The sequence below is a fragment of the Yersinia rochesterensis genome (genome assembly GCF_003600645.1).
In the GTDB taxonomy this organism is placed as follows: Bacteria; Pseudomonadota; Gammaproteobacteria; order Enterobacterales; family Enterobacteriaceae; genus Yersinia; species Yersinia rochesterensis.
The window spans coordinates 230687-461372 of sequence record NZ_CP032482.1; the positions used below are offsets into that span (position 1 = coordinate 230687).

Below are 230686 nucleotides of genomic sequence, written 5' to 3' on the forward strand. Positions count from 1 at the left end.
GACTATAACTTTAGGCAAACACGGGTGGGTGTGGGTATCATGTTGAATGATGTCCTTTAACGTCATCCGGCGTTAGAAAAGTTTCAGACACAGGCCGGTTCACCGGCCTGTGCAGATCTCATAGTTGGGGAATAGTGTGTCAACCGCCGCAGTGATAAATAGGGAGTTACTGGCACAGCAAGTATTGCGAGATACTTTCGGCTACCAGCAATTTCGGCCCGGACAACAAGAAATTATCAATGCCACCCTATCAGGGCAAGACTGTCTGGTAGTGATGCCAACGGGCGGTGGTAAATCTTTGTGCTATCAGATACCGGCATTGGTGACGGATGGCCTAACGTTGGTGGTCTCCCCCTTAATCTCTCTGATGAAAGACCAGGTTGACCAACTGCTGGCCTATGGTGTGGGCGCGGGGTGCTTAAACTCATCACAAACTCGTGAGCAGCAATTGGCGGTGATGGACGGGTGCCGCAGTGGTCAAATTAAACTGCTGTATATCGCACCGGAACGGCTGGTGATGGAGAGTTTTCTCGACCAACTACATCAGTGGCGTCCTGCGCTGTTGGCGGTGGATGAGGCGCACTGCATCTCTCAATGGGGCCATGATTTCCGCCCGGAATACCGTGCCCTTGGTCAGTTAAAGCAACGTTTCCCTGATTTACCGGTAATAGCGCTGACCGCGACGGCTGATGAAGCCACGCGCGGTGATATCGTGCGGCTGCTTAATCTGGAGCAGCCCTTAATTCAGGTCAGCAGTTTTGACCGCCCCAATATTCGCTACACCTTGGTAGAGAAGTTCAAACCCCTTGATCAACTGTGGCGCTTTGTTCAAGACCAGCGCGGCAAAAGTGGCATTATTTACTGCAACAGTCGGGCAAAAGTGGAAGACACCACCGCGCGCCTACAAAGCCGTGGTTTAAGTGTGGCGGCTTACCATGCGGGGTTGGATAATGAGCGCCGGGCGCATGTGCAGGAAGCTTTCCAGCGCGATGACTTGCAAGTGGTGGTCGCCACCGTGGCTTTCGGCATGGGGATTAACAAACCCAACGTCCGCTTTGTGGTGCATTTTGATATTCCGCGCACTATCGAATCTTACTATCAGGAAACTGGCCGTGCCGGGCGTGATGGTCTACCCGCCGAGGCGATGTTGCTGTATGACCCGGCCGATATGGCGTGGTTACGCCGCTGTCTGGAAGAGAAACCGACCGGCGCACAACAAGATATTGAGCGGCATAAACTCAATGCGATGGGGGCTTTTGCCGAAGCACAAACCTGCCGCCGATTGGTGTTGCTGAACTATTTTGGTGAGGGCAAGCAGCAGCCATGCGGTAACTGCGATATTTGTTTGGATCCGCCAAAGCGCTATGATGGGCTGGCTGATGCGCAAAAAGCGCTGTCTTGTGTGTATCGGGTCGGGCAACAGTTTGGTTTGGGCTATATCGTCGAGGTGCTGCGCGGGGCAAATAATCAGCGCATTCGTGAGTTTGGTCATGACAAACTGTCGGTCTATGGCATTGGTCGCGAGCAAAGCCATGAGCACTGGGTCAGTGTGTTGCGCCAGCTAATTCACCTTGGGTTACTGAGCCAAAATATCGCGATGTTCTCTGCTTTGCAGTTGACCGAGGCCGCGCGTCCGGTATTACGTGCTGAATTGCCATTACAATTGGCGGTGCCGCGTATTCAGAGTTTGAAAGTGCGCAGCAGTGCTAATCAAAAATCCTACGGCGGCAATTACGATCGCAAATTATTCGCCAAATTGCGTAAATTGCGCAAATCTATCGCCGACGAAGGCAATATTCCGCCTTATGTGGTGTTTAACGACACCACCTTGTTGGAGATGGCGGAGCAGATGCCGATCACGGCCAGTGAGCTGTTGAGTGTCAGTGGCGTCGGGCAACGTAAGTTGGAGCGCTTTGGCGCGCCGTTTATGGCGATGATCCGCGACCACGTAGATAACAACGACGACTAACAGGTCGCCTTTCCTGCTATGAGAATCTCATTATGCTAATGCTATTTCTGACTGTCGCGCTAGTGCATTTGGTGGCTCTGATGAGCCCCGGCCCGGATTTCTTTTTTGTCTCGCAAACCGCGGCCAGCCGCTCACGGCGCGAAGCCATGATGGGTGTGGTCGGTATTTCGCTGGGGATTGTGGTTTGGGCTGGTGTCGCCCTGATGGGGCTAAATCTCATTTTGCAGAAAATGGCGTGGTTACATGAAATCATTATGGTCGGCGGTGGGTTATATCTGTGCTGGATGGGTTGGCAACTGCTGAAATCCGCCCGTTCCAAACAAGATACTTCAGAAAGTGAGGTGCAAGTTGCACTTCCTGCGCGTGGCCGGACTTTCGTGCGTGGTTTTCTGACTAATTTATCGAACCCCAAAGCGGTTATCTATTTCGGCAGCGTATTTTCATTGTTTGTTGGTGATAATGTGACTGCTGGCGCACGCTGGGGTTTATTTGTACTGATTGTGGCGGAAACTTTTATATGGTTTAGCATTGTGGCCTGTGTCTTTGCTTTGCCGGTGATGCGCCGTGGTTACCAACGATTATCCAAATGGATTGATGGGCTGGCAGGGGTACTCTTTGCTGGTTTTGGTATCCATCTGATATTGTCTCGCTAGCGAGTTCCCCAACCGGTGAGTTACCCGGTCGGGGCATATCAATGTATTTTATACTTTGCGCGCGGTGGCTAATAATGCGCCTACCAACATGAATAAACCGCCAAATATCCGATTCAATAATTTCATTTGCTGCGGTGATTTAATCCAGCCCGCGATTCGCGTAGCAAGAGTCGCGTAACCCATCATCACGATAATATCGACTATCACACTGGTGCTGCCGAGAATCAGATATTGCGCCACTTGCGGTTGATGCGGCAGGACAAATTGTGGAAACAACGCGGCCAGAAAAACAATGCTTTTCGGGTTGGTCAGGTTGACGAACACCGCGCGTTTAAACAGCTTGCGCCGTGGCAGGCTGTTCGCTAATGCATGCAAGTCCAGCGCCCCGGCGGCGCGCCATTGTTGTATGCCAAGCCAAATTAAGTAAGCCGCTCCGAGCCATTTTAACAGCTCAAATGCCAGCAGAGATTGTGAAATCAGTGCGCCAAGGCCCACCCCGACCAGCACAATATGCACAGCCAGCCCCAATTGTAATCCGCAGATGGAGGCAATCACGCCGCGCGTACCATGACTGATGGTGGTGCTCATAGTATTGATGGCACCCGATCCGGGGGACAAACTGAGAATAATTGTGGTCAGCAGATAAGTTAACCACCAGTCTAAGGTCATTGGCAAAACTCCCAGAATGCATAAATTTATGCCACAATACTCTATTGCTAATCAATGTGCTATGGCTCACAGAGTACCCAATGACTCCAGCCAAAGGATGCAATCAGCTATGATTTATAACGTTATATTATATCGGGCCGCACTATGCTGTTAGAGACAAACTATGCCGCTATAGAGACAAACTATGTCGTTATAGAGACACACTATGCCGTTAGATAATAGCTGGTTGACCCGTGAAGAGCAGTTTGCTGCTTTTGTTAACGGCCCATTGTTAGATTTTTGGCAGCAGCGGGATGAAGACGAGTTTATGGGGGTCGATAATATCCCCATTCGCTATGTTCGTTTTTGCTCACCTCAACATACCCGCGTGGTGGTGGTGGTGCCTGGTCGCATTGAAAGTTACGTCAAATACCCCGAAGTAGCTTATGATCTATTCCAGCAAGGCTATGATGTTATAGTGTTGGATCATCGTGGTCAGGGGCGATCAGGGCGTATACTGGAGGATGGTAACCGCGGTCATGTGATCAAATTTGATGATTACATTGAAGATTTTGCGCAGTTGGTGCAGCGCGAAATAACCGGTAGCCATTATCAGCAGCGTTTTGCACTGGCCCATTCTATGGGGGGCGCAATTCTGACGCGCTTTTTGGCGCAGCAGCCAGAGGCATTTGATGCCGTGGCGCTTTGTGCGCCCATGTTTGGCATCCATTTGCCGATGCCGGGCTGGCTGGCTCACCGGATTGTCGACTGGGCTGAAAAGCATCAAAAACTGCGGGATTATTACGCCATCGGCACTGGGCAATGGCGGCCATTACCCTATATGGTCAATATGTTGACTCACAGCCGTGAGCGCTATCGCCGCTATTTGCGCCAATATGCGGATACACCAGAAATCCGTGTCGGCGGGCCAACTTATCATTGGATCCGTGAAAGCATGCTGGTGGGTGAGCAAATTATCGCCCAGGCAGACAAAATTACTACGCCGGTTCTGTTACTACAGGCCAGTGAGGATCGGGTAGTGCATAACCCGGCCCATAATGCATTTTCTCAGGCAATGATTCTGGCGGGGCACCCTTGCGAAGGGGGGCAGCCTAAGGTCATTCAAGGTGCACGCCATGAGATCCTGTTCGAGCGGGACACCCTGCGTGCCGAGGCGCTAAGCGCCATATTGCGTTTTTTTGCGCAACATAACTCTTCTTTGCAACATAAACATTGTCTGCAACATAAACAATCCGTCGGCCGGTAAATCCCGACACCACCAGAGGTTAGAACATACCGCTATGTATCATGTTGTTGCTTCCGATTTAGATGGCACCCTGCTGTCACCTGACCACATATTGACGCCTTATACCAAAGAGACACTCAAGTTGCTGACGCAGCGCGATGTGCACTTTGTGTTTGCGACTGGCCGCCACCATATTGATGTGGCCCAAATCCGCGACAACCTGGATATCAGCGCCTTTATGATAACCTCCAACGGCGCGCGTGTGCATAACACCGCAGGGGAGCTGATTTTCAGTCATAACCTCGATGCTGACATTGCCCGTGATTTGTACAATATTGAACATCACAATTCAGATATTCTGACCAACGTCTATTTGAATGATGAATGGTATATGAACCGCGAAAGCCCTGAACAGGAAGAGTTTTTCCGCGAGTCGGTGTTCAAATATCAAGTGTTCGAGCCAGCTTTGCTGCCGACTGACGGGGTGTGTAAGGTTTACTTCACCTGCGAAGATCACGATAAATTATTGATTTTGGAAGAAGCCATCAATGCACGTTGGGGCGATCGGGTGAATGTCAGCTTCTCTTTCCCGACCTGTCTGGAAGTGATGGGCGGCGGGGTGTCCAAGGGCCATGCGCTTGAGCAAGTGTCTAAAATTATTGGTTATTCATTGAAAGAATGTATCGCGTTTGGCGATGGTATGAATGATCTGGAAATGCTGTCTATGTCGGGCAAGGGCTGCATCATGCGCGATGCTCATCAGCGCCTAAAAGATATGTTACCGAACCTGGAAGTGATCGGCTCAAATGCCGATGACGCAGTACCCCATTATCTGCGCAAGATGTTTTTAGGTACTGATAAGTAACTGATTCATTGCAGTAAAAAAAATGGCGCACTGTAGATGAGTGCGCCATTTCTTATATTAAGTTATCTCAGATGCTAAGTTATCCCAGATAAATCACTTACTGGTGTTGTCCCTGTTTTTGCAGGAATTGCACACCCTTATCTGGGAAGTCGGTAAATACCCCGTCAACCCCGGCTTGATTGTAAATAATATCAAACAGTTGGTTTACATCAGTGGCGTATTTAGGCAGTTTGTCCGCGCGGATAGTAAACGGATGCACCATCATATTGCTGGCATGCGCTTCCTTGACCATATCCGTCAGCTTGATGTTATCTGGTGTCGAGGTTTCCACCACCAGCATATGGTAGTCTGGGCCGATGCCGTCAGCATATTGCGCGATTTTCTTCATTGCGCCTGGCTTGAACATCCAGTCATAGCTGTAATTAACCCACTCACCATTAGGTTTCTGTTCGTAGGTTTCTTTCCAGTCAGTGTAAGCCACCAGTTGAACCAGTTTCAGGTCCATGCCCATCTTGGGTTCCAGCTCATTTTTGATACGTTTTAATTCATTGGCATCAAAGCATTGCAGATAGACTTTATCGGCTTTGGTGGTGTAACCGTACTGTTTTAACACTTCCAACACTTTGGTAGAAATGTCCTTACCTTCTTGCTTATGGAACCATGGCGCTTTGATTTCAGGGTAGATACCGATATTTTTACCGGTCGAATGATTCAGCCCCTGAACAAATTCAATCTCTTCCTGGAAAGTGTGCACACGGAAATCAGACTTGCCCATTGGGAAGCGGCCCGGATAGCTCTGCACTTTCTTACCATCTTTACCAATATCAAAGCCTTCGGTAAATTTCAGTGACTTGATTTCTGGTAGCGTAAAGTCAATAGCGTAATAACGACCATCTTTACGGGCGCGGTCAGGGAAGCGATCGGCGACATCTGTTACCCGGTCAAGATAATGGTCATGGAGAACTACTAACTCATTATCTTTGGTCATCACCAAATCTTGCTCAAGATAATCAGCGCCCTGTGCGTAGGCCATAGCTTTGGCGGGCAGTGAGTGCTCCGGCAAGTAGCCACTGGCACCGCGGTGCGCGATGACAACTTTATCTGCTGATTTATCTTGGGCTAAGGGTTCCGCTGCCTGTGCCATGCCGACGACTGAGGATGCCAGAATCATGCTCGCTATCAGTGATTTGATGTGGGTTTGCATTGATATTATTCCTTTTATCAATTTCAGGGTATGAAAAAGGCTGTGTCGCTATTCATCCATATAGATAACGGCACAGCCTGTAAGCTACTTGATCATTTGGATATTATTTTTTATCCAGCTCGGCCTGTCTGGCTAGCTCAGCGTGATGTTTTTTCTCACTGAACATGACGACGATCAATAACAGAACAGCGATAATGCTGCCGCCAATCATGACCATAAAGCCGCCGTCCCAACCGAAGTAGTCAACGGTGTAACCAACAATGGCGCTGGCCGCAACCGAGCCACCCAGATAACCGAATAAACCGGTAAAGCCTGCGGCAGTACCCGCTGCTTTTTTCGGCGCTAATTCAAGGGCATGTAAGCCAATTAACATCACCGGGCCGTAAATCAGGAAGCCGATAGTGATCATACAGGCCATATCGATACCTGGGTTACCGACCGGGTTCAGCCAGTAAATAATGGTCGCGATAGTCACCAACGTCATAAAGAACACGCCGGTGGCACCACGGTTACCTTTAAATACTTTGTCGGACATCCAACCACACAACAGCGTCCCTGGAATACCAGCGTATTCATACAGGAAATAAGCCCATGAGGATTTATCCAGTGCGAAGTGTTTGACTTCTTTCAGGTAGGTTGGTGACCAGTCGAGGATGCCGTAACGCAGCAAATAAACAAACACGTTAGCAATCGCGATATACCACAACAATTTGTTGGGCAAGATGTATTGCATAAAGATTTGTTTCGCGGTCAGCTCTTCTTCCGCTTCTTTGCTGTAGTCATCCGGATAGTCGTTTTTGTACTCTTCAATCGGTGGCAAGCCCACAGATTGAGGCGTATCACGCATTAGGCCGAAGACAATCAATGCCACCAATATGGCACCGAAAGCGGGCATATAGAGCGCAGCTTTCCAGTCGTTAAACCATGCCATACCCAGCAAGAACAGCAATGGCGGCAAGCCACCACCGACGTTATGGGCGCAGTTCCAGACAGAAACGATACTGCCGCGTTCTTTCTTCGACCACCAGTGCACCATGGTACGGCCACATGGCGGCCAACCCATTCCCTGGAACCAGCCGCATAAGAACAGCAGCACAAACATCACGGCGATACTGGATGTTGCCCAAGGGACGAACCCCATAAACAGCATCACGGCTGCGGAGAGAATCAAACCGGCAGAGAGGAATACGCGTGGATTCGAACGGTCAGACACCGAACCCATGATGAATTTTGAGAAGCCATAAGCAATAGAAATACCGGATAGTGCGAAGCCCAGATCCCCACGAGAGAAACCTTGTTCGATCAAATACGGCATGGCCAGAGTAAAGTTTTTACGCACCAAATAGTAGGCCGCGTAACCGAAAAAGATGCCCATGAAGATTTGCCAGCGTAAGCGGCGGTAAGTGGGGTCAACCTGGTCTGTGGGAAGCCTTGCCACATGTGGCGCGGGCTTAAAAATACTCAACATGAGTGCCTCCGATGGCTTTTTTGTAATTTTTTGACTCCGGTATAGCCTGGTATCTACCCGGTGGTTAAGCGCTGCCGATGGTTAAACGGCGAAGCAATTGTCGTTTATATTCTATAACGAGCGTCATACTAGATAGGATTGCGAAACTTATCTGTGAGTGATGGCGCATTTGTTACAGTTATATGAAAGCGGCGGCAATTTTGAGCGATTGGTTAACATTTTGAAACCGCTAATGACAAATTACCTGTGACTTTGATCACAATCATGGTTTTTATGCGCCATATTGTTTTCGTTTTTGGTTCGTTTTTGTTCCTTATCAAACAATATCCATAAAGACTGTGGCTCAATAGACTCATAATTAGCCGTCAGGCGGCTGTCTGATAATATGGGGTCTTTCATGACGAACAGTTCTCCTTACACAGAAACGGATGTCATCATCATTGGTGGTGGCGCGACGGGTGCTGGAATAGCTCGAGACTGTGCTCGGCGGGGTTTGGCCTGTACTCTGCTCGAGCGGCATGACATTGCCACCGGCGCGACAGGCCGTAACCATGGCTTATTACACAGTGGTGCGCGTTATGCTGTGACTGACGGCGAATCCGCGCGTGAATGTATTGAAGAAAACCGGATTCTCAAACGCATTGCCCGCCATTGTATTGAGCAAACAGATGGTTTGTTTATCACCTTGCCGGAAGACTCCTTGGAATATCAGGCGCAATTTATTGCGCGCTGTCAGGAGGCGGGGATCGACGCCGAAGCCATTGATCCAAAACAAGCATTGCGGCTCGAACCTGCTGCTAACCCCGCGCTAATTGCTGCCGTCCGCGTGCCCGATGGCACTGTTGACCCCTTCCGCCTCACCGCCGCCAATATGTTGGATGCCCGTGAGCACGGGGCCAATGTACTCACTTATCATCAAGTTATCGGATTATTACGTCAGGGTGACCGGGTGAGCGGCGTGCGCGTTTTCGACAGTAAAAATCAGCGTCAATATGATATCCATGCGCAAATCGTGGTCAATGCCGCGGGGATCTGGGGTCAGCACATTGCTGAATATGCTGATCTTCGTATCCGCATGTTTCCTGCCAAAGGCGCGCTGTTGATCCTCGGTCATCGGATCAACAACATGGTGATCAACCGCTGCCGTAAACCGGCTGATGCCGACATTTTGGTGCCAGGCGATACTATTTCACTGATTGGCACCACCTCCACCCATATTGAATATGATCAGATAGACAATATGATAGTAACGGCACAAGAGGTGGATACCTTAATTCGCGAAGGCTCAAAATTATCACCGCAATTGGCGCAAACGCGCATTTTACGCGCTTATGCCGGAGTCAGGCCGCTGGTCGCTAGTGATGATGATCCTTCAGGGCGTAATGTCAGCCGTGGCATCGTCTTGCTCGACCACGCCAGCCGTGATGGGTTGGAGGGCTTTATCACCATCACTGGCGGCAAGTTGATGACTTACCGGCTGATGGCGGAGTGGGCAACAGATAAAGTCTGTGAAAAGCTCGGTGTAACAGCGGCTTGCACCACGGCCCAAGAGCCACTTCCCGGTTCACAGCAATCAGCAGAACAAACGCTCAGCAAAGTGATTTCTTTGCCCGCCAGTATTCGCGGCTCAGCCGTTTATCGTCATGGCGACCGCGCGACCCAGTTATTAGCCGGAAACCGTCTGGACAACAGTTTAGTGTGTGAATGCGAGGCGGTCACCGCCGGTGAAGTGCGCTATGCCATTGAATCTTTGTCAGTTAATAACCTATTGGATTTACGCCGCCGCACTCGCGTTGGCATGGGGACGTGCCAGGGAGAGCTTTGCGCTTGCCGGGCGGCGGGCTTACTCAGCCGTTTTAAAGTGACCACACCGCAACAATCCCGTGAACAACTTGGCCAGTTTTTGAATGAGCGTTGGAAAGGGGTGCGCCCAATAGCTTGGGGTGACGCTTTGCGGGAAAGTGAGTTTACCCATTGGGTTTATCAAGGGCTATGTGGTCTGGATGATAGCCCGAGTGCGGCCAATGAGCAGGAGAAACGCGATGAAATTTGATGTGATTATCATCGGCGGCGGGTTAGCTGGGCTGGCTTGCGGTATCCGCCTCGCCGAGCAAGGCAAATATTGCGCGATTGTCAGCGCCGGTCAAAATGCACTGCATTTTTCCTCCGGTTCTTTGGATCTGTTGGCGAAATTGCCCAATGGGCAGGCGGTCAGCCAGCCACTCTCTGCGCTTGAAACCTTAGCGGAGCTAACGCCTGAGCATCCTTATAGCAAAATGGGGCAAACAGGGTCGGTGGGCGAGCTCGCGTATCAAGCTGAATCCCTGTTAAGCCGCTGCGGGCTGAATCTGGTCGGCAGCGCGGCTGAAAATCACTTGCGCCTGACCCCGCTGGGCAGCTGCCGCCCCACGTGGTTGAGTTCGTCGGATATTCCCGTCGCGCCATTAAAAGGCCCGCTACCCTGGCAAAAAGTGGCGGTGATTGGCATTGAAGGATTCCTCGATTTTCAGCCACAGATGGTGGCCAGTGCTTTGCAGGAGCAGGGCGTTGAAGCCACAGCAGATTATCTGCATTTACCGGCGCTCGACCGTTTACGCGATAATCCCAGTGAATTTCGTGCGGTGAATATTGCGCGGGTGCTGGATTTGCCCGAAAACCGGCAACCGCTGGCCGATGAACTGGCGCGATTGTCATCAACAGCGGAAATGATTTTACTGCCAGCCTGCATTGGGCTGGATGAATCAGCACCCTTAGAGGCGCTGCGCGCGGCGGTGGGCAAACCGATTCAATTGTTGCCAACATTGCCGCCGTCATTGCTCGGCATGCGCTTACATCAAGCGCTGCGTCGTCGTTTTCAGCAATTAGGCGGCATTGTTATGCCGGGTGATGCGGTATTGCGCGCCGAACTGGTCGGAAACCGAATTACCGGGCTGTATAGCCGCAATCATGGCGATATTCCGTTGCGGGCGGCTCAGATGGTGCTGGCGAGTGGCAGTTTCTTCAGTAATGGGCTGGTGGCGACTTTTGAGCATATCTATGAACCCATACTGGATTTGGATATTTTATCACTGCCAAACCGCGCAGATTGGAGCCACAGCAATATGTTTGCGCCGCAACCTTATTTGCAATTTGGCGTGAACACCGATAACCGGTTACGGGCGCTGCGTGGCGGTGTCGCACTGGATAACTTGCATGTTATTGGCGCTGTTCTCGGCGGCTATGACCCGCTGCAACAGGGGTGTGGTGCAGGGGTTTCATTGACCAGTGCATTGTTCGTGGCAGAGCAGATTGTCAGCGCTATGGGGGTGACATTATGACAGCGTTACCGCAGCACAAAAGCGCTCAGGATGAGCCTCTCTCTCAGCATCAACATTTGGCACGGGATAACAGCTTTGAAAGTTGTATCAAATGTACGGTTTGCACCACATATTGCCCGGTAGCGAAAGTTAACCCGCTTTATCCGGGGCCAAAACAGGCTGGCCCCGATGGTGAGCGCCTGCGTTTGAAAGATCCGGCGCTGTATGACGATGCATTGAAATACTGCACTAACTGTAAGCGCTGTGAAGTGGCTTGCCCGTCAGATGTCAAAATCGGTGACATCATCCAGCGCGCTAAAGCCAGTTACAGCAGCAATAAACCCAAACTGCGTGATGCTATCCTCAGTCACACCGATTTCATGGGCACTCTCTCGACGCCATTTGCTCCAGTCATCAATGCGGTCACGGGGTTAAAACCGGTGCGGGTTTTACTGGATAAAGCGCTGAAAATTGACCACCGGCGCGAGTTGCCAAAATATTCGTTTGGCACTTTCCGCCGCTGGTATCGCAAACAAGCTGAGAAACAGCAGCAATATACGGAACAGGTAGCATTCTTCCACGGCTGTTTTGTCAACTATAACCATCCGCAGTTGGGCAAGGATTTAGTCAGTGTATTCAATGCGATGAACATTGGTGTTCAATTGCTTAAACGCGAAAAATGCTGTGGTGTGCCGCTGATTGCGAATGGGTTTATTGAACAGGCGAAAAAACAGGCGCGGGTGAATTTGGAATCCCTCACTGACGCGGTAATTACTCGAGATATTCCGGTGGTCGCCACCTCCTCAAGCTGTACTTTTACCCTGCGCGATGAGTATCCGCATTTACTGGATGTCGATACCGCGCCGGTGCGCGACAGAGTGGAACTGGCGACTCGCTATCTCTACCGTTTATTAGAAAAAGGGCGGGAATTGCCGCTCAAGCCGCTGTATTCAGAGGAAAAGAGTTCGGCCCAAAACAAACCGCTGCGCATTGCTTATCACACCCCCTGTCATATGGAGAAAATGGGCTGGACGGCTTATACCTTGGCGCTACTTCAACGCATCCCAGGTATTGAGCTGGTGGTGTTAGATTCTCAATGTTGCGGGATTGCTGGGACATATGGTTTTAAATCAGAGAACTACGCGACATCCCAAGGGATCGGGGCATCATTATTCCAACAGATTGAAGACAGTGGTGTTGATTTAGTGATTACCGACTGCGAAACCTGCAAATGGCAGATTGAGATGTCGACCAGCAAGAAATGCGAACACCCTATTACCTTACTTGCACGAGCACTGGCGTGATAGTCAAAGACAGAGCGCGGGTTTACCCGCGCTCTTAGGCTGATGACAAAGTGGCTTATCGCTTACTGAGTGAAGGGTTGACCGCACCTCGGGGCACTCCGACGGCTTACGCCGTTACGACCCCAACGGCGCGTTTCCCCTTCATTTGGCTTTATCCGCGCTATATTGGGAAGATTATCCCAGATTTATGGCAGTGATAATGGGCTCAACTTTAAGGTGCTGATAATGGATTCAGCTTCAGTCTGTGCTTGCTGCTGATTGTCGGCCGGTAAGGTAATTTGTAATGTCATCAATCGGTTATCGACTTTACCCATCAATACGGACGAATAGGCTTTTTGCCCACCACTAGTAATAATGCTGTCCAATTGCTGGAAAGGATGCCCGTCTACCTTAATGGCTTTGTTCGTCACAACCTGTAGGTTGGCATCACGAGCGCGTTGCTGTTCAGCCAGACGCTCAGTCAGAACATCCAAAGCTTCATTGGTATTATCACCTAAAATCACGATAACCGCTTTATCGCCAGTTTTGTTGGCATAAACGTGCATGTTATTGGTTTGGTTGCCCATTTTTCCGCTTTGGTCAGACAAATCTGCCGGCAAAACAAACGCCACTTTGCCATCTAACAAGCTGACGGGCTGGCCCACATTGTTATCGCTGCCGCCATCGCAAGCACTTAATCCCACGACCAGCAGGCCAACAGCAAGAAACTTGGTTATTTTATGCATGGTAATCCCTTATCGATGATTAATATCCCCTCTGATTTGAGATGGCAGAGGGAACAGCAACGCCAACCACTTTGGGTATGCGACCTTATCGCACCTTATTCAGACGCTAAAAGCAATCTATTATTAAGCAATCTATTATTCATGAATCTATGGGTTAGAAATCCATGGGTTAGAAATCTATTGTTCAGCGGGGCTGACCCGAGTTAGCGTTTGCTGTTCAGTCTGCCGGGCAAAATACTTCAGTAACACATTGAGCATTACGCCATAGGCAGGCAAGAAAAACAACATGCAGATCAGTAGCTTGAAGCTATAATCCACCAAGGCGATTTCCACCCAATTTGCCGCCATAAAAGGATCGGAACTGCGGTAGAACGCAATAAAGAAGAAGGCCATGGTATCGCTGATATTGCCAAAGAACATGGCAGCAGTGGGGGCAACCCACCATGCGCTGCGCTGGCGAAGGCGGTTAAAGACTTGAACATCAAGAATTTGACCCAGCACATATGCCATAAAGCTCGCCACCGCGATACGGGCGACTACCAGATTAAAACTGGTTAATGCCGGGAACCCTTGCCAGCTTCCCTGATAAAACAGGGCGGAAATCAGATAAGAGATAAGTAAGGCTGGCAGCATGACAGACAAAATAATCCGGCGCGCCAAAGGAGCACCAAAAATCCGTACAGTCAGATCAGTGGCTAAGAAGATAAATGGAAAGGTAAAAGCTCCCCAAGTGGTGTGAAAACCGAAGATAGCGATCGGTAATTGCACCAGATAGTTACTGGAGGTAATGATGACTATATGGAATAGCGCCAGCCATACCAAAGCGGTCATCCGCTGTTGGGCAGTAAACGAAAACATAAATGTGACCTTTTTGGTTATTGGGGTGAGGGAACCCAAACATAATGTGCCGCAATTTCTGCGACGCGCCGCATAATACGCGTTTGCGCAACGAATGCAATGCTTAGTTTTAGCGCAATCGCGGGCCTTTCTATGAAAGTTATTGCGCCCTTGCACCCAACAACCGGCGGAGTAAACTATTAGGCTTTATAAGTTCGCCCGCTTTGTAAGTTCGCTTACACTTTATATTATTAGTAACCTGCTTATTGACACACAAGAGAACTGCAATGACCGATATTTTTGCCGATCCGGACAAAACACTTGATGCACTAGGATTACGCTGCCCAGAGCCGGTGATGATGGTGCGTAAAACCGTCCGGCATATGGAGGACGGCCAAACTCTGCTGATTATTGCTGATGATCCGGCCACGACCCGTGATATCCCCGGTTTTTGCCGCTTTATGGATCACCAGTTACTGGCACAAGATACCCAACAGACACCTTATCGCTATTTGGTCAAGAAAGGGGCAAAAGCGGAATGACGTGGGCTTTTACCCCAGTGTTCAAAAACTGATATTTGTTTCAAAACTGACATTTGTTTCAAAACTGATAGTTGCTTCAAATATCTCGTTTGCGCAATAACCTCAACGCGTTTGCTGTCACTAAGGCAGTTGCGCCGGAATCGGCTAATACTGCCAGCCACAAGCCGGTTAAGCCCAATAAAGTGGTCACCAGAAAAATACCTTTTAACCCTAATGCGATAGTAATGTTCTGGCGAATATTAGCGTTGGCCGCTCGTGATAACAGGATGATTTCTGCCAACCCAGTTAGTCGGTTATGGGTCAGTGCGGCATCGGCGGTCTCCAATGCGACATCAGTGCCACTGCCCATCGCGATGCCAATACTGGCTGCTTTCATTGCCGGAGCATCATTAATACCGTCACCCACCATCACCGTCGGGTGTGTCGCATTTAGCGCCATAACTGCCTGCACTTTATCGGCAGGCAGCAATCCAGCGCGGTAATCAATCCCCAGCTCACTGGCAATAGCCGCCGCCGCGCGAGGGTTATCACCCGTTAGCATTACTCCTTGAATACCTAACTTTTTCAGTGAATCAATGGCCTGTTTAGCATCAGTGCGTAAAGTGTCGCGCAGTGCCACTAAACCAATGAATTTCTCATTTTCCAACACGGCGACCGCCGTTTTACCGCTATTTTCTAGTTCATCAAGCAGTGCTTGCCACTCAGCACTCAATAATTCCGGTGATATCTTACTGGGAGCACTGACACGAACCACTATCCCGTTAACCGTGCCCTCAACACCGATACCCGCCAACGCACGCCGTTCCTCGGCGAGTGGCAACAGGGGGGTATTTTGTTGCGCACGTTGCATGATGGCGATTGCCAGCGGATGGTGCGACCCTGCCTCTACCGCTGCCGCAAGCGCCAACAGGCTAGTTTCACTCACACCGGATACTGGCAGAATATCAGTGACTTGCGGTTTCCCCTCCGTCAGAGTACCGGTTTTATCGAAAGCAACAGTTTGAATGCGACCCAATTGCTCAAGCGCCGCGCCCCCTTTAATTAATGCCCCGCGCCGTGTTGCCGCAGCCAGTGCCGAGGTAATGGCCGCCGGAGTGGAAATGACCAGGGCACATGGGCAGCCAATCAGCAGCAATGTCAGGCCGCGGTAAATCCAGGTTTCCCAAGGCTCGGCAAAAGCTAAAGGCGGAACCAGCATCACCAGTGCTGAGAGAAGCATAATGGCGGGAGTGTAAATGCGACTAAAACGGTCAATGAAACGCTCAATAGGCGCCCGACGTTCTTCTGCTAATTCAATGAGTTGTAGAATGCGGTCAATGGCATTATTACCGGGTTCAGAGATAACTCGCATTTCGGTAGCGCGATCGACCGATAAACTCCCTGCCGCGACTTTCTCACCTTGCACGCGTTCAACAGGAACAGACTCGCCGGTGAGAGCACTTTCATCAAAACTGGCAAATGGAGTCATTAATTCCGCATCAGCGGGCAGACGGCCCCCCGGTGAGATTTCAATGATATCGCCGGGGCGTAAACTGGCAACGGGCACCTGCTGGCGTTCACCGTTCTTGAGCAGCAATGCCTCTTCAGGTACCAGCGCCATTAGCGCGGTCACGCCACGGCGCGCGCGGTTTGCCGCATAAGATTCCAGCAATTCGCCGATCATAAACAGCAGTAATACCATTGCGGCTTCAGCCGTCGCGCCAATAAACATCGCGCCGATAGCCGCGACGCTCATCAAGGTTTCGATTGCAAAGGGGGTGCCGGAACGGATGAGTTTCCAGGCTTTGGTCGCAACGGGGATCAGCCCGACAATGGTGGTTGCGGCAAATGCGAATTCACTCAGCTGAATGCTGAATAATGAGATTCCCCAACTGATGAGCATCAGTGTGGTTAATAATATGATTGGTAAATATTCACGAACACGAGATTCTGGCGCAGTGTTTTTGCTCGCCATGGTCGACTGAGTATCGACCAGACTGAATCCAGCCTGTATGACGGCCTGCTGCACTTGGGAGCGAATATCTAAACGGGCATCGACCACCAGTTTTTCTGTAGCAAACAGGACTTTTACATTTTCAACGCCGCTCAGACTGCTGACTGCATTTTCAATTTTACGGGCACAACTTGGGCAATCCATTCCGTTAACTTGCCAACTAAATCGCTGGCTATCAGAAGGCGTCACGAGAGTAAGTCTGTCGCTTTCCTCGTCACCTTCATCGGCATGACTCTGGCTACAGCAACCACCTTCTTGATGTGAATGCTCACTCACTGAATTTGTGCTGTTATTGCTGGAATTGGTTGCTTGTTGGCTACTGCAACCGGTTTGTTTTTTGGCATGACTATGACCACAGCCGCATTGGCTCTGTGTATCTGTTGAATGTTGATGTTCGGAATGTGAATGCATGGTGCCTCCTGGACAGAATGTAAAAGGTATACAGGATTTAGCCGGTATAACTGCACTCTACACCTTAGAGTCAACTCCAGAGTCAAGAGGGTAAATGAGAATAATTACTAAACAGAGCTGAGAATAAGAGGGCATATCTGAAGATCACGCATTCTGTGCTGAGTACTCAGGCTCCATCCTTGGAACCTGCTGGTCGGCGTTCTTTGCAAAACAATATGTTGCCGAAAAATACATTCACAAAATAATGTTGCGCGGTAATGGGTAATTACAAATACAGCGACCTGACAATTAGGAAGTGCCCAACAAAATAGCATCCTGCAACAATGGCGTCAGAGGCTCGGAAAGAAAAACGATAGCGATTTAGGAGCCAGACGACATGGGATAGCAGCAATAACACGGTTCCTGTCAGCAATGAGAAACTCATGTCGGTGCTACGAGCAAAATACTGTTCGCCAGCCATCCATACCATGAGTAATGTCATTCCGACGAAAGCAACCACCGGCCAGCGCATTTCATCTAGCCGAGTCCAAATCGTGGCTAACAACAATGCGCCCACGATGATGAGAACTAAGGGAAGCGGCCAGAACAGGGTGAATGTCATCTGGCTGGCAAAACTAATGGTATACAGTAAATGGGAGAGGAAGAATGCACCCAGAGCATAAAGTAAGCGCTCACTGGGTAGCAGCAAGAGAGCATCCGCAACCAGAGTTGCCAGCAAGCCCAAAACAATCAGATAGCCCGCAGGGCCTAGAATAGGCGCTTGCCATGCGAGTAACAGCAACAGTAACAGAGTGACGGGTTTGAATACCCAACGTTGCCAGCGTGGGCCTCGGTAAGTTGCATCGACAAACAACCAACCAGAAAAGAATACGGCAAGGAATGGCCAGCTCATTATTTATCCTTTTTTCTATACAGGTTTCAGTGAAAGTACCTGTGTTGTAATGATAATCCGCAACGCCAATGACTCTGAGAATACATCAATTAAGTGTAAGGGATGGAAGCCAAGAGTGATAGCAGCACTACAGTGATTTGCATGATTTGTGCCACTTAATGCGTAGCAGTGCGCATAATCAGATTTAGCTGTGGGGGCAAACTGCTGAAGTCTTGGCCTTGTCTGGTTCACATGTTATGTTAACGCCGATTTCCGTTCGCTAAATCAAGGGATAGAGGCAATAGCACATGGTCAATGAACAATTGCTTTATCGCATTCAGTTTATAAATAATGGTAAGAATTATCAGCTTTATGTCAGAGAAGTCGGCCCAAGTACCTTATTTGGGTTTATTGAAATTGCAGATTTTGTCTTTGATAGTCAATCGACCTTACTGGTTGACCCCTCAACAGAAAAATTGAAGACAGAATTTTCCGGCGTTAACCGCAGCTATATCCCCCTTCATTCAGTCATTCGCATTGATGCGGTAACTGAAAAGGGCAGTGCTCGGATCTCTGAGTTGGGCAGCAACGTGATGAGCTTCCCTTATCTACCAGGTAATAAACCTTAAATCCCTCTCGCCAAGTGAGCTTTAGCGAGCAAGATTATTATGAATAAACTTCCGTTATTATTTATTGCTGTGGTGGTATTGATTGTTGTGCTGGCAACTCGCCAATATTGGCAGAAAAAACGGCAAGATGCGGAAAATGACCGCTCACCGGTGCGCAGCTTACAAGTTGAAGTTATTGATAAACGTGAAGTATTAGCGCCAAACCGCCGTTCGCGTCAACGTGAAGAGATTGTTGCTGAAGATAAACGCTATGAAGTTTATTTCCGGCCACTGCTGAGTACCCTAGAGGTAACTAAGGGCAGCGACATCAAAATGATACTGCCACAGGCAGAATATAATCGTATAGATCAAGGTGCGAAAGGCACTCTACGTTTACAGGGGACGCGCTATATTGGCTTTACCCCAAATTCACTCGGTCAATAAATAACCTGTCGCCATAACAAAAATATATCTAGCGACAGTGAGTATTATTTTTTAGGCAATAGCGGCTGTTTTTTTTGCCAAGCCAACAATTCGAAAACCCCGAACACAAAAATTTTGAATTGTTGCCATCCACTGATTGGCTGATCTTTCGGCTGCGTAGATTTAAGTAATATCAGTTGCAAACCATGCATCAAGACCATGAAGATCATTGCGACATCAATAAAGTATTTCAAAGGCTTAGGAAACGGCTGGAACAGATTCAACAATAAGAAAAACCATACTCCTAACATCAATAACCGGCCGATATTAATCCACATGGTGTTGCTCCTGTTCTTCAGCTGATACCGTGTTTTTGAGAGTTTCTTCGCTACGAATATAGAGGCGATAAGCAACCTGTCCGGCAATTTTCTCTCGATGTAACTGCCAATTGGCCGGGACATCAGTGGCGGCACTTTCTGCTTCTGCTTCAACATAAATCCAGGCATCAGCCGTCAGCCAGTTGAATTGTTCCAATAAATTGATGGTTTCAGCCAGTAAACCTTTACGAAAAGGAGGGTCAAGGAATACCAAATCGAAAGGCTGGCCCGGCTGGGCTAACCATTGCAAAGAATTGGTATTGACCACTTGTCCATTGGCGGCACTCAATAATGTCAGGTTGTTGCTCAGCTGTTTAGCGACATGTCGGTCAGCTTCTAGCAGTATAGCAACACCTGCATAACGGGATAGTGCCTCCAGTCCTAAGGCGCCGCTGCCTGCAAAGCAATCCAAACATCGGGCGCCTTGAATCATGGGCGCAAGCCAGTTGAACAATGTTTCTCTGACTCGATCAGTGGTAGGGCGCAGCCCAGGGCTAACGGGGACAGGTAATTTGCGCCCTCGCCATTTACCGCCAATGATGCGGATTTGTCCTGCGGACTGCTGTGGAGCTTGTTTTGCTTTTGCTATCGGTCGCTTTGCCATAGATCGCTTTGCTTGAAAGTTGGCCAGTATTACAGCACTGAATAAAAAAGTTAGTCACTATTCTACCTATGTGTGCAGTGTGGGGGAAACGTTAAACCTTTGTTGATTGAATTCACAATAGAAAGCAGCATCGTGCGCGTGTTGCTGTTCAGGGGAAAGTGATAGACTTGCGAACTATTATCTTATTTATGCAAACCCAAAGTAATTAGAGTCCAAAAATGGCAAAAGAAAAAAAACGTGGATTTTTTTCCTGGCTGGGCTTAGGCCGTCAGAATGAAGAACACACAGCAGAGCCATTGGCTACTGAGAAAGAAGATGCAGCTGAGCTGGTTATCGAAGAGCAGGCTATCAGCGAAAAACAGGCTGAAATAGCTTCAGAAAATACCGCTGACGCGGCGGCAGAGCTCGAGCAGGTCGCCCCAGGTGAATTGGATAGCGCTGCAATTAGCGAAGCTGCGGCTGAAATTTCGCCAGAGGTCGCAGTAGAACCAACTGCGCAACTAGTTGAAGAAAATATAGATTTTGCTGAAGATCCTCAATATTTACAGCATCATTTCTCACAGAGTCACAGTGATAAAGCCAACGTTGACTCATGGGATGAAGGTACTGTTAGTGCGCCAGAATTGCCGCTGACGGAAAGTCATGTTGTTATCGATATTCCAGAGCCACAAGCTATTGTTGATGAACCTCCGGTCGAGGTCATTGAGGTGTTTGCTAGCCTTGAAGACGAAATCGTAGCCGAAGAAAGCATTGAAACCGAACAAGACATTGAAACCGAAGAAACAATCGTAGCAGCTGCTCAAGAACAAGAACGGCCAACCAAAGAAGGTTTCTTTGCCCGTTTAAAACGCAGCTTAATCAAAACCAAGCAGAATCTTGGCTCCGGTTTTATGGGGTTGTTCAGCGGTAAGAAAATCGACGACGATCTGTTTGAAGAACTGGAAGAACAACTCCTGATCGCCGACGTTGGCGTCGAAACAACCCGCAAAATTATTACCTCTCTGACAGAGCATGCTAGCCGTAAGCAACTAAAAGATGCTGAAGCTCTGTATGGCAAGCTCAAAGAGGAAATGTCTGAAATTCTGTCTAAAGTAGACAAACCATTAGATGTCAGTGGTAAGAATCCATTTGTTATTTTAATGGTTGGCGTCAATGGGGTGGGTAAAACTACTACCATCGGTAAGTTGGCGCGCCAATTCCAGGCCGAAGGGAAATCTGTCATGTTGGCTGCGGGTGACACTTTCCGCGCAGCGGCGGTAGAACAGCTACAAGTTTGGGGTGATCGCAACAAGATTGCTGTAGTTGCACAACATACCGGCGCAGATTCAGCATCAGTCATTTTCGATGCTATTCAGGCGGCTAAAGCGCGAGGCATTGATGTGCTGTTGGCTGATACCGCCGGGCGTTTGCAAAATAAAGCCCACTTGATGGAAGAGCTGAAGAAGATTGTCCGCGTGATGAAAAAGCTGGACGGCGATGCCCCCCATGAGGTTATGCTGACGTTGGATGCCAGTACCGGACAAAATGCGGTGAGTCAGGCGAAACTGTTTAATGAAGCAGTGGGTTTGACCGGAATTACCCTGACTAAGCTCGATGGTACCGCCAAGGGTGGGGTAATATTTGCCATCGCAGATCAGTTCGGTATCCCAATCCGTTATATCGGCGTTGGGGAAGGTATAGAGGATTTACGGCCATTTAAGGCTGACGATTTTATTGAGGCTCTTTTTGCCCGAGAGGATTAATACGGATGATTCGCTTTGAACAGGTCAGTAAAGCTTATCTGGGAGGACGACAGGCACTGCAAGGGGTAGATTTTCATCTGCGTCCAGCGGAAATGGCGTTCTTGACAGGTCATTCCGGTGCAGGGAAAAGTACTCTGCTGAAACTGATTTGTGGTATCGAGCGCCCCAGTGCTGGCCATATCTGGTTTGGTGGTCATGACATCAGCCGCCTGAAAAATCGCGAAGTGCCATTCTTGCGTCGTCAGATCGGGATGATCTTTCAAGATCACCACCTGCTGTTGGACAGAACGGTCTATGACAATGTTGCCATGCCATTGATTATTGCAGGTGCCAGCACCGAAGATATTCGCCGCAGAGTGTCTGCGGCACTGGATAAAGTGGGGTTATTGGATAAGGCGAAAAACTTCCCTATTCAGCTCTCCGGTGGTGAACAACAGCGTGTTGGTATAGCCAGGGCGGTAGTGAACAAGCCCGCGGTATTACTGGCAGATGAGCCGACCGGTAACCTGGATGATGCATTATCTGAAGGCATTTTGCGTTTGTTTGAAGAGTTTAACCGTGTGGGCGTTACCGTGTTAATGGCAACCCACGACACGTCGTTGATTGCTCGGCGGCGCTACCCGATTCTGACATTAAGTCAGGGGCGTATGTCAGGAGCGCATCATGGCGAATAATAGTGCGCAGAAAGCAAAAACCAAGGCGCTGAAAGGCGGTTGGCGCGAACAGTGGCGTTATTCGTGGGTTAATGCTGTTGCCGATATGATGCGCCAACCGTTGGCAACGTTGTTAACAGTGATGGTGATTGCCATCTCACTGACCCTGCCAAGTGTGTGTTATATCGTGTGGAAGAACGTCAGTCAGGCGGCGGATCAATGGTATCCAACGCCGCAATTGACGGTCTATCTGGATAAAGCGTTAGATGATAACGCGGCTGAAAATGTCGTGACCACACTGAAAGCGGAAGCCGGTGTTGAGAAAGTTAACTATCTATCGCGGGAAGAAGCGATGGGTGAGTTCCGCAACTGGTCTGGTTTTGGCGGTGCGCTGGATATGCTGGAAGAAAACCCGCTGCCCGCAGTTGCCATTATCACGCCTAAGCTAGATTTTCAAAGTTCCGGGACGCTCGATACCCTGCGCGAGCGGGTGAGTAAGGTCGAAGGGGTAGCCGAAGTTCGTATGGATGATAGCTGGTTTGCTCGTTTGGCGGCATTAACCGGCTTGGTCGGGCAAGTTGCGGCCATGATTGGCGTGTTGATGGTGGTAGCTGTATTCCTGGTCATTGGTAACAGTGTGCGTCTGAGTATCTTTAGCCGCCGCGATACTATCAATGTTATGAAACTGATTGGGGCAACCGATGGGTTTATTCTGCGGCCGTTCTTGAACGGTGGCGCGATGCTAGGTTTCGGCGGTGCGGTGTTATCACTAATTCTCTCCGAAGCGCTGGTATGGAAGCTCGGTTCGGTTGTGACACAGGTGGGCACGGTGTTCGGCACCAGCTTTGCGCTACATGGGTTAAGCTGGGATGAATGCCTGTTGTTGGTGTTGATCTCGGCGATGATTGGCTGGATCGCCGCCTGGCTGGCGACGGTTCAACATTTACGCCGATTTACACCGCAGTAAAAAATGTTTGTTATACTCTTTCCCTGCAGTACTTCGATAAAGGCAGGGAAAGGGGCGTTGTTTACCCATTCATACCTTAAGTTTTCCCTGATACGCACAGCGAGTTATCTGCTAAGATCAATAGCTGAAACTGTGATCCAGGCTGAACTTTTATGGCAATGGCCGGTCGAAGAACACAGTGAAATGATAAGGTGTCCAACGCTTGAATCTGCTTAAGCAGGTGCTAAAATATTGGCGTTGAGAGAAATCTGCACTAAACATGCATGCAATGAGAGGGTTTCGAATGACCAAAGAAATGCAAACTTTAGCCTTAGTACCCCAAGGTAGTTTGGAAGCCTATATTCGGGCTGCCAATGCCTATCCAATGCTAACTGCAGAGGAAGAGCGGGAACTGGCTGAACGGCTGCATTACCAGGGCGATCTGGGGGCGGCTAAACAGCTAATCCTGTCTCACCTGCGCTTTGTTGCTCATGTTGCCCGTAACTATTCTGGGTATGGTTTGCCACAGGCTGACCTTATTCAGGAAGGTAATATTGGCTTGATGAAAGCGGTTCGCCGTTTTAACCCTGAAGTTGGGGTGCGTCTGGTGTCTTTCGCAGTACACTGGATCAAAGCAGAAATTCATGAATATGTTCTGCGTAATTGGCGGATTGTTAAAGTTGCGACCACTAAAGCTCAGCGTAAGTTATTCTTTAATCTGCGTAAAACTAAGCAGCGTTTGGGTTGGTTTAACCAAGATGAAGTCGAGCTGGTTGCCAAAGAACTGGGTGTGACCAGTAAAGATGTTCGTGAGATGGAATCACGCATGTCCGCACAGGATATGACTTTCGACCCATCTCCAGATGATGAAGCACGTGATGGCCAATCTATGGCGCCCGTCCTGTATTTGCAGGATAAAACCTCAGACTTTGCAGATGGCATCGAGGAGGATAATTGGGACAATCACGCGGCAGACAAATTATCTTATGCATTGGAAGGCTTGGACGAGCGGAGCCAGCATATTATTCGCGCTCGTTGGCTGGATGATGACAACAAGTCTACATTGCAGGAACTGGCTGATCAGTACGGCGTATCTGCTGAACGGGTTCGTCAGCTTGAAAAAAACGCGATGAAAAAATTACGAATGGCTATTGAAGCCTGATATATCCCTTACACAATTGACATTGCAGTTAACAATATACTGCGGTGTGTAATCAAAAGGGCATATGACGTAACATGAAGGGCGATATTAATAATTAATATCGCCCTTTTTCTTTGTGCATTTTAGCAGATTCTGATTTTTAACTATATGAGCTAAATAATGGCTTAAAAACCTTCCACACACTCGATTCCGACAGTCAGTCGGATTATCTATGGCGTTAACTCCGTAATAATAATTTTCTAAAAAAAACCAAATGCGGCAAAGTACTAAATACGATAAATAATAAAACAAGTAGGCTGGTACTGTTTTTATATTGTTAATTATCCATTGATTTAATGTGCCATATTAAATCACATAAAACATTATAAGTTAATTAATCACTAATAATTTTATTGTGCCATTGTATAATGGTATTTTTAATTATTAACAGTCTATATTTATAACTTAAATGATGTAAATGAAAATTTAATATTGGAGTTTTTTTCAGGATAATAATATGTCAAATGCTGCACGTAGCACTAATAAAAATAATGCCATGCCTATTGGTGGTGAAGATACATCTGTTGAACGGCTTAGAGGGGATGATTCAATAGTTTCTGGTATTGATAATATGGAGTATCGCCATTATGGAGTAACTGATGGCCACGGTATTATTGACGATAATGGCGGTCATTATGGCCATATCCAATTCATTAATATACAAACTAAAAAACTAAGACTACAAAGGTCAGGGAATGATTTAATATTTTGGACCAGAGTGAATGGGAAAGAAAGTTCACGATATAACCTTGTGACAGTTAAGCATCATTTTAGTGATGTTGGTGAAAATAAAGTTGAGTACCTTCTTTTAGATAATAAAAAATATGTTATTGATGATCTGACCCGAAATTTAGTTGGCAGCCAATCCTCATCAGTTGATCTTTTGTCGTCAGCGATCCCGCTGCCTATGTCCAAAGCCAGTAACTTGGTTTTCTCTTTGTCGCTGGATGATGTGACAAACCCTATTACCCATCTTTATCACTCTGGGGAAACATCTGGCTATGGTTTATCTAAAGAACTGGATGTATTAGGGCAACGCTATAACTTTAATATCCGAAAAGAGTCAGATATGACTTTTTGGACTGAAGACAATATGTGGTTATCGGCTGACGGCAAACAGGTATTTCAGCCGAGTAGCCCTATGGGGGATGGGGAGGGCACTGCGTATGAGGAGTTTGTCAGCAGCTTGGACATGAGCATCCCTGGGGCTGAGGAGGAAGGGCACCATAGTTTGGAGTTAGAAGATTGTCCTTCTCAAGGGCAATCTTTTGAGCGCTGGACAGCAGCGAAAATGTTAGTCAAAAAGTACAACTTGGATATGGTTAAAACTTTATCTGTCATTGACGGGGGGAATATGCTCACGGGCCGGCGGGCCAATGGTAAAATTTATGCATTGGTTGGCCGTGATGCGGTAATACAGACTACGCTAAGGCATAACTACCTTGATTCAGAGCGAGTGGCGGCCGAAGTTGAAGCAATGCAAAATAACGGTGAATTCACTTTAAGCCTGGCAAGTGAAGAATCGAGTATCTTTCGGCGGGGATTCGACCCTCAAATTGATTTAATGTTACTGGAAGCTTCAGGATTATTACCAGAGCACCTTGATTATCCTTCCCGTTTATTATTAGCCAAGACTGTACGCGCTAAACTTGAATTAGCAAATATGCGAGATGCATTAACTGATATTCCAGATATTGGTAATGAGATGAATTTATCGATAGAACAGATAGCTGCCGCAAATCATCGTCATCGTGTAGCATATAAAGGCGATAACATACCTGATAATTATGATGAGAAATTGTTGCGTATGTATAAAAGAGATTACTCTGAGCTGAGTGCGATGATGCAACGGTCACCACGATATAGTCATAAGTTAATCAAACAAAAATTACAACATTGGCAGCCGGATATCTCTGCTAAAAATCGCATGATGATCATGCTTAAGAATGCAGGTTTTATTCGTTCATCCCTAAGCGATAAGCAAGTTGAACAGCAGGCTATTCGTTTTCTCGCAATGAATGAAATCTCTAAAGATATTATTGCTGATGAACTGGGTGTGGCTCGTGAAGATTTGGTTATAGTGAGTCAACAGGAGTTTCATATTGATATGTATATGCGTCCATTGTCTGATGGGCGTGTTATGGTTCATGATTATCAGGAGGCGAAAAATTTAGTACAAAAGGTGCTGGACGATCCAAATAGTAAATTGACTGAGCAAAATAAAATTGATTTACAACAAACGATGCTTGAGTTGCAGCAGCTACACCAACAACGTCTTCCTATTAGCAATCTTATTGAGAAACAATTACGAGACTCTGGTCTACAACCTATAAAAACACCGGGTGTTTTCTCTGTGGGAGAAATACAGTTGGGGGCGGTTGATACGGAAGATCATTATATCTTAAAACGTCATGTGAATTATATGAATGGTGTCATGGGGACCAGCCAAAAAGATAATTCGATGTTCTATATTACCAATGCGTCTAGCATCGAACCTCTCAACGACGCAATCTCTGATTGGTTTAAAAATCACATGCCAGGGTTGCAGGTGGAATTTATTGGTAGGGCAAAAATGGGGGAGGGTAATGATTATTATGTTCCTGCTGACTTCAATTTTGCTGAAAGTTTATTGGATCTTAGCGGAGGTTTTGATTGCATTACCCTCCATCACGGCACTGCAACGGAGTTATTAGCTGAAAATATGGCAAGTTTCGCTGGGCAAAATGAAACAGTGGGTAGTGGATCCTCGCCGGATAGCGTGGCTGCTGCAATTTTTACCCGCCCATCATATATGGTAAATAATTATGAGCGGGCTGTTTAATCCGCTACCGCTGCCAGTTCTGCGTGCCACGGCTAAAACCGCAGGCATGCATAAAGCCATCCACAGCTTTACGGTTTGCGCATGCCACCTGATCGTCCTTCAATTGCCAGTGTTTCACTTCCGCTAGCTGACGCAATGTTTCTTCAATGAGATAAAGCCCCACGCCGCGCCGACGCGTCACTTCCCTGACACACAAATCCTCAAGCTCGGCCTGTTGGCCATCGACAATCACTTTCACTGCACCTAATAGACGCTCATTAAATCGCGCAGCGAAGAGCGGCTTGCCGTCATTAATCCATTGCAGCCAATAGGTTTGTTGCTGCTCAGGCCAAATTTTAGCTAAATCGATAAGGTCCTGATGAGTAAGGTTTGTTAAACGTTCAATAGTCAGTTTCATCGTCGATAAACCGCAGAAATGTAAGGGTTATAGGGCTATGGTTTATTGTACTAGATCATAGGTCAGAGAGTTGTGTAAGTTTTTCTGTACGTTCATGGGGGAAAATGTTTTTTCGCTACTGCATTTTCCGAGTTTTAACAGAGTAAATGATCACATAACCAGCACAACTCACTAGCATTTGTGCAAAACCCATTCAATTTAATCCTAATTTTATGCTGTTTACACCGCTTGTTTCTGCTTGTCTTAGTTGATTTGCAGCATAAAACTCCTGTTTAATGGCATGAAAAATAAAGTCTTATTAGAAAAAAGCATCACTTTTGAGACTAAATCATTATTACTTATGAATAAAACGTTACGGCGCTATAAAACGTTAAGACCAACACAACAAGCACGTTCACAATGACAGATGGGGAATTCGCGGATGAAATTAACAAAAGGTAAAATGTTGCTGGCTGGGTGTATAGCAATGGCGATGAGCCATTCTGTGCTGGCGAAAGACATCAAAGTTGCCATTGTTGGCGCGATGTCCGGCCCAGTTGCCCAATACGGTGACATGGAATTTACCGGTGCACGTCAGGCGATTGCTGATATCAATGCCAAAGGCGGAATTAATGGCGATAAGCTGGTCGGTGTGGAATATGATGATGCTTGCGACCCGAAACAAGCCGTAGCTGTCGCCAACAAAGTGATTAACGATGGTATTCGTTACGTTATTGGCCACCTGTGCTCCTCTTCAACTCAGCCTGCTTCAGATATTTATGAAGATGAGGGCGTGATTATGATCACCCCTGCTGCAACCAATGCTGATCTGACTACCCGTGGTTACAAAATGATCATGCGGACCACCGGTCTGGATTCTGACCAAGGCCCAACAGCAGCTAAATATATCCTTGAAACCATCAAACCTAAACGTATCGCTGTGGTACATGATAAGCAGCAATATGGCGAAGGTTTGGCGCGCTCCGTGCGTGAGAGCCTGAAAAAGCAAGGTACAGAACCTGTGCTGTTTGAGGGGGTGACCGCCGGTGATAAAGATTTCTCTACCTTGGTTGCTCGTTTGAAGAAAGAGAATGTTGATTTTGTTTATTTCGGCGGGTACTACCCAGAGATGGGGCAAATCCTGCGTCAGGCTAAGCAAGCTGGCCTGACAGCACGCTTTATGGGCCCAGAGGGCGTGGGTAACTCCTCACTGTCTAACATCGCGGGTGATGCTTCTGAAGGCATGCTGGTAACTTTACCAAAACGTTATGATCAGGTTCCTGTTAACCAACCTATTGTTGATGCGCTGAAAGCGAAGAAACTCGACCCAACCGGCCCATTCGTTTGGACAACTTATGCTGCGCTGCAATCGCTGACTACCGCGATGGAGCGGAGTGGTAGCCAAGAACCTGCTGATTTGGTCAAAGATCTGAAAACTGGTAAGCCGGTGGAAACCGTGATGGGGCCGCTGAACTGGGATGATAAAGGCGATTTGAAAGGGTTTGAATTCGGTATTTTTGAATGGCATGCGGATGGTTCATCAACCGCAGTCAAATAACAATAATATTAGAATCATCAAGTTTTAGGGTTGCTGTTGCAGCAATCCGGCCCCTTTTACCAACTGTATCCCCCCAAGTTTCGGGGGGATTTTTCCTCACTGCGCACAGTAGATTTGGTGCAGTTGGCTAGGGCAGCCAGGCAAGTGAATCAAAGGGTTAGAGTATGTCAGAGCAGTTTCTTTATTTCCTGCAACAGATGTTCAACGGGGTTACGTTGGGCAGCACTTATGCGCTGATCGCCATTGGTTACACCATGGTGTATGGCATTATCGGCATGATCAACTTTGCCCACGGCGAAGTGTATATGATCAGCAGCTACGTCTCCTTTATCGTGATTGCCGCATTGATGATGGTGGGGATTGATGCCAGTTGGTTATTGATAGGCTCTGCTTTTCTCGTCTCAATTGTTATTGCTAGTGCTTATGGCTGGAGTATTGAACGGGTGGCGTATAAACCGGTTCGTAGCTCTAAGCGCTTGATCGCGTTGATCTCGGCGATCGGGATGTCTATCTTCCTGCAAAACTACGTCAGCCTAAATCAAGGCTCGCGGGATCTGGCTCTACCGAGTTTGGTTACTGGTCAGTGGACGTTGGCTGAAACTAATGGCTTTGCCGCAACCATCAGCACCATGCAGTTGACCATTTGGATAGTCACCTTCTTGGCCATGTTGGCGCTGACACTCTTTATCCGTTATTCCCGCATGGGGCGCGCATGCCGAGCCTGTGCTGAAGATTTAAAAATGGCCAGTTTGCTGGGCATTAATACTGACCGAGTTATCTCACTGACTTTTGTTATCGGGGCGCTGATGGCCGCCGTCGCCGGGGTCTTATTGGGGCAGTTTTATGGCGTCATTAACCCATACATCGGCTTTATGGCTGGCATGAAAGCATTTACCGCCGCAGTGTTAGGTGGGATCGGCAGTATTCCGGGTGCGATGATCGGTGGTTTGATTCTGGGTGTGGCCGAAGCATTAACTTCTGCATATCTCAGCACAGAATATAAAGATGCAGTTTCATTTGCGTTGCTGATTGTTGTGTTATTAGTGATGCCTACCGGGATCTTAGGCCGTCCGGAGGTTGAAAAGGTATGAAACAACTCAACTTCCTTAACGCCATTATTTCCAGTTTTGTTTTACTCGTCCTTGCCTCGTTTGTGATGGGATTGCAGCTGCAGTTAGACGGCACCAAGCTTATAGTGCAAGGGGCTTCAGAGGTGCGTTGGTTGTGGATTGGCGCAGCTTGCATCGTAGTATTTTTCTTCCAATTAGTGCGGCCGTTCATCCAGCAAGGGATTAAAAAGGTCTCTGGCCCAGCATGGGTATTACCCAGCTTTGATGGCACCACCCCGCGCCAGAAATTATTGGCGGCTGCGATTATTATTGCTGCAATAGCCTGGCCATTTTTGGTCTCCCGAGGTTCGGTAGATATCGCCACCCTGACACTGATTTACGTCATGCTAGGGCTGGGATTGAATGTTGTGGTCGGGCTATCAGGCTTGCTGGTACTGGGCTACGGTGGTTTTTATGCTATTGGCGCTTATACCTATGCTCTGCTGAATCACTATTACGGTTTGGGTTTCTGGGAGAGTTTACCCCTGGCGGGGATTGTCGCGGCTCTGTCCGGCTTCCTGCTCGGGTTCCCTGTTTTACGCCTACGTGGGGATTATTTGGCGATTGTGACACTGGGCTTCGGTGAAATTGTGCGTATTTTGCTGCTCAATAATACTGAAATTACCGGTGGGCCGAATGGGATTAGCCAAATTCCTAAACCGACACTGTTTGGTTTGGAATTCAGTCGCACCGCGAAAGACGGCGGCTGGGATACTTTCCATAATTTCTTTGGCCTGACGTACGACCCAAGTGACCGCATTATTTTCCTGTATCTGGTGGCGCTGCTGCTGGTAATCCTGACTCTATTTGTGATTAACCGGTTGCTCCGCATGCCGCTGGGCCGGGCTTGGGAAGCATTGCGTGAAGACGAAATTGCTTGCCGCTCATTGGGCCTGAGCCCAACTAAAATCAAGCTGACCGCGTTTACCATCAGTGCTGCTTTTGCCGGTTTTGCGGGCACGCTGTTTGCTGCTCGACAAGGGTTTGTTAGCCCTGAGTCTTTCACTTTTGTAGAATCGGCTTTTGTACTGGCAATCGTGGTATTAGGCGGGATGGGGTCACAGTTCGCTGTTATTCTGGCGGCCGTATTACTAGTGGTTTCGCGTGAATTAATGCGAGATCTCAATGCGTACAGTATGTTGCTGTTGGGTGCATTGATGGTGTTGATGATGATCTGGCGTCCGCAGGGCCTATTACCGATGAAACGGCCACAGTTGAAACTGAAAGTCGCCGATATCAAAGCTAAACAGGGGGAACAAGCATGAATACGCAACCTTTGTTAGCGGTTGAAGGGCTATCGATGCGTTTTGGCGGGTTATTGGCGGTAAATAATGTTGGCCTGAATCTCAATCATGGTGAGATTGTCTCACTGATTGGTCCGAATGGTGCCGGTAAAACCACTATCTTTAACTGCCTGACCGGCTTTTATCGCCCGACAGGTGGCACCATTAAATTGCGTGATCGCCATATTGAAGGGCTACCAGGGCAGGTCATTGCTCGGATGGGGGTGATTCGCACTTTCCAACACGTGCGTTTGTTCCGTGAAATGACGGTGGTTGAGAACTTGCTGGTGGCACAGCATCAGCATCTTAAAAGCGGTGTATTTGCTGGCCTACTGAAAACGCCGGGTTTTCGGCGGGCAGAGGCCGATGCATTGGAACGTGCCGCAACTTGGTTAGAGCGGGTCGGATTATTGGAACTGGCTAACCGCCAGGCAGGAAATCTGGCTTATGGTCAGCAACGGCGTTTAGAAATTGCCCGCTGTATGGTGACCCGCCCTGAGCTATTAATGCTAGATGAACCGGCAGCTGGCCTGAACCCGAAAGAAACTGATGAACTGAATCAATTGATTATGGAACTGCGCGACCAACAGCAAGTTTCTGTATTGCTGATTGAGCATGATATGAAACTGGTGATGGGGATTTCTGATCGTATTTATGTAGTGAATCAGGGAACCCCGTTGGCTCAGGGCTTACCAGCAGAAATCCGTAATAATCCAGATGTGATCCGGGCCTATTTGGGCGAATAACTTATTTTTAAGTAAAAGTATTTTTAGATAAATAAGAAACGGGCGAGGCATAAACATAACATGTTGTCATTTAATAAAGTTTCCGCCCATTACGGCAAAATTCAGGCATTGCATCAGGTTAGTCTGCACATCCAGCAAGGTGAAATTGTTACATTGATTGGCGCCAATGGTGCGGGTAAAACCACTCTGTTGGGCACATTGTGCGGTGAACCGCGAGCTACCGAGGGCCGCATTGTTTTCGGCGAGCAGGATATTACGGACTGGCAAACCGCGCGTATTATGCGTGAGGCGATTGCCATTGTGCCGGAGGGGCGACGGGTATTTTCCCGTATGACAGTTGAAGAGAACCTTGCAATGGGCGGGTTCTTTGCTGATCGTCAGCAATATCAGCAACGTATTGAGCGGGTTTACGACTTATTTCCGCGGCTGTTTGAACGCCGTATTCAGCGTTCTGGCACCATGTCTGGTGGCGAACAACAAATGTTGGCGATTGGACGCGCGTTGATGAGCCAGCCTAAATTGTTATTGTTGGATGAGCCGTCTTTGGGGTTGGCACCGATTATCATTTTACAAATATTCGATACTATTCAACAGCTACGGGAAGAGGGAATGACAATCTTCTTGGTTGAACAGAATGCTAATCAGGCGCTGAAATTGGCTGACCGAGGCTATGTGCTAGAGAATGGGCGTATCGTTCTGGAAGATACCGGTGCTGCCTTGTTGGCGAATGAAGCCGTGCGCTCTGCTTATTTAGGCGGCTAAGTACTTTTTCTTCACATTGCCTGCATCTTAAATAAGGCCCAGATCCGGGCCTTATTACTTATCTAATAAATTTTATGCTAAAGGAATAATAGTAAAATTAAGTGTATCGCTATAACTACCTTTATCGGTGGTATCAGTAGGGTAAAGTCGTATTTTTGGTGACCAACACATTTGTTCCTCCCCCGCGTGATTATCATCTTTCAACTGTATGAATTTTTTATTGAGTGGTAATGAAAAGTCTGTTTTGGCATCTTCGTCACTTTTAAGTGCTACATTATAGTTGATAATGTTATTCCCTTTACTTTCTTTTAATTGAAAATATCGGTTGTTTGGTGCTAACCCATTTATATTACTGGCACTTATCATATAACGGGTGTTTTGTATTCCTATAGCCCGATAGCTGATACAAAAACGATTGCTGGCTGGATGTATCAGTGGGGCATGTAAACCACTGCCACCGGCAGTTTTATCGAGTAGATTATCTAAATCGATACTTTTTAATCGCCATGTTGCGGTAGCTAAACGAAATTTAGGATCAACTTTTAGAGTCGATGGTGCCATATTCGCTTGAGGGTCAAAAGATTCGCATTGGTTTCCTGACGGGCTAAAAGAAACTCCTCTGGATGAAAGTAAAGGATGTTTTTGGTCATTGGAAACAAGCACACCACCAACAGTTGCCCCTATCCTGATATTTTTCAGGGCATTTGCATTAACCGTAAATGATACATGGTAGTGAGTAACGTTAAAGGCACTTGAATTATTTTTAAACTTAATTACTTTAATATTATTGCTCGACCGATCATGGTAAATACCATTAAGAGAAATATCATGTAGGTCTTGTAGCTTAATATTTAAATTTGGTGAGCCATCAGCATTATAAAAATAGAGTGAAAGTAGGGCTTTACGTGAATGTAATGATGTATTTTTCAAGTTAGCATCAGAAATATTGATTAGCTCCTTCCACTTTATACGATGCCCACCCGCATTCAGACCAAACAAGCCATCAATCAGACGTGCTTGAAAAGAAACTTTCACACTGCCATCATCTAATAGTTTTGCTGAGCAGTTAGAGTAGTATTGTGTATAGTCATAAAAATAAGGATTAGCCATCGCGACGGGGTGTAATATTAACAATAATAGTCCCATCAATAGTTTTCTGCTTGTAGTATTCATTTCGTGTCTCTCCATGACAGTCAACGATGAGTATTAGCTGTTCGTTTCAAATATTAATGTCAGCTGCCCGTAATATTTCCCTGCAGTATCTGGTTCGTTGGGAGCCAATGCCGAAATTTGCAATATATAGTCAGTGCCAACCGAATGAGTTGTTCCCTTATCTATGATGAATACTTCGGGAATAGCTGATAGTGGCTGTAAAGTTGCGTGGTCACGCCCCCAGCGTATTTCTGCCGGAGAGAATGCCACTTCCTGCGCACCAGAATTATTCGCCTGACGTACCAGTATCAATGGGTTTTTAACTGAAACTCGGAACCCCTCTTGCCGCCGTAGCTTTACTGTTACAGGAACTTCAGATTGATAAATCTTATGATTTTCCAGGCTAGGATTAAGTTTAATATTGTCATACCAACCGCCCTGTGGTTTTTCTACTTCGATTCTGGGCTGTGCGGTAATGTCTAATTTGACGTTAATATCCCCTAGAGGTATTGGAATACCTTCTGAAGCTGCTTGCCAGGGCAGCAATAGTAATATGGCTGCTATCTTTATCATGTTCATAATGCTCCTTAATCTTTATCCAGCAGAGCACTGCAAGCTGAATAATTTATCCTCAATCATCCCTTGTATATTGCTGAAGGGCAGTTGCCGGAATTGTTCGGGATAGAGATTAAAATCGTCTACTTCTCCCAATGGGGTTTTCAACTGATGCCACTGTAGGCGGGTATTCCCTGTATTTTCTAACGCTAACTTTCCGCCAATACAGTGATGCACCCACTGTGGTCGCAGTGAGGTCGGCAAATGTCTGACCAACCCCATATAACTTAGCTGTACGCCGACAACTGCACCTTCACCACCAGTGATTTTCAGGGTGTTTTCAGGTGCGACGGATAATCGATAAACTTGCTCTTTATCGGGTGCTTGCAATGCTTTAATGATTATTCTCGCGCTCTGCTTTGGGCCGAGTGTCAATTTGGAGGGGGCAGCAAACAGTATCGGATGAGATTGCTCCCCGATAGGAGTTAATGACTCCTGCCCGGGGGATTCACCGGGATTATTTAACTGAGACAGTTGCACCCTGATGTACTGTGTGTTTATGCCCCGATTAATCACCTTGACCACTGCCTTGGATTGCTGCATCTCCAACACATGCGGCTGAATATCGATGGTAGCCAAGACACTCAGCGGCAATAAACTAGCTACAACTAACAGTAAAGGTTTCATTATCTACCTGCCCGTTAAGCTGTTTTACTGACAAAGTGATAGGCACACCTGGGTACAAATTTAGGCTATCCGTCAGCGTGGCATTATCACGCGATTTTAGTTGTGCGAACTTATTGTGGACATTACCTGTGGAGCTGAGCATCAGCCCGTCAGGCAAACATTCATGCTGCCAGCGGCGAGACTGCGTTGCCATTGGAGGGACATGATGAATAAGCACGCCATAGCCAATACTGATGGTCATTGGGGTGTGGATTTTGCTTTTATCTTCGCTTCCTCCAGAGACTTTGGTCGCGACTACCGGATCGATATACAAGCGATATAGCGTTTCCTGAGTGGGCGATTTTAATGGCAGTAACTTTATATCCCGCTTTTGTTTCGGCCCTAATGTAATCCGGCTGGGATTAAAAATTATCTCAGGTTGAGGAATATCACTGATCAGTGTCTTTTTTTCTGGAGTCACCCCTGGGTTATCCACCCGTTGTAACGAGATATCTAAATAAAGTGCTTTATCACCACTGTTATAAACTTGCACTGTACGATTTTGCTCCAAAGCCTCGACCGTCGTGCGTGTGGGAAGGGCCATTAACTGCCCATAAGTTGCAGCAATGGGGGCTAGCAGCAAGACAATGGCCGATAGTAACTTATTATATTTCATGGTCATTCCTTTTGATGTTGGTCGGGGTGACAGCGATAAATATGCTCATGTTGCTGACGCATATTGCAGCGATAACGAACAGCGCCATTTTGAACCGTGATATCTTTCAGCATGACCTCAGAATTAATGGCAAACAGCCCATTGGGGTGAACGGTATCACCAGTTTCCTCAATAACCCCGGTAATAGGTTGATTTTGTTTGTCTTTAAGAAAACCACTATAAAGTATGTCGAGGGTGATATCGGCTTTACTGGCAAAGACTTGTCCTGGATGTGCACGGATAATATTGACCGGCAACTGAATGTTCATGTCCAGGTCACTGTTATCGTTATGAGTACGGACAAAGAAACGGTCTTGATAGCGGGGAATCGGTATCGCGTAAGTTCCTCCACCACTTATCGGGATGCCTTCTGCATGGAAGTTATAAGGCATACCTGATAACTCAGGCGTTTCTATCAATAATGCCGAGCCGCTGTAGCTACTACGTCCTAGTGCTGCCCCTTGTGGGCCGATGGCTAGCATGCCTCTGTAGCTGATGCCGCCGTTGGCTATCTTGTTGTCGATACCTGCTCGGGCGGAAATATCCCCACGGCTTCCACTGCGTTGAGCAAAAGTGCCGATGCCATTGATTTTGCCACTGGTGCTGCCATTAATACCCAAAGCGCTGGTGCCATAGCTATCCGTAAACTCTTTTTGATAACTGGCGCTGCTGTTTAACTTCTGCTGAGCATAAGCACTGTTGATGTTGGCGCGGCTCTGGCGGAAGGACAATGTGGTATTAAGAAATACCCCGTAGTTGTTTCGGCTGTGCCATTGCCCACCTTTTTGCAGACCAAGAGACAGGTTCAGGCCAAATTGTGGCCGCCGCCAGTCCCAACTGCTTTGAATACGATGCCGATGATGACTTTTATATTGGTTGAATTGATAACTAAGCTGAGTTGGCCCTAAACGGCGGCTATAAGAGGCTGATGTACTGCCCGAGTTTGGTGCATATATCGATACATCGGGTGTTTGATAACGGGCCGCAGTGAAATATCCTATTGCAGAATTTCCACCCTCTAAACGCAGATAGCCCCCACCGTGTTTTTCACCAGACATCATGCTAAAGGTGGGTGTGATATTAAAGCCAGAAAACCCTAATGGACGCGATATGTTCGCTTCTGCCGCCCAGTGGCGACTATTATCTTTAAGTAACGAGATATTGGTTTGAACATTTTGTATTTTCATACTGCGGCCAAATTGCGCCAGATGATGAGAATGGTGTTTGCTACGTGTCGTCCCCTGGCCCATGGTCAGGAACCAACCATCATTGGTTTGAGTACCTAAATTGCTGATGGCTTGACTTTCTTGGCTGACGACGCGGCCAGTGTTATCCACTAAGCGAATATCAACATTGTAATAGCCGCCAGGGAGTTGGCTGTAATCAATTTCATTACGGCCAATTTGTGCAGGAATACGACGGATAAGTTGGTTATCACGATAGATTTCATAATCGCCATCTGAGATTGCGTACAGTACCAGACTACCTGCCGAGGGCTTATCGAGGGCTAAATAGCTTTGGCTACCCATGGTCACAAACTGTTCTAGCGCTGGATTAATTAGGGTATGGATACTGCCCGCGCTGTTATCCAGGTTATTTTGCTTACCTGCTCGTAAGTAAAGGGTTTGAAAGTTCTTTTGCAGGTACCAACTGTCAATGCCCATTTGAGTCATCTGCTGGTATTGCGATTGATTTGCGAACGGGTAATTTCTCTTCGAACGGGCAGTGTTATAGAACCATTGCACAAAACCATAAGATTGCAGCGGAAGCCCGAGGTAGCCATTCCCGCGGGCAGAGATAGCACGGTAGTTTTTCGCCGTCATGCGCAGGTCAAAAGATTGGTTATGCACCAATCCCCACGTAGTGGTTGGCATCAGGTAGCGGCTGTCATTATTGGTGATGGTGATAACCTGATTTATCTTATCCAGAATGACGTTATATCCAGATACAATATAGTCACAACCATTTTGGCATTGTAAATAGGGGATGTGGAGCAAAATTTGCTCTAATAATATGATTGACTGTTCATCAACATTGTTATCGCGATATTGCTGATGGTCGAAACTTAAAGATTGTTTCTCTTCTGAGAAAACTATTTTTTCTGGCAATATTTTTCCATCAAATATACCCAATAACTTCATCGTGCCATTCTCTTCAACAGCTGAAAACCCAGCAGGGACTAAATGCTCGATGGTTATATTTTTTGCATGTATTGAATTAAATATTGGGAGTAGTAAAGACAATAAAACTATCTGATTGATACTCATGTTTTTTTTCATTGGATTCCATTCCATTATTGGTCGTTTTTATAGAAACAGATCTCCTCAGACGAATATACTTTATGTGTTGATGGTTTCCATTAGACCATGATGATATATATTTAAGTCAAAGGATAAAGCAGTCAGGTGGTTAAGCTCCTGACTGCATATATTTATTTAACTGATGTGTGATTAAATATCATCTTCGATAGTAAGTTGAAGCGTCCCTGTATACGTTTCGCCAGATAGGGCTTCTGCGGGTTTTTTTGCTCTTATTGTTAACGCATGGTTTATCTCATTATTAACACCTAATGTGAAACTTTCCCCTGCTCCATTGAGTTGTGTGCGGCCTAACTGCACGACAACATCATTAAATGTTTTTACCGGACCGTCAGCGTCGCCCTCTAGAACGAGTGGGTTTCTGAGCCTGATGTTGACTCTAGCTCCAGTATTACTCGTTATCTTAACATTCTCTGTGTATTCATACGTGCCATCATTGCTAACATGGTCATAGTCCATGGCGATATTATTAAATGGGTCACCATTACCTTTTGTCATGCTGATTGAACCATTAATTTCTGCTGTAACCGGTATGTCTTTATCGAACGGTAGCGCATGAGCAATAGTACTGCTGGCCAATATTGCCACGGTCATAATAGATAATAGAGTTTTTTTCATCATAGATACCTGAGTGTCCTTTGTATTAAGCCCCATTCAAGATATGAATGGGAATTATTTCCTTGGTTGCTCTTGTGAGTTATATAACGGAACAATAACGAGGGTGTTAATATAGTCGTGTTAATATAGTGTCACTCACAAGGCGGACAAACATTAACATGTGAGATAGAGGATCATCAATAATGATACAACCAATTTAAGGAAATAAAACAAATATAAATTGAACGATGAAATAAATACCTAATCGATATTTTTGTTTTTATTTCTTTCATCGGATAACGCCTAATAAAATTATTGTTGTTTTAGTTAAAAAATAATTTTATTAGTGAGTAGTCGCAAGGTTAATCGATAATTGGATTTTTATCCTTACTTTTTGTCATTTTTATGTCATCTGAGAGTTATATTTCTGTCATGAAATGGTGTCATGTTTGCTTTCGAACAAAAACTGATTTATTTCGCTCATTCACCACAGTTTATTGAGATGAGCCAGACGGATTTATTCAGGGGCTAGATATGTTTAATAACACTATTGGTAAAACATCGATTTGTATCGCGCTTACTTTGGCATTCAGTGCTAATGCGATGGCGATAACTGAAATTCCTTTCTGGCATTCAATGGAGGGGGAGTTAGGGGTTGAAGTTAACTCATTAGCTGATCGCTTTAATCAGTCGCATACCGATTATAAAATTGTACCGGTCTATAAAGGTAACTACGAACAAAGTCTGGCGGCGGGTATTGCTGCTTTCCGCTCAGGGAAAGCCCCCGCAATCTTGCAGGTCTATGAAGTGGGTACCGCAACCATGATGGCGAGTAAGGCTATCAAACCGGTATTCCAGGTATTCAAAGACGCTGATATTAAGTTTGATGAATCCGTTTTCGTCCCAACGGTTGCGGGTTATTACACTGATGCCAAAACCGGGCACTTATTATCTCAGCCGTTTAACAGCTCTACACCCGTGCTGTATTACAACAAAGATGCATTTAAGAAAGCCGGTCTGAATCCAGATCAACCGCCTAAAACATGGCAAGAACTGGCCGAAGACACCGCTAAATTACGTGCCGCAGGAGCAACTTGTGGTTACGCCAGCGGTTGGCAGGGTTGGATTCAAATTGAAAACTTCAGCGCCTGGCATGGTCAGCCAATTGCCAGCCGTAATAATGGTTTTGATGGCACGGATGCTGTATTGGAATTCAACAAACCAGTGCAGGTTAAACATATCCAATTGCTGTCGGATATGAACAAAAAAGGTGATTTTACCTATTTTGGCCGCAAAGATGAATCGACCGCCAAGTTCTATAACGGCGACTGTGCCATTACCACCGCCTCTTCCGGTTCTCTCGCCGATATCCGCCATTACGCCAAATTTAACTACGGCGTGGGTATGATGCCTTACGATGCCGATGAGAAAAACGCACCACAAAACGCCATTATTGGTGGGGCCAGCTTGTGGGTAATGGAGGGTAAAGACAAAGATACCTACAAGGGCGTGGCTGAATTCCTGCAATTCCTGACTCAACCGGAAATTGCCGCCGAATGGCACCAGAAGACAGGCTACTTGCCTATCACCACCGCCGCTTATGAGCTGACGAAGCAGCAGGGTTTCTATGATAAGAATCCAGGTGCCGATGTTGCAACTCGCCAAATGCTGAACAAACCGCCATTGCCATACACCAAGGGCTTGCGTCTGGGCAATATGCCGCAGATTCGCACTGTGGTAGACGAAGAGCTGGAAGGCGTTTGGACGGGTAAGAAAACGCCGCAACAAGCATTAGATACCGCTGTGTCCCGAGGTGATGTGTTGTTGCGCCGCTTCGAGCAAACCAACAAGTAATATTATTTGGCGACTTTATTTGTCAGTTTGGGGTTGGGCAGTGCCCGGTCTTCTCATGTACGATGTGTACGCTCTGGGACCTGTACGCTGGCCGCCCCCAAACTGGCTGCGCCAGTAACGCCAAATAGTTTGTACTGTATTGAGTCAGGACATGGCGTTTTCGATTGGCGCTTTGGTGTTAATCAATCCACGTCAGATAAACGGTTAATTCTATGTCATCTTCCCGTCCCGGTTTTTCCTGTAGTTGGTTACCTTACCTGTTGGTATTACCGCAACTGGCCATCACCGCTGTTTTCTTTTTATGGCCAGCGGGCGAAGCGCTGTGGTATTCGGTGCAAATGCTGGACCCATTCGGCCTCTCCAGCCAGTTTGTCGGGCTGAGTAACTTTATTGCGTTGTTTCACGATGAATACTATTTGGCTTCGTTTTATACCACGCTCATTTTCAGCTCGCTGGTGGCGGGTATCGGTCTGGTGGTGTCGCTATTTCTGGCGGCGATGGTGGATTACGTTTTACGTGGCAGCCGCATCTATCAAACTTTAATGATTTTACCTTATGCCGTCGCCCCTGCTGTGGCCGCAGTATTGTGGATATTTTTGTTCAATCCGGGGCTGGGATTGATAACCCATTTCCTTGCCACACTTGGCTACAGCTGGAACCACGCACAAAATAGTGGGCAGGCGATGTTCTTGGTGGTGCTGGCTTCGGTGTGGAAACAAATCAGTTATAACTTCTTATTTTTCCTTGCGGCACTGCAATCTATCCCGCGCTCATTGGTTGAGGCGGCGGCTATTGATGGGGCGGGGCCGGTGCGCCGCTTCTTCAATCTGGTGTTGCCGCTGATTTCGCCGGTGAGTTTCTTCTTGCTGGTGGTGAATTTGGTTTATGCCTTCTTTGATACTTTCCCGGTCATTGATGCGGCGACTGGCGGCGGCCCGGTACAGGCGACTACCACCCTGATTTATAAAATTTACCGTGAAGGTTTTGCCGGGTTGGATTTATCCAGTTCAGCGGCTCAGTCAGTTGTGCTGATGTTGCTGGTGATTGGTTTGACGGTTATCCAGTTCCGCTTTGTTGAGCGTAAGGTGCGTTACCAATGATTGAGAATCGCCGTGGGCTGGATATCTTTTGCCATGTCATGCTGATTATCGGCGTGCTATTGATCCTGTTCCCGCTGTATGTGGCTTTTGTCGCGGCGTCTCTGGATGACACTCAGGTGTTTCAGGTGCCCATGACCCTGATCCCTGGGCCGCATTTATGGCAAAACATCAGCCATATTTGGCATACCGGTGTGGGCAATAACAGCGCCCCCTTTGGGCTGATGTTGTTTAACAGCTTTGTGATGGCGTTTGCGATTACCGTCGGCAAAATCACGGTCTCGATGTTGTCTGCTTATGCCATTGTTTACTTCCGCTTCCCGCTGCGCAATCTGTTTTTCTGGTTGATTTTCCTGACCCTGATGCTGCCAGTAGAAGTGCGCATTTTCCCGACTATTCAAGTGATTGCCAACCTGGACATGCTGGACAGCTACACTGGCCTGACTCTGCCGCTGATGGCGTCCGCTACCGCAACCTTCTTGTTCCGCCAGTTCTTCATGACCTTGCCGGATGAGTTATTGGAAGCCGCGCGCATTGATGGCGCGGGTGCCATGCGTTTTTTCTGGGACATTGTCTTGCCGCTGTCCAAAACCAATTTGGCGGCCCTGTTTGTTATCACTTTTATCTATGGTTGGAACCAATATCTCTGGCCAATCCTGATTACCAGCGATGCTTCTATGGGCACGGCGGTCGCGGGAATAAGAAGCATGATTTCCAGCTCGGGCGCTCCAACCCAGTGGAATCAGGTGATGGCAGCAATGATTTTGACTTTAATTCCACCGGTCGCGGTGGTCCTTCTGATGCAGCGCTGGTTTGTTCGCGGCCTGGTAGACAGTGAGAAGTAACCTGATATGGCATGTTTAAAGCTTCAAGCAGTAACCAAATCTTATGACGGCGTGACGCCAGTGATAAAGCAGATTGATTTAGATGTCGCGGATGGCGAGTTTATCGTGATGGTCGGCCCATCCGGTTGTGGAAAATCGACCTTGCTGCGCATGGTCGCGGGGCTTGAGCGCACCACCAGCGGCGATATTTATATTGATAATCAGCGGGTAACCGATCTGGAACCCAAAGATCGCGGTATCGCCATGGTGTTTCAGAACTATGCGCTATATCCCCATATGAGTGTGTTTGACAATATGGCCTATGGCCTGAAAATTCGCGGTTTTGGCAAAGAGCAAATTCGCCAGCGGGTGGATGAAGCGGCCCGTATTTTGGAGCTAGAGCCGCTGCTGAAACGCAAGCCGCGCGAACTATCCGGCGGTCAGCGCCAACGGGTCGCGATGGGCCGCGCGATTGTGCGCGAACCGGCGGTATTTCTATTCGACGAGCCATTGTCTAATCTGGATGCTAAGCTCCGGGTACAAATGCGCCTTGAGCTACAACAGCTACATCGCCGGTTAAGAACCACCAGTTTGTATGTGACTCATGATCAGGTTGAGGCTATGACGTTGGCCCAAAGGGTGATTGTGATGAACAAAGGCGTGGCGGAGCAAATTGGCACGCCAAGTGAAGTCTATCAGCGGCCCGCGACTCTGTTTGTCGCCAGTTTTATCGGCTCACCGGCGATGAACCTACTAGCCGGAACGGTCAGTCCGGATGGGCGTGCCTTTATTTTATCTGATGGTATGACCCTGCCGCTGGAAGTACCACGGCCGCAATGGGCCGATCGGCGCTTGACCCTGGGTATCCGTCCGGAGCATATTCAGCAAACGGCATCTCAGCAAAAAACGTCAGCGCAGAGTGTGCCGATGTCCTTATTAACACTCGAATTATTGGGTGCGGATAATTTAGCGCATGGGCAATGGGGCGGACAGAGTGTTATTGCTCGTTTATCCCATGAAGAAATGCCCGCGGCGGGCAGTGTATTGCACTGGTATCTGCCGCCTGCGGCGCTGCACTTTTTTGATTCAGAAAGCGGACTACGGATGGAATCATGAGTAAAAACTGGCCTTATCCTACTATTGTTGCCCATCGCGGTGGCGGTTCATTAGCACCCGAAAATACCTTGGCAGCCATTGATGTGGGTGCGCATCACGGCCACAAAATGATTGAGTTTGATGCCAGGTTATCGCAAGACGGCCAGATATTTCTACTGCATGACGACACACTGGATCGCACCAGCAATGGCTGGGGTGTAGCCGGAGATTTACCCTGGGAAAAACTGATTCAGTTGGATGCCGGTGACTGGTACAGCCCGGCATTTCAGGGGGAGCGCTTGCCTCTGCTTTCTGAGGTGGCGGCTCGCTGTGCTCAGTATGGCATGGCAGCTAATATTGAAATCAAACCGACCCGCGGTGTTGAAACTCCTACCGGTCGGGCCATTGCTTTGGCGGCGCGCCTCTTGTGGCAAGGTCAGGCGATTCCGCCCTTGTTATCGTCATTTTCGGTTGATGCATTAGCCGCAGCACAGCAAGCCGCACCTGAGCTACCGCGCGGTTTATTGCTGGATAAATGGGATGATAATTGGCAAGCATTGACCCGCGAGCTGGATTGCGTTTCTTTGCATATCAATTATAAACAACTGACAGCCGAGCGAGTGGCGTTACTCAAAGCCGCAGGGCTGCGTATTTTGGTCTATACCGTCAACCAACCGGCGCGGGCGCAGGAATTGTTAAATTGGGGCGTTGACTGCATCTGTACTGACCGTATAGATTTGATATGCCCTCAAACTTGAAGCTATAGGGGCGCTAGCTTGCTGCCTACCTCTAACTCCAATGACTTTGATATAAACAGAACAGGAAACAGAGCGGGTCAGTCATTCTTACATTTACGGGCTGACTTGGCCCGGCTTGACAGGAAGTGAACCATGCCCGCCTTTGTTATTTCGCTCTGGCACCAAATTGTCTTGTCTTCACCGCTGTTTGTTTTACTTGCTCTGGGCTACTGTTTGGTGCGATTTGGTCAGTGGCCATCCACGATTACTGATGGTTTGACCCGCTTTGTGTTCTCCCTCGCGTTACCTGCCATGTTGTTTCGTATGATGTGTGACTTCTCCGAGCGCCCTGCGGTTGATGCTCGCCTGCTGATTGCCTTTTTTGGCAGTTGTCTGGTGGTATTTATTATCGGGCGCATTGTTGCCAGCCGAGTCTTTCATCTGGATGGCGTGTCCGGCTCAGTATTTGCCCTCGGCGGGATTTTTTCCAATAACGTGATGTTGGGGCTGCCCATCGCCACCATCATGCTGGGGGAAAAGTCTATCCCGGCAGTGGCGCTAGTTTTAGTGTTTAACGGACTGATTTTGTGGACATTAGTGACCATTTCGGTGGAATGGGCGCGCAATGGTTCACCGACGCTAGCCGGTTTTGTCAAAACGGCCCGCAGTGTACTAACTAACCCCCTGATTATCGGCATTATTTCCGGCACATTATTCAGCTTGACCGGTTTGCCATTACCGCAGTTTATTGACCAACCGGTCACTATGCTGGGGCAGGTGGCGCCGCCGTTGTCATTGATTGTTCTGGGAATGGGGCTGGCGGAATACCGCGTGAGTGAAGGTTGGCAAATCAGCAGTGCCATCTGTTTCCTCAAACTGATTGTGCAGCCGATGGTGATATGGACGCTGGCGTGGGCGATGAATTTACCGGTGCTGGAAACGCAGGTGGTGGTATTGCTCGGGTCAATGGCAACTGGCGTAAATGTCTATCTGATGTCACGCCAATTTAATGTGCTGACCGGCCCTGCCGCCGCCAGTTTAGTGATGTCGACGATTTTGGCCGCCGTCACCACACCATTGATTCTGACCATCATTGGTGTCGGGATGTCTTAATCGTAGAAGATGAGTTTTCACCAATGAATCATGCTCCTACCGTGGGTATGATTCGTTTGGTTTATTATTAATCAGATGTAAACCTACTCCGCGCAAAAATTCTTTCTTGCTTCCGCTACAATGGCGCATTGTCATCCTATCGAGCCAATTTATTGTGTTTTTACTGATTATCACCACCATCTTATGGGCTTTCTCTTTTAGTCTGATTGGCGAATATTTAGCAGGGCAGGTGGATAGCTGGTTCTCTGTGCTGATGCGCGTCGGGCTAGCGGCACTGGTCTTTTTGCCTTTCCTGCGCTGGCGCAATATCAACTGGCGGGTGATTTTACTGTATATGACGGTGGGCGCAATTCAGTTAGGAATCATGTACTTGTTCAGCTTCCGCGCCTATCTCTACCTCAGCGTGCCGGAGTTTTTGCTCTTCACCGTGATGACCCCACTGTATGTTACATTGATCTATGATTTGTTGCGGCGTCAGCGCCTACGGTGGAGCTATGCCCTGAGTGCTTTGCTGGCAGTGGTCGGGGCGGCAATCATTCGTTATGATCATCTAAGCGAACATTTTTGGTGGGGATTGATATTGGTTCAGGCGGCCAATATCTGTTTTGCCATCGGGCAAGTGGGCTACAAAAGGCTGATGGAAGTTCATCCGATCCCGCAGCATGTGGCCTTTTCATGGTTCTATGTTGGCGCTTTGGTCGTCGCTATCATTGCCTGGTTTGCTTTCGGCAATCCGCAAAAACTGCCGACCACATCATTGCAGTGGGGCGTGCTGGTGTGGCTCGGTGTCGGTGCTTCTGCTTTGGGCTATTTCATGTGGAACTATGGTGCGACACAAGTTGATGCTGGCACCTTGGGTATCATGAATAATGTGCATGTTCCGGCTGGGTTACTGGTGAATCTGGCCATTTGGCAAGAGAAACCCCATTGGCCCAGCTTTATCATTGGGGCCATTGTGATAATGGCTTCGTTATGGGTACACCGGCGTTGGGTCGCTCCGCATTCTTTACAAACGGCAGACTCTCGCAAGCGTGTTGGCGGGCCGAACGAATAAAAGCTTCAGTGACCGGTTGGCGCTGCTCTCCATCACGGACGGCGGCGTATAACCGGCTCCACAAACCATTCCCCAGTGTTTTCGTCACCACCAATCCCTGACGTTCAAAGCTCTCTACCACCCAATGTGGTAAGGCGGCGATCCCCATCCGGGCCGAAACCATTTGAATCAGCAGCAAGGTGTTATCGACATTTTTCAGTGAGGGGTTGACCCCCGCCGGTTGCAGGAAATGCCGCCAGATATCTAACCGTTGGCGCTGTACCGGGTAAATCATTAACACTTCTTGTGCCAAATCTTCCGGCTCGATGCGGGTTTTATTGGCCAATGGGTGGTCGGGAGCCAGTACCAGGCGCACCTCAAAATCAAACATTGGCGAATAGTGCAAGCCACTGCGCGGCAAAATATCAGAGGTCAGCACCAAATCCAGCTCCCCTTGCTGCAAGGCAGGCTGTGGATCGAATGTCACGCCTGATTTGAAATCCATAGATATTTGCGGCCAGTTTTTGTGGAAGCTATCCAGCGCCGGTGTGAGCCACTGAATACAACTGTGGCATTCGATGGCGATACGCAGCGCAGTTTGGTGTGGTTCGTTGCAGGTTTGCAGTGCTTGCTTGATTTGCGGCAACACTTGTTCTGCCAGCTGCAACAGGATTTCACCTTGTGCCGTGAAACGTAACGGCTGACTTTTACGCACAAACAGACGAAAACCCAAGCGCTGTTCCAGATCACTGAATTGGTGGGACAAGGCCGATTGAGTCTGATGAAGCTGTGTCGCCGCTGCGGCCAGTGAGCCGGTATTACGCAAAGCTTGTAGGGTGCGTAAGTGTTTCAGTTCGATCATGAGAGTCCTTCACAGTGATAGTGAACAAATTGCGCTTGTGATTAATACAGTACCTGCTGATTATGGATGTGTAAACATCCGGATGGCTAAATGGGAAATAAGACGATGACAATTTTAAATCACACACTGGGTTTTCCGCGTGTAGGTCTGAAACGTGAACTGAAAAAAGCACAAGAAAGTTACTGGGTAGGCAACTCCACGCAAGAAGAATTGCTCAATGTGGGTCGTGAATTGCGCGCTCGCCATTGGCAACAGCAACAACAAGCTGGCGTTGATTTAGTGCCAGTCGGTGATTTTGCCTGGTATGACCATGTCCTGACCACCAGTTTGCTGCTGGGTAACGTCCCAGAGCGTCATCAGAATGCTGATGGTTCGATTGATTTAGATACCTTATTCCGTATTGGCCGTGGCCGCGCACCCACCGGTACACCAGCCGCAGCGGCAGAAATGACCAAATGGTTTAATACCAACTATCACTACATGGTGCCCGAGTTCCAACAGGGCCAGCAGTTCAAACTGAGCTGGACTCAACTGTTGGATGAAGTGGACGAAGCGCTAGCATTAGGCCACAAAATCAAGCCGGTACTGCTTGGCCCGGTAACTTATCTGTGGCTGGGTAAAGTGAAAGGTGAACAGTTTGACCGCCTCTCATTGCTGAAAGATATCCTGCCGGTTTACCAGCAAGTGTTGGCTGAATTGGCAAAACGCGGCATCGAGTGGGTGCAAATTGACGAACCGGCATTGGTGCTGGAATTGCCACAAGAGTGGTTGGATGCTTACCAACCGGCTTATCAAGCGCTACAAGGCCAGGTTAAATTGCTGCTGACCACCTATTTCGATAGCATCGGCCATAACCTGGACACTATTCGCGCTTTGCCAGTGCAAGGTCTGCATGTTGATGTGGTTGCCGGTCAGGATGATATTACTGACCTGAATGCAAAATTGCCAAAAGAGTGGTTGTTATCACTGGGCGTAATTAATGGTCGTAATGTATGGCGTGCGGATCTGAGTCACTGGTTCGAGCGTTTGCAACCACTGGTCAATAGCCGTCCGCTGTGGCTGGGTAGTTCTTGCTCCTTATTGCACAGCCCAATTGATTTAAGTGAAGAAACTCGCCTTGATGCCGAAGTAAAAAGCTGGTTTGCTTTTGCCCTGCAAAAATGTGCCGAACTGGCGCTGCTCACACAAGCACTGAATGCACCGACTGAAGCCAAACTAGCTGAGTTGGCAGCTTACAGCGCACCAATCCGCGCCCGCCGTGCTTCCAGCCGTGTGCATAACGCGCAAGTAGAACAACGTTTGGCGGCCATCACTGCGCAAGATATTGAACGTCAACTGCCTTATGAAGCACGTGCGGCTGCTCAGCGTAAGCGCTTTAATCTGCCCGCCTGGCCGACCACCACCATTGGCTCATTCCCGCAAACCACCGAGATCCGTGGCTTGCGTTTGGACTTCAAACAAGGCCGCCTGGACGGCAAAAACTACCGCACCGGTATTAGCGAGCATATCAAGCAAGCTATTGCAGAGCAGGAACGTTTGGGTCTGGACGTGCTAGTGCATGGTGAAGCTGAACGTAATGACATGGTGGAATATTTCGGCGAGCATCTGGACGGTTTTGTCTTTACGCAAAATGGTTGGGTGCAGAGCTACGGTTCACGTTGTGTTAAGCCGCCAGTCATTATTGGTGATATCAGCCGCCCTGAAGCCATTACTGTTGAATGGGTTAAATATGCTCAATCTTTGACAGACAAACCGGTAAAAGGGATGTTAACTGGGCCGGTGACCATTCTGTGCTGGTCATTCCCGCGCGAAGATGTCAGCCGTGAAACCATTGCTAAACAAATTGCGTTAGCATTGCGCGATGAAGTAGAGGACTTGGAAAAAGCTGGTATCGGCATCATCCAAATTGATGAGCCTGCACTGCGCGAAGGCCTGCCGCTGCGCCGTGCGGACTGGCAAGCTTATCTACAGTGGGCAGTTGATGCCTTTAAATTGAATGCTGCGGTTGCACAAAATGATACCCAAATTCACACCCATATGTGTTATTGCGAGTTCAATGACATCATGGATTCCATTGCTGCGCTGGATGCGGATGTGATTACCATCGAAACTTCCCGCTCAGATATGGAGCTGCTGGAGTCATTTGAAGATTTCGCTTATCCCAATGAAATTGGGCCCGGCGTTTATGATATTCACTCACCGAATGTGCCAAGTGTGGAATGGATTGAAGCTTTATTACGCAAAGCCGCCCAGCGTATCCCAGCGGAACGTCTGTGGGTTAACCCGGACTGTGGTTTGAAAACCCGTGGTTGGCCGGAAACTCGCCAGGCACTGGCGAACATGGTTCTGGCGGCGCAACGTCTGCGCGAAGAACAGGCCTGATTATTTATCTCAATAACAGGGCGTGCAAGCGCCCTTGGGGTTGCTGACAAAGTGCTCGCTGCGGTGAAAACAGGCAGATCGTAAAGACGCCGTCAATACTTCCTTGTAGGCTCGAGCCGCGCCATCCCTGGCGCGGACGCTTTACTCTTCTACCTGTCCTCACCACCTGAGATCGAGTCTTCGAGGTTTGTCAGCAGTCTGAAGTTTGCTATTTATTTTCTTCAACTATTATCTTCTTCAGTGACAGGATTCCCGGCGACTCCGTGCTGCGAAAACCAGTCAAGCATGCGCTGCCAACCATCAAGTGCCGATTCTTCATGGTAGCTTGGGCGGTAATCAGCATTAAATGCATGCCCTGCATCCGGATAGACAATGATTTCAGCATCGGCATTTGCGGCTCGTAATGCCTGGCGCATGATATCGATATGTTCTTGCGTGATACTACCGTCTTTACCGCCATACAATCCGAGCACCGGAGCACTGAGATCCACTGCAATATCAACCGGATATTTTGGCAACAGCAAGGTTTTTTCTCCCACCAGTTTGCCATACCAGGCTACCGCCGCTTTTAATTGCGGATTATGGGCGGCATACAGCCATGCAATTCGTCCACCCCAACAAAAACCAGTAATGGCTAATTTGCTGGTATCCCCACCATGGCGCGATGCCCAGTGGGCGGTATGGTCAAGGTCGACCATAACCTGCCGGTCGGGTACTTTGCTGACCAGATTTTTAACTAATGCATTGATATCATCATATTCTTTGGCATCACCTTGGCGAAAGTACAGCTCAGGGGCGATGGCCAGATAGCCCTGTTTCGCCAATCTGCGGCAGATATCTTGAATGTGTTCATGCACACCGAAGATTTCTTGCACAACAATAACTACAGGATATGGCCCCGAGTGTTGGGCCGGTTTAGCAACATAAGCCGGTAGCTCATAGCCTTGAGAGGGGATGGTGGTTTCTGTGCAGTGAATACCTTGTTGATCGGTATGGCGAATAGTCGAGGCCAGCGGATCGACCGCGGGCGTGAATCCGCTGACTGCCGATCTGAGAGTCATAGATTGATCAGTTTTCACTGTGGTCTCCTTACGAAATGAGGAAAATATGACTCGGTAAAGTCTTATTGGGTTGAGCTATCCATTGCCCTTGATATTTGCTGCTGACGATTTTAACTATAGGTAATATTTAAGATTAATGAGGCCAGGATGACAGTAATTAAGTGTTTTATTACGACATGGTGACATCCAATAAATAAATCGATGATAAGAAGATAGTCACCCAACAATTACCAATGAGTCCTATTATTGTTATTCATATCCAAAATCATTGATGCCGTGGATTGTTTTTGTATGGAAAATAGACTCAATGAGTTAATAATGTGAAGCTAATCACATATATAATGTATTTGAAGTTATCATTTCTTTTATCATGGTGACCATGGTCACGAAATTATGTGGTGATTTTGAGTAAAGTATTCCTTTGTACCCCCTATAACATCTCTCATGAAAGAGGAGTCTCACACATGGCTAAATCCGACGTTTTTCACTTGGGCCTGACTAAGAATGATCTGCAAGGGGCGACTCTGGCGATCGTTCCGGGTGATCCACAGCGTGTTGAGAAAATCGCTAAATTGATGGATAACCCAGTACACCTGGCTTCGCATCGTGAATTTACCTCATGGCGTGCCGAACTCGATGGTAAAGCTGTGATTGTCTGCTCAACCGGTATCGGTGGCCCATCAACCTCTATTGCAGTTGAAGAGTTGGCGCAACTTGGTGTGCGGACGTTCCTGCGTATTGGTACTACTGGTGCCATTCAGCCACATATTAATGTTGGTGATGTATTAGTCACCACCGCAGCCGTGCGTTTAGATGGTGCCAGCCTCCATTTTGCTCCAATGGAATTCCCGGCCGTAGCTGATTTTGATTGCACCACAGCATTAGTGAATGCCGCTAAGTCAGTTGGTGCGAAAACTCATATTGGTGTCACAGCTTCTTCAGATACTTTCTATCCGGGACAAGAACGTTACGACACCTTCTCTGGCCGTGTTGTCCGCCGTTTTAAAGGCTCCATGGAAGAATGGCAAGCAATGGGTGTGATGAATTATGAAATGGAATCTGCCACTTTGTTGACCATGTGTGCTAGTCAGGGTCTGCGTGCCGGTATGGTCGCTGGGGTAATAGTTAACCGCACCCAGCAAGAGATCCCGAATGAAGAAACCATGAAAGCGACTGAAAGTCATGCAGTAAAAATTGTCGTTGAAGCGGCCCGCCACTTGCTGTAATTCATCCAACTGATGGGTAACTAACCCATAGTGGATAAATCAATGAATATCATATGAGCGGGTCAGTTTACTGGCCCGTTCTTTATTTCGGCTGAGTATCTGTTAATGTCGTAGCTCTTATAATGGATAATAATAAGAGGAAAATATGACGACACCTATTTTATCTCATCCTTCTCTACTGCCACTGGATGGTGGTATTAACTTCCGTGATCTCGGTGGTAACGTTGTTGCAGATGGCCGACGAATCAAGCGTGGGTTATTGTTTCGTTCGGGTTCGCTTGACCGTTTGAGTACCAAAGATTGTACTGTTCTCAGCAGTGGCTCCGTCACTCAAATTCTTGATTACCGCGATGCGGATGAAGTCCGGGCCAAACCCGATATCGTTTGGCAGGGTGCCAGTTATCACAATACTCCAGCCAATCCACTTAGTAGTGAAGTTAACGCCAATCTCGAGAAACTGACTAACGAGACGTTAGCAACATTTGATGCCCGTGCCTTTATGTTAGAGCTGTATCGCCGCTTGCCATTTAATAATCAAGCTTATAAACAGCTAGTCAGTTTGCTGCAAAATAGTGCTTCACCAGAGCATGTCGCTGCGGGCGTAGTACAACACTGTGCCGTCGGGAAAGACCGTACCGGTGTAGGTTCGGCCTTGGTGCTGTTTGCTTTAGGTGCCGATGAATCGACCGTATTGGAAGATTACCTGCTGACCGAAACGACACTCGCACCTTTCCGTGAGCATATGTTGGCGGAATTGGTGCTAAAGCTAAATGATCAAGCATTAGGACAATTCGCTTTTGTGCTGTCAGCTCGAGAAGAGTTTATCCAAACAGCACTGCGCAGTATTCAAGATCATTATGGTAGCCGTGAGCAGTGGCTACGGCAGGAGTTTGGTCTTGGCAGCACTGAGCGTGAAAAATTACAGTCATATTTCTTGGAATAGCAGTCATATTTCTTGAAATAGTTGTTCCCTAAGAAGCCGTTTTTCTAATTTGTCGTGTCTTGAGCCACCACTGAGTGGCTCTTTTTAACCGCTTAATGATGCAAACTACCGCTTAACCAGTTCGCTGATATTTCTTTTAGGGACCAAGCGTATGTTAACGCCTGACAAATTCCCTGGAGAGAATGCTCATGCAACATGCGATTACCTTTGTTATCGCCTCCGCGTGTGTCCTTGTGATCTGCTACCGTCTATACGGTATCTTTTTTGTTCGTAAGGTTCTGCGCGTCGATGACAGTGAAGTAACACCTTCCCACACCTTTGAAGATGGTAAAGATTACGTTCCAACTAAAAAGTGGGTGAACTTTGGTAGCCACTTTGCAGCTATTGCTGCGGCTGGCCCCTTGGTTGGCCCTGTACTGGCAGCCCAATATGGTTATTTACCTGGCTTCCTGTGGTTATTGATTGGTTGTGTTATCGGTGGTGCCGTTCATGACACCGTTGTTCTGTTCGCTTCCATGAAACATCAGGGTAAATCTCTATCTGAAGTGGCTAAATCAGAACTCGGGCCAGTCGCGGGCTGGTGTACCGGTCTGGCTATGCTATTTATTATCACTATTACCATGGCCGGGTTATCAATGGTTGTGGTACATGCACTGGAACGTAACCCCTGGGGTACTTTTGCGGTGTTCATGACAATCCCTATCGCGATTTGTGTTGGCTTATGGGAGCGCATGACCGGCAGCATGAAAGGGGCTTCTTATGTCGGTATCGCCGCCATTATGGTGTGCGTGTTCGTCGGTCCTTACATTGAAGGCACCTGGCTTGGTGAATGGTTAATGCTGAAGGCGGATACCGTTAGTATCATTCTGCCAATGTATGCTTTCTTCGCAACGGCCTTGCCTGTCTGGATGTTGTTAACTCCTCGCGGTTATCTCTCCAGCTTTATGAAAATCGGTGTGTTCGGTGCACTGATTGTAGGGGTTGTGTTTATTAACCCTGAAATTCAATTCCCAGCAGTAACACAGTTTATCCATGGTGGTGGCCCCGTTCTGGCTGGCCCAGTCTGGCCGTTTATCTCGATTACTATTGCTTGTGGTGCTATCTCTGGTTTCCACGCCTTTATTGGTTCAGGCACTACACCAAAACAAATCGACAAATGGAGTGATATCTTACCTGTCGGTTTTGGTGCGATGTTGGCCGAATGTATGGTCGGGGTGATGGCCTTGATCGCTGCAACTTCTTTGCACCCTGCTGACTACTTCGCGATTAACTCTTCAGCTGAAGCCTGGAGTGTGCTCGGTATGGAAGTGGTTAACCTGCCAAAACTGAGCCAGGAAATTGGCTTAGATTTGTATGGCCGTACCGGTGGCGCTGTAACCCTAGCTGTGGGTATGACAGATATCTTCATTCGTGTGCCATGGTTTAGTAGTCTGGCCGCTTACTTCTTCCAGTTTGTTGTGATGTTTGAAGCTGTTTTCATCCTGACAGCAGTTGACTCTGGTACTCGTGTTGCTCGCTATTTGCTACAAGATTTCCTGGGCGATATCTGGGCTCCATTAAAACGCACTGATTGGTTACCGGGTACATTGGCGTGCAGCGTTATTGCTTGTGCGTTGTGGGGTTATCTCCTCAACTCTGGTGATATCAATTCGGTCTGGGCACTGTTTGGTGTATCAAACCAGTTAATGGCTTCTGTTGGCTTAATCATTGGTGCCACTATCATCCTGCGCTTGGCAACCAAACGAGTTTATATGCTGACCTGTGTTATCCCACTGGCTTATCTGTTTGTTACCGTCAACTATGCTGGCTACTGGATGATCACCCATGTGTACTTCAACTCAGCAGTGAAAGGTTACAATCTGTTCAATGGCATCATCTCAATCATCATGATGACACTGGGCGTAATTATCTTGATATCAGCACTGAAAAAATGGCGTGAGCTGTGGATTCGCAGATCAGCCGAAATGGCTGGCAATAAGGCGGTTACTGCCAACGCTTGATATCACAAGTTAATAGCTTTAGTCCTAATGAACGGTCGGAATCTTCTGGCCGTTTATTTTTTGTTAAGCAAAAATGTCGACACATTGGGTATGCTAGTGGCTACTTTATTGATAACAGGAAAATGCCTGTGACCTTAAATGACGTCATTGCTATTGTTACTGATTTTGTTCGTGAACATGAAGCATGGGCAATACCTATCGTGTTTATCCTAGCTTTTGGTGAGTCGTTAGCCTTTCTTTCCTTACTGCTACCTGCAACGGTTATCTTGCTCGGATTAGGTGCATTAATCGGTGAAAGCGGGATTTCCTTTTGGCCGATTTGGGCTGCCGCTGTGGCGGGGGCTTTCTTTGGCGATTGGCTCTCCTATTGGATTGGCGATCATTACAAAGATCGCGTCGGTACCCTGTGGCCACTTTCCCGTAATCCCCAACTACTTGTCCGCGGGCACGCTTTTTTTGAGCGTTGGGGGTTCTTCGGTGCTTTTATTGGTCGTTTCTTTGGCCCATTACGCGCGGTTGTTCCTTTAGTTGCCGGAATTTGTGCTATGCCAAGGTTCTATTTCCAGTTAGCTAATATCACCTCTGCCATCATTTGGGCATTCGGTATTCTGGCTCCCGGTGCCTTTGGTATTCAGTGGCTTTCTCACTGGATTGATTAACTCTGTTTGAACCTAAAGTGGTATCCATATTTTGTGGTTGACAGTTTTAACGCATTTTTTTGTCGCAAAGTAAGTGGTTTTTTATCTGCTTGTTATTTATGCGTACAGCATCGCAAGATGGTATGTAACGGAAAAACACTCTGGACATCCATACAGTATCCCCTTACCTTGACTGACAATAGGTTAATGGGGAGATAACCGTGGATATCAGTTTATTTTATGGGCTGGGAGGCTGCCTAATTGGTGGGCTTATTGGTTGGCTGATTGCCAGTTTGTATCAGCAGCGCAATAAAGCACAGCAAGATATAGAGCGGCGGTTGCTGGAGCAGTCACTACAACAGTTTCAGCAAAATACCTTAGAATTACAGTCCCTTTTACAACGTAATGAACAGCAATTACGGCAAGGTGAATTAGAACAGCGTAATTTGCACAGCCAGTTAGCGGCAAATGCTGAAAAACTACAACAATTAGCTCATTGGCATAATGAATGTGAGCAGCTCAATCAAGAATTACGGGCTCAACGAGAGGTGAATAGCGCGCAAGAAGCTGAATTGCGAGAAGTCACTATCCGCTTGGAAGAAACACGGTTGAGCGCAGAAGAAAAGCAGCGTTTACTCCTAAATAGTGAGCAACGGCTAACCACACAGTTCGAAAATCTGGCAAATCGCATCTTTGAACAAACCGGTCGTCGTGCGGACGAACAAAATAAGCACAGTCTGGATCGCTTACTATTACCTCTCCGAGAACAGCTAGATGGTTTTCGAAAGCAGGTTCAGGATAGCTTTGGGCAAGAGGCTCGGGAAAGGCATACTCTCACCCATGAAATCCGTAACTTACAACAACTCAATGCTCAAATGGCACGGGAAGCTCTAAATCTGACCAAGGCCCTTAAAGGGGATAATAAAACCCAGGGCAATTGGGGTGAAGTTGTTTTAGCTAAGGTGCTCGAAGCTTCAGGGTTACGTGAGGGGTATGAGTACCAAACCCAAGTTAGCGTAAAAATCGATGGTAATAGTCGTATGCAGCCGGATGTCATTGTGCGCTTACCACAGGGTAAAGATGTCGTTATCGATGCTAAAATGTCGTTAGTAGCTTATGAGCGCTATTTTAATAGTGAAGATGATATTGAGCGCGAAGCAGCATTAAATGAGCACTTATCATCATTGCGTGCCCATATCAGAATGTTGGGCCGTAAGGATTATCAGCAACTTCCTGGCTTACGTTCCCTCGACTATGTACTGATGTTTATTCCTGTTGAACCTGCATTTTTGGTCGCTATTGATCGCCAACCAGAATTGATCAGCGAAGCATTACAGCACAATATTATGTTGGTTAGCCCAACAACACTGTTGGTGGCTTTACGAACTATTACTAACTTATGGCGCTACGAACACCAAAGCCAAAATGCACAACGTATTGCGGAGAGAGCAGCCAAACTCTATGACAAGTTACGCTTATTTGTTGATGATATGGAGTCTTTAGGGCAAAGCCTTGATAAAGCGCAATTAAGTTATCGTCAGGCAATGAACAAACTGTCGCAAGGCCGTGGTAACCTTATAGGGCAAGTTGAAAGTTTTCGTACTCTGGGGGTCGAGGTAAAACGACCTATTAGTCCAACACTAGCAGAGAAAGCTAGTATGGAAGATAAACCTGAGGGCAATTTAGCGCTATCTGATGATGCAGAGTCCAAAATGAATGATTCTGCACCGCTGAAGTATCAGGGCTAGTTGCATGTTCCCCTTCTGTATGATGTTGAGAAAACTGTGATTAAGCAGTTACCTTAATATCAAGTGAAATGGGGCTTTCATCGGAGTTCTGGTACACTTCCTCGAGAAATTGACTGAAAAGCAGGCACAGAAAATGGTAGATCAGGAGAAGGAAACCACTCATTTTGGTTTTCGCACCATAGCCAAAGAACAGAAAGAAGGCATGGTGGCAGAAGTTTTTCATTCCGTAGCTGCCAAATATGATCTGATGAATGACCTGATGTCGTTCGGCGTTCATCGTATTTGGAAGCGTTTTACCATTGATTGTAGCGGTGTTCGGCGCGGTCAACGGGTATTGGATCTAGCGGGTGGTACCGGAGATTTGACGGCTAAATTCTCTCGCCTTGTAGGTGAGCAGGGTGAAGTGGTTTTGGCCGATATTAATGAGTCAATGTTGCGTATGGGCCGTGAAAAGCTGCGTGACAAAGGTATTGTTGGTAATGTCAGCTATGTACAAGCCAATGCTGAAGCCTTGCCTTTCCCTGATAATTATTTTGATTGCATTACCATTTCATTTGGCTTGCGGAATGTAACTGAAAAAGAAAAGGCCCTGCGTTCTATGTTCCGGGTATTAAAACCCGGAGGCCGCTTGTTGGTTCTCGAGTTTTCTAAACCACTTTTGGTACCTCTCAGCAAAGCCTATGACGCTTACTCTTTCCATATATTGCCTAAGATTGGTGAACTTGTGGCGCAGGACTCTGAAAGCTACCGTTATTTGGCGGAATCTATTCGGATGCACCCTGACCAAGAAACACTGAAAGGTATGATGATAGATGCCGGCTTTGAGAACGTAACCTATTCCAATTTAACCGGTGGTATTGTTGCGTTACATCGGGGTTTCAAGTTCTAACAGGAATATGGTTATGCCGCTAAAGTCACTGATATATAAACCTTTGTTACTGAAACCAACTTTGTTATCGCCGCTAATAACAGCCGCTATAGAAACATCACTAAATAGTGTGCTCTTTCGCGACAAAAGCCTAAAAGCTGCACGTTTACGTTTAGCGGGGAAAGTCCTGCGTATTGAGTTACGTGAAATGAGCTTCCCTCTGTTATTAGTATTTAGCGAACGGCAGGTTGATGTTTTAAGTCGATGGGATGGTGATGCGGACTGCATAGTGAAAACGGATGTTGCTGTGTTGGTGAAACTGCGTGACCGTCAGCAGCTTTCATCTTTGATGCGTAGTGGTGAGCTGATTGTCGAAGATGATATCCAGGTAGTTCAACAGCTTGTTACGTTATTAGATCTTGCCGAGTGGGAGCCAGCAGAATGGCTGGCTCCCTATATTGGTGATATAGCAGCGGAAACCATTGGGCAGGTAGTACAAAAAAGTAGCCGTTTTCTCAGTAACCAGTTGCAACAGCAGCAAAACTACTTGGCTGAAGCAATAACTGAAGAATGGAAAATGGCTCCAGCGCCGCTGGAAATTGTGTGGTTTAACGAAGAGGTTGATGCCACCGCTCGAGCTACCGAGGCTTTGACTACCAGATTGGTAACCATGGAGACAAAACAATGACGCCAGGAGAACTTCGGCGCCTGTATCTTATCATTCGGGTTTTTTTGAGCTATGGGCTGGATGAATTAATCCCGAATATACGTTTGACGCTACCATTGCGTATTGGCCGTCATTTATTTTTCTGGTTGCCTAATCGTCATAAAGATAAACCGCTAGGGGAGCGTTTACGTCTTGCCTTGCAGGAGCTAGGACCTGTCTGGATCAAATTTGGACAGATGATGTCTACTCGCCGCGACCTTTTCCCTCCTGAAATTGCCGATCAACTTGCTTTGTTACAAGATAGAGTCGCTCCATTTGATGGTGCGCTTGCACGCAAGTATATTGAAATTGCGATGGGCGGGCCGCTAGAAACATGGTTTGATGACTTTGAGCAGGAAGCTTTAGCCTCTGCTTCCATTGCTCAGGTACATACTGCGCGTTTAAAAGAAAACGGCCAAGAAGTTGTACTCAAAGTCATTCGCCCTGATATCTTGCCGATTATCAAAGCAGATGTACGCTTAATGTATCGTCTGGCGGGTTGGGTTCCTAAGCTTTTACCTGATGGCCGTAGATTACGCCCGCGCGAAGTAGTACGTGAATACGAAAAAACACTGCTTGATGAGCTAAATTTACTGCGTGAAGCCGCTAATGCTATTCAGTTGCGCCGTAATTTTGAAGGCAGTCCAATGCTCTATATTCCCGAGGTATATTCTGATTATTGCCGGGAAAGTGTATTGGTGATGGAGCGAATTTACGGTATTCCCGTATCTGATATTACAGCCCTTGAAGATCAAGGCACCAATATGAAGTTGTTGGCTGAGCGCGGGGTCCAAGTCTTCTTCACTCAGGTTTTCCGTGACAGTTTTTTCCATGCAGATATGCACCCGGGGAATATTTTTGTCAGTTATGAGCATCCTCACGACCCACTTTACATCGGTATTGATTGCGGTATTGTTGGCTCACTGAATAAAGCAGATAAACGCTATCTCGCTGAAAATTTCATTGCTTTCTTTAATCGGGATTATCGCCGAGTTGCAGAACTACACGTCGATTCCGGTTGGGTTCCCCGTGACACTAATGTTGAAGATTTTGAATTCGCTATCCGTACCGTCTGTGAGCCTATTTTCGAAAAACCACTGGCGGAAATATCATTCGGCCATGTGCTATTGAATCTCTTTAACACGGCACGTCGCTTTAATATGGAAGTTCAACCACAGCTGGTTTTACTACAGAAAACGTTGTTGTATGTTGAAGGCTTAGGGCGTCAACTCTACCCACAACTTGATCTCTGGACGACGGCAAAACCTTTCCTGGAAAGCTGGTTGCGGGATCAAGTCGGGTTACCTGCTGTTATTCGTGCATTGAAAGAGAAAGCACCATTCTGGGCGGAAAAATTCCCTGAGTTACCAGAACTTGTTTATGACAGCTTACAGCAGCATAAATTACTACAGCAAAGTGTCGATAAGCTCACAACTCAAATGCAAGGTCAGCAGCAACGTCAGGGTCAATCACGGTATTTATTCGGTGTTGGCGCTACACTATTAGTCAGTGGTACCATTTTATTCTTGGCTGATGCAGTAGAAATTTCAACTGGGTTCATTGTCGCTGGAGTATTGGCTTGGTTTATTGGTTGGCGGCGAACCAGTTAGTGACTTATTGCTAAAAGTATCGGTGGATAGGCCATTGCGCGGCTAATGAGTTATGTAAAAGTTATTCAAGAAGCCACTTATTTGTTCAAGAAGCTATGCGCTAGTTCAAAATGCGGTAAGTTAGATAGGTATTCACCGGGGCTATATGACGTATAATGCGGCCCTCTGTGGAATAACCCCTGTATATAGAGGTGAGTGTAATGGGTGGTATAAGTATTTGGCAGTTATTAATTATTGCCGTGATTGTCGTTCTGCTGTTTGGTACTAACAAGTTGCGGACGTTAGGATCAGATCTGGGTGCATCTATCAAAGGTTTTAAAAAAGCGATTGGTGATGACACACAAACCCCGCCAACTGATACTGATAAAACCAGCAATGATGCTGATTTTGCAAAGACTCTTACTGAAAAACAGCAGCCAGCAGTCAAAGCTGAAGAATCTAAGAGCCACGACAAAGAGCAGGGATAAGCTGTGTTCGATATCGGGTTTAGTGAACTGCTACTGGTGCTGGTGATCGGGCTGGTCGTCCTTGGGCCAGAACGATTACCGGTTGCTGTCAGAACCGTTGCTGGTTGGATTCGGACATTGCGTTCACTTGCGGCAACTGTGCAAAACGAGTTAGCCCAAGAGCTTAAAATACAAGAGTTGCAAGACAGCCTGAAAAAAGCAGAAGAAGCTGGTTTGCAGAACTTGACACCTGAGCTGAAAGCCTCAATGGATGAACTCAAAGAGGCTGCTGAAGCACTGAAGCGTTCTTATCATTCTGACATCGGCTCGGAAGCACCACATACGATCCATAATCCGCTCGTTACTGAACCGGAAGCGATTCATGATGGTGTTACGCCCGCAGAGTCAGCAACGAAAGTTCAAGCATCACCGCAAGCTCCGGGTACTGATATTGATAAAACAGTCGTTCCGGTATCGGTTGAAACCGCCCATGATGGCGATGATAAACCCATTGTTCAGGTTGAGGCATCTTCTGCGTCTATTTCTTCTGTAGATCGGGAGCCTGTTCCTGTTACTAATACCCGCGTAACTCAGGCACAAACTGCCGCAGTTGATACTCATAGCACAGACTCACTCAGTGCTGGTCAACCTCGAACTCACCAACCTGGCGGCGATCGGTAAACATGGCTGTTGATGATACCCAACCCCTTATTACTCATTTAATAGAACTGCGTAAGCGGCTATTGAATTGCATCATCACTATTTTAGTGGTTTTTTTCGTCTTGGTTTTCTTTGCCAATGATATCTACCACTTGGTGTCAGCTCCGTTGATCAAACAACTGCCTGCTGGTTCTAGTATGATTGCAACAGATGTCGCATCACCGTTCTTTACCCCGATTAAATTGACCATGATGGTCTCAGTATTTGTTTCAGCGCCGATGATCCTCTATCAGGTTTGGGCATTTATCGCCCCTGCGCTGTATAAACATGAGCGCCGCTTGATGATCCCACTGCTGATATCCAGCAGCTTCTTATTTTATCTGGGAATGGCATTTGCCTATTTTATTGTTTTTCCGCTAGCTTTTGGCTTTTTTGCCAAAACCGCGCCGGAAAGTGTGTTAATCGCGACGGATATCACCAAATATCTTGATTTCGTTATGGCGCTTTTTATGGCTTTTGGTATTTCTTTTGAAGTTCCGATTGCGATAATTCTTTTGTGCTGGGCGGGAGTGACAACACCTGAAACATTGAAGAAGAAACGGCCTTATGTGTTTGTTGGTGCTTTTGTTGTGGGAATGCTCCTTACCCCACCTGATGTGCTGTCACAAACACTGTTAGCGATTCCGATGTATCTGTTATTTGAAGTGGGCGTGTTCTTTGCTCGCTTCTACACCGGCAAACAACGCCGTACCGATATTGAGGAAGAGGATGAAGAAGTCGATAACCATCCTAAAGAGTCTTAAATTTCTACTTTGATATTTTAGCCGCCTTCTGGGCGGCTTCTGTTTTGGGACACTTATGTTTGATATCGGCGTGAACTTAACCAGTTCACAATTTGCAAAAGATTGCCCTCAAGTCGTGGCCCGCGCAAAAGATGCTGGGATCTCCGGTATGCTTATTACCGGTACTGATGCAGAAGAAAGCCAGGCAGCCCTTGAGCTTGCCACAGCCTATCCGAGATATTGCTGGTCAACCGCCGGTGTTCATCCCCATCATGCGAGCAGTTGGCAAAAAGATGTGGAGCAGAAAATCCGGGGATTGGCAGCACATGCCGCAGTAGTTGCTATTGGTGAGTGTGGGTTGGATTTTAACCGCAATTTTTCTACTCCAACTGAGCAAGAGATTGCTTTTACCGCACAGCTTGCCTTAGCTGCCGAGCTTTCTTTGCCGGTATTCTTGCATTGCCGAGAGGCGCACGATCGTTTCATTGCTTTGCTTTCACCTTGGCTAGATAAAATTCCCGCAGCTGTTGTGCATTGTTTTACCGGCACTGCTGATGAATTGGATTCCTGTCTGGCATTGGGCTTATCTATCGGTATCACTGGTTGGGTTTGCGATGAACGTCGTGGTCTTGAATTGAGGGCGTTATTGCCGCGTATTCCTGTCCAGCAATTACTGCTAGAAACCGATGCCCCGTATTTATTGCCACGGGATATATATCCTAAACCGGCATCTCGTCGCAATGAACCCTGCTTTCTGCCCCATATCGTCCAGCAGGTTGCTGTCTGGCGACAAGAAGACCCTAAATGGCTAGGGCAGAAAACTGATGAAAACGCCCGCCGGATTTTCCGGTTGGTTTGAGTTAGGAGAACAATATGAGCTATGCATTCCCGGGCACCTTCCCTGGTCGCCGTATGCGCCGTGTGCGCCGTCATGATTTCAGTCGTCGACTGGTCGCTGAAAATCAGCTGACAGTCAATGACTTGATCTATCCGGTGTTTGTCATGGAAGGAACAAACCATCAACAAGCTGTTTCGTCTATGCCAGGAGTCTCGCGTATGACGATTGATTTGTTGGTGAAAGAAGCTGAAATCATTGCCAAGCTTGGCGTTCCGGTCATATCGTTATTCCCGGTTATTGAATCAGGTATGAAATCATTACATGCGGAAGAAGCTTATAACCCGGATGGACTGGTACAACGCACTATACGAGCATTAAAAGATGCGGTGCCAGAGCTCGGCATTCTTACGGATGTTGCCCTCGACCCCTACACAACCCATGGGCAAGATGGTGTGATTGACGCTGACGGTTATGTCATTAATGACATAACCAAAGAGATTTTAGTGCGCCAAGCATTGTCACATGCAGAAGCTGGTGCTGAGATTGTGGCCCCGAGCGATATGATGGATGGCCGTATTGGTGCTATTCGCGATCAGTTAGAGCTACAAGGATTGGTAAATACGCAAATTATGGCGTATTCAGCAAAATATGCCTCTTGTTACTATGGTCCATTCCGCGACGCTATTGGTTCTAGTAGCAATCTGAAAGGGGGAAATAAGAAAACCTATCAAATGGACCCGGCCAATAGTGATGAAGCTTTACAAGAGATTGCTCAAGACTTGCAGGAAGGGGCCGACATGGTGATGGTCAAGCCTGGGATGCCATATTTAGATGTGGTACGCCGGGTGAAAGACACTTTTGGAGTTCCGACCTTTGCTTATCAGGTTTCCGGTGAATATGCGATGCATATGGCAGCAATCCAAAATGGCTGGCTACAAGAAAAACCAACCGTTATGGAGTCGCTACTGTGCTTTAAGCGCGCGGGTGCGGATGGAGTATTAACTTATTTTGCCAAGCAAGTTGCCCAATGGTTGCATGACGACCATATGCAGCGTTAATAGTTTGGTAGTAATAAAAGTCGCAGGGTAGGTACTGAGATACCTACCTTGGGTTTGTTAATTAAGAGTTTTATTGCTTTTCAAACTGGCGATTATCCAGACTTTGTAGCACTTGGCTATTGAGCATATTCAGCAATAACATTGAACGAGCTTCACCATCTGGCTCGGTATAAATCGCGTGTAAACCAGCAAAGATACCCTCAGTAATTGTCACTATATCGCCAGGAGTGGGTATTTCAGGATCAATTATTTTATCTGCAGTATAGGATTGCATCTCAGTAATAACGATTGCCGGGATTACTGCGGGCTGTACGCCAAATCGGACAAAGTGACTAACACCCCGGGTGGCGCTTATCGTTGTGGTATGAATCTGCTCCGGATCAAACTCCACAAACAGATAATTTGGGAATAGTGCTTCCGTCATTTCAGTTCTTTTTCCGCGCACTAACTTTTCGATAGCGACTATCGGTGTCCAGCAATTCACTTCTTGTCGCTCTAGATGCTCTTTAGCACGCAAAAGCTGACCACGTTTACAATATAACAAATGCCAGTGTTTCATAATTTCATATGCCTTTAGCTACTACCCGGCAGCATAACAAAAATGGGGATACATATACAGTAAGGAAAAAACATCATTTGATATATCTATTTGTTATTTAAGTCATTAACTGTAATTTTTATCGAAAATCCTATATCTTTTTTTGTAAAAGTTAATAACAGATAGTCAATAATCATATGATATTTTTTCGAGTTAGCCTGCATTCATTTTTAACAAAAAGACAGCAACTGCTATAAAGACAGCCTATAATGGCGCATCACTTAGCCGCCGAAATGATCAGCATGAAATACCGTGACTTACGTGACTTCCTCTCGTTGCTGGAACAGAGGGGTGAACTTAAACGTATTAGCCAGCCTATTGATCCTTATCTGGAAATGACAGAAATTGCCGATCGCACTTTGCGTGCTGGTGGGCCTGCATTACTTTTTGAGAATCCGAAAGGCTACAGTATGCCCGTGCTGTGTAACCTGTTTGGCACAGCTAAACGGGTTGCGATGGGAATGGGGCAAGAAGATGTCAGTGCACTGCGCGATGTCGGCAAGCTGTTAGCTTTCCTGAAAGAGCCTGATCCGCCAAAAGGTTTTCGCGATTTATTCGATAAACTGCCGAAATTCAAGCAGGTATTGAATATGCCGACGAAATGCTTAAGCTCTGCCCCGTGCCAAGAGCAAGTATGGGAGGGGGAAGATGTCGATCTAAGCCGAATCCCTGTTATGCACTGTTGGCCTGAGGATGCAGCTCCATTAGTCTCTTGGGGCTTGACGGTTACCCGAGGGCCACATAAAGAGCGCCAGAACTTGGGTATCTATCGCCAACAAGTCCTGGGCAAAAATAAGTTAATTATGCGCTGGTTATCTCATCGTGGCGGCGCTTTGGATTATCAAGAATGGTGTGAAGCACATCCCGGTGAACGTTTCCCAGTAGCCGTCGCGCTGGGGGCTGATCCTGCGACTATTTTGGCTGCGGTAACGCCCGTGCCAGATACACTGTCTGAATATGCTTTTGCTGGTTTATTACGCGGACATAAAACCGAGGTCGTAAAGTGTCTTTCCAACGCACTTGAAGTTCCTGCAAGTGCAGAAATTGTATTGGAAGGATATATTGAGCAGGGTGAGATGGCACCAGAAGGCCCTTATGGTGACCATACCGGCTATTACAACGAGATTGATAGCTTCCCTGTCTTTACCGTCACACATATTACCCAACGTAAAGACGCGATTTATCATTCAACTTATACTGGCCGTCCTCCGGATGAACCGGCGGTGATGGGGGTTGCGCTGAATGAAGTATTTGTTCCTATTTTGCAAAAGCAATTCCCAGAGATTGTTGATTTTTATCTACCACCCGAGGGATGTTCATACCGCTTGGCCGTGGTAACAATCAAAAAACAGTATGCTGGTCATGCTAAACGCGTGATGATGGGTGTTTGGTCGTTTTTACGCCAGTTTATGTATACAAAATTTGTTATTGTCTGTGACGATGACATTAATGCTCGTGATTGGAATGATGTTATTTGGGCGATTACGACCCGAATGGATCCTTCCCGCGATACGGTATTAATTGAAAATACGCCAATAGATTACTTGGATTTCGCCTCGCCGGTTTCCGGTTTAGGATCGAAAATGGGGCTGGATGCCACCAACAAATGGCCAGCAGAGACTCCACGTGAATGGGGGCGTCCAATTAAAATGGATGAAGAAGTCCGCGCCCGCGTTGATGCTATTTGGGACGAACTCGCCATTTTCAGTGACAAAGAGACGAAACGCTAACCGGCGTCCATTTTGTCCTTAGTTTTGCATTTGATGACCCGACAGAGGGAAGGCATGACAACTTTAAGCTGTAAAGTAACCTCCGTAGAGGCCATTACCGATACGGTGTACCGGGTGCAATTGGTGCCTGCATCTGCATTTTCTTTCCGTGCTGGGCAGTATTTAATGGTCGTCATGGACGAGCGTGATAAACGGCCATTCTCTATGGCGTCCACGCCACTGGAAACAGACTTCATCGAGCTGCATATCGGGGCTTCGGAGCTCAACCTGTATGCTATGGCGGTGATGGATAGAATTCTGAAAGAGAAAACACTGGATGTGGATATCCCGCATGGCGAGGCGTGGTTCCGCGAGGGCAGTCATCGACCATTGGTCTTGATTGCTGGTGGTACAGGTTTTTCCTATGCGCGCTCCATTTTGTTAGCGGCATTGGCTGAGCAACCTGATCGCGAAGTCTCCATCTATTGGGGAGGGCGCGAAGCTATACATTTATATGACCTCAGCGAACTGGAAGCGCTGTCGATAAAATATCCGCAGTTGAAAGTTATCCCCGTGGTTGAGCAACCGGAAGAGGGTTGGCGCGGTCGTACTGGAACGGTTCTGAGTGCGGTGCTGCAAGACTTTGGTTCTCTTGCTGAGCAGGATATTTATATCGCGGGTCGTTTTGAAATGGCGAAGATTGCACGTGAGCGTTTTTGTGCAGAACGCGGCGCGCTGGAATCCCATATTTATGGCGATGCTTTTGCTTTTATCTGAGTAAAGCGGCAGTTAAAAAGCCCGCCCCTGACAGGCGGGAAAACGGCAACTAAACTCCAGTCTAAGGGCCTGTATTCAGGCCCTTAATGTTTTTTGGTTATACGCGTTCAAAGACAGTCGCAATGCCTTGGCCTAAGCCAATGCACATGGTTGCCAGGCCGAATTGCACGTCACGATGCTCCATCAGATTGAGCAACGTGGTGGAAATTCGTGCTCCTGAACAGCCTAATGGATGGCCGAGTGCAATGGCGCCCCCATTCAGGTTTACCTTGTCATCCATGCTTTCCAGTAGACCCAAACCTTTCAAGCAAGCCAATGACTGAGCGGCAAACGCCTCATTTAATTCAAATAAACCAATATCTTCGAGCTTAAGCCCGGCGCGCTTTAGTGCCAATTTGCTGGCGGGTACTGGGCCATAGCCCATAATTGATGGGTCGCAACCGACCACGGCCATCGAGCGAATACGGGCACGTGGCGTCAAACCCAATGATTTTGCACGAGATTCGCTCATGATTAGCATCGCGGAAGCACCATCAGAAAGTGCTGAGGATGTCCCCGCCGTCACTGTCCCATTCACTGGATCAAAAGCTGGGCGTAGAGCCGCTAAACCCGCCAAATTGGTTTCAGGGCGAATAACTTCATCAAAATCAAAGCGTTTTAATATGCCATCGGCATCGTGTCCATTGGTGGCGACAATCTCTTTGGCAAAATAGCCTTCCTGTGTGGCGGCAGATGCCCGTTGATGGGAGCGGACTGCAAACTCATCTTGAGACTCGCGGCTGATATTATGAATCTTTGCCAGCATTTCGGCTGTTAGCCCCATCATTCCTGCGGCTTTAGCCACAGTGCGGCCCATGCCAGGATGGAAATCAACACCGTGATTCATGGGTACATGGCCCATATGTTCCACACCACCAATCAAACTGACTTGCGCATCACCCACCATGATAGCTCTGGCACCATCATGCAAAGCTTGCATTGATGAGCCACACAGGCGGTTTACTGTCACCGCAGGGACACTATGAGGAATTTCGGCCAGCAAAGAAGCATTGCGGGCGATATTAAAGCCCTGCTCTAGTGTTTGCTGCACACAACCCCAATAAATATCGTCGATTTCGGCGGCATTCAGCTTAGGATTGCGGCTCAGCATTGCCCGCATTACGTGAGCAGAGAGATCTTCCGCCCGAACCTGACGGAATGCGCCGCCTTTGGAGCGGCCCATCGGTGTGCGGACGGCATCAATAATGACTACATTTTCCATGTTTTCAGACCTCATGCCGGTTGACTGGTAGAAATATCAGGCAGCGCTGTCGCTACAGGATAATAGCTTTCGTTATGTTCAGCTTTGGCCCTCAGCCCCGCCGGGACGTGATACAGCGCACCAAGATGAACATAACGCTGAGCCATTTCGACATAATTTGCACTGCCGATGGTGTCAAGGTAACGGAAAACGCCGCCGTGGAATGGCGGGAACCCAATGCCATACACCAGCGCCATGTCGCCCTCAGCTGGGCTGGCAATAATACCTTCTTCCAGACACCGCACGACTTCATTGATCATCGGGATCATGGTGCGGGCAATAATATCTTCATCACTAAATTTCTTAACTGATTGAATGACTTGTGCTAATAACACATCTACTTGTTCATCATTCTCTTTACGCGGTTTGCCTTTGGCATCTTGGGTGTAACGGTAGAAACCCTGGCCATTTTTTTGACCAAATCGTTGGTTTTCGAACATGACGTCAACCGCATCGCGATAATCTTTATTCATACGTTCAGGGAAGCCGGCAGCCATAACAGCTTGTGCATGGTGCGCGGTATCAATGCCGACCACATCTAATAGATAGGCAGGGCCCATTGGCCAGCCAAATTGTTTTTCCATCACTTTATCAATTTGGCGGAAGTCCGCTCCGTCTCTGACTAACATACCGAACCCGGCCAGATACGGGAATAAAACGCGGTTAACAAAGAAACCTGGGCAATCATTGACCACAATCGGGGTTTTACCCATTTGCGTGGCGTATGCGACAACAGCAGCGATAGTTTTATCTGAGGTTTTCGCACCTCGAATAATTTCAACCAGTGGCATGCGATGAACGGGGTTGAAGAAGTGCATGCCACAGAAGTTTTCTGGGCGTTTAAGGGATTTAGCGAGTTGATCGATCGGAATTGTAGAGGTGTTAGAGGCCAAAACAGTTTCTTCGCCGATCAATGCTTCAACTTCAGCCAGCACCGCCGCTTTCACTTTTGGATTTTCCACCACCGCTTCTACGATGACTTGGGCGCGTTCAATACCGGTGTAATCAAGTGTTGGCTGGATAGTCGCTAAGATACTCGCCATTTTCAGACCATCCACTTTGCCGCGTTCCAACTGTTTATTCAGTAACTTGGCCGCCTCATTCATCCCCAGTGTCAGGGATTTTTCATTAATGTCTTTCATAATGACTGGCACAGCTTTCAGTGCTGATTGATAGGCAATTCCACCGCCCATAATCCCCGCACCCAGTACTGCGGCCTGTTTTGGTGCACTAACACCTTTGGACAGTTTTTTAGCCTGTCCTTTAACATATTGATCATTGAGGAAAATACCGACTAATGCCCGGGCTTCATTGGATCCCGCTAAACGGACAAAACTGGTGGTTTCCAACTTCAATGCTTCGGTTCGACCAAGTTTTGCGGCGGCCTCGATGGTTTTGACTGCGGTCAGGGGAGCCGGATAGTGTTTACCTGCTACTTGCATGACCATGCCTTTAGCAATGGTAAAACACATGGCGGCTTCAGTGGGGTTGAGCTTCAGAGGCTCCAATTTCGGGAGGCGAGCGGCTTTCCAGTCAAGTTTGCCGTCAATAGCCTGTTTCAGCATGGTTAAAGCTGCATCAGCCAGTTTCTCAGGGGCGACGACAGCATCAATCAGACCAACTTTTAAAGCATCTTTAGCAATAATATCTTTGCCAGCCGCGATAATTTCCAACGCACTGTCAGCGCCTAATAACCGTGGCAAGCGAACTGAACCGCCAAAACCTGGCATGATTCCGAGCTTGGTTTCCGGTAGGCCAATACGTGCTTCTGGTGAAGCCACACGGAAATCTGTTGCCAGAATACATTCGCACCCGCCACCCAGCGCATATCCATTGATCGCAGATAGGGTCGGTACCGGTAAATCTTCCAAACGATTGAAAATGTCGTTGGCGAAAACCAACCATTGATGCAATTTTTCCGGTGGGGCATTAAACAGGGATAGAAACTCTGTGATATCAGCGCCAACAATAAAGGCCGCCTTAGTTGAACTCAATAGTAACCCTTTGAGTTCGCTTTGTTTTTCCAACACAATCAAGGCTTCACCCAGATTGGCTACGGTTTTAGTATCCAGTTTATTAACTGAACCCGGTGCTTCAAACACCAACTCGGCAATGCCGTTTTCCAGCCAGTGAAGCTTTAATGTTTCGCTTTGGTAGAGCATATCTATCTCCTGAATAAGCGCATGTGATCTGGTATGACCAGATATTCAGGAAGTGTGGATATTTTGTTAATGAATTGCAAACAAGAGATTGATTTTTTGCAGTGAAGATCACAGTCAATCGGATGGCATAATTGATTTTCATCAATTTTATTCGAGGCGTATCGAGGGGCTGAAAAATGGATTTATTGCCTACTTGCGAGCGAGTTATCACGTCAGTTATTTTGGATATTGTTGTTATCACATCATGGAATGAGTGTCGGCGAAACATGGCCTCGGCGACTATGATAAGATTGAAAAATTAAGTTCTAATAGCGAAGGGTACTGTGATGGAAACGCTGGCTTCTTTATATAACGAACATTTATCCACTCTACAACAACGCACTCGTGAGGTGTTAGAGCGTCATCAGTTAGATGCTTTATTGATTCATTCCGGTGAGTTGCAACGTATTTTCCTTGATGACCGTGACTATCCTTTTAAAGTTAATGCCCAATTCAAAGCTTGGGTGCCGGTGACGCAAGTTCCAAACTGCTGGTTATGGGTTGATGGCGTTAATTCGCCGAAGTTATGGTTTTACTCCCCGGTAGATTATTGGCACTGTGTTGAGCCGTTACCAGATAGCTTCTGGACCAAGGCCATTGATATTCAACCATTGGCAAACGCTAATGATATTGCACAACTATTACCGGCACAGCGCGATCGCGTTGCATACATTGGATATGCTCAGGAACGCGCCCAGGCCTTGGGTTTCAGTGCAGAAAACATTAACCCGCAGCCAGTGTTGGATTATCTGCATTTCTACCGCTCTTATAAAACAGATTATGAACTGGCATGCATGCGTGAAGCGCAAAAGACGGCAGTTGCCGGGCATCGCGCAGCTCATGAAGCATTCCAGTCCGGTATGAGTGAGTTTGATATCAATCTCGCTTATCTGATGGCTACCGGTCATCGTGATACTGATGTGCCCTATGATAATATTGTTGCGCTGAATGAACATTCGGCTGTACTCCATTACACCACGCTACAACACCAACCACCGGCAGAAATGCGTAGTTTCCTGATGGATGCGGGCGCGGAATATAACGGCTATGCTGCTGACTTGACCCGCACTTATGCCGCAGACAGTGAAAACGATTTTGCCGCATTGATCAAAGACCTTAATAATGAGCAGCTCGAGCTGATTAAAACCATTAAAAGTGGTGAGCGCTATACCGATTATCATGTTCAGATGCATCAGCGCATTGCCAAGTTACTGCGTACTCATAATCTGGTTACGGGTATCAGTGAAGAGGCGATGGTCGAACAAGGTATTACCTGCCCATTCTTACCGCATGGGTTGGGTCACCCTCTAGGGTTGCAAGTGCATGATACTGCTGGTTTTATGCAGGACGATAAAGGGACGCATCTCAGCGCGCCATCCAAATATCCTTACTTACGCTGCACCCGTATTCTGCAACCGCGCATGGTGTTGACCATTGAACCCGGCCTCTACTTTATTGAATCCTTACTGGCACCTTGGCGCTCCGGTGAATTCAGTCAGCATTTCAATTGGGATCTTATTGAAACACTGAAGCCTTATGGTGGTATTCGTATAGAAGACAATATCGTTATTCACGATAATCGGGTTGAGAACATGACTCGTGACCTGAAGCTGGCCTGATGCAGCCTTATTTAATACCTGCAGCGCCGGTGACTATCAGCGAAGAGATTAAAAAAAGTCGATTCATCACCTTACTGGCTCCTACCAGTGGGGTGAATGAAGCGAAAGATTTTATTCAGCAGGTAAAGCAGCAGCATCCAACTGCCCGGCATCATTGCTGGGCTTTTGTTGCCGGGGCACCTACAGATTCACAGCAATTAGGTTTTTCCGATGATGGCGAGCCTTCGGGCACGGCGGGTAAACCGATTCTTGCCCAACTGATGGGCTGTGGAATAGGTGAAATAACCGCGGTGGTTGTACGCTATTATGGTGGCATCAAGCTGGGTACTGGTGGGTTAGTCAGGGCTTATGGCAGTGGTGTTCAACAGGCGTTGAAGCAAATTGAAGTAAAATATAAAGTCCCACAGGTAGAATATACTTTGCAGTGTGACTATGCGCAGTTGTCCATAGTAGAAACATTATTACAGCAGGTTGAAGGCCAGATTTTACAGAGTGATTACGCACAGTTCGTGACACTCCATCTCTCTTTGCCAGCAACTCAAGCCAGTCAGGTCGGGGATAAATTGCGGGATCTCAGTCGTGGTACGTTGCAATTGACGCCCATTTCGCAATAATCCCCATCCAAGTGAATTGCTAAGGAACGTGCCGGAATGCATTTTCGTGCCATAACCCGTATTGTCGGCCTGTTAGTTATCTTATTCTCCGGGACAATGTTTATTCCTGGGGTAGTGGCCTTGATCTATCGTGATGGTGCCGGCCGTGCCTTCAGCGAAACCTTTTTTGTTGCCCTGGCAATAGGCCTTTTGCTATGGCTACCGAACCGAAAACAGAAGCATGAGTTGAAGCCCCGAGAGGGCTTTTTGATTGTGGTGTTGTTCTGGACAGTGCTGGGCAGTGTCGGGGCATTACCGTTTTTATTTTCTGAGCGGCCTAATCTTTCACTGACTGATGCATTCTTTGAATCATTCTCTGGGCTGACAACCACCGGTGCCACTACGCTGGTGGGGTTGGATTCGCTGCCTAAAGCTATTTTATTCTATCGACAAATGCTGCAGTGGCTTGGTGGCATGGGGATCATCGTGCTAGCGGTGGCCATTTTGCCTATCTTGGGTGTTGGGGGGATGCAGCTCTACCGTGCAGAAATGCCCGGCCCGTTGAAAGACAATAAAATGCGTCCCCGGATTGCTGAAACTGCGAAAACACTGTGGCTTATCTATGTTTTGCTGACCATCGCCTGTGCGCTTTCTCTGTGGGCTGCAGGAATGTCGGTGTTTGATGCTATTTCTCACAGTTTCTCTACGATCGCGATAGGCGGCTTTTCTACTCATGACGCCAGTATTGGTTACTTCAACAGCCCGACGATTAACACCATTATTGCTATTTTCTTGTTGATTTCGGGGTGTAACTTTGGTCTGCACTTTGCTGTGCTCAGTGGTCGCAGTTTAAAAGTTTATTGGCGTGATCCCGAATTCCGTATGTTTATCTTTGTACAATTGACGCTGGTTATCGTTTGTACCTTAGTGCTCTGGCAACATAGCGTGTACAAGTCGGGGATGGAAACCTTAAATCAGGCCTTTTTCCAAGTGGTCTCTATGGCGACTACGGCGGGCTTTACGACAGACAGTATTTCCAAGTGGCCGTTATTCCTACCAATACTCTTATTATGCTCTGCTTTTATTGGGGGGTGTGCGGGGTCGACCGGTGGCGGTTTGAAAGTTATCCGAATCCTGTTGCTCTATCTACAAGGTTCGCGTGAGCTAAAGCGCTTGGTTCATCCAAACGCGGTTTACACCATTAAACTGGGGCGGCGAGCATTGCCGGAGCGGATACTGGAAGCAGTTTGGGGTTTCTTCTCTGCATATGCATTGGTGTTCATTATCAGCATGTTGGCTATCATCGCGACGGGTGTTGATGAGTTTTCTGCTTTTGCGGCAGTGACTGCAACATTGAACAACTTGGGGCCAGGTTTGGGCGTAGTCGCGGATAACTTCACTTCTATGAATCCGGCTGCTAAATGGATATTAGTGATAACAATGCTATTTGGCCGGTTAGAAGTTTTCACTTTGCTGGTTCTTTTCACTCCAACATTCTGGCGTGAGTAATTCTGCATAAGGAACATTGCTATGAAAGTATTGATACTTTACTCCAGTCGAGACGGCCAAACGCAAACCATCGCTTCTTATATAGCTAAGGAATTATCCCCTGGGGCCACGTGTGAAATACAGGACTTGGCCGATGTGGAGAAAATAGACCTGAGCCAGTATCAACAAGTAATGATTGGTGCCTCTGTACGTTATGGTCATTTCAGTCCGGTATTGAGTCAATTCGTCAGTAAACACGTCGAACAGCTTAATCAAATACCGAGTGCGTTCTTTGCAGTCAATCTGACCGCGCGTAAACCAGAGAAACGTTCACCACAGACTAATGCTTATGTTCGCAAGTTCTTACTTGGCACACCTTGGCAACCCACATTGTGTACAGTATTCGCTGGAGCCCTGCGTTATCCGCGCTATCGGTGGATCGACAGGGTCATGATTCAACTTATTATGCGAATGACGGGTGGAGAAACGGATACCAGTAAGGAAGTTGAGTATACCGATTGGCAACAGGTAAGCGGTTTTGCTCAGGATTTCTCAGCGCTACAGTACAAAAAGTGACGATAACGGTGGTTATCACCGCAAATTGTTGAAATAAAACACGGTTGAAAAGTTTTTTCAAATTAGGGGTTGCAGCCTGTCAGGAACTCCCTATAATGCGCCTCCACTGACCGGGAACAACGAAACACACTTCGCCGGGTCAGGAAGAGAAAAGAATGATTTTGACTTCGAAAGAAAACAAATAAATCCTTGACTCTTCAGCGGGAAAGCGTATTATCTGCCTCCCGCGTTACCGTAAGATTCGCCGAAAGGCAAACGGGTAACGAACGCTCTTTAACAATTTATCAGACAATCTGTGTGGGCACTCGCAAGACGATATCGAAGCCTGTTTCGACAGGCAGAAGAAATATCAAAGTCTTGAAGAGTGACCAAAGCAGTACACATTTGAACTTCGGTTCGAATGCATATTTGCAGAAAGTAATCTTTGAGCATCGCTATGTTAACTCATAGCAAATCAAACAAATCTTAAATTGAAGAGTTTGATCATGGCTCAGATTGAACGCTGGCGGCAGGCCTAACACATGCAAGTCGAGCGGCAGCGGGAAGTAGTTTACTACTTTGCCGGCGAGCGGCGGACGGGTGAGTAATGTCTGGGAAACTGCCTGATGGAGGGGGATAACTACTGGAAACGGTAGCTAATACCGCATGACCTCGCAAGAGCAAAGTGGGGGACCTTCGGGCCTCACGCCATCGGATGTGCCCAGATGGGATTAGCTAGTAGGTGGGGTAATGGCTCACCTAGGCGACGATCCCTAGCTGGTCTGAGAGGATGACCAGCCACACTGGAACTGAGACACGGTCCAGACTCCTACGGGAGGCAGCAGTGGGGAATATTGCACAATGGGCGCAAGCCTGATGCAGCCATGCCGCGTGTGTGAAGAAGGCCTTCGGGTTGTAAAGCACTTTCAGCGAGGAGGAAGGCAGTCGTGTTAATAGCACGATTGATTGACGTTACTCGCAGAAGAAGCACCGGCTAACTCCGTGCCAGCAGCCGCGGTAATACGGAGGGTGCAAGCGTTAATCGGAATTACTGGGCGTAAAGCGCACGCAGGCGGTTTGTTAAGTCAGATGTGAAATCCCCGCGCTTAACGTGGGAACTGCATTTGAAACTGGCAAGCTAGAGTCTTGTAGAGGGGGGTAGAATTCCAGGTGTAGCGGTGAAATGCGTAGAGATCTGGAGGAATACCGGTGGCGAAGGCGGCCCCCTGGACAAAGACTGACGCTCAGGTGCGAAAGCGTGGGGAGCAAACAGGATTAGATACCCTGGTAGTCCACGCTGTAAACGATGTCGACTTGGAGGTTGTGCCCTTGAGGCGTGGCTTCCGGAGCTAACGCGTTAAGTCGACCGCCTGGGGAGTACGGCCGCAAGGTTAAAACTCAAATGAATTGACGGGGGCCCGCACAAGCGGTGGAGCATGTGGTTTAATTCGATGCAACGCGAAGAACCTTACCTACTCTTGACATCCACAGAACTTAGCAGAGATGCTTCGGTGCCTTCGGGAACTGTGAGACAGGTGCTGCATGGCTGTCGTCAGCTCGTGTTGTGAAATGTTGGGTTAAGTCCCGCAACGAGCGCAACCCTTATCCTTTGTTGCCAGCACGTAATGGTGGGAACTCAAGGGAGACTGCCGGTGACAAACCGGAGGAAGGTGGGGATGACGTCAAGTCATCATGGCCCTTACGAGTAGGGCTACACACGTGCTACAATGGCAGATACAAAGTGAAGCGAACTCGCGAGAGCAAGCGGACCACATAAAGTCTGTCGTAGTCCGGATTGGAGTCTGCAACTCGACTCCATGAAGTCGGAATCGCTAGTAATCGTAGATCAGAATGCTACGGTGAATACGTTCCCGGGCCTTGTACACACCGCCCGTCACACCATGGGAGTGGGTTGCAAAAGAAGTAGGTAGCTTAACCTTCGGGAGGGCGCTTACCACTTTGTGATTCATGACTGGGGTGAAGTCGTAACAAGGTAACCGTAGGGGAACCTGCGGTTGGATCACCTCCTTACCTAACGATACGCATTGCGTAGTGTCCACACAGATTGTCTGATGAATGTAAATGAGCAAGAGCACCTGTTGATGTCGTGAGTTTCGACTCATGCTGATGCGAAACGGTTAGATTTCGGTTTAATCGGAACTTCGTGTCCCCATCGTCTAGAGGCCTAGGACACTGCCCTTTCACGGCTGTAACAGGGGTTCGAATCCCCTTGGGGACGCCAATCCGATAATGTGTGAAAGACATTATCAACTGAATATCTTAAAGATGACTTTACCAAGTCGTGTTTAAGATATTGCTCTTTAACAATCTGGAACAAGCTGAAAATTGAAACAATACAGCTGAAACTTATCTCTCCGTAGATGTACTGAGATAAGGATTAACCTGTATTAGAGTCTCTCAAATAATCGCAACGCAAGTTGTCTGCAAAGACACCTTCGGGTTGTGAGGTTAAGCGACTAAGCGTACACGGTGGATGCCTAGGCAGTCAGAGGCGATGAAGGGCGTGCTAATCTGCGAAAAGCGTCGGTAAGGTGATATGAACCGTTATAACCGACGATACCCGAATGGGGAAACCCAGTGCAATTCGTTGCACTATTGCATGGTGAATACATAGCCATGCAAGGCGAACCGGGGGAACTGAAACATCTAAGTACCCCGAGGAAAAGAAATCAACCGAGATTCCCCTAGTAGCGGCGAGCGAACGGGGAGGAGCCCAGAGTCTGAATCAGTTTGTGTGTTAGTGGAAGCGTCTGGAAAGTCGCAGGGTACAGGGTGATACTCCCGTACACAAAAACACACTTGCTGTGAACTCGATGAGTAGGGCGGGACACGTGACATCCTGTCTGAATATGGGGGGACCATCCTCCAAGGCTAAATACTCCTGACTGACCGATAGTGAACCAGTACCGTGAGGGAAAGGCGAAAAGAACCCCGGCGAGGGGAGTGAAATAGAACCTGAAACCGTGTACGTACAAGCAGTGGGAGCACCTTCGTGGTGTGACTGCGTACCTTTTGTATAATGGGTCAGCGACTTATATTTTGTAGCAAGGTTAACCGAATAGGGGAGCCGTAGGGAAACCGAGTCTTAACTGGGCGTCTAGTTGCAAGGTATAGACCCGAAACCCGGTGATCTAGCCATGGGCAGGTTGAAGGTTGGGTAACACTAACTGGAGGACCGAACCGACTAATGTTGAAAAATTAGCGGATGACTTGTGGCTGGGGGTGAAAGGCCAATCAAACCGGGAGATAGCTGGTTCTCCCCGAAAGCTATTTAGGTAGCGCCTCGTGAACTCATCTTCGGGGGTAGAGCACTGTTTCGGCTAGGGGGCCATCCCGGCTTACCAAACCGATGCAAACTCCGAATACCGAAGAATGTTATCACGGGAGACACACGGCGGGTGCTAACGTCCGTCGTGAAGAGGGAAACAACCCAGACCGCCAGCTAAGGTCCCAAAGTCATGGTTAAGTGGGAAACGATGTGGGAAGGCATAGACAGCCAGGATGTTGGCTTAGAAGCAGCCATCATTTAAAGAAAGCGTAATAGCTCACTGGTCGAGTCGGCCTGCGCGGAAGATGTAACGGGGCTAAACCATGCACCGAAGCTGCGGCAGCGACACTTAGGTGTTGTTGGGTAGGGGAGCGTTCTGTAAGCCGTTGAAGGTGACCTGTGAGGGTTGCTGGAGGTATCAGAAGTGCGAATGCTGACATAAGTAACGATAATGCGGGTGAAAAACCCGCACGCCGGAAGACCAAGGGTTCCTGTCCAACGTTAATCGGGGCAGGGTGAGTCGACCCCTAAGGCGAGGCTGAAAAGCGTAGTCGATGGGAAACAGGTTAATATTCCTGTACTTGGTGTTACTGCGAAGGGGGGACGGAGAAGGCTAGGCTAGCCGGGCGACGGTTGTCCCGGTTTAAGCATGTAGGCGGAGCGACTTGGTAAATCCGGTTGCTTATCAACGCTGAGGTGTGATGACGAGTCACTACGGTGATGAAGTAGTTGATGCCAAGCTTCCAGGAAAAGCCTCTAAGCATCAGGTAACATTAAATCGTACCCCAAACCGACACAGGTGGTCAGGTAGAGAATACTCAGGCGCTTGAGAGAACTCGGGTGAAGGAACTAGGCAAAATGGTGCCGTAACTTCGGGAGAAGGCACGCTGGCATTAGGTAATGGGACTTGCTCCCGGCGCCGAAGCCAGTCGCAGATACCAGCTGGCTGCAACTGTTTAATAAAAACACAGCACTGTGCAAACACGAAAGTGGACGTATACGGTGTGACGCCTGCCCGGTGCTGGAAGGTTAATTGATGGGGTCAGCCGCAAGGCGAAGCTCTTGATCGAAGCCCCAGTAAACGGCGGCCGTAACTATAACGGTCCTAAGGTAGCGAAATTCCTTGTCGGGTAAGTTCCGACCTGCACGAATGGCGTAATGATGGCCAGGCTGTCTCCACCCGAGACTCAGTGAAATTGAACTCGCTGTGAAGATGCAGTGTACCCGCGGCAAGACGGAAAGACCCCGTGAACCTTTACTATAGCTTGACACTGAACATTGAGCCTTGATGTGTAGGATAGGTGGGAGGCATTGAAGTGTGGACGCCAGTCTGCATGGAGCCAACCTTGAAATACCACCCTTTAATGTTTGATGTTCTAACTCGGCCCCGTAATCCGGGGTGAGGACAGTGTCTGGTGGGTAGTTTGACTGGGGCGGTCTCCTCCCAAAGAGTAACGGAGGAGCACGAAGGTTAGCTAATCACGGTCGGACATCGTGAGGTTAGTGCAAAGGCATAAGCTAGCTTGACTGCGAGAGTGACGGCTCGAGCAGGTACGAAAGTAGGTCTTAGTGATCCGGTGGTTCTGAATGGAAGGGCCATCGCTCAACGGATAAAAGGTACTCCGGGGATAACAGGCTGATACCGCCCAAGAGTTCATATCGACGGCGGTGTTTGGCACCTCGATGTCGGCTCATCACATCCTGGGGCTGAAGTAGGTCCCAAGGGTATGGCTGTTCGCCATTTAAAGTGGTACGCGAGCTGGGTTTAGAACGTCGTGAGACAGTTCGGTCCCTATCTGCCGTGGGCGTTGGAAGATTGAGAGGGGCTGCTCCTAGTACGAGAGGACCGGAGTGGACGAATCACTGGTGTTCGGGTTGTCATGCCAATGGCATTGCCCGGTAGCTAAATTCGGAAGAGATAACCGCTGAAAGCATCTAAGCGGGAAACTTGCCTCGAGATGAGTCTTCCCTGGGGCTTTAAGCCCCCTGAAGGAACGTTAAAGACTATGACGTTGATAGGCTGGGTGTGTAAGTGCAGCGATGCATTGAGCTAACCAGTACTAATGATCCGTGAGGCTTAACCTTACAACACCGAAGGTGTTTTGGTGATTTGAGAGAAATTAAGATTTTCAGCGAAGTTCCGAGATTGGATTGGCTGGCTGTGTGATATTGCATAGCGGGTTAATTAAAACAGAATTTGCCTGGCGGCCATAGCGCGGTGGACCCACCTGACTCCATGCCGAACTCAGAAGTGAAACGCCGTAGCGCCGATGGTAGTGTGGGGTCTCCCCATGCGAGAGTAGGACACTGCCAGGCATCAAATAAAGCCGAGACCCCATGCCAAAAGCGTGGGGTTTTTGCTATGTGGAAAAGAAAAAGAGAAAAGCCTTCTGCTGCGCAGAGGGCTTTTTTTATATCGGAAAGTTGGTCGCGATTTAATGAAATATGAATCACTTATACCGGGATTCAGCCATAGCTTATCACTAAGCTGACAGAATACTTGGGTAACCAAGTACATGCTTGTCGCTCACAAAATGCAGAGTCACAGTTGGATATCCGACTTGCCTGGCATTGGGGCATGCCTTTTACCGAGAATAGAAAATATGATTTATTATGGTTGGACTGCTGGCTAAAACCATAAAAAAGGCCCCTTAGGGCCTTTTGTGAATAATGAGGATTAGTGAGAACTACTCTGAGAGGCGCCCAAGCCAGTTTGTGACCGTACAAACTGGGCTTTGAAGCGCAGGCGCTCTTGCTGGCCCTCAACTGAGTTATCTGTGATGGAGAAGAACCAGATCCCGACAAATGCCACTATCATTGAGAATAATGCTGGGTATTCATATGGATAGATTGGTTCTGCATGCCCTAAGATCTTGACCCAGATAGTTGGGCCTAAAATCATCAGGATCACCGCAGTCAGTAACCCTAACCAGCCTCCAATCATTGCGCCGCGCGTAGTCAGTTTTTCCCAATACATCGAAATGAAAATAATGGGGAAGTTACAGCTGGCTGCAATGGAGAATGCCAAACCGACCATGAAGGCAATATTTTGTTTTTCAAACAGAATGCCTAAGCCGATTGCGACAAGCCCTAAAACCACGACGGTGATTTTAGACACTTTCAACTCATCGCGCTCATTTGCTTTGCCTTTCTTGATGACGCTGGCATAAAGGTCATGAGAAACCGCAGATGCACCCGCCAATGTCAGGCCGGCGACGACTGCCAGGATAGTTGCAAAAGCCACTGCTGAGATAAAGCCTAAGAAGAAGCTACCGCCTACAGCGTCAGCCAGATGAACTGCGGCCATATTGTTGCCGCCCAACAATGCGCCAGCGGCATCTTTGAAGGCTGGGTTTGGGCCGACTAACAGGATTGCGCCAAAACCAATAATGAAGGTCAATATGTAGAAGTAACCGATAAAGCCTGTTGCATAGAACACACTTTTACGGGCCTCTTTGGCATCACTTACGGTGAAGAATCGCATCAAAATATGTGGTAAACCGGCAGTACCAAACATCAATGCCAGTCCAAGGGACAAGGCCGATATCGGGTCAGATACCAATCCCCCAGGGCTCATGATTGATAGACCTTTAGGGTGAACTTTAACGGCTTCGCTGAATAATGTATTGAAGTTAAAGTTAACCGATTTCATGACCATGATAGCCATAAATGATGCACCAGCCAGTAGCAATACCGCTTTGATTATCTGTACCCATGTTGTGGCCAGCATGCCACCAAACAGGACGTACAGCACCATCAGCAGGCCCACCAACACTACGGCTACGTGATAGTTCAAACCAAATAGCAACTCAATTAACTTACCTGCGCCAACCATTTGTGCGATCAGGTATAAAGCCACGACGACTAATGAGCCACAGGCAGATAATGTCCGGATAGGTCTTTGTTTTAACCGGTAAGATGCTACGTCGGCAAAAGTATAGCGGCCCAGGTTACGCAGGCGTTCAGCGATTAGAAATAGAATGATTGGCCACCCGATGAGGAACCCGATGGAGTAAATCAGACCATCGTAACCGGAGGTATAGACCAATGCGGAAATACCGAGGAATGAGGCCGCAGACATAAAGTCACCGGCAATCGCCAAACCATTTTGGAAACCCGTTATACGCCCACCCGCAGTGTAATAATCGCCACGTGAACGGGTGCGTTTTGATGCCCAGTAGGTGATATAGAGTGTTGCGCCGACAAACAGCACGAACATCACAATTGCTTCAATATTAAGTGGTTGGCGTTGAACTTCGCCGGTAATTGCCTCTGCCTGTGACAGCGCTGGCAGAGCTAATAGGGAAAGTACGGACCAATGGCGAGTCTTCATTGCTTCACCTCACGAAGAATTTCTGCCGTCAGACGGTCAAACTCGCCATTAGCACGAATAACGTAAATACCTGTAAGAACAAAAGAAATAATAATCAAGCCCACGCCCACAGGAATACCGCGAGTAATGGTCGCACCTGCATATAGCGGGGTGCCGAGCCATTGTGGTTCGAAAGCTATAAGGAAAATGAAACCGACATACAGCGCCAAGGTAATCAGCGACAGTAGCCAGGCAAAACGGCTGCGCTTGTGCACCAACTCTTTGAAACGCGGGTTATTTTCAATCTCTTGATAAATGTTGTCATTCATCAGAGTCTCTCCTTTGAGGCATTAAATAAGGTGCCGCCCGCAGGCGGCATAATTTACGACGGTGCTTGCATTGATTGTTTTTCTTCCAGTAATTTTTCTACGACACCCGGATCGGCGAGCGTTGAGGTATCCCCTAAGTTGCTGGTATCGCCAGCCGCGATTTTGCGCAGAATCCGGCGCATGATTTTTCCCGAACGCGTTTTTGGCAGTGAGTCAGTCCAGTGCAAGATATCGGGTGTGGCGATTGGGCCAATTTCTTTCCGCACCCAATTGCGTACCTCGGTATACAGCTCTGGCGTGGGTTCTTCGCCATGATTCAAGGTGATATAGGCATAAATTGCCTGTCCCTTAATATTGTGCGGAACACCCACAACAGCGGCTTCGGCAATTTTTGGGTGCGAAACTAGCGCTGATTCAATTTCGGCGGTGCCCAGACGGTGGCCTGAAACGTTCAGAACATCATCAACCCGGCCAGTTATCCAGTAATAGCCATCTTCATCACGACGCGCGCCATCACCACTGAAATACATGCCTTTGAAGGTTGAAAAGTAGGTTTGTTCAAAGCGGTCATGATCGCCAAACAAAGTTCGGGCCTGGCCCGGCCACGAGTCGGTGATGACCAAATTACCTTCGGCTGCACCTTCTTGTGGATTACCCAAATTGTCTACCAGCGCCGGTTGAACCCCAAAGAATGGGCGAGTCGCGGAACCTGCTTTCAGCTCCGTAGCACCGGGGAGCGGCGTTATCATGAAACCACCGGTTTCAGTCTGCCACCAGGTATCAACTATCGGGCATTTGCTGTTACCGATTTTGTTGTAATACCATTCCCATGCTTCTGGGTTGATAGGCTCGCCAACTGACCCCATGATGCGCAGCGAAGTACGTTTAGTCCCCTCGATGGCTTTGTCACCTTCGGCCATTAAAGCGCGGATAGCGGTTGGTGCGGTATACAGAATGTTAACTTGATGTTTATCAATGACCTGACCCAAGCGGTTGACACCGGGATAGTTCGGCACACCTTCAAACATTAAGGTAATAGCACCACAGGCCAGTGGGCCATACAGTAAATAGCTATGGCCAGTAACCCAGCCAACGTCTGCGGTACACCAGTAGATATCGCCAGGGTGATAATCAAAAACGTATTTAAAAGTGAGTGCGGCGTAAACCAAATAACCGCCAGTGGTATGTAATACCCCTTTCGGTTTACCGGTTGACCCGGAGGTATAAAGGATGAATAGAGGATCTTCTGCATTCATTTCTTCAGGCGGGCAGTCGGGCGAGGCGTCTTTAATCAGGTCATGCCACCATAGGTCTCGTCCATCTTTCCAATAACCGGTATTACCGGTACGTTGGAATACAACAACATTCTTGATACTGGTAATGGCAGGGTTTTTCAGTGCTTCATCGACATTTTTTTTCAGTGGAATTGCACGGCCAGCACGGATGCCTTCATCGGCAGTAATCACCAGTTTTGAGTTAGAGTCGATAATACGGCCAGCGACAGCATCAGGTGAGAACCCACCAAAAATCACTGAGTGAACGGCACCAATACGAGCACAAGCCAGCATCGCAACAGCAGCTTCTGGCACCATTGGCATATAGATAGCGACAACATCACCTTTTTTGATTCCCAGCTTTTTCAGCACATTGGCGAACTGGCAAACATCATGGTGAAGTTGTTTGTAGGTAACGGTTTTAGACTGATTAGGATCATCGCCTTCCCAGATAATCGCGGTCTGATCACCGCGCTCTGCCAAGTGGCGGTCTAGACAGTTTGCCGCAAGGTTCAATGTGCCGTCTTCAAACCAGCGGATACTGACATGACCGGGGTCGAAAGAGGTATTCTTCACCGTTTTATACGGTTTAATCCAATCAATAATCTTGCCATGTTCACCCCAGAATTGATCTGGGTTCTGCACTGATTGTTGATAGTATTGATGATATTGTTCTGGATTTATCAGGGCATGCTCTGCAATTGCAGCTGGAATAGGGTGTTTATGTATTTGGCTCATTATCATTCTCCTTGAGATTGTTAATAATATGTCAATAAATAGTTAGTTATAGTGTGAATGGATGTTTTGTTTCTTTTTTGGGCGGCAGATCACGCATAAAAGATGTTGATTTAGAGACTTACTTAATGCGCTGAGTGGTGAATCGATATCTTAATGATAGAAGAGGCACTATCTGGACATGCTATAAAGGAAAGAAAATGTGCTCATCGGCTCATTTTCAGTATGAAAAGGGGATATTGACAGGCTTACCTGATCAGGGATATTAACGCAGCGTGATTAACACGATATGGTATTAATGGTTAACTAGAAAATAATGTATTAATTTACATCTGAATGAGAAATATTATTCTAATATTTTTCTGTAATTAAAAAACTATATATATTTCAGATTGAAATATGCCATTAAAAATAAAATTATGAATGGCATAAATATGCATTTTAATATCTTTATTTTTCTAATTATCTTTTGAGAATTTTCTTAATAAAAGCCAGATTTGGTTGTGTAATATCCCAAATAGGCGGAGAATTACTGCAATCGGTTTTAACAAAATACAAACAAAATAAAGCATAAAACCAAACATAATAATGGATTATACAGTAATTTAATTTCGCTCATTTTTCCTACTACCCAGTTAAGCTGTTATTTGCTATTGATGAATTTTACTTTTTAAATAACAAATATTTACTGGGAATTAATGATTATTTTCACCGAAACCCGGCGCAGGTCTGATGTAGGCTTAGTGTAAACAAGGCTTGCAGAGGAGTGCCTGGAAATGATACTGATTTATAACGTGGACGGCTGGCGGGAGGCTGAACCACAGGTTTCATCAACTATAGCCCCGTATTTAATGATTAAGTATTCTATTTGAGGTGCTTGGTAACTTGCCTTTTATTGAATGCTTTGAGGAATTTTTAGGGTATGAAAAGTTTAAAAATAAGTCTGGCCTGGCAAATACTCATTGCACTGGTGTTGGGTATTTTGGTTGGTGCAATTCTGCATAGCCAAATTGAATCAAGAGAGTGGTTAGTTAGTAATATTTTAAGCCCAGCGGGCGATATTTTTATTCGCTTAATTAAAATGATTGTAGTGCCGATTGTTATTTCAACCTTGATAGTGGGCATCGCAGGTGTTGGTGATGCGAAGAAGCTTGGGCGAATTGGCCTAAAAACCATCATCTATTTCGAAGTGATCACTACTGTTGCTATTATTGTCGGGATCACCTTGGCGAATGTGTTCCAGCCAGGGCACGGTATTGATATGTCTGCGTTGACCGTGGTTGATATCTCCCAATATGAAAAAACCACTGAACAAGTGCAAAGTGGTAGCCACAGTTTGGTTAGTACTATCTTGTCGCTGATCCCTGCCAATGTCTTTGCCTCTATGGCAAAAGGCGATATGTTGCCAATTATTTTCTTCTCAGTGTTGTTTGGTTTAGGGCTGTCTTCATTGCCAAAAGAAACCAAAGAACCACTGTTGAATGTGTTTAAAGCTGTATCTGAAAGCATGTTCAAAGTCACACACATGATTATGCGTTATGCGCCTATCGGGGTGTTTGGTTTGATCTCGGTGACCGTCGCCAACTTTGGTTTTGCATCGCTTATTCCACTCGCCAAGTTAGTTGTTCTGGTTTACGCCGCCATCCTGTTCTTTGCATTGGTGGTGCTAGGTACCGTAGCCCGATTATGTAAGTTGCGCATTTGGACATTAATTCGAATTCTGAAGGATGAGTTGATTCTGGCCTATTCCACGGCCAGTTCTGAGACTGTATTGCCACGAATTATCGAAAAAATGGAAGCTTATGGTGCGCCAAAAGCGATTACCAGTTTTGTGGTACCGACCGGTTATTCATTTAATCTGGATGGCTCCACGTTATACCAAAGTATTGCGGCGATATTTATTGCCCAACTTTACGGTATTGAGCTGTCCCTTGGGCAAGAGATTATTCTGGTGTTGACCTTGATGGTGACCTCAAAGGGCATCGCCGGTGTTCCGGGCGTCTCTTTTGTTGTCTTACTCGCGACATTAGGCAGTGTCGGTATTCCATTGGAAGGTTTGGCCTTTATTGCTGGCGTTGATCGTATTCTGGATATGGCACGTACCGCACTGAATGTGGTAGGGAATGCATTAGCGGTGCTGGTAATCGCCAAGTGGGAAAATCAGTTTGATGATAAGAAAGCCCTGGCTTATGAGAAGGCATTGTTTGCGCCGAAACAGATACCGGTTCAAAGCTAGCGGTTAAGCCCTTTATTATTTGTCAAAAATAGCTAGCAGCCCAAAATAGCTACCTATCATAAATTACTTATCAGTTAAAACCCCCCTGTTGGAGCGAGACTAACAGGGGGGTTTTTATTGGGCGTTCCGACCAAAGATGAGCATGTAGTTAATTCGTGGACATTATTCATTTAAACCTAAGCGATATGACCAGTGAATCAGTTCCGCGACTTTATGTGCATCCAGTTTTTTCATCATATTAAGGCGGTGGGTTTCAACGGTTTTCTGGCTGATCGAAAGTTGAGTTGCGATAATACGATTACATGAACCTTCGGTGATCAGTTTTAATATTTGTCGCTCGCGTGGCGTCAAGATGGTTTGATTAGCCTCACCACCTTGAGCCAATTTACTCAGTAAGGCGCTATTCAGTGCGGGGTCAATATAGCGCTTACCCGCAGCGACAGTTTGAATAGCTGCCAGCAAGATTTGCTGTGGGCTTTTCTTCAGAACATACCCTAGCGCACCATTATTGAGTGTTCTGCTGGCGTAATGCTCCTCATGACGAGCAGTCAATGCCAAGATCTTCATGGTGGGCCAGCGGCGGAGAAGCTGAATAATGACATCAAGACCATCCATTCCGGGTAGTCCTAAATCGATAATGACAATGTCTGGCTCGGTTTGACGACACAAGTTATACACATCCAACCCATTATCTGCCTGGCCGACAATTTGATAGCGTGGATAAGCAACAAGCATATTTTTAATGCCATTAATAATCAGCTCATGATCATCGACAATTAATAGTTTTGTGTTCATAAAGTGAATCCTTTACCTGATAATTTAAATAGTGCCACGGGGCCTTGTGGCTGAAATAGCCAATGGGTTATCTCTTCGAGGTGGGTAATATCTTCCTGTGTAATTACTTTCTTAGTATCAATGGCTATTTCCAGTTGGATAACGGCGTCTTGCAATTCAATTAATCCTGCTTGCCCGGCACAGCCTTTTAGAGTGTGAAGACAGTCTGATAATGTGGGGGTATGAGTAAGCGAGTTTCTTGCTTGTTGCAGTAAGTCTTGTAGTGATTTTAATATTTTCAATCGAAGTGAGCCGTCAGCTAGATTCAATAATGGTTGGGGCGTAGTTATTTGTGGAGTGAGATTAATCCCACGTTCGAGTTGAAATTGTGCCGTCAGATCCAGAACCTTAGCTAATTGACTGAATGTGACGGGTTTAGAAATATAATGATTCATCCCTGCATGATAAGCCCTTATTTTTTCGTCAGGGTTAGTGTTCGCACTAAGCGCTGTTATCATGCAGCGGTTATCCAGATTAATTGCATCATTACGCCAGCGCTGAGTTGTCATCAGGCCATCCATGCCTGGCATGCGAATATCCATCAGCACCAGGTCAAAATGTTGACTCTGCCCGATACGCAGCGCCACTTCGCCGCTCTCCGCCAGCGTAATGTTATGCCCCAATTGCCGCAGCATCATACCAGTAATATCACGATTAGTTTCTGCATCGTCGACCAGCAATATATTCATATGCCAAGGTTGTAGCGGGAGAGTATGTCGTATTTCTGGCTGGTAAGGAGTAGCGTGTCTTTTATTATCCAAATACTGTTTTACTTTGGTATATAAACGGCCTGGTAAGTAACATAATTCTTTCTCCGCCAACAGCGTCAATGGGAGGGAGTTAGATTGGTTATTTTTCGATTGGCAGGTTATACCCCAAGCAGATAATTGCGTCTGTAATGGTGAGAGGGGGGCATAGAATTCCCCCTTAAAAGGCATCGCGGGGGTTATTCCATTAAACGGCAGAGTTAATGAAAAACGGCTCCCAGAGTTTGGTTTGCTGTAAAGCGTAATGTGCCCCCCCATCATTTTGGCCAGATTATCCGCAATAGTCAGTCCCAGGCCCGTCCCTTGCCTATGGTCGTAAGTCTGAATAAAAGGGCGGAATATCTTCTGTTGATCCTGTAAATCAATGCCACAGCCGGTATCCTCAACAGTAAAGCAGAGTTGTTGGCCTTTGCGTTCAACAGTGAGGCTTATACTTCCTTGTTGTGTAAATTTAACCGAGTTGCCCAATAGGTTAATCAGGATCTGTTTTAGGCGCTGACTATCCAGCTCAAGCTCTAGAGGGATATCTGAGCTGACATAAGTAGAGAGAGCAATAGACTTACTGAGAACTTGGCTGTGAACAGTTAACATTGCCTGATCCAGCAAAGGTAATAACGCCGTTTTCTCTTGGGACAGTGTTAATTGTCCAGACTCAATACGCGAAAAGTCCAAAAGATTATTAATTATCGCCAACAATGAGTGCGAACACTGGCTAGCCGTTTCTGCTAGCCGATATTGTTCAGGTGTTAGATAGGTATTTTGTAATAATTCGACTGCACCTAGAGTTCCATTTAAGGGAGTACGAATTTCATGACTTATTGTTGTTAGATGAATACTCTTACGATGATTTGCCTGCTCGGCGACTAATTTCGATTTTGCTAATGCCAGTGTACGTTCTTTTACTTTCATTTCTAGTGTGTCGTATTGCTCATTCAATGTATCTAGTAAATTATTGTAAGCACGAGCAATATGACCTAATTCATCCATGCGTTTAACGGGTAATCTCGGCTCCATCGCATGTGGGCCAGTGGCACCAATGATATTGACAAAATTCCATAAGGGAATAGCCAGGTAATATCGTAGTAATAAAGAAAGCGCCAGGGTGAGTAACAGCAAAATAGCTAATGCAAAAGGGAGTTGATGCAATGAGGGCTTTGCTGCTTCCCAGGCAAAACCTATTCGTGGATAAATAACTAATTGTTGCCAGCCAGGGCCTTTCAGCTGAGTTCTTAGCACTAAATAATCTGGTGTTTGTTGCCAACCATCATGTAAGGGATTATTTTTCAACTGACGGAGAATTTCATATAACTGGTTTGACGGTATATTCTGTTGATAAAGAGGTAATAACTCACCATTCTTATCCAGCAATAAGTTAATGTCTCTCTGCTCAATTGATTGATTATTAGTGACTAATTCATTTAGTTTTAATGAGAATCCGGCTAACGAACCTTCTTGATCACAGGCGGCAACAGAAACATGCCAGCCACTTTTTTTTGTATACGTGGGTGCACCCCAAAAAATATTATCGTGGGTGGGAAACACAGGGAGTAAAATTAGCTCTTTGCGGCGTTGCTGCAAATAATCGTTAGATGCGTCTTGCGGTTTAAATATTGTAATCCCCTGATTTCTTTTAATCGTAAAACTATCAAGATAATAGGTTTGACCTGAAGTGCCATAAGCCTGTGTTACTTGAAGGTCATGCTTCGACTGTGGGGTATTACATATTATTGAGTTAACGAGAGTATTATTCATATTCTCGCCTTTAAGCGGTATAGGGAATCCCCAGTTCATTTGATGATGAGTTTGACGGTTGATCAGCGAGATAGCATCCCGTTCAGCCCCTTCAAATTGGTAATTGCTTAAATCTGCGCGTAATGACGCCATGTGTGTTAATTCATTTACTAACCGTTGACGTATATCTTCATATGAAAAGAATGCTGTTGTGGCAATTGAAATTAGCCAAATAGCCGTTAAGGTTATACCGAGTAAGAATGTCAATCGAGTGACGAGTGATGATGAATTTTCCATGAAGTCACCTGACTGTTTTTTTTAGTACGCCACAGCCTAAAAATGATATCAAGAATTACACTGATTTCATTACTGCTCGTTATAGATTCGTTTAATTATGAATTATGAGTAAATCAGGTTTTAACCTTATAACGGAGATTTGATTATAGAGGATAATTGAATCGTGGTGTTGCTGGAGTTATTGTCAATGTTAGAAATATTGAAAATGCAGGCGTTAATTAAAGATATTAATTTATCAGATACTCAAATTATGCACTTTACATTGAATGGTATCCCTGCCAAAGCGATGGATTATGACCATTCTATTTGTATTGGGCTTTTTTTTATTGAAAAAAAAATGATATCCGACTCGACGATTTATTATATTTCTCTCATGTTAATGGCTCTTGAGGATACGCAAGACTTTGCATTACAACTTAAGAGTAACGATTGGTGGCTTTGGTATCGGCATACTATTAGTGACAGAATAAACATTGATGATGAACATCATAAATTATCAATAAAACTGCATAAAATCAATGAGTTAGTTGATGTCTTTAGCTCATTGGCAACTCCACTTAAAGCACCTAAAAAACGTATTCTAAGTGAACATAAAATAGATGTCAGCAAGGTGGCTGTATGAAAGAAATTGCTGGCTTAATATTGTTTTTTTTTATTTTTCAAGTCAATGGGAAAGATATTCCTTGGCAAGGTGAACCTTTTTTTATTTATAGTCGAGGTATGACGGTCACTCATTTATTACAGGATCTAGGGGTAAATTATGGAATTCCTGTGTTCGTTAGCCCAGAAATAACTGAAAAATTTAGTGGCAAAATACGGGATAAAACACCCGAGAAAATATTGTCCGAGCTGGCTGGGCTATACAATATTACTTGGTATTATGACGGTGATATCCTCTACTTCTACAAAACTCAATCTATTAAAAGGGAGCTTATATCTCCTGAAAGCTTGTCAACGGCTTCCTTAATAAAATATCTAAATCAAAGTGGTGTACCTGCGGCTAAAAACTGTACTGTAAAGGCTATTTCGCAACTTAATGTTATTGAAGTTACGGGGGTGCCAGTCTGCATTGAGCGTGTGAGTTCTCTGACTAAAATGTTTTCCGCGAAAGTTCGTGAGCAAAACCAAAATAAAGAAACAGTGAAAGTCTTCCAGTTAAAATATGCTTCTGCTGCTGACTCTAACTACCAGTATAGGGATCAACAAGTTAAATTACCGGGCCTTGTTAGTGTGCTACGAGAAATGAGTGCAGGTAATCATCTATCTTTGGGGGGCGAAAAGGAAACAGAGGGTGTACCTGCCAGCACGCCACTTTTTTCGGCAGACCCTCGGCAGAATGCGATTATTATTCGCGATCGCCAGGCGAATATGCCGCTTTATCGTAGTTTGATTACACAGTTGGATTTACGGCCTGTCCAAATAGAAATTTCGGTGACGATCATTGATGTTGATGCCGGGGATATCAGTCAGCTTGGTATCGATTGGTCAGCATCCACATCCATTGGTGGAACCGGTATCTCATTTAACAGTGGGGAACCTCAAAATAATGCCAATGGATTCTCCACCGTGATAGGGGATAGCGGAAACTTTATGGTGCGCCTGAATGCGTTACAAAAGAACTCACGCGCGCGAGTTTTATCTCGCCCATCAGTAGTTACCTTGAATAATATCCAAGCAGTATTAGATAAAAATGTGACTTTTTATACAAAACTGCAAGGTGATAAGGTGGCAAAACTTGAGTCAATAACATCCGGTTCATTATTACGAGTAACGCCAAGGATGATTGATTCTGATGGTGTGAAAGAAGTCCTACTTAACCTTAATATTCAGGATGGACAACAACAGGCATCAATCAGTAGCAGTGAACCTTTACCAGAAATACAAAACTCAGATATTTCAACCCAAGCTACATTGCGGGTTGGACAAAGTTTACTCTTGGGTGGGTTCATTCAAGATAAACAAATTGAATCACAAAATAAAATACCCTTATTGGGTGATATTCCTTTATTAGGTGGGTTGTTTCGTAATACCAATAAGCAATCCCACAGTGTTGTTCGGTTGTTTTTAATCAAAGCCGTACCGATTAACACAGGGGAATAATATGGTAGTACAATTCAAGCTTCGCATATTGGATGGTGAACTCAATGGCCGCGAACTGATTTTGCCTGAGGGAGTGTTTACTCTGGGGGAGCAGGGGGCTGATGTGCTATTGCCATTACATCAGGGGAAAATATTAACCTTGATAATCAGCGAGAACCAAATAATGCTACAGGTGTCGGGTGTTGTTTGGATTAATGGCTTGCGGCATGATTTACAACAACCCGTTCCTTTACGGCAAGTCATTGAAACAGCGGGTTTAGCATTGGTGCTCGGCGAGGAGAAAGATGTTTTGAGCGGAATAAGAGTGACCCGCCGTTCAGGATCTCGCTTGTTATTATGCTTATCTGTGGCGATATTTATCTTATTAGGCTTGTTATTCTCTTTTATATTTTGGTTTACACAGCAATCGAATCGGCTTTTTTCTTATCTTCCTCCCTCTATCCCAACACAATTATTGGAACAATTAAAAAGGCCCACTTTGGAGGGCGTAAATGCCGCCTGGCTAGCTGATGGCAGTGTTGTATTGAGCGGTCACTGTGCATCATCCCCAGCAGTTATCCAGTTGCAGAATTTTTTGATTTCGAACCATGTGGTATTTCGTAATCAACTAGTTTGTGATGATAGGTTAATTGCCAGTGTCAGTGAGGTATTACACCAGTATGGTTATCAGGATATAGACGTTAAGGCCGGTAAAAAAACAGGATATGTTGCTATCCAGGGTGCTATTGAGATGGGGGCGAAATGGTTAAGTGTTCAGGAAGCATTAGCAACCATTGTAGGTTTAAAAGGTTGGACGGTTATTAATCCTCATGATGGCCAAATCCCACTTCTGATTGATCGTTTCAAAGAATTGGGATTATTAAGTTATCTAACTATGACGCAAAGTAATAAAGAGATCGTTATTAGCGGCGTATTGTCACTCGAGCAGCAGCAACATCTTAGGTTAATGCTAGCGACACTCAGTCAACAACCTGATGTATTTCCAGTCAGATATCAAAATATCCCAGCCTCGGATCAGGCCACTCAACTCCTCCCTGCGGCGATTGTTAGTTATGGTGGAAATAGCCATTCAAAATTTGTGCAACTGGCTAATGGTGTTCGTTTGCAGCAAGGTGCTGTGTTGGGAAATGGTTATAAGGTTATTTTGATTGGAGAGCAGAGTATCTCCCTATTAAAAGCATCTAACTTAGTACAAATACCGATGGATTTTTGAGAATAGGGAATTAATTGATGAGACATATTACGGACCTGGAAGATTGTGTTAAGTATGACTCTTTATCCATTCAGCAGAAAAAGTCGTTGCTAATGAAAGAAAAATCATTAGTTATTCATCAGTTGTCTCTCCAGCAAACACCGGAGAATTATAAGTATCTTAATGATATGTTATTAGCATTGGGTAGTGCAGAAAAAATCATAGAAACCTTAACTCTCCGTTATAAGAAGTAATTCAATTTATTATGCCTATTTTTAAAAGAAATTCAGTGAATATAAAAGACACTGATTAATGAATGAGACAAAATTAATTTAATATCTCATGAATAGATAAGGATATATTATATGAATGATAGTAACCCTATTCAATACATGCTGGGTGATTTGCAGGGGAGGTATAGTAAGTTAGAGTCTGACTTAGATAAACTTAAGGTTTTTCAACAGCATATAAACTTACTGCAACAGCGGGCAGATAATGATAGTCAAGCAAGAGAAGTATTATCACGACTGGATGCCGCTTTTCCTGATGGTTTTAAACAAGAAAAAGCCAAGATGATGGATTGTATTTCTCAGATGAGCATACAGTTTAAACAATTAGAAACACAGCTTAAAAACATGAATGCTACAGAGAATACTCAGTAACGATATTTCCTTAAATATCACTCCGATTGGAGTGAAGGAGCATCTATATGCCAACGAATACTTATATCAATATGCCAAAGTATTTTGCCGCACATGCAGCCAAATCATCTGAAAATGATGTAATTAAACATTCCTCGCCTTATACGGTTAATGATTCTGATGATATCTTTAGTCTGGGATTGAAAGTCTTATACTCATTTCTTGATGTGCTTTCTAATATTGCTAGCTCTAATTTTAAAGAGATGCAGGCGCGCTCAAAATATGCCAGTGATACGCAAGAGATGTCTAACCGTGTTGATGAAGTTATTGCCGAAGCGACAAAAGGGGATGATAAAACCAAAGAGCCGCTACCTGATTCGGTGATTGATTTTATGCGGAAAAATAGCATTACCGTTGATGGAATGAGTATTGATGAGTATTTAAAAAAGAATGGCCCAGAGCTGGATAAAGGGCAATTACAGGCGGTGAAAGCTTCATTAGATAATGAGAAGAGCCGGGCCACGGACACCATGAGCCAGGATCAATTGCAGTTACAGAAAATAATGCAAAGTTATAACGTTTGCTCCAATAACATCAGTACATTGCAGACCGGCTTAAAAGATTTACTGATGACGATTGCTCGAAGTTTCTGCTAACTCAATCGCGAGGGTAAGGATGGTGTGAAATGAGTATTCAACCCAGTGATGAGGTTATTAATTTTATGAGGCGCGGCGGTTCTCTGCGCATGTTAACCAAAATGAACCCACAAGATTTGGCATTGGTATATGAATACACCGTTCAGTTATGCCAGGGAAGGGAATATAACAGTGCCAAGCAGCTATTAAATCTATTAGTGCGACTGGATCATTGGAATTTCTCTTATTGGCTGACGTTGGGGGCGTGTTATCAGCAAACGGCTGATTTCCATCAGGCAATTTATTGCTTTAGTCGTGCGGGACAAATTCAGGTCGATGACCCCCGCCCATCTTGTTCTGCTGCGGAATGTTATGTGGCCTGCAATAACCGAGTTTATGCGGAAAAAGCTTTCCGCATGTCATTGAATTGGTGCCATTCGCACACTGAATGGACTGAAGTGAAACAACGAGCCGAGCGCGGCTTAGCGGCTTTACGGTTGGAGGTATGACATGCCCGATGCGATAGGTGTTAAAGCCACTTTTCTGAATGATTGTGCAATGGTGAATGCGGGTAAAAGCTCGGCTTTATCGCCGGTAAAAATGCCTGACTGGCGCGGTATTGCTGGGTTTCCTCCCTTAATAGATGCCAATACAAACTCGCCCAAAGTGACGCGACAAAATGCCCAAGGCGCACTCGATCGCTTGCTAACATCTTTACCGCGCTCGGGTTCAAATGAAGTGGGCAATAACCGACTTTCGCTTGACCGACTGGGCAGCACGGATATGCAACTCATTATGTCGATGGCCGGAAATCTGAATCTTGGGATTTTCTCTGATTTGTGCAAGTCGATCGGCAAGCAAATGGAACGTGCCACAGATGTGCAGGCTTTCTTGCGCGATAAACGCGTCGCTGAATATCAAAAACAGATTGATAAGGCGATTGAACAGGCAGATAAAGCCAAAAAAGCGGGCATTTTCAATGCCGTATTTGATTGGATTATCGGGGCTGCCGAAGTGGTTTATGGCGCGCTGAAGGTTGTTGAGGGCGTATTAACTGGCGATCCCGTCGCCATTACCTCGGGTGTCGCTTATTTAGCGGCGGGCACAGCAGGTTTGGTTAAAGCTGCAGCAGAAACGGCAATGTTATTGGGTGCATCAAAGGAAAAATGTCAGGAAGTTATTGATGTTGCAGGAAAAGTACAACTTGGCTTTGAATGTTTTGCTATGGCCATTGACCTGTTTCAGGCGGGCCGCGCAATCAATGCTGCCCGTGCGGTGACCCAAGGCGCGGGTGATGTGCTGACAAAGGGCGGCGGCGAAGCACTGACTGATGCTATCAAACGCGGAGCGACTGAAGAAGTTGAGCAGTTGGCTGGGCAGTTCGGTAAAGATGTGAGTCAGCAGGTCAGCCGTAATATCTCAATGAAAGCGATGGAAATAGAAATGGTTGAGGCCTCTAATATGGCGTCGACGGCGGCTAAGCAAGCGGTAAAGGCGGAAATGACTTTGGTGCGTAATATCACTAAATCATTTACCCACGAAGGCATTGAAAAACTGGTGAGTGGGGTGACGAAAAAACTGGCTCAGGATGCAATAAAAAAAGGGGTCACTCTCACCACAGAAGAATTGGGCCGGCAATGTACCAAAGCGATTATGAAAAAATCAATTAAGACCATTTTAAAAGATATTGCCACGTCACCTTTACTGATTATTCAAAAATGCAGTAGTGCGGCAGTACAAATTAATAATGGCCAGTTATCTATTCAGAATTCCGGGTTGCAAAAAGAGATTCAAAAATTAATTCTTGATCAAGATTTCACTCAATTTATGGATGAATGGGTAGAGAAAAATAAACAGCATCAGCTTAAACAACTCAAAGAAACGTCCCAGGATGCGCAAGATACATTGACAAAACTCAATGACAATGTCCGCCAGAATGGCATGTTGCAGGTCAGTATTGCGAGTTCATTGATATAGAGAGGTTATTATGGATATGACAGTAAATCATAAAATAATTTTTCCTGAGCAAAATAAAATTGCTACTGAAAAAGATAATGAAGAAATAGGAAATAAATTTACCTCAGACCTGTCCAATTTCTTGTCAGATTTGTCCAATATCATTTTTCAAATGAATATTTTATTTAAAAAAATGCGTGATTTATTGAATACCTATAATCAAAAGCAACAAATGTTAGGTTGGAATATTCAAGTAAGTTCAATGCAGAATAAGCGGGAAGCTATCGATAAAACAGCGGCTGGTGCCATTGCCAATGGTGTTTGTACTATTCTCTCGGGTGTGGTTAGCGGTGTGGGGGCGGCGGCCAGTTTAAAACTCGGTGATATTGCGACACATAGCGGCTCGGCGCTAGGGCAACTTGGTGCGGGTAGCGGTAAATTAGTTGAAGGAGATATGGCGCGGAATGCTGATTTGCTACGCATGACCAGTGATCTGCAAAGCACTGGTGCACAATCTTATAGTAAAAATATCAGTGAGTTGTCGGATAAGATGAATGAAGCCCGCCAAAACATGAAAGATTTGTGTAATGCCGTAAGCAATATGATGGGCCAAATTTCCATGGCTGTGAAGTTATGATATATGAAATATAACCCATGTAATGCTGAACAATACTTAAGTAATCAAGGCTGCACAGTCAAAATAGCTTACTTTGAAAATAGTGCATTTAAAATGGGTCATGAGTTTTTCCATTATGGCTATCGTGTCATTTACCGGGTTGAGCACAGTGAGTTTATTATTTGCCATCTAGAGGTCATAAATAATGATGGCCAGCCCGGTGATTTTTTAAAATTATTTAATTTATTACATCAATTAGGTATGAGTATTACTGACCTGTCGATAATCAGAATGATGATTGTTGATAATATTGCCAACCCAACTTTGCAGTTAATACGTCGCCGCCTTATTAAGTTGCTCATAGCCAAAGGTGCTTTCAATAAAAATATTGATGGTGATGATTGGTTATTATTTGATGTTAGCTAAGGGGTGATATGAGTGAGGATAATATCGAAAAGTTACAGTCTATTTGCGAAAAAATAAATGTCACATTGACGTGCAAAGGTATTATTAATACACAAATGATGAATGATAGTCAGGATGTTTCTCCTCAGGAGGTGCATACAAGATATGAACGAGGTTATCAGGCCTGGCTGGTGGATAATTATATTGCTGCAATAGAGGAGTTTTCTTGGCTGACATTACATTGCCCGCTAGAACCGCAATTTCATTTGGCTTTGGCGGGTGCCATGCAAATGCAGCAGGAGTTTACATTAGCGCTGAGTGCTTATGCTTGTGCACTACTTTTAGAGGCGCAAGATCCTGAACCAGTCTATCAAATGGCCGTTTGTTTACAGGCCATGGGAAATGGAGCGGATGCCCGAGAAGCATTACAAACTGCCATTGAAATGAGCTATCTTAACTCTGAATATGCTCCGACGGCCGAAAAAGCCAATCAATTATTAAATAGTATCTGAAACAGATAATACAGTTCGTATAAGCCATATTTAAGGTGGATAACTATGAGCCTAATAACTGCATCCGAAATAAATCAGTGTCCAGAGGTCATCTCCACATTTAATTCTATGGAAAAAAGTGTCAATCCGGCATCTGATGATAAAAAACCTATTCTTCTTGCTTTAACTGAATTGATGAAAAAGCTTGAGAATAATGCTATTAAATAGGCAAATATTGGCGTTAATAGATTAGGTGACACTCAAGACTGTGAGCTTGTTGAATTAAAAAGTGCCAGAGTAAAATTAGCTAAGAAACAATTTTTTATTAATGTGATTGAATCGATTATTTCTCTGACTTCGTTTGTTTTCGGGGTTGGGATCAGTATTTGTAGCGGTGGTGTAGCAACCCCTGTTGCTGTTATTGCGGGCTTAAATCTTATGCTCTCACTGTCTAATTTGGCCTGTGCTTATCATAACTGGAGTTGCGCCAGTCAAAATAAAGAAGAACTGACGATGGGCAGCGATGCCATACAACAAGCTGTTTTTATGCTAGCTAGGCATTGCCAGGCATCACCGATAAATGCTAAAAAAATTGCCCGCTTCACTTCGTATTTTATTAGAGCTGGAATTGTGATTTCTCTCGGCGTAATCGGAGGGTTTATCCATCCGGTTATTAATAATAGTTTATGCTTACTCGCTAAAAATTATGCCCCAATATTAACCTCCATGATGAGTGTGGTCGCGGCGGGGGCTTTAGGAACCTGGATGAATCATGACAGTGATGCGAAAGACGCTATTATAACAAAATTGGTCACAACTGAAAAAGAGACTGTCGAAAGCTTAGCCTCTCTTGCGGGGGAGAAGAAGATATTAGCCGCACTTAAAGAGTTCATTAAGTTATCAGGAGAAAGTCAACAGAATATTATTAATGGGATTAAGGTTTAAGACGGATAACCCTGAGCGGTATTATTTGTCACTCTTGTCCAAGGACAATGACACTCGAAGGGATATGATGAAATCAATAAAATTTATTCTATTTCGGCAAGAGGGAATATTACGCATTGAAGGTGTCGGCCATACTGTGCCTGCCGGTAATTTAGTGATTACCGATGAGCAGGCGAGTGTGTCCTCTTTTTCACAAAGTACGTTTATTTCAATATTATGTCATTCTATCGATCTTTTACCGCTATACAAAGATTTAGCCAGTAAGATGGTGCAGCCGAATAAATTCCGCTTACCCCCAAGTGTTTGTGAACGCTATAAGATATTACCTGCTAATAACGATATTATTTGCGCGGCTGAGCAGTTAGTTGATATTGAGCGAAGTGCATCGTTACGATTTCTTTATCTTTATTGTTTAGGTCTGGAGCCGGTGTATTTCTCCAGACTATTAGAATCAATTGTCGGAACTAATAATGAATTATTGGAGTTCTTTGATAAAAACCGCCTCAATCCCTGGACAGTTGCGCGTTATGCCAATGAATTAGGTATTTCGACACGTAAATTGAATTTCCTATTTTATGAAAAGTTCGGGATGTCTGCGAAGCAATGGCTTTTGGAGCAACGGCTGAAAAAAGGGTGCGAGCTGCTGCTATCCACGCGATTACGCGTGGCAGATATTGCCCTGGAGTGTGGTTTTAGTAATCACGCTCATTTCTCTGATAGTTTTCGTCGCCGTTTTCAGCAGTGTCCGTCACATATGCGGTCGCTAATGGAATAGGAGGATTAATGGACATAAACGCATTAGTGAATGGGCTGGCACAAAGCATCAATAAGATTGGTCAGGATTTTCAAAGCCAGATGGCATCCGGTAATCCCTCGGATCCTGAGCATATGCTAAAGATGCAATTTGCTATGCAGCAGTATTCATCTTATATCAATTTCAGCAGTGCTTTGATGAAGGGAATTAAGGATATGACCAGTGGGATTATTGCCAAAATATGATTTTACTTTCAGCTCCTTGTCGCCAGTTAGTGGTGGAGGCCGCATTGGCGGGAGTCAACCACAGCTTGCTGGCAGAGGCTCGCGATATTCTTAACGTATTGCCCCAGTTAATTCCTGAACCTCAAGTGCGTTTAGTCTGTGAGGCAATGCTGTTATTTGGGCTTAATCGCCAAACTGAAGCATTGGCGTTATTGGCGACCTCCTCCTCTCAGGATGCTCAGGGCATGTTGGCTTTGTTGCAACAAGGGATTGCTTGTTCTGCCAAGATGTAAACCTGCGCGATAAACATTTTTATTAAAGCGAGATTATCCGATGGAAATTGATGCTATCAAAGCCGCCGTTAAATTGAATATCCCCTCTCAGCCACCTGCCGACGTCCAGCACATCGCTAAGTTTGCTCAGTTAATGCAGCCGACTGAACCGGCCACGGCCATGATGTCTCCAGACCCATTGTTATCCATGCAGTCTGAATGGATGCATGCCACATTAGCCATTGATTTGACGGCTAAAGTTGCCGGTGTTATCGGGCAAAACATTAATAAATTGGTCAATATGCAATGAAACAGGTGCGGCGCACGGTAGCGCTATTACTGGTCGTGATGTCGCTTTCTGGCTGTGGTATGGAGTTGTATAGCGGGCTGTCGGAAGGGGAAGCTAACCAGATGCTGGCGTTATTGATGTTGCACCAAATCAAAGCGGAAAAACAATCTGAGAAAGGCGGGACGGTCGGGCTGAATGTCGATAAAAGTCAGTTTATTAACGCGGTGGAGCTGCTACGCCAGCATGGTTTTCCTCGCCAGCGCTTTGCCACCGTGGATCAGCTGTTCCCGTCGAATCAGTTGGTGACTTCGCCGGGGCAAGAACAGGCCAAAATGGTCTATTTAAAAGAGCAACAGTTGGAAAGTATGCTGAGCCATATGGATGGGGTGATTCAAGCTGATGTGACCATTGCCATGCCAGCGCCGACAGACGGGAAAAGCAGTGTCCCCCATGCTGCCTCGGTGTTTATAAAATATTCGCCAGAGGTCAATTTACTGAGCTATCAGCCACAAATTAAGAACCTGGTCCGCGATGGTATTCCTGGGATTGATTTTTCACAAATTAGTGTGGTGATGCAGCCCGCTAATTATCGATTCACTGCCCCGGTAACACGGCAACAAAGCCACTCAGAAGCGGCCCTACAATGGCTATTACGTCATGCCGCGACATTACAAATCGTCTTAGGCGCGTTGCTGGTGTTGTTGGTCGGGCTGTCGACCGCCTGCTTATTGCGCTATCTGCGGCGATAAATGGCCGGAGGAAAGGATGATATTGCCGTTAACTCCCGATATTCGTTATTTGCATCAGTTAGCCTGGCGGCCAGCCCAATTTGCCCATCCATTGTGGTTGGCGGCGGCTGGCGTTAACACAGAAAGTTATTGTTATGGCCGCAGCCAATTGCTGGATACCGCGTTGAATGCGGAGCTAAATCGCTTGCGAAACTTTCCTCAACAGGCGCTGCCCGCCGTCTTGAGTCAGCAACAGCAATGTCAAATAGTGGCATCTGAGCGCTTGTCGGCCCGCTGTTTGGCGTTGGGATTGGTTCATTTACAGTGTGATGATTATCTGCGCTTTCGCAGTTACCGGCAGTCACTCTCGCCGCTATTAAGTGAGGACGATATTCAGCAACTTATGGGGATGGGGTATCGCGGCCACCTTCCTGCCAGATTAAATCCACAACAATTGCCCGCTGTTGCTTTGCGGTTGGGGCAGAGTCTTGCTCATGGTGCCCGCGGTGATGATGTGGTGTGGCGGGCAATGTCTATTTCGTTACCTCCGTTAACACGGGCGTTATCTTTGCCGCGGGCGCTATCCCTTTCGGTTGATCATTGGTTAACCCGGTTAGAGCGTTTGTTGTGAATCCTTTTCAGATTCGAGTGGAAAAATTTGATTTTTCACTGCCTCTTGGCGGTGTTATCCCAGCGGCTCAGTTACAGGAAATGGAACAGTGTCGCGATAGGGTGTCAGATGCTCACAGGCAAGCAGCAGACATAGTGCAAAGCGCGCAGGCCGAGAGTGCGCGGCTACTGGCCCAGGCGCAACAACAGGTGGATAAGCTGCTCGAACACACGCGGAGCCAACTGGAAATTGATGTGTTAGCGCAGCATGTCAGCTGGTTAGTGGCGGCAGAGCAACTGGAATCTGTACTGATTACACAGGCTCGGGAGCTTATTTTGGCGGCGATTGCGTCGGTGGTAACTGCTTGGGCCGGGGAGCAAGAGGCGAGCCAGATTCTCATCCACCGCTTGGGGGCGCAAGTCGAGAAAATGGCTCTCGACGATGCGCAGGTGTTGCATGGGCTGATGCTGCGTGTTCATCCCCAGCATTTTTCTGCCGTGGCCTCTGCTTTAGGGGCGCGAGTGCGGTGCATCGCAGATGAAAAAATGGCGTCAGATCAGGCGCAATTAAGCTCGCCGATGTTGCAAATCACACTTTCTCTTCAGCACCATTTATCGCAACTTCTTCAGTGGTTACAGGAATCACCAAAGCAGGAATTCATCTCATCAGGAGCCGAGCATGATAAATGCCCATAATGTGTCCGAAACCCTTGCTGTTCATGGTTCGTCACTCCATGGATCTGAGCTTCATGGCGAAATAACACCCGCGCACTCGATTATGGCGTTAGCCAGCATGGAATTGTTGGAGGTCAGACAAACTGCATTGGAAGAAACCATGGAAGAAATCGGGCTGAGTTTGGGATCCCGATTAAAAGATCAAAAATCTGTCGAAGCTGAGGAACGCAGCCAACGTCGCCAAGAGTTACTGGTGAAGTTAATCTCCCAGTTATCCGGTAGCGCTGATTCTCTGCTACCGCAGAATATCCGGCTGGATATGGATATTTCGTCACTTGCCAGCCAACTCCGCCACGGGGGGCTATCGGTAGGGCAGCAAATCTTGTTGCTGGCCGCGATGCTGGCCTACAGCAAAAATAATCCGTTACGCCGCCGCAGCTTATCGCAATTACTTGAACCGCTATTGGAAGAGGGCGGCTGGGAAATCGAGTTATTTGGTTTGTTCGAACTGGGCAGTCAGGAAAGCCAAGGGCTAGGTGCTATCAAGCAATTGTTCGCACAAAGTATTGAGCAAAATGAGTTGTCCGTTGCAGAGTGGTTTTCGCAGGTTAGCCGCTGGCCGCAGCGCCAGCAACGTGTGCGGGTATTAATGCGCGCGGTGGCATTTGATTTAGCTTCTCAACCGCCCCCTCAACGTGGTGAGCGTCTGGCCGCCACATTGTATCAACTTCGTCGTTTGCTGATGTTTTTAGGGCTGGAAGATCATTGCAATCACATGGGGAGGGCCTGTGGCGTGGCGGGGGATGTGATTCTGCATGAAGTGTTGGCGGTGGTGGGCCAGCCTTGGCTATTTAGCCGTTGGCTACAGCCCCGGATTGAAGTGATTACTGGGCCGGACACCAAGACACGCAATAGATTTATTCGCCGATTTTATGAGTTATTCAACCTTATGCCGGTTGATTGTTTTAATGATCAAGAGCAGCAGCAGCAGGTTTTGGCGGTATTGCTGGAGATGTGATTTTACAATTCAGGCGAATGCCCGATAGTGTGAGAATTGTTGGCTGTTTATTATTTCAATAATGTATATCAATGGGCTTCGGGTGATGGAAATGGATTTAGTCGCGACCCGTAACCTCCAGCTGTTCATCCAAATGGCGGAATTACCTTGCTCGGCAATCACCTCGTGCATGGAATGGCACATAGGGTCGCAGCGAATTTTCCTTGAGTGGCGCAATGCGCGGCTATTACTGACCACGGGCGTGCAACATCGGCATTATCACCATGAGGACTTATTGCTGCTACAGGAATGTTGGCAACTCGAACGTTTTAATGGGGTTCCTCAGCGCATTTACTTATTGAAAATGGGCATGATGGTCAGTTGCTCCCCTCCGGCGTCATCGGGAGCCGAGTGTTGGTATCAGCTTTATCAGCAACAGTGCGCTTTACTCCGCCGCTTGCCAGGAGAATACCGATGAGAGAATCGGCCCTGACACGCGGCCTGATGATGATCGCGGCGCGGCAGGATGTTTTCTTAGCGATCATGTTGCTGGTGGCGATCTTTATGATGATCTTGCCACTGCCCACCGTCATGGTGGATGTGCTGATTGCTGTTAACCTCGCGTTCTCCGTTATCCTGCTGATGATCTCAATTTATCTGCGCGATCCGCTCGAATTCTCGGTTTTCCCGTCGCTGCTACTTATCACCACACTTTATCGGCTGGCACTGACCATCAGCACCACGCGGCTGGTGTTGCTCCAGCACGATGCCGGTGAAATTGTCGAGGCATTCGGTCAGTTTGTGGTTGGGGGCAATCTGGCGGTGGGGTTGATCATTTTTACCATTATCACCGTGGTGCAGTTTATCGTGATTACCAAAGGCTCGGAGCGCGTCGCCGAAGTGAGCGCCCGCTTTTCACTCGACGGCATGCCGGGCAAGCAAATGAGCATTGATGGTGATATGCGAGCCGGGGTGATTGACTCCGCCGAAGCTGGGCGCTTGCGCGAGCGGGTGCAAAAAGAAAGCCGCCTGTTTGGTGCCATGGACGGGGCGATGAAGTTTGTTAAAGGGGATGCCATTGCCGGAATTATTGTCATTCTGGTGAATATTATTGGCGGCATCACTATTGGGGTGCTGCAACATAATATGTCGGCGGAACAGGCGATGACCACTTATGCGGTGTTATCCGTCGGCGATGGTTTATGTGCTCAAATCCCGTCATTACTGATTTCTATCACCGCCGGGATTATTGTTACCCGCGTTCCAGGCAGTGATAAACAGAGCTTGGCCAAAGACTTAGCCGTGCAGGTGGGGCGTCAACCCGATGCTTTGTGGCTGGCGGCAGCCATTTTGACCGTTTTTGCTCTATTACCGGGTTTCCCTTTCCTGATTTTTATCACTTTAGCCGCGCTGGTCGCCACCCCAGCATTTTTACTGTATCGGAAAAAGCAGCAGAGTGCCGGGGCCAGTGCCAGCGGCAAGAATATGCTTTCGTCGGCTAACACCATGACGCCTGGCGCGGTGCCGCTGATGTTGTATTGCGCCCCCAATTTACATTATCCCCATTTGGGGCGGGACATTGATGGCCTGCGCTGGCGCTGGTTTGAGCATCTTGGTGTGCCATTGCCCGAGGTAGTTATCCGCAGTTCTCCGACATTGGCCGAAAATGAGCTGTCAATTCGGGTTTATCAGGAGCAAGTGCTGAAATTGATTTTACCTGCCGATGACTTATTACTGCTCCAGCCCAGTGCGGCACTGGCGACTCGCAGCCAAACTCTGGGCATGAAAATGGGCGCTTTTGAGTGGTTGGCCGCTGAACAAGGGGGGCATGCCAGCACTTTGGGTCTCCCTTATGCGCAAGGGCATCAGCGCATTATTCATTGCTTAACTCGGGTACTTGAACGGCATACCGCCGAGTTTATCGGCGTGCAGGAAACCCGTTATCTGATGGATGCCATGGAAGCGCGTTACGGCGAGTTAGTCAAAGAACTACAGCGCCAAATGCCGGTCGGAAAAGTAGCAGAAATACTGCAACGGCTGGTGGAGGAGGATGTTTCGATCCGCGATTTGCGCACTATTTTTGGCGCGCTGGTGGCGTGGGCGCCCAAAGAGAAAGACATCGTGATGCTGACCGAATATGTCCGTATCGCCTTACGTCGCCATGTGTGTGCCCGATTTAGCAAAAACCAAGCTTGGCTGCCGGTATTGCGGTTGGGGGAAGGGGCTGAAAACCTGATCCGCGAGTCTATCCGCCAGACCTCGGCGGGAACCTATTCTGCTCTGGGAGATAAACACTCGCGGCTAATTCTCGACAAAATAAAAAGCGCATTTGCTGAAAACCCAGATGCGGTGCTACTGACCACCATTGATGTGCGGCGTTTTCTGCGCAAAATTGTTGAGCGGGATATTTTTGCGCTGCCGGTGCTTTCCTGGCAGGAATTGGGCGATGAAATGAATATTAAGGTGGCAAGCACCATCGAGCTTATCGGAGATGAGCTTGATGAAACCGCCTGATATCGCACGATTAAGCACCCAGTTGCAGCAACAATTGCGCTTACCGCCTTGCCCGCCAAGCGGCATGGTGTCTTGCGGGCCGATCTTGGATGTCGGCCCAACACTGTTACGCGCCCATTTACCCGGTGTGGCGCTGGGGGAATTATGCCAAATCGCCTCACCGGATAGGTTGGCTGAAGTGGTCGCCATTGAGCAGCAAACGGCATTGTTATCCCCGTTTTCCTCTTCCGTTGGCTTGCGATGTGGTCAATGGATTTCTCCATTGGGGTATGCGCACCGTGTCAGAGTTGGGGATGATTTGGTCGGGCGGGTATTGGACGGTTTGGGGGAGCCGATGGACGGTGGCTCGCCCCTGAGCGGACATTGGTGTGAATTGGATTGCCCGCCGCCAGACCCACTCACTCGCCAACCCGTCCAGCAAATATTGACCACCGGTATTCGCGCCATTGACGGCGTATTGAGCTGTGGCGAAGGGCAGCGAATGGGGATTTTTGCCGCCGCCGGAGTAGGGAAAAGCAGCTTATTGAGCATGTTATGTGGCGGCTGTTCGGCGGATATTACCGTGTTGGCGCTGATTGGTGAACGCGGCCGAGAAGTGCGGGAATTCCTCGAGCAAGTGCTCACGCCCCAAACTCGCGCCCGCACTGTGGTGGTGGTGGCCACTTCCGATCGCCCCGCGCTGGAGCGGCTAAAAGGTCTTTATACCGCCACCACAGTAGCCGAATATTTCCGTGAGCGCGGGTTGAAAGTGCTGTTAATGGCCGATTCGCTCACCCGCTACGCCAGGGCGGCGCGTGAAATTGGCTTGGCGGCGGGGGAACACCCGGTGATGGGCAGTTTCCCCGCCAGTGTTTTTGCGGCCCTGCCGCGGTTACTTGAGCGGGCGGGTAATAGCGAGCGCGGCAGTATCACGGCTTTTTACACCGTGCTGGTCGAGGGCGATGACATGAATGAGCCGGTGGCCGATGAGGTGCGCTCGCTGTTGGACGGGCACCTTGTTTTATCGCGACAACTGGCGGGGGCCGGGCATTATCCGGCCATTGATATTGCCGCCAGTGTCAGCCGTATCATGCCGCAAATTGTCAGTGCGGAGCATCGGGCATTGGCACAAAAACTGCGCCATCTACAGGCCCGCTATCAGGAAATCGAATTGCTGGTGCGAGTGGGTGAATATCAGGAAGGGCAAGATTTACAAGCCGATGAGGCGCTACAGCGCTACCCGGCTATTTGTGCTTTCTTGCAACAGGAGAATGCATTATTCGCGCGCGAAACCGACACCGCCGGGCTTACTCACACCTTGGCGCAGCTCGCGCAAGCACTGGGTTAAGCCATCCCACATTAGCGATTTTTCTGCGCTTACTGGCATTGCGCCAACACCAAGAGCGCCGATTGCGTCGCCAATTAATAAGTTTGCAGCAAGAAGAGCAACAACAAGAACAGCAATTGGCGCACTTCCATCAAACACGCCAAGGGCTATGTCAGCAATTACAAATACTTGCTCAATGGCGCGGTACGCTGAACCCGACCGAAGCGCGGGATCAAAGAGCTTTGCAGCACCAAACCTATCAGGGGGAGCGGCGGCTGCAAAAATCACTCGCTGAGCTAGCGGCTCGACGGCTGCAACAGCAAGCCGCCATTACAGCACAACTGGCGCTATTACGGACTAATCAGCGCGAGCAGGAAAAATTACGGATGTTAATCAAAGATGAGTCGAATCGATGTTGAAGGTGCAATACCGCCCCTCAGTGAGGGACACTTTAGCGGCGAACCGTCGCAAAATTTAGGTAATGAGAGACAAAAACAGCAATTTTCCCGCTATCTCCCTCTGCGTTCATCTTCCATGCAGGATATGGCCTATGCAATGGCGAACTCGGGTCATGAAAATGTGATGCAGACGGACTACCGCATCGTCAGTGGGGCACTGGCTGGCACTCGGGTTCATGTCAGTCTGGCGGCTCATGGTTTGGTTATTGTGCTCAGTCACGGCAACTGGGGTTTGGCCGAGCGCCTACAGCGCCTGCAATCTCGCTGGCAACAACAACTGCATCAATTGGGCTTCCCTTGCGTGTTGGAGGTGACCCATGATGGCGATATTGTCGGCTGAATTACGCCATATCAGTGCTGTGATTGGGCGTGGGCGTCATTCCAGCGGTGTTTGCGCCACATTGGCGCAGGTCGAGGGCGAGGGTGTTTACCTGCCACTTCACTATGCTGGCAAGTCGTGCGGTTGCTGGCTATCACAGACTTGTTGGAACCACTGGCTAGCAGCTTCATTGGCTACCGATAATCCCCATTTACTGGCGACTGAATTGGTCAGTGCCATGGTTATTTGGGCTGTCAGCCCCTTGTCTGCTGTGCTGCCCGAGTTGGCGATTGATGCCCCCGCGCCAGTGGCGATGACACTTCTGCCCCAATGGGCGGTGGTGTTGGCTTTCGAGCTGGAAGGCCAGTCACTCAGTGGCGTGTTGTTTGACTGGCCTTTGGCGGCGTTAGCTGAAACTTTGTCCGACTGGCACCAAGAGCGGGTTACCGAGCATGGCCTCCAGTGGCAGGCGGAGCTAGTGGTGGGGTGGAGCCGATTATCACTGCATCAATTGCAACAAATCAGGCCGGGGGATGGGGTGCGAATCAACTGTGCCGCTGAATGGGAACAAGGGAATTGTTGGTTATGGCAAAGGGAATTACCGCAGATTCACATCAAACTGGAAGATGGAAACAGAATGACCATTCAACAAGTTAATGACGATATTGACGCCCTGCTCGTGCTGGATATTGCCGCGCTGCCGAAAATGCCACAGGCGGTGCAACTTGAGCAATTACCGCAAATACTGGTCATGGAAATTGGCCGCCTGACATTGCCGCTGAGTGACATCAAACAGTTAGATGTCGGGCAAACATTGGTTTGCCAAACCCACCTTTATGGTGAAGTGAATATCCGGCTACAGGGGCAGCCCGTCGGTAGTGGCAGTTTGTTGTGTTGTGATGGGCAGATGGTGGTGCGTATCGATCAGTGGTTTATCCGGCACACTTGATGCCGCAGCGGTGTTAGCGGCGCTCATGCACCCGAATCACTGACCTGAGTCAGCTCATCGGGATTTATTCACTGGCTGCCTTGCTGCAACACCAATTGTTGTGGATAACAATCGGCACACTTGATGCCGCAGCGACGTTTATTCAGGCCATGACCTGATAGGGGATCGCGGTGAATCGATAAATACTAGGGGCATTCTTCTTCACCCAACAGGCCGATTTTTGCGGAATAGATTATGGAGTTGCTGAATTCGTCCTCTCAATTAATTGTCCTGCTTTTTATCCTGTCATTGCTCCCCTTGTTGATGGTGATGGGGACATCATTTCTTAAGCTATCAATTGTTTTTTCATTGCTGCGTAATGCCCTGGGTGTCCAACAGGTGCCGCCCAATATTGCTATTTATGGTCTGGCGCTGGTGTTAACCATTTTTATTATGGCCCCGGTCGGGTTGGATGTGCATGCTCGCCTCCAGGATGAGCCGCTGCCCAATGATATTGGTGCTTTGCTGCATCATATTGATGAGCGTGCGCTGGGGCCTTACCGCGATTTTTTACAACGGAATACTGATGCGGAACAGATCAATTTCTTCAATGATATTGTCCAAACTAAGTGGCCGGAACGCTATCGCGACACCATCAAATCCCATTCATTACTGATATTAATGCCCGCTTTTACTCTTAGTCAGTTGACCGAGGCATTCAAAATCGGCTTGCTGCTTTACCTGCCCTTTGTGGCGATTGATTTAATTGTCTCCAACATTTTGCTGGCCATGGGGATGATGATGGTTTCGCCCATTACCATTTCACTCCCATTCAAATTATTGATTTTTATACTTATAGATGGTTGGGGGCTACTGCTAGGGCAGTTAGTAGGGTCTTACTTGTGAATTTCCATCAAAGGAAGCAGCAATGAGCACGGCCATTGTGGTTCATCTGGCGACTCAATTGTTATGGATAGTTTTATTACTCTCGATGCCGGTGGTGGTCGTGGCGTCAGTGGTTGGATTAGTGGTTAGCTTGTTACAGGCGTTAACCCAAATACAGGACCAAACATTACAATTCTTGATTAAATTACTGGCTGTATCAGCCACGTTATTGATTACCTATCATTGGATGGGATCGACATTGCTGAATTATACCCAGCAGACCTTTTTGCAGATAACCAGTATGCGGTCTTGATATGCATGATGCTCTACATTGGATAGGGGCTTTGGGGCTGGCGATGATGCGCCCTTACGGTATGTTGCTGATATTACCTCTGTTTACCGCCCGCAGTTTGGGCAGTAGTTTATTGCGTAATAGTGTGGTTTTTGCCATCGCCCTGCCAGTCACTCCGCTGTTTTTTACCACCACATTACTGCATCAGGGTAACCTCACTGGGTGGTTCTGGTTGTTATGCATCGAGCTAATGATTGGGGTGATGATTGGTTTTGTCGCCGCATTGCCTTTTTGGGCGATTGATATGGCGGGCTTCCTGATTGACACCTTACGCGGTGCCACCATGTCGACATTATTTAACCCCAGCATGGGGATGGAGTCCTCCATTTTTGGGGTGTTATTTACACAAATATTGACCGTCCTATTTCTGATTTCAGGCGGGTTTAATCTGGTGCTGTTAGCACTTTATGGCTCCTATGAAATCTTGCCTGCGGGCAGTGGGATTCAGCCCTCATCGGCCATGCTGCAATTTTTGCAAAGTGAATGGCGGCTGATGTATGAACTCTGTCTAAGCTTTGCCTTACCGGCGATGTTGGTAATGGTTTTAGCGGATTTATCTTTAGGATTAATCAATCGCTCATCTCAACAACTGAATGTATTCTTCCTGGCCATGCCGATCAAAAGTGCCTTAGCCCTGCTGTTGTTACTGATCAGTCTGCCTTATGCATTGCATCACTATTTGGTCGGCATTAATCAAACCGAACAAAAAATAAGCACACTTATCCCGCTGATAAAAGGGGATAATAATGAGCGGTGAAAGCAGTGAAAAGAATGAAAAGCCCACAGCTAAACGGCTGAGAGAAGCTCGGGAAAAAGGGCAGGTGATTAAAAGTGTCGAGATAACCTCGGGGATACAGTTGGTGGTGCTGGTGGCTTATTTTTTGCTGGTGGGCGACAGCTTGCTCGAGCAAATCGGCGCTCTTATTCGCAGTTCAATCAAACAATTACAGCAACCCTTCACTTTCGCACTGGCGCGTATTGGGGCAGAGTGCATGGCGGTGGTTATCCACATTATGGGGATATTGGGCGGGGCACTGATCTTAATGACGATAATGGCCGGTATGGCGCAGGTCGGGCCGTTATTAGCGACTAAGGCGGTGGCGTTCAAAGGCGAACACATCAATCCCATCAATAATGCTAAACAGCTTTTTTCATTGCGTAGCCTGTTTGAGTTGACCAAATCATTACTGAAAGTGGGGGTGTTAACCCTAATTTTCGGCTATTTATTAGCGCGATATGCCAGCTCTTTTGGTTATCTGGCCTATTGTGGCAGTCACTGCGCTATTCCAGTATTTGGCACATTAATGAGTTGGCTATTAGGTGCATTGATTGCCTGTTATGGCGTTTTTTCTCTGCTGGATTATAGTTTTCAACGCTATAACACCCTGAAACAACTGAAAATGTCTCATGAAGAGGTCAAGCGAGAATACAAAGACAGCGATGGGGATCCGCATATTAAGCAAAAACGGCGGCAGTTGCAGCAAGAGGTGCAAAGCGGCAGTTTTGCTAAAAATGTTCAGCGCTCCACGGCGGTGGTGCGTAATCCCACCCATTTTGCGGTGTGTCTATTTTATCACCCTGATGATGCCCCGCTTCCGGTCGTGATTGAAAAAGGTAAAGACGAACGAGCGGCATTGATTATCAAATTAGCGCAACAGCAAGGAATTCCTATTGTGGAAAATATTGCGCTGGCACGGGCATTGCACCGCGATGTGGTGTGTGGCGATACCATTCCCGAACCCTTATTTGAGCCGGTGGCGGCTATCTTGCGCTTGGCTTTGTCCCTGGATTATCAATCCTCGGATGAAGATGACCCACTTTGATTCGAAATACTTATCCCTTGCCCAATACTCCCCTTTGAGCAGGATAACTTCTGGTTAACATCTAATTTTCAATACGTCATATCTCCCTTAACCAAATAATTGGCTTATTATAGATAGGTCTATTTCCTCGTCACGGCATATGACCCTCATTTTGTCGGCGACAACACGTATTTTGGAGGTGTCAGTGTGAGCTGGCAGATGTTTAAATCTCAATATTTGGTGCGCTTCTGGGCCCCACTGCCGGCAGTAATCGCCGCAGGTATTTTATCGACTTATTACTTTGGTTTGACGGGCACTTTTTGGGCGGTGACGGGCGAATTCACGCGCTGGGGCGGCCATCTGATGCAACTGTTTGGCGCGCATCCGCAAGAGTGGGGTTATTTTAAAGTTATCGGATTGGAAGGGACGCCATTAGATCGCATCGACGGCATGATGATCATCGGCATGTTTGCCGGATGTATCGCCGCTGCACTGTGGGCTAACAATGTGAAATTGCGAAAGCCCCAGCATAATATTCGCATTGCTCAAGCGCTGGTGGGCGGCATTATCGCCGGTTTTGGTGCGCGCTTAGCAATGGGCTGTAATCTGGCGGCTTTCTTTACCGGCATTCCACAGTTTTCACTGCACGCCTGGTTCTTCGCGCTCGCGACGGCAGCAGGCTCCTATTTTGGTGCCAAATTCACTTTGTTGCCGCTGTTTCGTATTCCGGTGAAATTGCAAAAAGTGACATCAGCCTCGCCGCTGACTCAGCATCCCGCCAGGGCTGCACGACGTTTTCGTCTCGGCATGGTGGTGTTTGTTCTGGCGTTGGGCTGGTCATTGATTGAGCTATTCCGCCACCCGAAACTGGGCATCGCCATGCTATGTGGCATTGGTTTTGGCTTGCTGATTGAACGGGCGCAGATTTGCTTTACCTCGGCATTCCGTGATCTGTGGATCACCGGGCGCACTCACATGGCGAAGGCGATTATTCTGGGGATGGCGGTCAGTGCTATTGGGATATTCAGTTATGTCCAACTGGGGGTTGCGCCCAAGATTTTGTGGGCAGGGCCAAATGCGGTGATCGGAGGGTTACTGTTTGGTTTTGGTATCGTGCTCGCCGGTGGTTGTGAAACGGGCTGGATGTATCGCGCGGTAGAAGGGCAAATTCACTATTGGTGGGTGGGGCTGGGGAATATTATTGGCGCGACTATTTTGGCGTATTATTGGGACGATTTTGCCCCAGCATTGGCAACCAATTATGACAAAGTTAACCTGCTGGAAACTTTCGGGCCGATCGGCGGATTGCTGGTGACTTACCTGATGTTAGCCATCGCGTTTGCCGCCATGCTGTGGTGGGAAAAACGCTTCTTCCGCCAACAGAAAGCTGCCGCATCCACTTTGGTTAAGGAGCCATCATGAGCCACTCTTCATCAGTTGATAATTTAGCCATTGATAGTTCAGCAATCCCAACCGCTATCGTGCCGGATTACCGGTTGGATATGGTGGGCGAACCCTGCCCATACCCGGCGGTCGCGACGCTCGAAGCTATGCCGCAACTGAAACCGGGTGAAATTCTGGAAGTGATCAGCGACTGCCCACAATCCATTAATAATATTCCGTTAGATGCCCGAAATTACGGCTATACAGTATTGGATATTCAGCAAGATGGCCCGACCATCCGCTATTTGATCCAGCGCTGAAGTGGGCGTAAGTAAAAACAGTGCGTTAGCTGCTTAATGGTTAGGGCGCAATCCGAAAGTATTTAGTCTCAGCCCGGCGAAATAAGTCATTCAGGGGCCATAAGTTTTATCGTATTGATATTGCTTATGGCCCACTCTCTATTAATTATCCGGTTAATTCGCGGTCGGTATGCTTTTGGTCGGCGCTGCCATTGCCAGAGACACCCCTGAGGCCCGCAGCCGTTTTAATATGCTGAATAACAACTCACTTTTGGTGTTACTGACCATTCGTGGGCTGGGGACTAAACCGGTGACACTGAGCACAATGCCATCTGGGCTTAACTGGCTAAATTTCACTGATGGGGCCGGGGTGTCGAGTATCGATTCGTGTTCTTCATACGCCTCTATCAACAGCGCTTGCGCCAGTTCAATATCTAAATCTAGCGGGAATGTCAGGGCAATGGTCACCACCCCTTGCGCATTAGCCATAGTCGCATTGCGGACATTCTGCGAAATCAATTGAGAGTTGGGCACGATAACCGTCGAGCGGTCACTGAGTTGGATTTCTGTGGCACGGACATTGATGCGCCGAATATCCCCCTCAACCCCACTAATACTGATTAAATCTCCCACTTTGACCGGCCGTTCGGTGAGCAGAATAATGCCGGAAATAAAGTTTTTCACAATCTCCTGCAAGCCAAAGCCGATACCGACTGATAATGCACTGACAATCCAGGCTAATTTATTCCACTGAATACCGAGCACCGATAAGGTCAGCAGTATCACCAGCACATAACCGATATTACTGAACAGGGTGATTGCCGAGGTTTTTATACCGGAATCCATTTGAGTTTTCGGCAGGAATTCAGTACTTAGCCAACGCCGTGCTGCTTTGAGCACATATAACCCAACCAGCAAACAAATAACCGCATTAAGCAAATTGGTTGGCACGATATTAAGTTTTTCCAACCCCTCGCCACCCAAGAGCTCCATAGTCTTTTGCAGCAGTGAAACCGGGGTTGTCGAGCCAAAAGTGCCATTAAACAGCGCGATAATAGCCAGTAATATCAGCGTCACTTTGCTGGTCGCTGATAATAATGTTGCCGCTTGCGCCAAATGGCGATCGTCAATATTGAGCGACTGCTTAATCGCTTTGCCGGCACTGCTGGTGGGGGAAAAGAGACTTTCTGCTAAATCGACACAAAGATGGGTCAGTAAATATAAACAGGCCAGCACCAGGCAAACCCATACCAGTTTGTAACTTAAAAATTTCGCCAGTGCGATATATCCCACCAACAATGACAATAATATGGCTACTGCAGTAATGCCGATGGCCAAGTGAATTAATCCGGCCAGAGTGGAATAAGCTTCCGGCTTTTCACCATTGACTATCAGCTGGCGGCGTATTCGGTTGGCGCGTAATGGGATAATCGCGGCAGTCAGCGCCATCAGCAGGGCCGAGATACCATTGCCAAAAATTGTCCCTGATACGCTGATATTGATCATGTTATTCATCTGATCAATAGCACCAAAAATCATGATGCAACTGGCTAATAACGGAGGAAACAGCTTGAGAGACGCGGCGACTTCATCGGCAATGGCGGGTAGCCGCCATGAGGGACGCTGATTGGATAAAAACGCGCGGCCAAGACCCGCGACCAACGCGGAGAAAAACATCAGTTGAACAAATGCCAGTGCAAAATTCATCACCAGCGGTGAGACATCCGGCGTGCGGGTGAATACCTGGGTGATACATTGCGCTATCGTGACGGTAATCAGCACCGTGTATAAAGTGGTGGCTGAGGCCATAAAACTGCGGCGTAGTGGGCCTTGGGGCAAGCACTTGGCACAAAACCAGGCCGTCAGTTTGTCGAGGATCTTAAAGCCAAATGCGCCGATCAACAGGGTCAGCAACAGGTACATTACCGTGCCCGTGCGCCATTCCGGCTCCCAAGCAGCATGCCAGGCATCCGCCAGTTCTTGCACAAAACCTTTCAACCGCTGGTCATCGTCGGCATTGGGATTGACGATAGGCGCCCAGAATTTAGCCCCTAAGATGCTGCCGGAATTTAAGGCAATTTGTGATTTCAGCGCAGTTCGCCGTAACGCAACAATCTGTGCAGCCAAGTTCTCTGCGTTGACTTTGATGGCCTGAGCTTGATCATTCTGGCCCTCTAACTGGACTTTTCGGGTGTTTAGCGCACGGCGTTGTTGAGCGACTATCGGAGTTTCAGCCAGTGTTCCTGCGGCTGGCGGTGGGCCTAAAACATCCAACTGTGTTTGCAGTTGTTCCCGCTTGGGCTTCAAATCGGCTAGCAGAATGTCGACATCCTGAACCAGTGTCAATGCTGTTTCATTCAGCGTACTTAACTGATTGTCCGATGTACTGACTGACACACTCTGTTTGAGTTTATCTAACTGTTTTTGCAAGCTAATTAATTGAACTGATACCGCAGGTTTTACCGGTTCCTCACTGCCTTCCGTTGTAGTGTCTGATACTGTCGCCGCAAAGGTTATAGTTGAAGTCGCGATAAGTGACGCGCAAAAAAGTGTGAATAACAGACAGAGTAGGGGGTTATATCGATGTAAAACAAAGTACCCATTCTTTTTCATAAAACCGGTCAGCCCGAAAGTGAGTGTCACAATGAACCCATTTATTAATGCAGTGGTGCCTGCTTGACAGTTATTGTGACACACCTTGCGAGTTACTGAATAATCTTACTCCGATAATTACTCACCTAAACCAATCATTAAAGATAATAATTATCATTGTAATTAGCACTCTCATTTAATAAATTGTGCGCTGCATTTATGGATTCACGATATGTGGCGGCTAGGCAAGGGGTTCGCCAGGTGAAAATAGCAATGGAAGCTGATAAATAACCATCTATTTTATCTGGGGAAGATAACTATGTTTTCGGCTTTTATAATAAAGCGTTCTGCTATTTTATGTTCATTGGCTATTTTTATTCCATTAGCCGTTATTGCTGACGATGCGATAGAAGTGACGGCTAAAGCAGGCCACGAAGCCGATTTACCCACCTTGGGTTACACCGCAAAAACCACTAAGGGGGCAACTAAAACCGATCAGCCGTTAATTCTTACCGCACAAACGGTATCTGTAGTTACCCGCCAACAAATGGAAGATCAAAATGTTGCCACGCTGAACCAGGCGCTGAATTATACCCCAGGTGTTTTCACCGGTTTTTCCGGCGGCGCAACCCGCTATGACACTATTGCCTTGCGGGGTTTCCATGGCGGCGATGTGAATAATACCTTTCTCGATGGCCTGCGTTTACTCAGTGATGGCGGCAGTTTTAACGTGTTGCAGATTGACCCGTGGTTCCTTGAGCGTGTTGATGTTATCAAAGGCCCCTCTTCTGCATTATATGGTCAGAGCATTCCCGGCGGTGTGGTGATGATGACTTCTAAGCGCCCGCAGTTTACCTCGGAAGGTCATTTCCGCCTGACGGGCGGTAATAACAATACGCAAGTTGCGGCATTTGATTATACCGATGCAATATCCGAGCATTGGGCGTTTCGCCTGACCGGGATAACCCGCAACAGTGACACCATGTATGACCATCAGCGCGAAGAGCGCTATGCGATCGCGCCGTCATTATTGTGGCAGCCAGATGAAAATACTTCATTGTTACTGCGCGCCAATTTGCAAAAAGACCCTTCCGGTGGCTATCACAGTGCCGTGCCGGCGGATGGCAGCATTTATGGGCGGAAACTAAGCCGTGGTTTCTTTGATGGCGAAAGCAATCACAACGTGTTTAAGCGCTGGCAGCAAATCTATAGCACTGAATTTTCACATAAATTTGATAATGTTTGGTCTTTCCACCAAAACGCCAGCTATACCCATTCTAATTCTCAACTAGAGCAGGTTTATCAAGGGGGATGGAGTAAAGTTGACCCTAGCGTGATGAACCGCTATTACTCCGGTGAAGAGTCTTCACTCAATGCATTTGCGGTAGATAACCAACTGGCAGCGGATTTTGCCACTGCGGCAGTGGAACACAAGGTGATGCTGGGGCTGGATTTCCAGAAGTTCCGCAATAATCTGCGCAGTGACAGTGCTTATGCCACCACATTGAACCCTTACACCGGTGTTTCTGGCGGCAGTACCTTGTATCGTGATGACTTATTGACCACTCCCGGCATTAATTCATCCTATTTAAATCGCCGCTATGAGCAGAGTGGGGTTTATCTGCAAGATGAAATGACGTTGGATAACTGGCATTTGAACTTATCTGGCCGTTATGACCGGATGAAAACAGAAAATATTGATAAGACTGCCAACAGTACCGATGAGCGCACGGATAATCACGCCAGCGGACGTGCTTCATTATTGTATGGTTTTGATAGTGGTATTTCGCCGTATGTGAGTTACAGCCAAGCGGTCACACCAAGTTTATTCCCAGATGCACAGCAAAAACTGTTGAAACCGATGACCAGCGAGCAGTATGAAGTGGGGATTAAATATCAGCCGCCGGGCAGCTCTTCACTCTATTCCGCCGCTTTATATGACCTGACCCAAAATGATGTGGCAAACCGCGCAGTACCGGCCGCTTATTATGTGCCAGCCGGTAAAGTGAATTCACAGGGGCTGGAGCTGGAGGCCAGAAGCCGGATTAATGATCGGCTAAGTGTGATTGCGGGCTATACCTATAACCGAGTGAAATTCAAAGATGCAATTGATGGTAATGATGGCAATACACCAGTATTAGCGCCGTCCAATATGGCATCACTGTGGGCGCAGTATGAAGCGGGTTATGGCATCAATGTGGGTGCGGGCATCCGTTACATTGGCAAGCAGTGGGCTGATGATGCCAATACCTTGCGCGTCCCTTCTTATACACTGGGTGACGCCTCGGTTCGTGCGGATTTAGGAACATGGGCAACTTCATTGAAAGGCGCATTTGTTCAATTGAATGTGAATAATATCGCAGACAAAAAATATGTCGCCGCCTGTTACAACACTTCTTATTGCTACTGGGGCGCAGAGCGTTCAGTACAAGCAACAGTGGGCTACGACTTCTAACAAGCTCAATATATTCATCATAAAGCCCGCAATTTCTGCGGGCTAATGATGACATTCTATTTTCTCAGCGCCAAAACGGGCGGCTGTAATCTCGCTTGATATCCTCTCGGCTCAGGCCAATATCTTTTAATTGATCGGAATTCAATCTCGCCATGAGATTGGCAGTTTTGCGCTGTTCATTCCATTGATGTACATATCTGTATGCTTTCAGCCATAACCGAATAAAAATATTAGGGCGGTTTTGGATGGCTCGTGCAGTTGACGAGCAGCATCCATCTGTTTGATCTTCAATTATATTATTCATTATCGACTCCCCGTCAGTAGGTGAGTCACTAGCATGAAACTTTGGCGCAAAACATTACAGATGCAAATAAGGACTATTATTTCCATACAGATATGCGATATATGAACTGAATGGTGTTATTTCGCGCCATCTGTACTGGCTGCTACTTATTTATCAGGTGAAACCAATGACTCGTTACCAACAACTGGCCGATATTTTGAGCCAACGGATTAAAGAAGGGCTCTATGTCGCCGGTGAGCGACTCCCCTCGGTCAGAATCTTGAGTGACGAGCATGGGGTGAGTATTAGCACCGTACAGCAGGCGTATCGGCAACTGGAAGAGTGTTTGCTGATTGAGGCGCGAGCGAAGTCGGGTTATTTCGTGCGTTGCAGTTCAAATCTCCCTTCATTACCCGCGGTATGCACTCATGCACAGCGGCCAGTAGAAATATCGCAGTGGGGAAATCTGTTGGCGTTTCTCACCACTGGCGATCCAGAGAGCATTATCCATCTGGGGGCTGGCTCGCCAGATCTTTCTGGCCCTGGGCTTAAAATCCTCAGCCGCTTATTGAGCCGTGTTAGCCTCCATCAGAGTGAAGAAGTGCTGGATTACGATAATATTTATGGCACTCAGATTCTACGTGAGCAAATTGCACGTGTGATGCTGGACAGCGGCAATCATCAATCGGCTGAAAATATCATTATTACCTCGGGGTGCCACGGTGCGCTGGCCATTGCGTTAGGCGCGGTTTGCCAGCCCGGTGACATTGTGGCGGTAGATTCCCCTAGCTTTCATGGTGCCATGCAAACCTTGAAAGGGATGGGCATGAAAGTGATTGAAATCCCAACAGATCCGGTAGTCGGGATCAGTCTGGAGGCCCTGGAAATGGCTTTGGATCAATGGCCGATTAAGGCTATTCAGCTCACCCCGACTTGCAATAATCCACTGGGCTACAATATGCCCGATGAGCGCAAAAAAGCATTACTGATACTGGCCCAGCGCTATGACGTCGCGATTATTGAAGATGATGTGTATGGCGCACTGGCTTATCAATATCCACGGCCACCGACTATTGCTTCATTCGATGATGACGGGCGAGTATTGCTGTGCAGTTCCTTCTCAAAAACAGTGGCGCCGGGTTTGCGTATTGGCTGGATTGCTCCGGGCCGCTATTTAGATAAAGCGCTGCACATGAAATATATTTCCGCCGGACGGGTTGCCACATTACCGCAGTTGGCAATGGCTGAATTTATCAAACAAGGCCATTACATGCAGCATTTGCGCCGGATGCGCCGCCAATATCAACGTAATCGCGACATTATGACCAGTTGGGTGATGAAATATTTTCCGCTGAATACTTGTTTGAGCCGACCGCAAGGCAGCTTTATGTTGTGGGTTGAATTGCCGCATGGGTTTGATAGCTTGCGGCTTAATCGCTGCTTATTACCGCAAGGTGTGCAGGTTGCCGTCGGATTTATCAGTTCAGCCTCGGGGAAATACCGCAATTGTTTACGGCTGAGTTACAGCAAACCGATGACGGTAGAAATTGAACGCGCAGTGCAAAAAGTCGGCGCGGCGATTTATGAACTACTGGCGGAGGAAGAGCCTAAGGTAGCTGAAAAGCAAAACCAGCCTTAGGCTGGCTATTACTGACGCAAATAAATCTGTGGCAGGGCGCTTTCCGGATGGCGTGAAATCCCCAAATCGGCTTGATACCAGCGGGTCAGCGTTTCGGCATTGAGGACTTCCTCTGGCGTGCCACTGGCAACAAGTTCGCCCTGCGCTAACAATAAAATACGATCGGCATAGAGTGCGGCCAGATTCAAATCATGCAGCACACAGCACACCGCCAAAGGTTCTTGGTGGGTGAGTTGGCGCAATAGGCGCAGGGTATGTTGTTGATGATACAGATCTAATGCGGAGGTGGGTTCGTCGAGGAACAACCAACGCGGGGCCGGTTCCGGTTGCCACAATTGCGCCAATACACGAGCAAGTTGTACCCGCTGTTGCTCACCACCGGACAGGGCACGGTAATCCCGCTGCGCCAGTGCCAGACAGTCTGTTTGTGCCATCACTTCTTGCAGCGCCTGGCGATGGTGTGCCGCCCCATAAGGTGCGCGGCCCATTTGAATGACTTCACTGACACTGAATGGAAAAGCCAAATCACTGTATTGGCGCATTACCGCTCGGGCGCGGGCCAATGCTTGGGGCTGCCAGCTATTGAGGTTTTTTCCCAGCAATTGGCACTGGCCCTCAGATGGCGCAAGGTAGCCGGTTAATAAGCGCAGCAGGGTAGATTTCCCCGCACCGTTTGGCCCGATAATCGCCACCATTTCACCGCTGGCAATATGTAGCGAAACATTATTAATCAGTTTTTGTCCCTGAACATGGTAAGAAAGCTGATTTGCTTCTAATAGCGCCGTATTAACCATCGCCATATCAACCAATGCGTTGCTCCCGCTGACGTAAAATCAGCCACAGAAAATAAGGGCCACCCAGTAGGCTGGTTATCAACCCGACCGGCATTTCAGCCGGTGCGACCAAAGTACGGGCCAGTGTATCGGCGGTGAGTAACAGGCAAGCCCCACCCAGTGCGGCTCCGGGAAGTAACCAGCGGTGATCTGCCCCGATGCGCATGCGGATAAGATGCGGCACCACCAACCCGATAAAGCCAATAACCCCACTGACGGCAACGGCGGCACCGATCAAAATGGCACTGAGTAACAACAGGCGCAGTTTGGCTTGTCGCACATTGACACCGAGGTAGTGCGCTTCTTCATCCCCTAGCTGCAACAGGTTCAACTGACGCGCCTGCAATAAACCCAGCACACAGGCGGGCAGAATCAATGATGTGGCCACCATCAATGTCGACCACTGCGCCTGACCCAAACTGCCCATGCTCCAAAGGGAAAACTGGCGTAATTGTTGGTCATCACTGATATAAGTCAGCACCCCGACCGCTGCACCACACAGCGCATTGATCGCGATACCGGCCAGTAGCAAACGCGATAAGTTGCCATGCCCCCAGCGGCTGAGAGTGAAAATAATGGCAGAAATGGCCAGACTGCCAATAAACGCGCCGACCATATGACTGTAAAGTGCTAATAGTGGCGGCAGGCTGAAAGGCATAACAATAATTAGCCCGACACACAGGGCCGCGCCGCTGCTGATACCTAATAGGCCGGGGTCTGCCAGTGGATTGCGGAATAACCCTTGCATGATAGCGCCAGAAACCGCCAACGCGCAGCCGACCACCACCGCCAACAGTACACGGGGTAGGCGGATATTCAGCCAGATATGCCACATGGCATCATCTAGCGAGGCGTGCCACAGAGTGCGAAATGAGAGCGTTAATGCCCCCATATTGGCCGAGCCGAGCGCTAAAATAATTAGAATCATCAGCAAGATGCTTAACATCAGGCGCGGATGGATACGGCAATTCATTGCGCTTGTTCCATGCCTTTACGCAGTTGCGCCAGCACTTGTGGGGTTTCCAGTCCAAAGCCCAGTAATGCCATATCATCGACAACTAACAGGCGCTTATTTTTGCCCGCAGGTGTCAAGGCGATACCGGGCAGTTTCCAGATGTTTTCATTGCCGCCCAGCGCCCTTACGCCGTCACTGGTGACCAGCAATAAATCTGGAGCACTGGCGATAACGCCCTCTTGTGACAGCGGGCGATAGCGGCTGAAACCTTGCATAGCATTGTTACCACCGGCGGCTCGGATCATAGCATCCGCAGCAGTATTTTGGCCTGCTGCCATGGGCGTTAAGCCGCCATGGCTCATAATAAACAGTACCTTGACCGGTAGTGGCGTATTGCTCACGGCGGCCAAACGTTGCTGATAGTCTTTAATCAGTTTTTGCCCTTGTTCCGGCTGATGAAGCGCCGTGGCAACCGCGCTAATCTTTGCCGCGACACTTTCCGGCGTAATTTGGCCGGGGACGGTGACGACGTTAACACCACTCTCCGCGACCTGCTTCAGTGCCAGTGAGGGCTGCGCCAATTCGCTGACCAATAACATGGTCGGCTTCATCGCCAAAATTCCTTCGGCATTAAGCATGCGCATGTAACCGACATCAGGCAGCTTTTGCACTGCCTGAGGCTGTAGACTGGTACTGTCACGGGCCACTATCTCGCCACCCGCACCCAGTGCGTAGGCGATTTCTGTGACATCGCCGCCAATGGTGACGATACGTTCTGCAGCGAAAGATTTTAACGGCAGAAAACAGGCGCTCAGTGACAGAATGAAAGGGAGTGACAGTAGCCTTAGTCTCATGCGGCAATATCCTTATGATTTAGGCGAGAGATCTGCTCACGCCATTGGGTTTGTTCTGGTTGCCCTTCAGTACGCTGGCCGTAAAGCTGTGCAAGTTGGGTGCCATCTGCAGCAAATAGTTCCAAACTGGTGACAAAACCGTCTTTTGTTGGTTTGCGGGTAATCCAGCTTTCAGCAATGGTGTCTTCAATCAGATGCAGTGTGAAGCGCTTGTTGAAAACATTAATCCAATTTTGATGCGGAGTGACTTTCTCAATCATACCGGTGAAAATTTGTACACAACCACGATTACCCACGAAAATCATAATTTCGTTTTGTTCTTGTTGAGCAGTATTCAAAAGTTGTGTTAGTGAGCTGTTATCAACCCGATAAGCCAAGTCATCACCCACGGCGCGGAATGCTTGCTGGCGGGTCAGGTTATTGCGCTTGAGCAGTTGGAAAAACTGATGCACGTCAGTCATCGCGCGCCATTCGGCATCGACAGTCTCATCAGTGGCGGTGGGTTCAGTCACTTCAGGTGTGCTCAATGGCTCTAGCTGCAACTCTGGGTTTTCTGTGGTGATAAACTTCGCCAGTAGCGCTTCCCAAGCAGGAATGTCAGTCTGTTCAGTGACATACACTTTATGCAGAGCATCGCCTTGATGGTCAAAGAACTGAATACTGTGGCGCACACCATGACGAGTTTCTTCTGTCAGTGTGAATACACTAGCCCATTGATTGAGGAACAGACGCAAATCTAAATCACGCGGATTGAGGATCAAACCGGCGTGACCATTCAGATGTTGGTTTTCGTAACGGCCCATTTGTTCATGCACGGCATAGGTATTGCGGGTGATAGCTTTGACTTCACCTACCGCCTCCAATGCAGCCAGCAGCGTGCGAGCATCTGCTTTCAGCCGTTTGGCATCATGGCCGACACGGCTGTGGGTCAGTTCTGCTTCTGAAATATTCATTAGAGTGGCGAGATCGCGCGCATATTTGCCAAGATTATCGACTTTAGCCTGTAGATATTGCTCATATATTGAATTGCTCATAATGATTTCCTCATTCATTTTTTATATGCAGGTAATAGGTAGGAATGATAAACCGGTAATTCGCTAATTGAATTACCGGAAGTGTTATTTCAGACTAACTTTTTCAATCAATTACCACTGGTAGCTCACGAAGAACTTCGCGTTACGACCATCCTGCGGCACGCCTTGCGGTGCGTAATATTCTTTTTCAAATGCGTTACCCAGCACCACCGTGGTGGTCACGCCTTTAAATTGTTCCTGACCTTTATAGCTGACATAGAAATCATTAACGCCATAGCCGGGCTGGCGTTTGCCGGTGCTTAATGGCTGAGAGCGGTCAGCAAAGGTGGCAATCCAACCTACAGCAAAACCACTGTTAGCCACGGGAACATCTAGGGTGCTGGTGACCGTATCCGGGTTAATGGATTCGAGCCATTTATTGGTGTCCTGGTTTTTACCTCGGGTGCGGTTATAGGCCAGATCCCAGTTAAACAGGGCGGTTTTGTAGCTCATAGTGGCATCCCAGCCCCAGATTTTTGCTCTGTCGATATTGGCCGACGTGGTGGTCATGGCGGCCATATCCACCTTGGTATCGATGTAATCTTTCGCGTTGGTATCGAAGTAACTGGCCTTGAATTGCAGGTCATCTTCGGCCATCAACAGGTCACTAAAGCGCAGACCAAAACCGTATTCCTGGGTTTCGTTGGTTTCTGGTTTCAGATTAGGGTTCGGTACCCAGAAGTTAGTGATGTATCTTCCGCCGCCGATAGGAATGGAGAAATGTTTCGAATCGTTGTACATCTCACCCATGGTTGGGGCGCGGAAAGCCTGCGCATAGGAACCGAACAGCATCAGCCAATCAGTCGGTGTTACGGTGAGCGCGCCGCGTGATGACCATTTATCGGCATCGACATCGGCGTAGCCTTCACTGCTACCGCGATAGTTGTCATAGCGGGTACCGGCCAAAATGGATACTGGCAGGTCACGCAGGGTGATTTCATCTTGCAGCCAGCCGGAGCCAAAGCGAATATCGGCTTGTGGGAAGCTTTCAGTCGCGCCACCCGGCGTTTGTTCTTGTTTGTAAGCTTCAGTGCCGTAAGTCAGCAAGTGTGAGGCGAAGCTATCGGTGAACAGGCGGGTGCGGTTTTCCAGCTTGCCACCTTCGGTGGTTTGTTTGCGCCCCTCTTCTGGCGTGCCCTGTGGCCGCGCATTGATTTCCACTTCGGAGTAGTAAACCTGCGCCGTGGCATTCAGCCATTCTTGATCAAGGGGCTTAATGTTGTATTTAAGCTGAGCATCTTTTTGAATTGTCGAGCGATTTGTCATGACGTTAGAGCTGGACGCCGCGCTGGTTTGCGGGTTTTTTGGCTCTATTGCATTGTTGTTGTAATAGCGCAGATTGGTACTCAATGACTGAGTCTGGTCAATGCGCCAGGTGCCTTTTGCCAGCACATTACTGATGGTTTCATCATTCGGTGCATTAAAACCATCACTCTGACGAATGTTGCCGATATCGCGAGTACCAAAGGAGAGAATACCATCGACATCATCGGTGCGACCATAGGCACTGGCACCCAGCCCGAAGCTGTGATCGCCAGTGGCGGCAGAGCTGTAAACTCGATAACCGGTATTTTGGCCCGTCTGCAAGAGATCTGCGGCATCGACAGTTTCATAAGAGATTACCCCGCCCAGTGCGCCGCTGCCATACAGCAAGGCGGATGGGCCACGCACCACTTCAATACGTTTTACCAGCGCCGGATCGAGGAAAGTGGAGTTCAGGTGGCCGGTATCAGTCCCTTGGCGAATACCATCAACCAAGGTAAGGACGCCTTGTTTGCCGTAGCCACGTAGTGTGACGTCTTGCCCGTTAACACGCCCGCTCCCCGTGACGGTCAGCCCCGGAATATTGCGCAGCATGTCTGCGGCGGAGGTGGCGGTTTCACTGGTTGGCGTGTTGGCTTCAATCACCGTCACCATCATCGGCGCTTCAAAACTGCTGCGCTCGTTACCGGTCGCGGTAACGACCATGGGATCGGCGGCATGTCTTTTGCTGTTGGTTTGAGTGGATGTAGGATCAGCAGCTTGAGCAGCAAAAGGCAGTGTGCAAGCGATTGCCAAACTGAGTGGGGACCAACGGAAACGGTCAGAAGTGAAACGAGGCATGTCGGCAATTCTCCATATTCTCTATGCAAAATAATATGCAAAAACAAATAGATAGCTTGCTGGCTGCCTTGATTAGAAAATCTGGGTGGCTTGCATTAATATCTTCAGCTTTCGGCGTCACAACACCGAGGAGCTTAGGTCTGTCGGTATGTTATTTAGTCAGAATCAGTTTTCCAGCCTTGGTCTGACGTAGCTGATAACATTCACCCTGATGGATAATAAAAGCGACACTGTGTTCTCCCAGCAGTTGCTCGCTGGTGATAGACAGCGGCTTACTGCCCGCGGGATGTATGGTCGTAGGCTCGTCGTTCCTTATAGGGGTTTTGTTCAACTGTTTATCCATATAACCATCATGGCAATGATAACCAATATCAATATGATAAGCATTATCAATCATATTGAATGTTACACCAAGACATATTTATTGTTAATTCATTTTTACTTTGCGAGCTAATCGTGGCCTGGCAGCTAATCAAGGTTCATAGCAGGTTGATTGGATAAGCAATAGTGGAGTCACCAACGACTCCACCACTTATTGATTACTGAAGGTTTTTATCTTTCAGGAATTTGAGACCAGATCGGCGATTTCAACGTTATTCAAATCAGAGAAGGGGAAATAGTTGCTCATCGGCAAGCGGTTTGACGGTTTCCGCCACCCTATGCTGAATGGGGGCGATGACAGTTATAAAATGCTTCCCACCCCAAGCCAGTTGTCAGCGTTACAACACGTTATTAAAAGGGATATCAAATGCAATGTCATAACTGTATTGAAATACTTAAACAATTAAAGCTCACTGCAATGGCATCAAGCTTTGATGAAGTGGTTATTGATAGTAATGTTCAGTCGGTGATTGGGGTAACGTTTGTCTATCAATAGCAGGTGCTTTTCGTCACCGTCATGAGTGACACAATCCCTTTTTCTGACCAGACAGAGACCGGACGTAGTTTGGCGGTGATGAAGCCCATCAAAGAAGTAAGCATGTTAGAGATACTATCTATATGCCAGTTTAGGGTCTGCAGGTACCGGCACAGTGTCCGGAGGATTAAGTGTGCCGTCAGGGGGAAATGTTCAGACAGGTGGGGCAAGAGGTAAGGTAGTGGTATTTAGGGACCAGAACGACCAGATATCTACCGGAACTCCCAGAAAGCAAAAAACCAGCCCTTAGGCTGGTTTCTTTAAATATGGTGCCCGGACTCGGAATCGAAATAAACTACCTGATGTATTGTTATTAAACGATATTATTGTATTCGATAAATGTAGAGGCCCCCGTTAAGGCCCCCGGAATGTTTTGCATCAAAAAGGGAATGGGTTTGATGATTTTTTCTCCTGCGAGAATATTACCTGTTATTCGGGGTGGTTCCGGTTCACGGAACCACCCTGAGCATCAACTATAATGTAATCTGAGGATGTTTAATACCGCATGCATGGGCATACCTGACCAATGTGTCAAGGCTCGCTTTAACGATATTAGACTCCATGCGAGAAACAGTGGGCGGCGTTACCCCCATTCGTTCTGCAACCTGTGCACGGGTTAATCCTGCATGGCGACGCCATTCTGCCAGCATGATCTGTAAACGCTCTTTACGCTCTTCGGCTTCATAAGCGGCTTGTACTTCTGGGTCAGACATTAAATCAGCCCTGACGGTATCCCAGGCAATGCCTTTAACTTTTGTCATGTAGCATCTCCTCTAATCGCTCAAACGCGAGGGTTATCTCCCCTGACGGTAATTTCTGCGTTTTCTTGATGAACACGCGCAGTAGATAGATATTTTTTCCTTTCTGATAAACATACAATCCCCTGGCAATATCGGTTCCCATCGTTCTGAGTTCAAACAAACCGTCTCTGACAGGTTTGCTGTCGGGCTCTCGTAATGCCGTGGCATTCATTTTAAGCTTATCAATCAGGCGGATCATTTTAGCCCTGATGACTGGCGGTAAACCTGCTATTTCATCAGGCACTTCATCATGTAAAATTACATTAAACACAGAATACTCCTCTATAGAGAAATATTGCCTTTTAAGCTAAGTTAAGTCAAATGCTAATTAACGAGTGATCGACTCGATTAGCCTGATCTTCAACATACCCGGTAAGGTCTGGGCTATCGCTTCAGTTTTCTACAGAGGTTTTATGATCCGTCAGACGTACTTGCCAGCCATACAAAGAAAGTAAGACGGAGGTCGCATTACCTGGCTGTACGTTCCGGCAGCACGCCTGGGTAATGTTTAGCCACGATAGCATTCATCTTGTCAATCAACTCAGGCTTTCTAAATGTCAGGTGCGCGGAGCCCTTCATGAAGTATTTTATCGAAAAGTAATCGTCTTCATAAACTTTCGCTATATGCGGATTGGCACGAATATGCTCATACAACCGGTTTGTCACATCGCCCCGGTTATCCGGGATCGCTTTACCGTCCAGCAAGTGCAACATGCGTTCCAAATCCGCCAACTGGTCTCGCCGGGAACCGTGGTTCAGGGTAAAGCCCCATTGGTTGCAACTGACCAGATTGTTCATGATTATTTTTTTGCCAAATTGGCATGGACTGTTGGTTTTATAGTGCCAGGATAATCCTTTGAATAAATTGATGACCCCGCGTTCAAATACGTCGTCCTTCTGCTGGTGGAGTTGCTCAAAGGTACTGAGTATGTTGGCTTCGCTGATGGCAGGAATATTATCCCCCTCAAGGTTCCTGTACCACTGGTCACGGGCTTGGGCATCCATCAGGCTCAGCATCCCCGATTTCAACATCAGATCTCGCCATATACTGCGATCGAGATTGCGGGTAATCGCTTTCATGCCCGTTTCTGTTTTCTCCATGAGCCAGCTGCCGCAGCGGAAATCTTGTCGCATGGCCCAGTCCTTTGCTATTCCACCGCCAATGCTGTTGGTGATTGCTGAAATATCCTCAAGTTGGTGGATAAGGGCTTCAATGTGCACCAGCGCGGTGTTACGCACGGTGATGATACGTTCAATGCTGGTGGAGCAAATCACATCGGTGTGGCCGGTTAGAACCTGCGGCTCGTCGATAACTGCGCTGAGTGAAGTAGACATATAGTAAGGTCTCCATAAAAGCAAAACGCCAACTATTGTTGTTGGCGTCGAGGAAGAGGGATGTTTCAGGTGCCAGTATCTGCCGTTCAAGCCAGTTTCTGATACACCGCGATATAGACATAACCGTGACTGCCCAGCGTATCCGCTTCACAGACAAATCCCCCGTGCCGGACTGTAAGGCACTGCTGACGGCGAGGGTCAAGCTGACCGGACAGCAGCTGCGATTCCAGTTTGGTTATCAGCGCGGGAAACGCTGCATCAAGAGCCTGAGTGGCTTCAAGGGAAAAGGTGCCGACAATGTGAGCTCTGTCACTCAGAAAGTGCAGGTGTGTTCCCTCCTGAACCAGTCGGGCCCCCAACCGCGGCGTAATATCACGTTTCAGGCCCCATGTTGGGGAAGTAGTCATGTGGTTATTCATATTAACGGTCTCTATGGAATAGGATTGAGGGACTCGGTTGGGTACAGCAACGTTGGCGGAAAATGCGCACGCCACAGACCTGCGGCCTGGCGAGCACGGGCGATATCGCCCTTACTCAGCATCGGGTCTTGTGCCAGTGCGCTGAACCCGTTACGACCAATTCGCACTAAGGCATATTTCTCAACCAGTGTGTTGATGGTGTCGCCCACTGAAATCCCTTGTTCTATCTGCTGTGCAATCGCCTGTTCATCGTGATAGGGCGTATTGTTGAGGCTCAGGCCGTAGTGGTGCTCCAGCAGGAAAGCGAGCAGTTGTTGATAAATAACAGGTACGGGCAATGCGCCCGGTGGGGTGGCACGTGGTTTCATGGGGATGTTCTCATGATGGATGGCGTTGAATTACGTCAGGAGACGAACTGTGTTACCACTTAGTTTGATGTACGTTTTGTCTCACCAGTCGAACGTGGCGAAACCGGGCAACACATCACCCAGAGCATCAATATGCAGGTAGGTTAGCCCATGACGTTTCATCAATGTGGTGACCAGACAGCGGCAGGCTTTGGAGAGGCCCAACTGTCTGAGTCGCAATACCGGGTGGTTCCAGGCATTAAGTCGAATCAGATAGCCTGTGCCGGTAAAATGGATCCATTCGCCATCGCCGAATGCCACCTGACAATGGGATATCCGGTACAGCAGCGTATTGTCACCCTCGGTGATATGTGCGGTACTGCATTGCAGACCGCGAAGGGTCAGGATGTAGGTTTGTTGTATTGTCGTTAACATGGCAGCCACCCCAACTCGGCTAACGAAACCGGCTCGCTCTCACCGATAATCAGGTGGTCCAGTACGCGAATGTCGACCATGTTCAGCGCATTAACCAGCCGGGCAGTCAGTGTGCGGTCAGCCTGGCTCGGAGTGGGGTCTCCGGCCGGATGATTGTGGGCGATGACAACGGCAGCACAGCGGTGGTGCAGTGCCCGAATAACGACTTCGCGGGGGTAAACTGTGGTGGCATTAAAGGTGCCGACAGAAACGGTTTCACTGGCCATCAAGCGGTGGCGGTTGTCCAAAAAGAGCACCATAAAACACTCCCGCCCCTGAGGGCGAAGATGGAGTTGCAGCCAGGCTTTCACTGCCTCGGGTGAGGTCAAGGTGTAGGGCCGGTGTCGGAGTTGGGTTTCCAGTATCGCCAGAGCCTGGCTGATAATCTGTTGCTGGGCAAAAGGCAAAGTGGGGAGTGAAGCACGCATAGGTTGATGTGGCATGGGGGAACTCCTGCTCGTCAGTCAATCAAGTCAAAAATGGCCTGGCTTTCAGGGTGTTGTAAGGCATATTCGCGCAATCGGTAAAAGTGGTCTGTCATGGCCTCACTCTCGGTGTGGCAGGCATGGTGGCTGTAGGTCATCAGACAGGCGGTGATACCCGCCGCTTCACGGCTGACAGTGGCACCATTACCATTGAGCGCGTTAAACAACACATAGTCTTGCTCCGTGCCTGGGACCATAAATGCCCCGCCGTTGGGCAAGGTGTAGAAGTCCCAAAAGTCGCCGAGGTAGTCGTCACACAACCGGTCCAGCCAACGAAAAACCTGCGGTTCAATCAACGCCCATTTGGGTACCTGACCAAAGTGTTTTGGCCAGAAATGGATGCGTTGCGCATCAGAAACTAGGGTGGCTGTGAGTGTGTTTGTATCTGTATTGATTTGCGTATTCATGAGAAAAATCCTTGTGTCATCATCGGTTAAAGCAAAACAGGCCCCATCGGAAAACCGTGGAACCTGCTGATGGGGGGTGATAAAAGTGAGTAAGTACTTACTGGGGAGTACGTTTAGATACGATTAATGATCAGTCGAGTGATGACCGAGATGCGGTAAAAATCAGTTGCAGTTGGGTGCAGGACTGTGCGTAACCATCAGCGTCAAAGTAGGCAGGCCAGTCATTGTCCTCGGACATCAACCGGCACAGGCTGGTTTCACTGGGGCGGTAATACAGATTGCTACACCAGGCACAGATATCATCGTCTGATATTGACCGGCAGCGGGGTTTGTTGTCCAATTCCACGGGATAACAGTCAACCAGACGGGCCCCGGCAGGCAGGCAAAACATCAACTCATGACCTGCTTTAATCGCTCAGCCATCACCCACAATGCGCGGTTCAGCTTGATATCGCCATCAATCCCATTAACTGCGCGGGTTTGTGCCCGTTTGCCTTTGGCGCTGCGACCCGATAATCCCCCTTTGCTCAGATTTTCTTGCAGCCTTTGAAACGTTGTCCACAAGTCATCTTTTTTATCTTCCCAACGTCGAGGCATCAGGATTTGGGACTCCGTGACGGGATGGTGCTCCTCACCGTAACGGTAGGTCAGTGCAGCATGGGCCAGTGCATGCTGCGCTGCCGTGGGCAGAGTCAGGGCCTGCATGCCTTCACGTTGTTCTGCTACCCGGTCAAAAATCCCCAGCACTTCATACGCGCCTTCAATCACTTTATCCACTATATCGCCTTTGTGTGGCACACGAATATCGCCAAAAGACTCACCACAGATTAAACCGTTCGCACAGACGGCACGAAACATGCCGGGGATTAATTGGTGGCTACTGCTGCCATCGTGGCTGTTTAACATAATAATTTCAGGCACTTGTTGACCGGCTATCTGAGTGACGCGCCGCAAGCGCAGCATGTGTTTAGTGTAATCACGTTTCTCGGGGTCCCGTACCCGGGTCTGGCAGGCAAAGAACGGCACAAACCCTTCTTCGCGCAATTTATCCAATAAGGTAATAGTGGGAATATACGTGTATCGGGCACTGCGGGAGACATGCTTGTCTTCGCCAAAGACGCTGGGGACATAGTAGGCCAGTTCATCATGGGTCAGAGGGCGGTCGCGGCGAACAGAGTTCACCCGGCCAAAGCGGGAGGCTAAACGGGTCATTATTAATTCCTTATTGGGAGATTAAAAACAAACAGGCCATGCGCCCCGAAGGAGGCATGGCCTGGTGTGTAGTGGCGGTATTGCGTGAGGGCAGAGGTCTGGCAAATACGAGCCTAAACCAGATTACGATGACTTGTTTCCGACAACCGAAATCGGCAGTGGCTGGTAATATTGTGGGTCGAATACAGACAGTGGCAGGTCAGATTTATAGCCGCTGCGCTCTTCAGTCGCCTTCATGATTTCAACAGCACTGACGTTTTCGACACATTCATGTTCCAAAAATGCTTCCTGAGAGCGGGTCGCATCACTGTCACCAAAGGGGGCGACCTCCATTGTGCCCGTAGCCAGAGTGTTGCCTGCGTTATCTTTCAACCGCAGTGAAACAGCGAGTTGGCCGAATCCCACACCGCTGCCGCCATTATCCAGGCGGAACTGATATACACAGATATTACCGGGAGTCCAAATTGTATCGGTGTTGCGGATGCTGATATAACGTTGTTCATCAGCATAAGCGGATGACAGATGGCACAGCATTAAACCGGCGATGACAGGTAAAGCTTTAGTAAATCGGCTCATTGGTGGCGCTCCTGATTTTGAGGCAAATAAACTTTGCCCATTTCCTTGCCGTCGTGAGAGTAGACGACATATTTCTCACCGGTATAGCGGTCTGTTTCCTCGCGAAAGCTCAAGGTGATGTTGTCTGCGAGACACAGAGATGCCATCAGCGGCTGAACCGTCTTTTCTCGCATATCGGCAAGATAGTAATAATTCCCCTTCTTACATCCTTCCGGCGATTTGCGGGTTTTAATCACCGTGTATTGCGGCGTTCCAAAAGCGTCTTTCTTCACCCACTGATTATCAATGTCCGCTTGTGTTGATATTACATCAGTAAAGCGGGGTGCCGTCAGGTCTTTAAACCCGGCAATGGCTTTCACTTCGGCATTGTCTTTGTTATCACAGCCGGAGAGCAGCGCAGACAGTCCCAGAATCAATGCTACTGTAACCTTCTGATAATCCTTACTCATTTTTCTATTCCTTTCTTCTCAAGGGATTGCCTCAACAGTTGCCCGTACGACGACACAGCTCAGCCAGGCTCTGCTGTGCCACCCATTGCTGCAGTTCCCGATCGTTTTCCGAGCGTTTAGCCGCTAAGGCAGACTGCTGTTGTTTATTGACACAATTCTCCGAGATTGCCATGACTACCTTCGGACTAAATTGCTGCCAGGCAAGCTCTCTGGCTTTTGCTGAGTCCTCAGCCTGTATAGCTGCTCGCTCAGCTTGATCCCTGAGTTGGTATTGACTATCAATAATGGCGAAATAGCATCCTTCTCCTTTATCTTCTCCCTGGTAAACCGTTTCAATATCGTTGTAAGTTTCACCGGCAGGATTCAGTTTTAGTTGACGAATGGTGTGAGTTTTCTTGTCGGCCAGGAAAATGGCACCACCACCCCGAACGCGTAGCAGGAATTGTTTCGTCCAGGGGTAGTTATCGATAACACTGGCCTGATAGAGCATATTGTGCAGCGTGTTGTCATCCATGCCATCGGCAGATTTCCAGCCGTCGGCCTGCATGTATTGCCAGGCTTTGACAGAGCCGACGATATTTCCAGCGGCAGAGGGGAAAGTCGTGCCAAGGCACAGACTGGCGACCAACACAGTAGTGGTAAACAATTTCATCGTGATGATTCCTTCTGAGGTATAAGCCCGCCGTCAGTGGCGGCAGGCAGTGAGTAAAAAAGGCGAAAGTGGGGTAAAGCCTGAAGAAAATCCGGGCGGGAGAGAAGGTTGCGTACGGCGATATCCGGAGCAAAGCTGTCGTTGTGGAGCGTGACGGCCCGAATATCCGCCAGCGGAAACACGGCAATACGGGCCTGATACTCGCCCGTCAGATACCATTCACCCTCACGCAGGACCAGACGGTAGGGCGCGAGGCCAGTGCAGCGACACCCCTTTCCCAATAGGGTTACCTTCCGATGCTCCGACACCGCGATCACCAGTCGGGTGAACACGCCCGAGTCAGGTGATGACACTTGCGCCGCACCCTGCCAGATAAGACAAGGAGACTCCCCCGGACCGCTCAACAGTGACGTGACCAGATAGTTATCCATATCAGGGAACAGTGCCTCGACACCCGACTGGCGGGCAAACGTCATCACCGCCAGCTCCCGTTGGCGACTGCCGGACAACAAACGACACTGACCTTTGCGATACTCCAGGTCCAGGTATATCAGCCGTTCGCGAAAGTCCCGCCGCAGGGTACGAACCGACACGCCAAACTCAGTTGCCAGCGTTCGTATATCCAGCGTTTCACCCGCCACCAGGCGGCTGATAATCAACGATAATCGAACAGCAAGCCGGTCATGACGACGTTCAGCTTGAGTCATGAGACAGGTTCTCCAGTGAGATAATGAGTTGAAAATAAAGCGGTTATTTTAACGAGGGAGTGGGACAGGGAATGGACACCGAAAGACGTATTTTTTACTGTGGCCAATATCAGCCGTGGCGGGGCCTGAGGAGGAAATAGACCCCATTCGGTAAGTGATAAAACGTCAAAATGGACAGGGTATGTCCCGGCGATAATGGCAGATGCGTCTGTTCAGAAGAAAATCCAGTCCCACACCGCACGTGCAACAGAGACCACGGTATCGCGGATTGTACGAATGACCGCTTTGAGTGGTGCAGGAATGAATGACGCCGATCCTGCTGAATCAAAGGCCTCTCCCACCGCATCACCAAAGCGCTCACGCGCCTGCTTTTTTACCGGTTCACTGCATAACCTCCCGTGCAACTGAGTTGCCAGTGGGCTGGCGGCACGGTCAGGCAGGCAGCGCATCATCGTATCGACCATGGAGGGCAGATTCCATGCTGTCCTGGCGGAGACCGTGCACACCGGATGGTGCGGTGAAAACAACTGACGAATAGAATCCAGTCTGGCCTCAATATTCGCCGACTGGTTCGGTGATGGTGTATTGCTGATGGCGTTCCATTCATGGCAGGGTTCGATTTTATCAGCCTGGTTAACGACAAACAGCACCCGTTGTGGGTATCCCACCATCACTCGACGGTAGAAACGTTCATCTACGGAGAACGCCCGATCATCGGCTTTGATGACCCACAGAATGAGATCCAGCTCAGGGAGGATATTGCGATACAGAGATTCATATTCGCTATCCCGTTGCTCACTCTCACCCACGCCGGGCAGATCCACCAGTATCAGGCTATGGTCACCGTTGCTCAGTTGGAATCGCAGTACGTCACGGGTGCAGGCGTTGACATCACTGACGGGCGTGACCTCGCTCTGGAACAAAGCGTTACACAGCGACGACTTACCCGATCCGGTTTTACCCATAATGCCGATGACTGGCTCGTAGTGAGTGAGCTTTTGAATATGGTCAAGAATATGTTTGCCAATGGCATGGGGGAGTGACGCCAACGGCTTTTCGATGGCCTGCAGACCTTCTGATTTTTTCATGAAACAACCTCAGACAGAAAAACAAAACCCCCGAACCAGGAAGGTTTCGGGGGTGATTCACTGAGATAATATCTGTCTGAAATTATTTTAAATGTTATAACTTATTTGCGTTTTTATTTTTGTATGCAGCCTTAATTGCATGTTCAATTACTTTATCGTTCGATATACATTCGTCCAAGGCTAATGCCCTTAACATCTGATGAATATCTTCAGAAATGTAGACATTAAGTGGCTTTAGTTTTTTAGTTACTTTGTTTTTCAATCTATTTTTTTGTGTCGCCCATGCACTTTTGAACTTAATTTTAAATAAGCTCAGAGTATCAGGTGACCCTGAGTTTTTCTTTTTCCATTCGAAGTATAGGGCGTAGCACCATGCTAGAGTTTCGTCACTAGTATCACCACAAACGCGCATACCTAAAGACGGAATATGCTTCTCTAGATAACATTTCAACCAGCCAGAAATATCATTTTCTTGAGAGGAAAAGTCACTGAAAAGATTTTCATGCTCAATTAATCTAGCCCACTCTATTGCTTTATATTTTATAAACTCCGTAGGCGTTCCACTAAGTGGCCAGCTTTGAATTACTTTCCTGATATTCTGTATCCTGACAAGGTGATCAGGCTGTAAAGAGTCTGGAGATAAAATACTAAGAATCCCGATTCCCAACGTCATTCCTTGTGTTTTAGAATATAATTCACATGCCAACCACAGGCTCGCACGAACATCACTTTTAAACCATCCAAGATCAACTTCCGAAGGGAAGGAAAATGATTGATAGCTTTCCACTTCAGCGAAGAAGTTGTCTAACTGCTGCTCCTCATGACCAAGAGACTGGCAGTATTTTCTGACACGTTCGAGATAGACGCGATAATTCTTATCACCTGCATGTGATGGGCAATTAATATTGTATCGCTGTAGCGCATCTTCCAGGGTTTTTATCATTTCTCCATCATTACGTATTACCCGAACCATTTTCAATCTCCCATAACAAGTTAATCACTTAGTAATTTGATGATATTTTACGTTGTATATCAATTGGTTTTACAGATGATTCATCTTAATTTCAAGTGAATAAATTTAACAATAATTTGACTTAATAATACGTAATCACTGGTCAGAATGGTATCTGACTGGTGATGTTATTACAAAACTTTAGCGACAGGAGCGTCTATCACGGATGGGCTAGTCCAAGGATAAAACAGTCATATCCACAAATTTGGAGTAGTTCAAAAGTTAGTGAGAGAAAAACTACGGTACTGTTACTTTTTTGATGGCATATCCGGTCTATGATCTGGTCGCCAATTCGTACCCTCCGTCGAGCATGATTTTCTATCATGCTCGATTATCACCTCAGAAGAGGAGTTATGCTGTAAACAGTCATGATAAGGAATTAAGGTTAATTAATTTTATTAAAATAAGTACATATACCTATCGCATCCCGTATGCGTAAAAGATGATAAGCATGTACTGGATAAACCTATCGACTTATCCAAGTGAAAATTACAGGACTACCTTTTCCTTTGAACCAATAACCAAGGAATAGTAATGGGAAACCCTATAACGCCAACCCGAAGTATGGAATGAACAGTCTATTACTGGCAGATATCAACCTACATATAGAGGCTATATTTCAGCGTTTCGTTAAATTGCCACCTATTCGGAATAGACTTTGCGTATAAGATAATTCAGCCAGTTTTGGTCATGCCTGCAGACACTCCATGTATAGCGAAGTCCAGATATTGATTAAAGAGATCGCGTATTCTCTTCCCGTAGCGGGTTATTACTGGGTGATGGAATACACAAAGAAAAAAGGACTTCATGTCCATTTCGTTTGCTATCTGAATGGGCAGTTTCAGAAATGCCATTATCCGATATCCCAAGCGATGGGCAATATTTGGAAGCAAGTCACAGATAATGATGGGTATCATCACCTTTGCGTTCCAAAAGATATTTATGAAGTCAACATTGGCAAAGTGATCCAGCATTTCGATACGGAAGGGATCGATGACTTGCGTTACGTTATTAGCTATCTGGCTAAATGTGAGCAAAAGGAGAATGGCATCCTGGGGGGTAAAAGCATGATAGCGGAAAAAAGCGAAAGAGGCAGGCCACGCATACGCTGAGTAATCTTCAATTACTTTTTACAGATTCACCGGTTGGTATGTTGGAGCGGGCATGAATAATCATCAACCACGACTCCGGCTTACCTTTACCTCCCGGAGAATCACGATATGAACATTAAACCGTCCCTGCTTGAAGACCCGTTAGTCAACATGACGTTCATCACCCGCCTGCTTCAAATGACAGATAAGTGGATTTACAAGCTTATTAAAGACGGTGCATTTCCAAAACCTATCAAACTGGGCCGTAGCTCTCGCTGGCAGAAAAGCGAAGTCGAAGCCTGGCTTCAGGAGCGCATAGACGAGTCCCACCAGTAAGCCTCACGCCACCCAGTGACCCCATTCCAGGCCATATTTTCACTGTCCGCTCAATGCGGAGAGTTGCGGCTACCTGAAATCTGACATTCAAGGACCCAACATGCAAAACACGTCTCCGATACTCAACCATTATCAGACCTGGCTTGATGACTTCACCCGCATCAATCTTTGGCACGGTTTGTGTCAGCAGGCGCTCACGCAATGGCACCGGCTGGCGATGACATCCTGCCTCACCCCAGAAGGCACCGTTATCGTCATTCCGCAGTGCCTACTTCAGATAACGCACTCACCTGGCATAGACGCGTGTGCCATTGTCACTAAAATAACCAAGCAGACCGATTGGCCCCTACTTTCCGGTGTGCTACTCAGCGAATGTTATCGTTTGGAGAAAGGGACGCTGGCGGAGCAGTTACAGATGTTATTCCGGTCGCATTCCCCGGCTATTCGGCAGGCCCTGACACTGCTGTGCTGGTGTGAACTGGTTACAGGGCCGGATATGAGCGAGTGGTATACGTTGCACTTACGGCTTCCTGACGCACTGAATCAATGGCTGGCAGTGAAACAGAAAGCCTACCGGGGCCTGACGACGATGATTGAAGGTTATAACCGTGCTGCGCAACCACGTTGAGCACCGATTTTTACAGCGGAACATCCGTGAGGGGCTGACTCGTTAGGGGGGGCCGTAGGCGCTTGCTGGTATACACGCCTGGGTTTCCCCTCAATCACGTAGCAGGAGCCCGTAGAGGCGCAATAAAGCCTATTTTATACAGTGAGTTATCGTGCATCAGCGCATTCGTTCCTTTTCGTCCCACACCGTACAACCCATTAACCCTATTCCCTGACAGCCAGAAGCCGCCGATAGCATCGGACAGTGACTGGTTGCGTACCCTTTGGCCCCCAAGGATTATTGAATGAAAGACTATAAACCCCGTTACGAAGAGCTCCACAAATATTACCAGACCTGGCTGATGGGTTTTACAAAACTGGCCGTTTGCCTGGGTATGTGTCATCAGAATATTTATTACACCCATGCCCTGACAGTAGGATGTCTGCGATTTCCAGGGAAAGACCCGGTTATTGCGATTGTCCCGCAATGCCTGCACCGGATCATTTACGGTAAAACATCGGCAGCATCCTTATCCCTTGAGGACGACCTGAGCGTTAGTTTATTAACGCAGAAACACTTGTTGGCCCACCACCCCATGCTGGAAGGTGTTCTGCTTTCTGAATGTGTCCGCTTAAAACAACGTTCACTGGCGAATAAACTCACCAGCCTGTTTCAGCAATTCAGAGGAACTGAGCTTCGTCTCAAGCTTGTCTGGCTGTGCTGGTACGATTTGATGCTGGGAAATAGTCTTGCTGACTGGATTGAAAATCTAAAGTTTAAATCAAGCGAGGAGGTCGATAACTGGGTTAATGACCGGCAGACTGAGAACCACAGGCTCACCAACATGATGGATGAGTACGTCTGCTTTGCGTATCGCACGGTACTCGAACCGCTGATTTGAACCACTCGACATGCTGACGGGGTAGACCGCCATTCCAGAGTAAAGATATATTGTATGGAACAGCTAACTTCGGAGTTATTTTATCTAATAAATCAGTGTGTTAAGCGGTGTCGTATAAGGTTCAGTGAACGTGCATGAGTGTCGGATAGGTATTATATATATATGCCTATTATCAGTATGGGTATCCATATGCCTGTTGAGCATGTCCCTAACAACCTATCAATATCCATATTATATAAATACTTAAACAAACACCTGAATGGGCATAAGGCTGTAATCACCAGAGTCGTATGCTGAACAACAACACCTGTAGTCAGTATCCCTGTCAGCGTTAATCCCTCAATCTCCCAATCATTATGCCTGTCTGTGTTTCAGGAAGGCAGCACTAAGCCTGCTGTTTCCCGACAGGTGGAGGAAATCATTATGTTTTTGTTCGATGACATCACCCACCCAATGGTGGTGGACCAAAGCCAGAAACCTTTCAACGAGGCATATCTGCAGCGTATCGAAGGGGTACTCTGTAACGCACTGCAGGACCATCCACAAACCACGGTTATCAGGGTGGATTTGCACTTACCGGAAGACGGGGATGTGGGCGACAGCATTGCCAGTGATGCTGACTTAAGCCAAGGGCTGATGTCCCGTTTTATCGAATCGCTGAAAGCTCAGATAGTCGCTTACCGGCAAAGAAAAACCCGGGAAGGGATACGGACCCACCGCTGCTCCGTACGCTACGTCTGGGTGATGGAGCAACCAGAACTGGGTGGCAAGAAGCATTATCACATGGCCCTCTTCGTCAACACCGACACGTTCAATGCTCTGGGAAGCTACGGCGCACAGGGGAAAGGTCTGGCCTCTCTTGTTCAGAACGCCTGGCTAAGTGCAATGAAGAAGCGTGACTGGCCTGAATATCTGACGCTGGTGCACTTTGTTTATAATCCTCTGGCTTTCCTGGAACTCAATAAGTCGGATTTCAGAAATAACCTTGATGCTCTGACTTTCCGTCTGAGTTACATGGCGAAGCAGCGAACCAAACGCTACAGCAGCGCAGAACGCTCGTTCGGCTGCAGTCAGTCCTAAGATGTTACCATAACGACCGGCTCTGTGAGACGGGCCGGTACTCAGTCCGGTCTCTGGATTTAATTACGTAGCATCCTCTTCTTTTGACTGACGCTATTCTCAACTCAGGCACATGTCCGCTCTGTGCCAGAAGCGGATGTTGCTAAAAACAGTCTTTCATGTATTTCATGACCAGTCCGCAGAGTATGCATTTCGTTGATAGCCCTTAACCCTGAATATTAATATCAATCCGTAATGGATGCGACAAAACAGAGTCTGAGCGGGTATCAGGCGAAAAGATTAATAATTATGACCTCCCATGTATAATGCCATCTGAGTCGTCATATCTTGGTCCCTGTCAATATTGACCTTGTCATTAGAAAAATCCAGTACAAAGAAATGATCAGTTTGCGGTGGTACAACCTTAGAGTAAAAGCAGAAGTACTCATTGTTCATTTCATATTGTAAATTTACAGAAATTTTTTTAATTTTTTTGTTTTTCACTAAATCCATAAACATTTTATTTAAATCTGACCTTTTGCTTTCCTTGTCATCATCTTGAAGCTTAGGGTCAAAGTAGCGTATGAAGCAGTTTTCAATAATCCTACCTTCATTATCAACTTCAATCTCATCCAATTGAGAATTTGAAATATTAAACATCATATTGTAGTTATTATTCAGAGATATAACTCTTGGATTAAACAAACTAAAATAAACAAAAAAATCATTATCGTCATTTGAAACACTATACAGCATCTTCGATAAGCCACGGTGAATGAAATCAACAGGACGCCTATGCGGATGACGTGTATATCCTACGTAATGCACTTCAGTATGGATGCCTAAATCAATGTAATTTTCTTTGACGAAGTCATGGACTGAAATCACAAGTGAATTGCCATCTTCATGTTCAATGTAGAGAAACTTTTCAGTTATTCTAACATTTGGCGTTATTTTTATTTCCCCATCCTGAGTAAGCTTGCGAAAGAAATATTTCACCCGAAACTTTCGCTCCTCTTTGCCAATCAACAGAGTGAATACTATATTTTTTGTGAAAGGGTTATACCTAGGCTTCCTCTTGGTTGAAAACCTCACTTTCTTTCTTGAACCTAAGAAATAAATAAATCTCTTTTCACAGTTTTCCCTCACATGTTTCTCGATGGCGCTGAGATAGTTTTTTATTATCTTATTTGTTCTGATATCATCGGGAGGATTAATCATCATATCATACCAGATGCAATCGGTGTTTATGAGATCTATCCACCATGACTTATCGGATTGTGAGTAGGCCACGTTAGAGTTTATAAAATCAAAGTTTCCGCGAGTCATAAAACGCCTTATCACGTAAAAAAATCACCTAACCATAGATTGAGTAGCAGACGGTTCGCAAACCATTGCTTCCGTTTGTGCCCTGATATTTTCATAATTCATTAGTTGGCATCCCTACATCTTTAGTCTCACATGTAGGCCACTAAGCCATCAGGCCCCTGCCGACAGCACCAAAGGCTGAAAGGAGCATACCGGAGTTGCCGGTTAGCGCAGTCGGGCTAAAAACCTGGTCCACAGGATGTCCGCAGATCGCTCAAACCAGACTGTCAGTGTCCCTTGGTAATCACACAAATGCACTTTTCCTTGGAAAAACTAACCAATCCTGCTAGAAACTCAGACCACAAGTTTTAGCTCCCTTTTTCCGTTTTCAACAATACTCCCGCTATCGGCTTTGTTTACGAAATCAGCCCATCACTGCATCATAGGACGGCGTTGCTCAAGATAGCGCGCAAGAATAGCATTAGCGGCAACCCACTTTGTAACTGTCACCATCAACCGTGGATTACTGGCGGTTGGAAACACCCAAACTCTACATTCTGACCTCATCGACGCGCTGGCCGAGCCAGATTAACGGCCTTGAAACCGCGCATAACTCTCCTACACCAGCATGTTTTTGTTGATATTTACATTTTCAATTGATCGGTACTAACGATCGATAGTATATTATTGATCGTTATATTCTATCAATTAAAGGGTGTGGCGATAACGTGATGGGTAACAAGGACAGTCGATTCTTTAAGCGTTTATGCCTGTCGTTGTGACAATAGCTCTGTAGTCAGAGCCTGGACCCTGAGGCGTTATCACTCCCCATGACTCTACTCACAAGGAAATGTCATGATATTCAATAAAACGTTGCTGTCGGGTTTACTGGTACTGGTGTCTGCCTCTGCGGTTGCTGCCCCTGAAAACGGGTTCTACCTTTCGGGTAAGGTGGGGGTGGGGATAATGAATTTGGGTGACCAGTCCCTGAGCTATGCATCAGACGGGACCTCGGATGATTTTAGCCGTCAACGTGACAGTAATTTTGCAGGCTCTCTGGCGGCGGGTTACGATTTTCACTCGCAGTTCAATGCGCCGGTGCGTTTGGAGTTGGAATATACCAGTTACGGAAAAGCTAATTCCAATAACAGCATGACCTACAATCAAGCGCCCTGGGGCTATCCCGATTTTGAAGGCAAAACAGAGAACAGCCTGGAGGTTCAACTCCAGACCGTGCTGATGAATGCGTACTGGGATATGCGTAACAGCACCCCCTTCACACCGTGGATTTCTGCCGGGGTAGGCTTCAGCCGCCTGTCGCTGGACCACCACACTGTCGATACCGATACCCAAATCAGTACGGGTATCGTTGATGGTTCGGTAAAAAGTGGTAACCATTCTGGCAGTGCAACTAACTTTGCCTGGGCGGTGGGGGTGGGGGTTAACTGGGCCATCATGGATAACGTGAGTATAGACCTGAGTTACCGTTACCTCGATGCCGGAGATGTTGAAGCAAATTACACGACCCCGAAGGGAAGTGGTAAAACAGCGAAGGTTTCGGTGACGTCGAATGATGTGATGCTGGGCGTACGGTACGCCTTCTAAGTAATCATACTCTGCTGTGCCCTGGATTGGCACAGTGAGTTCAGGCACTGCGTCAGCGCCTCACCAGGGTCATTATCGACGCAGTCCACCTGAACAACAGCCAGATAAATCGGTTTTTTCTCTTAACGTTACCTGATTGATTATCACCGCTGCACCGACGAGGTGACCCGGTCAACGACCCAATAAAAGCTCACGTCTCATGGTATCGCTGGATGAGCATTATTGTGTGTTCAGGATCATCAGGGTTAATATCGGTTTTTATATCGCTCCTGACTGCGGTAACGATTACGAACTTCTCGCCGCCGCTCTTCTGGTGTCCCCTGTGATTTCAGTAAACACGGTTCACGTCGCCGAGCAATCTGTTCCGATTCAGCATCATCAAGGCAATGGCCTATGACAGTAAGCCACTGTGTCGCAGCCCTGCGCCAGAATCCGGCCAGTTCTAAATCGGTCGCTTTTTGTATTAGCGTTTCAATACTCACTGCACTCTTTAATTCAGCCAACTGGCATCACTCCACGCTGTATTGCGCATCATTTTCCCGAAACCCTAAAATTTGACAGTAAAAAACCCGATATTGGTTTTTTCTGCAAGATAACGCAGCCATGGCGCATAAAAACATATCACTTACCTTGTCTGTGGCGGATGACGACTACACTGAGTTGATCAGATTAAGTGATCAATATCGATTTATTGATCTGCATAATCGATTTCACAGACTCATTTTATGACCGTATTCTTACGGGTGCTGACACTGGGAAAGGTGAGTCCTGCGCAGACAGGACTATACTCAAACAGGATATTCTGTTTGTACTCATTACATGTTGGTGAATGTATTTCTCAGTGTGAATGGGGTCTCATCCGTATCTATTTGCCACTCATCTCTCTTTGTGGATTGAATTGACTGCAATACACAATGACGTTGCCTATCGATAAGTCATTTTTAGGTTATTAGGGGTTAACTGATTCACAGCGATAATAGATAATTCTCTTGTTATCCTACCTGGTTCTAAAATACCCCCAATACACATCACATTTCTGAAAAAAATATCTGTAGGCATATTCCTACAATAAGCTCCATAGATTCTCAGTTTAATTTTCATGATGTTTATTAATGCCTTTAATCGTAGGGAGTTATCTTGCTTTTTCAAGAAAAGTCTTATACATCAGTGTTATGTTTCCTTTTTTTAAAAGAGAAAATAGTTACTTTTTGTTACATTTAACTTATTGGTGTTATTATGCTAACGTTTCTACACTGCGCGCACTGGTATTTAATCGATATGCTAATGCGTGTGAAAAATACCTGCCAGATACTGTTTCATGCCATCCGATGAATGGATAGGGATATCTACTAACGTGTTTTTTTACTTTAATGCGCACCGAGTTAATTAGTGTGCGGTGAATGTTGTGCCGGGTAATAGTGGATTATTTCTATTTATTTTTTCAGCGGTGGATTTCTTAAGTTTCCTTCCCCAAATAAGGAAAGTCGATGTCCTCTTCAAGCTTTCAAAATGAGATACCAAAAGCACGCATTAATATTAAATTAGATCTGCACACCGGCGGCGCTCAAAAGAAAATGGAGCTGCCTTTGAAGTTGTTGGTGATGGGTGATTACAGCAACGGTCAGGAACAGCGCCCGCTGTCCGAGCGTGAAAAACTTAACATCAATAAAAACAATTTCAACAGTGTGTTGGCCGAGTTCCAACCGAGTCTGAAACTCGCGGTACCTGACACCCTGGCAGGCGATAACACTGATACCGCAGTTGCCCTGACTTTCCGCGAGATGAAAGATTTCGAACCGGAAAGTGTTGCCCGTCAAATCCCGCAACTGCGTGCCTTGCTGGCAATGCGCAACCTGCTGCGTGACCTCAAATCCAATCTGCTGGACAACGCCACTTTCCGCCGTGAGCTGGAAAATATCCTCAAAGACGAAGCCCTGAGCGATGAGCTACGTGCTGAATTAGCGGCCCTGGCCCCCAAAGACTGTTAATCGCCGAATTGGCTGCTTGTCATTAGAAAGAAGAAAAGGAACATGCTGATGTCTGTACAGGAAAACAGTGCGCAGGGTACTGCGACGACCGTATTAGAAAGCTATACCGAAAAAAATGGCCCCGTAGCCCAAGGGGTTTATGCCGCTTTATTTGAAAAAATCAACCTGAGTCCGGTCTCCTCATTGACCGGTCTGGATGCTTTCCAGAACAACGATACCATGGCGGATGCCACCACTGATGAGCGTGTTACTGCCGCCGTCAGTGTCTTTTTAGACTTGCTGAAGCAATCGTCGAAAAAAGTGGAAAAACTGGATAAAACCCTGCTGGATGGTCACATTGCTGCGCTGGATGATCAAATCAGTCGTCAGTTGGATGCGGTGATGCATCACCCTGATTTCCAACGAGTAGAGTCCACCTGGCGTGGCGTGAAATCCCTTATCGATCAAACCGATTTCCGTCAAAATGTGCGCATCGAACTGCTGGATATCAGTAAAGATCATCTGGTGCAGGATTTTGAAGATGCGCCTGAAATCGTGCAAAGCGGGTTATACGCTCAGACCTATATTCAGGAATACGACACTCCGGGCGGCGAGCCGATTGCCGCGGCTATCTCCAACTACGAGTTCGACCGCGGCCCGCAGGATATCGCGTTATTGCGCAATATCTCCAAAGTGGCGGCGGCGGCCCATATGCCGTTTATCGGTTCAGTTGGCCCTGAGTTCTTTGGTAAAGAAAGCATGGAAGAAGTGGCTGCCATCAAAGACATCGCCAACTACTTTGACCGCGCTGAATACATCAAGTGGAAAGCTTTCCGCGACTCGGATGATTCCCGCTATATCGGCTTGACCATGCCGCGCGTGTTGGGGCGTTTGCCTTATGGCCCAGACACCGTTCCTGTGCGCAGCTTCAACTACGTTGAGCAGGTGAAAGGGCCGGATCACGATCGCTACTTGTGGACCAACGCTTCGTTTGCTTTTGCTGCCAACATGGTGAAAAGCTTCATTAAAAATGGCTGGTGTGTGCAGATCCGTGGCCCGCAGGCCGGTGGCGCGGTGACCAACCTGCCTATTCACCTGTACGATTTGGGTACCGGTAATCAGGTTAAAATTCCGTCAGAAGTGATGATCCCAGAAACGCGCGAGTTTGAATTTGCCAATCTGGGCTTTATCCCGCTGTCGTACTACAAAAACCGCGATTACTCGTGCTTCTTCTCGGCCAACTCGGCGCAGAAACCGGCACTGTATGACACCACTGATGCCACTGCCAACAGCCGCATCAATGCCCGTCTGCCGTATATCTTCCTGCTGTCACGTATTGCGCATTATCTGAAGCTGATTCAGCGCGAAAACATCGGCACCACCAAAGATCGCCGTCTGTTGGAGCTGGAGCTGAATAACTGGATCCGCACGTTGGTGACGGAAATGACTGATCCGGGTGATGATTTGCAAGCGTCCCATCCCCTGCGTGATGCGAAAGTCACTGTGGAAGATATCGAAGATAACCCGGGTTTCTTCCGCGTCAAACTGTATGCCGTGCCGCATTTTCAGGTGGAAGGCATGGACGTGAATCTGTCATTGGTTTCCCAAATGCCGAAGGCTAAGGCATAAACGGAGACACGATGAAAATTTATCGTCCGTTATGGAACGACGGGGCCTTTTTGGCTCCACAACAATTCCAGCAACAGGCCCGCTGGGATGCCTACGTGGCAGACAGCGTGGCCCATATGACACTGGCATCCCCATGGGGTGTCATTGATGCGGCATTTGACCGTGGGTCGTTGGCGCTTTCCCGCCTGAATGCGCTGCGGCTGGTGGTGCGTTTTCCTGATGGTACGCTGATTGATTCTGAACGGGCGGATAACTTGCCGCCTGCTTGCGATTTGTCGGCGATGTCAGACCGTGACGCTGTCGATGTGGTGCTGGCATTGCCGGTGCTTTCGGCCAACGGTGGCAATCTGGATGATGGTCAGGACAGTGCGCGACCGCGCCGCTGGCAGCAAGAATGGGTCACGGTACAGGAGCTTGCTGGTCATGAGCGTACCGAACTGGCCATCATGCGCCATGCGGTCACACTGCGTTTTGCGCATCAGGAAAACAGTGCTTATCTGACCTGTCCGGTGGTGCGCTTGATACGTAGTGCTCAGGGGCAGTGGATGCAGGATGAGAGTTTTATCCCGCCGATGCTGTCACTGGCGGCCAGTCCGGTGGTGCTGACTGAACTGGGAGATTTAATCCACCGTTTGCAGGCGCGTCGGCGTCGTCTGATGGCTATGCGGCGTGAAAGTAACGAACGGATGGCGGATTTTGCGGTGGCCGATGTATCGCTGTTCTGGTTACTGAATGCGTTAAACAGTGCCGAACCGGTACTGATGGAACTGTATCAGATACCTTCCCGCCACCCCGAACTGTTCTATCGCGAACTGGTTCGTCTCGCCGGTAGCCTGCTGACATTTTCCCTTGAGCATAAAGCCGAAGATATTCCGCTGTATCAGCATGACGCGCCGGAGCAGGTTTTCCCGCCGCTGTTCACCTTGCTTGATGCCTTGCTCGAAGCCAGCTTGCCGTCCCGTATGGTGGCGATTGAACTGACTCACGAGGGCCAATTCTGGACCGGTTCATTGCATGATGCCCGCCTGCGCGAAGGGGCTGATTTCTATCTCTCTGTTCGTTCTTCGATCCCCAACCATCTGTTGCAAACCCAGTTCCCGTTGTTGTGTAAGGCTGGCAGCGTTGAGGATGTGTCAGATGTGGTCAACGTGGCATTGAACGGCGTGGCGATGAAACCTTTATCCCACGTGCCGGCCGCTATCCCGCTGCGCCTGGAGAATCAGTATTTTGCCCTCGACCTCACGGGGCCAGCCGCGCAGGCCATGCTGGATGCGGGTAACTGTGCTTTCTACACCCCCGGTTCGCTGGGTGATATCAAACTCGAACTGTTTGCGGTGCTGCGCTCATGAGCAAAATAACTACCTCTGTGGTTGATGCGGCCTTTTATCCCTGCTGGCTGATGGTCAGTCAGTTGCGTAATGGGCAGGAAGTGGAAGATGGCGAAGCCTTGTATCGCCGTGCCTGTGAGTGGATTGATGGCGCACGCGAGACGTTGTCGCGTGCCGGTTTCAGCGACATCAGCTGTGACCATATGCTGTACACCCAGTGTGCGTTACTGGATGAAAGCGTGCTGAACCGCCAGAAACAGGACAGCGGCTATAGCAAATGGCTGAAAGACCCACTTCAGGCGCGCTACTTCAATACTCTGAACGCAGGTGAAGAGTTGTGGGAGCGGATCCGCACGGTGTTGCAGGAGCCAGCTCCGGATACGGCGGTACTGACCTGTTTTTACCGTGCATTGACCCTCGGGTTTGCCGGTCGCTATCGTGAACAGGGCGACGAGCGCAGAGAAGATGTGGTGCGTAAGCTGAGTCTGCTGGTGCCTCCGTTCACTTCTTCGCAGGAAACTCCGCTGGTCTCGCGCTCATTGCGTCTACGCTCCGGGCGCAAAACCTATTGGTTCTCGTGGGTGGCGGGCGTCGCAATACTGGCCGCACTGTGGTTCACACTGTCCAGCCAACTGACGCACATGGTGTCTCAACTGACCGGGATGCATTAGCGGATGCGCGGATTAACACCGTTACTCCTGTTGCTATTGGGTGTGTGTCTGGCACTGTGGCTTATCCTGGGGTTCTGGCCGTTGGGAACCGGCAGCCGTGTGGCATTGAGCATGCTGGTTGTCATCCTCAGCGGTGCGGTCGGTTATTTTCAATGGCGCAAGCACAACCGCAATAAAGTGGCGTACCAATCCATTGCAGACTCAACGCTGCCACCGGAAGGTTTTCAGGGTGCGGTGGTACTGGTTTGTGGTGACAGCGATGCTCTGTTTTCTACTTCTGCATCTTTTCGTGAAACCCGTCAGGGCTGGTATCTGGCGGTGAAAATGCCAGAACAACTGCCGATCCTCGCGCAACATCTGGCGGCGGAACGCCCGGCGCTGATTGCCCAGATATCGGTGTTACTGGCCATTGTGCCGGAGCAGCATCAGGACCGGGATGATTTTTCACAATCTGTGCGGGCGTGGCAACGGGCCATCGTGCAGTGCAAAGGATGGCTTGCGGGGATCCCACCGGTTTGGCTAAGCATCTGGCTGTCACCGCCAATGGCCTCAGCAGCGCAAACGGAACCTTGGTTTACGGTCACGCCGGGGCAAAAGGGTATTCAGGTTCAGGAAGCAGGGGCAGGGGTCATGCCGCTGGTTGAATGGAGCCAGCATCAAGACCGCAACGTTCAGGAAAGGTTGAGCGCGGTATTCTGGATGGAGAGTCTTCTGTCCTGGCTTGATGAACATGTTCTGAGCATCCTGACACAGCGGCAAGGGGATATCCCTGCGCTGACCCCGTGCGCCTGGGGCTGCTGTTTTACACCGGTCGCGGCGGATCAGGAGAATCTGTGGCAGACCCACATTCGCGGGATAACCACGCTGACCCCGGTGGCGACCCCAGAGCCAGAGTGTCTGCCGTTGCCAGACGTGCTGCTGCCTTATCTGCCACGTCGTCGCGGCGTCTCGCGCCTGATGCAGTGCTGGCAGATGGCCGGTGTATTGTGCGGGGTATTTTTACTGTTTGCCCTGCTGGCCTCGTATATCAATAACCAACGTTTGGTCCAAAGTGTGGGCGATCATCTGTCGCAGTATAACCACCTCACTGGCACTCCCCCAGCCCCTAAGACTCTGGCTCAGCAACAACTGCGCGCGGATGCCCATTTGTTGGATGACTGGTTACGCCGCGGTGCTCCCATGCGTTTGTCGCTGGGGTTGTATCAGGGACTGCGGCTTAGGGTTCCGCTTGATATTGCTATCAATAGCTGGACGCCACCGCCACCACCGGCACCGGTGATTAATCGAATTGTTCAGGGGCCCAAAACCCTGCGCCTCGACAGCCTGTCACTGTTTGATGTGGGCAAATCAGAACTCAAATCCGGCTCCACCAAAGTGCTTATCAACGCACTGGTCGGGATTAAGGCCAAACCGGGCTGGCTGATTGTGGTGGCGGGTCATACCGATATCACCGGTGATGAAAAATCCAACCAAATTCTGTCACTTAAGCGGGCTGAGTCGGTACGCAATTGGATGCGCGATACCGGGGATATCCCGGAAAGCTGCTTTGCGGTACAGGGTTATGGTCAGAGTCGTCCGCTGAAATCTAATGATACGGAAGCGGGTCGTGCGGCCAACCGCCGTGTCGAAATCAGTCTGGTACCGCAGGCTGATGCCTGTCAGGTGCCGGATGTAAAAACAGCGTCACAGGATGAAAGTGACGTATCAACTCAAGAAATGGAGAAGTAAATCATGGCAATTCCAGTATATCTGTGGCTGAAAGACGATGGCGGTGCGGACATTAAGGGTTCTGTTGATGTGCAAAGCCGTGAAGGCAGCATTGAGATCGTGGCACAGGATCATAACCTATACATCCCAACCGATAACAATACCGGCAAGCTGACTGGCACCCGTATCCACACCCCATTCGTTTTCACCAAAGAAATCGATGCGTCTACCCCTTATCTGTACAAAGCGGTGACTACCGGTCAAACACTGAAAACCGCCGAGTTCAAATGGTACCGCATTGATGACGCTGGCCAGGAAGTTGAATATTTCAACACCAAACTGGAAAACGTCAAAGTGGTCAAAGTTGCGCCGAAAATGCACGACGTCAAAGATCCGGCTAAAGAGAAGCACAACCATCTGGAATTGGTTGAGCTGCGCTACGAAAAAGTCACCTGGACCTTCAAAGACGGCAACATTATTCATTCTGATTCATGGAACGAACGCGCTACGGCGTAATGACCCGAAGCAGACGGTTCGCCGTCTGCTTTTTTGTTTTTGCTGAGCCACTGCTTGTTGCGGTGATTGAGCAAAAATTAACAACACTTTGATGACCTTATGGGCCTCGGTTTCCTTATTTAGGATATGGCTATGGGCGGTAGCGTGCCTGACAGGGTAAATGACACACAAGGAAGAATTTATGACAACGCATTCAGCACACTTATTACGTCGGTTAAATCCTTATTGTGCGCAGGCACTCGCCGGTGCCGCCACCTTATGCCAGACCCGCGCTCATGCTGAGATTACCGTTGAACATTGGCTGTTGAAATTACTGGAACAGGGCGAAGGCGATATTACCGTTATTGCCCGGCGTTATGAGTGGGATATGGACAGCTTGTGGCAGGGGTTGCTGGCGCATCTGGAGACATTACCCCGCACCGTGCAGGGCAAACCTCAGTTGTCAGCGCCGTTACAGCAACTGATCAAAAGTGCCTGGCTGGATGCCTCTTTGCAGGAGAATGCTGATGTAGTGCGCTCCGCTCATCTGCTGGCAGCGCTGATTTCCACTCCATCATTATTGGCCGCCGAGGCCGCTTGGCCGTTGCTCAGCCTGAGTACCATCCAGTTACACCGCCTGCTGCCCTTGCTGGATAATCAATCGGACGAACGTCCTGAGGTGCAGCAGGCAGCAGCACTGGCAGACAGCCCGGTCAATCTGACCGATGAGGCCCCGACGGTTACCTCTGCCAGTGGTCAGCCCCAACTCAATGACGCCCTGCAAGCGGCGCTGGATAAATTCACCCTCGACGTTACCGCCAAAGCCCGTGCCAACCAGATTGACCCGATTTTTGGCCGCGACAGCGAGATCCGCCAGATGGTCGACATCCTGTCGCGCCGCCGTAAAAACAACCCGATTCTGGTCGGTGAACCGGGTGTGGGTAAAACCGCGCTGGTTGAAGGGCTGGCGCTGCGAATTGCCGAAGGTAACGTACCGGATAGCTTGAAAACCGTCAGCCTGCGCACCCTGGACTTGGGCCTGTTGCAAGCCGGGGCTGGGGTCAAAGGTGAGTTCGAGCAGCGGCTGAAAAATGTTATCGAGGCGGTACAACAATCGCCAACACCGGTGTTGCTGTTTATCGACGAAGCCCACACCATCATCGGTGCCGGTAATCAGGCCGGTGGCGCAGATGCGGCCAACCTGCTGAAACCGGCACTGGCGCGTGGCGAGTTGCGCACCATCGCTGCCACCACCTGGTCAGAATACAAACAGTATTTTGAGCGTGATGCCGCATTAGAACGCCGCTTCCAGATGGTCAAGGTAGATGAGCCGGACGATGCCAAAGCCAGCCTGATGCTGCGCGGCTTAAAGGGCCGCTACGCCCAACACCACGGCGTGCATATTCTGGATTCTGCTATTACTGCGGCGGTGACTCTGTCGCGACGCTTTCTGACTGGCCGTCAACTGCCAGACAAAGCGGTTGACCTGCTCGATACTGCCGGTGCCCGCGTGCGCATGAGTATCGACACGCTACCGGTCGCGCTGATGGAAGTTAACGCCGAACTGGCTGCATTGGCGATGGAGCAACAGGCCATCGAACAGGACTTGCTCCTGCTGCCAAGTATCGGTTCAACGCGCTTATCTGAGATAGAGCAACGCCGCGCAGAACTGGTGGTTGGGCAGCAAACGCTTGAACAGCAATATGCAGCAGAGCAACGGCTGACCACCCTGATTATCGACGCGCGTCAGGATATCGCCAACGCGGCACATCTGGCCAGGTTGCAGGAAGAGTTAAGTCAGATTCAGGGTAATGCGCCGCTGCTGTCGCTGGATGTTGATGTGCGCACGGTGGCGACGGTTATCGCTGACTGGACCGGCGTGCCGTTGAGCAGCCTGCTGAAAGACGAACAGACCGATTTATTGCAACTGGAAAACCACCTCGCGACCCGGGTGGTCGGTCAGGATGCGGCACTGGTTGAGATGGCACAACGCCTGCGCGCCGCCAAAACCGGCCTGACGTCCGAAAATGGCCCGCTGGGGGTATTCCTGTTGGTTGGCCCCAGTGGGGTGGGCAAAACCGAGACTGCGCTGGCACTGGCCGACACCCTGTTCGGTGGTGAGAAATCGCTGATCACCATCAACATGTCCGAATATCAGGAAGCGCACACCGTCTCCCAACTCAAAGGCTCGCCGCCGGGTTATGTCGGTTACGGTCAGGGTGGCATTCTGACCGAAGCGGTGCGCAAGCGCCCGTACAGCGTGGTGTTGCTGGATGAAGTGGAAAAAGCGCACGCCGATGTTATTAACCTGTTCTACCAAGTGTTTGACCGTGGCTTTATGCGCGACGGCGAAGGGCGCGAAATTGATTTTCGTAACACCGTGATCCTAATGACTGCCAATTTAGGCAGTGACCCTCTGATGCAGTTACTGGATGAACAACCGGAAGCGACCCATAGCGATCTGCATGAGCTGCTGCGCCCGATCCTGCGTGAACATTTCCAACCTGCGCTATTGGCCCGCTTCCAAACACTAATTTACCGCCCGCTGGACGCCACCGCATTGCGCACCATCGTTGAAATGAAACTGGCACAGGTCGCCAAACGCCTGAACAAACATTACGGCCTGCACTGCACCCTTGACGAAAGCCTGTACGACACGCTGGTCGCCGCCTGCCTATTGCCGGACACCGGTGCGCGTAACATCGACAGCCTACTGAATCAGCAGATTTTACCGGTGCTGAGCCAGCAACTGTTAAGCCGCATGAGCGAGCAACAACGCACTACGTCGTTGAGGTTGGGCTGGGATGAAGCCGAAGGGATCACGCTGGAGTTTGGTAATGACTGAGGAAAATAAGGACACATTAAAAGAAGGGGGTATCCGGTTGCTGACCTCGGGAGAGACGGAGCTGGCGAAGTCAGTTTTCGGATCAACTATCCAGTACCAGACTGTCTGGATCCATCATGGTAGTTATCTGCCTTTTAATCTGCAAGATGAACATACAGCAATGACGCCGAATGGTGAGATTTATTTCCGTAATGAGTACCGGGATGATTTCTCGCAGACAACAGATAATTTACAACATTTGTTCATTCATGAAATGAGCCATGTATGGCAGCGTGCCAAAGGAATGAATGTCATTGCGAGAGGGCTGGTTAGTTGGCTGGTCAGTTACAGATATAAACTCGATGGGCGGCTGTTAAGCGAATATCCCATGGAGCAACAAGCGCAAATTATTGCGGATAACTTTACATTGCAGGCGAGTGATTATAGTGCCTGGAGGCGATTGAGAAGAAATAATATTATTACTCTTGATGGCGATATTTCTGAAGTCGTAATAAGAAAATCATACCGAAATGTACTGCGAGGGTTTCCTTGGTGATAAGAAACAAACTGCGTTTTCTATTTTTCACGATGTTGTCTTTATTTTGCTTATTGATGTTAACAGGATGTCCATGGGGACAAATGAAGTATTATCCCTCAGAGACGGCCAGCACCTACATGAATGGTGATTCGGTATGCTTCTTTATTCCTAATGCACAAGATTATCAGCCTGTTTTTATATCTATTAATCTCAGGAATCCCCCCCCTAAAGAAGGGACATTCACAGATGAACCTAATCTAACAATTATAGATGGGAAACTTTGTATCCCACCTTCGTTTTATCATCTTCCTGATACCTCCACTGGACCTTTTATTGTTCAACTCGTTATTGAGTCCAAAGATAAGGGTAACCATCCAAGACATTTTGTATTGGGATTTGAAATGCTTAATAGAAGGGCTTATGACGTGCCGCTAACTAAACGCGAATATGATGAGCCATCCATTGCTAGCAAAATTTAACGATAAAGATAGGTTTTGCCTGTTTTGTACTTGAAATAAGCAGGTTATTACCACGGAGTAAAACCCATGAATCTTACTAACACGCTACAGAACACATTATCAAAACTCACCGGAACTACTCTGAATCGCTACCGCCTTGATATTCCTTCCTGCCTGTCACCATTGGACGTCGAAGATTTCAGCGGCAATGAGGGACTCAGCAATACATATCAATACAATATACTGTTCACCAGCACAGACAAAAATATTGATGCGGACCAATTACTGCGCAAACCAGCAACGCTGACGATGGGGACTGGCTTGTTGCAGAGTTTGATGGAACAGAAGGTGGTACACGGTGTTATCACAGATTTTCGCCGGATATCGGGTTCAGCCGACCAGGTTAATTATCAGATCACGCTAGAACCTTTCATCGCATTGTTGGATAACCAGTACCGCACGCACCGTTTCTTTGTTAATAAATCGGTACCTGAAGTTGTCGGGCAGATACTTCAGGAACATGGTTTCAAGGACTGGGAATATGAGTTTGTCCTGAAACAGACCTACCCAAAACGTGAGCAAATAAACCAGTATCAAGAGACAGACCTTAAATTTATTGAGCGGTTGCTCTCAGAGATGGGGATATTTTATTTCTTCACTTTGCAGCCAGACACCCAGACTGAAGTGGTGCATTTTGCTGATAAGCAGAGTGCCTATGAGTTTGGTAAATCCCTGCCGCTGAATAGCCCGTCAGGCATGAGTGACAGCGGTGTAGAGTCAGTCTGGGGGCTGAATGTACATCACAATGTCGTTGAGGCCAGCGTTACTGCGAAAGATTACAACTACCGTGAAGCGCAGAAAGTGTTGCAGTCCACCCGAGCAGACATGACGCGCGGCGACGGTGAAGGGGTCACTTATGGTGAAGTGTATCACTACAAACCGCGTCATCTGGATACCGGCGATAAAATCGACCCTACAGCGGAAACCGGTAACTTCCTTGCCCGCCTTGACCATGAACGTTTTTTATCAGCGCAAACGCTGATAACCGGCCTCAGCACTGATTCAACATTACATCCTGCTCAGGTATTGACGGTAACCGACACATCAATCCCGTCCACGCTACCTGAGCTGTTGACACAACCGATGGTAGTAGTACGCACTGGGTTTAGCGCCAGCCGTAAAGATGCACTGAAAGTGACTATCGCTGCGGTTCCGTACAGTGAAACTCTGTGCTGGCGCCCGGCATTGCTGCCCCGTCCAAAAGTCAGCGGCACCATGATGGCGCGGGTGACCAGCGCGAAGACCAATGATATCTATGCCTGGCAGGATACCTCCGGTTTGTATCGCGTGAAATTTGATGCAGATCAGGATGATAAAGCACAGGGGCAGGAGAGTATGCCGCTGCGACTCGCCAAACCTTATGGTGGCGATGTGTACGGCATTCATTTCCCGCTGATACAGGGCACCGAAGTGGCCATCGCGTTTCACGACGGTGACCCAGACCGCCCGTATATCGCCCATGCCCTGCACGATTCGCGTCATACCGACCATGTGACCGAAAAAAACAACACCCGCAACGTGATCCGTACCCCTGCTTTCAACAAGCTACGCATGGAAGACAAACGCGGCGAAGAGCACATTAAACTCAGCACCGAGTACGGCGGCAAGACCCAGTTGAACCTTGGGCACAATGTAGATGCGCAACGAGTTCTTCGCGGTGAAGGTGCAGAGTTGCGAACGGATGACTGGGTTAGCATCCGCGGTGGGAAAGGGGTGTTCATTACTGCGGATACACAGTCATCAGCCAGCGGGATGATGCTGGATATGTCTGCGGCGTTGGGTCAACTACAACAAGCGCAAAGTCTGGCGGAATCTCTAAGCAGTGCGGCAGAAACAGCGAAGGCAGAGCTTGCCGACCTGCAAACGCAGAAAGCTTTATTGAGCGAAGCACTAAATGAGCTGAAGAAATCTGTATTACTGCTGTCTGCCCCTGAAGGGATAGCGCAGGTAACACCGAAAACACTGCAACTGTCAGCCGGAGAAAATATCACGGCGACGAGTGGAGGTAATACAGATTTCAGTATCATGAAAAAACTGACAGTGGCAGCAGGAGAGCGGATAAGCCTGTATGCCCAGAAGTTGGGTATAAAACTGTTTGCCAGTAAAGGGAAAGTAGAGATTCAGGCGCAGGGCGATGAAATGACACTGGATGCACTGAAGGATGTGCGCATCAGCAGCAGTGAAGGAAAAATCGTGATCAGTGCAAAGCAGGATATCCTGTTGGTAGGGAGTGGTGGTGCCTATATTCGGATAGGCAATGGTGTGGTGGAAAGTGGGGCCCCAGATAAAATCATTGAGCGGGCTGCAGTGTGGCAGAAATTTGGTGGGCAAAGTGCCAGCCAGATGATACAGGAGTGGGAAACGACAGATCTTACGATAACACCACAAGTACTTTGGCCGTTTGATGATTCACCTGTATCAACCCAGGCACTGAATATTCTCAGCGGAGATGGCAGTAAACAGGCGCTGGTAACCTCTTCATCAGGAAGTGCGGAAAAACAGCAACGCATCAATATTGATTCTTTGAAAGCATATTTACAGGATGAGGAGTGAATTATGGCTGAGACATCGGAAAAAATCATTGCGCCCCCTGCTTATGATGAGAATGGTCGGCTTTACTATCCTTTGATACCTGCTGCCAGTATAAAAAACCAGATAGCTGTTTGCTATAAGGTCCCAGACCGAGCTATACCGGTGATTTTTCTGCCTGGAGTAATGGGGAGTAATTTAAAAACTAACTCACAAGGTGAGTCAGATAAATTATGGCGCTTAGACGATACATTCTCACCAGCAGGCTGGCTGTTTACAGGTGCCAAAACGAGAAAAAAAGAGCTCGATCCAACCAAAGTCATTGTCGACCCTGCTGGTATAGTAGCTAACGATCTGGCTGATAAAGGATTTACTTCGCGCCGTATGCGAGGGTGGGGAGAGGTTGCTAATATCAGTTACGGCCAATTTCTGCCTTGGTTGCAAAACGCTTTGCACGATTTTGATCAGTTTAAACAAGGTGAAAGGACGAAACTGATTGGCGTGAGCCTCAAGACTGAAAACGGTGGAGAACCACTGACCAAAGAGCAAGTGGCTCTGAGCTACAAGTACTTATTTCCAGTCCACGTTGTGGGTTATAACTGGCTGGACAATATTGCCACCTCAGGAGAAATGTTGCTGAAGAAAATTGATGACATTGTGCTTGGCTACGCTAGCAAAGGAATTAAATGTGAAAAAGTGATCGTGGTAACCCATTCCATGGGGGGGCTGGTGGCGCGTCATTGTTCTGAGCTGAAAAATGGGCGTAATAAAATTCTGGGGATAGTTCATGGCGTCATGCCTGCGATGGGGGCGGCATCGGCCTATCGACGAATGAAAGCAGGTATGGAGTACTCTGATATAAAAGGGCGACTTACAGCAGAGGTGGCTGGAGGGAACTCAGCAGAAATGACTGCGGTGTTGTCACAGTCACCTGGCCCATTACAATTATTACCCGGTGTGGAATATGGCCTGAACTGGTTAAAGATTAAAGATGGGGAACACACATATAGCCTGCCAAAAGCTGATCCCTTTACGGAAATTTATACTATTCGCGGAAAATGGTGGAGCCTTTGCGAGGATTATTTGATTGATCCGAGTAATATTAAGCTTAATAGTGCCAAAATGGATAAAGATTGGGTTAATTACAAAAGAATGATAAATGATAAAGTTCAGCCTATTATAGAAAAACTCAGCGGACAATATCATCGTAATACTCATGCATTTTATGGCAATAGGACTCCTACACATGGCGACCTCATCTGGCAAGGAGATACTCCCGCAATAGATAACTGGCTACAGAAAGATCGGGCACGCTATCCAATCGATGGTCGGGCCAGTCGTCCTCCAGGTGATGAGATTCTCACAATACGTACTGTTGCCACCCCTCTAGGGGGGAAAGGCTGGCATACTGGCATCTACCAGCAATATACTATTGTCCCTCCAACGGTATCTGAACTGGGGGATGGTACTGTACCTTTACGTTCATCGCAGGTCCCGACGCGTTATTTACGCTCGCGTATGAGTCTGCCTGTTGAACATGAACCCGCGTATAAACACACAGTAGCGCAACAATATACTTTATGGGCAATAATTCAAATTGCGCAGAAGGTAACAGAAACCAGCCTGAGATATATTTGATGAATAAGAGTAAACTCGTGTTGGTATTAATATCTGTAGTAATAGTTTATAGTTTATGGCAATGGCTGAAGCCATATCCGTCGAAATTAGCATTAACAGAACAGGAATATATCGTGGTAGAAAATTTACTGACTAACCGTACCCCACGTTGTATCGGGCGATATATTATCGATCTACCGGAGAGTTTTGTCTTGCCCGATGCCTCTCTGGTGCAGATTAATAAGCAAAACGTAGAAACCAAACGCATGTATTTACCGGCATTTGAACAGCGTATTCGTTTGCGTGAGCAGGAATTGCGTAATACAAGAACCGTCAGTGCTGAGGATGCACCTTTTTTAAGACAGATATATTCTTTACCTGATGGAATGAAAGGCGTGATTTTTGATCATAACAGTAGTGATATATCGCCAGATGTTTTTCGTCATTTAGAGGCTCATTTTTATAATAATGGTGTGGCCTTTAAGACAATTATTGAAGCAGTTAATCCAGATTCAGAACGTTATGAAAAAAAACGTAAAAGTGACCCTGATCTTTATCGCAATGACGTTACTCAAAAACTGACGGAATTAAAAAATTTGTTAAGTCACCTGAAGGGAAGAAAGGAAAATGAAATTCCCAATACTACCGGACTATGCATACCAGATGGGTTTATTTCCGGTAATGCGTTCGGTGATGAAGACGTAGCGCTGTCTTATCAGTCCGCAGTAAATCCGCGTCTGCATATCAATTTTAGTACCAATAACTTTATTCAGGAAGACCACTCCCTGCTTGAGCGCAGTGCGGAAATTGAAAGCGGTTTGTTGTTGAGCAAAATCCGCACGCTAATGAAGGGTAACCGTAAAATAAATACCCTGACGGTAGAAGAATGGCTGTCATCAGGAACGGGGGAAGATGCTGCCAGTGGACATGTTTTCCGTTTATTAGTGAATGAAAAAACAGGCAGTAATACAACCCCCTTTCTGTCTGTCGGACTAAGTCATGGACCGTTACCCGATGAAGCTCTGTCCGAAAATGAAGTGATTACCTTCTGGGAACAACTGACCGCGACATTGCGTATGCAATCGAATATGATGTAACACTGTCGCTCTCCAAAACCAAAATATTCTACTAGACGAAAACCTGATATTTATCAGATGAATAATTATAAAAATTAAATCATTGCATTTTGGCAACAAATAAACCCCATCTGGGGATATTTAATTTTTTTTCTGATTTATGTTTATCATTAGTTTTCGCGGGTGAAGTTATACTGAATATTAAAAGTAGAGAGTGCTAATTTTGGTACCATTAAGTACTTAATCTCAGTACATGGGAAATCTTGTACATGATAATTTTTCTTTTTATTTATAGTGCACGTCTGATTTAGTTTGTTGCAGTGGCTATCGTCTTATATTTATTTTTTAAGTAGCTTAGAAAACGAAATATTAAAGATGTAATTATACTAACATCCAACGTTATATTATTTATTTCTCTTGTAGTTAACGCGTTTGCTCTATTTCATAAGTGATATGTTAACATGTTTTATCATGTAAATATTGGAGAAAGGAATGCCAGGAATAGTTTGCTTAGGTGATACTACTACGCATGGGGGAAAGGTGATCACAGCGTCATCTACCATGTTTATTAATGGAGTGCAGGTTGCATTAGTCGGTGATTTAGTTTCTTGTCCCATACAAGGGCATGGAAATAATAAAATTATTGAAGGTTCACCCACTGAAATGGAAGAGGGGGTTTCTGTTGTTGTGAGTAACTGTCTGTGTGCCTGTGGTTGTCGAGTTATTAGTTCTCATCCCGAAAACAGCATTGAGTCATAATTATGGGTTGGCCTATTCCTGAAATCCCTGAGCAATCTGTATTACCTCCTCCTCGTTATAGTCTGTGGATAATTGTTTTAATCATTATGTTGATAATAGGGGCTGGAGCTGCTTTATTTATTGGCCGTTTCTCGACATATATCCCGATACTCCTTTATGGTGTATTACCTGCTCTGCTACTATGGTTTTGTATTTTTGGGGTAATACTTAACCGTTATGAGCAGTCAGGTGCATCTGCATTTGCCTGGCATGAAGAATCACAAAAAACGAAGGCGCAATGGCAACAATGGAGTCGAAAGCAGCTCGCCGTAGTGGGTAATGTTTTATTGACCCCAGAGATTGACGGTATTGGCTCGATTTTGGGGGAGCAAGCTAAAATCCCTATGTATCCTCAAAAAGCCCGCCCGTTAGCCGGAGACAAAAAAACTTTACCATCACGATTAAATGAGATTGATGATAAGCTCGAAAGTCAGTCTTCAGGCTATCGTCACTATTTACACACTGTCTATGTATTACATTCTTCAGTACTCCATCGTGAAACAATTCAATCTGCTGTTTTCGGTCAGTGGGATCTTTTACCTGAATTTATCTCTTTTATTGAAGAGATCGATGAATTAAATATTGAGTCTGAAGTTGAGGGCGTGATTTTAATTTTGTGCTTACAAAACTGGCCTAATAACATACAGCAAAAATCAAGTGAACTTATTTCAGCGCAACTGATTAGTTCACCAGAATTTATTAACACACATGGTTATCCCGTTCTGGCAGGATTAGGAAGACTAATGCCATTAGCACTTGGAAAACTGTCTGATGATCTAAACATGCTTTTTGATTACAACCAATTAGACTTTAATAAATTAGAACATGTTTGGTTATCAGGTGATACAGAGAATACCGCGGTGAATATCGCTTTATATGCAGATGCTCATGACTGGATATTACCTAAAAAGAAACCCGTTCATTATATTGACCTGACTTTCGGCCCACCAGGAGAAATGATTTTGGGCCTATCTTTGAGCATGATGGTAGAGGCCGCAAGCAAGACTTCACAAAACCAACTGATCATTTATCAAAAGCCACAATCGTCAGGTTCGATGTGTCTCATTACCAAGGAGCTATTTTCATGAACCAAGAGAAAGGATCTCGACCGCCACGCTATGGTTTTTGGGGATATTTTCTTCTGATTATAGGTTTGGCTGGGGTTAGTGCCCTACTCTTGATAGTTTTCCAGCGTCAACTGGTCGACAGAGGTGTATTGGCCTCTACTGCCTGGCTTATATGGGGGGGGATTTTTTCGGTTCTTCTGATGGGGCTTATTGGGATGGCATTTTGGTGGCGGTGGAAACAAAATATAAGGCAGATTGCTTTTAAACCAAAGCTACCGACGAAACAAGCAACGGATAAAACCCCCGCCAGCAACAAGTTAACATCTGATATTAAAACGTGTCTCCAGTCTCTCTACGGCCGCTTCTGGCCCCGCAAAGTACGCATTCTGTTACTCACCGGCAGTGCGGCGGATGTGGAGCAACTCACCCCCGGCCTGACGTCGCAATACTGGCAGGAAGACAGTGGCACCGTGCTGTTGTGGGGAGGCGATCTGGGGGCGCAGGCCGATAGCGCGTGGCTGAGTGCCTTGCGTAAATTACGTGGACGTCCGCTGGATGGCGTCGTCTGGGTGACTTCAGCCTTAGCCCAACGCACGACACTGGGTCAGAAAGAATCAAAAACAACCCTCACCACCGATATGATGGACAGCGTGGCGCAGGCGTTCGCGGCACGTTTTGAGCTGCTCGGCTGGCGGTTGCCGCTGTATGTCTGGTCACTGCATGCCGATGGCGGCGCCGATCGCATCACACAATCCGTGGGTTGTTTGCTGCCTGCGGGTTGTCAACCGGACGAACTGAGTACGCAACTTGCCGGGTTGTTGCCGTCGCTGATTGAGCAGGGTACGCAACAGATTAGCAGCAACACCCAGCACCCATTTTTATTGCAACTGGCGGATCAGTTAGCGCGTCAGCCGGACTCTGTCGCGGGCCCCCTTGCTACGCTGCTGAATCCCTATCGCCCTTCACCGTTGGCGGGGGTGATATTCAGCCCGGCGTCGATCAATGCAAAGCGCAGCGTGAAACACCACTGGGGCAAGGATAACCGCTGGGATGTGTTGATTGATTCACTGCCGTCATTGCCCGCAGGCTTAGCCGCGAAAAAGCTCGGGTTCGTCTGGCGTAAAACGCTGGCGATGGCGGTGGCGGGCGTCATGGTGTTGTGGGGCGCGGGCATGGTGATGTCATTCCTGGTTAACCGCGACACCATTAATGTCAGTGAATCTCAGGTGAAACTGGCGGCTAACGTGCAGCAGCCCCTGCCTGCGCGTCTGCAAGCGCTGCTGGATCTGCAACACACGTTAGACCGATTGCAGTATCGCCAGCAACAGCGCGCCCCCTGGTACAGCCGGTTTGGTTTGAGCCAGAACGATGCTTTGCTGGCCGCACTCTGGCCACACTATCAGGCCAGCGCCACCCCTCTGCTGCGCGATGCCGCTGCTCGTCACCTTGAAGAACAACTTAGCACCATGGCGCAGCTTCCACCGGATTCTCCGCTGCGCGACACACTGGTAAAACCCGCCTATGACCAGTTAAAACTCTATCTGATGTTGGCGCGGCCGGAGAAAATGGATGCAGCATGGTTTAGCACCACGCTGCTGCGCGACTGGCCGCAGCGCAGCGGTGTGCCGGACAATCTCTGGCAGGGCAGTGGCCCAGCGCTGCTGGATTTTTATGCCCGTAATCTTCCCCTGCACCCGGCCTGGCGTCTGACACCGGATGAGAATCTGGTTAGTCAGGTGCGGACCCGGTTGATCAGTCAGATGGGGGCGCGTAACAGTGAGTCTTCGCTCTACCAAAAGATGCTAGTTCAGGTAGCGCATCAGTATGCTGATCTGCGCCTGTCTGATATGACCGGCGATACCGATGCTGAACGCATCTTTACCACCGATGCCGTGGTGCCGGGCATGTTCACCCGTAAAGCCTGGGAGGACGCGGTAAAACCGGCGATTGAAAAAGTGGTCAGTGAGCGCCGGGAAGAGATGGACTGGGTGCTGAGCGACAGCCAACATGCCGTGCTGCAACAGGATTCCCCTGAAGCCCTGCAGGCGCGGTTGAAAGAGCGCTATTTCGCCGACTTCTCCACCAGTTGGCTCGATTTTCTCAACAGCCTGCACTGGCAGCAGGCGCAGACGCTGTCGGACTCCATCGACCAGCTCACCCTGATGGCAGACGTGCGTCAGTCTCCTTTGGTGGCGCTGATGAACACCCTGAGCGTACAGGGGAAAACCGGACAAACTGGGGAAGCGCTGTCTGACTCGCTGGTGAAATCGGCCAAAAATCTGTTAAACCGCGATGAGCAGCCCGCTATTGATCAGCAAGCGGGTGCCCAGGGGCCGTTGGATGCCACGTTCGGGCCAGTACTGGCGCTGATGGACGGCAAGGCGGGCGGGCAGGGCAATACCAATCTCAGTCTGCAAACCTTCCTGACCCGTGTCACTCAAGTACGGCTTAAACTCCAACAGGTGGTGAATGCTGCTGATCCTCAGGCCATGACCCAGACTCTGGCGCAGACGGTATTTCAGGGCAAGGCGGTCGATCTGACCGAAACCCGCGATTACGGCAGTCTGGTGGCCGCCAGCCTTGGTCAGGAGTGGAGTGGCTTTGGTCAGACGGTGTTTGTCCAGCCGATGGAACAGGCGTGGCAGCAGGTATTAACCCCTGCCGCTCAGAGCCTGAATGCCCAGTGGCAGGCATCTATCGTCGATGACTGGAACAGCACCTTTGGCGGGCGTTATCCGTTAAAAGATACCAGCAGTGAAGTGTCACTCCCGCTGCTGGCGCGTTACCTCAACAGCGACAGTGGCCGTATCGCCCGTTTTCTGCAAACCCGGCTGAATGGCGTGCTGCACAAAGAGGGCAGCCATTGGGTGCCGGACAGCATCAATGCACAAGGACTGACGTTTAACCCGGCGTTCCTGAAAGCGGTGGATCAACTGAGTTACCTGTCTGACGTGGTGTTTGCCAACGGAGAAGCAGGCATTCGTTTTGAACTGCGCCCCGGTACCGCCAAAGACGTGATGCAGACTGATCTGGTGATCGACAGCCAGAAACTCAGCTATTACAACCAGTTGCCAGTCTGGAAACGTTTCACCTGGCCCCATGATACTGAAGCACCGGGGGCTAGCCTGAGCTGGATAAGTACCCAGGCCGGTACCCGACAGTTTGCCGATCTCCCTGGGGCTTGGGGATGGATCCGATTACTGGATAAGGCTCAGGTCACCCCGTATCAGGGGGTAAACAGCAGTTTTAATCTGACTTGGAAAGCCCCTGACGGCAGGCCGCTGAACTACACCTTACGGACTGAAGCCGGAGAAGGTCCGTTGGCCTTACTGAAACTGCGGAATTTTGTCTTACCGACGCAAATATTTAGCGTAGATGCCACTGGCGGCGCTCAGAAAGCGGATAGCGCAACCGGAGAAGAATACTGATGGCCACCTTGCACAGCTTACTCAACGCCAGCCATGCTGAACAGCAGGCGCTTGCACAACCGGTACAGCAGCAGATTGCGCTGTGGGGAAAATGGCTGGTTCCCATAGCCGCAGATTCAGCGGTAGGTGAGGATCCCGGTTATGACGATGACTTCCAGCAAATGCGTGAAGAGGTCAACAAACTGTCCGGCGCGGACACCGGTTTGGTGTGCGCACTGGCGGAGAGACTGCTGACCGAAGCGTGCAAGGATGTGCGCGTCGCGACCTACTATATCTGGGCGCGACTGCATATCGATGGCGAAAGCGGGCTGGCGGACGGTCTGGCCCTGCTGGCCGGGTTGGTCCAACATTTTGGTGATGCGCTGCATCCACAGCGCGGCAACAGCCGCAAACTGGCACTGGAATGGCTGGCGGGGAGCCGGGTGCTGGACAGCCTGTCACTGTACCCGGAAGTCGCAAAAGCTGACTTTGAGCGCATCGTGGGCGCGCTGGCGCTAATCGAAGAAAGTGTTGGTGGCTGGGATGAGCCGAGCCGCCCTCAGTTCGGCGGCCTGTATGCGGCATTGGAACATCGACTGATGCAGTCCGGTGGCCCAGACGCCGTCATTCCGCAAAACAGCAGTCCCTCCCGTCACGCCGCATCGGATGCACCTGCATTGAAAGCGGTCAGCTCCGGGCGTGACTTGCTCGATCAGGCAAAACTGCTGGCGAGTTTTTTGCGCGACCAGCCGAACGGCTGGCTGTCGGGCCACCGTCTGATGAAAAGCATCCGTCTGGACACGTTGCATGAATTGCCACCGTTGGCCGCCGACCGATGTACCCGTCTGGCCCCACCCAAGCCGGAGAACCGCGCTCTGCTGAAACGTCTCTATCTGCAACAAAGCTGGCTGGAATTGTTGGAGCAAGCCGACATCCTGTTTGCACAGGGCGTCAATCACCTGTGGTTGGATCTCCAGTGGTATACCCATCAGGCATTGACCAAAACCGGTGGGCTGCATGAGCGCTGGGCTGACATCATTCAGCAGGATTTAAATGGCCTGCTGACCCGCCTGCCGGGGCTTGAAGGTCTGGCGTTTAATGACGGCACCCCGTTTGCCGACGCAGTGACGCAGAACTGGATAACCCAGCAGGTGATGGCAGCAGAAAGTTGGGGCTGTGAACCCGCAGCCTCCGCCAGTACGGCGGGTGATGACGATATTTTGCAACTGGAGCCGGAAGCGCTGGCGCAGGCCGACAGCGAAGGTGTGGAAGCGGCATTGAACTGGCTACAGAACCGCCCGGGTACCCGCACGCCACGCCATCAGTGGCTGATCCGCTTGCTGATGGCGCGGGTCGCTGAGCAGTACGGAAAAAACGACATGGCATTGCATTTGCTGGGTGAATTAGAGGGGAACGGGACTCATATGACACTCAGCCAATGGGAGCCGGAACTGCTGTTTGAAGTGAAAGCCCGCCGCCTGAAATTGCTGCGCATGAAAGCCAGCCGAACCGAGTCGGACAAATCACGGCTGCATAGCGAGATGGAAAACCTGCTCGCCGGATTAGTGGCCCTTGACCCAGCACGGGCTGCGGTGCTGTGTGGTTAATCGATAACCCTATCCTGATAAAAAGAAAACCATGAAAGACCTTACCCTGCGTTATTACGATGCTGAAATGCGCTATCTGCGCGATGCGGCGAAAGAGTTTGCCCAAACTCACCCTGACCGGGCAGCGATGTTAGATCTGGATAAACCCGGTACGCCTGACCCTTACGTCGAACGTCTATTTGAAGGCTTTGCCTTCTCTATGGGGCGATTGCGCGAAAAAATTGATGACGACCTGCCGGAGTTTACCGAAGGGCTGGTGAGCATGTTGTGGCCGCACTATCTGCGCACCATTCCTTCGCTCTCCATTGTCTCGCTGACCCCCGATGTCCCGGCGATGAAAATGGCTGAAATCGTGCCCGCAGGCATGGAAATCTATTCCCGCCCCATTGGGCCGAAGAATACCGTCTGCCAGTACCGCACCACCCGCGAGATGGTACTCAACCCGCTCGCCGTCTCAACCGTGGTGATGGCGACTGAGCCGGACGGCCGTTCGGTGCTGCGCCTGCGACTGGCCTGCAGCCCACAAGCTGACTGGTCACAGGTGGACTTACGGCGCCTATGCTTTTATCTGGCGGGAGACGCCCCGGTCAGCAGTGCGTTACATCTGGCACTGACTCGGCGTCAGGCCGCGCTCTATTTGCGGCTACCCAATCAGGCTGAGCGAATAAAACTGGATGGCTGGTTTTCTCCCGGCGGCTTTGCAGACCAAGATTTGCTGTGGCCCAAAGGCGACAGCGCCTTCAGCGGCTATCAGCTATTGCTGGAATATTTCACCTTCCGCGAGAAGTTTATGTTCGTGCATCTGAACGGGCTGGAAACCGTGACGCTGCCAGCGGGCATTACCTGGTTTGATATCGAGGTGGTGTTTGATTGTCAGTGGCAAAACGACCTGCCGGTCAGGGATGACGCGCTGCACCTGCATTGTGTGCCAGTGGTTAACCTGTTCTCGCTGGAAGCGGATCCGCTGACCATCAATGGACTGGAAAGTGAGTATATGCTGCGCCCGCGCCGTTTGCAGGATGGGCACACTGAAATTTACTCTGTGGACACCGTGACCGGTTCGCAGCGAACATCCGATGCCACTTATGTTCCTTTTACCAGCTTTCGCCATCGCGGCGGGATGCAGCGACGTCATGCGCCAGAGCGTTACTTCCATACCCGCGTAAAACGGGGTGTGACCGGGCTGCACGATACCTGGTTGATCCTCGGCGGCCAGCAATGGGAAGCGGACCGATTGTTTACCCGCGAGGCGGTGTCACTGAAAATTACCGGTACCAATGGTCAGCTCCCGCGCAAAGCGTTACAGAGCACGTTGTTGGACCGTTGCGAAGCAGTGTTACAGACGCCGCTGAAAGTACGCAATCTCTGCAAGCCTACGTTACCCTCTTATCCCCCGGCGGAAGACCACTTCCAGTGGCGGGTACTGAGCCATCTGGGCTCAAGTTACCTCAACCTGATGAGCAGCGCACAGGTGCTACGCGGGACGCTGGAGCTGTACAACTGGCAAGGGGATGAACTGAATAATCGCCGTCTTGATGCCATTCAACAGGTGCAGCACCACCAGACGCAGCGTTTTGAAAAGGGCTTTCTGCTGCGGGGTATCGATATTGAAGTGACGCTGGATGGCAACGGTTTCACCGGTGAAGGCGACATTCACCTGTTCGGCGAGATGCTCAACCGCTTCTTTGCCCTTTACGCTGACATCCATCTGTTTAATCAGCTCACCCTTATCGTTCAGCCTGCAGGGAAATGTATCCGATGGAAAGAGAATCACAATCAGCGTCTGCCCGGCTAATCGAACAACTGTGGGATAAACTGCCGTATACCCAGTTTTATCGTTTCTGCCAGTTACTGGAGCAAAGCCAGCCGGATGCGCCCCCACTGGGCAGCCACTGGCAGGTCAGGCACGATCCGGTGCGATTTCGCCCCCATCCGGGCATGGGGTTTCCGGCCAGTGAATTTAAACGGGTGGAAATACCCGAGCATGCACACCTGCCGCCGACCATCCGCACCACTTTTATGGGGTTGTATGGTGTGGAGTCACCGCTGCCCACCGCCTATATCGACGATATTACCCAGCGCCGCGAAGGGCATGAGGCGGTCAGCGACTTTCTCGATATCTTCAATCACCGGCTGACCACGCAGTATTATCGCATTTGGCGCAAGTACTCCTATCCGGCCAGTTTTTCTCCCGGCGGCACCGATAAAACCTCTCAATATCTGTTGAGCCTCTGTGGCCTGGGTATTGAGGGATGCGCACAGAATATCGCCACGCCGGTATCCCGCTTTTTGGCGCTAACCAGCATGATGCGGCTGCCCACGCGCACCAGCGAAGGCATTATGGCGCTGGTTCAGTTGCTGGCACCGGAAACCGAGGCCCGCGTGATAGCCCATGACCGCTGCCGTATCCCCTTGCGTAATCCATTGGCCATGAGTGCGCGCTACCCCATCAGCATGAGCAACAGCCCAGTGATGGGCAGTCACGCGGTGGATGTTAACAGCCAGGTATTACTGCAACTGAAGACCGATAACCCCGATGAAGCCCGCGAGTGGCTGCCCGGCGGGCAGTTACACACCGATTTGCTGGCGTTATTGCAGGTGTATCTGGGGTCACGGCTGCATGTGCGTTTACAACTGTCGGTGTTACGCGCGCTGCTGCCTGATGCCCAACTCTCCTGCCAGCCGAAAAGCACCGGTATTCTGTTAGGCCGAACCGCGATGATGCGCACACAGCGCGCCGCGTCAACCCGACAAAATAATACTGAAATGATCACAATTAATCTGGGCCGCTATCAGCGTGTTCAGGAAAATCTTCACCGAAGGGACACCGATGAATATGGCGATTACCGCTGGTAAAACACCTTTTGCATTACTGATGCTGGTCCTGATATCCACCCTGAGCGGATGTGGACTGACCCAGAAAGTGAGTGACGGCACCGTCGCCGTGACAAAATCCATTTTTTATAAGCAGGTGAAAACACTACATCTGGATATACAGGCGCGGGATGCGGTAAACAACAACGCGGCCGGGGCCCCGCTGGCCACGGTGGTGCGTATCTATCAGCTACAGGATCGCAAAACATTTGATGGCACCGATTATCCCTCTTTATTTGCCGAAGACAGCCAAGCTATCAAAGCCGATCTGGTTGCCGAAAAAGATATCCGTATTCGCCCCGGAGCTGCGGTGACCATCGACGTGCCGTTGGATGAAAAAGCGCAATATGTGGCGGTGGCGGGCATGTTTCTGGCACCCGATATCACCAACAACACTTGGCGGGTAGTGCTGAGTCGTGACGACCTCGACCCCGATAAGGCTCGCCAGATTGAACTGAATAATCATGGGATGACGCTGTTACCCCTAAAGGGTAAGTAATATGGCTCAGCCTTCTCTCTATGAAATGCTGTTCGGCAACGTAGCGGGTGAGCTTGACCTTCATCAGGTGAGCGAAACCAATCAGGTCGTCCTGTCGGTGCTCGACAATATGCAGCGCATTCTCAACTGCCGCGCCGGTACGCTCAGTCATCTGCCGGATTACGGCCTGCCGGACATGAGCAAAATCCTGCAAGGGATGCCCGGCACCGCCCATTCACTGCTGACCACGATCTCTGACACCTTGCTGAAATATGAGCCACGGTTGAAAAGTCTCAAGGTGGTGGTGCTACCGCAATCCACCCCGGGGCATTTGGAATATGGCATTGATGCCGAGCTAAAAGAGTTCGGGCTGGTGCACTTTGGCACCGCGTTTATGCCGGAAGGGCGAGTGTTGATACGCCATCTTAAACAACAACACTATCTCAATCCGGGTGAGTCATATTGAGCGCTTGTGAATTTAGTATTTTTTAGTGCGTGTAAACATATTATTTTTTAATGGGACAGGTGGGAAGTCATTCTTTCGCCTGCGTTGTAATAAAAAAGGTGTTTTTAAATGTTGAAAAAGAGTTTTTTATTGTCCTCTGTTTTATTTATTTCGTTAAATGCTCACGCGGGTTTCTTTGGCGGTGATGACTTTAAATGTGGACGAGAAGATGCTGTGAAGGCATTGCAGGATTATATTAAGAGTGGAGCAGGGGGACAGTTGCAAAGTAATTATATTACAGATGCTGCACGTTTCTACGGCAAAGACCTTCAGGTATTTCAGGATAAACTCAACGGCATCAGTATTAACGCATCCAATGTATCAACCGCAGGTAATACGGGCAGTGAACTGAACTGTAAGGCAACAATTGTCGTTAATTTACCGGCCGAAACACTTGAAGTCGTGAAAGATAATCCGGTTTATCTGTCCCTGCTGGTGAGCAATGGCGGAACGCTTAATCAAGGCAGCATTGTATGGAATGACTATGCCTATAGTGTCAAACTAGCAGATAATAAAAAGGATATTTCTGTCAGTCGTGTCGAAAATATTATGAAAGCGTTATATCAAACGACGGTTCTCGCCGTAACGAAAGATGACATTATTAGTAGTAATTATAGTGCTAAATTGGATAAAGCTAAAAGGGACTATATGGGCCAGGACGCTTATCTGAATGATGTCTGGAAAAGATTGCCGGACGCGATCAGGTCATCCATGAAAAAAGAGCAGGTTGCTTGGGTGAATGAAAAAGCGCTTAAATGTGGAAAACTTTCTGATGCGGATTCAGCGGCAACACCTTTCCAGAATAGAATTAAAATCTACCAGTGTCAGACAAAAATGACTCAAGAGCGTATCGCCTTTCTCGGTGGGGACAGGGATTACGATTAATGACTGATTATTAATGGTCAATGTGCGCCCGAAAATTCGGGCGTACATCTCAGTTTCTTGCTCGATATTAATATGGGGTTAGTCCGGTGTTATATAGAGATAATCTAATAAAAAGAATATTAGGTGGTTTTAGCACGCAACTCGATCCGAGGGCGTCGTTTTAATGTTTTATCAGGGAAGACAAACTATGACACCTAATACCGAGCGGACGGTTAAAACCGGCGGTGACCCCCGCCATTTTGCTGAATTCAGTGCGTTACGTGACGAAATCGGCAAATTACATCATCCAGCTCGCCCGGATGTTGACTGGGGGCGGGTTGAGCAGCTTTGTTTAGCGCTGTTTCGTCAAAATGGGGTTGAGTTACAGACCACGGTAGATTTTACCTTGGCGCGGACGCACATCGCAGGACTGGCTGGATTGTGTGAGGGGCTGGAACTGTTGGCGGGATTAATCTCTCATCAATGGAGCGCCTTGTGGCCACCGCAAACCCATGCCCGGGTGGCGTTATTGGCCTGGTTGAGTGACCGGTTGCAGCAAGTTTGGCGCACCATGACATTATGCTACGGTGACCTGGCTCAGGTGTACCGGGCAGAGCGTGCGTTGGAACAGTTGTGCACGCAGTTGCAAACGCTAGAGCTCAAACATCTGAGTAAATTGGATGGGGTGCGCCTGATGTTGCATAACGCAGCACTACGTCTGGAGAGTGCTGAGACCGCCGCTGATACGCCAGACCGATTAAGTATTCCGGTACGGCATGCCGGTGTCTCTGAACCACAACGACAGCCACAACCGACATTCTCGTCGGCTGCGGTCAGCGAACCACTGGTTTATCTTGTCAACGAACCGGCCCCGGCGCGTGTTGAGGTGGAGTTGTCGCCGCCTTCGCCGCCCCCACCACGTTGGAAAGCGGGGCAGGGGTTTGTCGCCGGGCTATCGCTGATGGCTGTTTTGATGGTGGGGAGTTTCTTTATCTGGCAGTCGCTGTCATCTAATCCATTGCGCGAGGCATTGCTAACCAGTGTCGCGCCATTACCTGCGCCACTGGTAGCCAAATCAATCGATGAACTGAGAAAACAGACCTCAGACGCCGGGTTGGGGCGTTTGGCTGAGCCCGTATTGCAAGCCAGTGGCATACAGTTGGAACAACTAACACAGTTACCACCGTTATGGGCACAAATGTGGGGGGATGGGTTGTTAGCTCAGGCGCAACAACTGTGGCCAGCCAACCAACAGGTTAAACGACTGAGTGCCTTGTGGCAGCAACAGCGAGAAGCCGGTGCTGCGCCATTGGTGGAGTTGAAACACTATGCATTGGCACAAGAGCGTTTGCGGCAACTGGCAGATCGACTGAATGGATTGGATGAAAAGAAGGGGCGTTATATGACGGTATCGGAGCTTAAATCGGTAGTTTTTGCGATTCAGCAACCACTGACACAGGCATTACCTCTGGAAGAGTTATTGCGTCAGTATCAGGAACAATCACAGTCTGGGCAGACCCCGCCATCGGCACTGCGCCAACAGATAGACAGCCGGTTTAGTCAACTGCTGAATCGGTATGCGTTGCTGGCCTCATCCTCTAACACTCAGTAAACCTTCATTTATTACGGAAGATAATCAGGTGAATGGAAATAAGAACCCCTCTGGTCAACTCTCTTTGCCGGACTGGTATCCGGTTGCTTTTTCGCATCTGGATGCGGTGGAGTACGCCAGTGTGGCTCAATTGTGGCAAAGCGAACCGGTATTGCGTGAATTGGCAACAGCGTTGGATAAGCGTAATCCGGGACTCATCACCTTGACACAATGTCCACATTGTCACAGTACGGATATCTGTCCTGGAACCCGCCCGGAGGAATATCGTTGCCGGGCGTGCCTGCGGTGCAGTTCTCCGTATACCCATACGCCGTTTTTCGATTTACACCATGTTAGGCATTCGCGACTTTATGCGGTATTGGTGACCCTCTGGGGGACCTGGCGGGAGGAAGATGCTGCCTGGTTGAGTGACTGTAAATCCAAACAGATATGGAAACAGTACTGCCAACGGCTCCAGCCGATTCTGGCGTTGCTTGGTCATCGCCCGGTGACCCCACAACCGCGTTACTTACGGGGATTTACCCCGGGGCAGCAAGGGATACATTGCCCTGCCTGCAACAGCACGCAATTGGCCTATAGTGAAACGATGCCGGTCGGTAATCCTGAAGTGCACTGCCAGGTTTGCCAGGCTGATTTTGTAATGTATCCCGACATACCGAAGGGCGTTGATCCGTTTGCCGCTAACACGCCACAGAGTGATATCCCAGTCCCCCAGTGGTTTAGCCGATTGTTCGCTCATGCGACCCAGGCGCAATATCAACATTTACGGGAGGTCTGGCAACGGGAGCCGGTGCTGAGAGAAGCCGTGGAGCGGCTGGATGCGCAAAATCCTGAACAGGGTGCGGTATATGCCTGCCCTTACTGCCAGAATAAGCACATTCGTCCCCGTAAAACAGTCTCGTCTATTGAAGGGTATTATTGCCCGGCCTGCGATAATCCCTTTACAGCCACCACCGGCACACTGTTTTCCCGGATGCGTCCAGAGCATTTTTGGCGTTTGTATGCGGTCCTGGTGATGTTATGGACGCAGTGGCGACCGACACAAGTTTTTGCGCTGTGTGGGCTACGTTCTGTGAGTGCTTTTCTGATTTACCATAAAAGGCTTGGCCCGTTGCTGGAGGAATTTACGGATACTGCTGTTACCCCGACTCCGCGAAACCTGCTGGGTTTTACTCCGGGACAGCAAGGTGTGCATTGCGTCAATTGCCTGTCAACACACCTGATAACGGAAGGCATAACGGTCATGCCCCTGGATAACCCCAATATCTGTTGTCTGGATTGTGGGCATAAATTCATGTTGCGGGTCTGGTGGCAACAGGCCGTGTGTGAGGAGCCTCCGACAACCGCATAATCACTATTGTTGTTTTATACCGAAGCGGCTCCAGCCAGCATGATGTGAACCCAGACCAGACGAAGCGATTGATAAAATAGCTTTATCATCAGCGAGCATGGTTTCTGAAACTGTATATGACTCATGGGGTGATCACTAATTTGACCCATTGTGTGCAATTAATACGTTTAAAAAGGAATGAGTATGCGAAATTCATTACGTTTATCTTTGTTTATCACCGCAGTGTTGCCCTTTGTGAGCTACGCCGAACTTTCTCAAGGTCAATCTATGGCATTTTCTGCTGGTGTTGTTAGCCTCGGCAGTTCCGCGCTGGTGAGCGGATTAATTCTCTCACCCGTTCTGTTGCCGACAGGATTGATCATGACCTCTGTTGAGCGAAATAAAAAATCCCCTACGGCAATGCTGACGGCGAAAACTGCGGATGACCAGCAAGTAAAGTTATTGGTACCAGAAAAAGTGGTTGATGAGGCTAAACTGGCGTCTGGTGATAAATTGGATCTGGAAAAAGCACCAGAAGGAACGGGTGTTTTATTGAAAAAAGAAGGAAAAGTAATTTCTCATATGCTGTATGAAAGCGATGCCGGTCTTTCCCAAAATCAGCCGTTAGTCCCCTCAAAATGAGACGTTTAATCGTGAATACGTTGGGGATACTGGCTTTTAGTCTTAGTCTTAGTCTTATTTCTCCGGTGATGGCACAAAGCACCGATTGCGATTATAAAACTCCGGCAGCACAGAACGTCGCCAGCACCATGGCCAGTGCCCAAATGTTGAAGGATACCCTCAACCAGCGGGACGATAAGGTCGTGGTTTTGGTGCGTCAGGGACAGGATATGGCGCGCCATAACTTACGTTATTCGCATGCTGCATGGGCGGTTCGACGGCCGAGTGGACATTGGCAGATATATCATAATCTTAATGAATGCGGCACTGCCCATTCATCCTTATATGTTCAAGGACTGTATGAGTTCTTATCTGATGGCTTAGTCAGAAAAGAGATTGCGATACTCCGTCTGTCGTCTCCGCTACAAGAACGGCTGATAACAGTGTTGGCGGACCCTCAGCGCATCAATTTGCTTCATAGCCAACGTTACAATCTTGCGGCCTACCCATTTAGCGGGCCATATCAGAATTCTAATGGTTGGCTACTGGAAGTGTTCGCGCTGGCGAATCAACCTAATGTTTGGTCACGTAATGATGCCCGCAGCTGGCTTAAACAGCAGGATTATCAACCGTCTGAATTAGATACCACTTTTATTGAAAGAACATCCGCTCGTTTATTTACCCGCCATATCTCTCTCGATGACCAACCTGTCTCACTGATTGATAACGGTAAAATTCAAATTAACAGTGGTGACAGCGTTATCCGCTTTGTTGCCCGTTATAGTCAGCCGATTAAAAATTGTAGTCATAAAGATTGGGGAGAAACCGTGTGTGTGTTTCCTTAAGTAGGCCCCTAAAATTGAGTCATTCCGTTTGCGGATAATAGCGAATGAAATGTGATTGGATGATAAATTAACCGCTGAGTAGGAACATCGTGGTGAGTTATTATAAAATTGATGTTAACAAGAGTAATTATGTTGGTGAAAAGTAATTCATTATTTGATTCACCACTTTGGGAATCAATTAAAGCCCATATTGGTGTTTTTTTTATGGTTTTTGGTCTGGGGGTTGTTTTTATACTATGTGCTTTTTTTATCGAATGGAGCCAGATAACAAAACATCCGGATGAAGCATGGCATGCCAGTGGAACGTTAATTATTTCTTTCCTTTTTCTTTTGAGTGGTATTGTATTAATTATCTTTTCATTCGTCAGTACAATTAGCAGTATTTCTTATTATAGTGATAGAGCACTGATCAGTCAGTCAGGATTAAATATAGACGCGAGTATTGATAATATTGAACCGTTCGAAAAAGATGATTATTGTATTGATTTTAACTTCATTTTTAAAGGTGTTCAATATCAAGTGTCAGATATTATTCCCATCGCTGTCCCATTAGATGAATTCAAAGCTATGATAACAATTCCAGTCCGTTTTCTGCCTGGTAAAGAGAAAAAGGCTTATATCCGTAAAAGAGCGCTAACTCATCGTTTACGACAGGCAAAATCAGTGATTAACGAGAACATTAATAATCAATCAAGTTTGTTGATCGATGACGAGAAGAGATATTAATGTCTGATTCACTTGAATACGCCATTTAGATAGGATATTTGTCATGCCAACCATCATTACTCACGCTGCTATTCCCCTCTGTATTGGGTTGGGTCTGGGTAAGAAAACTATTCCTCCGGTGTTGCTGTTGACGGGCATCGTTTTCTCAATAATCCCAGATTTGGATGTTCTTTCTTTTAAGTTGGGTATTGCTTATGCCAATGCGTTTGGCCATCGAGGATTTACCCATTCTTTACTGTTTGCTTTTTCATTACCTGCATTGGCATTGTTATTCCGTTGCTACTTCAATGCCAGCTTTAGCCGCATCGGATGGTTTCTGACATTATCATTACTCTCTCACAGCGTACTGGACTCTTTGACTACGGGCGGAATGGGGGTTGGATGGCTTTGGCCCTGGTCTCAGGAACGATTTTTCGCCCCCGTACAAGTTATTAAAGTGGCACCCTTTCAGCTTGGGCAGTACTTCAAACCCAACGGAATTGCGGTGATTAAGTCTGAGCTTTGGTGGGTTTGGGGGCCAGGAGTCATATTTATGCTAAGTTTGATGATGGGACGCATGATAAAAGCAAAGAGTCTTGATGACGTTAAATAGTCAATATATTGCAAAATACATTTTTTATAAATACCAAGTGTGACAGAAAAAAGATGAATGACTTTAATGAATAGTGGAATGCTTACAACTGGTCTGATGATGGTGTTTATGTTTATTGCCAGAAAAGAACATGTTCTGGACATGTTTATAAAAAATAAAAAGATGATTTTTATCAACCTAAACAAACTGAGCAATATTTTTTTGCTGTAAATCTAGTTATAGATTATTGTGTCATCTTCTCTCAGTCAAAAGAAGTAGGCATTCTTTTGACTGAGTCAATTTTCAAGAAAATTTCAGATAACTATAAAAACTTAGAGTGATTTAGCGGAAATCACAATAATCAATAAGGTACACGCCATGACGAATATTCAGGATTTTATTTCTGTATCGCCTAAAAAGTCTGATGCCTTTATCAGTAAAAAAAAGAAATATTGGATATAACTCTAGCTCGTTGATGAAGAAAATAGCCTCGTAGCAAACGTGGTCTGGCAAGCTGATAACGACACAACACGCAGTGGCGCCGTCACGACATATAAGGGGATAACTCATTTTTTATGTCTAAGTTTAACGACTTCAGATATCTCTTTACAATATCCTCTGACAACATGAATGCATAGTGACAGATAAATCAATTTAGGACCCTAATATATATGCATGAAAAATGCAAAATTTGGTTGGTTGTCGCCGTAGTAACTGGTGTGATTGGATTTTATAGCGGTTTTTTTAGCTTAATGATTATCGGCAGTGGTGTGAGTGGTAGCGGTTGCGGTAGTCAGTGCTCTTCTTCCTCAGAAGTTGCAGCAGCTATAGGCTTGTTCTTCTTGGGGGGGGCGGTATTTTCAGCCGTTTACTCATTGCACCTCTCCTGGGCGAAGAGAGAGCAGGTGCCACGACTCTGGATCAATATTATGGTGACGACTGTGAACCTTCTGGTTGTGTTGATTGCCAGTTCGTCGTTCATCCTGCTCATAAACATGTTTATGTGAAGTCATTATTACCATGAGTAAAAATCACAACCATTCTGAAACCGCAGCAATGAAGCGGTTAGATTGTGCCTTAGTCAAAAAAGGACAGTAAATTAGCTGCTTTCAGATCTGCTCTGCAGAGGCTATCTATGCGAACGGATAAATACCTTTGGTGTGAATTTCTCGATATTAAAAGTCAGTTGGAATGTACAACAAAGTGATTGTCGCATTATGGATGGAATTACCTCCAACAAGGATAATGTTCATGTTACGGAAAAATATAGTGGGATTGATTGGAATATTTTGTGGTGCCACCGCGTTTCTTAGCGCCCTGGTTCATTTTTGGGCAGGGCCATTCTCTGTATTGCCAATTGAAGTCACTATTGCCAATAAAGCTGCTGCGATTAAAACGGCAACCCTGGCTGCGTTACAGGGAAAAACGGTAGTCAATTCTCACGCTGAAAAAGAATATAGTAGGGGTGAGTTTGGAGATCGGAAATTATTGTACTATAAGAGCTTCCCCGGCATGTCAACGCCGGTTTTATGGTTTCTGTCTGCTCGTCAGTAAAATAAAGGGGAGAGACTGCGGTACTATAAACGGCCATGATGAATCGTTATCGATTCGGGCCCTGATGAAAGACGCGCGTGAGGTTCTTGTTCGTTAAGCGGATACGTATATCCTGTACAATAGCCAGATAGGCCTCACGGGGTATAACCCTTTTTCATCAACGAGTTGCAGGTCAGATGGTTATACTGCTTTGTGCTTTAGCTGGCTGAGTACAGCCTGAAATCATCACCGTAATGCAACGATGCCCAGCACAGCCTCGCGTTTTTGGCGGCGATGGCTACAACAGCCCGCCAGTACCCCCTGCGCTCAACCAACGTACAAACCCAACGGCTGAATGAGTCAGTCCTTTTCTCTGCACCAATCAAAACCGAACGGGCCCCCTGAACCAGAAGCGTTCGCAGATATGAATCGCCCGCTTTCGTTATTCTGCCAAGCTTTGATTTTCCGCCACTGCTGTACTGGGGGTCTGAAGCCCAACCGTACGAAAACGTACGCTAAGTGTATTTTTTGAACAGCTGTGTGGGCAGGCCTTCTTTGGAACGTAAAAAGGATCTCATGTATGTAGATCCTTTTTACATCACTGGACGCCGAGTCCCGACTACACTTCGATAGTGATTAACATCAAGGCTAATAGAAAATATACGTAAATGAATCAGGGTATTGCGCCAAACTTCTTCAGCATATCTTCGTTTTTCAGCTCAAGAAGATAATTCTCACCTAAAAATTTTTTGTTGCCACTATATCTAATTTTCCACTGATTCAATATTATCCAAACGAATGCGGCCCTTTCAGTCATGAGTATATTATTTTCATTATCTGCCATGCCATAATCACGCCTTATCCACTCTTTTACATTGCAATCAAGACTACTATTTATTTCTATATCAACAGGAACAATTTTATTCCATAGATCATCATAATCTAAGCCATACTCTCTTCCAACCTTGATTCCGTTATCTTTTACACTAACTATTCTAGAAAAATTAAAATTTTTGTATTTTATATTACCACTTGCCTCTGGATGATTAGCCCTAAATATCCAACTTATCCCATCAAATAATATAACTAACGGAACAATAAACCGTTCAGAAAGATCCCTTCCTGCGGCAGAATTGTACACACACGAAACCATTAGTCCTTGAGAAATAGCTCTAGTTATTGCGGAAACCTTTTTGTTACATATAGGGTTCGTATCGACAGTTATCTCTTCAAATTGAATAAATCCGCTTTTTTTTATAATTCTATTTTTATCAAATCCATTAGCAAGCATAAATAGGGCATCTTCTGCTTTTATATCTGCAAGTGGAGTGAAATTTTCGATACACAAAAAGAATTTCTTCTCTGATGAATCGTAGCGAAGATTATCACCTCTTATTTTTTTATATTCAGCTATAATCCTGCTCGCAGTTATTTCAGAAACGCCAAATTCTTCTATTAGATCAGATCTTGATAAAACGCCTGTATAGTAAATTTTAAAATCAATAAATGACAATCTAATTGCAAGCTCTTGGTTTCTTTCTAAAATAATTGGAAAATCCATACAAAATCCCCGTAATAAAACCATAACCTATTATAGCATGGGACGGCACATACGCATCATATTTATCAAAAATGCATATCAAAATGATCTTCGATAGTTGACATGTAGAACCATACTCGATACAGTGATAGTGCGTGAAAAGAATGGTCTTTTCAGCATTTATCTAAAAGAGGTTCACATGGCTACAAACCCTCCAAAAGACAACAGTCGGGTCGGTATGGTTCGTCAGCGCTCTCAGGCGTTCAATCCTACAACCGAAACTTGGGTTAAGCGTGACACTGAAACAGGGCGTTTCATGGACGTAAAATCTGACGGGACTCCATTCAAAGGAGTTCGCAAGGAAAAATAAAGGGGTATTGGCAAGTACCAATACCCCTTTATCTATGTGTTGCACTTAACTTTTGCCGGGAAAGTGCAATAGCCATCAGCAAAGAGACTGTTGGATAGACTCTCAGTTTTCAGAGGAAAGGTCAACAGTCTCAACCAGTAGAGGTTACTGTATGCGATTTACACATCACGATCTAAGAATGCTAAAAGCTGGACAGATGGTTTCAGTCTCGTTGTCTGGGAATGCAGCAAACGTGAAGCTTATGGATTCTTATAACTTTAATAACTATAAGAATGGTAAGCGCCACTCTTATTATGGTGGCCATATGACGTCATCACAAACACAACTTAAGGTTCCATCTACAGGACATTGGCACCTCGCCGTAGATTTGGGTGGGTATCAAGGAACCGTCAGGTCTAATGTACAAGTTTATTAGAATAGGAAGAGGCTCTTTGGAGCCTCTTTATCATTGAATATGAAATCCCTTGTTTTGTTTGGAAGCAAAGCTCGTCACGATAGTGACGCAAGTTCTGACATAGACCTTCTTGGGGTTTATGATGGAGAAAAAATAATCTCCATAAATCATGACTCAGTCCATCTTTTTTTATACCCAGAGAAAACCATTTTAGATAAAATGATGTCAGGCGATCTATTTGCCCTGCACTTAAAAGAAGAATCCATACCGCTAGATGGTGAAAATTTAATGACTGAAATTTTTTCAGCATTCAAATACAAAGAAAGTTATGATTATGAAATAAGCAAAGCTGTATTTTTAGCATCAGAAATAGCAATGTCATACCATGGGATAAAGAATAAGAAAAGTGCTAACAAAAAGATATCTTGGTGTATTAGAACTGCAATAATAGCCACTTCAGCTGAGAGAAGAGAACCTATATTCTCCAAGAGAAAAATTGCCAATTACCTAGAAATACCAGGTTTGTCTGCGCAAGACATAGAAGCATTAATAAATATTAAAAATTTTTCTAAAAAAATACCAGAAAAGTACATCGAAAAAGTATTGTTATTTACTGTTTATTTTGGATATATAAAAAAGGACTTTAATAAATTAATCTGTGATCCATTCATTAAAAAATCAATGAAAGATGTTATATTCGGCGAAAAATCAAGCAGATATTAATTTCTCTAACCATCTAATTATTAAATAATAAAGAGATAAATACAGTGTCAATATAAACTATACCCTAACCTGACGTCAGGTCAGATAATGAAAAACTGTCAGAATAAAGTCACTCCGCCTATTTATTGACACAAGTAATTAAAGGTCATAGATTCTTTCCTGACACATTCAGTACTGGAGGAGTATGAAAGGTCAACGCATTGGCTATATCAGGGTAAGTAGCTTTGACCAGAACCCTGAGCGTCAACTGGATCAGACTCAGGTGGATAAGGGATTCCATATTTGTACTGGAAGGTCTGTTGGAGTAGCAAACCGGACTCAACCCGACAGAGATAATGACAGATACGGCGGGTTCCAGTGACCTGATTTTCGGTCTTTTCTGGTTGCTGGGCTATCAGTTCTCTCCTCGTCTGGCTGATGCCGGGGCCTCTGTGTTCTGGCGAGTGGATAAAGATGCAGATTATGGCGTGTTGAATGACATCGCCCGCAATGCTGCCAATGCCAGGAAGATAGAGCAACACTGGGATGACATGATGCGCATGGCCGGTTCTCTGACGCTTGGGACAATCCGGGCGTCAGTTTTGATCCGTTCGTTGCTGAGCAGTGATCGCCCTTCAGGGTTAACACAGGCAATTATTGAAGCCGGAAAGACACTGTATCTGCTGAATTATATTGATGATGAAGATTACCGACGTCGCATTCTGACCCAGCTTAACCGGGGAGAAAGCAGACATGCTGTCGCGAGAGCCATTTGTCACGGGCAGAAAGGCGAGATCAGAAAACGCTACCAGGACGGGCAGGAGGAGCAACTGGGCGCTCTGGGGCTGGTAACCAATGCCGCCGTACTCTGGAATACCATTTATATGCAGGCGGCACTGGCACATTTACGTGATGAGGGTGAAGCCATAAATGAAGACGATGAATCCCGGCTGTCACCACTGCGCCATGCACATATTAATATGCTGGGTCACTACACATTCACGCTGGCAGAACAGGTAACAAAAGGACAGCTAAGGCCACTTAAGCAAGCGGAAGAAAGCGATGAATGGCCTTTATAATTATCTTTTGTCATGGCAGCAGCGAAAGCACCAATTTGGTTAAAAAATATACTTAGCGTACGTTTTCGTACGGTTGGGCTTCAGACCCCTAAAAAGCCCGTTATCCATCAAATGCACATGAGAATAAGCCAGTGAGCCAGAGGCCACCAAGCACCCTGGCAAACGGAAGCGCCCTTAGCGACGGGGAAAGTCGCTAAGGGTTCGATTGTGTAGTTGTGGGTAACATAGAGGGCATCCTTGCCTTAATTGCATAAAAAAAGGCTTTTGATATTAAGTATATTTCATTTACAACCGTTACTTTATCAACAACCATGATAAGAAACCCATTTTGGGGGTATCGTATGATTGTACGTTAATTATATATGGGAGTTTTCAGATGAATGAATTTTCGCACGATATACTATTTATAACACAAAGCCCTAATCTAGAAACCATCACATTTTAAAATGGTTAAAAAGCTTCCCGATGGCCAGCGACTTTAACCGCTTAACTTCAGGCACCTCCATGCCGCCGAACTTTTTGGGCCAAGTGTAAAACTTAATCCTATAATGAGTGTTAATTAAGAATTATTCACTTGTTATGTCGAAATATCACCAAAGAACGGGTACTCTCAGTAAGGGTAACAACGGACAATGTTTACTGAATCCACAATCAGGAGGGTGTATGTTAGTTGGCAATATGGTAGTTTTGAAGAGTCATCCTAAAAAAGAGATGACGGTTATTGAGGTCAACGACAACAGTGTGTTGTGTGGATGGCATGAAAATAAAGGGTTCCACAAGAAAAACTTTAACAGAGAGGAGTTAATCATAAAATCTCCTCCCAATCTTATCAGCAGTATTTTTTAAATTATGAAGATACCTTCTGTGCGTTAAAGTGGCTGAGTGTGAATCCAAATATAGCAATCATGCTCGCAATAATGCCATAAACCTTAAATGTCTGAGGCAGTCCGAACTGGCTGATAACTGGTTCGGCGAAAGTGGGAGCGAGAAACTGTCCTAGATAAATAGAGGTTATCAGTATAGATATCAACATGGGACGTGTGCGTTCATCTGATAATGAAATTACAATGATATTGAAGTTGGGTATGTTTAGGCCCAAACCGACGCCAATAAAAAACAACCCGATAAAAATCATTAAAGAAGAGTGACTACTTCCCAATATAAACAAGCCGAGTCCCAAAGACATAAACCCACAGTTTACGGGCATGAAGTCCGTGGTAAATATCCGTGACTGCCTAAAATACAATGATGAAAAAAACCACATTGCGCAAACAAACGACAGACAAAATCCTACTGATGGAATGTTGTCAGAATTCAGATTTTTAATAAAGTAAGGAAGAAGTGACGGGATTGTGAAATAGAGTGACATATTCAAAAATGCAAGTGCACAAAAGACTAAAGGTAAAGTTGCACCACGCAGTACTCCCGTCATTTTATTAGTTGTATCCGGCTGTTTGATCGGACCTTTCACACTCTTACTATGTAGAAAAATAATCACACCTGGTATCAGAAGTAACGAAATAAGATAGATCAAGAAAGGATATTTCCAATCCAGTGTTGCAAGGAAACCGCTAAATAATGAAACAAGAATATTAGCTCCCCCCATAAAGGCAGACTGACTATAGAATGTTTTGCGGATGTCCTTAGATGTTCTTACTTCTGAAAGAAAAAAAGTCACACTATACATCAGTATGGCAACCGAAATTCCAAGTAAGAATCTTGAACAAATAAGTTTGATGGCATCGTCAGTAAAAAAGCCCGAACTACCAAAAACAGCGTATCCCAGTAACCCCGTGATCATGAGTTTTTTTTTATCAGGGGCAACCCGAAGTGAAGCCAGAAGCAGACCGGCCAGTGCTGTGGCGAGTGCGGGTAACGTTAATGTCATTCGATACAGGAAGTCAGGTTCAACACTGAGTAGTGTATTATGAAAGTTAAATTCCGGAAGAGAAGGCGCTACAATTGTGGTACCTGCAATTGTCAAAACGCTAACAGAATAAAGAAGGAAATACTTAAAGCCGATGCTGTTCATGTCATGACCTGTAATAAGCAGCTAGCCCGAAGGCCAGCTTTTAAAATTATCACTGAATAAAAGCGCAGATATATTTTGCAATCCGGTCCGCTTCAGTGAACTGAATGGCGTGGGTACCTTCAAGCCAGATGATATCGGTATTGTCCTCACCATATCGGCTTTTTAAATAATCAGCGACGGAATGATTATCAACAAGGCGATCCTGATTAGCGAGTATGCACATGACCGGAATTTTACACGATGAGGAGATCAGGTTAGTGCGTGAGAGGTCGGCTAGTTCTTGCCAGACATCTATGGTGTTCAGGGTGACATTATTTAACAGCAACTTATCTGATATCAGGGCCGCCTGAAGGGCTGGGTCATTCGTAAAATCTTCAACGGCCAGCGGTACCGGGAAGTAATCAATATCACGAGGTGACTCATATTTGATATTGCTTAATGCTATTTTGACGCTACGGGTAGTCCTTACCAAAATATCCGCATAACGCTCTGTAAAACGAAAACCAGGGGTAATCATAATCAGATTTGAAATTTTACCACTGAGTTCTGGTTGAGCCGCAACAAGAGCTGCGATTTGCCCACCAAAACACCACCCAGCAAGGTGAATGATGAGACCAGCTTCAGAAAAGTTCAGCAGCAAGGAAGATAAATCTCCGAGTTCTTGCTGAACCGATTCGAGGTGTCCCCTTTTCTGTGTATTCAGTCCAGAACCTCTGCGATCAACAGCAATGAACCGATATGACGAATGCTGAGAAAAGCTTTTTCCCAGAGGATATTGCCAACCAGAATGGCTGACACCTCCATGTAACATGACAATAATTTCTTTTGCATCTTCATTGCCCCAAGAACGGTAATGCAAAGTGTAACCATCCGGAGCAGTGAATGTGTGGATCTCAGAATGTCCAAATTCAGTAAAATTATTTATCAAAAGTTCCTCCAGTCACAAGTGCATCAATTTCAATCAGTAGATCGGGTCTGGCCAAACCTTTGACAACAAGCATAGTCATACATGGCTGGTGTCCTTCAAGCCATGCATTCAGGATGCGGTTGCGCTCTTCAGCATGCAGTATTTCTCCACCCCAAAAAAACGTCATTTTAACGATATTCCGAATGCTTAAGTTTTGCTCTTCTATATTCTTCCTAATGTTGTCCAGCGCAAGGCCGAACTGCAACGATTGTTCCTCAGGTACCGAGCCATCTGAACACATTCCTATTTGTCCAGAAATAACCAGCAATGGCTCATCACTATCCAGTAGTGCTTGATGTGAATAAGCTGCCATAGGCGGATGGATCCCAGCAGGATTAATTAGTTTCATATTCTTTTCCTGTTTCACACCTACGAATATCGTGTGTATTAAGGCAATGTATAGCATCACATTCAAAGTGATGCCCCGACGCTATAGCACGAATCGCGTTAACATACATACGTGCCAAACGCTCCAAATCAGCGGGTGAAATCACGCTGCTTTTTGCATTAAGGGTGATAACTATTTCATCAAGGGCAAGGTCAAAACCGACATTAACGAGCAACCCAAAATGGGCATGTTCAAACCAGAGGGTTCGTAATAAGGGACTAGTGTCGTTTCCTTCAAAGCGAGAGGTTGCGATCGCCTGATAGTTTGAAAAGCGCGTAAAATTGAAACATGAAGACAGATAGCTTTTGTGCTGAGAAAACGCATTTATTTCGGATAGGGAAAAGCGTTTATAAGGCAGTGATTTATTCTCAAAGTCCCTAAGATGATGAGCTACTTCAATCACTGTCAGATCAGACAGGTTACACCTGATGGGAAGAAAGTTTAAAAACATGCCCAGAGTTTCATCTGAGTGAAGACTGTCTGTTCTGCCACCACTGAAGGTGCAAGAAACCAAATCTGGAGTATCAAAAAGCGTTCTAATGACTGTAAAATGCACAGCCTGGAGAAGATGCTTTAGAGAAATCCCCCCCTCCCGCGCGACGGCACTGAGGGCTAAAGATACTTCAGAATTGAAAGTGACCTTTGACTCCGACCATTTGTGACTACTTGCAATGTTTGGGCGTGACAGTTCAAGAATAGGCTCTTCAAAAAGAACAGATTTCCAGAATTCGCGGGCCTCTTCCGAGCGTGACTCCTCTTTACTCAGAAGGCAGAACTCCTTAAATGCAGGAACAACGTGGTTAGGCGCCTCACCAAGCTGTCTCCCCTCCAATAGGTTTTGATAGTCGGTTACAAACAGTCTGATAAGGTTAGAGAGGCTGTAACCATCAAGAATGCTATGGTGGAAACTGACGGTGAAGAAGAAATGATTTTTATTGATTTTATGGCTGTAGAATCGCACTAGATCCTGTTCGCTAAAATCAAACAGATTTCCTTTTTCGGCTTCAAACCACCGGAGATATTCATTATGGGCATCCAGTTTACCTGACGGACTGAGATCAAAATACTGATAGTTCAGGAAACCAGTTTTATGGACTTTCTGTAGGGGAAGATGCCCCTCAGTTAATACAAACGATGTACGAAGCACAGGGTGAGCGGCTATCAGCCGCATCAATATTTTTTCAATATCTTCGTGGTTATGGTTCAGATTCAGCTCATATCCAAAAACATCATGGTAGGTTGAGAAGCCTGTTTCCTCACGATACTTTTCAACCATCATGTGCTGAGTATCTGTCAGCGGATAAAAATCTTGTGCGGTCTGATCATCTCTGAGTTCCTGAGGAATATCGAATTTAAGGGGACGCTTTTCACTTTCCACCTGCATTTCGATCGTACCCTGGGAAAGAATTGTCCAAAGTTTTGTCAAACTATCTGACTCAACGATATCTTTCAGTTTGACTCTATAACCCCCCTTTCTGAGTAACGCCGTTATACGCAGTGCAGAGATGGAATCCACCCCCTTGACATGATAGTTTTCATTAGGATCAACATGGTTGCCTGTGACCTCATAAAATATTGCGGCCACGTCTTCAGCAATAGTAATTCCCTCGTCATTTTTCTGTTGTTGAGTTAAGTTTTCAATGTAAGCCTTAGCAAATAATCTGTTTTTATCCGTATCATGGTAATTTAGCGTTACGGAATACTCTCTAGTGAACGGATTACGGGAGAAATGGATCATCACAGGAAAGTTTGTTTGCTCGTAATAACGCGCCTGTCTGATTGTATTTTTACCTTCATTGTAAACATGGAAATCGGTGAAGTTAAACACAACATCGAACAGGTTGTCGCGGTTAGCTGCCTTCAATATGTTTGCTAATGGATAGCGTCGATAATTCAGACTGGTTTTTTCGGTATTGAAAATTTCTGTCAGGAGGTCGGATACTTGGGCAGACGCTCCTTCTACGATAAACGGTAGAGTATTAAGATACAGCCCCAATGATTTTTCGGAGCCTTCATATTCCAGCCGACCATTGACGACATGGCCGAAGCAAATATTCTTTTTTCCACAGACTGCGCTCAAAGCCAGATAATGAAAATACAGTGCTACTGTTTTCAGTGGAACCGAATGTTCGCGGCTTAGTCTACGCATCGAACTAATGAAATCATCTGAAAGGATGAGTGTTTCTGATGTGCTAGTGTCGATATCGACATCTAACCCGAAGTTCTGGCAGGCCTCCTGGCGGGAGATATTCAACCAGTGTGCTTGGCAATCCTCTGAATTTAGAGCTTCCGTTTCGGCAGCTACAAATGTTGCATAGCCGTTACGGTAATCGCCTTCGACGATCTGTGGAATATCGTGGATACCGTTGACGATGTCATTAATCAGAATGGATACACTCCAACCATCCAAGACTGCATGGTGAAAATCCACGGACAGGGCTATTACTCGGTTATCAACTGTGTGTAGTGTAAAACAAACCAGCGGGCCAGATTCAAAATCAAAGGGGGCTTGTTTACGTTCATGTTCCCAGCGAACCAAATGGTGGTTGAGGTCTCCTACGACCGATGTCCGAAAAATACCCTTAATCGCCTCTGATAACTGTATTTGGATTGGGCAACTACAGGTGGTTAAATCAAATACACACTGCAGTTGCTGATTATGCCGAATCGCGTGTTCGATCCTTGTGGTCAGTTCACTGACGGACGCCTCATCAATCACATATGAGAAAATATCATGATAGATGGATGACTCTTCATTGAGTAAGGAGTGGTAAACCATACCTTTTTGCAAAACACTCATAGGCCAGGCATCAATTCCCCTACTATTGACGACTGCTTTATCCATTGGGTTGAGTAAAAAATATGGTTCGTACTTCTCTTCCTTTTCACTACTCAAATCTGATGTCATATGGACCATATCAGCGATACAGCCCGCATCGTAGATATCTCTGAGCGAAAGCGTTAATGCGCTCTTTTTGAGTTCAGAAATTAATTTCAATGCAAGAATTGAGTCGCCACCAACATTGAAGAAGTTGTCGCTGAGACTGAGAGCACTTGAAGCGATTAGACTGCTAATAATGTCATAAAACAGTTTTTCCTTGTCATTGTTAAACTGAGGTTCTTCACGACTACCGTGGAACACTACGGGGGTAGGTAATGCACGACGATCTAGTTTACCATTTGAGGAAAGAGGTAATTTTTCCAGGACTATGTAATGACTCGGGATCATAAATCCAGGTAGTTTTTGCGCCAAGTCGGCTTTAATAAGTGCTACTTCCTGATCTTCAGAAAATAGGTTTGAACGGGAGTTCAGTGACAGATAAGCCACGAGTCTTTTGACTCCGGTGGATTCGTCCAGAACAACGGCAGATTCCTTAACCTGTTCACACGTTAAGATAATCGCTTCAATTTCACCTAGTTCAATTCTAAAACCTCGTAGTTTAATCTGATGGTCCGCCCTGCCCAAATATTCAATATTACCGTCAAAATTGTAGCGGGCCCGGTCACCAGTTTTATACATCCGAGTGTGTTTTTCGCCATCACCGATAATATCAATGAATGCACTTTTGGTTAGTTCAGGCTTGTTATTATAACCTTCAGCCAGTTGCACACCTGCAATAAATAGTTCACCAGCAACCCCTATAGGCTGCATCATATGCGCTTTGTTTAAAACATATAGTTGCGTATTAGCCACAGGTTTACCGATGGGTACGACATTGCCATCGTAATTTCTTTCACACTCCCAGAATGATACATCGATAGCCGCTTCTGTTGGCCCATATAAATTATGAAGGCTGCAGGGTAGTTGCGCATAAAAGGATTTAATTATTTCAGAGGAAAGGGCTTCGCCACTACAGAAAACACTTACCAAGCTTGCACATTTCATGGCAAGTTCATCTTCCTCCAAAAACGCATTCAGCATTGAGGGCACGAAATGCAGTACAGTGACTTTTTTATCCGCTATCAGTTCTTTCAGATAGCTAGTATCCCGGTGTCCACCTGGTCTAGCGATGACAATGCGCGCACCTGACATTAGTGGCCAGAAAAACTCCCAGACAGATACATCAAAGCTAAACGGGGTTTTCTGCAGAACACGATCTTTTGACGTTAGCTTGTATTTATCTTGCATCCAGTACAGCCGGTTGAATAGTCCTTTGTGTGTGTTGATAACCCCTTTCGGCTGGCCCGTTGAACCTGATGTGTAAATCATATAAGCACTGCTGTCTGGAGTCAGGTTTATCGTGGGCCCGCAGGGATTAGATACCTGTATTTCGCTGACAGCATTCTCTAGCGTGACCGCTTCACCGCTAAAGTTTTCTAGTTTCTCAAAAAACTTCTCTTGCGTCAGGATTAGGTCAACACCAGAATCTTGGATCATATAGTCAATACGGTTCTGTGGGTATTCCGGATCAATAGGTACCCAGGCCTTTCCCGCTCTCATAATGGCTAACAACGCCATTGTCATTTCGAAGGATCTTTCCAAAACGACACCAATAAACTGAGCCTCAGTCTTACTCTGAAGCCACTGCGCAATTTCCGCAGTACGCTCATCTAAACGCCCGAATGTAAGGGTACTGTTACCGTATTCCAGTGCGACTGACGATTTTTTTTCTTTCATGACTGCGAGGATAATTTCTAATATGTTCGTATCTGGATAACTGGCTTGTGTAGCGTTCCAAGCCTTTATTTCCTCACGTTCGCAGGTCGGCAGAATCTCAGCGCTACTGACCTGCACATCTATATCACTGAGGAGTGACTCTGCTAGAGTTTCAAAATGTGCAAAAATACGACTGATGGTCGAAGGTTTAAAAACGGCACTGTTATATTCTATGTCTAAAATGAGTTGATCGGCACGTTCTCTGATATTGATTAATAAATCAAATTTAACATGCCGGCGACTTATGCGAATATCCTCTGCTGAAAATCCTTTTCCCAAGTCGAAAGGGATGTCTTTCCCAAGCCAAGTGAGCATCGTTTGGAACAATGGGTGCACACTTGGATCTGTTTTTATATTTAGTTCCTTCACTAACAACGGGAAAGGTACACGCTGATTCTTCAGTGCACCATTCAACTTATTAACGGTATGTGCCAACACATTTTTGAACGAGATATTTTCATCAAACTCAAGATGTAATGCTAAAGTATTAACGAAGCACCCTATCATAGACATTTCATCTGTATTATGTCTATTTAGTACTGGCATTCCTATATTAATAGTTTCCTGTTCTGTATAGCGGTAAAGTAATGATGCATATAAAGCCATCAAGACAGAATAAATTGAGACATTTTGTTCTAATGACAATTTCCTTATTTTGTCAGTAATAATATTTTTCAGGGTAAATTCAATGGATGAGCCTTCCTGATTGGTAGATGACTTATATGTGAAATCTGCGGGAAGCTTTATATTATCAGCAAGGCTTAGATGCTGAGATTTCCAGTAGCTCAGTGACTCATCTAAGTGTCCATTTATTATACTTTGATGTTCTATTAATGCTGCTTTTGTGAAGTCATATTTAGCCAGGTCGAGATGCCGTGTAGCGGGAATCCCGACGTACTTATATTCTTCAGATAATTCTTTAAAGAAAATCGAAAAAGACCAGCCATCGATAATGAGATGATGGGCAGTTAAATTAACAAATGTTTTTTCTTCATTCGGGCAATATATTATACTGAGACAGTATAATGGTCCATTATAGATGTCGAATAACTGGTGTGCGGCATCATCTAATACTGCGAGTGCCTGTTCCTGCGAACTTACCACAAGGTTAGTGATGTTCGCTACCTGCACCTGCTGGGTATCATCAATCCATAATCCTTCATCGTTATATATGTATTTCACTGAAAATACGCTGTGCCGCGCCAGAACCACTTCGGCAGCAGCAGTGAGTGTAGTTATTGATACTGGTCCCTTAATACATACGGTTTTATGCTCATTGTAACTAGTGTTGTTTTCTTGGGCTTTTAGGTCAGCTTTCCAAATACTTTCGACTGTCTGTGTGGCTTTAATCACTGTCATTCCTCTCTGAATGGTGTGTGTTTTTTAGGAAATACTGTCAGCAATATTTCTGACATTTCTGAATCTGAGTATCTCCTCCAGCGAAAAGTTAATCCCTTCCTGCTCCCTTATTTTCATTGCAATAATCATGGCCTCAACGGAGTTCCCTCCACAGGAATAAAAATCACTATCTAGCCCTATTTCTTTATTATTTAAAGTGTCCTGCCAAATATGTAATATGGATTTTTTTAATTTTGTATTTTTATTGCTTTCTGGTTTATCTCTCTGAGTTAATTTTATTTTCTTACCTTTTTCAAATAGCGTCTTGCGATCTGTTTTAGCGTGAGCGGTTAATGGTATTTCATCCACAATATAATAATCTGCTGGCCACATATAATGTGGCAACGTATTCTGTATCTGGTCAGTGAGCTGTTCAAAAAGCGCATCTTCTGTTTTATTACATTTCAGAAAGGCAATTAGGCGGTTAAGATCTCCGTTGCTCTCTTTACTGACGACTACCGAATCAACAGCGTGATGAGTATTTAATACAGCTTCTATTTCATTCAAATCAACACGGTATCCGTTAATTTTTATCTGTTCATCAAGCCGCCCACAAAAAAAGATGTCCCCAACAATATTCCGGTAAGCAAGATCACCTGTTCTGTAAACACGGGGGGAGTCGGGAAGCGTCTCGATAAAAACAAACCTTTTTCGCTCCTCAGATTCGCAACTGATGTAACCTTCAGCCAATGCGATACCGCTTATGCATAGTTCACCAATTTCATCCACCGCAGCTTCGTTTTCATTTTGTGATAAAATGTATGCCTGAACACCTGAAACGGGTCTACCAACTGGGATATCATTCAGCAGGTCAGCTTTCGTCACGGTATGTGTTAGCACCTGTATGGTAGTTTCTGTTGGCCCATAAAGATTGTGCAGTGCCGCTTTAGAGGCACTGAAAAATGCTTTAGCTAGTTCGTTTGTAAGAATTTCGCCCCCGACAAAGACATTTTTAAGCGACCTACATTGTTTGAAGGCTGGTTCATTGAGGACTTTCCTAAGCATAGCTGGCACAAACTGGACGGTATTAATGTTGAATCTGAGGATCATCTCTATGAGATAATTAGGAATTATATCTTTATCGGGATCTGCCAGGCAGAGCGTCCCCCCACAAATAAAGGGTATTAACATTTCCCACACTGAAGCATCAAACGTTAACGCTGTTTTGTTGAGGATTCGGGTTTCGGTGTCAAAGCCGTATGTTTTAGTCATCCAATTCAGAAGGCTGGCGACGGCTGAAGCCTTAATTTTTACGCCTTTAGGTTTTCCTGTCGTTCCTGATGTGTAGAGAATATATGCGAGCTGGGGGCCAGCTTCAGCTGCTTTTCCAGTTCTATGAGATATTTTTGCTTTCCTAATTTCTGTGATTGCTTTTTCATCTAGTGAATTTTTTTTCGAGATAATAAACTCGGCATTTACATCTTCTTTTATAAAACTCTTTCTAATCTCAGGATGGTCTGGATCAATAGGGATATATATCGCACCGAGTTTAATCAACGCTAATATATAGTAAATACATTCCGGCCCCCTCTTCAGCTCAACAATAACTTTCGACCCGTATGTCACATTTTTGGAGATTAATAACCGGAGAACTTCATTAACTTCACTTAATAACTCTTTGTAAGTTAGTTTAGAAAATTCCGTTTCGAGAGCAATCCTCTCTGGGTATTTTTGGAAACTATTCAGTATTAATGCACCAAGTTTATTATCCATATGCAATTCCATTAATTGTCAGAGATTGAGCTATTGTTAATGAATTTTTTTCATGGTTAACTAATTTTTCCAGAAATTAGCCTTCCTCTTTTAAAAAACATAAATTCAATGTCCTCGTAAAGAAGAATTCTCCTATATATTAGATTTCGTGACATAAATCATACTTATGAGTTATTTGTTTAATTATTTTTATCTATTAAATCAATATAATATATGGCTTTTCATTTAAAATATTCTAAAACAGAATTTAAAATCATTGAAATCATAATCATTGGTAATGTAATGTCTTTGGTATAAGATTTTCTTTTTCACTATGATTATGGAAGGCATGATGATTCAGGATAATATTTCTTTAAAAACACATATATTGTTAGCTTTTCTTTCAGCGTACATACTTATGACAACACATTATGCTTTCGCTGCACCTGATAAAGAAGGATATAGGATTATTAGTAAAATTCCTCATAATCAAGAGTCTTTTACGCAGGGACTAATTTTTGACCGTGGCCATATTGTCGAATCTACAGGCCTATATAAAAAGTCCAAAATTAACATCATTGACTCTAAAAATGGTGAGCTGATTAAGTCGGTTGATTTACCTGCTGACGTATGGGGGGAAGGGCTTACAAAATTAGATGGGAAATACTATACCTTAACATGGAGAGAGAAAAAGATATTGGTTATGGATCCTGACAATCTTAAAGTTATTAACTCGTTTGACTATGAGGGAGAAGGATGGGGTTTAACAACCGATGGCAAACTTCTTATTATGAGTGATGGTAGTGCAGATATTTATTTCCGCCGTTCTGATGACTTTTCGATCCAGAAAAAAATTCAGGTGACTTTTGACGGTAAAAAAATCGAGAAAATTAATGAGCTTGAATGGATAAACGGGCTTATCTATGCGAATGTCTGGTATACCGATTTCATTCTCGTTATAAATCCTGAGGATGGTAAAGTCATCAAATGGATTGACTTGGCTGGCATACAATTTAATCTTGACAATTTTGATAAAAATACCAATACACTCAATGGCATTGCTTATGACCCTATCTCTGACAAGGTTTATGTCACGGGAAAAAACTGGTCGAACATTTTTGAGGTCAAGTTTACAGGAAATGATTAGCTTGAGAATTATATTCTATCATTTAGATTAAATTGAATGATTAGCCACCTGAATAAGTTTGAGTTTCGTAGACACTTTTTTCCTCATAATGGGGTGCCCTTGGACAATTTTTCCCTATATTTTGAGCATAGCAACTGTCTTGCGCACCTAATCCTACGAAGCATGTCGATGGTACAGTGGATCCCATGCTTCATTCTTTTTAAGCATAGCGTTCTGGATCGTTACTAGCTTCTGGATACAGGCTGTTAATGCTACTTTTTTGGTTTTCCCAGCGGCGATCCGGCGAGTATCAAACTCTTTGATTACAGGGTTGTGTCTAGTTGCAACGAGGATAGACATCCCAAATGCGCATAGAAGGTGCGATCGCTCATGGGATGATGAGAAGAAGTCGATGGTCTTTCCCAACAAGCGCTTCTTGCTGACAATCACTCGGTCGTGATCACTGCCACGGTATTCAGCCACCCTATCCCCTCCGCGCGGAGAGTCGCCGGGCCACCATCCTCCTTTGCACAGCACGTCGGGAGCAGCATGAAGTTCGGCAAGTGTGTCGAATACATCGGGAACTGATAGCAATGAATGTCGGTACTTCGAACTCTTCTCGGCCTCAATGGAGAATACCAAGCGGCCATCCTCGATATACGCAAATGCGCCGTCATGGCCCGGGTTGTAAGAGAGTATTTTCATCTTGAATCTCCTTTGATAACTGGTCCGTCCAAAGCTTGGAGAACCCTAACCTGCTGCTTGCGTACCGATGGGCCGTACGCAAGCACGCGAATCGATTGAACGTTGGTCATAGTCGGAAGTCGGCGGGTGTTAAGACGCCCCGCAAGCTGAGAGGATCGAGAGGGCCAAGTGTTGAAATGCAGTTTCATGGACAAATGCGGAATTGGTGTTGGATCCCAAAGCACACGTCGATGGATCAGTTGGTCATCCACTAACCATCGGATCTCCCACGGGGTCCATTCGATGGCATACCGATGCACGTCCTTCGAAGCGTCGAAGCCCAGTTCGATGTAGCTTGGAGCACCTCGGTAGCCGTAGTCGAACTGTGCACCTTCGTCACCGGGGTTGTAGAAGACATTGACAATTAGGCGACTCGGCATATTGCCGGCAATCTCGATGTCAATCTCCTGATGCGGTGAGTTACGGTGAAGAAAGAACCCGGTGTAATGGTCTAATCATTCCGGACACTTTGTTAGAGATATAATGAGCAACACTAACGAGGTGAGAATGCGAAAAAAATCATTTACTCATGAGTTTAAACAGGAGTGCGTCAATCTGGTTCTTCAGCATAAGTACCCGGTGACCCAGGCTGCTGAAACAATGAATATTGGCCTTTCAACCTTACAACGCTGGCTAAGGCAGTATCGCGGAGAGATCCGCGGAAACACACCGATAGCCAGTGCTATAACACCGGAACAACGGCGAATACAAGAACTTGAAAAGCAGGTACGGCAGTTGCAGAGCGACAATGACCTGTTAAAAAAGGCTTCGGCCTTCTTCGCCATGGAAATGAACAACGACAAAAAGTCGCGGTGAAGCTGAAGAAGGTCGGTGCAAACATCCAACAGGTATGCCGCTGCCTGTCGCTTACGCGCAGTGTATTTTATGCCCGTAGTCGTCGGCTAATGATCAAGCCCGATGTTCTGATGTTGCACGCGGCGGCTAAGCATGTTCACGCGGAAATGGATGCCACATATGGCAGCCGGCGCATGTGAATCGAGTTATGGGAACAAGGTTTTAACGTGGGCAGATACCGCGTTCGGCAGATAATGAAAAACTTATTACTGATAGCTAAACGGCCTGGGCGTCATCGCTATCCATGCGGTGGAAAACCCGCTGTCGTGGCCGCTAATCTGTTGAACCGGCAGTTTAATCCAGAGACATTGAATACCTGGTGGTCAGGTGATATTACCTATCTGCGTACCGCTCAGGGCTGGTTATATCTGGCTATCGTGATGGACTTATGTTCAAGAGAAATAGTGAGTTGGGCCTTCTCAGACAAACCGGACAGCGACTTGACTGTCCGGGCCTTAAGGCTGGCCGTAAATAAACGACGACCCACAGGGTCAGTGGTGTTCCATAGCGATCAAGGGGCGCAATATACCAGCGCGCAGTTCCAATCCTGCCAGCAGGAGCTGGATGTTACAGGTAGCATGAGCCGAAAAGGTAACTGCCTGGATAATGCTGTTACGGAAAGGTTTTTCCGCAGCCTGAAAGCTGAGAGGGTTAACTATCGTCGTTATGAAACCCGAAGTCAGGGTATCGCTGATGTTATCGATTATATTGACAGTTTTTATAATCTGAAAAGGCGGCATTATCGGCTGGGAAATATATCGCCGGATGAATATGAACGCCGACTAGAGCAATGTGCCTAAATCCGTGTCCGGTTTTAGTTGACCGTTACAACCCCTCGCTAATCACTTCGAATACCGACCTTGTAAGATTTCCAGGCCCCGTCGTAGCCTGGACCTCAGGCAACTCTTTCGCTCTGCCCGCTTCTAGAGACACGGTGGCGTTCAACAACGCTCTTTCAACAATAGGATGACGGGGTGACGCGATCAGAGGAGTGGTATTGAAGTAGAAAATCCACCCAGGCTGATTGGCTCCAGGCTTTGTAAATATGGACGGATCCACCATTTGAGACGTTGCAACGTCGTAGCAAAACGGTTGAAGCTTCAACTGTCCATTGATGAAGAGTTGGTCAATAGGCGTTCCATGGTAGACATCATCGGCATCGATGTAGAATCCCCCTCCACGAACACGTACGAGTAACGAAAGTAGTCCGACATCATTGAAGGGTGGTAGCACCTGTTAAAAGCGTCCTCATAGCGAGTCCCTAAGCGGCTTCGAATGAAAGCACTCGCAGATTTCTTGTCGAACACTTCTAACTCAAACCCACTCCGTTCCAGTTGCTTCCAAGAATTCATGCAAGCTTTGACGTCTTCAGGCAGTCTCTGCAGATCATCCCAGAACTGCACAATGCGTTTTGGCGTGGGGGCGGACCACGTCGCCGAGCCGAGCGAAGATGTTTCACGCCGCTGTACCATGTCACGCACAAAGTCAGAGCGTGCACGATCCGCAGGTCCCAGCGGATCGGCCTCGGTAGCTTGATTCACTCCTGCTTCACTCATCTGCTATTTTCCTTTTTGTCTAGTGGTCAAATAATTTCGAATACCTGTTGAGCTGGTTTTTATGTCTGTAGCTGTTCATATGTAGGGAGGAACTGCTGAGGATTCAGTAACTAGCAAAATCGTCATAAAATTAAGGGTCAAGAATGACGACAATGATAGATGGGTGCAATGTATTCCTATTGTATACTGGGGAAATATTGTTAAATAAACATGGTAACCCTTGACCTGCCCCCGATATTAGATACAACCGTCAGTTGTAATGTCGGTCTGTTTACTTCCGAATTCTCCACCTTGCTGCAAACTCTGATGGCGTCTGATAATCCAGTGCTGAATATGGTCTGCATTCGTTATAGTCCTGCCGCCAGTCATTAATGATTTTCTTGGCGTGAATGGTGTCGCTGAACCAGTGCTCATTCAGACATTCATCATGAAAGCGCCCGTTAAAACTCTCGATAAACACATTCTGTGTCGGCGTGCCCGGCTGGATCAACTGAAACTGATGACACACAAGAAAGGGCGAATGGATGTGCCCAGACAAGACCCTGCCGGGTTATCTTCGGCAAAATATCATTACCGAAATCATGGCTACTTTTGCACAATATTTAACATTCACAGAGAAATTCTGTATTAAAGACGTATATCCCCATGCTGGTGAGACTGCGATCCGGGTGACCCGGTACCGTCGGTGGATCATTTGGCTTCTCCCAGAATGCGTTCACCTGCAGGTTTCGGCTACAGGTATTACTCCTTACGGGAATGGTATTCATCATATTAACAGCATTATGCAACCATCAACGGCTACAATAGTCCCTGTCGTCGGTGTCGCTATTTGTACGGAATCCGTAGTTCCTGGTTGTGCTACCGGTGCCAGTCACGAAACAGATATTGCATTGGTGGTGAAGTTTGTCATTGAGGTCGCCAAAGAGTTTGGCCGTGGGATCTGTAACTTCTATGATGCAGAAGAGTATGATCGATTAGTTGTCTTCTACGGCAGTATGAGCCATCTTCAATTGTTAAAATAACAGGGTGGTATTCCGTTTCATCCGGAGAGTAAAACGGCAGTGCAACTTATCGTTGGCTTCATAATGGCCTGGATCGTCCCTGAGCGGCTTTAGGTGCTGACGACAACATTATTCCAGGCCATTCATGGAACAGTACTCGACAGCTGTATACCCCCCTTGGGGCTGATGACAAAAAAACAAACCCACAACGCAAGGATGAGCACTGACATTGTGGGTTTTGGGGTACAGGTTATTTCGCAACAGATGAGACAGGCATGACTCCTCTGTGTTCCAGAGAGTCAATATAATCGGCATACCACTGCATCATTTCCCGCCGTTGCTCCAGATACAAAGCATGGTTATAGGTTCCCCGGATACTGTTTTTATCCGCATGTGCGAGCTGGAGTTCAATCCAGGCCGAGTTATAGCTCTGTTCATGCAAAATGGTACTCATGGTGTGACGAAAACCATGTCCTGTCGCTTTACCATCATAACCAATACGCTTTAGCACCATATTAATGCTGGCTTCGCTCATGGGCTTATTGACGTCGTTACGTCCAGGAAAAACCAGCCGATAGCTTCCAGTTACGTTCTGAAGTTCCCGCAGGATGGCAGTGACTTGCCGGGTCAGGGGAACGACATGTTTACGCCGCATTTTCATGCGACTTTCCGGTACTGTCCACAGAGCGTTGTCGAAATCAAACTCTTGCCATTCTGCTGCCCGCAATTCGACAGTGCGAACACCGGTCAATAAAAGCAGTCGAGTGGCGAGGCGGGTGAGGGGACTACCGTGATATTCAGCCAACTTCTGAAGGAACTCAGGAAGCTCTCTGGCGATTAGATGAGGGAAGTGCTCTGTTTTGGGGGGACTCAAGGCTCCGGCCAGTTCTGCCACAGGGTTCACCGTTGCCCGGCCAGTGGCAATGGCATAACGGAAAATCTGATTACAGAATTGCCGCACTTTACGCATTTTCTCCAGAGCACCGCGCTTTTCTATCAGGCGCAGCACCTGAAGCATCTCCAGCGGGAGGATCTCTGTGACAGGGCGTTTCCCTACATGTGGGAAGATATCCTTCTCAAGGGCCTCCAGGACGCTTTCTGCATAGCTTGCAGACCATGACGTACATTTGTAGGTATGCCATTCAGTAGCGAGGGTATGGAAGGTATTTTCTACTGTGAATTTTTTGGTTTGCTTCTCGCGCTGTTTTTGCTCGCTGGGGTCATGACCCTCGGCGAGGAGTTTTCGTGCTTCTTCACGTTTTAGTCTGGCCTCGGCCAATGAGATATCAGGGTAGACACCAATGGAGAGCTTTTTCTCTTTTCCTGATACACGGTATTTCATGCGCCAATATTTACGGCCGTTGGTGGTGACCAGCAGAAAAAGGCCGCGCTCATCAGTAAGTTTGTAATCTTTCTCTTTCGGCTTTGCAGTCTCGACTTGTCTGGCATTGAGTGGCATTTGGGGGCCCCTAAATCACATTGAACAAGATAAGCCCCCAGTTAAGCCCCCAAACATCACTTGATTGGTGTTGATGTAGGTTGACCTCAGTGGAACTTAAAATGGATTAATGTTGAGTATGATAGTGATTATAAAGGAGTTTACTTGAATTCAGAAGACGTGGGGAGAAGTGAAAGTGGTGCCCGGACTCGGAATCGAACCAAGGACACGGGGATTTTCAATCCCCTGCTCTACCGACTGAGCTATCCGGGCAACGGGGCGCATTAAACCGTATTGGGCGCTGATCGTCAACGAATTTATAGCTTAAAATCCCTAAAAGCGTGTTGATCGCTCTCTTTTCAGGCAAAAGTGCAAAGTTCTGCGCAAATTGGCCTGAAATCCTACCCTGGCACAGCTTAGCTTAATGCACCATTTTTTCGGCACTGGGCGACGGCCAATACATCTTCTGCCAGACATTTAGCGACGTCAACATCGGCCAGTTGGCGTTTTACCAGCAACTTGCTCAAGCAACCTTCCAAAATCAACTCCATTTGCTGGGCGACCATCTCGGCATCATCAGCCTCCATCTCTCTCAGCAATTCCAGAGTATAGTGCAGCGAGGCTTCTTTTTGTTGCTCTGCCAATTGGTGGATAGGGTGGATATCATCGGGATAAAAGCTACAGGCTGCAATAAACAAGCAGCCGGGATAGCGCTGATTTTGTACTTGTTCACTGAGCGCCTGATAGCGCGCCAGTAGCTTTTGTTTCGGCGATAATGTCTCATCCAACTGCAATTGACGCCGCCAGGTATCTATCTGCTGACCGTGGTAGCGCAGGCAGTCATATAGTAGTGCCTCGCGGTCGGGCCAAAAACGGGTTAGGTCACTGATTTCAACCGAGACCTCTTTTGCCAGCATCTCCAGAGTCGTATTTGCCAATCCTTGTAGCTCTAACAGATTGAGCGCACTGCTTAATACTTGTTCACGTTGCACGTTGCTCTCCTCCAACTTCGTCTCTGGCAAGTGTGGTTTACCTTGGCCTATTGCGCAAATAGTGCCAGCGGCAGAGAGTTCAAAACGGATTGACACTCTCCACCTGCCGACTCTGTACCTTATCACTACTGTGGCGAGATCTGGTGAACTCTTTAGTGGCTCATCGATAGCATCCTAAGTATTAGGTGATTTTACGCGGCCAGAGTCTGTGAAGCAGTCTGCATTGTATTGTGCATCTGCCTATAAGCATTCGCGAATAACTTATTATTCTTGTTCTTTTGCCCGATGGTTTATTGGAACGTAGTTTTTATAATGATTACCGTGAATTGTAGCGATACCGAATCGTACAGAAACAGGCACAAGATTAAGCCACAAAATGCGTGCTGTGTGCGCTGGCAACCTGAATTGCATAACGCCCTGCATCGAGCCTTCGTTTCAGGCCGGGCGTTCTATCATAAGGATCGAAAATGAGTCTCCCAAATTATCCTAATCAGTTCCGCCGCAACCTACAGCAAGGGCAAACCCTGATTGGCTGCTGGAGTGCGCTGGCAAATCATATCTCAGCGGAAGTTCTGGGTCTGGCGGGGTTTGATTGGTTGGTATTGGACGGTGAACACGCCCCGAATGATGTCACGACATTTATTCCGCAGCTTATGGCTCTGACAGGTAGCGGCAGCGCCCCCGTGGTACGCGCACCTTGCAATGAGCCAATTATTATCAAGCGCTTATTGGATATCGGTTTCTACAACTTCCTGATTCCTTTTGTTGAGAGTGAGGAGGAGGCGGTACGTGCGGTGGCTTCAACCCGCTATCCGCCCGCAGGGATACGCGGGGTTTCCGTCTCCCATCGTGGCAACCATTACGGCACTGTGCCGGACTACTTCGCTACCATCAATGACAACATTACCGTGCTGGTGCAAATCGAAAGTCAGCTAGGGGTCGACAATCTAGATGCTATCGCCGCAGTCGAGGGGGTGGATGGCATATTTGTCGGGCCGGGGGATCTCTCCGCTGCGCTGGGTTATTTGGGGCAGCCAAACCATCCCGAAGTACAAAAAGTGATTCGTCATATTTTTGACCGTGCCAAAGCGCAGGGTAAGCCGAGCGGTATTCTGGCCCCTGTTGATGCTGATGCCCGCCGCTATCTGGAGTGGGGCGCCACTTTTGTGGCGGTCGGCAGTGATTTGGGGGTATTCCGCAGTGCAACTCAGGCGCTGTGCGACAAATTTAAGAAATAGTAGTGAGTCTGTATCAAGCATTCAGCGCTGCCGTATTGACGGCCTTGCGACTTAAATTGAGGAGTGACAAATGAAAATCGGCTTTATTGGTTTAGGGATTATGGGAAAGCCAATGAGTAAAAATCTGTTGAAAGCAGGCTACTCATTAATGGTTCTTGATCGGAATTCTGCGGCACTGGATGAGCTGCTCAGTGCCGGTGCGACTGCGGCGGCCACCCCAAAAGCGCTAGCAGCAGAGTGCGACATTATTATCACCATGTTGCCTAACTCCCCCCATGTGAAAGAGGTGGTGTTAGGTGAGAATGGCGTGATTGAAGGGGCAAAACCGGGGGCTGTGCTGATTGATATGAGTTCGATTGCCCCTTTGGTTAGCCGTGAAATCAGCGAAGCACTGGAGGTAAAACAGGTCGCCATGTTAGATGCGCCGGTCAGTGGTGGCGAGCCAAAAGCTATTGATGGCACCTTGTCCGTAATGGTCGGCGGCGATAAAGCGGTGTTCGATAAGTGCTTCGACATCATGAAAGCTATGGGTGGCTCTGTGGTGCATACCGGAGATATCGGTGCTGGTAATGTGACCAAACTGGCTAATCAGGTGGTGGTGGCGCTGAATATTGCGGCGATGTCTGAAGCGCTGGTCTTGGCGACCAAAGCGGGCGTGAATCCTGATCTGGTGTTTCAGGCCATTCGTGGTGGGCTGGCGGGCAGTACCGTACTGGAAGCCAAAGCGCCAATGGTGATGGATCGTAACTTCAAACCGGGCTTCCGCATTGATTTACATATCAAAGACTTGGCTAATGCTCTCGACACGTCTCACGGCGTAGGGGCGCAATTGCCACTGACTGCGGCCGTCATGGAGATGATGCAGGCACTGAAAGCGGATGGGTTGGGTGATGCCGACCACAGCGCGTTGGCCTGTTATTACGAGAAATTGGCCAAGGTTGAAGTGACACGTTAGTTGTTGAAGTGACACGTTAATCAGTGATGTCGGCACTCTCAGGTGCCGACCATTGAGTAGCAAAGCTATACTGATAAGCATCCCGATATCCTGAACGGCTGATTGATAAAGTCTGAGCCTGCGTGATGTCGGATAGCTCATGAGATTGAATCATTTATGAAAATAGTCATCGCCCCGGACTCTTATAAAGAAAGTTTATCCGCGCTAGAGGTTGCGGTGCAGATTGAAGCGGGTTTTCGCACCCAGTTTCCTGACGCGCACTATATCAAGTTGCCGGTTGCTGATGGTGGCGAAGGCACAGTAGAAGCCATGGTCGCGGCGACTGCTGGCAGAATTATCAAGGTCGATGTGACCGGCCCGTTAGGGGATAACGTCGATGCTTTTTACGGTATCTCCGGTGATGAAAAGTGCGCATTTATTGAAATGGCCGCCGCCAGCGGGCTGGAGCTTGTCCCCATCGCACAGCGTAATCCACTGAAAACCACCTCCTATGGCACGGGTGAACTGATTTTGCACGCGCTGAATCAGGGGGTGAAACATATCATTATCGGTATCGGTGGCAGCGCAACCAATGATGGTGGCGCAGGTATGGCGCAGGCGCTGGGGGTTAAGCTGCTGAATAAGCAGGGCCAGCCGCTGGGGTTGGGGGGCGATAAACTGGCTGATCTGGATGTGATTGATATCACCGCCCTCGACCCCCGTATTCAGCAGTGCCAAATTGATGTCGCCTGTGATGTCACTAATCCGCTAACCGGCAGCGAAGGGGCCTCGGCAGTTTTCGGGCCGCAAAAAGGCGCGACACCAGACATGATCGCCCAACTGGATGAGGGGTTATTGCACTATGCTGGCGTGATAAAACGTTATCTGGATATTGACGTTGATCAGGTTGAAGGGGCGGGTGCGGCAGGGGGATTAGGTGCGGCACTGCTCGCATTTTGTGGGGCGACCTTAAGTCCTGGCATCAATATTGTGACGGATGCGCTCGGTCTGGACGCACTGGTGCGGGACGCCACTTTTGTGATTACTGGCGAAGGGCGCATCGACAGCCAAACCATTCACGGCAAGGTTCCTATTGGGGTCGCCAGAGTGGCTAAACGTTATAACAAACCGGTGATTGGGATTGCCGGTAGCCTGACAGACGATGTGGATGTGGTGTATGAGCAGGGTCTGGATGCGGTATTCAGTGTGATTTACAGTATTTGCACTTTAGAGCAGGCGCTGGATAATGCCGCCGATAATGTGTTCCGAACCGCACGGAATATCGCCGCGACACTGGCGATAGGTATGGCGGCGGGCAAAGCCTAATTTGCAGGTGATCAGGGCTGACGATGGATTGGCCCCGATCTCCTGTCTGACCGCCCCTATTTCCCACAACACCCCGCTTGTATTCGCCATTTTTGTGACCCTCGCCGCAACTCTTTCTCTTCATGATGTAAGTTGGGCATTTGTCCAATGTAATCCCTCGTCAGACCTCATATGCTGGTGCATCAGCCCAGATTGAGGCCCTTCCATGAGTGTATATAATCTTGACCCCCGACTAGCCCAAGAGATCGTCACCCGTACCATGAAGATCATTGATACCAATATCAATGTAATGGATGGCAAAGGGCGGATCATTGGCAGCGGCGATGAAGAGCGCCTCGGCGAGCTGCATGAAGGGGCGCTATTGTCGCTCTCTCATGGCCGGATCGTCGATATTGATGACGCGGTGGCTCGCCAGTTGCACGGCGTGAGGCCGGGGATCAACCTGCCGTTGCGCCTTGAGGGGGAGATCGTCGGGGTGATTGGTTTGACTGGCAATCCGGGCCAACTGCGCCAATATGGCGAACTGGTCTGCATGGCCGCAGAGATGATGATGGAGCAGGCGCGGCTAGTGCATCTGCTGGCGCAAGACAGCCGTTTACGTGAAGAGCTGGTACTCAACCTAATTCGTACTGAAGAGATATCACCCGCGCTGATTGAATGGGCGCAGCGGCTTGGGGTAGATATCAATGAGCCGCGGGTGGTGGCGGTGGTGGATGTGGACAGCGGCCAGTTGAGTGTCGACAGCGCCATGTCGGAGTTGCAGGAGCTGCAAACCCTGCTGACGACGCCGGAGCGCAACAACCTGATCGCGATTGTCTCCCTGACTGAAATGGTGGTGCTGAAACCGGCGCTGAACAGTCATGGCCGCTGGGATGCTATTGACCATCGGCGGCGGATGGAGTTGTTACTCTCCCGCATGACGGAGCGAGGCCGCCTGCGGGTGCGGCTCTCATTGGGGAACTTTTTTACTGGCCCCGGCAGCATCGCCCGCTCATACCGAACAGCCCGCACCACGATGGCGGTGGGCAAACAGCGGTTGCCGGAGCAACGTAGCTATTACTATCAGGATTTGGTGCTGCCGGTTCTGCTGGACAGTCTGCGCGGCGGCTGGCAAGCCAATGAGCTGGCGTTGCCGTTAGCCAAATTGCGGGCAATGGACAGCAATGGCCTGCTGCGCCGGACGTTAGCCTGTTGGTTTCGCCACAATGTACAGCCGACGGCGACGGCAAAAGCGCTTTTCATTCACCGTAACACCTTGGAATATCGACTGAATCGTATTTCGGAGCTGACAGGGCTGGATTTGGCGAACTTTGATGACCGTCTGTTGCTGTATGTGGCCTTGCAGTTGGGGGAACAGGAGTAGCGGGGTGAGCAAAAGTCGTGGGGTGAACAAACAAGGCCGAGTCAGTGACTCGGCCAAGAGCAGTGCAGAAAGTCGCGGTGCAGAGAGTGTTAGGTCACCGGCGCGGGGTTAAACACCGCCAAGGCATTGCGCAGCCCCCACTGATCTGACCACGTGCGCTTGCGATCACTGGCAATATCCAGAATCAATTCAAATAATTTCTGGCCGACCTCTTCAATGGTTGCATCACCAGTGGCAATGGTTCCGGCGTCGATATCCATCAAATCATGCCAGCGGTTAGCCAGATCAGTGCGCGTCGCCATTTTGATCACCGGCACTGCCGCTAGCCCATAGGGGGTGCCGCGCCCGGTGGTAAATACCTGCACGGTAATGCCAGAGGCCAATTGTTGGGTGCCGCAGACAAAATCACTGGCGGGTGTGGCGGCAAAGATCAGCCCCCGCTGAGTTGGGCGCTGACCGGGAGAGAGCACTTCCGCAATGGCGCTGCGGCCCGATTTGGCAATTGAACCCAGTGCTTTCTCAACCACATTTGCCAGCCCGCCCTTTTTATTCCCCGGAGAAGGGTTAGCGCTGCGGTCAGTTTTACCGGTTTCGAGATAGTCATCGTACCATTTCATCTCTTCGAGCAGCCGTCTGCCTACCTCTTCGTTGACGGCGCGCGGTGTTAACAAATGGATGGCATCGCGGACTTCGGTCACTTCCGAGAACATGACTGTCGCCCCGCAGCGCACCAGCAAGTCAGAGGCGTAGCCCACCGCAGGGTTAGCGGTCACACCAGAGAAAGCATCACTGCCGCCACATTGCATGCCCACCACCAGATCAGCGGCCGGGCAGGTCTCGCGCTGGCGCAGGTTCAGGCGTTGCAGGTGCTTTTCAGCCACTTGCAGGATCTCATCGACCATTGAGCGGAAGCCCACGTGTTTCTCATCCTGTAGGCGCACAATATTGCTCTCATCCAGTGAGATAACCTGCACATCCGGCGTCCCTTCCAGTAGGCGTTCAGGTTGCAGCTTTTCACAGCCGAGGCCCACCACCATGACTTCCCCGCCAAAATTGGGATTGAGTGCCAGGTTGTGAATGGTGCGAATGGGCACAACCGCTGCGGGGGCATTGATGGCAACCCCGCAGCCATAAAGGTGATTGAGCGCGACCACGCCGTCGACATTTGGGTATTTCGCCAGCAGCGTGCGCTCAATGATATTGACTACATAATCGACGACGCCCGCCACACAATGGACGCTGGTGGTAATGGCGAGCAGGTTTTTGGTGCCGACACTGCCGTCCGCGTTGCGGTAGCCCTCAAAGGTGTAACCCTCCAGTGGCGGCAATGGGGCGGGGACGGCGGTGGCAAGGGGCAAAGTTTCCAGCGCGGGGGCGGCAGGTAACTCGACCAGTGATTCATCTATCCAGCCACCACGGGCAATATCGCGGACTGCCAAGCCAATCACCTCGGCATAGCGGATAATCGGCCCGCCTTGAGGGATATCGACCAAGGCGACTTTATGGCCTTGTGGGACATGCTCAATCAGTTCGAGGCCACATTTAAACCGGGTGCCAGCACAAAGCCCATTGTTATTCACCACAATGGCAACGTTATCCGCGTCCTGTACTTTAATATAAAGCGGGTTATCTACAGGACGATTACAAGTGCTCATAATATTATCCTTATAATATTTATATCGATAATATAACTGTTATTCTTCTCAATACAGCCATTATTTATCTTGAATACTATTCGTCTTAAATTCTATTTTTATGCCATTAGGAAGTTTTTAATTCCAGTCGCTTAATATCACCGACAATAAATAAGTAGCAGAACATCGCCATTAGGGCAGAACAACCCACAAAGATTAATGCGGCATTAAAGGAGTGTAACTCTCTCACCAAGTAGCCGATAACCAAAGGGGTGACGATAGAAGCGACATTACCAAAGACGTTAAACATTCCCCCGCACAGGCCAACAATCTCTTTAGGTGCGGTATCGGCAATGACCGGCCAACCCAAGGCACCGAAACCTTTGCCAAAGAAGGCTAATGCCATTAATGCCACGACCACAACGTCACTGTCGACGTAGTTACACAGAATAATACTGGATGCCAATAGCATCCCTAACACGATAGGGAGTTTACGGGCGAAGGTCAGTGAATGGCCGCGCTTAATGAGTGAGTCTGAGAATACGCCGCCTAATACACCCCCGGCAAATCCACATAAGGCGGGAACTGAGGCCACCATACCCACTTTTAAAATAGACATTCCTTTATCTTGCACCAGATAAATAGGGAACCAGGTGAGGAAGAACCAGGTAATGGTATTAATAAAGTATTGCCCGAAGAAGACGCCCAACATCATTCGACTGGATAACAATTGCTTCATGTAATCTAATTTAGGACCACTTTTATGACCATCAGGTTTCTTGTGATCCATATCAACAACGGCACCGCCTTGTTTGATGTATTCAAGCTCTGAAGCGGACATATCAGGGTGATCCGTTGGGTTATGAATAAATTTAACCCAAGCGATGGTTAATACAAAACCCAACCCGCCCATGACGGTAAATACATGCTGCCAGCCCCAAGCAAAGGTTAAATACCCTAACAGTGGAGAGAATATAGCCAGTGAGAAGTATTGTGCAGAGTTAAATATGGCTGATGCGGTGCCCCTCTCTTTCGTCGGGAACCAAGCCGCGACAATTCTGGCGTTAGCCGGGAAAGAGGGTGCCTCAGAAAAACCTAACATAAAGCGCATGATAAACATGGAGATAGCAGCGTAAGCTATCGGGAACATGTCAACAAAGCCTTGCATAAAGGTGAAGAGTGACCAGAAGAATAAACTGTAGGTGTAGACACGTTTGGAGCCGTAGCGGTCTAGCAACCAGCCGCCTGGTATTTGCATCAGCAGATAAGCCCAACCGAATGCAGAGAAGATATAGCCCATTGCCACGGCATCTAATTGCAGCTCTTTTGCTACTTCGGTGCCCGCAATAGATAATGTTGCCCGGTCAGCATAGTTAATTGCCGTCACAATAAAGATAATCAATAATATTATATATCGGACGTGGGTCCGTTTTTCAGGTACAGCGGCTTCCAGACTCATTTTTATACCCTCTATAAATCATTTTTTAGGTTGCCGCATTTATGTTCGTTATGAATCAGATGCAATAACCTATTTTTTATTTGGTGTCATATAAGTGCAAAATTTAATTATCAAAATGTCTTCATTAGCGCTGTGGACATTATATGGAGATGGGCAATAAATCGCATTGTGCATCGGCCCAAAAAAATGTGGGTAAATCATTTAATTGTTGTGTGGCTGTACAGCACAATGGGCTTAACATCACAATTCATCTTGATTTTAATAAAATCCGGTTGATATCTGGAATTAAAGTGATCTAGATCACTCTTTAATCAGTGAAACTACGAGATTAATTAAAGGGTCAGTTCATCCTGAACCAATTAATCCCCTTTATAAAAAAGAATAAACGGGGTAATCGCCTATTTTGAATCTCTTCCTCCTGGATTTAATTCTTTTTCATTAGGGCGTTTGCCAATTTAATTAACCAAAAATATCAGCATTAACCCAATTCTTTTGCATCAAAAATTAATTGTAATAATATCGCATTATAGCCACTATGTTTGTAAGGTTAATGAATTGATAGAGTTGTGAAACGTTGTTGCAAATAATAACTATTTATCCGGCAATAGTATGACTTCTGGGAAAATAAGATGAATCCATTTATTGTTGCTGACGCCGAGAGCTGTATTGGGTGTCGGAGTTGTGAAGTTGCTTGTGTGGTGGCACATCATGAGGGCAAATTCCCTGATAAACCGGAATACTTCACGCCCCGGCTTAAGGTGTTTAAGGGCCGGCAAGATTTCAATGACCCGCAGAGTGTTAATGGCACATTGAGTGCGACGGCAGTTTTTTGCCATCACTGCGAAGACGCCCCCTGTGCCAGCACTTGTCCCAATGGGGCCATTGTTGAGATGAATAATAGTATTCAGGTTATTCAGGAAAAATGTATCGGCTGTAAAACCTGCATGATTGCCTGCCCATTTGGCATGATGACGGTGGTGACTGAGACCGTCCAGCCCGCCAGCCATCGTCTGGCCGATGCTTATCAGCGCACTGAGGCACAGAAATGCGACCTTTGTATTGACCAGCCTGATGGCCCCGCCTGCATCAAAACCTGCCCAACTCAGGCGCTGACACTGGTCGATCAGCACTATCTGCTGAACCAGCAGCGGCTAAAACGTCAGCGCACGGCACTGAATGAGCACAATGGCCGCCTGTTTAGCAGCGCCACTTCTGCCGGTGTGACGCACTCTTTCAGCCCGCTAAGCAAAAATATCCGCGATGCTGCCCCCGTCAATTTGTTGCAGCGCCCACGCACCCCAAGGTGGGAGCCGAAAAAGATTCCACTGGCGGAACGGAAAAGCAGCTTTGCTGAAATCTATCTGCCGTTCACCGACGGTCAGATCAATGAGCAAGCGGAGCGCTGCTTGAATTGTGGCGATAAAACTATCTGCCAGTGGACTTGCCCGCTACATAACGAGATTCCAAAATGGATTGCTTTGGCCCATCAGGGACGCATCCATGAAGCGGCAGAATTATCCCATCAAACCAGCAGCTTGCCAGAGATCTGTGGCCGCGTATGTCCACAAGATCGCCTGTGTGAGCAGGCTTGCACACTCAATGACCATGACGGTGCCGTCACCATTGGTCAGATTGAGCGGCATATCACGGAAACCGCATTAGCCACGGGCTGGCGGCCCGATATGTCGCAGGTCAAACCGACAGGCAAGCGGGTGGCGATTATCGGCGCAGGGCCTGCGGGCCTAGGTTGTGCAGATATTTTGGTGCGCAATGGCATCACGCCCGTGGTGTTTGACCGCTATCCCGAAATCGGCGGTTTACTGACCTTTGGTATCCCCGCATTCAAATTAGAAAAAGGGGTGATGAGCCGCCGGCGTGAGATCTTCAGCGAGATGGGGGTCGAGTTTTGCCTGAATACCGAGATTGGTCGCGATATCACGATGGAGAGTTTGCTCAGTGATTATGACGCGCTCTTTCTGGGGGTCGGCACCTACCGCTCGATGCGCTCTGGGCTGGAAAATGAAGATGCCTCAGGGGTTTACGATGCCCTGCCATTCCTGATTGGTAATACCCAACATCTGATGGGCTATACCGCCAGCAGCGCTCACCCCTATGTCAGCATGGAAAACCAGCGGGTGGTGGTATTAGGTGGCGGTGATACGGCGATGGATTGTGTGCGCACCTCATTGCGTCATGGAGCCGCGAATGTCATTTGCGCCTATCGTCGCGATGAAAAGAACATGCCAGGTTCCAAGCGCGAGGTCAAAAATGCGCGCGAAGAGGGAGCTGATTTTATGTTTAATCTCCAACCGCAACGGATTGAGGTCGATGAACAGGGGCAGGTGACGGGTATCAAAATGGTGCGTACCGAAATGGGTCAGGCGGATGCCAAAGGGCGGCGGCAGGCGCAGGCTATCGCCGGTTCCGAACATATTATTCCTGCCGATGCGGTGATCATGGCATTTGGTTTCAGCCCACACCGCATGTCGTGGCTGGCCGAGCACAATGTGGTGCTGGATAAACAGGGGCGGGTGGTTGCGCCGACCATCTCAGGCTATCCGTATCAAACCAGTAATCCCAAGATCTTTGCTGGGGGGGACATCGTGCGCGGTGCGGACCTGATTGTGACTGCCATTGCCGAGGGGCGCAAAGCGGCCGAAAGCATTGCTTATTATCTTCATGTTTTGTAAGTGATTAATGTTTTTTAGCTGGTGGCCAGGAGAGAAGATGAACCGATTTGTTATTGCCGATATGACCCAGTGCATTGGCTGCCGCACCTGTGAAATCGCCTGTGTGGTGGCCCACAGCGCGGATAATAGGGCCAGCACCCTTACGCCGGAACAGTTTCACCCGCGTCTGAGCGTGATGAAAAGTTTTGCGGTCAGCACCCCGATTCTCTGCCATCAATGCGAGGATGCCCCCTGTGAGAACTCTTGCCCAAATGGGGCGATTGTTACTGGCGAGCATGGGGTGCAGGTGTTGGCTTCGCACTGTATCGGCTGCAAAACCTGCATGTTGGTCTGCCCATTTGGGGCGATGAATATCATTGAGCAGGCGAATAATCACAGCCCCGAGCGGGCGCACAAGTGTGATTTGTGTCATACGCGGGAGGCAGGCCCGGCCTGTATTGAGGTTTGCCCTACCAAAGCACTGAAACTGGTGACGCCGATGGCCTTGGAAACACTACAGCGGGAGCGGCAATGGCGAGCGGCTCGTGGCGCGACATCAGGTATCACCCGCTAAATTTTATGGTCATAAGCTCCTGTGGTCATAAGTTTCTGTGGCCATAAGTAAGGATAAGAAAATGGACAAGATCCTCACGGTCTGCCCCTATTGTGGCTCCGGATGTAAATTGAATTTATTGGTTGAAGGCGGCGAAATTGTTGGCGCACAGCCCGCCAATGGCGTTACTAATCAAGGCGAGTTGTGCTTGAAGGGCTACTATGGCTGGGATTTTCTCAATGATACCCGCCTGCTAACCCCACGGCTGACAGCCCCCTTATTGCGCCGTCAGCGGGGCGAGGCGTTTCAGCGCGTGAGCTGGCAAGAAGCCATTGCTTTCATCACGGCTAAACTGAAAACCATCAAAAAAGAGAGTGGGCCAGATGCCATCATGATGACTGGCTCCTCCCGAGGGCCGGGGAATGAGGCCAATTATGTGATGCAAAAGTTTGCCCGCGCCGCCATCGGCACCAACAATATCGACTGCTGCGCCCGCTTATGTCACGGCCCCTCGGTGGCGGGATTGCAGCAAACGCTGGGTAATGGCGCGATGAGCAACTCCATCGGCGAAATCGAAAATACTGACTGCGTATTGGTCTTTGGCTATAACGCCGCCGACTCTCACCCGATCGTCGCACGGCGGATCTTAAAGGCCAAAAGCAAGGGGGCGAAACTGATCGTCTGTGATCCACGGCACATTGAAACCGCCCGCATTGCCGATCAATGGCTACCGCTGAACAATGGCGCGAATATGGCTTTGGTAAATGCCTTCATTTACGTGCTGATTGAAGAGAAACTCTACGACGATAATTATGTTCGTGCCCATACTCGCGGCTTTGAGGAGCTGAAAGCGGGCGTGGCGGATTACCGCCCAGAGGCGGTCGAGCAGATCACCGGATTACCTGCATCAGCGGTTCGTCTGGCGATGCGCACCTATGCCGCCGCCCCGGCTGCCACCATTTTATGGGGCATGGGGGTGACACAATGGGGGCAGGCGGTGGATGTGGTGAAAGGGCTATCTTCGCTGGCGCTATTAACTGGCAATCTCGGGCGGCCCAATGTGGGTGTCGGGCCGGTGCGCGGCCAGAATAATGTGCAGGGGGCCTGTGATATGGGCGTCTTGCCCAATACCTTCCCCGGTTATGAGAAAGTCACTGACGATGCGGCCAGAGGGCGTTTTGCGGCGGCTTGGGGGGTGCCTGAGTTGCCCGCCCATGTGGGCTACTCGATTACCGATGTCCCCCATAAAGTGGCGGATGGCAAGCTGAAAGCCTATTACGTCTTTGGCGAAGATCCAATTCAGACTGAGCCGGATTTGGCCGCCATGCGCGCCGCTTTTGCGGCATTAGAACTGGTGGTGGTGCAGGATATTTTTATGACCAAAACCGCCGAGTTGGCAGATGTGGTGCTGCCCGCGACATCGTGGGGCGAGCATGAAGGGGTCTATACCAGCGCGGATCGTGGTTTCCAGCACTTTAACAAAGCCATTGAACCGAAAGGGGATGTGAAGCCGGATTGGGAGATAATCAGTCTCATCTCCACGGCGATGGGCTATCCGATGGCTTACCAGAATACCCAGCAAATCTGGGATGAGATGCGCAACCTGTGCCCGCCATTTTATGGCGCGACCTACGAAAAAATGGCCGGTTTGGGCTATGTACAATGGCCCTGTCCGAGTGAGGATCACCCCGGCACGCCTTATCTCTATACTGATAGCCAGTTTGCGACCGAGGATGGCAAAGGTGTGCTGAGCTGTGCGCCATGGCAGCCGCCCCATGAGCAGACTGACCGCGATTATCCGCTGGCACTCTGTACCGTGCGCGAAGTGGGGCACTATAGCTGCCGCTCCATGACCGGTAACTGCGCCACCCTGAAAATTTTGGCTGATGAGCCGGGTTATGTTCAGATTCACCCTGATGATGCCAGTCAGTTAGGTGTTATTGATCAAGCACTTATCTGGATTTCTTCCCGACGCGGCAAGGTGATTGCGCGCGCCAGTGTGACGGAGAGGGCTAATCGCGGCGCAGTGTACATGACCTATCAGTGGTGGATTGGTGCCTGTAATGAGCTGACGGTGGATCATGTTGATCCGGTGTCAAAAACACCGGAATTCAAACACTGTGCGGTCAAGGTGGAGGCTATCGGCGATCAAAGTGCGGCCGAGCAGTATGTCGAGCAGCAATATCACCTGCTGAAAAAACGGCTACTCGATGCGGCGATGGTCCAGTAACGGCAGAGCTGTCACTACTGGGCTAAACGGGTTACCGCTGCTGGTTTTGTAGATGCTGCAAGAACTGCGCGGCATCCATAAAACCGGTCACTCTGGCGGCGGTTATCTCGTTCCCCTGTGCATCGAAAAACAGGATGGTCGGTAAGCCCAATACATTTAGTTTTTTCAACATCGCGGCCTGTTCGGTGCTGTTGGCTGTCACGTCAGCCTGGAGCAGCACAGTATCGGCTAGCTGGCGCTGAACTTTGTCATCACTGAAAGTGTATTTTTCAAACTCTTTGCAGGCGACACACCAGTCGGCGTACAAGTCCAGCATCACCGGCTGACCTTTTGCTTGGGCTAATGCCGCCTGTAACTGAGGTAAATCGGCCACTGACTTAAAACCTAAGTGCTTAATTTCACTCTGTTGTATGTGATTACCGAAAGCCCAATCCTGTAGCGGACGGGCGGCTACCAGCAAGGCCGCCAGCAGCAGCAATTGGAAGGCTCGCGCCCATCCTGAGTGGGCTTTCAGACTCAAGACAAAGGCCCAACCGAAGAAGGCAATCGCCAGCAAGCTCCATAAACGTAAGCCCCAAACATCGCCTAGCACTCTTTCCAGCAAGAACACCGGCAGCGCCAGAATCACGAAACCGAAAGCTTCTTTGACGTACTGCATCCACGGGCCACTGCGCGGCAGCAGCTTGTTGCCGAACAGCGTCACAATCACCAGTGGAATACCCATTCCTAAAGCATATAAATATAGCGTCCCACCACCGGCCAGCATATTACCGCTTTGCGCGATATAGAGCAGGATGGCGCTCAGCGGGGCAGTGGTGCAGGGTGAGCAAATCAGGCCCGCCAGTGCGCCCATAGCAAAAACGCCTGCCAGTGAGCCGCCGCGTTGGCTGCTACTCCACTGTACCAATCGGGTTTGCAGTGACGAGGGCAGTTGCAGCGAATAGAGGCCAAACATGGAGAGCGCCAGCAACACGAACAACGCCGATAGCCCAATCAGCACATAAGGGTGTTGTAGCGCGGCTTGAAATTGTAAGCCCGCCGCTGCCACCACTAAGCCGAGCAAGGTGTAAGTCAGCGCCATCCCTTGCACATACACCACTGCCAACAGCAATATCCGCCGCTGACTGTGGGGCTTTTCACGCCCGAGAATAATAGCTGAAATCAGCGGGTACATCGGCAAGACACAAGGGGTAAAAGCAATACCAATACCAATGAGTAGCGCCCACAAAGGGGAGAATGGCAACTCAGCTGGCGCTGGAGTTGCAGGGGCGGTGATTGGCGGCGCAGTGACTGCGGATGAACCGGCAGTAATAGCGGAGAGTGGAACCACCCGTGTTTCCGGGGGGTAGCAGAAACCCGCTTCGGCGCAGCCCTGATAAGTCACACTGACACTGGCGTGCTCACCGGCTTGTGTAATGGGTATTGTCAGTATTAACTGTTGTTTGAAAATAGCGACTTCGCCATAGAACTCATCGTGATGCGCGATACCCTCCGGCAGAGTAAATACCCCGAGCGTGGCGTCTTGCGGCACAATTTTGATTTGCTGGCGATACAGATAATAATCAGGATGAACCTGCCAACTTAAGGTGAGCTGGTCACCCTGTTGGCGAAAATCAAAGGCAAACGCTTGATCGACCGGAATAAATCGGCTCTGGGCGCTTTTTTGGCCAAAAGCGGCATTATCACCAAACAGTGACGCTTGTGCGCTGTGCGGTGCGAGTAAAATGCTGCACAGCAGTAGAATCAGAGTAATGAAGCGTTGAGCCATGACAGGTAATCTTTATCTCCGTCCCGTACCGGCAGCACCAGTAATTCCGGTGTTTGGTAGGGGTGATGTTGTTTGATATAACTGAGAAGCGCTTGCTGATGGCCAGTATTGCTCTTGAACAAAAGCTGGACTTCATACTCTTGCTGGAGTTTACCTTCCCAGTAGTAAATTGAGGTCGCACCCGGCAACAATGTGGCGCAGGCGGCCAGTTTTTCACCCAGAACCTGCGCGGCTAAATCCTGCGCGCTGGCCTCATCAGGTGCGGTGCACAATACCACAATTGCATCACAATCAGACATTTTAACCTCATTGGTAGTGCTGTTCTATGGTGGCGTGGGAAGTTACGAGATAGCGCAATGTGTGAAGTCATCGGCTTATAAAACGCACTATACCCTGAAGCAGGGGTAGGTCAGAAGATGATTTATATCGCAGTGGAATAGATGCGATGACGCTCGCAAATGAGAGTGGGGCGCATCGCGCGCCCCATTTACAGCTGATAGATTACAGAACCAGACCGCCCATCACGAAGCCGAAACAAACGGCCAGTGCAACCCCAATGGTGCCTGGGATGAAGAACGGATGGTTGAACACGAAACGACCAATACGCGTTGTGCCGGTGTCATCCATTTGTACTGCTGCAACCAGTGTTGGGTAGGTTGGCAGAATGAACAGACCAGAAACCGCTGCGAAAGAAGCAATGGCCGCCAGTGGTGAAACATTCAGTGCCATTGCCATTGGCATCAATGCCTTGGCAGTTGCAGCTTGAGAGTAAAGCAGTGCTGAACAGAAGAAGAAAATTACGGCCAGCAACCATGAGTGAGCTTGAATCAAGCTACCAGCAGTTTCTTTAATCCAGTCCAGGTTGTGCTGTACAAAGGTATCGCCCAACCAGGCTACACCAAGGATACAAATACACGCACTCATCCCTGCTTTAAATGTGCTGGAATTCAGGATTGAATCAGTATCAACCGAACACACTAAGGTAGTGATAGTTGCTACGCTTAACATGATGATCAGGATGGCGTTAGTGGTGTTCATCAGCGGTGTAGCCACCAAACCGACACTTGGGCTGTTGATGATGGCATAGGCCACAACACACAACACACCGGCCAGGAACAACAGCACGGAGGTTTTAGCCCGTGGTTTAATCACTTTGACCGTGTCGCCACGCAGAGTGACCAAACCTTCTTCTAAACGTTTTAGATAGATTGGGTCATCAGACAGTTTGGAGTTAAAGCACCAGGAAACAATCAGTGACATCACAAACACCGCGCACAGGGTGGATGGGATGACTATCATCAATAAGTGTAAGTAACTGACGCCATGACCTTCCATGACGGAAGACATGTAGACTACTGCCGCAGAAATTGGGGATGCGGTAATGGCGATTTGCGCGGAGACTACCGCGGTAGACAGTGGGCGGCAAGGTTTGATACCTTGTTCTTTCGCCACTTCTGCAATCACCGGCAGGGCTGACAGAGAAATATTACCTGTCCCGGCAAAGATGGTCAGAAAATACGTGACCAGCGGAGCAAGGATGGTGATGTGTTTTGGGTTCTTGCGCAGTAACTTTTCAGTTTGTTGCACCAGATAATCCATACCGCCCGCAACCTGCATTGCAGAGATGGCGGCAATAACAGCCATAATAATTGAAATAACATCGAATGGAATGCTGCCGGGTTTGACACCAATAATCGCCAATACCAGAACACCAATACCCCCTGCAAAACCTATACCGATACCGCCTAACCTGGCCCCTAAAAAAATGGCCAGCAGAACGATGACTAATTCTACGGCTATCATAGTGTTTACTCCTTGATCCAAATGAAAAATTAAAGTTAAAAAGTTGTGTTTGCTAGAAAGTAAAAAGGCACGCTGTCCAGAGGAGCATGCGTGCCTTATAGGGCTACCGGATGATTATTTTATTGTTCATTTTCATCGGTATAACGTTTTGCCTTATAGGCCGGATGCATCAGGTTCTCGACAGAGAAAATATCGTCCAACTCGGCCTCAGTTAATAGGCCGCGTTCCAGAACCACTTCCCGCACATTTTTACCAGTTTCTGCACAAATTTTGCCCACGATGTCACCGTTATGGTGACCAATGAATGGGTTCAGATAGGTGACGATACCGATAGAGTTAAAGACGTAACGCTCGCAGACTTCTTTGTTGGCCGTAATGCCATTAATGCATTTTTCCAACAGGTTATAACAAGCATTTGTCAGGATGTGGATAGACTCAAACATCGCCTGGCCAATTACCGGCTCCATGACGTTCAATTGGAGCTGACCTGCTTCGGCCGCCATAGTAATGCAAGTGTCGTTACCGATCACCTTAAAACAAACCTGGTTAACAACTTCAGGAATCACCGGGTTCACTTTAGCGGGCATGATGGAAGAACCGGCCTGCAATTCTGGCAGATTGATTTCATTCAGACCCGTGCGTGGGCCAGAAGAAAGCAAACGTAAGTCGTTGCAGATTTTTGACATCTTAACAGCCAAACGTTTCAGGGCGCTGTGCACCATCACGTAAGCACCACAGTCTGATGTCGCTTCAATCAAGTCTTCTGCTGGAACACAAGCCAACCCACTGATTTCAGAAAGTTTTTGTATCGCTAACTGTGAGTAACCTTCAGGTGTGTTCAGCGCAGTACCGATGGCGGTGGCACCCAGGTTAACTTCCAGCAGCAATTCTGCGGTACGTTGCAGATTTTTGGTTTCTTCTTTTAATAACACCGAGAAAGCTTTGAATTCCTGCCCCAGCGTCATGGGTACTGCATCCTGCAATTGGGTGCGACCCATTTTCAGAATTTTCTCGAATTCTTTGGATTTTCTTTCGAAGCCTTCTTTTAACTGATTGATGGCATCAATCAGCTTCATGATGGAAGCATAAACCGCGATGCGGAAGCCCGTTGGGTAGGCATCGTTGGTGGACTGGCATTTGTTCAGATGGTCGTTAGGGTTGAGGTATTGATATTCCCCCTTTTGGTGACCCATCAGTTCCAGACCGATATTGGCCAGAACTTCGTTGGTATTCATGTTTAAAGAGGTACCGGCGCCGCCTTGGAACACGTCAACCGGGAACTGATCCATACACTTCCCTTTATCCAGAACTTCGTCACATGCCTGAATAATGACATCAGCAATTTTGCGTGGGATGGTATGCAACTCTTTGTTCGCCATCGCCGCTGCTTTTTTTACCATGACCATGCCGCGTACAAATTCTGGCACATCACTGATCTTGCTGTTACTGATATAGAAGTTTTCAATCGCACGCAGGGTATGAACACCGTAGTAAGCCTCTGCGGGGACTTCTCGTGTACCTAACAGGTCTTCTTCAATGCGAATGTTATTTGACATGAGAACCTTCTCTAATCTGCTGTCTTGTTTTGTATTTGTTAACTACATTATGCCGCCGTGAGCAATATGATGCGGAAATGAACCTTGAGTACGGAAAGATTAACCATTCATCTTATTGCTGACAGGATCATATGCTGCTTAATGATAAAAAGCCTTGAACTAGGATCACTATATGGTCGGAATTAATTGAGATGATCTGATATCTGTGATTTCTCTCACAGTTGTACTAATAAGTAATAAAAGTATTCCCCTAACTTGAAAAGCGATTCAGCCATCACCATTTTATTAAGGTCGACCCTCGTTGAAGGGGTTGCTGATGCTGAAATCCGCTAAAAAAGGAAAAAACAGTGTCAGCGCCAGTCGGGTCAAGGTTTTCATGGTATCTGTCAGGCAGGTTTACCCTGATGAGAGGTACTGAATGATTGGAATAAGGAGAATGCGGTGCGTTGGTTACCGTTAGCGCTGATATTTTTATTGGCATATATAGAAATATCGATATTTATCAAGGTCGCAGCCGTATTGGGTGTGATGGTTACCCTATTGCTGGTGATCTTCAGTTCCTGTGTGGGGATATCTCTGGTGCGTAATCAGGGGATAAAAACTTTCATGCAGATGCAGCAAAAACTGGCGGCGGGTGAAAGCCCTGCGGCTGAAATGGTGAAAAGTGTTTCACTGGTATTGGCCGGTTTCTTATTATTGATCCCCGGTTTCTTTACCGACTTCATCGGCTTGTTGCTGTTATTACCACCAATTCAAAAATCCTTGACACTAAAGTTGATGCCACATTTGAATATTTATCGTGGCGGTTTTAGTGCTGGTGGTTTTAATCACAATAATTCTGGCCCTATGGGCGGCGGAAATACCTTTGATGGTGAGTTTCAGCGCAAAGCCGATGACCACTTCATCGTAGAGCATCATCCGGAAGAGGATGATAAATCGACAGATAACCGCTTTAAAGATGATAAGTAACTCGCGATACTTTCTAATTTATTGTTTATTAATCATAAATTCATAAAGTAAATAACAGTGCTTTCTATGGTTGGTCGGTGGAGAGATGGCTAAAATTAGCCCTCTCAGGACAAGAAAAAACTGAATTTTTTTTTGTCCTCTCCCTTGAAGGGATGTGAAGTCGCCCCCATTAAGATAGCCACGGTATCGGTTATGAAGGCAAGCCGGTACTCATCCTAAACCTGATACGGACCTTCTCAATAGGAGAGCTATCAATGAAAATTCGTCCATTGCATGACCGCGTTATCGTCAAGCGCAAAGAAGTTGAATCCAAATCTGCTGGCGGCATCGTTCTGACTGGCACAGCAGCGGGTAAATCTACCCGTGGTGAAGTTCTAGCTGTCGGCAATGGCCGCATCCTGGATAACGGTGAGATCAAACCACTGGATGTGAAAGTTGGCGACATCGTTATTTTCAACGATGGTTACGGCGTGAAGTCAGAGAAGATCGACCATGAAGAAGTGTTGATCATGTCCGAAAGCGACATTCTGGCAATTGTTGAAGCGTAATTCACGCTCTCTAATCTTCTGAACTGAACAAGTTAAGGGAAATCATACCAATGGCAGCTAAAGACGTAAAATTCGGTAACGACGCACGCATCAAAATGCTACGCGGCGTAAACATTCTTGCTGATGCAGTAAAAGTGACCCTGGGCCCGAAAGGCCGTAACGTAGTTCTGGACAAGTCTTTTGGCTCCCCAACTATCACCAAAGATGGTGTTTCGGTTGCGCGCGAGATCGAACTGGAAGACAAGTTTGAGAACATGGGTGCACAGATGGTTAAAGAAGTTGCCTCTAAAGCGAATGACGCAGCGGGCGACGGTACCACTACTGCAACTGTATTGGCTCAATCCATTATCACTGAAGGCCTGAAAGCAGTTGCGGCCGGCATGAATCCAATGGATCTGAAACGTGGTATCGACAAAGCAGTGATCGCAGCTGTTGAAGAGCTGAAAAAACTGTCTGTGCCGTGCTCTGATTCTAAAGCGATTGCTCAGGTAGGCACCATCTCTGCAAACTCAGACTCAACTGTGGGTGAGCTGATTGCACAAGCGATGGAAAAAGTCGGTAAAGAAGGCGTTATCACTGTTGAAGAAGGTTCAGGTCTGCAAGACGAGCTGGACGTAGTAGAAGGTATGCAGTTCGACCGCGGCTACCTGTCTCCTTACTTCATCAATAAACCAGAAACGGGTTCTATTGAACTTGAAAGCCCATTCATCTTGTTGGCTGACAAGAAAATCTCTAACATCCGCGAAATGCTGCCAGTTCTGGAAGCCGTAGCGAAAGCCGGTAAACCACTGCTGATCATTGCAGAAGACGTTGAAGGCGAAGCCTTGGCGACTCTGGTGGTTAACACCATGCGCGGCATTGTTAAAGTTGCAGCGGTTAAAGCACCTGGTTTCGGCGATCGCCGTAAAGCCATGCTGCAAGACATCGCTACCCTGACTTCTGGTACCGTGATTTCTGAAGAAATCGGTCTGGAACTGGAAAAAACCACTCTGGAAGATCTGGGTCAGGCGAAACGTGTTGTTATCAACAAAGACACCACCATCATCATCGATGGCGTAGGCGACGAAGCTGCGATTCAGGGCCGTGTTGCTCAGATCCGTCAGCAAATTGAAGATGCAACTTCTGACTACGACAAAGAAAAACTGCAAGAGCGCGTGGCTAAACTGGCTGGCGGCGTTGCCGTTATCAAAGTTGGCGCTGCAACTGAAGTTGAAATGAAAGAGAAAAAAGCGCGCGTTGAAGATGCTCTGCACGCAACTCGTGCTGCGGTAGAAGAAGGCGTGGTTGCGGGTGGAGGTGTTGCACTGATTCGTGCTGCATCTGCTATCACTAAGTCTGGCCTGAAAGGCGACAACGAAGACCAGAACGTAGGTATCAAAGTTGCGCTGCGTGCGATGGAATCTCCACTGCGCCAGATCGTAGTTAACGCCGGTGAAGAAGCTTCAGTTATCGCGAACAACGTTAAAGCGGGTTCAGGTAGCTACGGTTACAACGCTTACAGCGAAGAATACGGCGACATGATCGCGATGGGTATCCTGGATCCAACTAAAGTGACTCGTTCTGCTCTGCAGTACGCAGCCTCTATTGCTGGCCTGATGATCACCACCGAGTGCATGATCACCGATCTGCCACGTGATGACAAAGGCGGTGATATGGGTGCTGGCGGCATGGGTGGTATGGGTGGCATGGGCGGCATGATGTAATGCCCCACCCTATAGCTTCGATTAAGCTATAAACCTAAAGCGAGTGGGGAAACCTGCTCGCTTTTTTTATAGGAAAAAAACGGCTATACAGCCAATACCTGTCATAACCTTGCCTCGTCCACGTTTTACACTCAGCCTTTTCTGATTCACATTTTGCAAACTCGCGCCTCAAAAGCAGTTTTATTTTGCTCGGTGTGATGATTGCAGGACTTTTTTTATCTGCGGGACAGATTTAATGTGTAAACTGTTAATCATTAGCCATCAGTCTCGACATCGGGTACTTGGATAATTTCGGCAGCGAATGCCCCAACGGCAGCGGTGCTTTCTGGTAATCTTTAGCGTGATTCTCAACTTAGAATGGGGAAAAAAATGCGGATTAAAGTGTTACTTGGTCTTTCAGCGGCATTGTTGCTGGCAGGCTGTAGCTCCACTAATCAATTGAGTTCAGCGGGCGAGCAAGTGAAGTTCTCTGATACCAAACCGGGTAGTGAATGCCAGTTGGTTGGGCAGGTGACGGGTACTCAGAGCAATTGGATCTCAAGCGGTGAAAGCAGCTCTATGCGCGGTGCGGCAAATGACCTACGCAATAAAGCAGCGGCAATGGGCGGTAATGTTATCTATGGCGCAACCAGCCCGAGTGAAACTTTCTTATCAAGCTTTGCACCGCTAGACAGCAAAATGGTCGGCGAAGTTTACAAGTGCCCTTGATATATTTTAAGGGTGCACAGGGGATGCAATGGCGTCCCCTGTTATACCCGTCATCTTTCAATTTGCAGGTGTGTTGGCTGTACTCAATCACCGAATCACTTACCTGAGTAAGCTCATCGGGTTCTTTCGCTTGCCGCCTTCCTGAACCTCGAAATCTATAGGGTATATTTGCCGTCATCTTTCAAGTTACAGGTATGTTGGCTGTAACCGGCAGATTTGTCACCCAAATCATTCATCCTGCATTAACCGGAGGTCTAGTGGTGTTTTACTGGGTTGCCCCCCAACTTCTCGCGTTAAGCGCGGCACCAGATATCCAGACACGCGTCGCAGTAATCCTTTCATTAACTGCCGAGCTTCATCGTCATCGACCATAAAATGAGCTGCACCTTGTACCTTATCCAGCACATGGATGTAATAAGGTAGAATTCCGGCATCAAATAATGCATTACTTAATGTTGCCAACACCTCTGAATCATTATTGACCCCTCGTAACAACACGCTCTGATTTAGCAGGGTTACACCGGCCTGTTTCAGCAGCGCCATGCTGTCACGGAAAGATGCGTCAATCTCATTGGCGTGGTTGATATGTGTCACCATCACCACCTGTAATCGCGAGTCACTCAGCCGCTGACATAACTCAGTGGTAATACGCGCCGGGATGACGACCGGCAAGCGAGTATGGATACGCAGCCGTTTGATGTGAGAGATATTTTCGATCTCGTCCAATAACCAGTTGAGTTCGCTATCTTTTGCCATTAACGGATCGCCGCCGGAAAAAATGATCTCATCCAGTTCAGGATGTTGGCGCACATAATCCAGCGCCTGGCGCCAATTGGCCTTGTTGCCTTGGTTATCCTGATAAGGGAAATGACGGCGGAAGCAATAGCGGCAATTGACAGCGCAGCCGCCCTTGACCAGCAATAGCGCGCGGTTACGATACTTGTGCAATAGGCCGGGAACAACACTGCGCTGTTCATCAAGCGGATCGTTGGTAAAACCGGGAGCTGCAATAAATTCTTCCCGTGCGGTGAGCACTTGAAGCAATAATGGGTCTGATGGGTTCCCCGGTTGCATGCGCGAAACGAATGCGCGGGGCACTCTTAAGGGAAATAAACGGCGCGCAGCAGTACCTTGTTGTAGGCTAGGATGTTCATTTAACAGCAAAATTCTTAGCAATTCGTCCGGATCAGTAATTACATCGGCGAGTTGTTGCAACCAATCTTCTCTAATTGGCATGTTTCGGGTTACAATACTTGCCATTTTTTAGGCTTATTACCAGTTTCTTGAGGACCATCATGGCCAGTTATTATAGCAACGATTTTCGTCCCGGTCTTAAAATCATGTTCGAGGGCGAGCCTTATTCAGTTGAGTCCAGCGAGTTCGTAAAACCCGGCAAAGGCCAGGCTTTCGCGCGTGTTAAAATGCGCCGCCTGCTGACCGGCGGACGCGTTGAAAAGACCTTCAAATCAACAGATTCTCTGGAAGGCGCTGACGTTAACGATCTGAACCTGACTTACCTGTACAACGACGGTGAGTTCTGGCACTTCATGAATAACGAGACTTACGAACAGCTGCAAGCCGATGCTAAAGCCATTGGCGAAAATTCTAAGTGGTTGATTGACCAAGCTGAATGTATTGTAACTCTGTGGAATGGTCAGCCTATCGCTGTCACCCCACCAAACTTTGTTGAACTCGAAATTGTTGACACTGACCCAGGTCTGAAAGGTGATACTGCCGGTACCGGTGGTAAGCCTGCAACTCTGAGCACCGGTGCAGTGGTCAAAGTGCCACTATTCGTACAGGTTGGCGAAGTCATCAAAGTTGATACCCGCTCTGGCGAATACGTTTCTCGCGTTAAGTAAGCTACAGCCGTTAAGCTGTGATAAAACTGCGTTGAGAACAAAAGAAAACCGCTTAATCGGCGGTTTTCTGCTATCTGGGTTTGACCCATTGATAAAAGTTATTTAAGTCAGAAAAAGTGCAATATTGTTTTTTTGACTATCCTTATAGGGTGAATATACTCACGCGCCATAAGGAATTTTTATCATGTTGAAGAAAAGCATCGCTATTATTTTCTCATTATTAGTTATCTCTTCATTGAGCGCCTGCAATACCACCAAAGGTGTCGGTAAAGATGTTCAAAGCGCGGGTAGTGCTATTGAACGCAGTGCTGAATAAATAGCTATAGCCGTCATACTTCAAGCTGCATGTGCGTTGGCTGCGTTCAATCACCCGAATCACTTACAATACAGTAAGCTCATCGGGACTCTCTCACTTGCCGCCTTCCTGCAATTCGAATTATTTAGGGTATATAGGCATTGTTATCGGCGGCCATTGCCGCCGGATTTCTTTGGCAGGGTAAGAGATTGCTGCTTATTATTTAGCATGCTAACCTATCATTCTTATCTATCTGCTGTCTGGGACGACCTAGCACGCATCTATTTTTCTGGGGACGACCCCGCCTGAGTGAAGGGGTTTACCATGGCTTGGATTATTTTGGCTATTGCAGGTTTATTGGAAGTGATTTGGGCTATCGGCCTGAAATACTCCCATGGTTTTACGCGGCTGACACCCAGTATTATCACTTTGATCGCGATGGCCGCCAGTGTTTTCTTATTGGCTTATGCTATGAAAACCTTACCGGCGGGCACGGCTTACGCGGTTTGGACTGGTATTGGTGCGGTGGGGACGGCCATTTTAGGTATTGTGCTGCTTGGCGAATCGGCCAGTTTGGCGCGAGTATTCAGTTTGGGGCTGATTTTAGCGGGAATAATTGGGTTGAAATTAGCGTCATAAATGACAAGGGGGGGCTTCCCCCCTTAGTCGATTATAGAGTTCAATATCATTGCCCGGCGATAACTTTCCCCTGTTTCACCCAGATCAATTGTTCCACCGGGAAACCATAATTCTTCGCGATGGCAATCAGGCGATCGCGAGTTTGGTTATCAATCGTCGGCGTGCGCGATAAAATCCACAGATATTCGCGGCTAGGGCCAGCAATCAAAGCATGTTGGTATTCATCATCCAAATCAATGATGTTATAGCCGCCATAGAATGGGCCAAAGAAAGAGACTTTCAATGAAGCTTGCTGCGGCGAGCCAATGAAATAGGCTTTACCGACACTTTCCTGCCATTGCTGTTTCTTCGCGTTATAACCCCGATTAATGACTTTTACGCCACCATCATCGCGGAGTGAGTAATTGGCCGTGACACGGTCTAACCCGCGTTCAAAGGAATGGTCCAGCCGGGCAATTTCATACCAAGTGCCGAGATAGCGGGGTAATTGGAAATTATCGACGACTTTCACGTCTTTTGGCGGCGTTACGCTACAAGCGACCGAAAGTAATGTTGCTGCTATTACGGATAATTTTGACCACAGACGCATCTGTATTCCTTAGTATTTCAATTATTAGTCTGTGACTGAGAATAGCTATCATCTATGAAAGAGGCAAATGGATGAATCCGAGTTATTGGCAAAATGGGTATTGGCGGGATGGGCTGTTGGCGGTATAGCAAAAAAACGGCCCGGCATAAGCACGGGCCGCTGAGAGAGCTTGGGCAATTACAGTGTCAAAACACCGATGATAGCAACCACAGTCAAAATGGCAGCCAGACCATAGAAAACCCATTTCCCAGCAGGGATGTGGATTTTCAAATCATGCATGGCGTGGTGGATACGGTGTAAACCGCACCACAGTGGCAGAATAATCATCAGCAGCAGGAATACCCGGCCAATGAAG

The 230686-nt window shown here is 47.7% G+C and carries 211 protein-coding genes, 2 tRNA genes, 3 rRNA genes and 8 pseudogenes (2 of these 224 cut by a window edge); 149 read left to right on the forward strand and 75 right to left on the reverse strand.

Features of this window, described 5'->3' with window-relative positions; genetic code table 11:
• From pldA to rhtC, 3 genes are all read left to right on the forward strand, one after another.
• Nucleotides 1-60: the 3' end of a phospholipase A gene (gene pldA / locus DXZ79_RS01115; protein ID WP_038638216.1), read on the forward strand. Its footprint begins 819 nt before the window's first position; 60 of the gene's 879 nt are visible here — the last part of the coding sequence; the start codon falls outside the window, past its left edge; the stop codon is at nucleotides 58-60.
• 76 nt (nucleotides 61-136) lie between these two features.
• On the forward strand, nucleotides 137-1969 hold the full coding sequence (recQ, locus tag DXZ79_RS01120; protein WP_050292301.1) for an ATP-dependent DNA helicase RecQ: 1833 nt from the start codon (nucleotides 137-139) through the stop codon (nucleotides 1967-1969).
• A 32-nt stretch (nucleotides 1970-2001) separates the two neighbouring features.
• Entirely contained in the window at nucleotides 2002-2622 is a 621-nt protein-coding gene (gene rhtC / locus DXZ79_RS01125; protein ID WP_120010996.1) for a threonine export protein RhtC, read from the forward strand.
• A 48-nt stretch (nucleotides 2623-2670) separates the two neighbouring features.
• On the opposite strand, the gene rhtB is transcribed toward rhtC, so the two are convergent.
• Nucleotides 2671-3291 carry a homoserine/homoserine lactone efflux protein gene (rhtB, locus tag DXZ79_RS01130; RefSeq protein ID WP_120010997.1) on the reverse strand — a complete coding sequence of 207 codons (621 nt, stop codon included), beginning with the start codon at nucleotides 3289-3291 and terminating at the stop codon, nucleotides 2671-2673.
• 205 nt (nucleotides 3292-3496) lie between these two features.
• Here rhtB and pldB point away from each other — a divergent pair, with 205 nt between their 5' ends.
• Both pldB and yigL read left to right on the forward strand, forming a co-directional pair.
• Nucleotides 3497-4537, forward strand: coding sequence for a lysophospholipase L2 (pldB, locus tag DXZ79_RS01135; protein WP_120010998.1), 1041 nt, complete (start codon nucleotides 3497-3499; stop codon nucleotides 4535-4537).
• Nucleotides 4538-4571: 34 nt separating this feature from the next.
• Complete coding sequence (gene yigL / locus DXZ79_RS01140) at nucleotides 4572-5381, forward strand: sugar/pyridoxal phosphate phosphatase YigL (protein ID WP_038638227.1); 810 nt, start codon at nucleotides 4572-4574, stop codon at nucleotides 5379-5381.
• A gap of 97 nt (nucleotides 5382-5478) precedes the next feature.
• Here the strand turns inward: yigL and glpQ are convergent, their stop codons facing one another.
• Together glpQ and glpT are read right to left on the reverse strand one after the other, a co-directional pair.
• Nucleotides 5479-6585, reverse strand: a complete 1107-nt coding sequence (glpQ, locus tag DXZ79_RS01145; protein ID WP_038638235.1) for a glycerophosphodiester phosphodiesterase — start codon at nucleotides 6583-6585, stop codon at nucleotides 5479-5481.
• Nucleotides 6586-6688: 103 nt separating this feature from the next.
• Entirely contained in the window at nucleotides 6689-8053 is a 1365-nt protein-coding gene (glpT, locus tag DXZ79_RS01150) for a glycerol-3-phosphate transporter (RefSeq protein ID WP_038638237.1), read from the reverse strand.
• Between the two features lie 397 nt (nucleotides 8054-8450).
• On the opposite strand from glpT, the gene glpA reads away from it, so the two are divergent.
• From glpA to glpC, 3 genes are read left to right on the forward strand one after another with little or no spacing between them, the layout of a single operon-like run.
• A complete protein-coding gene (gene glpA, locus DXZ79_RS01155; RefSeq protein WP_038638239.1) occupies nucleotides 8451-10106 on the forward strand; it encodes an anaerobic glycerol-3-phosphate dehydrogenase subunit A in 1656 nt (551 codons plus the stop codon).
• Nucleotides 10096-11370: a glycerol-3-phosphate dehydrogenase subunit GlpB gene (glpB, locus tag DXZ79_RS01160; protein WP_038638241.1), complete on the forward strand. Its 1275-nt coding sequence runs from the start codon at nucleotides 10096-10098 to the stop codon at nucleotides 11368-11370. Before glpA ends, glpB begins: the two co-directional genes overlap by 11 nt.
• On the forward strand, nucleotides 11367-12653 hold the full coding sequence (gene glpC / locus DXZ79_RS01165; protein WP_038638243.1) for an anaerobic glycerol-3-phosphate dehydrogenase subunit GlpC: 1287 nt from the start codon (nucleotides 11367-11369) through the stop codon (nucleotides 12651-12653). The genes glpB and glpC overlap by 4 nt, the downstream gene beginning before the upstream one ends.
• Nucleotides 12654-12838: 185 nt before the next feature.
• Here glpC and DXZ79_RS01170 read toward each other — a convergent pair whose 3' ends face one another.
• Both DXZ79_RS01170 and DXZ79_RS01175 read right to left on the reverse strand, forming a co-directional pair.
• A complete protein-coding gene (locus DXZ79_RS01170) occupies nucleotides 12839-13378 on the reverse strand; it encodes a DcrB family lipoprotein (protein ID WP_038638245.1) in 540 nt (179 codons plus the stop codon).
• 177 nt (nucleotides 13379-13555) lie between these two features.
• On the reverse strand, nucleotides 13556-14236 hold the full coding sequence (locus DXZ79_RS01175) for a 7-cyano-7-deazaguanine/7-aminomethyl-7-deazaguanine transporter (protein ID WP_038638253.1): 681 nt from the start codon (nucleotides 14234-14236) through the stop codon (nucleotides 13556-13558).
• Nucleotides 14237-14502: 266 nt separating this feature from the next.
• On the opposite strand from DXZ79_RS01175, the gene tusA reads away from it, so the two are divergent.
• Nucleotides 14503-14757, forward strand: coding sequence for a sulfurtransferase TusA (gene tusA / locus DXZ79_RS01180; protein ID WP_038638256.1), 255 nt, complete (start codon nucleotides 14503-14505; stop codon nucleotides 14755-14757).
• Between the two features lie 76 nt (nucleotides 14758-14833).
• On the opposite strand, the gene DXZ79_RS01185 is transcribed toward tusA, so the two are convergent.
• Together DXZ79_RS01185 and DXZ79_RS01190 are read right to left on the reverse strand one after the other, a co-directional pair.
• The gene (locus DXZ79_RS01185; protein ID WP_038638259.1) at nucleotides 14834-17161 is read right to left on the reverse strand and encodes a zinc/cadmium/mercury/lead-transporting ATPase; all 2328 of its coding nucleotides are present in this window, start codon (nucleotides 17159-17161) and stop codon (nucleotides 14834-14836) included.
• Nucleotides 17162-17426: 265 nt separating this feature from the next.
• Nucleotides 17427-18053, reverse strand: coding sequence for a lysoplasmalogenase (locus tag DXZ79_RS01190; RefSeq protein WP_038638262.1), 627 nt, complete (start codon nucleotides 18051-18053; stop codon nucleotides 17427-17429).
• Nucleotides 18054-18340: 287 nt separating this feature from the next.
• Between DXZ79_RS01190 and DXZ79_RS01195 the strand changes: the two genes are divergently transcribed.
• Both DXZ79_RS01195 and DXZ79_RS01200 read left to right on the forward strand, forming a co-directional pair.
• Nucleotides 18341-18661 carry a DUF1820 family protein gene (locus DXZ79_RS01195; protein ID WP_038638266.1) on the forward strand — a complete coding sequence of 107 codons (321 nt, stop codon included), beginning with the start codon at nucleotides 18341-18343 and terminating at the stop codon, nucleotides 18659-18661.
• 39 nt (nucleotides 18662-18700) lie between these two features.
• Nucleotides 18701-19084 carry a DUF2500 domain-containing protein gene (locus tag DXZ79_RS01200; RefSeq protein WP_038638269.1) on the forward strand — a complete coding sequence of 128 codons (384 nt, stop codon included), beginning with the start codon at nucleotides 18701-18703 and terminating at the stop codon, nucleotides 19082-19084.
• 44 nt (nucleotides 19085-19128) lie between these two features.
• On the opposite strand, the gene DXZ79_RS01205 is transcribed toward DXZ79_RS01200, so the two are convergent.
• Nucleotides 19129-19401, reverse strand: coding sequence for a DUF1145 family protein (locus DXZ79_RS01205; RefSeq protein ID WP_038638271.1), 273 nt, complete (start codon nucleotides 19399-19401; stop codon nucleotides 19129-19131).
• Complete coding sequence (rsmD, locus tag DXZ79_RS01210; protein WP_038638274.1) at nucleotides 19391-20044, reverse strand: 16S rRNA (guanine(966)-N(2))-methyltransferase; 654 nt, start codon at nucleotides 20042-20044, stop codon at nucleotides 19391-19393. Before rsmD ends, DXZ79_RS01205 begins: the two co-directional genes overlap by 11 nt.
• Before the next feature lie 218 nt (nucleotides 20045-20262).
• On the opposite strand from rsmD, the gene ftsY reads away from it, so the two are divergent.
• The 5 genes from ftsY to DXZ79_RS20860 all read left to right on the forward strand — a co-directional run bounded on the left by ftsY (nucleotide 20263) and on the right by DXZ79_RS20860 (nucleotide 27407).
• Nucleotides 20263-21786 carry a signal recognition particle-docking protein FtsY gene (gene ftsY, locus DXZ79_RS01215; RefSeq protein WP_050292296.1) on the forward strand — a complete coding sequence of 508 codons (1524 nt, stop codon included), beginning with the start codon at nucleotides 20263-20265 and terminating at the stop codon, nucleotides 21784-21786.
• A gap of 5 nt (nucleotides 21787-21791) precedes the next feature.
• Nucleotides 21792-22460: a cell division ATP-binding protein FtsE gene (ftsE, locus tag DXZ79_RS01220; protein ID WP_004391337.1), complete on the forward strand. Its 669-nt coding sequence runs from the start codon at nucleotides 21792-21794 to the stop codon at nucleotides 22458-22460.
• Nucleotides 22450-23406: a permease-like cell division protein FtsX gene (gene ftsX / locus DXZ79_RS01225; RefSeq protein WP_050292295.1), complete on the forward strand. Its 957-nt coding sequence runs from the start codon at nucleotides 22450-22452 to the stop codon at nucleotides 23404-23406. The genes ftsE and ftsX overlap by 11 nt, the downstream gene beginning before the upstream one ends.
• A gap of 283 nt (nucleotides 23407-23689) precedes the next feature.
• A complete protein-coding gene (rpoH, locus tag DXZ79_RS01230; RefSeq protein ID WP_004391342.1) occupies nucleotides 23690-24547 on the forward strand; it encodes an RNA polymerase sigma factor RpoH in 858 nt (285 codons plus the stop codon).
• Nucleotides 24548-25043: 496 nt separating this feature from the next.
• Nucleotides 25044-27407, forward strand: a complete 2364-nt coding sequence (locus DXZ79_RS20860; RefSeq protein WP_230852365.1) for a hypothetical protein — start codon at nucleotides 25044-25046, stop codon at nucleotides 27405-27407.
• A gap of 4 nt (nucleotides 27408-27411) precedes the next feature.
• Here DXZ79_RS20860 and panM read toward each other — a convergent pair whose 3' ends face one another.
• The gene (gene panM, locus DXZ79_RS01245) at nucleotides 27412-27804 is read right to left on the reverse strand and encodes an aspartate 1-decarboxylase autocleavage activator PanM (protein ID WP_050292293.1); all 393 of its coding nucleotides are present in this window, start codon (nucleotides 27802-27804) and stop codon (nucleotides 27412-27414) included.
• A gap of 421 nt (nucleotides 27805-28225) precedes the next feature.
• On the opposite strand from panM, the gene DXZ79_RS01250 reads away from it, so the two are divergent.
• The 5 genes from DXZ79_RS01250 (at nucleotide 28226) to livF (ending at nucleotide 33241) form a co-directional block, all read left to right on the forward strand.
• Nucleotides 28226-29341 carry a branched-chain amino acid ABC transporter substrate-binding protein gene (locus DXZ79_RS01250; protein ID WP_038638286.1) on the forward strand — a complete coding sequence of 372 codons (1116 nt, stop codon included), beginning with the start codon at nucleotides 28226-28228 and terminating at the stop codon, nucleotides 29339-29341.
• A gap of 164 nt (nucleotides 29342-29505) precedes the next feature.
• Nucleotides 29506-30432 carry a high-affinity branched-chain amino acid ABC transporter permease LivH gene (gene livH / locus DXZ79_RS01255; RefSeq protein ID WP_004391347.1) on the forward strand — a complete coding sequence of 309 codons (927 nt, stop codon included), beginning with the start codon at nucleotides 29506-29508 and terminating at the stop codon, nucleotides 30430-30432.
• On the forward strand, nucleotides 30429-31715 hold the full coding sequence (locus DXZ79_RS01260; RefSeq protein ID WP_038638289.1) for a high-affinity branched-chain amino acid ABC transporter permease LivM: 1287 nt from the start codon (nucleotides 30429-30431) through the stop codon (nucleotides 31713-31715). Before livH ends, DXZ79_RS01260 begins: the two co-directional genes overlap by 4 nt.
• Nucleotides 31712-32479 (forward strand): high-affinity branched-chain amino acid ABC transporter ATP-binding protein LivG, encoded by a 768-nt coding sequence (gene livG / locus DXZ79_RS01265; protein ID WP_038638292.1) that lies wholly within the window; start codon nucleotides 31712-31714, stop codon nucleotides 32477-32479. Before DXZ79_RS01260 ends, livG begins: the two co-directional genes overlap by 4 nt.
• A gap of 60 nt (nucleotides 32480-32539) precedes the next feature.
• The gene (gene livF / locus DXZ79_RS01270; protein ID WP_038638294.1) at nucleotides 32540-33241 is read left to right on the forward strand and encodes a high-affinity branched-chain amino acid ABC transporter ATP-binding protein LivF; all 702 of its coding nucleotides are present in this window, start codon (nucleotides 32540-32542) and stop codon (nucleotides 33239-33241) included.
• A 72-nt stretch (nucleotides 33242-33313) separates the two neighbouring features.
• Here livF and DXZ79_RS01275 read toward each other — a convergent pair whose 3' ends face one another.
• The 6 genes from DXZ79_RS01275 to DXZ79_RS01300 form a co-directional block, all read right to left on the reverse strand.
• Nucleotides 33314-34414: a hypothetical protein gene (locus tag DXZ79_RS01275; protein WP_038638297.1), complete on the reverse strand. Its 1101-nt coding sequence runs from the start codon at nucleotides 34412-34414 to the stop codon at nucleotides 33314-33316.
• A 33-nt stretch (nucleotides 34415-34447) separates the two neighbouring features.
• On the reverse strand, nucleotides 34448-34972 hold the full coding sequence (locus DXZ79_RS01280; protein WP_038638300.1) for a hypothetical protein: 525 nt from the start codon (nucleotides 34970-34972) through the stop codon (nucleotides 34448-34450).
• A 15-nt stretch (nucleotides 34973-34987) separates the two neighbouring features.
• Nucleotides 34988-35635, reverse strand: coding sequence for a hypothetical protein (locus DXZ79_RS01285; RefSeq protein WP_038638303.1), 648 nt, complete (start codon nucleotides 35633-35635; stop codon nucleotides 34988-34990).
• Nucleotides 35607-36290 (reverse strand): pilus assembly protein, encoded by a 684-nt coding sequence (locus DXZ79_RS01290; RefSeq protein WP_038638305.1) that lies wholly within the window; start codon nucleotides 36288-36290, stop codon nucleotides 35607-35609. Before DXZ79_RS01290 ends, DXZ79_RS01285 begins: the two co-directional genes overlap by 29 nt.
• A gap of 2 nt (nucleotides 36291-36292) precedes the next feature.
• Complete coding sequence (locus DXZ79_RS01295; protein WP_342353626.1) at nucleotides 36293-38623, reverse strand: TcfC E-set like domain-containing protein; 2331 nt, start codon at nucleotides 38621-38623, stop codon at nucleotides 36293-36295.
• 156 nt (nucleotides 38624-38779) lie between these two features.
• Nucleotides 38780-39268, reverse strand: coding sequence for a CS1 type fimbrial major subunit (locus tag DXZ79_RS01300; protein WP_244942307.1), 489 nt, complete (start codon nucleotides 39266-39268; stop codon nucleotides 38780-38782).
• A gap of 510 nt (nucleotides 39269-39778) precedes the next feature.
• Here DXZ79_RS01300 and ugpB point away from each other — a divergent pair.
• The 7 genes from ugpB (at nucleotide 39779) to DXZ79_RS01335 (ending at nucleotide 47018) form a co-directional block, all read left to right on the forward strand.
• Nucleotides 39779-41098, forward strand: a complete 1320-nt coding sequence (ugpB, locus tag DXZ79_RS01305) for a sn-glycerol-3-phosphate ABC transporter substrate-binding protein UgpB (protein WP_120010999.1) — start codon at nucleotides 39779-39781, stop codon at nucleotides 41096-41098.
• A gap of 212 nt (nucleotides 41099-41310) precedes the next feature.
• Complete coding sequence (ugpA, locus tag DXZ79_RS01310) at nucleotides 41311-42198, forward strand: sn-glycerol-3-phosphate ABC transporter permease UgpA (protein WP_038638311.1); 888 nt, start codon at nucleotides 41311-41313, stop codon at nucleotides 42196-42198.
• Nucleotides 42195-43040: a sn-glycerol-3-phosphate ABC transporter permease UgpE gene (gene ugpE / locus DXZ79_RS01315; protein WP_032820184.1), complete on the forward strand. Its 846-nt coding sequence runs from the start codon at nucleotides 42195-42197 to the stop codon at nucleotides 43038-43040. The genes ugpA and ugpE overlap by 4 nt, the downstream gene beginning before the upstream one ends.
• Before the next feature lie 6 nt (nucleotides 43041-43046).
• Entirely contained in the window at nucleotides 43047-44135 is a 1089-nt protein-coding gene (locus DXZ79_RS01320) for a sn-glycerol-3-phosphate import ATP-binding protein UgpC (protein WP_038638316.1), read from the forward strand.
• A complete protein-coding gene (ugpQ, locus tag DXZ79_RS01325) occupies nucleotides 44132-44872 on the forward strand; it encodes a glycerophosphodiester phosphodiesterase (RefSeq protein WP_050292286.1) in 741 nt (246 codons plus the stop codon). Before DXZ79_RS01320 ends, ugpQ begins: the two co-directional genes overlap by 4 nt.
• 132 nt (nucleotides 44873-45004) lie before the next feature.
• Complete coding sequence (locus tag DXZ79_RS01330) at nucleotides 45005-45964, forward strand: AEC family transporter (RefSeq protein ID WP_120011000.1); 960 nt, start codon at nucleotides 45005-45007, stop codon at nucleotides 45962-45964.
• Nucleotides 45965-46118: 154 nt separating this feature from the next.
• Nucleotides 46119-47018, forward strand: coding sequence for a carboxylate/amino acid/amine transporter (locus tag DXZ79_RS01335; protein WP_038638324.1), 900 nt, complete (start codon nucleotides 46119-46121; stop codon nucleotides 47016-47018).
• On the opposite strand, the gene metR is transcribed toward DXZ79_RS01335, so the two are convergent.
• Nucleotides 46906-47859 (reverse strand): HTH-type transcriptional regulator MetR, encoded by a 954-nt coding sequence (gene metR, locus DXZ79_RS01340; RefSeq protein WP_038638328.1) that lies wholly within the window; start codon nucleotides 47857-47859, stop codon nucleotides 46906-46908. The genes DXZ79_RS01335 and metR overlap by 113 nt on opposite strands.
• A gap of 105 nt (nucleotides 47860-47964) precedes the next feature.
• On the opposite strand from metR, the gene metE reads away from it, so the two are divergent.
• Nucleotides 47965-50241: a 5-methyltetrahydropteroyltriglutamate--homocysteine S-methyltransferase gene (gene metE, locus DXZ79_RS01345; RefSeq protein WP_120011001.1), complete on the forward strand. Its 2277-nt coding sequence runs from the start codon at nucleotides 47965-47967 to the stop codon at nucleotides 50239-50241.
• A 221-nt stretch (nucleotides 50242-50462) separates the two neighbouring features.
• On the opposite strand, the gene DXZ79_RS01350 is transcribed toward metE, so the two are convergent.
• Entirely contained in the window at nucleotides 50463-51320 is an 858-nt protein-coding gene (locus tag DXZ79_RS01350; RefSeq protein ID WP_162928711.1) for a dienelactone hydrolase family protein, read from the reverse strand.
• 446 nt (nucleotides 51321-51766) lie between these two features.
• Between DXZ79_RS01350 and udp the strand changes: the two genes are divergently transcribed.
• From udp to hemB, 13 genes are all read left to right on the forward strand, one after another.
• Entirely contained in the window at nucleotides 51767-52528 is a 762-nt protein-coding gene (udp, locus tag DXZ79_RS01355) for a uridine phosphorylase (protein ID WP_038638336.1), read from the forward strand.
• Between the two features lie 145 nt (nucleotides 52529-52673).
• Complete coding sequence (locus DXZ79_RS01360) at nucleotides 52674-53471, forward strand: tyrosine-protein phosphatase (RefSeq protein ID WP_120011002.1); 798 nt, start codon at nucleotides 52674-52676, stop codon at nucleotides 53469-53471.
• Between the two features lie 188 nt (nucleotides 53472-53659).
• Nucleotides 53660-55471 (forward strand): carbon starvation CstA family protein, encoded by a 1812-nt coding sequence (locus DXZ79_RS01365; RefSeq protein WP_050292283.1) that lies wholly within the window; start codon nucleotides 53660-53662, stop codon nucleotides 55469-55471.
• Between the two features lie 128 nt (nucleotides 55472-55599).
• A complete protein-coding gene (locus DXZ79_RS01370) occupies nucleotides 55600-56130 on the forward strand; it encodes a DedA family protein (RefSeq protein ID WP_038638343.1) in 531 nt (176 codons plus the stop codon).
• A gap of 200 nt (nucleotides 56131-56330) precedes the next feature.
• A complete protein-coding gene (gene rmuC, locus DXZ79_RS01375) occupies nucleotides 56331-57857 on the forward strand; it encodes a DNA recombination protein RmuC (protein WP_038638346.1) in 1527 nt (508 codons plus the stop codon).
• A gap of 133 nt (nucleotides 57858-57990) precedes the next feature.
• On the forward strand, nucleotides 57991-58746 hold the full coding sequence (ubiE, locus tag DXZ79_RS01380; protein WP_038638349.1) for a bifunctional demethylmenaquinone methyltransferase/2-methoxy-6-polyprenyl-1,4-benzoquinol methylase UbiE: 756 nt from the start codon (nucleotides 57991-57993) through the stop codon (nucleotides 58744-58746).
• Nucleotides 58747-58759: 13 nt separating this feature from the next.
• Nucleotides 58760-59413, forward strand: coding sequence for a ubiquinone biosynthesis protein UbiJ (ubiJ, locus tag DXZ79_RS01385; RefSeq protein ID WP_038638352.1), 654 nt, complete (start codon nucleotides 58760-58762; stop codon nucleotides 59411-59413).
• Nucleotides 59410-61041 carry a ubiquinone biosynthesis regulatory protein kinase UbiB gene (ubiB, locus tag DXZ79_RS01390; protein WP_038638356.1) on the forward strand — a complete coding sequence of 544 codons (1632 nt, stop codon included), beginning with the start codon at nucleotides 59410-59412 and terminating at the stop codon, nucleotides 61039-61041. The genes ubiJ and ubiB overlap by 4 nt, the downstream gene beginning before the upstream one ends.
• Before the next feature lie 200 nt (nucleotides 61042-61241).
• Nucleotides 61242-61508, forward strand: a complete 267-nt coding sequence (gene tatA / locus DXZ79_RS01395) for a Sec-independent protein translocase subunit TatA (RefSeq protein ID WP_038638359.1) — start codon at nucleotides 61242-61244, stop codon at nucleotides 61506-61508.
• A gap of 3 nt (nucleotides 61509-61511) precedes the next feature.
• Entirely contained in the window at nucleotides 61512-62168 is a 657-nt protein-coding gene (gene tatB, locus DXZ79_RS01400; protein ID WP_038638362.1) for a Sec-independent protein translocase protein TatB, read from the forward strand.
• A gap of 2 nt (nucleotides 62169-62170) precedes the next feature.
• Nucleotides 62171-62950 carry a Sec-independent protein translocase subunit TatC gene (tatC, locus tag DXZ79_RS01405; protein WP_038638365.1) on the forward strand — a complete coding sequence of 260 codons (780 nt, stop codon included), beginning with the start codon at nucleotides 62171-62173 and terminating at the stop codon, nucleotides 62948-62950.
• 55 nt (nucleotides 62951-63005) lie between these two features.
• Entirely contained in the window at nucleotides 63006-63788 is a 783-nt protein-coding gene (gene tatD / locus DXZ79_RS01410) for a 3'-5' ssDNA/RNA exonuclease TatD (protein ID WP_038638368.1), read from the forward strand.
• Between the two features lie 14 nt (nucleotides 63789-63802).
• Nucleotides 63803-64825 carry a porphobilinogen synthase gene (gene hemB, locus DXZ79_RS01415; protein WP_038638371.1) on the forward strand — a complete coding sequence of 341 codons (1023 nt, stop codon included), beginning with the start codon at nucleotides 63803-63805 and terminating at the stop codon, nucleotides 64823-64825.
• A 70-nt stretch (nucleotides 64826-64895) separates the two neighbouring features.
• On the opposite strand, the gene rfaH is transcribed toward hemB, so the two are convergent.
• Nucleotides 64896-65384, reverse strand: a complete 489-nt coding sequence (gene rfaH, locus DXZ79_RS01420; protein ID WP_038638374.1) for a transcription/translation regulatory transformer protein RfaH — start codon at nucleotides 65382-65384, stop codon at nucleotides 64896-64898.
• A 272-nt stretch (nucleotides 65385-65656) separates the two neighbouring features.
• Here rfaH and ubiD point away from each other — a divergent pair, with 272 nt between their 5' ends.
• Nucleotides 65657-67153: a 4-hydroxy-3-polyprenylbenzoate decarboxylase gene (ubiD, locus tag DXZ79_RS01425; RefSeq protein ID WP_038639995.1), complete on the forward strand. Its 1497-nt coding sequence runs from the start codon at nucleotides 65657-65659 to the stop codon at nucleotides 67151-67153.
• A 54-nt stretch (nucleotides 67154-67207) separates the two neighbouring features.
• On the forward strand, nucleotides 67208-67909 hold the full coding sequence (gene fre / locus DXZ79_RS01430; RefSeq protein WP_038638377.1) for an NAD(P)H-flavin reductase: 702 nt from the start codon (nucleotides 67208-67210) through the stop codon (nucleotides 67907-67909).
• Nucleotides 67910-68006: 97 nt separating this feature from the next.
• Here the strand turns inward: fre and fadA are convergent, their stop codons facing one another.
• Together fadA and fadB are read right to left on the reverse strand one after the other, a co-directional pair.
• Complete coding sequence (gene fadA / locus DXZ79_RS01435) at nucleotides 68007-69170, reverse strand: acetyl-CoA C-acyltransferase FadA (RefSeq protein ID WP_038638380.1); 1164 nt, start codon at nucleotides 69168-69170, stop codon at nucleotides 68007-68009.
• A gap of 11 nt (nucleotides 69171-69181) precedes the next feature.
• On the reverse strand, nucleotides 69182-71371 hold the full coding sequence (gene fadB, locus DXZ79_RS01440; RefSeq protein ID WP_038638384.1) for a fatty acid oxidation complex subunit alpha FadB: 2190 nt from the start codon (nucleotides 71369-71371) through the stop codon (nucleotides 69182-69184).
• 326 nt (nucleotides 71372-71697) lie between these two features.
• Between fadB and pepQ the strand changes: the two genes are divergently transcribed.
• The 8 genes from pepQ to rrf all read left to right on the forward strand — a co-directional run bounded on the left by pepQ (nucleotide 71698) and on the right by rrf (nucleotide 81270).
• Nucleotides 71698-73029: a Xaa-Pro dipeptidase gene (gene pepQ, locus DXZ79_RS01445; protein ID WP_050292273.1), complete on the forward strand. Its 1332-nt coding sequence runs from the start codon at nucleotides 71698-71700 to the stop codon at nucleotides 73027-73029.
• The gene (locus DXZ79_RS01450) at nucleotides 73029-73643 is read left to right on the forward strand and encodes an IMPACT family protein (protein WP_038638390.1); all 615 of its coding nucleotides are present in this window, start codon (nucleotides 73029-73031) and stop codon (nucleotides 73641-73643) included. The genes pepQ and DXZ79_RS01450 overlap by 1 nt, the downstream gene beginning before the upstream one ends.
• A gap of 36 nt (nucleotides 73644-73679) precedes the next feature.
• Nucleotides 73680-75131: a Trk system potassium transporter TrkH gene (gene trkH, locus DXZ79_RS01455; protein WP_038638393.1), complete on the forward strand. Its 1452-nt coding sequence runs from the start codon at nucleotides 73680-73682 to the stop codon at nucleotides 75129-75131.
• 21 nt (nucleotides 75132-75152) lie between these two features.
• Nucleotides 75153-75686, forward strand: coding sequence for a menaquinone-dependent protoporphyrinogen IX dehydrogenase (gene hemG / locus DXZ79_RS01460; RefSeq protein WP_038638396.1), 534 nt, complete (start codon nucleotides 75153-75155; stop codon nucleotides 75684-75686).
• 467 nt (nucleotides 75687-76153) lie between these two features.
• Nucleotides 76154-77696: ribosomal RNA gene (locus tag DXZ79_RS01470) — 16S ribosomal RNA — on the forward strand.
• Nucleotides 77697-77831: 135 nt separating this feature from the next.
• A tRNA-Glu gene (locus DXZ79_RS01475) sits at nucleotides 77832-77907 on the forward strand.
• Between the two features lie 225 nt (nucleotides 77908-78132).
• Nucleotides 78133-81039 (forward strand): 23S ribosomal RNA (locus DXZ79_RS01480).
• Between the two features lie 115 nt (nucleotides 81040-81154).
• Nucleotides 81155-81270 (forward strand): 5S ribosomal RNA (rrf, locus tag DXZ79_RS01485).
• Together the 16S, 23S and 5S rRNA genes with 1 tRNA gene alongside form the textbook arrangement of a ribosomal RNA operon.
• Nucleotides 81271-81631: 361 nt before the next feature.
• Here rrf and actP read toward each other — a convergent pair.
• Genes actP through acs form a run of 3 tightly spaced genes read right to left on the reverse strand, consistent with a single transcriptional unit; the run spans nucleotide 81632 to nucleotide 85607 of the window.
• Entirely contained in the window at nucleotides 81632-83287 is a 1656-nt protein-coding gene (gene actP / locus DXZ79_RS01490; RefSeq protein WP_038637084.1) for a cation/acetate symporter ActP, read from the reverse strand.
• Nucleotides 83284-83595, reverse strand: a complete 312-nt coding sequence (locus DXZ79_RS01495) for a DUF485 domain-containing protein (RefSeq protein ID WP_004391748.1) — start codon at nucleotides 83593-83595, stop codon at nucleotides 83284-83286. Before DXZ79_RS01495 ends, actP begins: the two co-directional genes overlap by 4 nt.
• A gap of 53 nt (nucleotides 83596-83648) precedes the next feature.
• Nucleotides 83649-85607, reverse strand: coding sequence for an acetate--CoA ligase (gene acs, locus DXZ79_RS01500; protein WP_038637082.1), 1959 nt, complete (start codon nucleotides 85605-85607; stop codon nucleotides 83649-83651).
• A 919-nt stretch (nucleotides 85608-86526) separates the two neighbouring features.
• Between acs and gltP the strand changes: the two genes are divergently transcribed.
• On the forward strand, nucleotides 86527-87840 hold the full coding sequence (gene gltP / locus DXZ79_RS01505) for a glutamate/aspartate:proton symporter GltP (protein WP_038637080.1): 1314 nt from the start codon (nucleotides 86527-86529) through the stop codon (nucleotides 87838-87840).
• A gap of 162 nt (nucleotides 87841-88002) precedes the next feature.
• Here the strand turns inward: gltP and DXZ79_RS01510 are convergent, their stop codons facing one another.
• Complete coding sequence (locus DXZ79_RS01510) at nucleotides 88003-88635, reverse strand: two component system response regulator (protein ID WP_038637077.1); 633 nt, start codon at nucleotides 88633-88635, stop codon at nucleotides 88003-88005.
• On the reverse strand, nucleotides 88632-91469 hold the full coding sequence (locus DXZ79_RS01515; protein ID WP_042562531.1) for a two component system sensor kinase: 2838 nt from the start codon (nucleotides 91467-91469) through the stop codon (nucleotides 88632-88634). The genes DXZ79_RS01510 and DXZ79_RS01515 overlap by 4 nt, the downstream gene beginning before the upstream one ends.
• A gap of 187 nt (nucleotides 91470-91656) precedes the next feature.
• Between DXZ79_RS01515 and DXZ79_RS01520 the strand changes: the two genes are divergently transcribed.
• The 33 genes from DXZ79_RS01520 to yedF all read left to right on the forward strand — a co-directional run bounded on the left by DXZ79_RS01520 (nucleotide 91657) and on the right by yedF (nucleotide 115265).
• The gene (locus tag DXZ79_RS01520) at nucleotides 91657-92091 is read left to right on the forward strand and encodes a hypothetical protein (RefSeq protein WP_120011003.1); all 435 of its coding nucleotides are present in this window, start codon (nucleotides 91657-91659) and stop codon (nucleotides 92089-92091) included.
• Nucleotides 92088-93569: an EscC/YscC/HrcC family type III secretion system outer membrane ring protein gene (locus DXZ79_RS01525; RefSeq protein ID WP_120011004.1), complete on the forward strand. Its 1482-nt coding sequence runs from the start codon at nucleotides 92088-92090 to the stop codon at nucleotides 93567-93569. The genes DXZ79_RS01520 and DXZ79_RS01525 overlap by 4 nt, the downstream gene beginning before the upstream one ends.
• A gap of 1 nt (nucleotide 93570) precedes the next feature.
• Nucleotides 93571-94782, forward strand: coding sequence for a type III secretion system inner membrane ring subunit SctD (sctD, locus tag DXZ79_RS01530; protein ID WP_120011005.1), 1212 nt, complete (start codon nucleotides 93571-93573; stop codon nucleotides 94780-94782).
• A gap of 17 nt (nucleotides 94783-94799) precedes the next feature.
• Nucleotides 94800-95015, forward strand: coding sequence for an EscE/YscE/SsaE family type III secretion system needle protein co-chaperone (locus DXZ79_RS01535; protein ID WP_120011006.1), 216 nt, complete (start codon nucleotides 94800-94802; stop codon nucleotides 95013-95015).
• A 111-nt stretch (nucleotides 95016-95126) separates the two neighbouring features.
• Nucleotides 95127-95423, forward strand: a complete 297-nt coding sequence (locus DXZ79_RS01540; RefSeq protein WP_038637069.1) for a chromosome partitioning protein ParA — start codon at nucleotides 95127-95129, stop codon at nucleotides 95421-95423.
• Between the two features lie 47 nt (nucleotides 95424-95470).
• Nucleotides 95471-96058: a type III secretion system translocon protein SseB gene (sseB, locus tag DXZ79_RS01545; RefSeq protein ID WP_050291530.1), complete on the forward strand. Its 588-nt coding sequence runs from the start codon at nucleotides 95471-95473 to the stop codon at nucleotides 96056-96058.
• A gap of 29 nt (nucleotides 96059-96087) precedes the next feature.
• Nucleotides 96088-96546: a SycD/LcrH family type III secretion system chaperone gene (locus tag DXZ79_RS01550; RefSeq protein WP_038637067.1), complete on the forward strand. Its 459-nt coding sequence runs from the start codon at nucleotides 96088-96090 to the stop codon at nucleotides 96544-96546.
• Between the two features lie 49 nt (nucleotides 96547-96595).
• A complete protein-coding gene (gene sctE / locus DXZ79_RS01555) occupies nucleotides 96596-98014 on the forward strand; it encodes a type III secretion system translocon subunit SseC family protein (protein ID WP_315850458.1) in 1419 nt (472 codons plus the stop codon).
• 10 nt (nucleotides 98015-98024) lie between these two features.
• Complete coding sequence (sseD, locus tag DXZ79_RS01560; RefSeq protein ID WP_038637063.1) at nucleotides 98025-98630, forward strand: type III secretion system translocon protein SseD; 606 nt, start codon at nucleotides 98025-98027, stop codon at nucleotides 98628-98630.
• A 3-nt stretch (nucleotides 98631-98633) separates the two neighbouring features.
• Nucleotides 98634-99035, forward strand: coding sequence for a type III secretion system effector protein SseE (sseE, locus tag DXZ79_RS01565; protein ID WP_038637061.1), 402 nt, complete (start codon nucleotides 98634-98636; stop codon nucleotides 99033-99035).
• An 8-nt stretch (nucleotides 99036-99043) separates the two neighbouring features.
• Nucleotides 99044-99526 carry a tetratricopeptide repeat protein gene (locus DXZ79_RS01570; protein ID WP_038637059.1) on the forward strand — a complete coding sequence of 161 codons (483 nt, stop codon included), beginning with the start codon at nucleotides 99044-99046 and terminating at the stop codon, nucleotides 99524-99526.
• A 45-nt stretch (nucleotides 99527-99571) separates the two neighbouring features.
• Complete coding sequence (locus DXZ79_RS20620; RefSeq protein ID WP_162928712.1) at nucleotides 99572-99733, forward strand: hypothetical protein; 162 nt, start codon at nucleotides 99572-99574, stop codon at nucleotides 99731-99733.
• Nucleotides 99734-99835: 102 nt separating this feature from the next.
• Nucleotides 99836-100450, forward strand: coding sequence for a hypothetical protein (locus tag DXZ79_RS01575; protein ID WP_244942308.1), 615 nt, complete (start codon nucleotides 99836-99838; stop codon nucleotides 100448-100450).
• A 67-nt stretch (nucleotides 100451-100517) separates the two neighbouring features.
• Nucleotides 100518-101225, forward strand: a complete 708-nt coding sequence (locus DXZ79_RS01580; protein ID WP_038637055.1) for a helix-turn-helix domain-containing protein — start codon at nucleotides 100518-100520, stop codon at nucleotides 101223-101225.
• Between the two features lie 8 nt (nucleotides 101226-101233).
• Nucleotides 101234-101449, forward strand: coding sequence for a type III secretion system needle filament subunit SctF (gene sctF, locus DXZ79_RS01585; protein WP_032820403.1), 216 nt, complete (start codon nucleotides 101234-101236; stop codon nucleotides 101447-101449).
• Entirely contained in the window at nucleotides 101446-101721 is a 276-nt protein-coding gene (locus DXZ79_RS01590; protein WP_038637053.1) for an EscG/YscG/SsaH family type III secretion system needle protein co-chaperone, read from the forward strand. The genes sctF and DXZ79_RS01590 overlap by 4 nt, the downstream gene beginning before the upstream one ends.
• A gap of 40 nt (nucleotides 101722-101761) precedes the next feature.
• Nucleotides 101762-102010: a type III secretion system inner rod subunit SctI gene (gene sctI, locus DXZ79_RS01595; RefSeq protein WP_038637051.1), complete on the forward strand. Its 249-nt coding sequence runs from the start codon at nucleotides 101762-101764 to the stop codon at nucleotides 102008-102010.
• Nucleotides 102007-102738, forward strand: coding sequence for an EscJ/YscJ/HrcJ family type III secretion inner membrane ring protein SsaJ (gene ssaJ / locus DXZ79_RS01600; RefSeq protein WP_038637049.1), 732 nt, complete (start codon nucleotides 102007-102009; stop codon nucleotides 102736-102738). Before sctI ends, ssaJ begins: the two co-directional genes overlap by 4 nt.
• A 16-nt stretch (nucleotides 102739-102754) precedes the next feature.
• Complete coding sequence (locus DXZ79_RS01605) at nucleotides 102755-103348, forward strand: type III secretion system domain-containing protein (protein ID WP_038637047.1); 594 nt, start codon at nucleotides 102755-102757, stop codon at nucleotides 103346-103348.
• A complete protein-coding gene (sctL, locus tag DXZ79_RS01610) occupies nucleotides 103345-104022 on the forward strand; it encodes a type III secretion system stator protein SctL (protein WP_042562533.1) in 678 nt (225 codons plus the stop codon). The genes DXZ79_RS01605 and sctL overlap by 4 nt, the downstream gene beginning before the upstream one ends.
• A complete protein-coding gene (locus DXZ79_RS01615; protein WP_038637045.1) occupies nucleotides 104006-105019 on the forward strand; it encodes a TyeA family type III secretion system gatekeeper subunit in 1014 nt (337 codons plus the stop codon). Before sctL ends, DXZ79_RS01615 begins: the two co-directional genes overlap by 17 nt.
• An 85-nt stretch (nucleotides 105020-105104) precedes the next feature.
• Nucleotides 105105-105476 carry a type III secretion system protein gene (locus DXZ79_RS01620; protein WP_162928713.1) on the forward strand — a complete coding sequence of 124 codons (372 nt, stop codon included), beginning with the start codon at nucleotides 105105-105107 and terminating at the stop codon, nucleotides 105474-105476.
• Nucleotides 105473-107512, forward strand: coding sequence for an EscV/YscV/HrcV family type III secretion system export apparatus protein (locus tag DXZ79_RS01625; RefSeq protein ID WP_038637041.1), 2040 nt, complete (start codon nucleotides 105473-105475; stop codon nucleotides 107510-107512). Before DXZ79_RS01620 ends, DXZ79_RS01625 begins: the two co-directional genes overlap by 4 nt.
• Nucleotides 107499-108839: an EscN/YscN/HrcN family type III secretion system ATPase gene (locus DXZ79_RS01630; RefSeq protein WP_050291532.1), complete on the forward strand. Its 1341-nt coding sequence runs from the start codon at nucleotides 107499-107501 to the stop codon at nucleotides 108837-108839. The genes DXZ79_RS01625 and DXZ79_RS01630 overlap by 14 nt, the downstream gene beginning before the upstream one ends.
• A 23-nt stretch (nucleotides 108840-108862) precedes the next feature.
• Nucleotides 108863-109237 carry a hypothetical protein gene (locus DXZ79_RS01635; protein ID WP_042562661.1) on the forward strand — a complete coding sequence of 125 codons (375 nt, stop codon included), beginning with the start codon at nucleotides 108863-108865 and terminating at the stop codon, nucleotides 109235-109237.
• On the forward strand, nucleotides 109218-109616 hold the full coding sequence (locus DXZ79_RS01640; protein ID WP_038637039.1) for a hypothetical protein: 399 nt from the start codon (nucleotides 109218-109220) through the stop codon (nucleotides 109614-109616). The genes DXZ79_RS01635 and DXZ79_RS01640 overlap by 20 nt, the downstream gene beginning before the upstream one ends.
• Complete coding sequence (locus DXZ79_RS01645) at nucleotides 109594-110544, forward strand: YscQ/HrcQ family type III secretion apparatus protein (protein WP_120011007.1); 951 nt, start codon at nucleotides 109594-109596, stop codon at nucleotides 110542-110544. Before DXZ79_RS01640 ends, DXZ79_RS01645 begins: the two co-directional genes overlap by 23 nt.
• 234 nt (nucleotides 110545-110778) lie before the next feature.
• Complete coding sequence (sctR, locus tag DXZ79_RS01650; protein WP_038637034.1) at nucleotides 110779-111429, forward strand: type III secretion system export apparatus subunit SctR; 651 nt, start codon at nucleotides 110779-110781, stop codon at nucleotides 111427-111429.
• A 22-nt stretch (nucleotides 111430-111451) separates the two neighbouring features.
• Entirely contained in the window at nucleotides 111452-111721 is a 270-nt protein-coding gene (locus tag DXZ79_RS01655) for an EscS/YscS/HrcS family type III secretion system export apparatus protein (RefSeq protein ID WP_004391785.1), read from the forward strand.
• 1 nt (nucleotide 111722) lies between these two features.
• Complete coding sequence (locus DXZ79_RS01660; protein WP_038637032.1) at nucleotides 111723-112517, forward strand: EscT/YscT/HrcT family type III secretion system export apparatus protein; 795 nt, start codon at nucleotides 111723-111725, stop codon at nucleotides 112515-112517.
• The gene (locus DXZ79_RS01665) at nucleotides 112507-113583 is read left to right on the forward strand and encodes an EscU/YscU/HrcU family type III secretion system export apparatus switch protein (protein ID WP_038637030.1); all 1077 of its coding nucleotides are present in this window, start codon (nucleotides 112507-112509) and stop codon (nucleotides 113581-113583) included. Before DXZ79_RS01660 ends, DXZ79_RS01665 begins: the two co-directional genes overlap by 11 nt.
• A 186-nt stretch (nucleotides 113584-113769) precedes the next feature.
• Nucleotides 113770-114984, forward strand: a complete 1215-nt coding sequence (gene yedE, locus DXZ79_RS01670) for a selenium metabolism membrane protein YedE/FdhT (protein ID WP_038637029.1) — start codon at nucleotides 113770-113772, stop codon at nucleotides 114982-114984.
• Nucleotides 114981-115265, forward strand: a complete 285-nt coding sequence (gene yedF / locus DXZ79_RS01675) for a sulfurtransferase-like selenium metabolism protein YedF (RefSeq protein WP_042562535.1) — start codon at nucleotides 114981-114983, stop codon at nucleotides 115263-115265. Before yedE ends, yedF begins: the two co-directional genes overlap by 4 nt.
• Before the next feature lie 153 nt (nucleotides 115266-115418).
• Here the strand turns inward: yedF and DXZ79_RS01680 are convergent, their stop codons facing one another.
• On the reverse strand, nucleotides 115419-117887 hold the full coding sequence (locus DXZ79_RS01680; RefSeq protein WP_162928714.1) for a DUF3772 domain-containing protein: 2469 nt from the start codon (nucleotides 117885-117887) through the stop codon (nucleotides 115419-115421).
• 268 nt (nucleotides 117888-118155) lie between these two features.
• Between DXZ79_RS01680 and DXZ79_RS01685 the strand changes: the two genes are divergently transcribed.
• The gene (locus DXZ79_RS01685) at nucleotides 118156-120291 is read left to right on the forward strand and encodes a TonB-dependent siderophore receptor (protein ID WP_120011009.1); all 2136 of its coding nucleotides are present in this window, start codon (nucleotides 118156-118158) and stop codon (nucleotides 120289-120291) included.
• A 64-nt stretch (nucleotides 120292-120355) separates the two neighbouring features.
• Here the strand turns inward: DXZ79_RS01685 and DXZ79_RS01690 are convergent, their stop codons facing one another.
• A complete protein-coding gene (locus tag DXZ79_RS01690; RefSeq protein WP_038637025.1) occupies nucleotides 120356-120595 on the reverse strand; it encodes a DUF1127 domain-containing protein in 240 nt (79 codons plus the stop codon).
• A gap of 166 nt (nucleotides 120596-120761) precedes the next feature.
• On the opposite strand from DXZ79_RS01690, the gene DXZ79_RS01695 reads away from it, so the two are divergent.
• A complete protein-coding gene (locus tag DXZ79_RS01695; RefSeq protein WP_120011010.1) occupies nucleotides 120762-122213 on the forward strand; it encodes an aminotransferase-like domain-containing protein in 1452 nt (483 codons plus the stop codon).
• A gap of 8 nt (nucleotides 122214-122221) precedes the next feature.
• On the opposite strand, the gene DXZ79_RS01700 is transcribed toward DXZ79_RS01695, so the two are convergent.
• The 6 genes from DXZ79_RS01700 to hemP form a co-directional block, all read right to left on the reverse strand.
• Complete coding sequence (locus DXZ79_RS01700; RefSeq protein ID WP_072089059.1) at nucleotides 122222-123022, reverse strand: heme ABC transporter ATP-binding protein; 801 nt, start codon at nucleotides 123020-123022, stop codon at nucleotides 122222-122224.
• Nucleotides 123015-124019, reverse strand: a complete 1005-nt coding sequence (locus DXZ79_RS01705) for a FecCD family ABC transporter permease (RefSeq protein WP_038637022.1) — start codon at nucleotides 124017-124019, stop codon at nucleotides 123015-123017. Before DXZ79_RS01705 ends, DXZ79_RS01700 begins: the two co-directional genes overlap by 8 nt.
• Entirely contained in the window at nucleotides 124016-124855 is an 840-nt protein-coding gene (locus DXZ79_RS01710; protein WP_038637021.1) for a heme/hemin ABC transporter substrate-binding protein, read from the reverse strand. Before DXZ79_RS01710 ends, DXZ79_RS01705 begins: the two co-directional genes overlap by 4 nt.
• Entirely contained in the window at nucleotides 124852-125889 is a 1038-nt protein-coding gene (locus DXZ79_RS01715) for a hemin-degrading factor (protein WP_038637019.1), read from the reverse strand. The genes DXZ79_RS01710 and DXZ79_RS01715 overlap by 4 nt, the downstream gene beginning before the upstream one ends.
• Nucleotides 125890-126000: 111 nt before the next feature.
• Nucleotides 126001-128031 (reverse strand): TonB-dependent hemoglobin/transferrin/lactoferrin family receptor, encoded by a 2031-nt coding sequence (locus DXZ79_RS01720; RefSeq protein WP_038637018.1) that lies wholly within the window; start codon nucleotides 128029-128031, stop codon nucleotides 126001-126003.
• Between the two features lie 151 nt (nucleotides 128032-128182).
• The gene (gene hemP / locus DXZ79_RS01725; RefSeq protein WP_038637016.1) at nucleotides 128183-128428 is read right to left on the reverse strand and encodes a hemin uptake protein HemP; all 246 of its coding nucleotides are present in this window, start codon (nucleotides 128426-128428) and stop codon (nucleotides 128183-128185) included.
• A 351-nt stretch (nucleotides 128429-128779) separates the two neighbouring features.
• On the opposite strand from hemP, the pseudogene DXZ79_RS21360 reads away from it, so the two are divergent.
• Nucleotides 128780-128863: pseudogene (locus DXZ79_RS21360) on the forward strand (IS21-like element ISYen2A/ISYen2B family helper ATPase IstB); the annotation flags it as partial.
• A gap of 557 nt (nucleotides 128864-129420) precedes the next feature.
• Here the strand turns inward: DXZ79_RS21360 and DXZ79_RS01735 are convergent.
• From DXZ79_RS01735 to DXZ79_RS01810, 15 genes are all read right to left on the reverse strand, one after another.
• Nucleotides 129421-129708 (reverse strand): helix-turn-helix domain-containing protein, encoded by a 288-nt coding sequence (locus tag DXZ79_RS01735; RefSeq protein ID WP_012104592.1) that lies wholly within the window; start codon nucleotides 129706-129708, stop codon nucleotides 129421-129423.
• A complete protein-coding gene (locus tag DXZ79_RS01740; RefSeq protein ID WP_005280057.1) occupies nucleotides 129695-130018 on the reverse strand; it encodes a type II toxin-antitoxin system RelE/ParE family toxin in 324 nt (107 codons plus the stop codon). Before DXZ79_RS01740 ends, DXZ79_RS01735 begins: the two co-directional genes overlap by 14 nt.
• A gap of 197 nt (nucleotides 130019-130215) precedes the next feature.
• A complete protein-coding gene (locus DXZ79_RS01745; RefSeq protein WP_120011011.1) occupies nucleotides 130216-131082 on the reverse strand; it encodes a DUF4942 domain-containing protein in 867 nt (288 codons plus the stop codon).
• An 86-nt stretch (nucleotides 131083-131168) separates the two neighbouring features.
• A complete protein-coding gene (locus DXZ79_RS01750; RefSeq protein ID WP_042592735.1) occupies nucleotides 131169-131501 on the reverse strand; it encodes a type IV toxin-antitoxin system YeeU family antitoxin in 333 nt (110 codons plus the stop codon).
• Nucleotides 131502-131512: 11 nt separating this feature from the next.
• The gene (locus DXZ79_RS01755; RefSeq protein ID WP_120011012.1) at nucleotides 131513-131869 is read right to left on the reverse strand and encodes a TA system toxin CbtA family protein; all 357 of its coding nucleotides are present in this window, start codon (nucleotides 131867-131869) and stop codon (nucleotides 131513-131515) included.
• Nucleotides 131870-131950: 81 nt separating this feature from the next.
• Nucleotides 131951-132283: a DUF5983 family protein gene (locus tag DXZ79_RS01760; RefSeq protein ID WP_120011013.1), complete on the reverse strand. Its 333-nt coding sequence runs from the start codon at nucleotides 132281-132283 to the stop codon at nucleotides 131951-131953.
• Entirely contained in the window at nucleotides 132277-132750 is a 474-nt protein-coding gene (gene radC, locus DXZ79_RS01765) for a RadC family protein (RefSeq protein WP_004722498.1), read from the reverse strand. The genes DXZ79_RS01760 and radC overlap by 7 nt, the downstream gene beginning before the upstream one ends.
• Nucleotides 132751-132782: 32 nt before the next feature.
• Nucleotides 132783-133214: an antirestriction protein gene (locus DXZ79_RS01770; protein ID WP_120011014.1), complete on the reverse strand. Its 432-nt coding sequence runs from the start codon at nucleotides 133212-133214 to the stop codon at nucleotides 132783-132785.
• A 390-nt stretch (nucleotides 133215-133604) separates the two neighbouring features.
• Nucleotides 133605-134426, reverse strand: a complete 822-nt coding sequence (locus tag DXZ79_RS01780) for a DUF932 domain-containing protein (protein ID WP_087795711.1) — start codon at nucleotides 134424-134426, stop codon at nucleotides 133605-133607.
• Between the two features lie 123 nt (nucleotides 134427-134549).
• Nucleotides 134550-135002: an IrmA family protein gene (locus tag DXZ79_RS01785; RefSeq protein WP_120011016.1), complete on the reverse strand. Its 453-nt coding sequence runs from the start codon at nucleotides 135000-135002 to the stop codon at nucleotides 134550-134552.
• Nucleotides 134999-135451, reverse strand: a complete 453-nt coding sequence (locus DXZ79_RS01790; RefSeq protein ID WP_087795713.1) for a YfjS/YafY family lipoprotein — start codon at nucleotides 135449-135451, stop codon at nucleotides 134999-135001. Before DXZ79_RS01790 ends, DXZ79_RS01785 begins: the two co-directional genes overlap by 4 nt.
• A gap of 31 nt (nucleotides 135452-135482) precedes the next feature.
• Entirely contained in the window at nucleotides 135483-136103 is a 621-nt protein-coding gene (locus DXZ79_RS01795; RefSeq protein ID WP_120011017.1) for a hypothetical protein, read from the reverse strand.
• Nucleotides 136100-136810 (reverse strand): WYL domain-containing protein, encoded by a 711-nt coding sequence (locus DXZ79_RS01800; protein ID WP_120011018.1) that lies wholly within the window; start codon nucleotides 136808-136810, stop codon nucleotides 136100-136102. Before DXZ79_RS01800 ends, DXZ79_RS01795 begins: the two co-directional genes overlap by 4 nt.
• Before the next feature lie 212 nt (nucleotides 136811-137022).
• Entirely contained in the window at nucleotides 137023-137898 is an 876-nt protein-coding gene (locus DXZ79_RS01805) for a GTPase family protein (RefSeq protein ID WP_120011019.1), read from the reverse strand.
• Nucleotides 137899-137992: 94 nt separating this feature from the next.
• Entirely contained in the window at nucleotides 137993-138841 is an 849-nt protein-coding gene (locus DXZ79_RS01810) for a hypothetical protein (protein WP_205572689.1), read from the reverse strand.
• Between the two features lie 638 nt (nucleotides 138842-139479).
• Between DXZ79_RS01810 and DXZ79_RS01815 the strand changes: the two are divergent.
• The 5 genes and pseudogenes from DXZ79_RS01815 (at nucleotide 139480) to DXZ79_RS01835 (ending at nucleotide 142925) form a co-directional block, all read left to right on the forward strand.
• Nucleotides 139480-140022, forward strand: a pseudogene (locus tag DXZ79_RS01815) (hypothetical protein).
• 108 nt (nucleotides 140023-140130) lie between these two features.
• A complete protein-coding gene (locus DXZ79_RS01820) occupies nucleotides 140131-140337 on the forward strand; it encodes a helix-turn-helix transcriptional regulator (RefSeq protein WP_120011021.1) in 207 nt (68 codons plus the stop codon).
• Between the two features lie 100 nt (nucleotides 140338-140437).
• Nucleotides 140438-140965 (forward strand): secretoglobin family protein, encoded by a 528-nt coding sequence (locus tag DXZ79_RS01825; RefSeq protein WP_120011022.1) that lies wholly within the window; start codon nucleotides 140438-140440, stop codon nucleotides 140963-140965.
• Nucleotides 140966-141248: 283 nt separating this feature from the next.
• Nucleotides 141249-141845: a hypothetical protein gene (locus tag DXZ79_RS01830; RefSeq protein WP_120011023.1), complete on the forward strand. Its 597-nt coding sequence runs from the start codon at nucleotides 141249-141251 to the stop codon at nucleotides 141843-141845.
• Between the two features lie 423 nt (nucleotides 141846-142268).
• Nucleotides 142269-142925 carry an inovirus Gp2 family protein gene (locus DXZ79_RS01835; protein ID WP_120011024.1) on the forward strand — a complete coding sequence of 219 codons (657 nt, stop codon included), beginning with the start codon at nucleotides 142269-142271 and terminating at the stop codon, nucleotides 142923-142925.
• 279 nt (nucleotides 142926-143204) lie between these two features.
• Here DXZ79_RS01835 and DXZ79_RS01840 read toward each other — a convergent pair whose 3' ends face one another.
• The gene (locus tag DXZ79_RS01840) at nucleotides 143205-144233 is read right to left on the reverse strand and encodes a hypothetical protein (protein ID WP_120011025.1); all 1029 of its coding nucleotides are present in this window, start codon (nucleotides 144231-144233) and stop codon (nucleotides 143205-143207) included.
• A gap of 834 nt (nucleotides 144234-145067) precedes the next feature.
• On the opposite strand from DXZ79_RS01840, the gene DXZ79_RS01850 reads away from it, so the two are divergent.
• Nucleotides 145068-145817: an outer membrane protein gene (locus DXZ79_RS01850; protein ID WP_120011026.1), complete on the forward strand. Its 750-nt coding sequence runs from the start codon at nucleotides 145068-145070 to the stop codon at nucleotides 145815-145817.
• Between the two features lie 245 nt (nucleotides 145818-146062).
• On the opposite strand, the gene DXZ79_RS01855 is transcribed toward DXZ79_RS01850, so the two are convergent.
• Entirely contained in the window at nucleotides 146063-146320 is a 258-nt protein-coding gene (locus DXZ79_RS01855) for a PerC family transcriptional regulator (RefSeq protein WP_120011027.1), read from the reverse strand.
• Nucleotides 146321-147304: 984 nt separating this feature from the next.
• On the opposite strand from DXZ79_RS01855, the gene tssB reads away from it, so the two are divergent.
• From tssB to DXZ79_RS20625, 29 genes are all read left to right on the forward strand, one after another.
• A complete protein-coding gene (gene tssB / locus DXZ79_RS01865) occupies nucleotides 147305-147805 on the forward strand; it encodes a type VI secretion system contractile sheath small subunit (RefSeq protein WP_038630827.1) in 501 nt (166 codons plus the stop codon).
• Between the two features lie 42 nt (nucleotides 147806-147847).
• On the forward strand, nucleotides 147848-149413 hold the full coding sequence (gene tssC, locus DXZ79_RS01870) for a type VI secretion system contractile sheath large subunit (RefSeq protein WP_120011029.1): 1566 nt from the start codon (nucleotides 147848-147850) through the stop codon (nucleotides 149411-149413).
• 11 nt (nucleotides 149414-149424) lie between these two features.
• A complete protein-coding gene (gene tssK, locus DXZ79_RS01875; protein ID WP_120011030.1) occupies nucleotides 149425-150762 on the forward strand; it encodes a type VI secretion system baseplate subunit TssK in 1338 nt (445 codons plus the stop codon).
• Nucleotides 150759-151412 carry a type VI secretion system protein TssL, short form gene (tssL, locus tag DXZ79_RS01880; RefSeq protein ID WP_120011031.1) on the forward strand — a complete coding sequence of 218 codons (654 nt, stop codon included), beginning with the start codon at nucleotides 150759-150761 and terminating at the stop codon, nucleotides 151410-151412. Before tssK ends, tssL begins: the two co-directional genes overlap by 4 nt.
• Before the next feature lie 3 nt (nucleotides 151413-151415).
• Nucleotides 151416-153140 carry an OmpA family protein gene (locus DXZ79_RS01885; RefSeq protein WP_120011032.1) on the forward strand — a complete coding sequence of 575 codons (1725 nt, stop codon included), beginning with the start codon at nucleotides 151416-151418 and terminating at the stop codon, nucleotides 153138-153140.
• A gap of 3 nt (nucleotides 153141-153143) precedes the next feature.
• Nucleotides 153144-153635, forward strand: coding sequence for an Hcp family type VI secretion system effector (locus DXZ79_RS01890; protein WP_004877984.1), 492 nt, complete (start codon nucleotides 153144-153146; stop codon nucleotides 153633-153635).
• A 181-nt stretch (nucleotides 153636-153816) separates the two neighbouring features.
• Nucleotides 153817-156459, forward strand: coding sequence for a type VI secretion system ATPase TssH (gene tssH, locus DXZ79_RS01895; protein WP_120011033.1), 2643 nt, complete (start codon nucleotides 153817-153819; stop codon nucleotides 156457-156459).
• Nucleotides 156452-156994 (forward strand): hypothetical protein, encoded by a 543-nt coding sequence (locus tag DXZ79_RS01900; protein ID WP_054878347.1) that lies wholly within the window; start codon nucleotides 156452-156454, stop codon nucleotides 156992-156994. The genes tssH and DXZ79_RS01900 overlap by 8 nt, the downstream gene beginning before the upstream one ends.
• 83 nt (nucleotides 156995-157077) lie before the next feature.
• A complete protein-coding gene (locus tag DXZ79_RS01905) occupies nucleotides 157078-157455 on the forward strand; it encodes a putative T6SS immunity periplasmic lipoprotein (RefSeq protein ID WP_244942309.1) in 378 nt (125 codons plus the stop codon).
• Nucleotides 157456-157521: 66 nt separating this feature from the next.
• On the forward strand, nucleotides 157522-160047 hold the full coding sequence (locus DXZ79_RS01910; RefSeq protein WP_120011034.1) for a type VI secretion system Vgr family protein: 2526 nt from the start codon (nucleotides 157522-157524) through the stop codon (nucleotides 160045-160047).
• A gap of 3 nt (nucleotides 160048-160050) precedes the next feature.
• On the forward strand, nucleotides 160051-161661 hold the full coding sequence (locus tag DXZ79_RS01915) for an esterase/lipase family protein (RefSeq protein ID WP_120011035.1): 1611 nt from the start codon (nucleotides 160051-160053) through the stop codon (nucleotides 161659-161661).
• Nucleotides 161661-162737, forward strand: a complete 1077-nt coding sequence (locus DXZ79_RS01920; protein ID WP_120011036.1) for a T6SS immunity protein Tli4 family protein — start codon at nucleotides 161661-161663, stop codon at nucleotides 162735-162737. Before DXZ79_RS01915 ends, DXZ79_RS01920 begins: the two co-directional genes overlap by 1 nt.
• 471 nt (nucleotides 162738-163208) lie before the next feature.
• Nucleotides 163209-163475 (forward strand): PAAR domain-containing protein, encoded by a 267-nt coding sequence (locus tag DXZ79_RS01925; protein ID WP_120011037.1) that lies wholly within the window; start codon nucleotides 163209-163211, stop codon nucleotides 163473-163475.
• Nucleotides 163476-163477: 2 nt separating this feature from the next.
• Nucleotides 163478-164602 carry a hypothetical protein gene (locus tag DXZ79_RS01930; protein ID WP_120011038.1) on the forward strand — a complete coding sequence of 375 codons (1125 nt, stop codon included), beginning with the start codon at nucleotides 163478-163480 and terminating at the stop codon, nucleotides 164600-164602.
• 179 nt (nucleotides 164603-164781) lie between these two features.
• Nucleotides 164782-168009 carry an ImcF-related family protein gene (locus DXZ79_RS01935; RefSeq protein WP_120011599.1) on the forward strand — a complete coding sequence of 1076 codons (3228 nt, stop codon included), beginning with the start codon at nucleotides 164782-164784 and terminating at the stop codon, nucleotides 168007-168009.
• Complete coding sequence (gene tssA, locus DXZ79_RS01940) at nucleotides 168009-169595, forward strand: type VI secretion system protein TssA (RefSeq protein ID WP_120011039.1); 1587 nt, start codon at nucleotides 168009-168011, stop codon at nucleotides 169593-169595. The genes DXZ79_RS01935 and tssA overlap by 1 nt, the downstream gene beginning before the upstream one ends.
• Before the next feature lie 31 nt (nucleotides 169596-169626).
• Nucleotides 169627-171390: a type VI secretion system baseplate subunit TssF gene (tssF, locus tag DXZ79_RS01945; RefSeq protein ID WP_120011040.1), complete on the forward strand. Its 1764-nt coding sequence runs from the start codon at nucleotides 169627-169629 to the stop codon at nucleotides 171388-171390.
• Complete coding sequence (tssG, locus tag DXZ79_RS01950) at nucleotides 171345-172451, forward strand: type VI secretion system baseplate subunit TssG (RefSeq protein WP_162928715.1); 1107 nt, start codon at nucleotides 171345-171347, stop codon at nucleotides 172449-172451. The genes tssF and tssG overlap by 46 nt, the downstream gene beginning before the upstream one ends.
• Nucleotides 172432-172968, forward strand: a complete 537-nt coding sequence (gene tssJ / locus DXZ79_RS01955) for a type VI secretion system lipoprotein TssJ (RefSeq protein ID WP_276508154.1) — start codon at nucleotides 172432-172434, stop codon at nucleotides 172966-172968. The genes tssG and tssJ overlap by 20 nt, the downstream gene beginning before the upstream one ends.
• 1 nt (nucleotide 172969) lies before the next feature.
• The gene (tssE, locus tag DXZ79_RS01960; RefSeq protein WP_120011041.1) at nucleotides 172970-173413 is read left to right on the forward strand and encodes a type VI secretion system baseplate subunit TssE; all 444 of its coding nucleotides are present in this window, start codon (nucleotides 172970-172972) and stop codon (nucleotides 173411-173413) included.
• 108 nt (nucleotides 173414-173521) lie between these two features.
• Entirely contained in the window at nucleotides 173522-174337 is an 816-nt protein-coding gene (locus tag DXZ79_RS01965) for a lysozyme inhibitor LprI family protein (protein WP_120011042.1), read from the forward strand.
• A 187-nt stretch (nucleotides 174338-174524) separates the two neighbouring features.
• A complete protein-coding gene (locus DXZ79_RS01970) occupies nucleotides 174525-175928 on the forward strand; it encodes a VasL domain-containing protein (RefSeq protein WP_120011043.1) in 1404 nt (467 codons plus the stop codon).
• Nucleotides 175929-175956: 28 nt separating this feature from the next.
• On the forward strand, nucleotides 175957-177279 hold the full coding sequence (locus DXZ79_RS01975) for a hypothetical protein (RefSeq protein WP_120011044.1): 1323 nt from the start codon (nucleotides 175957-175959) through the stop codon (nucleotides 177277-177279).
• A gap of 183 nt (nucleotides 177280-177462) precedes the next feature.
• Complete coding sequence (locus DXZ79_RS01980) at nucleotides 177463-177900, forward strand: STM0539 family protein (RefSeq protein ID WP_120011045.1); 438 nt, start codon at nucleotides 177463-177465, stop codon at nucleotides 177898-177900.
• Nucleotides 177897-178724 (forward strand): DUF2145 domain-containing protein, encoded by an 828-nt coding sequence (locus DXZ79_RS01985; RefSeq protein ID WP_120011046.1) that lies wholly within the window; start codon nucleotides 177897-177899, stop codon nucleotides 178722-178724. Before DXZ79_RS01980 ends, DXZ79_RS01985 begins: the two co-directional genes overlap by 4 nt.
• 129 nt (nucleotides 178725-178853) lie before the next feature.
• Complete coding sequence (locus tag DXZ79_RS01990) at nucleotides 178854-179450, forward strand: hypothetical protein (RefSeq protein ID WP_120011047.1); 597 nt, start codon at nucleotides 178854-178856, stop codon at nucleotides 179448-179450.
• Nucleotides 179451-179493: 43 nt separating this feature from the next.
• Complete coding sequence (locus DXZ79_RS01995; RefSeq protein WP_120011048.1) at nucleotides 179494-180042, forward strand: metal-dependent hydrolase; 549 nt, start codon at nucleotides 179494-179496, stop codon at nucleotides 180040-180042.
• Nucleotides 180043-180692: 650 nt separating this feature from the next.
• Complete coding sequence (locus DXZ79_RS02000; protein WP_120011049.1) at nucleotides 180693-181028, forward strand: hypothetical protein; 336 nt, start codon at nucleotides 180693-180695, stop codon at nucleotides 181026-181028.
• A gap of 244 nt (nucleotides 181029-181272) precedes the next feature.
• Nucleotides 181273-181575 (forward strand): hypothetical protein, encoded by a 303-nt coding sequence (locus tag DXZ79_RS20625; RefSeq protein ID WP_162928717.1) that lies wholly within the window; start codon nucleotides 181273-181275, stop codon nucleotides 181573-181575.
• A 197-nt stretch (nucleotides 181576-181772) separates the two neighbouring features.
• Here the strand turns inward: DXZ79_RS20625 and DXZ79_RS02005 are convergent.
• A pseudogene (locus tag DXZ79_RS02005) lies at nucleotides 181773-182036 on the reverse strand (transposase); the annotation flags it as partial.
• Nucleotides 182037-182227: 191 nt separating this feature from the next.
• Nucleotides 182228-183115, reverse strand: coding sequence for a BrxR family helix-turn-helix transcriptional regulator (locus tag DXZ79_RS02010; protein WP_120011050.1), 888 nt, complete (start codon nucleotides 183113-183115; stop codon nucleotides 182228-182230).
• A 178-nt stretch (nucleotides 183116-183293) separates the two neighbouring features.
• Here DXZ79_RS02010 and DXZ79_RS20630 point away from each other — a divergent pair, with 178 nt between their 5' ends.
• From DXZ79_RS20630 to DXZ79_RS02035, 6 genes and pseudogenes are all read left to right on the forward strand, one after another.
• Nucleotides 183294-183464, forward strand: coding sequence for a hypothetical protein (locus tag DXZ79_RS20630; protein ID WP_162928718.1), 171 nt, complete (start codon nucleotides 183294-183296; stop codon nucleotides 183462-183464).
• Between the two features lie 196 nt (nucleotides 183465-183660).
• Nucleotides 183661-183879 (forward strand): DUF1883 domain-containing protein, encoded by a 219-nt coding sequence (locus DXZ79_RS21265; protein ID WP_425330479.1) that lies wholly within the window; start codon nucleotides 183661-183663, stop codon nucleotides 183877-183879.
• Nucleotides 183880-183912: 33 nt separating this feature from the next.
• Nucleotides 183913-184581, forward strand: a complete 669-nt coding sequence (locus tag DXZ79_RS02020) for a hypothetical protein (protein WP_162928719.1) — start codon at nucleotides 183913-183915, stop codon at nucleotides 184579-184581.
• A gap of 184 nt (nucleotides 184582-184765) precedes the next feature.
• Nucleotides 184766-184858, forward strand: a pseudogene (locus tag DXZ79_RS02025) (recombinase family protein); the annotation flags it as partial.
• Nucleotides 184848-185639 (forward strand): annotated as a pseudogene (locus DXZ79_RS02030) (Tn3 family transposase); the annotation flags it as partial. The pseudogenes DXZ79_RS02025 and DXZ79_RS02030, both read left to right, overlap by 11 nt.
• Nucleotides 185640-186302: 663 nt before the next feature.
• Nucleotides 186303-186485, forward strand: coding sequence for a hypothetical protein (locus DXZ79_RS02035; RefSeq protein WP_120011053.1), 183 nt, complete (start codon nucleotides 186303-186305; stop codon nucleotides 186483-186485).
• Nucleotide 186486: 1 nt separating this feature from the next.
• On the opposite strand, the gene DXZ79_RS02040 is transcribed toward DXZ79_RS02035, so the two are convergent.
• From DXZ79_RS02040 to DXZ79_RS02060, 5 genes are read right to left on the reverse strand one after another with little or no spacing between them, the layout of a single operon-like run.
• Nucleotides 186487-187671 carry an MFS transporter gene (locus DXZ79_RS02040; RefSeq protein ID WP_120011054.1) on the reverse strand — a complete coding sequence of 395 codons (1185 nt, stop codon included), beginning with the start codon at nucleotides 187669-187671 and terminating at the stop codon, nucleotides 186487-186489.
• A 49-nt stretch (nucleotides 187672-187720) separates the two neighbouring features.
• Entirely contained in the window at nucleotides 187721-188599 is an 879-nt protein-coding gene (locus DXZ79_RS02045) for an alpha/beta hydrolase (protein WP_120011055.1), read from the reverse strand.
• Entirely contained in the window at nucleotides 188589-188987 is a 399-nt protein-coding gene (locus tag DXZ79_RS02050) for a RidA family protein (RefSeq protein ID WP_162928720.1), read from the reverse strand. The genes DXZ79_RS02045 and DXZ79_RS02050 overlap by 11 nt, the downstream gene beginning before the upstream one ends.
• Nucleotides 188974-195036, reverse strand: coding sequence for a non-ribosomal peptide synthetase (locus tag DXZ79_RS02055; protein ID WP_162928721.1), 6063 nt, complete (start codon nucleotides 195034-195036; stop codon nucleotides 188974-188976). The genes DXZ79_RS02050 and DXZ79_RS02055 overlap by 14 nt, the downstream gene beginning before the upstream one ends.
• Nucleotides 195037-195066: 30 nt before the next feature.
• On the reverse strand, nucleotides 195067-196794 hold the full coding sequence (locus DXZ79_RS02060; RefSeq protein WP_162928722.1) for a non-ribosomal peptide synthetase: 1728 nt from the start codon (nucleotides 196792-196794) through the stop codon (nucleotides 195067-195069).
• Nucleotides 196795-197122: 328 nt separating this feature from the next.
• Between DXZ79_RS02060 and DXZ79_RS02065 the strand changes: the two genes are divergently transcribed.
• The gene (locus tag DXZ79_RS02065) at nucleotides 197123-197920 is read left to right on the forward strand and encodes a glutaminyl-peptide cyclotransferase (protein ID WP_244942312.1); all 798 of its coding nucleotides are present in this window, start codon (nucleotides 197123-197125) and stop codon (nucleotides 197918-197920) included.
• Between the two features lie 153 nt (nucleotides 197921-198073).
• On the opposite strand, the pseudogene DXZ79_RS20780 reads toward DXZ79_RS02065, so the two are convergent.
• Nucleotides 198074-198268 (reverse strand): annotated as a pseudogene (locus tag DXZ79_RS20780) (IS110 family transposase); the annotation flags it as partial.
• Nucleotides 198269-198600: 332 nt separating this feature from the next.
• On the reverse strand, nucleotides 198601-199047 hold the full coding sequence (locus DXZ79_RS21270) for a glycoside hydrolase family 16 protein (protein ID WP_120011061.1): 447 nt from the start codon (nucleotides 199045-199047) through the stop codon (nucleotides 198601-198603).
• A 79-nt stretch (nucleotides 199048-199126) separates the two neighbouring features.
• Here DXZ79_RS21270 and DXZ79_RS02080 point away from each other — a divergent pair, with 79 nt between their 5' ends.
• Genes DXZ79_RS02080 through DXZ79_RS02085 form a run of 3 tightly spaced genes read left to right on the forward strand, consistent with a single transcriptional unit; the run spans nucleotide 199127 to nucleotide 200298 of the window.
• Complete coding sequence (locus tag DXZ79_RS02080; RefSeq protein WP_019079176.1) at nucleotides 199127-199459, forward strand: transposase; 333 nt, start codon at nucleotides 199127-199129, stop codon at nucleotides 199457-199459.
• The gene (locus tag DXZ79_RS20635; protein ID WP_162928723.1) at nucleotides 199456-199638 is read left to right on the forward strand and encodes a hypothetical protein; all 183 of its coding nucleotides are present in this window, start codon (nucleotides 199456-199458) and stop codon (nucleotides 199636-199638) included. The genes DXZ79_RS02080 and DXZ79_RS20635 overlap by 4 nt, the downstream gene beginning before the upstream one ends.
• A 54-nt stretch (nucleotides 199639-199692) precedes the next feature.
• Nucleotides 199693-200298 carry an IS3 family transposase gene (locus tag DXZ79_RS02085; RefSeq protein ID WP_244942313.1) on the forward strand — a complete coding sequence of 202 codons (606 nt, stop codon included), beginning with the start codon at nucleotides 199693-199695 and terminating at the stop codon, nucleotides 200296-200298.
• A 300-nt stretch (nucleotides 200299-200598) separates the two neighbouring features.
• Here DXZ79_RS02085 and DXZ79_RS20785 read toward each other — a convergent pair whose 3' ends face one another.
• The 3 genes and pseudogenes from DXZ79_RS20785 to DXZ79_RS21365 all read right to left on the reverse strand — a co-directional run bounded on the left by DXZ79_RS20785 (nucleotide 200599) and on the right by DXZ79_RS21365 (nucleotide 201824).
• The gene (locus DXZ79_RS20785; RefSeq protein ID WP_205572690.1) at nucleotides 200599-201054 is read right to left on the reverse strand and encodes a glycosyltransferase family 32 protein; all 456 of its coding nucleotides are present in this window, start codon (nucleotides 201052-201054) and stop codon (nucleotides 200599-200601) included.
• Between the two features lie 271 nt (nucleotides 201055-201325).
• Nucleotides 201326-201553, reverse strand: a pseudogene (locus tag DXZ79_RS02095) (integrase core domain-containing protein); the annotation flags it as partial.
• A gap of 103 nt (nucleotides 201554-201656) precedes the next feature.
• On the reverse strand, nucleotides 201657-201824 hold the full coding sequence (locus tag DXZ79_RS21365; RefSeq protein ID WP_483409858.1) for a sugar phosphate nucleotidyltransferase: 168 nt from the start codon (nucleotides 201822-201824) through the stop codon (nucleotides 201657-201659).
• Here DXZ79_RS21365 and DXZ79_RS20870 point away from each other — a divergent pair.
• A pseudogene (locus tag DXZ79_RS20870) lies at nucleotides 201792-202076 on the forward strand (DUF1177 family protein); the annotation flags it as partial. The gene DXZ79_RS21365 and the pseudogene DXZ79_RS20870 sit on opposite strands and share 33 nt — an antisense overlap.
• Before the next feature lie 229 nt (nucleotides 202077-202305).
• On the opposite strand, the gene DXZ79_RS02105 reads toward DXZ79_RS20870, so the two are convergent.
• From DXZ79_RS02105 to DXZ79_RS02115, 3 genes are all read right to left on the reverse strand, one after another.
• On the reverse strand, nucleotides 202306-203514 hold the full coding sequence (locus DXZ79_RS02105; protein ID WP_120011064.1) for a tyrosine-type recombinase/integrase: 1209 nt from the start codon (nucleotides 203512-203514) through the stop codon (nucleotides 202306-202308).
• 176 nt (nucleotides 203515-203690) lie between these two features.
• Nucleotides 203691-203766: transfer RNA gene (locus DXZ79_RS02110), tRNA-Phe, on the reverse strand.
• A gap of 143 nt (nucleotides 203767-203909) precedes the next feature.
• On the reverse strand, nucleotides 203910-204485 hold the full coding sequence (locus tag DXZ79_RS02115; protein ID WP_038637015.1) for a transcriptional regulator: 576 nt from the start codon (nucleotides 204483-204485) through the stop codon (nucleotides 203910-203912).
• Nucleotides 204486-204952: 467 nt separating this feature from the next.
• On the opposite strand from DXZ79_RS02115, the gene garL reads away from it, so the two are divergent.
• The 4 genes from garL (at nucleotide 204953) to DXZ79_RS02135 (ending at nucleotide 209346) form a co-directional block, all read left to right on the forward strand.
• Nucleotides 204953-205723, forward strand: coding sequence for a 2-dehydro-3-deoxyglucarate aldolase (gene garL, locus DXZ79_RS02120; protein ID WP_038637013.1), 771 nt, complete (start codon nucleotides 204953-204955; stop codon nucleotides 205721-205723).
• A gap of 70 nt (nucleotides 205724-205793) precedes the next feature.
• Nucleotides 205794-206678, forward strand: a complete 885-nt coding sequence (gene garR, locus DXZ79_RS02125) for a 2-hydroxy-3-oxopropionate reductase (RefSeq protein WP_038637012.1) — start codon at nucleotides 205794-205796, stop codon at nucleotides 206676-206678.
• Between the two features lie 156 nt (nucleotides 206679-206834).
• Nucleotides 206835-207983, forward strand: coding sequence for a glycerate kinase (locus DXZ79_RS02130; RefSeq protein WP_038637006.1), 1149 nt, complete (start codon nucleotides 206835-206837; stop codon nucleotides 207981-207983).
• A 205-nt stretch (nucleotides 207984-208188) separates the two neighbouring features.
• Entirely contained in the window at nucleotides 208189-209346 is a 1158-nt protein-coding gene (locus tag DXZ79_RS02135; protein WP_038637004.1) for a CdaR family transcriptional regulator, read from the forward strand.
• An 89-nt stretch (nucleotides 209347-209435) separates the two neighbouring features.
• On the opposite strand, the gene garD is transcribed toward DXZ79_RS02135, so the two are convergent.
• A complete protein-coding gene (gene garD, locus DXZ79_RS02140; protein ID WP_050291538.1) occupies nucleotides 209436-211001 on the reverse strand; it encodes a galactarate dehydratase in 1566 nt (521 codons plus the stop codon).
• A gap of 106 nt (nucleotides 211002-211107) precedes the next feature.
• On the reverse strand, nucleotides 211108-212439 hold the full coding sequence (locus DXZ79_RS02145; RefSeq protein ID WP_050291539.1) for an MFS transporter: 1332 nt from the start codon (nucleotides 212437-212439) through the stop codon (nucleotides 211108-211110).
• A 629-nt stretch (nucleotides 212440-213068) separates the two neighbouring features.
• On the opposite strand from DXZ79_RS02145, the gene aegA reads away from it, so the two are divergent.
• The 3 genes from aegA (at nucleotide 213069) to fdhF (ending at nucleotide 217891) form a co-directional block, all read left to right on the forward strand.
• Entirely contained in the window at nucleotides 213069-215129 is a 2061-nt protein-coding gene (gene aegA / locus DXZ79_RS02150; protein WP_038636999.1) for a formate-dependent uric acid utilization protein AegA, read from the forward strand.
• Nucleotides 215130-215166: 37 nt separating this feature from the next.
• Nucleotides 215167-215682, forward strand: a complete 516-nt coding sequence (locus DXZ79_RS02155) for a 4Fe-4S binding protein (protein ID WP_038636997.1) — start codon at nucleotides 215167-215169, stop codon at nucleotides 215680-215682.
• Nucleotides 215683-215743: 61 nt separating this feature from the next.
• Nucleotides 215744-217891, forward strand: coding sequence for a formate dehydrogenase subunit alpha (gene fdhF / locus DXZ79_RS02160; protein ID WP_038636995.1), 2148 nt, complete (start codon nucleotides 215744-215746; stop codon nucleotides 217889-217891).
• A 31-nt stretch (nucleotides 217892-217922) separates the two neighbouring features.
• On the opposite strand, the gene DXZ79_RS02165 is transcribed toward fdhF, so the two are convergent.
• The 4 genes from DXZ79_RS02165 to aspA all read right to left on the reverse strand — a co-directional run bounded on the left by DXZ79_RS02165 (nucleotide 217923) and on the right by aspA (nucleotide 223018).
• A complete protein-coding gene (locus tag DXZ79_RS02165) occupies nucleotides 217923-219659 on the reverse strand; it encodes a protein-disulfide reductase DsbD (RefSeq protein ID WP_038636993.1) in 1737 nt (578 codons plus the stop codon).
• A complete protein-coding gene (gene cutA / locus DXZ79_RS02170) occupies nucleotides 219635-219958 on the reverse strand; it encodes a divalent cation tolerance protein CutA (RefSeq protein ID WP_004391819.1) in 324 nt (107 codons plus the stop codon). The genes DXZ79_RS02165 and cutA overlap by 25 nt, the downstream gene beginning before the upstream one ends.
• 202 nt (nucleotides 219959-220160) lie before the next feature.
• Nucleotides 220161-221462, reverse strand: coding sequence for an anaerobic C4-dicarboxylate transporter (locus tag DXZ79_RS02175; RefSeq protein ID WP_050291540.1), 1302 nt, complete (start codon nucleotides 221460-221462; stop codon nucleotides 220161-220163).
• A 119-nt stretch (nucleotides 221463-221581) separates the two neighbouring features.
• A complete protein-coding gene (gene aspA, locus DXZ79_RS02180) occupies nucleotides 221582-223018 on the reverse strand; it encodes an aspartate ammonia-lyase (protein WP_038636982.1) in 1437 nt (478 codons plus the stop codon).
• Nucleotides 223019-223459: 441 nt separating this feature from the next.
• Here aspA and DXZ79_RS02185 point away from each other — a divergent pair, with 441 nt between their 5' ends.
• The 4 genes from DXZ79_RS02185 (at nucleotide 223460) to DXZ79_RS02205 (ending at nucleotide 226946) form a co-directional block, all read left to right on the forward strand.
• Complete coding sequence (locus DXZ79_RS02185; RefSeq protein WP_038636980.1) at nucleotides 223460-223987, forward strand: FxsA family protein; 528 nt, start codon at nucleotides 223460-223462, stop codon at nucleotides 223985-223987.
• Between the two features lie 254 nt (nucleotides 223988-224241).
• Nucleotides 224242-224535, forward strand: coding sequence for a co-chaperone GroES (locus tag DXZ79_RS02190; protein ID WP_004391824.1), 294 nt, complete (start codon nucleotides 224242-224244; stop codon nucleotides 224533-224535).
• Between the two features lie 50 nt (nucleotides 224536-224585).
• Nucleotides 224586-226238: a chaperonin GroEL gene (groL, locus tag DXZ79_RS02195; RefSeq protein ID WP_038636978.1), complete on the forward strand. Its 1653-nt coding sequence runs from the start codon at nucleotides 224586-224588 to the stop codon at nucleotides 226236-226238.
• A gap of 369 nt (nucleotides 226239-226607) precedes the next feature.
• Nucleotides 226608-226946: a DUF4156 domain-containing protein gene (locus tag DXZ79_RS02205; RefSeq protein ID WP_005175566.1), complete on the forward strand. Its 339-nt coding sequence runs from the start codon at nucleotides 226608-226610 to the stop codon at nucleotides 226944-226946.
• 228 nt (nucleotides 226947-227174) lie between these two features.
• On the opposite strand, the gene epmB is transcribed toward DXZ79_RS02205, so the two are convergent.
• Entirely contained in the window at nucleotides 227175-228206 is a 1032-nt protein-coding gene (gene epmB / locus DXZ79_RS02210) for an EF-P beta-lysylation protein EpmB (RefSeq protein ID WP_038636976.1), read from the reverse strand.
• 35 nt (nucleotides 228207-228241) lie between these two features.
• Here epmB and efp point away from each other — a divergent pair, with 35 nt between their 5' ends.
• The 3 genes from efp to sugE all read left to right on the forward strand — a co-directional run bounded on the left by efp (nucleotide 228242) and on the right by sugE (nucleotide 229742).
• The gene (gene efp, locus DXZ79_RS02215) at nucleotides 228242-228808 is read left to right on the forward strand and encodes an elongation factor P (protein WP_038636974.1); all 567 of its coding nucleotides are present in this window, start codon (nucleotides 228242-228244) and stop codon (nucleotides 228806-228808) included.
• Between the two features lie 184 nt (nucleotides 228809-228992).
• Nucleotides 228993-229124 (forward strand): entericidin A/B family lipoprotein, encoded by a 132-nt coding sequence (locus DXZ79_RS02220; protein ID WP_004392446.1) that lies wholly within the window; start codon nucleotides 228993-228995, stop codon nucleotides 229122-229124.
• A 303-nt stretch (nucleotides 229125-229427) separates the two neighbouring features.
• Entirely contained in the window at nucleotides 229428-229742 is a 315-nt protein-coding gene (sugE, locus tag DXZ79_RS02225) for a quaternary ammonium compound efflux SMR transporter SugE (protein WP_038636972.1), read from the forward strand.
• Between the two features lie 46 nt (nucleotides 229743-229788).
• On the opposite strand, the gene blc is transcribed toward sugE, so the two are convergent.
• Entirely contained in the window at nucleotides 229789-230331 is a 543-nt protein-coding gene (gene blc / locus DXZ79_RS02230) for an outer membrane lipoprotein Blc (protein WP_038636970.1), read from the reverse strand.
• A 177-nt stretch (nucleotides 230332-230508) separates the two neighbouring features.
• Nucleotides 230509-230686, reverse strand: partial view of a fumarate reductase subunit FrdD gene (frdD, locus tag DXZ79_RS02235; RefSeq protein ID WP_004392449.1) — the 3' portion only. The gene runs 179 nt beyond the window's last position; 178 of the gene's 357 nt are visible here — the last part of the coding sequence; its start codon lies beyond the right edge, outside the window; its stop codon occupies nucleotides 230509-230511.

Coding starts and splice junctions, on each gene's coding strand:
- DXZ79_RS01915 (WP_120011035.1), top strand. CDS start 160,051: ATGGCTGAGACATCGGAAAAAATCATTGCGCCCCCTGCTTATGATGAG.
- sctE (WP_315850458.1), top strand. CDS start 96,596: ATGGTGAATGCGGGTAAAAGCTCGGCTTTATCGCCGGTAAAAATGCCT.
- DXZ79_RS01695 (WP_120011010.1), top strand. CDS start 120,762: ATGACTCGTTACCAACAACTGGCCGATATTTTGAGCCAACGGATTAAA.
- glpB (WP_038638241.1), top strand. CDS start 10,096: ATGAAATTTGATGTGATTATCATCGGCGGCGGGTTAGCTGGGCTGGCT.
- DXZ79_RS01540 (WP_038637069.1), top strand. CDS start 95,127: ATGAATGATAGTAACCCTATTCAATACATGCTGGGTGATTTGCAGGGG.
- DXZ79_RS01985 (WP_120011046.1), top strand. CDS start 177,897: ATGAGACGTTTAATCGTGAATACGTTGGGGATACTGGCTTTTAGTCTT.
- tatA (WP_038638359.1), top strand. CDS start 61,242: ATGGGTGGTATAAGTATTTGGCAGTTATTAATTATTGCCGTGATTGTC.
- radC (WP_004722498.1), bottom strand. CDS start 132,750: ATGCGTGCTTCACTCCCCACTTTGCCTTTTGCCCAGCAACAGATTATC.
- DXZ79_RS01510 (WP_038637077.1), bottom strand. CDS start 88,635: ATGAACACAAAACTATTAATTGTCGATGATCATGAGCTGATTATTAAT.
- panM (WP_050292293.1), bottom strand. CDS start 27,804: ATGAAACTGACTATTGAACGTTTAACAAACCTTACTCATCAGGACCTT.
- DXZ79_RS01905 (WP_244942309.1), top strand. CDS start 157,078: ATGAAGTATTATCCCTCAGAGACGGCCAGCACCTACATGAATGGTGAT.
- DXZ79_RS02165 (WP_038636993.1), bottom strand. CDS start 219,659: ATGGCTCAACGCTTCATTACTCTGATTCTACTGCTGTGCAGCATTTTA.
- DXZ79_RS02205 (WP_005175566.1), top strand. CDS start 226,608: ATGCGGATTAAAGTGTTACTTGGTCTTTCAGCGGCATTGTTGCTGGCA.
- DXZ79_RS01640 (WP_038637039.1), top strand. CDS start 109,218: ATGAGTCGAATCGATGTTGAAGGTGCAATACCGCCCCTCAGTGAGGGA.
- DXZ79_RS01820 (WP_120011021.1), top strand. CDS start 140,131: ATGAACATTAAACCGTCCCTGCTTGAAGACCCGTTAGTCAACATGACG.
- DXZ79_RS01980 (WP_120011045.1), top strand. CDS start 177,463: ATGCGAAATTCATTACGTTTATCTTTGTTTATCACCGCAGTGTTGCCC.
- aegA (WP_038636999.1), top strand. CDS start 213,069: ATGAATCCATTTATTGTTGCTGACGCCGAGAGCTGTATTGGGTGTCGG.
- DXZ79_RS01185 (WP_038638259.1), bottom strand. CDS start 17,161: ATGCATTCACATTCCGAACATCAACATTCAACAGATACACAGAGCCAA.
- DXZ79_RS02135 (WP_038637004.1), top strand. CDS start 208,189: ATGAGTGTATATAATCTTGACCCCCGACTAGCCCAAGAGATCGTCACC.
- blc (WP_038636970.1), bottom strand. CDS start 230,331: ATGCGTCTGTGGTCAAAATTATCCGTAATAGCAGCAACATTACTTTCG.
- rhtB (WP_120010997.1), bottom strand. CDS start 3,291: ATGACCTTAGACTGGTGGTTAACTTATCTGCTGACCACAATTATTCTC.
- DXZ79_RS01195 (WP_038638266.1), top strand. CDS start 18,341: ATGGTCAATGAACAATTGCTTTATCGCATTCAGTTTATAAATAATGGT.
- sseB (WP_050291530.1), top strand. CDS start 95,471: ATGCCAACGAATACTTATATCAATATGCCAAAGTATTTTGCCGCACAT.
- DXZ79_RS01760 (WP_120011013.1), bottom strand. CDS start 132,283: ATGTTAACGACAATACAACAAACCTACATCCTGACCCTTCGCGGTCTG.
- DXZ79_RS01745 (WP_120011011.1), bottom strand. CDS start 131,082: ATGTCTACTTCACTCAGCGCAGTTATCGACGAGCCGCAGGTTCTAACC.
- trkH (WP_038638393.1), top strand. CDS start 73,680: ATGCATTTTCGTGCCATAACCCGTATTGTCGGCCTGTTAGTTATCTTA.
- DXZ79_RS02000 (WP_120011049.1), top strand. CDS start 180,693: ATGCATGAAAAATGCAAAATTTGGTTGGTTGTCGCCGTAGTAACTGGT.
- tssL (WP_120011031.1), top strand. CDS start 150,759: ATGAGCAAAATAACTACCTCTGTGGTTGATGCGGCCTTTTATCCCTGC.
- cutA (WP_004391819.1), bottom strand. CDS start 219,958: ATGTCTGATTGTGATGCAATTGTGGTATTGTGCACCGCACCTGATGAG.
- DXZ79_RS01190 (WP_038638262.1), bottom strand. CDS start 18,053: ATGAGCTGGCCATTCCTTGCCGTATTCTTTTCTGGTTGGTTGTTTGTC.
- DXZ79_RS01320 (WP_038638316.1), top strand. CDS start 43,047: ATGGCATGTTTAAAGCTTCAAGCAGTAACCAAATCTTATGACGGCGTG.
- ssaJ (WP_038637049.1), top strand. CDS start 102,007: ATGAAACAGGTGCGGCGCACGGTAGCGCTATTACTGGTCGTGATGTCG.
- DXZ79_RS01720 (WP_038637018.1), bottom strand. CDS start 128,031: ATGCCTCGTTTCACTTCTGACCGTTTCCGTTGGTCCCCACTCAGTTTG.
- DXZ79_RS02050 (WP_162928720.1), bottom strand. CDS start 188,987: ATGAAACTAATTAATCCTGCTGGGATCCATCCGCCTATGGCAGCTTAT.
- DXZ79_RS02040 (WP_120011054.1), bottom strand. CDS start 187,671: ATGAACAGCATCGGCTTTAAGTATTTCCTTCTTTATTCTGTTAGCGTT.
- DXZ79_RS01330 (WP_120011000.1), top strand. CDS start 45,005: ATGCCCGCCTTTGTTATTTCGCTCTGGCACCAAATTGTCTTGTCTTCA.
- tatC (WP_038638365.1), top strand. CDS start 62,171: ATGGCTGTTGATGATACCCAACCCCTTATTACTCATTTAATAGAACTG.
- DXZ79_RS01605 (WP_038637047.1), top strand. CDS start 102,755: ATGATATTGCCGTTAACTCCCGATATTCGTTATTTGCATCAGTTAGCC.
- DXZ79_RS01590 (WP_038637053.1), top strand. CDS start 101,446: ATGATTTTACTTTCAGCTCCTTGTCGCCAGTTAGTGGTGGAGGCCGCA.
- DXZ79_RS01805 (WP_120011019.1), bottom strand. CDS start 137,898: ATGAAAAAATCAGAAGGTCTGCAGGCCATCGAAAAGCCGTTGGCGTCA.
- tssB (WP_038630827.1), top strand. CDS start 147,305: ATGTCCTCTTCAAGCTTTCAAAATGAGATACCAAAAGCACGCATTAAT.
- DXZ79_RS01780 (WP_087795711.1), bottom strand. CDS start 134,426: ATGACCCGTTTAGCCTCCCGCTTTGGCCGGGTGAACTCTGTTCGCCGC.
- DXZ79_RS01790 (WP_087795713.1), bottom strand. CDS start 135,451: ATGAGTAAGGATTATCAGAAGGTTACAGTAGCATTGATTCTGGGACTG.
- rpoH (WP_004391342.1), top strand. CDS start 23,690: ATGACCAAAGAAATGCAAACTTTAGCCTTAGTACCCCAAGGTAGTTTG.
- DXZ79_RS02130 (WP_038637006.1), top strand. CDS start 206,835: ATGAAAATAGTCATCGCCCCGGACTCTTATAAAGAAAGTTTATCCGCG.
- tssF (WP_120011040.1), top strand. CDS start 169,627: ATGAAAGACCTTACCCTGCGTTATTACGATGCTGAAATGCGCTATCTG.
- yedF (WP_042562535.1), top strand. CDS start 114,981: ATGAGCCACTCTTCATCAGTTGATAATTTAGCCATTGATAGTTCAGCA.
- DXZ79_RS01770 (WP_120011014.1), bottom strand. CDS start 133,214: ATGAATACGCAAATCAATACAGATACAAACACACTCACAGCCACCCTA.
- DXZ79_RS01885 (WP_120011032.1), top strand. CDS start 151,416: ATGCGCGGATTAACACCGTTACTCCTGTTGCTATTGGGTGTGTGTCTG.
- ugpQ (WP_050292286.1), top strand. CDS start 44,132: ATGAGTAAAAACTGGCCTTATCCTACTATTGTTGCCCATCGCGGTGGC.
- DXZ79_RS01755 (WP_120011012.1), bottom strand. CDS start 131,869: ATGAAACCACGTGCCACCCCACCGGGCGCATTGCCCGTACCTGTTATT.
- DXZ79_RS01785 (WP_120011016.1), bottom strand. CDS start 135,002: ATGAGCCGATTTACTAAAGCTTTACCTGTCATCGCCGGTTTAATGCTG.
- DXZ79_RS01525 (WP_120011004.1), top strand. CDS start 92,088: ATGAAAGAAATTGCTGGCTTAATATTGTTTTTTTTTATTTTTCAAGTC.
- DXZ79_RS01285 (WP_038638303.1), bottom strand. CDS start 35,635: ATGAAACCTTTACTGTTAGTTGTAGCTAGTTTATTGCCGCTGAGTGTC.
- livH (WP_004391347.1), top strand. CDS start 29,506: ATGTCAGAGCAGTTTCTTTATTTCCTGCAACAGATGTTCAACGGGGTT.
- DXZ79_RS01970 (WP_120011043.1), top strand. CDS start 174,525: ATGACACCTAATACCGAGCGGACGGTTAAAACCGGCGGTGACCCCCGC.
- DXZ79_RS01620 (WP_162928713.1), top strand. CDS start 105,105: ATGGAAATGGATTTAGTCGCGACCCGTAACCTCCAGCTGTTCATCCAA.
- sctR (WP_038637034.1), top strand. CDS start 110,779: ATGGAGTTGCTGAATTCGTCCTCTCAATTAATTGTCCTGCTTTTTATC.
- glpQ (WP_038638235.1), bottom strand. CDS start 6,585: ATGCAAACCCACATCAAATCACTGATAGCGAGCATGATTCTGGCATCC.
- aspA (WP_038636982.1), bottom strand. CDS start 223,018: ATGTCAAATAACATTCGCATTGAAGAAGACCTGTTAGGTACACGAGAA.
- DXZ79_RS01715 (WP_038637019.1), bottom strand. CDS start 125,889: ATGAGCAATTCAATATATGAGCAATATCTACAGGCTAAAGTCGATAAT.
- DXZ79_RS02010 (WP_120011050.1), bottom strand. CDS start 183,115: ATGGATTTTCCAATTATTTTAGAAAGAAACCAAGAGCTTGCAATTAGA.
- garR (WP_038637012.1), top strand. CDS start 205,794: ATGAAAATCGGCTTTATTGGTTTAGGGATTATGGGAAAGCCAATGAGT.
- DXZ79_RS02220 (WP_004392446.1), top strand. CDS start 228,993: ATGTTGAAGAAAAGCATCGCTATTATTTTCTCATTATTAGTTATCTCT.
- sugE (WP_038636972.1), top strand. CDS start 229,428: ATGGCTTGGATTATTTTGGCTATTGCAGGTTTATTGGAAGTGATTTGG.
- DXZ79_RS02065 (WP_244942312.1), top strand. CDS start 197,123: ATGATGATTCAGGATAATATTTCTTTAAAAACACATATATTGTTAGCT.
- DXZ79_RS01625 (WP_038637041.1), top strand. CDS start 105,473: ATGAGAGAATCGGCCCTGACACGCGGCCTGATGATGATCGCGGCGCGG.
- DXZ79_RS01840 (WP_120011025.1), bottom strand. CDS start 144,233: ATGACTCGCGGAAACTTTGATTTTATAAACTCTAACGTGGCCTACTCA.
- tssA (WP_120011039.1), top strand. CDS start 168,009: ATGGCCACCTTGCACAGCTTACTCAACGCCAGCCATGCTGAACAGCAG.
- DXZ79_RS01800 (WP_120011018.1), bottom strand. CDS start 136,810: ATGACTCAAGCTGAACGTCGTCATGACCGGCTTGCTGTTCGATTATCG.
- DXZ79_RS01170 (WP_038638245.1), bottom strand. CDS start 13,378: ATGCATAAAATAACCAAGTTTCTTGCTGTTGGCCTGCTGGTCGTGGGA.
- DXZ79_RS01795 (WP_120011017.1), bottom strand. CDS start 136,103: ATGAAATTGTTTACCACTACTGTGTTGGTCGCCAGTCTGTGCCTTGGC.
- DXZ79_RS01645 (WP_120011007.1), top strand. CDS start 109,594: ATGATGGCGATATTGTCGGCTGAATTACGCCATATCAGTGCTGTGATT.
- groL (WP_038636978.1), top strand. CDS start 224,586: ATGGCAGCTAAAGACGTAAAATTCGGTAACGACGCACGCATCAAAATG.
- rhtC (WP_120010996.1), top strand. CDS start 2,002: ATGCTAATGCTATTTCTGACTGTCGCGCTAGTGCATTTGGTGGCTCTG.
- ugpE (WP_032820184.1), top strand. CDS start 42,195: ATGATTGAGAATCGCCGTGGGCTGGATATCTTTTGCCATGTCATGCTG.
- glpT (WP_038638237.1), bottom strand. CDS start 8,053: ATGTTGAGTATTTTTAAGCCCGCGCCACATGTGGCAAGGCTTCCCACA.
- DXZ79_RS01705 (WP_038637022.1), bottom strand. CDS start 124,019: ATGAATTGCCGTATCCATCCGCGCCTGATGTTAAGCATCTTGCTGATG.
- hemG (WP_038638396.1), top strand. CDS start 75,153: ATGAAAGTATTGATACTTTACTCCAGTCGAGACGGCCAAACGCAAACC.
- DXZ79_RS01520 (WP_120011003.1), top strand. CDS start 91,657: ATGTTAGAAATATTGAAAATGCAGGCGTTAATTAAAGATATTAATTTA.
- DXZ79_RS01365 (WP_050292283.1), top strand. CDS start 53,660: ATGCAACATGCGATTACCTTTGTTATCGCCTCCGCGTGTGTCCTTGTG.
- sseD (WP_038637063.1), top strand. CDS start 98,025: ATGGATATGACAGTAAATCATAAAATAATTTTTCCTGAGCAAAATAAA.
- fdhF (WP_038636995.1), top strand. CDS start 215,744: ATGGACAAGATCCTCACGGTCTGCCCCTATTGTGGCTCCGGATGTAAA.
- glpA (WP_038638239.1), top strand. CDS start 8,451: ATGACGAACAGTTCTCCTTACACAGAAACGGATGTCATCATCATTGGT.
- garL (WP_038637013.1), top strand. CDS start 204,953: ATGAGTCTCCCAAATTATCCTAATCAGTTCCGCCGCAACCTACAGCAA.
- metE (WP_120011001.1), top strand. CDS start 47,965: ATGACAATTTTAAATCACACACTGGGTTTTCCGCGTGTAGGTCTGAAA.
- DXZ79_RS01300 (WP_244942307.1), bottom strand. CDS start 39,268: ATGATGAAAAAAACTCTATTATCTATTATGACCGTGGCAATATTGGCC.
- pepQ (WP_050292273.1), top strand. CDS start 71,698: ATGGAAACGCTGGCTTCTTTATATAACGAACATTTATCCACTCTACAA.
- tssK (WP_120011030.1), top strand. CDS start 149,425: ATGAAAATTTATCGTCCGTTATGGAACGACGGGGCCTTTTTGGCTCCA.
- DXZ79_RS02085 (WP_244942313.1), top strand. CDS start 199,693: ATGAAAAACTTATTACTGATAGCTAAACGGCCTGGGCGTCATCGCTAT.
- fadA (WP_038638380.1), bottom strand. CDS start 69,170: ATGGAAAATGTAGTCATTATTGATGCCGTCCGCACACCGATGGGCCGC.
- DXZ79_RS01920 (WP_120011036.1), top strand. CDS start 161,661: ATGAATAAGAGTAAACTCGTGTTGGTATTAATATCTGTAGTAATAGTT.
- tusA (WP_038638256.1), top strand. CDS start 14,503: ATGACCGATATTTTTGCCGATCCGGACAAAACACTTGATGCACTAGGA.
- fadB (WP_038638384.1), bottom strand. CDS start 71,371: ATGCTCTACCAAAGCGAAACATTAAAGCTTCACTGGCTGGAAAACGGC.
- DXZ79_RS01935 (WP_120011599.1), top strand. CDS start 164,782: ATGGGGCTTATTGGGATGGCATTTTGGTGGCGGTGGAAACAAAATATA.
- tssC (WP_120011029.1), top strand. CDS start 147,848: ATGCTGATGTCTGTACAGGAAAACAGTGCGCAGGGTACTGCGACGACC.
- DXZ79_RS01450 (WP_038638390.1), top strand. CDS start 73,029: ATGCAGCCTTATTTAATACCTGCAGCGCCGGTGACTATCAGCGAAGAG.
- DXZ79_RS01900 (WP_054878347.1), top strand. CDS start 156,452: ATGACTGAGGAAAATAAGGACACATTAAAAGAAGGGGGTATCCGGTTG.
- ftsX (WP_050292295.1), top strand. CDS start 22,450: ATGGCGAATAATAGTGCGCAGAAAGCAAAAACCAAGGCGCTGAAAGGC.
- DXZ79_RS01660 (WP_038637032.1), top strand. CDS start 111,723: ATGCATGATGCTCTACATTGGATAGGGGCTTTGGGGCTGGCGATGATG.
- ubiE (WP_038638349.1), top strand. CDS start 57,991: ATGGTAGATCAGGAGAAGGAAACCACTCATTTTGGTTTTCGCACCATA.
- DXZ79_RS02155 (WP_038636997.1), top strand. CDS start 215,167: ATGAACCGATTTGTTATTGCCGATATGACCCAGTGCATTGGCTGCCGC.
- DXZ79_RS01850 (WP_120011026.1), top strand. CDS start 145,068: ATGATATTCAATAAAACGTTGCTGTCGGGTTTACTGGTACTGGTGTCT.
- ftsE (WP_004391337.1), top strand. CDS start 21,792: ATGATTCGCTTTGAACAGGTCAGTAAAGCTTATCTGGGAGGACGACAG.
- DXZ79_RS02035 (WP_120011053.1), top strand. CDS start 186,303: ATGTTAGTTGGCAATATGGTAGTTTTGAAGAGTCATCCTAAAAAAGAG.
- ubiB (WP_038638356.1), top strand. CDS start 59,410: ATGACGCCAGGAGAACTTCGGCGCCTGTATCTTATCATTCGGGTTTTT.
- DXZ79_RS20860 (WP_230852365.1), top strand. CDS start 25,044: ATGTCAAATGCTGCACGTAGCACTAATAAAAATAATGCCATGCCTATT.
- glpC (WP_038638243.1), top strand. CDS start 11,367: ATGACAGCGTTACCGCAGCACAAAAGCGCTCAGGATGAGCCTCTCTCT.
- DXZ79_RS01890 (WP_004877984.1), top strand. CDS start 153,144: ATGGCAATTCCAGTATATCTGTGGCTGAAAGACGATGGCGGTGCGGAC.
- DXZ79_RS01280 (WP_038638300.1), bottom strand. CDS start 34,972: ATGAACATGATAAAGATAGCAGCCATATTACTATTGCTGCCCTGGCAA.
- tatD (WP_038638368.1), top strand. CDS start 63,006: ATGTTTGATATCGGCGTGAACTTAACCAGTTCACAATTTGCAAAAGAT.
- DXZ79_RS01750 (WP_042592735.1), bottom strand. CDS start 131,501: ATGAATAACCACATGACTACTTCCCCAACATGGGGCCTGAAACGTGAT.
- ftsY (WP_050292296.1), top strand. CDS start 20,263: ATGGCAAAAGAAAAAAAACGTGGATTTTTTTCCTGGCTGGGCTTAGGC.
- sctI (WP_038637051.1), top strand. CDS start 101,762: ATGGAAATTGATGCTATCAAAGCCGCCGTTAAATTGAATATCCCCTCT.
- hemB (WP_038638371.1), top strand. CDS start 63,803: ATGAGCTATGCATTCCCGGGCACCTTCCCTGGTCGCCGTATGCGCCGT.
- DXZ79_RS01515 (WP_042562531.1), bottom strand. CDS start 91,469: ATGGAAAATTCATCATCACTCGTCACTCGATTGACATTCTTACTCGGT.
- gltP (WP_038637080.1), top strand. CDS start 86,527: ATGAAAAGTTTAAAAATAAGTCTGGCCTGGCAAATACTCATTGCACTG.
- DXZ79_RS02060 (WP_162928722.1), bottom strand. CDS start 196,794: ATGGATAATAAACTTGGTGCATTAATACTGAATAGTTTCCAAAAATAC.
- DXZ79_RS01995 (WP_120011048.1), top strand. CDS start 179,494: ATGCCAACCATCATTACTCACGCTGCTATTCCCCTCTGTATTGGGTTG.
- DXZ79_RS02080 (WP_019079176.1), top strand. CDS start 199,127: ATGAGCAACACTAACGAGGTGAGAATGCGAAAAAAATCATTTACTCAT.
- efp (WP_038636974.1), top strand. CDS start 228,242: ATGGCCAGTTATTATAGCAACGATTTTCGTCCCGGTCTTAAAATCATG.
- DXZ79_RS20620 (WP_162928712.1), top strand. CDS start 99,572: ATGAGCCTAATAACTGCATCCGAAATAAATCAGTGTCCAGAGGTCATC.
- DXZ79_RS01580 (WP_038637055.1), top strand. CDS start 100,518: ATGAAATCAATAAAATTTATTCTATTTCGGCAAGAGGGAATATTACGC.
- DXZ79_RS01615 (WP_038637045.1), top strand. CDS start 104,006: ATGATAAATGCCCATAATGTGTCCGAAACCCTTGCTGTTCATGGTTCG.
- yigL (WP_038638227.1), top strand. CDS start 4,572: ATGTATCATGTTGTTGCTTCCGATTTAGATGGCACCCTGCTGTCACCT.
- ubiJ (WP_038638352.1), top strand. CDS start 58,760: ATGCCGCTAAAGTCACTGATATATAAACCTTTGTTACTGAAACCAACT.
- DXZ79_RS01360 (WP_120011002.1), top strand. CDS start 52,674: ATGACGACACCTATTTTATCTCATCCTTCTCTACTGCCACTGGATGGT.
- acs (WP_038637082.1), bottom strand. CDS start 85,607: ATGAGCCAAATACATAAACACCCTATTCCAGCTGCAATTGCAGAGCAT.
- hemP (WP_038637016.1), bottom strand. CDS start 128,428: ATGATTGATAATGCTTATCATATTGATATTGGTTATCATTGCCATGAT.
- DXZ79_RS01910 (WP_120011034.1), top strand. CDS start 157,522: ATGAATCTTACTAACACGCTACAGAACACATTATCAAAACTCACCGGA.
- DXZ79_RS02190 (WP_004391824.1), top strand. CDS start 224,242: ATGAAAATTCGTCCATTGCATGACCGCGTTATCGTCAAGCGCAAAGAA.
- DXZ79_RS01925 (WP_120011037.1), top strand. CDS start 163,209: ATGCCAGGAATAGTTTGCTTAGGTGATACTACTACGCATGGGGGAAAG.
- actP (WP_038637084.1), bottom strand. CDS start 83,287: ATGAAGACTCGCCATTGGTCCGTACTTTCCCTATTAGCTCTGCCAGCG.
- DXZ79_RS01250 (WP_038638286.1), top strand. CDS start 28,226: ATGAAATTAACAAAAGGTAAAATGTTGCTGGCTGGGTGTATAGCAATG.
- garD (WP_050291538.1), bottom strand. CDS start 211,001: ATGAGCACTTGTAATCGTCCTGTAGATAACCCGCTTTATATTAAAGTA.
- DXZ79_RS01295 (WP_342353626.1), bottom strand. CDS start 38,623: ATGGAATGGAATCCAATGAAAAAAAACATGAGTATCAATCAGATAGTT.
- DXZ79_RS01810 (WP_205572689.1), bottom strand. CDS start 138,841: ATGATAAAAACCCTGGAAGATGCGCTACAGCGATACAATATTAATTGC.
- DXZ79_RS20625 (WP_162928717.1), top strand. CDS start 181,273: ATGTTACGGAAAAATATAGTGGGATTGATTGGAATATTTTGTGGTGCC.
- ubiD (WP_038639995.1), top strand. CDS start 65,657: ATGATCAGCATGAAATACCGTGACTTACGTGACTTCCTCTCGTTGCTG.
- DXZ79_RS01835 (WP_120011024.1), top strand. CDS start 142,269: ATGTTTTTGTTCGATGACATCACCCACCCAATGGTGGTGGACCAAAGC.
- DXZ79_RS01570 (WP_038637059.1), top strand. CDS start 99,044: ATGAGTGAGGATAATATCGAAAAGTTACAGTCTATTTGCGAAAAAATA.
- DXZ79_RS21365 (WP_483409858.1), bottom strand. CDS start 201,824: ATGATGAATACCATTCCCGTAAGGAGTAATACCTGTAGCCGAAACCTG.
- DXZ79_RS01535 (WP_120011006.1), top strand. CDS start 94,800: ATGAGACATATTACGGACCTGGAAGATTGTGTTAAGTATGACTCTTTA.
- DXZ79_RS02145 (WP_050291539.1), bottom strand. CDS start 212,439: ATGAGTCTGGAAGCCGCTGTACCTGAAAAACGGACCCACGTCCGATAT.
- DXZ79_RS01685 (WP_120011009.1), top strand. CDS start 118,156: ATGTTTTCGGCTTTTATAATAAAGCGTTCTGCTATTTTATGTTCATTG.
- DXZ79_RS01825 (WP_120011022.1), top strand. CDS start 140,438: ATGCAAAACACGTCTCCGATACTCAACCATTATCAGACCTGGCTTGAT.
- pldB (WP_120010998.1), top strand. CDS start 3,497: ATGCCGTTAGATAATAGCTGGTTGACCCGTGAAGAGCAGTTTGCTGCT.
- epmB (WP_038636976.1), bottom strand. CDS start 228,206: ATGGCAAGTATTGTAACCCGAAACATGCCAATTAGAGAAGATTGGTTG.
- fre (WP_038638377.1), top strand. CDS start 67,208: ATGACAACTTTAAGCTGTAAAGTAACCTCCGTAGAGGCCATTACCGAT.
- tssE (WP_120011041.1), top strand. CDS start 172,970: ATGGCTCAGCCTTCTCTCTATGAAATGCTGTTCGGCAACGTAGCGGGT.
- rsmD (WP_038638274.1), bottom strand. CDS start 20,044: ATGGCAAAGCGACCGATAGCAAAAGCAAAACAAGCTCCACAGCAGTCC.
- DXZ79_RS20630 (WP_162928718.1), top strand. CDS start 183,294: ATGGCTACAAACCCTCCAAAAGACAACAGTCGGGTCGGTATGGTTCGT.
- DXZ79_RS01930 (WP_120011038.1), top strand. CDS start 163,478: ATGGGTTGGCCTATTCCTGAAATCCCTGAGCAATCTGTATTACCTCCT.
- DXZ79_RS01965 (WP_120011042.1), top strand. CDS start 173,522: ATGTTGAAAAAGAGTTTTTTATTGTCCTCTGTTTTATTTATTTCGTTA.
- DXZ79_RS01290 (WP_038638305.1), bottom strand. CDS start 36,290: ATGAAATATAATAAGTTACTATCGGCCATTGTCTTGCTGCTAGCCCCC.
- DXZ79_RS01550 (WP_038637067.1), top strand. CDS start 96,088: ATGAGTATTCAACCCAGTGATGAGGTTATTAATTTTATGAGGCGCGGC.
- DXZ79_RS21265 (WP_425330479.1), top strand. CDS start 183,661: ATGGTTTCAGTCTCGTTGTCTGGGAATGCAGCAAACGTGAAGCTTATG.
- livF (WP_038638294.1), top strand. CDS start 32,540: ATGTTGTCATTTAATAAAGTTTCCGCCCATTACGGCAAAATTCAGGCA.
- DXZ79_RS01710 (WP_038637021.1), bottom strand. CDS start 124,855: ATGAGACTAAGGCTACTGTCACTCCCTTTCATTCTGTCACTGAGCGCC.
- DXZ79_RS01495 (WP_004391748.1), bottom strand. CDS start 83,595: ATGAATGACAACATTTATCAAGAGATTGAAAATAACCCGCGTTTCAAA.
- ugpA (WP_038638311.1), top strand. CDS start 41,311: ATGTCATCTTCCCGTCCCGGTTTTTCCTGTAGTTGGTTACCTTACCTG.
- DXZ79_RS20785 (WP_205572690.1), bottom strand. CDS start 201,054: ATGAGTGAAGCAGGAGTGAATCAAGCTACCGAGGCCGATCCGCTGGGA.
- DXZ79_RS01655 (WP_004391785.1), top strand. CDS start 111,452: ATGAGCACGGCCATTGTGGTTCATCTGGCGACTCAATTGTTATGGATA.
- DXZ79_RS01830 (WP_120011023.1), top strand. CDS start 141,249: ATGAAAGACTATAAACCCCGTTACGAAGAGCTCCACAAATATTACCAG.
- DXZ79_RS01275 (WP_038638297.1), bottom strand. CDS start 34,414: ATGAATACTACAAGCAGAAAACTATTGATGGGACTATTATTGTTAATA.
- tssG (WP_162928715.1), top strand. CDS start 171,345: ATGTATCCGATGGAAAGAGAATCACAATCAGCGTCTGCCCGGCTAATC.
- livG (WP_038638292.1), top strand. CDS start 31,712: ATGAATACGCAACCTTTGTTAGCGGTTGAAGGGCTATCGATGCGTTTT.
- DXZ79_RS01690 (WP_038637025.1), bottom strand. CDS start 120,595: ATGAATAATATAATTGAAGATCAAACAGATGGATGCTGCTCGTCAACT.
- metR (WP_038638328.1), bottom strand. CDS start 47,859: ATGATCGAACTGAAACACTTACGCACCCTACAAGCTTTGCGTAATACC.
- tssH (WP_120011033.1), top strand. CDS start 153,817: ATGACAACGCATTCAGCACACTTATTACGTCGGTTAAATCCTTATTGT.
- DXZ79_RS02175 (WP_050291540.1), bottom strand. CDS start 221,462: ATGATAGCCGTAGAATTAGTCATCGTTCTGCTGGCCATTTTTTTAGGG.
- sseE (WP_038637061.1), top strand. CDS start 98,634: ATGAAATATAACCCATGTAATGCTGAACAATACTTAAGTAATCAAGGC.
- ugpB (WP_120010999.1), top strand. CDS start 39,779: ATGTTTAATAACACTATTGGTAAAACATCGATTTGTATCGCGCTTACT.
- tssJ (WP_276508154.1), top strand. CDS start 172,432: ATGGCGATTACCGCTGGTAAAACACCTTTTGCATTACTGATGCTGGTC.
- rfaH (WP_038638374.1), bottom strand. CDS start 65,384: ATGAAACACTGGCATTTGTTATATTGTAAACGTGGTCAGCTTTTGCGT.
- sctF (WP_032820403.1), top strand. CDS start 101,234: ATGGACATAAACGCATTAGTGAATGGGCTGGCACAAAGCATCAATAAG.
- DXZ79_RS01665 (WP_038637030.1), top strand. CDS start 112,507: ATGAGCGGTGAAAGCAGTGAAAAGAATGAAAAGCCCACAGCTAAACGG.
- DXZ79_RS01200 (WP_038638269.1), top strand. CDS start 18,701: ATGAATAAACTTCCGTTATTATTTATTGCTGTGGTGGTATTGATTGTT.
- DXZ79_RS01175 (WP_038638253.1), bottom strand. CDS start 14,236: ATGTTTTCGTTTACTGCCCAACAGCGGATGACCGCTTTGGTATGGCTG.
- DXZ79_RS01260 (WP_038638289.1), top strand. CDS start 30,429: ATGAAACAACTCAACTTCCTTAACGCCATTATTTCCAGTTTTGTTTTA.
- DXZ79_RS02105 (WP_120011064.1), bottom strand. CDS start 203,514: ATGCCACTCAATGCCAGACAAGTCGAGACTGCAAAGCCGAAAGAGAAA.
- DXZ79_RS01630 (WP_050291532.1), top strand. CDS start 107,499: ATGAAACCGCCTGATATCGCACGATTAAGCACCCAGTTGCAGCAACAA.
- sctD (WP_120011005.1), top strand. CDS start 93,571: ATGGTAGTACAATTCAAGCTTCGCATATTGGATGGTGAACTCAATGGC.
- udp (WP_038638336.1), top strand. CDS start 51,767: ATGGCTAAATCCGACGTTTTTCACTTGGGCCTGACTAAGAATGATCTG.
- DXZ79_RS01205 (WP_038638271.1), bottom strand. CDS start 19,401: ATGTGGATTAATATCGGCCGGTTATTGATGTTAGGAGTATGGTTTTTC.
- DXZ79_RS01990 (WP_120011047.1), top strand. CDS start 178,854: ATGTTGGTGAAAAGTAATTCATTATTTGATTCACCACTTTGGGAATCA.
- DXZ79_RS01735 (WP_012104592.1), bottom strand. CDS start 129,708: ATGACAAAAGTTAAAGGCATTGCCTGGGATACCGTCAGGGCTGATTTA.